Raw genomic sequence first — 168798 nt, forward strand, 5'->3', positions numbered from 1 at the left:
TAGCGTCGTCTGCCCGAAGGGCAGGCCCGGCGGCGTCTGGTGCGTGCGATCGCAAGGCGGAGGGTCGCCCCGATACTGGTTGTATCGGGGCGATCCCGACAACGCGGCGAGCGTGCGTGCCAGGCGTCGCCGGGCAGACGGGACTTTCGAAACACGCCCTAGTCCTCCGGGAGTTCGACCGGGGCGATCTCGTCGTACACGTCGCCCGGGCCCGGATTGGTCGCGTCCGTCGTCCCGCCGAGGTGGTGCATCACGCCCCACACCGCGTTGAGGGCCGTCTGGACGGCGCCCTCGGCCCAGCCCGCGGTCCAGGAGATGTCGTCGCCGGCGAGGAAGATGCCCCGCTTGTCCTCGGGCAGCCGGTCCTGCATGAAGTGGGTGAACAGGCGCCGCTGGTAGCGGTAGTGGCCGGGCAGGTTGGCCTTGAACGCGCCCATGAAGTAGGGCTCGTTCTCCCAGGAGACGGTGACCGGGTTGCCGATGACGTGCTTCCTGATGTCGACGTTCGGGTAGATCTCGCCGAGCGACTTGAGCATGACCTCCATCCGCTCGTTCGCGGACAGCGGCAGCCACTTCAGGCTGTCGTCGCACCAGGTGTAGGACAGGCAGATCACGGCGGGCCGGTCCGGGCCGTCGTCGAGGAGGTAGGTGCCGCGGGTCATGCGGTCGGTGAGCGTCATCGACATGACGTCCCGGCCCGTGTCCGCGTCCTTGTCCAGCCAGAACGGCCGGTCGACGGGGACGAAGAGCTTGGAGCTCTCCATGTAGTGGGTGCGCTCGATCGCCGTCCAGTGGTCGATCGGGAAGAGCGAGTCGTCGCAGGCGATCTTCGACAGCAGCATCCAGGACTGCGCGGTGAAGACGGCGGCCCGGTAGGTGCGGATGTCCCCGTTCGCGTCGGTGACGGTGATGCGGTTGCCCGCGGTGCGGTTGAGGCGGGTCACCGCCGGGCGGGGCTCACCGCCCTCGTGCAGGCCCGCGAGGGAGGTGCCGTAGGGCCAGTGGACGATCTTCTCCGGCTCGCGCTCCCACAACCGCAGCGGCAGTTGCTGGGAGCCGCCGACGATGCCGCGGTGGTGGTCGTCGGCCTCGGTGTAGACGACCCGGAGGATCTCCAGGATGGAGTTGGGGAAGTCGGTGTCCCAGCCGCCGGTGCCGAAGCCGACCTGGCCGAAGATCTCGCGGTGCCGGAAGGACCGGAAGGCCTCGGAGTCGCAGAGGAAGCCGTAGAAGGTCTGGTTGTCGAGCTTCTCGACGAGCTTCGCCCAGATCTCGCGGATGCGCGGCACGTCGCGCTCGCGCATGGCCCGGTTCATGTCGGAGAAGTCGGCGCCCTCCTCCAGGCACTTGTTCCAGGCGGCGGCGACGTCCCGGTAGACCTGCGGCAGGTCGTCGATCGTCTCGGCGTAGTGGGACTCGCCCTTGAGGTCGACGACGGTCGAGGGCGTGGCCTCGGCGAGCGGGTTGGGGAACGGGCGGGTCTCGAGGCCCACCAGGTCGATGTAGTGCTGGAGCGCCGTGGAGGACGGCGGGAAGCGCATCGCGCCCATCTCGGCGGTCAGCGAGGGGTCGCAGCCGTCGAAGCCCACCGTGCGCAGCCGCCCGCCGATCCGGTCGGCCTCGTACACGACGGGCTTGAGGCCCATCTTCATCAGCTCGTAGGCGGCGACGATCCCGGACAGCCCGCCGCCGATCACGGCGACCTCGGTGCCGTGCTCGGTGGCCGGTATCTGGCCGAGGCCCGCCGGGTGGGCGAGGAAGTCGTCGTAGGCGTACGGGAAGTCCGGGCCGAACATCGTGATCGGCGGCTGCTGCTCGTCTGCGTGCTCGACGGCGTTGGGCACGGTGGACGTCATGGGGTGCGGACTCCTTGCGGCGACGAGGAAGGGAAGAAAGGGAAGACGGGGGCTCAGACCAGGGACCCGTAGAGGCCGGGGCGGCGGTCCTTCAGGTACGGGTTCGCCTCGCGGGAGGCGGCCACGAAGGCGGGGTCGGCGTCGGCGAACACGAGTTCCTCGTCGCGTCCGGCGCGGGCGCGGGCGACGCCGTCGGGACCGGCCAGGGTGGAGAGTCCGACGAACTCGAACTCCCCTTCCCTGCCGACCCGGTTGACGTAGGCGACGTACATCTGGTTCTCGAAGGCGCGCACCGGGATCATCGACTCGGCGACGAACTGGAAGGGGTGCATCTGCGCCGTCGGCACCACCAGCAGGCCGGTGCCGGCCAGCGCGTGGGCGCGGACGTTCTCCGGGAACTCGACGTCGTAGCAGATCATGAGGCCGACGGTCAGGCCGCCGAGCTCCGCCTGGACGAGGGGCCGGTCGCCGGGCGTGAAGTGGTCGCGCTCGAAGCAGCCGAAGAGGTGGGTCTTGCGGTAGTTCGCCAGGCGGACCCCGTCGGCGGAGATCAGCTGCGCGGCGTTGTACACCGTCTCGCCGTCGCGCTCCGGGTATCCGTAGGCGACCGCGAGACCGTGCCGTCCGGCGAGGTCGGCGACCGCGTCCGCGGAGTCGCCGTCGGCGGGCTCGGCGAGGCGGGCGATGTCGTCGCCGATCGCGTACCCGGTCAGGAACATCTCCGGCGCGACCAGCAGCCCGGCGCCCGCGGCGGCGGCGCGGCCCGCGGCCTCGTCGAGGACCTTGAGGTTCTCGACGACGGAGCCGGGGCGGCCGGAGCTCTGGAGCAGGGCGATGCGCATGCGTGTTCCTCACCGGAGGCGGAAGGGTGTGGGGGACACCTAGACGGTACGGTCCGCCGACCGGGGCGGACAAGGAGGAGCCGTTGCGCGCCGGTGAGCTGTTCGTTGCGTGCGGAGGGCGCGGGGCGGCGATTCGTTGCGCGGCCCCGCGCCCGGGATCACCGCCGCGGGATCACCGCCGCACGGCCACCAGCAGCGCGGTCACCAGGCAGGGGGCCGCGAGCAGCGCGAAGGCGGTGCCGTGCGCGGTCGCCGAGGCGAGCGGGGCGTAGGTGGCGTACACCGCGATCGTGGCGAGTTCGGTTCCCAGGCCCGCGACGGAGGTGAGAGTGGCCCGGCCGGTGCCCTCGATGCGCCGCTGGAGGCGGGCGTCGGCCAGTACGGTCGCCAGCTGGAAGCCGCCGAAGGCCAGGGCCACCAGGGCCAGGCCGGCCGGTGTGCCGGCGCCCGCCCCGACGGCGAGGGCGAGCGCGGCGGCGGTGAGCAGCACGGCGAACCCCCTGCGGCCCAGGCGCCCGGCCGGGCCGGCCAGCAGGCTTCCGGCGGTGACGCCGGCCCAGATCATCATCAGCAGCCAGGGGATCGACGCGTCGCGGGCGCCGGTGTCCCGCGCCAGCAGCGGGGTGTACTCGTCGAGGGCGCCCCAGACGGCGGCGACGGCCGGGACGAGCAGGAGGGCGCCGCGCACGGAGCGGTCGCGGCGGGCCTCGGCGAGGCCGGCCCGCAGGGTCGCCGCCCAGCCCTCGTCGTCACCGTCGGCGGGAGCGGGGGCGCGGTGCTCGGGGAAGCGGGTCGCCGTCGCGGCGCACAGCAGACAGGCCAGCACACTGGCCGCGCCGACCGCCGGATAGCCGTACCCCGCGAACACCGGGCCGGCCAGGGCCATCGCCGTCATCGCCGCGGCCTGCCCGGCCGCGTGGGCCCGGCCCATGAGGCGGGCGTACCGGTCCGCCGCGCCGAGCCGCTCCAGCTCCTCGTAGACCAGGGCCTCCAGGGCGCCCGAGCCGAGCGCCCCGCGCGCGCCCCACAGCACGAAGCCGGCGGCGAAGGCCCAGTACGAGGGGAACAGCACCCACAGCGCGAAGCCGGCCGCGCCCAGCAGCGGGCCCAGCCACAGCAGCAGCCGGCGGGAGACGGCGTCCGCCCAGGCGCCGGAGGGGACCTCCAGCAGGACGCCGGTCGCCGACCAGAGGACGAACAGCGAGGACATCTGCCCGACGGACAGCCCGGTGTCGGCGAACAGCAGCGCGTACACCGGGTAGAGCAGGACGAACTCGTCCAGGAACGCGTAGCCGTACAGCGTGGTCGTGAGCCGCCGTACGCCCGGTGCGCCGACGGGCGCACGGGCAGGTGAGTGAGTCATGGGGCCTTCCCGCAGGGACGTTTCGGACACCGGGGGTACGGCGTCCGAGGCGGCCCTCGGGAGGCACGGCTGCTGGATCAATGTCGCCAGGTCATGGGACCGAGGGTAGACCCGGGCCCGGGCCGCTCACCAGCGCTTTGCGGAGCCGGCGGCCGCGGCGCCGGAGCCTCGCGGAGCCGGCGGCCGCAGGGCCGGCGGCTCTCAGGTCGGCGAGCCGGAGGAGAAGCGGCGCAGCAGCGGGGAGAGCACCAGCACCGACTTCGTGCGCTCCACGAAGGGCTCCCCCGCGATCCGCTCCAGGACCCGCTCGAAGTGGCGCATGTCGGCGGCGAAGACCTGGGCGATCGCGTCCGCCTCCCCGGTGACGGTGGAGGCGGCCACGACTTCCTGGTAGCGCTCCAGGCCCCGCTGGATGGTCTCCGGCGAGGTGTTGCGCCGGCAGTAGATCTCGACGTACCCCTCGGTCTCCCAGCCCAGGGCCGCCGGGTCGACGCGCACCGTGAAACCGGTGATGGCCCCGGTGGCGCGCAGCCGGTCCACGCGCCGTTTCACGGCGGGTGCGGAGAGGCCGACGAGCTGCCCGATGTCCGCGTAGGAGCGGCGGGCGTCCTCGGCGAGGGCGTGCACGATGCGTTCGTCGAGATCGTTCAGCACTGCGGGTCGTTCACTTCACTTCGGATGACGCGAGGCGGGAGCGGCGGTGGCCGTAGAGGAAGTAGAACACGAGCCCGACCGCCATCCAGACACCGAAGACCACCCAGGTGACGGCGGAGAGGCTGCCCATCATCCAGACGCAGAAGGCGAAGCCCAGCGCGGGCAGCACCGGCGACAGCGGGACGCGGAAGGTACGGGGCATCTCCGGGCGGGTCCGGCGCAGCACCACGACGGCCACGTTGACCAGGGCGAAGGCGAAGAGGGTACCGATGCTGGTGGCGTCGGCCAACTGGCCGAGCGGGACGGCGGCGGCCAGGACACCGCAGAACAGCGAGACGATCAGCGTGTTGGCGCGGGGCGCGCCGGTCTTCGGGTGCACGCGGGAGAACACCTTGGGCACGAGCCCGTCCCGGGACATCGCGAAGAGGATGCGGGTCTGGCCGTACAGGACGGTCAGGACGACGCTGGCGATGGCGATGACCGCGCAGAAGGCCAGCAGGGTGCCCCAGAAGGCCTGGCCGGTGACGTCGCGCATGATCTGGGCGAGCGCGGCCTCCGAGTCGGTGAAGCCCCGCCAGGGCTTGGCGCCCACGGCGACGGCGGCGACCAGGACGTACAGGGCGGTCACGATGACGAGGGACAGCATGATCGCGCGGGGCAGGTCGCGCTGCGCGTTCGTCGCCTCCTCACCGGCGGTGGAGGCGGCGTCGAAGCCGATGTACGAGAAGAAGAGGGTGGCCCCGGCGGCGCTGACGCCGGCCATGCCGAGCGGCATGAAGTCGGCGTAGTTGCCGGAGCGGAAGCCCTGGACGCCGATGGCGCAGAAGAGCACCAGCGCGGCGATCTTCACGACGACCATGACGGTGTTGGCGCGGGCGGACTCGCGGGCGCCGCCGAGCAGGAACGCCATCGCGAGCAGGACGACGATCAGCGCCGGCAGGTTGAAGACGCCGCCGTCACCGGGCGGGGCGGACAGTGCGGCCGGGATGGTGACGCCGATCGTGCCGTCGAGCAGTTCGTTGAGGTACTCGCCCCAGCCGACCGCGACCGCGGCGACCGACACGCCGTACTCCAGCACCAGGCACCAGCCGCAGACCCAGGCGATCAGCTCGCCCATCGTTGCGTACGCGTACGAGTAGGAGGAACCGGCGACCGGGATGGTGCCCGCCAGTTCGGCGTAGGACAGGGCCGAGAACAGCGCCGTGAGTCCGGCGATCACGAAGGACAGCGTGACGGCCGGGCCGGCCTTGGGGACCGCCTCGCCGAGGACGACGAAGATACCGGTGCCGAGCGTCGCGCCGATGCTGATCATGGTCAGCTGCCACAGTCCGAGGGAGCGCCGCAGGGACCCTCCCTCGCCCTGGCCACCCTCGGCGACCAGGCGTTCCACGGGCTTGCGCCGCATCAGGCGCGCGCCGAGCCCGGGGGGTGCGGGGACGGTCCGACTGCCCTGTTGCGGGGGTGCGCCTTGGTCGAGCACGCGCTGACTCCTTCGTCGCTGCCGATCGGAGCGACGGGGACCGGCGGCACCCCTGCGCGAACAGGAACCCACCGAGCGGGGTCCCCGCCGCACCTTGTACAGCGCACGACCCTACGAGGGGGAGCGTTGCCGGTGTAATGCAGCAACCTTGCGCGTATCCGCAAGATCGTTGCGTCTGTCGCGGCGGAGTGCCCATTCGTTGCGCGGTGACGGCGGAGGCCGTCGGCGGCGCGGAAGGACGCGGGCCCGGCGACGGCCGGGCCCGCGGTGTCCTCGGCGGCGACGGCGGCGCCCCGCGGGGTGCTCAGCTCCAGCTGGCGTGCAGGGGCTGGCCCTCCGCGTAGCCGGCCGCGCTCTGGAGGCCGACGATGGCCTTCTCGGCGAACTCCTCCAGGGAGGCGGCACCGGCGTAGGTGCAGGAGGAGCGGACGCCCGCGACGACCGAGTCGATCAGGTCCTCGACGCCCGGACGGCCCGGGTCGAGGAACATGCGCGAGGTGGAGATGCCCTCCTCGAACAGGGCCTTGCGGGCCCGGTCGTACGCCGACTCCTCGGAGGTGCGGTTGCGCACCGCGCGCGCGGACGCCATGCCGAACGACTCCTTGTAGAGCCGTCCGCCGGCGTCCTGCTGGAGGTCGCCCGGGGACTCGTAGGTGCCCGCGAACCAGGAGCCGATCATCACGTTGGACGCGCCGGCCGCGAGGGCCATCGCCACGTCGCGCGGGTGGCGGACGCCGCCGTCGGCCCACACGTGCTTGCCGTACTTCCTCGCCTCGGCCGCGCACTCCAGGACCGCGGAGAACTGCGGCCGGCCCACGCCGGTCATCATGCGGGTGGTGCACATGGCGCCGGGGCCGACGCCGACCTTGATGATGTCGGCTCCCGCGTCGACGAGGTCCTTGACGCCCTCGGCGGAGACGATGTTGCCGGCGACGATCGGGACCTGCGGATCGAGGTCGCGCACCAGCCGGATCGCGCTGATCATCGACTCCTGGTGGCCGTGGGCCGTGTCGATGACGAGAGTGTCGACGCCCGCGTCCAGCAGCAGCTTGGCCTTCTCGGCGAAGTCGCCGTTGATGCCGACGGCGGCGGCGATCCGCAGCCTGCCCCGCGCGTCGGTGGCGGGCGTGTACAGGGTGGCGCGCAGGGCGCCCTTGCGGGTGAGGATGCCGGCCAGTCGGCCGTCCGCGTCGACCGCGGGGGCGTAGCGCCGGTTGGCCGCGTCGAGGGTGTTGAAGGCCTCACGGGGGTCGATGTCCGCGTCCAGGAGCAGCAGGTCCTTGGACATGACCTCGGTGAGCTGGGTGAAGCGGTCGACGCCGCTGAGGTCCGTGTCCGTGACGACACCGACGGGGCGGGCGTCCCCGTCGACGACGACGCCCGCGTTGTGCGCGCGCTTGGGCAGCAGGGCCAGCGCGTCGGCGACGGTCTGGTGCGGGGCGAGCACGATCGGGGTGTCCAGCACGAGGTGGCGACTCTTGACCCAGGAGATGACGTCGGTGACGACGTCGATCGGGATGTCCTGGGGAATCACCACGAGGCCGCCGCGCCGCGCCACGGTCTCGGCCATCCGGCGCCCGGCGACGGCGGTCATGTTGGCCACGACCAGCGGGATCGTGGTGCCCGTGCCGTCCGGGGAGTTGAGGTCCACGCCCAGACGCGATCCGACCGCGCTGCGGCTCGGGACCATGAAGACGTCGTCGTACGTGAGGTCGTACGCGGGCTGGATGTCGTTGAGGAAACGCACGTGCCGCACATCCCAGTCGATCAGAGGTGACCCCCGGACCGGCCGGCCAGGGGGAAGAGCACGTACTTCATTGTCCCACGAGAGCCGTCATGCCCGGCCCGGGACGATCGTCCAGGCAGGTCAGGAGGGTGTTCGGAGGATCGTCCGAGGGATACCCGCGGGGCCCGCCGGTCAAGCGCCCGGGACGCCCCCGAGGGCGAGCGCCACCGACAGCCGGGGCGTCCGGTCCACGGCCTGCGCGAACACCTCCTCGGCGACCGCCCACTCCCGCGCGTTCTCCCGCGCGTACGGCCGCCAGCCCCGTACGACGACCAGCAGCCCCCGGTCGGCGCACCCGGCGGGCCAGACGCCGGGGTCGGCGAGGGAGTCGGCGAGCGCGTCCCAGTTGCGCCCGAACCACTCCGGGAGGTTCAGGGCACGGGCGGCACGGTCCATCAGGCCCGCCTTGTCCGTGACCCCGTCGAGGTCCAGCGTGACCACGTGCTGCGTCATCTCGGTACCGTCCTGAACGAGTCGGGTGGTCGTCGGTGCAGTGGGTGACGAGCGGGCGGGGAAGCACACGGGGGACGCACCGCGGCAGCGTGCGTCGACGCTGTCACGGCCGTCCCCTCATGACCTGCCGTCGGGGGCGGTCAGGCCCCGTCGGGGTCCGCCCGGTTCAGGGCGGGCCTGGGCGTCGGGCCCGCCGTCATCAGGTAGTCCGCGGCCGAGGTGTCGGTCACCAGGCTGGTGACGAGCCCCGAGCGCAGCACCGCGTCGATCGCGGCCGCCTTGCGCTGCCCGCCCGCGATCGCGACGACCTCGGGGATGCGGCGGAGCTGGTCCGCCTTGACGGTGATGCACCGCTCGCCGAGGTCCCGGCCGACCCGGCGCCCCTCGGAGTCGAAGAGGTGCGCGGACATCTCGGCGGCGACCCCGAGCGAGGCGTAGTGCGCCCGCTCCTCGTCGCTGAGCATGTCGTGCACGGTCGAGATGCCCGGCTCCCACGAACCGATGGAGACGCAGGCGACCGTGACCTTGTCGAAGTACTCGAAGGCCCGGGCGATCCCGGTCTGGTGGCGCAGCGCGATCGCGGTGGCCGCGTCCGGCAGCAGCATCGGCGCGTAGATGGGGTGCGCGTCGCCGCCGGACACCTGGGCGGCGCGGCGGACGGCCTCGACCGAGCCGCGCTCGGCGGTCCCGGCGTCGTACACGCCCGTCAGCTGCACCACCGTGCAGGGCGGCAGCCGGTCCAGCGCCGCCGCCATGTGGATGGTGGACCGGCCCCAGGCCAGGCCCAGGACGTCCCCCTCGTTGAGCAGCTCGCCGAGCAGGTCGGCGGCCACCTCCCCGAGGTTCTCGGGGTCGGGCGACTCCTCGGCGTCGGCCGGGGACTCGACCACCACGGCGTGCCTGAGGCCGTACCTGGCGCGGAGCGCGTCGGAGCGCTCGGCGTCCAGTTCGGCCGGCACGCGGATCTCGATCCGTACGAGATCCCGTTCGAGAGCGGTCTCCAGGACCCGGGCCACCTTGAAGCGGCTGACGCCGAACTCCTCGGCGATCTGGATCTTGGATTTGCCCTCGAGGTAGAAGCGGCGGGCCATGGCCGCCGCCTGCACCAGCTCAGCGGGTCCCATCCGCATGGCTGACCGGCCCGCCGACATACCCGACACGGCGATCTCCTCACTGCTGTTCACACTCTGGATTCGCCGTTCATCCTTGCAGATGCGGCGCACTCGATCGGCCCTGATCGCGGCCGTTCACGTTCCCTTGGTCCCGCGGTCGCCCACCCGTCCGTCAGTGGGCGCACGCCCAGGACGCCTCGGCGGTCGCCCCCTCGGCCTGCGTGCGCAGTGCACGTACCGCCTCGGCCGGGTCCGACGCCCCGTAGACCGCCGAGCCGGCGACGAAGACGTCGGCGCCCGCCTCGGCGCACCGCTCGATGGTGGCGGCCGAGACCCCGCCGTCCACCTGGAGCCAGAGCTCGAGACCGTGCTTGCTGATCAACTCGCGGGTGCGGCGAATCTTGGGCAGCATGATGTCGAGGAACGCCTGTCCCCCGAAGCCCGGTTCGACCGTCATGATCAGCAGCATGTCGAGTTCGGGGAGCAGGTCCTCGTACGGCTCGACGGGCGTCGCCGGCTTCAGCGCCATCGAGGCGCGCGCCCCCTTGGCGCGGATCTCGCGGGCGAGCCGGACCGGCGCGGCGGCCGCCTCGACGTGGAAGGTGACGGAACCGGCCCCCGCCTCGACGTACTGGGGCGCCCAGCGATCGGGGGCCTCGATCATCAGGTGGCAGTCCAGCGGCGTGTCCGTCGCACGGGCCAGGGACTCCACGACCGGCACACCGAGCGTGAGGTTCGGGACGAAATGGTTGTCCATGACATCGACGTGAAGCCAGTCGGCTCCCTCGACCGCCTTCGCCTCGTCCGCGAGGCGGGCGAAGTCGGCGGACAGGATGCTGGGGTTGATCTGCGCGGCCATGACCCAAGACTGCCATGTCCGGGCGCGTTCGTTGGCGCCGGTCCGTATCCGGGACGTTCATCGGATGTTCCGCGGGGGCCGCGCGTGCCGTTCCGGGCGGCCCAGCGGTACCGCGTCCGGGAACGGGGGTGGCTGTGAGGCAGCTCGACGTCTGGAAACGGGGCGCCGTCCGGCTCGTCTGCGGACGGCGGTCCAAGTGGCTGGTCCTGGTCCTCTGGCTGGTCGTCCTGGTGATCGCGGCGCCCTTCGGCGCGAAGCTGAACGACGCGCAGGACAACGACGCCCAGTCCTGGCTGCCGGGCTCCGCCGAGTCCACCCGGGTCCTCAGCGTCTCCGAGGAGTTCCGGCCGGAGCAGATCCCCGCGGTCGTCGTCTACGCGCGCGCCGACGGGCTGACCGCCCAGGACCGGCAGCACATCGCCGAGGACGTCCGCCAGGTGAGCGCGCTGCGCGCGCACGGCATCCGCGGCGCGGAGGTCAAGGGCCCGGTCTTCGACCGGCCGACGGCACCCCGGGCCGCTCAGATCTACGTGCCCATCACCATGGACGCGCAGGGCTGGCAGCGCATCACCCCCGCGGTCGACTCCATCCGCGACGACGTGGGCCGGGGCGAGGACGGACTCACCGTTCACATCACGGGACCCGGCGGCACCTCGGCCGACTTCTCCAAGGCCTTCGAGGGCATCGACAGCACGCTGCTGTTCTCCGCGATGGCCGTTGTGGTCGTGATGCTCCTGTTCACCTTCCGCAGTCCGGTCCTGCTGTTCGTGCCGCTGCTCGGGGTGGTGGCCGCGCTGTTCACGGCCCAGGCGCTGATCCACGTCCTCGCCACGCACGCCGGCCTGACCGTCAACGGCCAGAGCGCGGGCATCCTGACGGTGCTCGTCTTCGGCGCGGGCACCGACTACGCGCTGCTGCTGGTCGCCCGCTACCGGGAGGAGCTGCGCCGCCACCACGACCGGCACGAGGCGATGGAACTGGCCCTCAACCGCGCCGGCCCGGCGGTCCTCGCCTCCGGCGCCACGGTCGTGCTGAGCATGCTGGTGCTGCTGGTCGCCGAGATGAACTCGACCCGGGGCCTGGGTCCGGTCGCCGCCATCGGCGTCGCGGTCGCCCTGCTGGCGATGCTCACCCTCTTCCCGGCCCTGCTGCTCGTGTTCGGCCGCTGGATCTTCTGGCCGGCCGTTCCGCACGAGGGGTCCGCCGATCCCACCGTGGGCGGCGTGTGGGCCCGTACCGGCCGCGGTATCGCCCGCCGCCCCCGCATGGTGTGGGGCATCACGGCCGCGGTGCTGGCGGCCCTGTCCCTCGGTCTGTTCCAGCTGCGCGCGGCGGGCATCGCCAACGCGGACGCCCTCACCGGCGAACCGGACTCGATCGTCGGACAGAAGGTGTCGGCGCGCTACTTCCCGGCCGGCGCCGGTGATCCGCTGGTGATCGTGTCGAACGCGGACCGGGCCGAGCAGGTGGGCCGCACGGTCGCCGCGGATCCGGGTGTCGTCCCGGCGAGCATCGGCGTACCGCCCGGGACCGCGCCCGAGCACGACGGGAAGGTGCTGCTGGAGGCGACGATGCGCGCCCCCGCCGACAGTTCCGAGGCCAAGGCGACCGTGGAGCGCGTGCGCGACGCGGTGCACGCCGTGCCCGGCGCCGACGCGCGGGTGGGCGGCGGCACCGCGGCCCTGCTGGACATGGACGAGGCCCAGACCCACGACAACTACCTGGTCATCCCCCTCGTCCTGGTCGTGGTGCTGCTCGTGCTGAGTGTGCTGCTGCGCGCCCTGGTGGCGCCGCTGCTGCTGGTCGGGACGGTGGTGCTGTCCCTGGCCACCGCGCTCGGACTGAGCGCCCTCGCCTTCCGGCACGTCTTCGACTACGCGGGCGAGGACGTGGCCTTCCCCCTGTTCGTGTTCGTGTTCCTGGTGGCGCTGGGCATCGACTACAACATCTTCCTGACGACCCGCATCCGCGAGGAGTCGGTCCGTCAGGGCACCCGGCCCGGCGTGGTCACCGGCCTGGCCACGACCGGGGCGGTGATCACCTCGGCCGGGCTGGTCCTGGCCGGCACCTTCGCCGCGCTCGGCACGCTTCCCGTGCTGGGCTTCGCCGAGATCGGCTTCGCGGTCGCGCTGGGCGTCCTGCTGGACACCTTCGTCGTCCGCTCCGTCCTGGTCACCGCGCTCTTCCTGGACGTGGGCAGGAAGGTGTGGTGGCCGCACCCGCTGGCCCGCCGGGACGGCGCGGCGGCGCAGGTGCCCCGGCCGGAAGCGCCGGTCAGCCAGTCCTCCGAATGAGCGCCAGGTACATCGCGTCGGTCCCGTGCACGTGCGGCCACAGCTGGACGTCGGGCCCGTCTCCGAGGGCCGGTACGCCCGGGAGCAGGGGCCTGGCGTCGACCAGTTCGGCCTCCGGGAACTGCTTGAGCAGGTCGGCGACGACGGCCCGGGTCTCCGCGAGATGCGGGGAGCAGGTGGCGTACCCGACGACGCCCCCGACCCGTACGGACTCCAGCGCGGTCCGCAGCAGGCCGCGCTGCAGGGGTGCGAAGCCGTCCAGGTCCTCGGGCCTGCGCCGCCAGCGCGCCTCGGGCCGGCGGCGCAGGGCGCCGAGCCCGGTGCAGGGGACGTCCATCAGCACCCGGTCGAAGGAACCGGGCCGCCACGGCGGCCGCGTCCCGTCGGCGGCGACGACCTGGTACGGCCCGGGGTTCCCGGCGAGCGCCTTGGCCACGAGCCCGGCCCGGTGCGGCTGCTTCTCCGAGGCGAGCAGCACGGCGCCGCGTTCGGCGGCGAGCGCCGCCAGCAGCGCGGCCTTGCCGCCGGGCCCGGCGCAGCCGTCGAGCCAGCGCGTGTCGGAGCCCTCCAGCGGCGCGTTGGCGAGCGCGAGCGCCACCAGCTGGCTCCCCTCGTCCTGCACGCCCGCGCGCCCGGACCGCACGGCCTCGATCGCGCCGGGTTCGCCGCCCTCGGTGAGCCGCACGGCGTACGGCGACCAGCGTCCGGGGGCGGCGGATTCCTCGTGCAGCAGCTCGTCCGTCGTGGCCCGGCCGGGCCGGGCGACCAGGGTCACCTCGGGCCGCTCGTTGTCGGCCTCCAGCAGTTCCTCGATACCGGCCCGGCCGCCGCCGAGGGAGTCCCACAGCGCGGAGACGACCCAGCGCGGGTGCGAGTGGACGACGGCGAGATGGTCCTCGGGGTCGTCGTCGTAGGGCGGCGCGATCTTCTCGATCCAGGTGTCGAGGTCGTGCTGGGCGACCTTGCGCAGGACCGCGTTGACGAACTTGGCCCGCCCGTCGCCGAGCACCACCCGCGCCAGCTCGACGGAGGCGGACACGGCGGCGTGCGTCGGGATCCGGGTCCCGAGCAGCTGGTGCACACCGAGGCCGAGCACGTCGAGCACGGGCGGGTCGACCTCCCGCAGCGGCCGGTCGACACAGGCGGCGACGATCGCGTCGTACGTCCCCTGCCGTCGCAGCGTCCCGTACACCAGCTCGGTGGCGAGGGCGGCGTCCCGCCCGTCGAAGTCCCCGCCGGCCCGCGCCTTGCGCAGCAGCGGCGGCAGCACGAGGTTGGCGTAGGCGTCCCGCTCGTCCACGGCCCGCAGCACCTCGAACGCGAGGAAGCGGACGGGGTCCTTCTTGGGCCGACGGTGGGGCTTGCCGGTGGTGCGGGGACGGCGGGGCTGCTCGCTCACGAAAAAGGTGCTCCGGATTGCAGGATGAGGGTACGCCCAGCCTACGACGGGCGGGCCGGCCCCGGTGCGGGAGCATCGCTCCCCCGGCCGCTCCCCGGCTGCTCCCGGCGGCTGCCGCCCCGGCCACGGCGTCGGTTACTCGCCCGCCCGCTCCCCGACCCGCTCGCCGTCCGTGATGCGCACCCCGCGGGCCCAGTCGGCCGCCCGCATCGGCTTCTTGCCCTGCGCCTGCACCCACAGCAGCTCGACGGCATGCGATCCGGTGCCGACGTGCACGCTGTTCTTGCCGACGGCCAGCGCGCCCGGCGCGAGGTCGTCGCGCCCCGGCGCGCTCCGCACCTGGATGAGCTTGAGCCGCTCACCGCGGAACGTCGTCCAGGCACCCGGCGCGGGAGTGCACCCGCGCACGACCCGGTCGACGCGCAGTGCCGGAGCGGCCCAGTCGACCTGCGCGTCCTCGACGGTGATCTTCGGCGCGAGGGTGATGCCGTCCTGCGGCTGCGGTACGGCCTTCAGCGAGCCGTCCTCGATCCCGTCCATGGTGGCGGCGAGCAGCCCGGCGCCGGCGAACGCCAGCCGGGTGAGCAGGTCACCGCTGGTGTCGGTGGGCCGGACCTCCTCCGTCACCGTGCCGTAGACGGGCCCGGAGTCGAGCCCCTCCTCGATGAGGAAGGTGGAGGCGCCGGTGATCTCGTCCCCCGCCATGACGGCGTGCTGCACGGGCGCGGCCCCTCGCCAGGCGGGCAGCAGCGAGAAGTGCAGGTTGACCCAGCCGTGGGCCGGGATGTCGAGGGCCACCCTGGGCAGCAGGGCGCCGTAGGCGACGACGGGGCAGCAGTCCGGGGCGATCTCCCTGAGCCGTGCCAGGAACTCCGGCTCGCGCGGCCGGGCCGGCTTCAGCACCTCGATCCCGGCCTCCTCGGCCCGCTGCGCCACGGGGGAGGCGACCAGCCGGCGCCCCCGCCCCGCCGGCGCGTCGGGCCGCGTGACGACGGCGGCCACCTCGTGCCGTCCGGAGGCGAGCAGGGCGTCCAGAGCGGGAACGGCGACCTCGGGGGTACCGGCGAAGACGAGCTTCATGAGTGGGCACGGGCCTCTCGAAGGGAACGGACGACGGGCGACGCACAAGTTTATTGCGCCACCGGGGAAAGCCGCCGACGGCACGGAACACCCACGGCAGGCCGAAGGCCGGCGGGCGCTCTCGCCGGGGGCGTACGCAGATGCCCATACGCCCCCACACCGTGACCAGCGGAGCGCATCCGCGTTGGTCAAGACAGAGTTGACCACACCGGACCGCGCCTCACCGCGGGCCGCCCCTTTCTCTTCAACGCCGGTTCGAGAGGCTTGTTCATGGCCGACCACGCAACCCACGACGCCCAGGCCCGTGCCAGCCTGCAACTTCTGGTGCGGGACATCGAGCGGGTCCGCCGGCAGGTGGACGCGCTGCGCACCCTGACGGCCCAGCTGGGCAACGTCTACCGCCCGCGCCGCTCCGGCCCGTCCACGGGCTTCGTCGTCTACGGACGCGCCCCCGCCCCGACGGTCCGCCTCGCCCAGGAACTGCGGGACAGCGTCGAGACCCTGGTCACCGCGGCGGTGGACTTCGACCGCTCGCTCGGCTTCTCGTGGGACGCGGTGGGCTCCGCGCTCGGCGTGACCAAGCAGGCGGTCCACCGCCGCTACGGCGCCCGCCGCGCCGCCGCCCAGACGGCCGCGGAGGCCGACCAAACGGCGGCCGAGACGCCGGCCACCCGCACGGTCAACGTGGGCACCGGCATCCCCGTGGTCCCCACGGTCCCCGCGGCCCGCTCGATGCCGACCCAGCCGACGGCGGGCAGCTCGTCCCTGCGCGAGGACGTCAGACCCACGGCCTTCCCCGGCCTGCGGAACGGCTGACCCCTCCCCCCTGCCCTCTCGGCGCGCCCGAGGGGGCAGACGCATGCCGGGGCCGGCCCGGCGGAGGCGTGTCGAGGCGGAGGAGAGCAGGGCGGCACGCCCCCGGAGCGGGCCGCAGGGCTTGGCCGACGTGCCTCGTGGGCCAGGTGCCTCGCGGGCCGCGGCCCGTGGTCCGGGCCCCGTGCAGGGTGCCCCGCAGCCCGGCCGCAGCCGGCCACCGTCGGCCGGCCACTGACAGCCCACCACCGACGGCCGACGGCGCACCCTCCCGCCCCGGCCGGCCGTCACCCGATGTCCGGCGGATCCACCCGCACCCACACCGCCCCCGAAGCCCCCTCGCCCCGCGAGGCCGCACCGCCCCGCGCCATCCGCGCGGCCTGCGCCGCCTTGAGCGCGGCGGCCAGGGCGGCCCCCTTCCCCGGCGGCACCCGGACCAGCGCCCGCTCCCACTGCTCGCCGGGCGGCGGCGCCCCCGGCCGCCGGGGCCGCCCCGCGGGAGTGACCGGCAGCGGGACGGGTCCCAGCAACTCGGCCTCCCGGGGCAGCTCCACGGAGCCGAGGAAAGCGGCCACCGCCTCCCCCGTCCCGGTGACGGCCGCCATCCGCGACACCGGGGGAAAGCCCAGTTCGGCCCGTTCCGACAGTTCGCGCACGGCATGTCCGACGGGGTCCCACCGCACCAGTGCCTGCACCGGTCGCAGGGTCGGTTCGGCGACGACGACCACGGTCCCCCCGTCGCCCTGCGGCCGTACCAGGGAGGCGGCCGCGATCCAGCGCCGCAGCGCGTCCTCCCCGGCCCGCAGGTCGGGCCGTCCGACCATGGCCCAGCCGTCCAGCAGCAGGGCCGCCGCGTATCCGCCCTCGGCGACGGGCTCCGCGCCCGGTGTGCTCACCACGAGCGCGGGTGTGCCCGGCACGGTGTCCAGCACCTGCTCCCGCCCGGACGTCCGCACCGGTACGGCGGGGAACGCCCGGCCCAGTTCCTCGGCGGTCCGCCGCGCCCCGACGACCTGCGCACGCAGCCGGAAGCCACCGCACTCCGGGCAGTGCCAGGCCCCCTCCTCGCGCCCGCACCAACCGCACCACAGCGCCCCGCCGTCCCGCGCCTCCAAGGGCCCGGAGCAGTGCCGGCACCGGGCGGGTGCCCGGCAGGCGGCGCACGCCATGCGCGGCACGTAGCCGCGCCGCGGCACCTGCACGAGCACGGGCCCGTGCCGCAGGCCCTCGCGGACGGCCTGCCAGGCGAGGCTGGGCAGCCGGGCGGCCCGGGCGGCCTCGTCCCGGGCGAGTTCCTGGTCCCCCACGGTCCGCACCAGCGGCGCGGCCCGGCGCACCTGCTCCCGGGTGGCCACCAGGGGCCGCGCCCACCCGCTCTCGACGAGCTGCGCCCCCTCGACGGTGCAGCTCCAACCTCCCGTCAGGAAGCCGCACTTGTCCTGCGCCGCCCGCAGCAGCAGCACGTCGCGCGCGTGCGGCTGCGGGGCATGCTGCTCGCTGTGGCTGTCGTCCCCGTCGTCCCACACCGCGACCAGTCCCAGGTCGCGCACCGGCGCGAACATGGCGGCCCGGGTCCCGACGACCGCCCGCACACTTCCGCGCCGCACCGCGAGCCACTCCCGGTACCGCTTCTCCGGCCCGGCGTCGGCGGTGAGCAGGGCGTGCCGCCCCTCGCCCAGCAGGGCCGTCAGAGCGCCGTCCACGCGCGCGGCGGCCCGTCCGTCCGGTACGACGACGAGGGCGCCGCGCCCCGAGGCCAGCGTCGCGGCGACGGCCCGCGCCAGCTCCTCGCTCCACTCAGGACCGGGCAGCGCGTTCCACACCGCCCTCGGGGACCCTCCCTGGGCCAGCGCGTCGAGGAACGCGGCCCCGTGCTCGTACCGCCCCCACGGGCCCGGTGACGGCGCCGGCGGCGGGGGGAGGGGGGCGGGCGAGGGCCGCTGCTCGGCCCGGGCGCTGCGCGGCGGCACGGCCAGCTGGAGCACGTCCGCCAGGCTGCCCGCGTACCGGTCGGCGACGGACCGCGCCAGCCCCAGCAGTTCCGGGCTCAGCACGGGCTCGGGCGACACGACCTGGGCGAGAGCGGCGAGCGGCCCGGCGTAGTCCGACTCGGCGAGCCGCTCGACGAGAAACCCGTCGATCAGCCCGCCGCCCTCACGGCGCCCCTCGCGCACCCGCCCGCGACCGGCCCCGAACCGCACCCGCACCCGCACGCCCGGCTGGGCGTCCGCGTCCAGCTCGGCCGGCACCGCGTAGTCGAAGTACCGGTCGAGATGCAGGACGCCCTTGTCGACGAGGACCCGCGCGACCGGCATCTCCTCGGCGAGCGCGGCCCCCCGCCAGGTCCGCGGCTTCGCCCGCGGCGCCTTGGCCTGCCGCACGCTCTCGCGGAGAAGCGCGAGCTGCTCCGGCGGCGCCCCGTCCCCGCCGCCCTCCCGCTGCCCGTTCTCGCTGCTCACGCCTGCATTCATACCAAACGCCGCTGACAACGGCCGCTTCCGAGCGCCCGCGTCGCCCGGCCCCGCCGGCCGCGGGGCGGCGCCGCGCAACGCCGAGGCCCGGCCTCCCTGGGGAAGCCGGGCCCGGTGAGTCGCGGTGACGGTGGCCTCAGAGGCCCGCCGCCTCCTTCAGCGCGGCCACGCGGTCCGTGCGCTCCCACGTGAAGTCGGGCAGCTCGCGGCCGAAGTGGCCGTACGCGGCGGTCTGGGCGTAGATCGGGCGGAGCAGGTCGAGGTCGCGGATGATCGCGGCCGGGCGGAGGTCGAAGACCTCGTCGATGGCCTTCTCGATCTTCTCGGGGTCGATCTTGTGCGTGCCGAAGGTCTCGACGAACAGACCGACCGGCTCGGCCTTGCCGATCGCGTACGCGACCTGGACCTCGCAGCGCGCGGCCAGGCCGGCGGCGACGACGTTCTTCGCGACCCAGCGCATCGCGTAGGCGGCGGAGCGGTCGACCTTGGACGGGTCCTTGCCGGAGAAGGCACCGCCGCCGTGGCGGGCGAAGCCGCCGTACGTGTCGATGATGATCTTGCGGCCGGTCAGACCCGCGTCGCCCATCGGGCCGCCGATCTCGAACCGGCCGGTGGGGTTGACCAGCAGACGGTAGTTCTCGGTGTCGATCTTGATGCCCTCGTCCAGCAGCGCCTTCAGCTCCGGCTCCACGACGAACTCGCGGATGTCGGGCGCGAGCAGCGAGTCCAGGTCGATGTCGGACGCGTGCTGCGAGGAGACGACGACGGTGTCCAGGCGGACCGCCTTGTCGCCGTCGTACTCGATGGTGACCTGGGTCTTGCCGTCGGGGCGCAGGTAGGGGATGGTGCCGTTCTTGCGGACGTCCGAGAGGCGCTTCGACAGGCGGTGGGCCAGGAAGATCGGGAGCGGCATCAGCGTCGGCGTCTCGTCGGACGCGTAGCCGAACATCAGGCCCTGGTCGCCCGCGCCCTGCCGGTCCAGCTCGTCGTCGTCACCCTCGACCCGCGTCTCGTACGCCGTGTCGACGCCCTGGGCGATGTCCGGGGACTGCGCGCCGATGGACACCGAGACGCCGCAGGAGGCGCCGTCGAAGCCCTTCTTCGAGGAGTCGTAGCCGATCTCCAGGATCTTGTCCCGGACCAGCTGCGGGATCGGCGCGTACGCCTTGGTGGTGACCTCACCGGCCACGTGCACCAGGCCGGTCGTGATCAGGGTCTCTACGGCGACCCGGGACGTCGGGTCCTCGCGCAGAAGCGCGTCGAGAATGGTGTCGCTGATCTGGTCAGCGATCTTGTCGGGGTGACCCTCGGTCACGGACTCCGAGGTGAACAGGCGACGGGACACAACGCTCCCTGGGGTTGCAGCGGCTGCTGGCTGATCATGGGCGGACGCGACGGGAGCTGCGCCCGGCGTCGTCCGACAACAGTTTATCGGTCGCGCTTCACCACCGGCCCACCTGTCTCGCCTCTCGGGAGCGCTGTGACCTGCGGCACAGGCATTCTGCCGAATGCCGGCCGCTGTTGGCCAGGGGTGCCACGCCGAACGGGCGAAGGCCGGGGGACCGTGCGCATCAAACAATCACTCCAGTCGCCGCGTCACCAGGTCCCACACGATTTCGGCCAGTGCTTCCTTGGGGCCGTGCGGGACGGGGGTCTCGCTGCCGTCGGCGCCCAGGACGACCGCCTCGTTCTCCTCCGAGCCGAAGGTCCTGCGCTCCCCCACCTCGTTGACGACCAGCAGATCGCAGCCCTTGCGGCGCAGTTTCGTCCGGCCGTTGGCCAGCACGTCGTCGGTCTCGGCGGCGAAGCCGACGACCACCTGGCCGGGGCGGGCGCGCTCGGCGGAGATCTCCGCAAGGATGTCCGGATTCCGCAGCAGGACGATGGGTTCCGGATCCTGCCCGTCCTTCTTCTTGATCTTGCCGGGCGCGTAGGCGGCGGGCCGGAAATCGGCGACCGCGGCCGCCATGACCACCGCGTCGGCGTCGGCCGCCGCCTTCAGCACCGCCTCGCGCAGCTGTACGGCGGTGCCGACCTGGACGACGTCGACGCCGGCGGGGTCGGGCAGCGCGGTGTTGGCCGCCACGAGCGTGACGCGGGCGCCGCGGGCGGCGGCGGTACGGGCGAGGGCGTAGCCCTGCTTGCCGGAGGAGCGGTTGCCGAGGAAGCGGACGGGGTCGAGAGGCTCGCGGGTGCCGCCCGCGCTGACGACGACGTGCCGCCCGGCCAGGTCGGGCTCCCGCGGTCCGCGGGCCAGGACGCGTCGGCAGACCTCGAAGATCTCGGCGGGGTCGGGCAGCCTGCCCTTGCCGGTGTCGACGCCGGTGAGCCGGCCGACGGCCGGTTCGACGACGACGGCACCGCGGCGGCGCAGCGTCGCCACGTTCTCCCGGGTGGCCGGGTGCTCCCACATCTCGGTGTGCATCGCCGGGGCGAAGACGACCGGACACCGGGCGGTGAGCAGGGTGTTGGTGAGCAGGTCGTCGGCCAGTCCGTGGGCGGCCCTGGCGAGCGTGTCGGCCGTGGCGGGGGCGACGACCACGAGGTCGGCGTGCTGGCCGATGCGGACGTGCGGTACCTCGTGGACGTCGTCCCAGACCTCGGTGGAGACCGGGTGGCCGGAGAGGGCGGACCAGGTGGCCGCGCCGACGAAGTGCAGGGCGGAGGCGGTGGGGACGACGCGCACGTCGTGGCCCGACTCGGTCAGCCTGCGCAGCAGCTCGCAGGCCTTGTAGGCGGCGATGCCACCGCTGACCCCGAGCACGACCTTGGGTTTGTCCACCGTCTCTCCCCGGACCTCGGAAACCGTACGCCGCAGCTCCCGGCGCATGGGTCCATCACACACCACAGGCCCGGCAGTCGCGCCGCCGGGCCTGTGGAAAACCTACTGCGAGCTGAAAATACTACTGAGCCGGGCCCTCAATGGCCTCGGACGTCAGCAGACCCGCGTTGATCTCCCGGAGCGCGATCGAGAGCGGCTTCTCGTGGACGTGGGTGTCGACGAGCGGACCGACGTACTCGAGGAGGCCCTCGCCGAGCTGCGAGTAGTACGCGTTGATCTGACGGGCCCGCTTGGCCGCGTAGATCACGAGGCTGTACTTCGAGTCGGTGGCCTCGAGGAGCTCGTCGATCGGCGGGTTGATGATGCCCTCGGGAGCGGAGATGGAAGAGGACACGCTCTACCTTCCGATAGGTGGGAAAAGACGGGCATGATCACACATTCGTGATCACACAACATCCATCAAGGCTAGCAGCTCGCGCGCCACGTCCTCGACGGAGGTGTTGACCAGGGTCTCGTCGAACTCCGGCTCGGCCGCGAGTTCGACCTTGGCCGCGTCCAGACGGCGGGCGATGACCTCGGGCGGCTCGGTGCCGCGGCCGGTGAGCCTGCGCACCAGTTCCTCCCAGGAGGGCGGGGCGAGGAACACCAGCTGGGCCTCGGGCATGGAGCCGCGGACCTGCCGCGCGCCCTGGAGGTCGATCTCGAGGAGGACGGGCTCGCCCGCCTCCAGGCGCTCCAGCACGGCCGCGCGCGGCGTGCCGTAGCGGTTGCCGGCGAACTCGGCCCACTCCAGCAGCTCGCCGTTGGCGATCAGCTTGTCCATCTCGTCGTCGGTGACGAAGAAGTAGTGGACGCCGTGCTTCTCGCCGGGGCGGGGCCTGCGGGTCGTCGCCGAGACCGAGAGCCAGACCTCGGGGTGTTCTTTGCGCATATGAGCGACGACCGTGCTCTTACCGACCCCGGAGGGGCCGGAGAGCACGGTCAGCCGCGGACGTGCGTCCGGGGGTTCGGGGGTCGTCCCCCGGGGTGTTACTGCCATGCAGCGATTATTCCAGCTGTCGCGCCGTGCCCGGGACGCTGTGCCCGGAGCACGTCGGACTCACTTGGCCGTGTCGCCGAACTCACGCTCCAGGGAGGCGATCTGGTTGGAGCCGAGACCGCGCACCCGGCGGCTCTCGGAGATGCCGAGCCGCTCCATGATCTGCTTGGCGCGGACCTTGCCCACGCCCGGCAGGGACTCCAGGAGCGCGGAGACCTTCATCTTGCCGACGACGTCATTCTCCTGGCCCTGCTTGATGACCTCGTGAAGGGAGGCGCCGGAGTGCTTGAGTCGATTCTTGACCTCGGCCCGCTCCCGGCGAGCCGCGGCGGCCTTTTCGAGCGCGGCTGCGCGCTGTTCGGGGGTAAGGGGCGGAAGAGCCACGCCTACGTCACCTCGGATGTCGAACTGTCGGATACGGACCGGTGAGGAACCTAGTCGCCCCACACCTGGAGAGCCACGAGCAACACGGTTGCCCGTTGACCCTCCGCTCGGAGACTAGCGGCCAACACCGCCAGAGTCAGCGAGAACAGCGGAAAAGTCCTGGTCAGCCTCAGCCGGGATGGACATTTAAGACAAATTGCCCCGGATTTGGGAATGTATTCAGGCTCAAGTCGGTCCGCGGCCGTCCGGCAGGGGTGCCGGCCGGACGGCCGCGGGCGGTCAGGCGGCCTCGACCGCGGCCCTGACCTGTTGCGCAAACCGGTCCGCGGCGTCACGCAGCGCGACCACGTCGGGACCGTGGCGCAGCACCCCGCGGCTGACGTTCGGCACGACGTTGCGCACCGCGGCCCCGAAGACGTGCGGCAGGTCCGCCGGCGTGGCCCCCTGGGCGCCGATGCCGGGCGCGAGGATCGGGCCGTTGATGTCGAGGTCGTACGTCGACAGGTCACCGAGCGTCGCGCCGACGACCGCGCCGAAGGAGCCCAGCGGCTCCTCCCCGGCGTTCTCGGCCGCCAGGTGCGCCAGCATCGTCGCGCCGACGGTACGGCCGTCCGCGCGCACCGCGTGCTGGACCTCGCCGCCCTCCGGGTTGGAGGTGAGCGCCAGCACGAAGAGTCCGGCGCCGCTCTCGCGCGCGAGGGCCACGGCCGGCGAGAGCGACCCGTAGCCGAGGTACGGCGACACGGTCAGCGCGTCCGAGAAGAGCGGGGCGTCCTTGCGCAGGAAGGACTCGGCGTAGGCGGCCATGGTGGAGCCGATGTCGCCGCGCTTGGCGTCCATCACGACCAGGGCGCCGGCCGCCCGCGCCTCCTCGACCGACCTCTCCAGGACGGCGACCCCGCGCGAGCCGAACCGTTCGAAGAAGGCGCTCTGCGGCTTCAGGACGGCGACCCGGTCGGCCATGGCCTCGACGACCGTCCGGCTGAACCGCTCCAGACCGGCGACGGTGTCGTCCAGGCCCCACTCGGCGAGCAGCGAGGCGTGCGGGTCGATGCCGACGCACAGCGGGCCGCGCTCGTCCATGGCGCGGCGCAGGCGGGCGCCGAAGGGTTCCAGGGTCATGCCGTCTTCCTCACGTCGGCGCCGACCGCGTCGGCGAGGGTGGCGTACGGGCTGGTGCGCAGGCGGGCTGCGAGCCCCTTGTGGATCGCGCGGGCCCAGAAGGGCCCCTCGTAGACGAAGGCGCTGTAGCCCTGGACGAGGGTGGCTCCCGCCAGGATGCGCTCCCAGGCGTCCTCGGCGGTCTCGACGCCGCCGACGCCCACCAGGGTGATGCGGTCGCCCACGCGCGCGTAGAGGCGCCGCAGGACCTCGAGGGAGCGCGCCTTGAGCGGTGCCCCCGACAGACCGCCGGTCTCCTGCACCAGGGCGGGTGACGAGGTCAGGCCGAGGCCCTCGCGCGCGATGGTGGTGTTCGTGGCGATGATCCCGTCCAGGCCCAGCTCCACGGCGAGGTCGGCGACGGCGTCCACGTCCTCGTCGGCGAGGTCGGGGGCGATCTTCACCAGCAGCGGCACCCGTCGGTGGGCGACCGTGCGGTCGGCGGCCTCCCGCACGGCGCTCAGCAGCGGCCGCAGCGCCTCGGTGGCCTGGAGGTTGCGCAGCCCCGGTGTGTTCGGGGAGGAGACGTTGACGACCAGGTAGTCGGCGTACGGCGCGAGCCGCTCGGCCGACTTCACGTAGTCGGCTACCGCCTCGGCCTCCGGCACGGCCTTGGTCTTGCCGATGTTGACGCCGACGACGGTTTTGAACACGGGCTCGCGGGAGGCCAGGCGCGCGGCGACGGTCAGCGAGCCGTCGTTGTTGAAGCCCATGCGGTTGATCAGTGCCCGGTCGGCGACCAGGCGGAACAGCCGCTTCCGGGGGTTGCCGGGCTGCGCCTCCCCGGTGACCGTGCCGATCTCGACGTGGTCGAAGCCCACCATCGCCATGCCGTCGACGGCGACGGCGTTCTTGTCGAAGCCGGCGGCGAGCCCGAAGGGGCCGTGCATGCGCAGGCCGAAGGCCTCGGTGCGCAGTTCCCGGTGGCGGGGGGCGAGGGCGGCCGCGACGAACGTGCGGAGCACCGGGATCCGGGCGGCGAGCCGGATCCAGCGGAAGGCCAGGTGGTGGGCCTTCTCCGGGTCCATCCGGGAGAAGACCAGACGGAAGAAGAGCTGGTACATGACTGTGTCCTCGAAGACCTCATACAGAGGGGGACACCGTTTCCGGTGTCCCCCTGGGGCTGTTAGTCGCGGGCCGCGGTCAGATGCTCGGCGTGTTCCTGGAGGGAACGCACCCCCACATCCCCGTGGTTGAGGGCGTCGATGCCCTGGACGGCGGCGGCGAGCGCCTGGACCGTCGTCAGGCAGGGCACCGAGCGCGCCACGGCCGCCGTACGGATGTCGTAACCGTCGAGACGGCCACCGGTGCCGTACGGGGTGTTGACGATGAGGTCGACCTGACCGTCGTGGATGAGCTGGACGATGGTCTTCTCGCCGTTCGGGCCCACGCCCTCGGACTGCTTGCGCACGACCGTGGCGTTGATGCCGTTGCGCCTGAGGACCTCGGCGGTGCCGGAGGTGGCGAGCAGCTCGAAGCCGTGGGCGACCAGCTCGCGCGCCGGGAAGATCATCGACCGCTTGTCGCGGTTGGCGACCGAGATGAACGCGCGGCCCTTGGTGGGCAGCGGGCCGTAGGCGCCCGCCTGCGACTTGGCGTACGCCGTGCCGAAGACGGAGTCGATGCCCATGACCTCGCCGGTGGAGCGCATCTCCGGGCCCAGGATGGTGTCGACGCCGCGGCCGGAGGTGTCGCGGAAGCGGGTCCACGGCATCACGGCCTCCTTGACGGAGATCGGCGCGTCCAGCGGCAGCTCGCCGCCGTCACCGGTCGCCGGGAGCAGCCCCTCGGCGCGCAGTTCGGCGATGGTCGCGCCCAGGGAGATCCGGGCGGCGGCCTTGGCCAGCGGCACCGCGGTCGCCTTCGAGGTGAAGGGGACGGTGCGGGACGCGCGCGGGTTGGCCTCCAGGACGTAGAGGATGTCCCCGGCCATCGCGAACTGGATGTTGATCAGACCGCGGACGCCCACCCCGCGCGCGATGGCCTCCGTGGAGGCCCGCAGGCGCTTGATGTCGAAGCCGCCGAGGGTGATCGGGGGCAGGGCGCACGCCGAGTCGCCGGAGTGGATGCCGGCCTCCTCGATGTGCTCCATGACGCCGCCGAGGTACAGCTCCTCGCCGTCGTAGAGCGCGTCGACGTCGATCTCGATGGCGTCGTCGAGGAAGCGGTCGACGAGGACCGGCCGGGTGGGGCTGATCTCGGTCGACTCGGCGATGTAGGCGGACAGCCGGGTCTCGTCGTAGACGATCTCCATGCCGCGGCCGCCGAGGACGTACGACGGACGGACGAGGACCGGGTAGCCGATCTCGTCGGCGATGGCCTTGGCACCGGCGAAGGTGGTGGCGGTGCCGTGCTTCGGCGCCGGCAGGCCGGCCTCGGCGAGGACGCGTCCGAAGGCGCCCCGGTCCTCGGCCGCGTGGATCGCCTCGGGGGGCGTGCCGACGATCGGCACGCCGTTGTCCTTGAGCGCCTGCGCCAGGCCCAGCGGGGTCTGGCCGCCGAGCTGGACGACGACACCGGCGATCGGGCCGGCCTGTGCCTCCGCGTGGACGATCTCCAGCACGTCCTCGAGCGTCAACGGCTCGAAGTACAGGCGGTCGGAGGTGTCGTAGTCGGTGGAGACGGTCTCCGGGTTGCAGTTGACCATCACGGTCTCGTACCCGGCGTCGGACAGCGCGAAGGAGGCGTGCACGCAGGAGTAGTCGAACTCGATGCCCTGGCCGATGCGGTTCGGGCCGGAGCCCAGGATGATGACGGCCGGCTTCTCGCGGGTCGCGACCTCGCTCTCCTCGTCGTAGGAGGAGTAGAAGTACGGCGTCTTCGCCGCGAACTCGGCGGCGCAGGTGTCGACCGTCTTGTAGACGGGGCGGACGCCCAGCGCGTGCCGGACCTCGCGGACGACGTCCTCGCGCAGGCCGCGGATCTCGGCGATCTGCTGGTCGGAGAAGCCGTGCCGCTTGGCCTCGGCGAGCAGGTCGCCGTCGAGGCGGTCGGCGGCGGCCAGCTCGTCCGCGACCTCCTTGATCAGGAACAGCTGGTCGACGAACCAGGGGTCGATCTTCGTGAACGCGAAGACCTCCTCCGGGGTGGCGCCCGCGCGGATGGCCTGCATGACGGTGTTGATCCGGCCGTCGGTGGGACGGACGGCCTCCGTCAGGAGCTGCTGCTTGTCACCGGGCTCGCCGACGAACGTGAACTGGCTGCCCTTCTTCTCCAGCGAGCGCAGCGCCTTCTGGAAGGCCTCGGTGAAGTTGCGGCCGATGGCCATGGCCTCGCCGACGGACTTCATGGTGGTCGTCAGCGTCGAGTCCGCGCTCGGGAACTTCTCGAAGGCGAAGCGGGGGGCCTTGACGACCACGTAGTCGAGCGTGGGCTCGAAGGAGGCCGGGGTCTCCTGGGTGATGTCGTTCGGGATCTCGTCGAGGGTGTAGCCGACGGCGAGCTTGGCCGCGATCTTCGCGATCGGGAAGCCGGTCGCCTTGGAGGCCAGCGCCGACGAGCGGGACACGCGCGGGTTCATCTCGATGACGATGACCCGGCCGTCCTCGGGGTTCACCGCGAACTGGATGTTGCAGCCGCCGGTGTCCACGCCGACCTCGCGGATCACGGCGATGCCGACGTCGCGCAGGATCTGGTACTCGCGGTCGGTCAGCGTCATCGCGGGCGCGACGGTGATCGAGTCGCCGGTGTGCACGCCCATGGGGTCGAAGTTCTCGATGGAGCAGACGACCACGACGTTGTCGTGCTTGTCGCGCATCAGCTCCAGCTCGTACTCCTTCCAGCCGAGGATGGACTCCTCCAGGAGCACCTCGGTGGTCGGCGAGAGCGTGAGGCCCTGGCCGGCGATGCGGCGCAGCTCCTCCTCGTCGTGGGCGAAGCCGGAGCCGGCGCCGCCCATGGTGAAGGAGGGGCGGACGACGACCGGGTAGCCGCCCAGCTCGTCGACGCCGGCGAGGACCTCGTCCATCGTGTGGCAGATGACGGAGCGGGCGGACTCACCGTGGCCGATCTTGCGGCGGACCTCCTCCACGACGTCCTTGAACCGGTCGCGGTCCTCGCCCTTGTGGATGGCCTCCACGTTGGCGCCGATCAGCTCGACGCCGTACTTGTCCAGGACGCCGTTCTCGGAGAGCGCGATGGCGGTGTTGAGGGCCGTCTGACCGCCCAGGGTGGGCAGCAGGGCGTCCGGCCGCTCCTTGGCGATGATCTTCTCGACGAACTCCGGGGTGATCGGCTCGACGTAGGTGGCGTCGGCGATCTCCGGGTCGGTCATGATCGTCGCCGGGTTGGAGTTGACGAGGATCACGCGCAGGCCTTCGGCGCGCAGGACGCGGCACGCCTGGGTGCCGGAGTAGTCGAACTCGGCTGCCTGTCCGATGACGATCGGGCCGGAGCCGATGACCAGGACGGACTGGATATCGGTGCGCTTAGGCACGCTGGCCCTCCATCAGGGAAACGAAGCGGTCGAACAGGTAGGCGGCGTCGTGCGGGCCCGCCGCCGCTTCGGGGTGGTACTGGACGGAGAAGGCCGGCTGGTCGAGCAGCTGGAGCCCCTCCACGACGTCGTCGTTGAGGCAGACGTGGGACACCTCGGCGCGGCCGAACTCGGTGTCGCTGACCTTGTCGAGCGGCGCGTCCACGGCGAACCCGTGGTTGTGCGCGGTGACCTCGACCTTGCCGGTCGTACGGTCCTGGACCGGCTGGTTGATGCCGCGGTGGCCGTACTTCAGCTTGTAGGTGCCGAAGCCGAGGGCGCGGCCGAGGATCTGGTTGCCGAAGCAGATGCCGAACAGGGGCGTCCGGCGCCGGAGCACCTCGCTCATCAGTTCCACGGGGCCGTCGGCGGTGGCCGGGTCGCCCGGGCCGTTGGAGAAGAACACGCCGTCCGGGCCGACGGCGTACACCTCGTCCGCCGTGGCGGTCGCGGGCAGCACGTGCACCTCGATGCCGCGCTCGGCCATGCGGTGCGGGGTCATGCCCTTGATGCCGAGGTCGATGGCGGCGACGGTGAACCGCTTCTCGCCGACCGCGGGGACGACGTACGCCTCCTTGGTGGCGACCTCCTCGTAGAGGCTCGCGCCCTTCATGTGCGGCTGGGCCTGCACGCGGGCGAGCAGCTCGGGCTCGGCCGCGATCGCCTCGCCGGAGAAGATGCCGGCGCGCATGGAGCCGCGCTCGCGCAGGTGACGGGTGAGGGCGCGGGTGTCGATGCCGGAGATGCCGACGACCCCCTGCGCGACCAGCTCGTCGTCCAGGGAGCGCCTGGAGCGCCAGTTGGACGGTACGCGCGCGGGGTCGCGGACGACGTAGCCGGAGACCCAGATGCGGCCCGACTCGTCGTCCTCGTCGTTCCAGCCGGTGTTGCCGATCTGCGGCGCGGTCGCCACGACGATCTGACGGTCGTAGGAGGGGTCGGTCAGGGTCTCCTGGTAGCCGGTCATGCCGGTGGAGAACACCGCTTCGCCGAAGGTCTCCCCCACGGCCCCGTAGGCACGGCCGCGGAAGGTGCGGCCGTCCTCCAGGACGAGTACGGCGGGAGCCGCCTTGTGCCTCTGCGAGGCGATCCCCTGGATGGAGGTCGTCATCGTGCGCCTTCCGTTTCCCTCTTGTTGATCATGGAGTTGATGGCCTCGACCCACTCGGTGTGCTCGGCCGCGTGGTCCGAGCGGAAACCGGAGTCGATCAGTGTTCCGCCGTGCTCCCAGGTCACCAGGAGCAGTCCGCCCTCGGTGAGGACCTTGCCGGCGATGCCCTTGCCGAGCACCGCCTCGCGCAGCGCGTCGGCCGGGACGAAGAAGTCGTTGGCGCCGGGGCGCACGACGTGCAGTCCCGCGTCCGTCAGGGTGAGCTCGACCCGGCTGCGGGTGCCCAGTCCGTGCGCCACGATGCGGTCCAGCCACTGGCCTGCGGTGGTGGAGCCGTGGTAGCGGCCGCTCATCGACAGCACAGTCGGTTTCGCCTCGCCGGGCGCGGCGGGCAGCTCCGGCAGGTCGCCCTGGAGCGTGCCGCGCCACTTCCAGCCCTCGCGCATCAGCCAGTAGACGAGCGCGACGAAGAGGCCGAGGCCGACGACCCAGCCGACGCGGGCGGCCCAGTCGGTCACTTCGGCCGATTCCCTCTCGGCCGCGAGCAGGATTACAGGTGTCACGTGAGCTTCCCGTCGACGAGCGTGGCCTTGCCCCGGAGCCAGGTGTGCGTCACACGGCCCGGCAGCTCGCGCCCCTCGTACGGGGTGTTCCGGCTGCGCGAGGCGAGGCCCGCGGGGTCCACCCGCCCACGGTATGCCGTGTCGACGAGCGTGAGGTTGGCGGGCTCACCAGCCGAGACGGGGCGGCCGTGCCCCTGGGCCCGTCCGATGCGGGCCGGCGCGAAGGACATGCGGTCGGCGACCTGGGCCCAGTCCAGCAGGCCCGTCTCCACCATCGTCTCCTGGACCACCGACAGCGCGGTCTCCAGGCCGACCATGCCCATGGCGGCCGCGGCCCACTCGCAGTCCTTGTCCTCGTGCGGGTGCGGGGCGTGGTCGGTGGCGACGATGTCGATGGTGCCGTCGGCGAGCGCCTCGCGCAGGGCGCGCACATCGCGTTCGGTGCGCAGCGGCGGGTTCACCTTGTAGACCGGGTCGTAGGAGCGCACCAGTTCGTCGGTGAGGAGGAGGTGGTGCGGGGTGACCTCGGCGGTGACGTCGATGCCGCGGGACTTGGCCCAGCGGACGATCTCGACGGAGCCGGCGGTGGACAGGTGGCAGATGTGGACGCGGGAGCCGACGTGCTCGGCGAGCAGCACGTCCCGCGCGATGATCGACTCCTCGGCGACGGCCGGCCAGCCCCCGAGCCCCAGCTCGGCGGAGACGACACCCTCGTTCATCTGGGCGCCCTCGGTCAGCCGCGGTTCCTGCGCGTGCTGGGCGACGACTCCGCCGAAGGCCTTCACGTACTCCAGCGCGCGGCGCATGATCACCGCGTCGTCCACGCACTTGCCGTCGTCGGAGAAGACGGTGACGCCGGCGGCGGACTCGTGCATCGCCCCCAGCTCGGCGAGCTTCCTGCCCTCCAGGCCGACGGTGACGGCGCCGATCGGCTGCACGTCGCAGTAGCCGTGCTCCCTGCCCAGTCGCCAGACCTGTTCGACGACGCCGGCGGTGTCCGCGACGGGGAAGGTGTTGGCCATGGCGAAGACGGCCGTGAAACCGCCGCTCGCGGCGGCGCGGGTGCCGGTCAGGACGGTCTCGGAGTCCTCGCGGCCCGGCTCGCGCAGATGGGTGTGCAGGTCGACGAGGCCCGGCAGCAGCACCTTGCCCCCGGCCTCGACGACCTCGGCGCCCTCGGCGGACAGCCCGCTGCCGACGGCCTCGACGACATCGCCGTCGATCAGGACGTCCTGCGGCTCGCCGCCGAGGACCCGCGCACCACGGATAAGGGTCTTGCTCATGGTTCTTACTTCTCCTCGGTGGTACGGGCGTGGCTGACGGCGGGTTCGTTCCCGCCCAGGAGCAGGTAGAGGACGGCCATCCGGATCGACACTCCGTTGGCGACCTGTTCGACGACGGTGCAGCGGTCGGAGTCGGCGACCTCGGCGGTGATCTCCATGCCGCGGACCATCGGGCCGGGGTGCATCACGATGGCGTGCTCGGGCATCCGCGCCATCCGGTCGCCGTCGAGGCCGTAGCGCCGCGAGTACTCGCGCTCGGTCGGGAAGAACGCGGCGTTCATCCGCTCGCGCTGGACGCGCAGCATCATCACGGCGTCGGACTTGGGCAGCGTGCTGTCGAGGTCGTACGACACCTCGCAGGGCCAGGTCTCGACGCCGACCGGCACCAGGGTGGGCGGAGCGACGAGGGTGACCTCGGCGCCGAGGGTGTGCAGCAGGTCGACGTTGGAGCGGGCGACCCGGCTGTGCAGGACGTCTCCGACGATGGTGATCCGCTTGCCGGACAGGTCCTGGCCGAGCCCGGCGTCGCGGCCGACGAGCCTGCGGCGCATGGTGAAGGCGTCCAGCAGCGCCTGGGTGGGGTGCTGGTGGGTGCCGTCGCCGGCGTTGACGACGGCCGCGTCGATCCACCCGGAGGTGGCGAGGCGGTACGGCGCTCCGGAGGCGCCGTGCCGGATGACGACGGCGTCGACGCCCATGGCCTCCAGGGTCTGGGCGGTGTCCTTGAGCGACTCGCCCTTGGAGACGCTGGAGCCCTTGGCGGAGAAGTTGATGACGTCCGCGGACAGGCGCTTCTCGGCGGCCTCGAAGGAGATCCGGGTCCGGGTGGAGTCCTCGAAGAAGAGGTTGACGATCGTGCGGCCGCGCAGGGTCGGCAGTTTCTTGATGGGCCGGTCCGCCACCCGGGCCATCTCCTCGGCGGTGTCGAGGACATGGACGGCGTCGTCGCGGGTGAGGTCGGCGGCCGAGATGAGATGACGCTGCATCTGTCAGGCTCCGTAAGGCATGGGGAGTTTTCGGGCATGCGGGTGCGTGGAGGCACGCACTCGGGGCGTACGCCGGAGTGCTAGTGCTGTGCGCCCGGGGCGGTCCGGCGGACACCGAGCAGCACGGTGTCGCGACCGTCCTCCTCGGCCAGCTGGACCTTGACCGTCTCCCGCAGCGACGTGGGGAGGTTCTTGCCGACGTAGTCGGCGCGGATGGGCAGTTCGCGGTGACCGCGGTCGACGAGGACCGCGAGCTGCACCGCGCGGGGGCGCCCGATGTCGTTCAGGGCGTCGAGGGCGGCGCGGATGGTGCGGCCGGAGAAGAGCACGTCGTCGACGAGAACGACCAGCTTGCCGTCGATCCCGTCGCCGGGGATCTCGGTGCGGGCGAGCGCGCGCGGCGGGTGCATGCGCAGGTCGTCGCGGTACATGGTGATGTCGAGGGAGCCGACCGGGATCTTGCGGTCGGTGATCTGCTCGAGCTTGGCGGCGAGCCGGCGGCCGAGGAAGACGCCCCGGGTCGGGATGCCGAGGAGGACCACGTCGTCGGCGCCCTTGGCGCGCTCGACGATCTCGTGGGCGATGCGGGTCAGCACCCGCGCGATGTCGGGGCCCTCGAGGACGGGCCGAGCGTCCTGGGCGGCGTGCGGACCCTGGGGGTCTCGCCCGTCCTGATTGTCGTACGTGTCCATAGGAAACGGACCTCCTTCTCCGCCTCACGGGACGGACCTTAAAGGACGTCGGATTTGCGCCATCCACGGTAGCAGGCCGAGGAGGCGCCTCCGTTCACCCCTTTGGCCCAATGGGCCGCGGATACCACGGAAGAGTCGGTGTGGACCATTCGGCTTGACGCAGAAGAATCACGCTGCGTAACCTCACAGTGAGTTACCAGCCGCGCGGCATGGAAACCTCACCCAGTCGCGTCGACCCAGTGCCGGGGAGCTATATGTCCAGCGAATACGCCAAACAGCTCGGGGCCAAGCTCCGGGCGATCCGCACCCAGCAGGGCCTTTCCCTCCACGGTGTCGAGGAGAAGTCCCAGGGACGGTGGAAGGCGGTCGTGGTCGGTTCGTACGAGCGCGGCGACCGCGCCGTCACCGTGCAGCGCCTTGCGGAGCTGGCCGATTTCTACGGTGTCCCCGTGCAGGAGCTGCTCCCGGGCACCACTCCGGGCGGTGCCGCCGAGCCGCCGCCGAAGCTGGTCCTGGACCTGGAGCGGCTGGCCCACGTGCCGGTCGAGAAGGCCGGTCCCCTCCAGCGGTACGCGGCCACGATCCAGTCGCAGCGCGGCGACTACAACGGCAAGGTGCTCTCGATCCGCCAGGACGACCTGCGCACGCTCGCCGTCATCTACGACCAGTCGCCCTCGGTCCTGACCGAGCAGCTGATCAGCTGGGGCGTCCTGGACGCGGACGCGCGCCGCGCCGTCTCCCACGAGGAGGGCTGAGCGCCGCGGCGCCTCAGCAGAAACGTGCCGCCGGGGCGGCCGGACCGAAAGGTTCCGGCCGCCCCGGCGGCTTTGCCCCGGCCTGTGCAGCCCTTTGAGCATGTGGAGCTCCAGGGGCCCCTGGGGCTCCAGGAGTCTCAGCGGTCCCCGGGGAACGCCGACGGGCCGGGACATGCCGGAGGGCCCGCGGACGTGCTGTCCACGGGCCCTCCGGCGTCGGCGGTAACCGCTCACGCCTCCCGGCGCAGCGACGGCTTGAGCTCCTTCAGCCGGCCGAGCAGGCCGTTCACGAACGAGGGCGACTCGTCCGTGGAGAACTCCTTCGCCAGCTGCACCATCTCGTCGAGGACGACGGCGTCCGGGGTCTCGTCGACCCAGATCAGCTCGTACGCGCCGAGCCGCAGGATGTTGCGGTCGACGACCGGCATCCGGTCGAGCGTCCAGCCGACCGAGTACTGGGAGAGCAGCTCGTCGATGCGCCGCGCGTGCTCCGCGAAGCCCTCGACCAGCTGCATCGTGTACTCGCTCACCGGAGGCTGCCGGGTGTCGGCCCGGGAGAGCCGGATCCAGTCCGCGAGGACCGTCAGGACGTCGGCGCCGCGCTGGTCGCCCTCGAAGAGGATCTGGAAGGCGCGCTTGCGGGCCGTGTTGCGGGCAGCCACGGTTAGCTGTTCACCCGGCCGAGGTAGTCGCTCGTACGGGTGTCGACCTTGATCTTCTCACCGGTGGTGATGAAGAGCGGGACCTGGATCTGGTGACCGGTCTCCAGGGTGGCGGGCTTGGTGCCACCGGTGGAGCGGTCGCCCTGGAGGCCGGGCTCGGTCTCCTGGACGACGAGCTCGACGGCGGCCGGCAGCTCGACGAAGAGCACCTCGCCCTCGTGCTGCGCGACGGTGGCCGTGAAGCCCTCGATCAGGAAGTTGGCGGCGTCACCGACGGCCTTGCGGTCGACCATGAGCTGGTCGTAGGTCTCCATGTCCATGAAGACGAAGTACTCGCCGTCCATGTAGGAGAACTGCATGTCGCGCTTGTCGACAGTGGCCGTCTCGACCTTGACGCCGGCGTTGAAGGTCTTGTCGACCACCTTGCCGGACAGCACGTTCTTGAGCTTGGTGCGCACGAAGGCCGGGCCCTTGCCGGGCTTGACGTGCTGGAACTCGACGACGGACCAGAGCTGGCCGCCTTCGAGCTTGAGCACCAGGCCGTTCTTGAGGTCGTTCGTGGAAGCCACGGTTGCGGAATCTCCTGGACTGACGTGGACGACCCCGGGGGCACGCACCTGCCTGTAGCTATAGTGCGAGCAGCTCCTTGGTCGTGATGGTGAGTAGCTCGGGTCCGCCGTCCGCCTCGGGGCGTACGACGAGCGTGTCATCGATCCGGACACCGCCCCGGCCCGGGAGGTGGACCCCCGGTTCGACGGTGACCGGCACGCAAGCGTCCAGTTTACCCATGGCCGCGGGGGCCAGCTGCGGGTCCTCCTCGATTTCGAGTCCCACACCGTGCCCGGTGAGTGCCGTGAGGCCCTCGGCGTACCCCGCGGAGTCCAGCACCTGCCGTGCCGCGCGGTCCACGTCGCGGTACGCGGCACCGGGCATCAGGCTTTCGCGTCCGGCCCGCTGAGCGGCGAAGACGAGATCGTAGAGCTCGATCTGCCACTCCGCGGGCGAGGTGCCGATGACGAACGTACGGCCGATCTCGCAGCGGTAGCCGCGGTACGTCGCCCCGAGGCAGACGGACAGGAAATCGCCCTCCTCCACACGTCGGTCGGTGGGCCGGTGCCCACGCCGCCCCGAGTTCGGGCCGGTGCCCACGGACGGGGTGAAGGCGGGGCCGTCGGCACCGTGGTCGACGAGGCGGCGCTCCAGCTCCAGGGCGAGGTGGCGTTCGGTACGGCCGACGAGGATGGATTCCAGCAGTTCGCCGAGGGCCTGGTCGGCGATCTCGGCGCCGATGCGCAGGCAGGAGATCTCCTCCTCGTCCTTGACGACCCTCAGCTGCTCCACGGCACCGCCGAGGTCGGCGAGGCGCAGCCGGGGCGCGACCGACCGCAGGGCGCGGTGCCGGGCCACCGTGAGGTGGTGTTCCTCGACCGCCAGGGAATCGGCGCCGCGGTCCGTGAGGATGCCCGCGGCGGCCACCGCGGGATCGCCTCCGGAGCGGGACAGGACCTGGACCTTGAGGGCCTCGTCGGGCCTGCCCTCGTGGGGCCGGTCGTCGGGTGGGTCCGTGCACACGAGGAGTTCCTCGTCCGCACTCAGCAGCAGGACTGCGCCCTGGGGGGCCGCGCCCGCGAGGTATCTCACATTGGAGGGACGGGAGATCAGTGCGCTCGCGCTGCCGCCGGCACTGCACCGTTCCCTGAGCCGTTTGCGGCGAGCCGCGTACACCTCTGACATGTGTCGAGCGTAGGAGGCTTGTCCGGATTGTGCCGGTTGGGCTGCGCCGAGCGGGGTGGGCGGGAGGACAGGGCCCTCGTGCCGCGGCTACCGCGCGGCGGTGGTCACCGGCGTGATCACCAGCTCGGCGGGCTGGCTATCGCCCGCGCCAGCACGTCGTCCAGGACCCGTGCCGTCGTCGGGACGTCCAGCTGGGAGTTGTCGATGATCGGGAGTCCGGAGCCGTACCAGCCGGCCATGCGCCCGTGGATGCGGGCGACCTCCTCGTCCGCGAGGCGGCGGTTGCCGGAGCGCTCCGCGTTGCGTTCCAGGACGACTTCGAGGCCGGGGAGCAGGACGACCGGGAGCAGGCCGGGCCCCACGTGCCGCTTCCAGCCGCCGAGCCCGACGGCCGGGCGGTCGGGGAAGATCGCGTCGTCGAGGATGCACGAGATGCCGTTGGCCAGGAAGTTGCGCGCGGCGAAGCCACAGGTGCGGCGGGCGAGGCGGTACTGCGCCTCGGAGTGGTCGTTCCAGCCCGACTGGGGGTCGGCGAAGCCGGAGCGGACCCATTCGCGGACGTCGTCGAGGCTGATGTGGGCGGTGGGCACCCGGCGGTGGTCGGCCCAGAACTTGGCGACGCTGGTCTTCCCGGCGCCGGCCGGCCCGATGAGCAGCACCGCGAGCGTCGTGGCCGCCGGGTCGGGCGCCGCCGGGGCCGGCGGCGCGCTCGGCACGCCGACGGGACCGCCGGGAGGCAGCGGCACATGCCCGGTGACGTCGCCGCCCGGCGGAGCGTGCCGCGGAGGCGGAGCGTGCCGCGGAGGCGGAGCGTGCCGCGGAGGCGGAGCGTGCTGCGGAGCCGGGGGGTGCGCGGCGGGCGGGGCCGGGGGCGCGGGCCGGAGCGGGCCCGGCGGCGGGGCGGTGAAGCCCGGGGGCGGCGGGGGCACGGGCCGTCCGGGGGTGCCGGCGGGCTGGTGCGGACCCGGGTGTTGCGCGGCCGGCGACCAGCCGACGGCCGGTCCGTGCCCCGGCTGATGGGGCGGCGGCAGCGGAGAACCCACTGCGTGCTGCATCCGGTGCCACTCCGTCTCGTACAGGCGATTGACGCTGGCAGCGAGGGTGCGGACCCTCACTTCCCCCCGAACGGTACCGCCCCCGGCCGTCCTTTGGTGAACGGCCGGGGACGGTGCGAAGTGCCGGGTGCGCCAAGCGAATCGGACGGATGGGGACCCTGCGGACTTACTCGGCCACCTCGCCGTACGCGGCGAGCAGCACGGCCGGGTCGGGGCTCTCGAGGACGGTGGGCTTGGCCAGTCCGTCGAGGACGATGAAGCGCAGGAGGTCGCCGCGGGACTTCTTGTCGACCTTCATGTTCTCCAGCAGCTTGGGCCACTGGTCGTGTCGGTAGTGCAGCGGCAGCCCCACCGACTCCAGCACGGTGCGGTGGCGGTCGGCCGTGGCGTCGTCCAGCCGGCCGGCCAGGCGGCCCAGCTCGGCGGCGAAGTGCAGGCCGACCGAGACGGCCGCGCCGTGCCGCCACTTGTAGCGCTCGTTCTTCTCGATGGCGTGGGCGAGCGTGTGGCCGTAGTTGAGGATCTCCCGCAGGCCCGACTCCTTGAGGTCGGAGGAGACGACGTCCGCCTTGACCCGGATGGAGCGCTCGATCAGCTCGGCGGTGTGCGGGCCGGCCGGGGTGCGGGCGGCCTCGGGGTCGGCCTCGATGAGGTCGAGGATGACCGGGTCGGCGATGAAGCCGGCCTTGATGACCTCGGCGAGTCCGGAGACGTAGTCGTGGGTCGGCAGGGAGTCCAGCGCGGCCAGGTCGCAGAGCACGCCGGCCGGCGGGTGGAAGGCGCCGACGAGGTTCTTGCCCTCGGCGGTGTTGATGCCGGTCTTGCCGCCGACGGCCGCGTCCACCATGGCGAGCACGGTGGTCGGGATGGCGATCCAGCGCACCCCGCGCAGCCAGGTGGCGGCCACGAACCCGGCGAGGTCGGTGGTCGCGCCGCCGCCGACGCCCACCACGACGTCGGTGCGGGTGAACCCGGACTGGCCGAGCGCCTTCCAGCAGTAGGCCGCGACCTCGGCGGTCTTGGCCTCCTCCGCGTTGGGGACCTGGATGGCGACCGCCTCGAAGCCCTGTCCGGCCAGGTCGGCGCGGAGCGCCTCCCCGGTCTCGGCGAGCGCCTCGGGGTGGATCACCGCGACCCGCTTCGCGCGGTCGCCGATCAGCCCGCCCAGCTCGCCGAGGAGCCGGTGCCCGACCAGCACCTCGTACGGCTCGGAGCCGGCGCTGCCGCCGACCCGGATCCGCGTCACTGCCTCACTCATGCTTCCTTCAACTCCAACGCGTCCAGGACTGCCTGGGTGACCTCTTCGGGCGTGCGGCCGTCCGTCGACACGACCGCGGTGGCGACTTCCTCGTAGAGGTGCCGACGGGCCTCCATCAGCTCGCGCCACTGCTTGCGCGGGTTGACGGCGAGCAGCGGGCGGGCCGTGTTGAGGCCGGTCCGCCTCACAGCCTCCTCGACGTCCATCGACAGGTAGACCACCCGCTGTCCGGCCAGCCGGCCGCGCGTCTCCTCGTCGAGGACCGAGCCTCCGCCGAGCGCCAGGACGCCGTCGTGCTCGGCGAGCGCGCGCAGCACGGCCGCCTTCTCGAGGGCGCGGAAGGCGGGCTCGCCCTCCTCGACGAAGATGTCGGCGATGGCGCGGCCCTGTCCGGCGACGATGTCCTCGTCGGTGTCCCGGTAGGCGGCTCCGAGCCGCTCGGCCAGGTGCTGACCGACGGTGGACTTGCCGACGCCCATCGGCCCGACCAGGACGACCAGCGGCCCGCTCATCGGACGGGGAGGTGGTCGAGGTACGACCGCACGTTGCGGCGGGTCTCGGCGACACTGTCGCCGCCGAACTTCTCCGCGACGGCGTCCGCGAGGACGAGCGCGACCATGGCCTCGGCGACGATGCCGGCCGCCGGCACGGCGCAGACGTCGGAGCGCTGGTGATGGGCCTGCGTCGCCTCGCCGGTGGCCACGTCCACGGTGCGCAGCGCGCGCGGCACGGTGGCGATCGGCTTCATGGCCGCGCGGACGCGCAGCAGTTCGCCGGTGGACAGACCGCCCTCGGTGCCGCCGGCGCGGCCGGAGGCCCGCCGCAGGCCCTCGGGGGTGCCGACGATCTCGTCGTGCGCCTGCGAGCCGGGCACGCGCGCGAGGTCGAAGCCGTCGCCGACCTCGACGCCCTTGATCGCCTGGATGCCCATGAGGGCACCGGCCAGCCGGGCGTCCAGCTTGCGGTCCCAGTGCACGTGCGAGCCCAGGCCCACCGGCACGTCGTAGGCCAGCACCTCGACGACCCCGCCGAGGGTGTCGCCGTCCTTGTGGGCCTGGTCGATCTCGGCGACCATCGCCTTCGACGCGTCCGCGTCCAGGCAGCGCACCGGGTCGGCGTCCAGCTTCTCGACGTCGGCGGGGGTCGGGTACACGCCGTACGGCGCCTTGGCGGCGGCGATCTCCACGACGTGGGAGACGATCTCGATGCCGGCCGTCTCCTTGAGGTACGACCGGGCGACGGCGCCCAGGGCGACGCGGGCGGCCGTCTCGCGCGCGGAGGCGCGCTCCAGGATCGGCCGGGCCTCGTCGAAGCCGTACTTCTGCATGCCGGCCAGGTCGGCGTGGCCGGGGCGGGGGCGGGTCAGCGGCGCGTTGCGGGCGAGCCCGGCGAGCACCTCGGGGTCGACCGGGTCGGCCGCCATGACCTGGTCCCACTTCGGCCACTCGGTGTTGCCCACCATGACCGCGACCGGGGAACCGAGGGTGAGGCCGTGGCGGACACCGCCGAGGAAGGTCACCTCGTCCCGCTCGAACTTCATCCGCGCACCGCGCCCATAGCCGAGCCGGCGCCTCGCCAGATGGTCCGCCACCATGTCCGTGGTGATCGGCACGCCGGCGGGAAGGCCCTCCAGCGTCGCCACGAGTGCGGGACCGTGGGACTCCCCCGCGGTCAGCCAGCGCAACCTGCTCAACGGTGCTCCTCAGTCTCGCGCCTGGTACTGCCCTGCGTACGCGCGTCCTCGCGTACGGCAACGGCGCGACCGGGTGCGCGACCCTGGTCCGCCACCTCCGATCCTCCCACGTCCACCACCCGGAACCGGCCGCCGGTCCATCTGGCGGACGTCGGGTGCCGGCGGGCGGGCCCCGCGAGCCGGACCCGTGGCGGAGATCCCCGCTACGGGCGGGAGGCGAGCGCGTGCTCTCCGGCCTTCCGCATCGCGTCCACGGGGGCCGGGGAGCGCCCGGTCATCCGCTCCACCTGGAGCGCCGCCTGGTGCACCAGCAGATCGAGGCCGCCGACGACGGCGCCGCCGAACATCGACCAGCGGGCGGCCAGTTCGGTCGGCCAGGGGTGGTAGAGCACGTCGAAGAGGGTGGCGGGCCGCTCCGGCACGGCGGTGGCGAGCGCGTCGGTGGTGCCCGCGGGCGTGGTGGCGATCACCAGAGGGGCACGCAGCGCCTCGGCCGCGTCGGCCCAGTCGGCCGTGCGGACGTCGACGTCGAGGCGCTCGCCCCACTGCCGCATCTCGGCGGCGCGGTCCGCGCTGCGCACGTAGACCACGACCTCGCCGGCGCAGACCCGGGACATCGCGGCCAGCGCGGAGGAGGCGGTGGCGCCGGCGCCGAGGATCGCGGCCGAGTCGACCTGCTCGACGCCGTGCTCGCGCAGGGCGGCGACCATGCCGGGGATGTCGGTGTTGTCGCCGACGCGGCGGCCGTCCTCGGTGAACACCAGGGTGTTGACCGCCTCGACGGCGGCCGCCGTCTCGCTGACCTCGTCCAGCAGGGGGACGACCGCGCGCTTGAGCGGCATGGTCAGCGACAGTCCCGCCCACTCGGCCCCGAGCCCCTCGACGAAGGAGGGCAGGGCCGCCTCGTCCACGTCGAAGAGGTCGTACGTCCACTGCGTCAGGTCCATCGCCCGGTACGCGGCACGGTGCAGCACCGGGGAGAGGGAGTGGGCGACGGGGCTGCCGAGCACGGCGGCGCGGTGCCGGTGGACGTGGCCGGGGCGGGGGTTGTCGGTCATGTTCTCAGTTACCGGCGCTCTCGTTGAACTTGTCCTTGAGTCGTTCGAATTCCGCGTAGGTCTTGGCGAACTCGGTCTTGTTCTCGCCGTCGGTCGCCACGAAGTAGATCCAGCCGTCGCTCGTCGGGGTCAGCGCCGCCGTCAGTGCCTCGGCCCCGGGGTTCCCGATCGGTCCCGGCGGAAGGCCCTTCTGGGTGTACGTGTTGTACGGGTCCTGGTTTCTGTTGATCTCGGACTCGCTGATGTGGATGTTGCTCTCGTTCTTCAGGTAGTTGAAGGTCGAGTCGAACTGGAGCAGCTGGTTGGTCTCGGTGTTCGTCGGCTTGAGACGGTTGTAGACCACCTCCGCCATCTTGCGGAAGTCGTCGTGCGTCTTGCCCTCCGCCTGGACCAGGCTGGCGACCGTGATGACCTGGAGCGGGTTCTCCAGTTTCAGCGCCTTGGCCTTGGTCTCGAGGTCGTACTTGCCGTAGGCCTCGTCGGCCCGGGCGACCATCTGCTTGAGGACCGTCTCGGGCTTCATGCCCTTGGCCGCGGGATAGGTGCCGGGGTAGAGGAAGCCCTCCAGCGGGTCCTTGACGTCGCCGTCGGTGTTCGCCCAGTCGGGCAGGCCGAGGTTCTTGAAGTTCTTCTCCGCGACGTCCCTGGTGGTGCCGGCGGCGAGGCCGAGCTTGGTGTCGATCGCCTTGTAGACGGCGATGTTCCGCCGGCCGGGCGGGACCATCACGTTGGCCTGGCTCTTGGGGTCGAGCATCATCTCCACGGCGCTCTTGGCGGACATCTCCTTCCTGAGGATGTACGCGCCCGCCTGGATCTGGTCCCCGTCGTTGGTGGTGAAGGCGGACACGAAGGCGTCGACGCTCTTCACCACACCGGCCTCCTTCAGCTTGCGGCCGATGTCGACGCCGCGGGCGCCTTTCGGGACCTCGATGCTGACGGTCTGGCTGGTGCCGTCGCCCGCGAAGTCCGGCGCCGCGCTGTGACGATTCTGGTAGAACTTGTAGCCGAAGTAGGTGACGCCGCCGAGGCCGCCGCCGAACACCAGCAGGACGACCAGGCAGGCACAACCATTGCGGCTCTTCTTGCTCTTGGCGCCCTTGGACCCTTTGCCGCCGCGGCCGCGCCGGTCGCCGCGCGTCTCCGGCTCGTCGTCGTCCTCGTCGTCCGCCCCGCCGCCCGCGAAGAAGGCGTGCTCGCCCTGGTCGGGACCGGGGTCCCAGTCGGGCCGCGACTGCTCCGCCTCCGGTTCCGGCTCGGCGCGCCTGCGCGCGGGCGGCTCCGGCGGCGGATAGGCGTCCGGCGTCCCGTAGAGGTCGGGCTGTTCGGCGCCGTAGGCCGCGGCCTGCTGGCCGTACGGGTCACCGGGGTCGGCCGCATACGGGACGTGCGCGTGGCTGCCGGTGCCGTCCCAGCCGCCCTCCTGGTAGGCCTGCTGGTCCTGGTGGGGGTACTGCTGGCCCTGAGCGGCGTACTGCTGCTGGTCGTAGGACTGCTGGTACTGCTGCTGCCCGTACTGCTGCGGCTGGCCGTTGCTCCAGTCCGCGTACTCCTGCTGCGGCTGCTGCGGGTACTGGTGCTGCGGCCGGTCGCCGTAGGCAGGCTGATGGCCGGTGTGGCCCTGCTGCCCTTCCCATCCGCCGTCCCCGTACAACGGGTCCTCCGGATGCCACGGTTCGGAGCCAGGGCCCCGGCCATACTCAGTCATCGATCCCCTAGAGCCGCGAGGCGGCGGTCGCGCGGCGTATGGGTCCGGCTACCGTCCCGCCTCTTTCTGTGCGGTCACTGTTCGAACACCACCGCATCGCGCGGAACGTTACCGTACCGCGATCAGATGACCACTTCGACGCCCTCGCCGGGTGCCGAGCCTGACACCCGTTCGGATTCCAGGGCCTGCTGGAGGATGATCACAGCGGCCGCCTGGTCGATGACGGAACGTCCCTTCTTGGACTTCACTCCCGAGGCGCGCAGTCCCTGACTGGCCGTCACCGTCGTCATCCGCTCGTCGACCAGCCGGACCGGGACCGGTGCGATGCCTTTGGCCAGCTCCTGGGCGAAGGCGCGCACCTTGACCGCGGCCGGGCCCTCGCCCCCCTTGAGGGAGCGAGGGAGGCCGACGACCACTTCGATCGGCTCGTACTCCTCGACGAGTTGCCGCAGCCGGCGGTGGGCCGCCGGGACGTCGCGGCCGGGGACCGTCTCCACCGGGGTGGCGAGGATCCCGTCGGGGTCGCACGAGGCGACCCCGATCCGGGCGTCCCCGACGTCGACGGCGAGACGACGGCCCTTGCGCATGGGACGACTCACTTGGCCGATTCCGCCACGAGCCGCTCGACGGCGTCGACGGCCTCGCCGACTGCGGCCGGGTTCTGGCCACCGCCCTGGGCGACGTCCGGCTTGCCGCCACCGCCGCCGCCGAGGGTCTTGGCCGCCGTACGGACCAGGTCGCCGGCCTTGAGGCCGCGCTCGCGGGCGGCCTCGTTGGTGGCGATGACCGTGAGCGGCTTGCCGTTGTTCACCGTGAACAGGGCGACGACGACGGCCCGTCCGCCCTGGATGCGGCCGCGCACGTCGAGGACCAGCTTGCGCAGGTCGTCCGGCGTGGTGCCGTCCGGGACCTGTCCGGTGACGACGGCGACGCCGCGGACGTCCTTGGCGGAGCCGGCGAGACCGGCGGCGGCCTGGAGGACCTTCTCCGCACGGAACTTCTCGATCTCCTTCTCGGCGTCCTTCAGCTTGCCGAGCATGGCGGAGACCTTCTCCGGGAGCTCCTCCGGGCGGCCCTTGATCAGTTCCTGGAGCTGGGCGACGACCGTGTGCTCACGGGCCAGGAAGTTATAGGCGTCGACGCCGACGAGGGCCTCGATACGGCGCACGCCCGAACCGATCGACGACTCGCCGAGCAGCTTCACCAGGCCGAGCTGGGCGGTGTTGTGCACGTGGGTGCCGCCGCACAGCTCCTTGGAGAAGTCGCCGATGGTCACGACGCGGACCCGCTCGCCGTACTTCTCGCCGAACTCGGCGATGGCGCCCTGCTTCTTGGCCTCGTCGAGGCTGAGGATCTCGGCGTGCACGTCCAGGTCGCGGGCGAGCACCTCGTTGATCTTCTGCTCGACGTCGGTCATCACGGCCGTCGGGACGGCGGCGGGAGAGCCGAAGTCGAAACGGAAGCGACCGGGCTGGTTCTCGGAACCGGCCTGGGCGGCCGTCGGGCCGAGGGCGTCGCGCAGGGCCTGGTGGGTGAGGTGCGTGGCCGAGTGGGCGCGGGCGATGGCCGTACGGCGGCGGCCGTCGATCGAGGCGTGGGCCTTGGCCCCGACGGTCACCTCGCCGAACTGGACGACGCCCTTGTGGACGTACACGCCCGGCACCGGCTTCTGGGTGTCGCGGATCTCGACGACGGCACCGGTGTCGATCCTGATGCGGCCGGTGTCACCGATCTGGCCGCCGCCCTCGGCGTAGAACGGGGTGCGGTCCAGGACGATCTCGACCTCGTCGCCCTCGGTGGCGGCCGGGGAGGAGACGCCGTCGACGAGGATGCCGACGACCGTGGTCTCGCCCTCGGTGTCGGTGTAGCCGATGAAGTCGGTCTCACCGGCCTTGTCGGCGATCTCGCGGTAGGCGCCGGCGCCGGCGTGGCCGGTCTTCTTGGCCTGGGCGTCGGCCTTGGCGCGCTCGCGCTGTTCCTTCATCAGGCGGCGGAAGCCGTCCTCGTCCACGGACAGCCCCTGCTCGGCGGCCATCTCCAGGGTGAGGTCGATCGGGAAGCCCCAGGTGTCGTGGAGCAGGAAGGCCTTGTCTCCGGACAGGACGCTGCCGCCGGCCTGCTTGGTCTCGGTGACGGCGGTGTCGAGGATGTTCGTGCCGCCCTTGAGGGCCTTGAGGAAGGCGTTCTCCTCGGCGACGGCGACCTTCTCGATGCGCTCGCGGTCGGTGACCAGCTCGGGGTACTGCTGGCCCATCATCGCGATGACGGTGTCGATGAGGTCCTTGACCACCGGGCCGGTGGCGCCGAGCAGGCGCATGTTGCGGATGGCGCGGCGCATGATGCGGCGCAGGACGTAGCCGCGGCCCTCGTTGCCGGGGGTCACACCGTCGCCGATCAGCATCACCGAGGTGCGCATGTGGTCGGTGACCACGCGCAGGGAGACGTCCGACTCGTGGGCGTCGCCGTAGGCCACACCGGTCAGCTCGGTGGCCTTCTTGATGACGGCCATGGAGGTGTCGATCTCGTACATGTTCTGCACGCCCTGCAGAATCATGGCGAGGCGCTCCATGCCGAGGCCCGTGTCGATGTTCTTGCTCGGCAGGTCGCCCAGGATCTCGAAGTTGTCCTTGCCGATGCCCTCGCCGCGCTCGTACTGCATGAAGACGAGGTTCCAGATCTCCACGTACCGCTCGTCGTTGACGGCGGGGCCGCCCTCGACACCGAACTCGGGGCCGCGGTCGTAGTTGATCTCGGAACAGGGGCCGCACGGGCCGGGGACGCCCATGGACCAGTAGTTGTCCTTCATGCCGAGGCGCTGGATGCGCTCCTTCGGCACCCCGACGACCTCGTGCCAGATGCGCTCGGCCTCGTCGTCGTCCTTGTAGACGGTGATCCAGAGCTTCTCCGGCTCCAGGCCGTACCCCCCCTTGTCCTGGGGCGTGGTGAGCAGCTCCCAGGCGTAGGAGATGGCGCCTTCCTTGAAGTAGTCGCCGAAGGAGAAGTTGCCGCACATCTGGAAGAACGTGCCGTGGCGGGTGGTCTTGCCGACCTCTTCGATGTCGGGCGTGCGCACGCACTTCTGCACGCTGGTGGCGCGCTGGAAGGGCGGCTTGACCTCACCCAGGAAGTAGGGCTTGAAGGGCACCATGCCGGCGGGGACCAGGAGCAGAGTCGGGTCGTCCGCGATGAGCGACGCCGAAGGGACGACGGTGTGCCCGCGCTCCTCGAAGAAGCTCAGCCAGCGGCGGCGGATCTCAGCCGACTCCATCAGTGGTCCTCATTCCGGTTGTACGGGTACGTCGTGTCGTCGACGTGCTTCGGCTTGCTGGGGTGGTTCTCGATGGCGGTGTACCGCCGGGGTGCGGGGAGTTCGGGGTCCGAGCGGAGCCCGAGCGCGTCCCCCAGTTCGGCCTCCCGCTGGGCCATGTTGTCGCGGACGTCGAGCGCGAAACCCACCGCGCGGTCCTTGAGGCGCGCTCCCGTCTCGAGGGCCTTGTTGGCCGCGGTCGCGGCGAGGCTCTCGGGGGTCAGCTGCCTCAGCTTGCGGTTGACCTTGGTGGTGGCCCACACGCCGGCGGCGACACCGGTGCTGAACCAGAACGTACGACGGAACATCGCTTGAGTCTCAGTCCTTCTTCCGCTTGCCCCACCGCTGGGCCGGGACGGTCCGGCCCACGATCACGGTGCGTCGGGGCGCTTTGGCGGGCCCGTCTTCCTTCCGTCCGCCGAGGGCCCGGCGGACGCCGTAACCGAAGGCGGCGACCTTCACCAGGGGGCCGCCGAAGGTGGAGGCGACCGTGGTGGAGAGCGCGGAGGCGTTGGAGGTGACCTCCTGGACGTCCGAGGCGATCGCGTCGACCCGGTCGATCTGGGTCTGTGCCGAGCGGACCGCCGTGGAGGCGTCCGCCAGCAGCGGTACGGCCTGATCGGTCACGTCCGCGACCAGCTTGGTGGTGGCTCTGAGCGTCTGGGCCAGTCTCGCCAGCGCTACCGCGAGGAAGGAGACCAGGATCGCCCAGAACACGGCCACCAGGATGCCGGCCACCTCTCCACCGGACACTGCGCACCCGCTCCCTGAAACGTGCCTCTGCATCGGAAAAGTCGTGCACCGAGCCTATCGCGCCGCCGGGACCGGTCCGAACCGGATTAACGGGCGGCGCGGGCCGCGTCGCGGCCACGGTCCCGGACATGCGCGGACCCGCCGCCCCGCCCGCCCGGAAGGGCGGGGGGACGACGGGTCCGGGCACAGAGGTCCTGCGGCCGCCGGAGGATCAGCGGGCGTAGTACTCGACGACCAGCTGCTCGTCGCAGATGACCGGGATCTCCTTGCGGTTCGGCTCACGGTCCAGGCGGAACGCCAGGGCGCGGAGGTTCACCTGGAGGTAGCGCGGGGTCTCGCCGTCGGGGGCGAAGCCGCCCTCACGGGCGACCGTGAAGAGGGTCTTCTCGCGGCTGCGCTCGCGGACCATCACGACGTCGTCGGGACGGACGCGGAACGAGGGCTTGTCGACCTTCTGGCCGTTGACCTCGATGTGGCCGTGGACGACCATCTGGCGGGCCTGGTAGATCGTGCGGGCGATGCCCGAACGCAGGACCAGCGCGTCGAGGCGGCGCTCGAGCTCGATGATCAGGGCCTCACCGGTCTTGCCCTGGACCTTGGAGGCACGCTCGTAGGCGCGGACGAGCTGGCGCTCGGACACGTCGTACTGCGCGCGCAGACGCTGCTTCTCGAGCAGACGGACCTTGTAGTCCGAGTTCTGCTTGCGGCCGCGGCCGTGCTCACCCGGCGGGTAGGGGCGGGCCTCGAAGTACTTGACGGCCTTCGGGGTCAGCGCGATGCCGAGGGCACGCGACTTCTTGACCTTGGGGCGGGACTGGTTCGCCACTGTCTCTCATTTCCTGGTTTCGGCTTGTCAGGGTTGAAGGAGGTCGCATCCGCAGCCGGGGAGACCCGCCGGGTCCACGGGGGACCTGCCGGGCAGCCGCTCCCCTGGTCTGGGCACATACGTGCAGCACGCGAGTGGCCCACCGACCCTGACCGGAACCCCGGCTGGTGATGGGCTGCCCGCGACACCGTTCGACGGTGCGCGACGCTCCTGGAGCCGGTCCGCGAAGGACCGGGGCTCCGGCTGACCGTCCCGTTCTGACAGCGCGGGACACAGCACTCCGAGCGAGTTTACAGGGTGCTCAGTCCCGCTTGCGACCGAGGTGCTTCCTGGTCCACTCCACGGCGTCCGAGTACCGCGCCTCCGCGCCGTGCCGGGTCGGCTCGTAGTACTGACGGTCCTTGATGGCGTCCGGGGCGTACTGCTGGGGGGCGATCCCCTCGGGCAGGTCGTGCGGGTACACGTACCCCTGCGCGTGCCCCAGCTTGGCGGCTCCCTTGTAGTGCCCGTCCCGCAGATGCGCCGGCACGGGCCCGGCCAGCCCCTTGCGCACGTCGTCCAGGGCGGCGCCTATCGCGGTCGTCGCGGAGTTCGACTTGGGGGCGAGGGCCAGGGCGATGGTGGCGTGGCTGAGGGTGAGGGCGGCCTCGGGGAAACCGATCATGGCGACGGCCTGGGCGGCGGCGACCGCGATCGGCAGGGCGCCGGGGTCGGCCAGGCCGATGTCCTCGCTGGCGGAGATCATCAGGCGGCGGGCGATGAAACGGGGGTCCTCGCCCGCCTCGATCATGCGGGCCAGGTAGTGCAGGGCCGCGTCGACGTCGGAGCCGCGGATCGACTTGATCAGGGCGCTGGCGACGTCGTAGTGCTGGTCGCCGTCGCGGTCGTACTTCACGGCTGCACGGTCGACCGTCTCCTCCAGGGTGGCGAGGGAGACCTGCGTCTCGCCCTTGTCCAGGGCGGCTCCGGCGGCGGCCTCCAGGGCGGTGAGGGCGCGGCGGGCGTCGCCGCCGGCGATGCGCAGGAGGTGGTCCTCGGTGTCCTCGGGGAGGTCCACGGCGCCCTTCAGTCCGCGTTCGTCGGCCACCGCGCGCCGCAGCAGGCCGCGCAGGTCGTCGTCGGTGAGCGGTTCGAGGGTGAGGAGGAGCGAGCGGGAGAGCAGGGGCGAGATGACCGAGAAGAACGGGTTCTCCGTGGTGGCCGCGATCAGGGTGACCCAGCGGTTCTCGACGGCGGGCAGGAGGGAGTCCTGCTGGGCCTTGCTGAAGCGGTGGATCTCGTCGAGGAAGAGGACGGTCTCCTTGCCGAAGCCTCCGGTGGCGCGGCGGGCGCCGTCGATGACGGCACGGACCTCCTTGACGCCGGCGGTGATCGCGGACAGTTCGACGAAGCGGGCGTCGGTGGCCTTGGAGACGACGTAGGCCAGGGTGGTCTTGCCGGTGCCCGGCGGGCCCCAGAGGATCACCGAGGAGGGACCGGCCGGGCCCCTGGCGCTCTCGCCGACCAGGCGGCGCAGGGGTGAGCCCGGCTTCAGCAGGTGCTGCTGGCCCACGACCTCGTCGAGGGTGCGCGGACGCATCCGGACCGCCAGGGGGCTCCCGGCGGGGTCCTTCTCCTGGCGTTCTTCGGCTGCGGCGGTGAACAGATCGGGCTCCACGCTGAAACCCTAATTCACCGCACCGACAATGCCGTCGGCCGCCGGGAGGCCCCGGTCGGCCGGATCCGCCCGGTGCGTGCGACCGGGTCCGGCCGGGTCAGCTGGTCCAGAAGTCCCACCAGCGGGTCAGGATCAGCATGCCGATGATGCCGACGTGCAGCACGGGCAGGACCCAGGTGAACTCGCCGAAGAAGCTCTTGAGCCAGCCGGGGGCGGGCAGGAAGCCGTTGCGGACGTTGAACGAGGTCACGTACCAGAACATGAAGATCGTGGCGACCCAGGCCAGGGAGCACCACAGGCACAGGGCGTTGATGCGGTACAGGGACTGGAACATCAGCCAGGCGCAGAAGACGACCCCGAAGAGCGTGCCGGCGTTGAAGGTGAGCCAGTACCAGCGCGGGAAGCGGGCGCCCGCGAGCAGGCTGATGCCGACGCAGACGACGATGCCGTAGGCGACGAGACCGAGCATCGGGTTGGGGAAGCCGAAGACCGAGGCCTGGTCGCTCTCCATGACGCTGCCGCAGGAGACGACGGGGTTGAGGCTGCACCCGGGGGTGAAGGTCTTGCCCTCGACCTTGGCCTCGAGGAGCTTGAACTTGTCGACCGTGATGACCCACGCGGCGAGCAGTCCGGCCGCGCCGGTGATCACCAGGAGCAGGGCGAACGCCCGGCTGCCGCCCACCGTCCCGGTCGCGGCCGGTTCGGCACGCCGCGGACCGGGCTCGGTGGAGACGTCGTTGACTGTCGTCTTGCTCATCACGCCGATTCCGTCACTTGAGACTTGGACCTTCTTCGGGCACGGCCATTGTGCCGCACGCGCGCGTGTGCGCACCGTTCGCTTCACATAAGGATGAAGGTGAGATCTGGTACGGGTGTTCGGTTCCGGACAGCCGTACCGGGGGCGGTTCGGACACCGCCGTACACCCGGTACGGGCACCGCGCCGGGCCTGACACCGGACACGACGAGGGCGCCGGACATCCGGGAAGATGTCCGGCGCCCCGCGCGTGCCCGTCAGCCGAGCCGCGACTCCAGCTCCGCCACGATCTCGTTGACGCCGACCGCCGTCTGCTCGCCGGACTCCATGTCCTTGAGCTGGACGACGCCCTCGGCGAGGTCGCGTTCGCCGGCGACGATCGTGTAGCGGGCGCCGCTGCGGTTGGCGTTCTTCATCGCGCCCTTGAGGCCCTTGGCGCCGTAGGAGAAGTCGGCGGCGACGCCGAGCTTGCGCAGTTCGGTGACCTTGCCGAAGAGGACGCGGCGCGCCTCCTCCCCGAGTGGCACCGCGAACACGCTGGTGGACGCGGGGAGTCGGAGTTCCACGCCTTCCGCCTCCAGCGCCAGGACGGTGCGGTCGACGCCCAGTGCCCAGCCGACGGACGGCAGCGCGGGGCCGCCGATCATCTCGGACAGGCCGTCGTAGCGCCCGCCGCCCCCCACCGCGGACTGCGAACCGAGGCCGTCGTGGACGAACTCGAAGGTGGTGCGGGTGTAGTAGTCCAGGCCGCGGACCAGCTTCGGGTCGTCCTCGAAGGCGACGCCGGCCGCCGTGACCAGCTCGCGGACCTCCTCGTGGTAGGCCTTGCAGGCGTCGCAGAGGTAGTCGCGCAGCAGCGGGGCCTCGGCCAGCTGCTTCTGGACGTCCCGGCGCTTGTCGTCGAGGACCCGCAGCGGGTTGATCTCGGCGCGGCGGAGCGTCTCCTCGTCGAGGTCCAGGCCGCGCAGGAAGGTCTGCAGCGCCTCCCGGTACACCGGACGGCACTCCTTGTCGCCCAGGCTGTTGAGCAGGATGCGGAAGTTCCTGAGCCCCAGGGAGCGGTACGCCTGGTCGGCCAGGATGATCAGCTCGGCGTCCAGCGCCGGGTCCTCGGCACCGATCGCCTCGGCGCCGACCTGGGAGAAGTGGCGGTAGCGGCCCTTCTGCGGGCGCTCGTAGCGGTAGTACGAGCCGGAGTACCAGAGCTTGACCGGGAGGTTGCCCGTCTTGTGGAGGTTGGCCTCGAGGGCGGCGCGCAGGACCGACGCCGTTCCCTCGGGGCGCAGCGCGAGCCGGTCGCCGCCCTTGGTCTCGAAGGCGTACATCTCCTTGGTCACGATGTCGGTGGACTCGCCGACACCGCGCGCGAACAGCTCGACGTTCTCGAAGCCGGGGGTCTCGATGTAGCCGTAGCCGGAGTTGCGCAGCGGGGCGGCGATCGCCTCGCGGACGGCCAGGTACGTGGCGCTGTCCGGCGGGATGAGGTCGTACGTGCCCTTGGGGGCCTGGAAGGTACTCACGGGAGGTCTCTCGTCACATTCCTCGTCGGGGAGCCTCGGAGGCTCCCTGGCCGGCGGCCACCTGCCGCAGATACGGGTTGGTGGCGCGTTCCTGGCCGATGGTCGTGTGCTCATTGTGACCGGGCAGCACCACGGTGGAGTCGTCGAGCGGAAGGACCACGCGGGCCAACGACTCGAGCATGTCGTCCATGGAGCCGCCGGGCAGGTCGGTGCGTCCGACGGAGCCGGCGAACAGCAGGTCGCCCGAGAAGAGGACGGACGGGACGTCCGCGCTCTCGGGCATCCGGAAGGTCACCGACCCCCTGGTATGGCCCGGCGCGTGCGCGACGGAGAACTCCAGACCCGCCAGCTCCAGCTTCGCCCCGTCCGTCAGCTCACGGACGTCGTCGGGCTCCCCCACGGTCAGCTCGCCCAGCAGCGGCAGGCCGATGGACCGGCCGAGCCCCTTCTCGGGGTCGCTCATCATGAACCGGTCCTCGGGGTGGATCCAGGCCGGGACGTCGTGCGCCCCGCAGACCGGGACGACCGAGGCCACGTGGTCGAGGTGGCCGTGGGTGAGGACGACGGCGACGGGCTTGAGCCGATGCTTCCTGATCGCTTCCTCGACTCCGGGGGCCGCCTGGTGGCCCGGGTCGATGATCACGCACTCCTCACCGGCGGCGGGGGCGACGAGGTAACAGTTCGTCGCCCAGGCCCCGGCGGGGAACCCGGCAATGAGCACGATCGTCCTTCGTTTGTGTCGATACGGGTGGCTTGGGAGCGGCTGCGCCTGCGGTCAGAGCCTACCGGCGCTGCCGATTCCTCAGCGAACCCATATACGGTACGGGGCACACGCAGGCGGTCGGCTCACTGGACGCACGCGTACCGGTGGACATACGAGACGCACGAGGAGAGAACCCGGTGGTCACCCAGGAACAGCGCAAGCGTCAGCTCGCCCGGGAGAAGTTCTTGCGGCAGCAGCAGCGCCGTACGGCCCTGCGCCGCAAGGCACGCGCTCGCAACGCGGTGATCGCGTCGGTCCTCGGCGTGGTTCTGGTGGGCAGTCTGGCGCTGTACACGACCGGCGTCCTCAAGGACGACGACAAGGCGAACGCGAGCTCCGAGGCGAGCCCGTCGGCCTCGCCGAGCGCCGTCAAGGACCCGTGCGAGAAGCCCGCCGAGGGCGCGGTCAAGACGCAGACGTGGAAGAAGGAGCCGGCGATCACGATCGACAAGTCGGCGAAGTACACGATGAAGCTGGCCACGACCTGCGGCGACATAGACGTCGCGCTGAAGACGTCGGCGGCCCCGCACACCGTGAACTCGTTCGCCTTCCTCGCCGGCAAGGGCTACTTCGACCACACCAAGTGCCACCGGCTCACCACCAACGGCATCTTCGTGCTCCAGTGCGGCGACCCGACGGGCAGCGGCAGCGGCGGGCCCGGTTACACCATCCCGGACGAGAACCTGAAGGACACGAGCCTCAAGGCGAACGTCTACCCGGCCGGCACGGTGGCGATGGCCAACACCGGTCAGGCCAACAGCGGCGGCAGCCAGTTCTTCCTCGTCTACGAGGACAGCCAGCTCCCGCCCAGCTACACGCCGTTCGGCACGGTCTCCGAGGCCGGCATGGCCGTACTCAAGAAGATCGCCGCCGCGGGCGAGAACACGGGCGCCGGTGACGGCGCCCCCAACGCGACCGTGGTGATCGACAAGGCGACGGTCACCAAGTCCTGATGCCGGGGCGGCCGACCGCCCGATTTCGGTCGCGCTGGATGCGGACAGGCGGCCCGCCGGTCGCCTATGTTGGCCGTGACGAAACTGTGGACGATGCCCGGGGCGCCGAAGCCCTTCGGAGGCATCATGTGGAGGAGGCGCTGTGAGCAGCGACCCGTGGGGCCGCGTCGACGAGACGGGGACCGTGTACGTGCGTACGGCCGACGGCGAGCAGGTCGTCGGTTCCTGGCAGGCCGGCTCCCCCGAGGAGGCGCTGTCCTACTTCGAGCGCAAGTACGAGGGCCTGGTTGTCGAGATCGGCCTCCTCGAGAAGCGGGTGCGGACCACCGACCTGTCGGCGAAGGACGCCCAGGTCGCGATCGGTCACATCCGCGAGCAGGTGGACGCGCATCACGCGGTCGGCGACCTGGACGCGCTGCGCACCCGGCTGGACAAGCTGGTGGCGACGGTCGAGGCGCGCCGCGAGGAGCGCAAGCAGCAGCGGGCCAAGCAGTCCGACGAGGCCCGGAAGGCCAAGGAGGACCTCGTCGCGGAGGCCGAGCAGCTGGCGCAGTCCGACCAGTGGCGGGCGGCCGGTGAGCGGCTGCGGGCGCTGGTGGACACCTGGAAGGGCCTGCCGCGCCTGGACCGCAAGTCGGACGACGAGCTGTGGCACCGGTTCTCGCACGCCCGGTCGGCGTTCTCCAAGCGCCGCAAGGCCCACTTCGCGCAGCTCGACGCCCAGCGCGAGGAGGCCCGCCGGGTCAAGGAGCGGCTGGTCGCCGAGGCCGAGGCGCTGTCCGGCTCGACGGACTGGGGCCCGACGGCCGCGCGCTACCGCGACCTGATGACCGAGTGGAAGTCGGCGGGCCGCGCCCAGCGCGAGCACGAGGACGACCTGTGGAACCGCTTCCGCGGCGCCCAGGACGTCTTCTTCGCCGCCCGCAGCTCGGTCTTCGCGGAGCGCGACGCCGAGCAGACGGAGAACCTGAAGCTGAAGGAGGAGCTGGCCGAGGAGGCCGAGAAGATCCTCCCGGTGACGGATCTCAAGGCGGCGCGGGCCGCGTTCCGCTCGGTCAACGAGCGCTGGGAGGCCATCGGCCACGTGCCGCGCGACGCCCGGCCGAAGGTCGAGGGTCGGATGCACGCGGTGGAGCGGGCCATCCAGGAGGCCGAGGAGGCCGAGTGGCGCCGGACCAACCCGGAGGCACGCGCGCGTGCCGAGGGTCTGACCGGTCAGCTCCAGGCGGCCGTGGACAAGCTGCGTTCCCAGATCGAGCAGGCGCGCGCACAGGGCAACAGCGCCCGGGCCGACAAGCTGGAGCGTGAACTGGAGGGCCGTCGGGCGCTGCTGGACCAGGCGCTCAAGGGACTCCAGGAGTTCGGCGGCTGACACCGCCTGCCGGAACCGGCCCGAACGGCCCGGCCGTGGTCTCCCACGGCCGGGCCGTTCGGCGTTCCCGGGTGTCGCACGGTGTCCGGAGAGCCGGGCGGACCGGAGGACTCAGGCGTGGCCGCCGCGTTCGCTGATGTCCAGGGCGTGCTTGAGGACCTCGCAGGCCTGGAGGTGGTTGCCGGACTCCTGGAGCAGGTCGGCGAGGCGTCGGCAGACCAGGACGGCCTCCGGGCCGTAGACCTTGTGGACCTGCTGGAAGGCGAGTTCCAGGACCTCGATGGCGTCCTTGACCTGGCCGGTCTCGGCGAGGAGTTCGGAGAGTTCGAGCTGGACGGCGAGCAGGTCGCCCGGGGCGTCGGCGGTCCGCTGTTCCTGGAGGGCGAGCCGCAGCACCGGCAGGGCGTCGCGGGTGTTGCCCTCGGCGCGCAGCAGCCGGGCGACGGCGAGGCCGGTGGAGACCATGGCGGCGCGGACGTCGGCGGGCAGGACCGGGCCCGCCGGGGTGTGGCGGCCGGCCCGGGACTTGTTGCGGGCCGGCGGGAGCCGTCCCACGCCGTTCTCCTGGGAGTGCTGGGGCAGCGGGCGGTTCTTGGCGCGCAGGCGTTCCAGCAGGACGCGGTAGAGCGTGTCCAGGTCGATCAGTTCGGGGCCGCCCTCGACGCCGTGCCGCAGCACGGTGAGGAGTTCGCCGGTGAAGGCGGTGTAGCGCTCGCCGTCGGGGGCCAGGGCGATCCGGTCGCGGGGGGGGAGGAGGTCAGGACGTACGCCCCGTCCACGGCGGCCTCCGCGGTGAGGACGTCGCCGCCGGACAGGGTCCGGGCGGCGCGGCCGCTGAAGCAGCGGTCCAGGACGACGACCTTGCGGCGGGCGCGGGCGGAGCGCAGCGCGGTGCGCAGGTGCTGGTAGGCGACGGTGGTGTAGCCGAGGTGTTCGCGGGAGTCGCCGAGGGCGAGGTAGAGGTCGGCGACTCCGCGTCGCGCATGCCGTGTCCGGCGAAGTACACCAGCAGGGTGTCGGTGGCCTCCTCGCTCGCCCGGTAGACGGGTCGAGGATGGTCTGGGGGCTCAGGGGGTCGGTGACGACCGTGCAGTGCTGCACGGGCAGCCCCCACACGGTGGCGTCGCACAGCTCGGCTGCGAGATCAACGACACCGGCCTCGACGGCGGGGAGCTGGGGCAGGTGGCGGTAGGAGGCGGTGCCGATGAGCACGGCCCGCGAGCGCGCCGGGTCAGGGAGTGCCGTCATCGCCTCCGCTTCCCTCGGTGCGGGGGGCGGGCGGGGCGACGGGGGCGGCGTCGCCGTCGGGGAGGGCGACGAGGCGCCGTACGGTCCGCTCGTCGCGGGCCGCCCGGGCGGTGAGCAGGACCTCCACGTCGCCGCGGCGCAGGGTGACGGCCGGGGCGCGGCGCAGGGAGGCCTGCCACTGGAGGACGGAGACCACGAGGGAGGCCGCGGACAGTCCGCCCGACACGGCGAACTGGAGCACGTCGAAGCCGGTGCCCATGCCGCCGGGCGGGGGCGGGGCGGCGGCGGGGCGGTCGAGCCGGGTGTCCTCCGCCTCGTGCACGACGCCCATGCCGCCGCGGCCGAGAAAGCGGACGGGGCGGTAGCGCCCTGCCACCAGAAGAGGTGCGGCGGGCGGCGACGCCTCGACCGGCCCGTCCACCGGCCCGTCGGCCGGTGGCGCCCCGCCCGTTAATCCGTCCTGTCCGGTACCGCCCATCCCTCTCCCCGTCCCCGTCGGCCCCTGCCGTCCGCCCGTAGGTTACGGCCTGCGTGCCGATGTCACCCGGTAGACGTCGTAGACGCCCTCGACCCCGCGGACGGCCTTCAGGACGTGTCCCAGGTGCTTGGGGTCGCCCATCTCGAAGGTGAAGCGGGAGGTGGCGACACGGTCGCGGGAGGTCTGCACGGCTGCCGAGAGGATGTTGACGTGCTGGTCCGACAGGACCCGCGTGACGTCCGAGAGGAGCCGCGAGCGGTCCAGCGCCTCGACCTGTATGGCGACCAGGAAGACCGAGGACTGCGTCGGCGCCCACTCGACCTCGAGGATGCGCTCCGGCTCCCGCGAGAGCGAGTCCACGTTGACGCAGTCGCTGCGGTGGACCGACACACCGCTGCCGCGCGTGACGAAGCCGATGATCGGGTCGCCGGGGACGGGCGTGCAACAGCGGGCCAGCTTGACCCACACGTCGTCGACGCCCTTGACGACCACACCCGGGTCGTTGCTGCTGCGCCGCTTGCGCCCGCGACCGCGGGACGGGACCGTCTCGTCGATCTCCTCGCTCGCGGCCTCTTCGCCGCCGAGGGCCTGCACCAGCTTCTGCACGACGTTCTGCGCGGCGACGTGGCCCTCGCCGATCGCGGCGTACAGCGAGGAGATGTCCGGGTAACGCATCTCGTGCGCGAGCGTGACCAGGGAGTCACCGGTGAGGATGCGCTGGATCGGCAGGTTCTGCTTGCGCATCGCGCGGGCGATGGCGTCCTTGCCCTGCTCGATCGCCTCGTCGCGGCGCTCCTTGGAGAACCAGGCCCGGATCTTGTTGCGGGCGCGCGGTGACTTGACGAAGCCGAGCCAGTCGCGGGACGGTCCGGCGCCGACCGCCTTGGAGGTGAAGACCTCCACCAGGTCGCCGTTGTCCAGCGTGGACTCCAGCGGTACGAGTCTGCCGTTGACCCGTGCTCCTATCGTCCGGTGGCCGACCTCCGTGTGCACCGCGTACGCGAAGTCGACCGGCGTCGCCCCGGCCGGGAGCGCTATGACGTCGCCCTTCGGCGTGAAGACGAAGACCTCGTTGCGGGAGAGGTCGAAACGCAGCGAGTCCAGGAACTCGCTGGGGTCCTCGGTCTCCTTCTGCCAGTCCAGGAGCTGCCGCAGCCACGCCATGTCGTTGAGGTGGTCGTCCTTGCCCTTGCCGGACGACTTGGGCGCGTCGCTGCGGACCTTGGAGGCACCGGCGACGGCTTCCTGCTTGTACTTCCAGTGGGCGGCGATGCCGTACTCGGCGCGGCGGTGCATGTCGAACGTGCGGATCTGGAGTTCGACCGGCTTGCCGTTGGGGCCGATGACCGTCGTGTGCAGCGACTGGTACATGTTGAACTTGGGCATCGCGATGTAGTCCTTGAACCGCCCCGGAACCGGGTTCCAGCGGGCGTGGACGGTGCCCAGCGCCGCGTAGCAGTCGCGGACGGTGTCCACCAGGACGCGGATGCCGACCAGGTCGTAGATCTCCGCGAAGTCACGGCCGCGGACGATCATCTTCTGGTAGACGCTGTAGTAGTGCTTGGGGCGGCCGGTGACGGTCGCCTTGATGCGGGCGGCGCGCAGGTCGGCCTGGACCTCGTCGGTCACTATGGCCAGGTACTCGTCACGCTTCGGTGCCCTTTCGGCCACCAGCCGGACGATCTCGTCGTACATCTTGGGATAGAGGATCGCGAAGGCGAGGTCCTCCAGTTCCCACTTGATGGTGTTCATGCCCAGGCGATGGGCGAGCGGCGCGTAGATCTCGAGGGTCTCGCGCGCCTTCTTCTCCTGCTTCTCGCGCTTGAGGTAGCGCATGGTGCGCATGTTGTGCAGGCGGTCGGCCAGCTTGATGACCAGGACGCGCGGGTCCTTGGCCATGGCGACGACCATCTTGCGGACGGTCTCGGCCTGCGCGGCCTCGCCGAACTTGACCTTGTCGAGCTTGGTCACGCCGTCGACGAGGAGGGCGACCACGTCGCCGAAGTCACGGCGCAGGTCGTCCAGGCCGTACTCGGTGTCCTCGACCGTGTCGTGGAGCAGGCCCGCCATGAGGGTGGCGGGATCCATGCCCAGCTCGGCGAGGATCGTCGTCACCGCGAGCGGGTGCGTGATGTACGGGTCGCCGCTCTTGCGCTTCTGCCCCCGGTGCCAGCGCTCGGCGACCTGGTAGGCCTTCTCCATCTGACGCAGGGTGGCGGTCTCGATCTTCGGGTCGTTGCTGCGCACTATCCGCAGCAGCGGTTCCAGGACCGGGTTGTACGGGTTCGCGCGCTGGACGCCGAGACGGGCGAGACGGGCGCGGACGCGGTTCGAGGAGCCGGAGCGGGCGGGCGGCTGCGCGGCGGCGGGACGGGCGGCCGGCGGGGCGGCGGGGCGCTCGGGCGAGGGGGATGCCGCCGCCCCGGCCGCGTCGGGCGCGGGGGCCGGCTTGGGGCGGGGCTGCTCGGCCGGCTGCTGCTCGACGGGGGCGGAGCGGTCGTGCTCGACCGGCCCGCGGGCGTCGTCGGGCGCCTGCGACGCGGGCTCGGCCGCGGGCTCCGAGGAGGACTCGGGCTTGGCGGCGGTCAGGTGCTGGGCCTCGTCTGGCAAGAGGGCTCCTCGTGCGCGATCCGGGTGCCCCGGTCAGGCTCCGGAGCATCCATCGTAGCGATCCCGGGCTCCGGGATCGCCTCCGGACCGATGCGAGGGCGGTCCGCCCGTGGAACACGAGGGGCGGGCACCGGATTCCTCCGGGCCCGCCCGCTTGCCGTACGGCGGTCGTCACGCCGTGCCGGTCGTGCTCCACAGCGCTGTCAGACCGTGAGCAGCGCCTCCAGCGGGGCTCCGGCCAGGGCCGCCTCCAGGCGGCGCCGGCCGTCGAGGAAGCCCAGCTCCATGAGGACGGCGACGCCCGACACCTCGGCACCGGCGCGGTGGATGAGCTGGATCGACGCCTCGGCGGTGCCGCCGGTGGCGAGGACGTCGTCGACGATCAGGATGCGGTCGTCGGCGGTCAGGTCCTCGGCGTGGATCTCGATCTCGGCCGAGCCGTACTCCAGGTCGTAGGCCTGGGCGAGGGTGGCTCCGGGGAGCTTGCCCGCCTTGCGCACGGGGACGAAGCCGAGGCCGGCCCGGACGGCGACGGGAGCGCCCAGGATGAAGCCACGGGCCTCCAGACCGACGACCTTGGTGGCACCGGTGCGCACGGCGATCTCCGCGAACGCCTCGGTGAGCGCGGCGAACGCCGCCGGGTCCGCGAGCAGCGGCGTGATGTCCTTGAACATCACGCCCGGCTCCGGGTAGTCGGCCACGTCACGGATGCGGCTGAGCAGCAGCGTCGTGAGGTCGGTGGTCTCGGTCATCGGCGCTTCCCCGAAGGACGGCCGCGGCCCCGGCCGCGGGACGAGGGCTGGGTGCGGGGGCCGACGACGGCCGTCTCGGTGTCTTCGGGGTCCTCGAGGCCCTCCTCACGCCCGTCGTAGCCGTACGACCGCGCGGGCTCCTCGTCGGCGTGCGACTGGGCGCGCTTGGCGAGGACGCGCTTCCTCAGGGCCCGCACCTGCGGCTCGCGTTCCTTGAGGTCGGCGACGAGCGGGGTGGCGATGAAGATCGAGGAGTAGGCGCCGGCGGCGAGGCCGACGAACAGCGACAGCGAGATGTCGTTGAGCGTGCCCGCGCCGAGGAAGCCGCCGCCGATGAACAGCAGGCCCGCGACCGGGAGCAGCGCGACCACCGTGGTGTTGACGGAACGCACCAGGGTGCCGTTGATCGAGCGGTTGGCGATCTCGCTGTAGGTGAAGCGGGTCTGCTTCGTGAGGTCCTTCGTCTGTTCCTTGAGGGAGTCGAAGACGACGACCGTGTCGTACAGGGAGTAGCCGAGGATGGTCAGCAGACCGATCACCGTGCCCGGCGTGACCTCGAAGCCGACGAGGGCGTAGATGCCGACGGTGATGGTGATGTCGTGGATCAGGGCGACGAGCGCCGCGACGGCCATGCGCCACTCGAAGGCGATCGCCAGGTAGATCACGACCAGGACCATGAAGATCGCCAGACCCTGCCAGGCCTTGTTGGCGATCTGGTCACCCCAGCTGGGGCCGACCAGGTCGGCGGCGATCGACTCGGGGTCGACCTTGAACTCCTTGGCGAGGTCCTCCTTGACCGCGTCGGACTGCTTGGTGTCCATGCCGGCGATCTGGATGCGCAGCGAGCCGTCGCCGAGCTTCTGCACGACCGCCTGGTGGCCCGCCGCCTCCTCCGCGGCGGTCTCCGCCTGCGAGACGGAGACGGAGGTGTTCTTGGCGGTGGTGAAGACGGCACCACCCTGGAAGTCGATGCCCATGTTCAGGCCGCGGACCGCCAGGCCGACGATGGCCGTGATCGTGATCAGGATCGAGATGCCGTACCAGATCTTGCGGTGACCGATGAAGTCGTAGCTGATCTCACCACGGTGCAGTCGGGCGCCGAGGCTGCCGAGTTTCGACATCGCTCACGCCTCCTTCGTCTCGACGGGACCGGCGGCAGGACCGGAGGGACGGCGGGTGCGGCGCAGCGGCGGCTTGGCGCCCAGGCTCTTCGGGTCGAGGCCGGACCACTTGTGGCCGCCGGCGAAGAACTTGCGGCGCGCGATCAGCGTCATCAGCGGCTTGGTGAAGAAGAAGACCACGACCACGTCGAGGACGGTGGTCAGACCGAGCGTGAACGCGAAGCCCTGGACCTTGCCGACGGTGACGAGGAACAGCACCGCGGCGGCGAGGAACGACACGAAGTCGGAGACCAGGATGGTGCGCCGCGCCCGGGGCCAGGCCCGCTCGACCGCGGGGCGCAGGGAGCGGCCCTCGCGGATCTCGTCCCGGACCCGTTCGAAGTACACGATGAACGAGTCCGCGGTGATGCCGATGGCGACGATGGCACCGCAGACGGCCGGCAGGTTGAGCGCGAAGTGGATCGTCGGGCCGAGCAGCGACATGATCACGTACGTCAGCGCGGCGGATACCAGCAGCGAGGCGATCGCGATGAGCGACAGGCCGCGGTAGTAGGCCACCAGGTAGACGATGACCAGGCCGAGGCCGATGGCGCCCGCGATCAGACCGGCGCGGAGCTGGTCACCGCCGAGCGCGGCGGTCACGGTCTGGACGCTCGACTCCTCGAAGCTGAGCGGCAGCGCGCCGTACGACAGCATGTTGGCGAGGTTCTGGGCCTCTTCCTGCTGGAAGCTGCCGGAGATCTGGGCCCGACCGCCGGCGATGGAGGAGCTGACGTAGGGGCTGGAGACGACCTCGCCGTCGAGGACGATGCCGAACTGGTTCTGCGGCGACTGGTTCTGGGCGAGTTGGCCCGTGATGTCCGCGAACTTCTTCGCACCCTTGGAGTCGAACTTCATGTCGACCTGCCAGCCGGCGGCACCCTGGGTGTCGTAGACCGCCTTGGCCTCGTCGACCTCGGTGCCGTCGACGGCGGCCGGGCCGAGCAGGTACTTGTACCAGACGCCGTCGATGTCGCCGCAGGCCACGGTCGTGGCGCCGGGCTTGACGCCTTCGCCGAGCCCGGCGCGCTGCGAGCGCTTGCTGCAGTCCAGGGCGGCGTACTTCGCCTGGAGGGCGGCCTCGTCGGCGGTACCGCCGCTCGCGGACGCCGAGGGGCTGGCGGAGGCGGAGGCGCTCGCGGAGGGCGACGGCGTGGAGTCGGCCTTCAGGGCGTCGGTGACGGCGCGGCCCTGGGAGGTGGCGGAGGCCGACGGAGAGGTCGAGGAGGAGGCCTTCTCACCTGCCGAGGCGCCCGCGGAGGGGCTCGGGGAGGCGGCCGGGGAACCGCTGGCCGACGGGCTCGGCGAACCGCTCGCGGCGGCGCCGCTGGGCTCACTGGCCAGGACCGGGCGGAAGTACAGCTTGGCGGTGGTGCCGACCTGTGCCCGGGCTTCCTTGGAGTTGATGCCCTTGGGGATGTTCACGATGATGTTGCGGTCGCCCTGGGTCTGCACCTCCGCCTCGGAGACGCCAAGACCGTTGACACGGCGGTTCATGATCTCGACCGCGGTGTCCATGTTGGCCTTGTTGATCGCGGACCCTTGGTCGGCCTTCGCCTGGAGCGTGATGCTCGTACCGCCGGCAAGGTCGATGCCGAGACGCGGAGTCGTGTGACCGGAGAGGAACATGCCTCCGGTGAGCCCCACGATGGCGATCAGGATCAGGGCCAGCGAGCGCCACGGCTTGCTCTGGGCGCTCGCGCTCCGGCCCTTTTTAGGTGCTGCCACCTTCTCGTACTCCCTCTCGGGCCGCCTCGCGCCGGGTCAGCGCGGCAGCGGCCATGACATGGTGTCGGGATCCCCTATGTGCGAGATTGCGCGCGCCCGGGGCACGCGGGACCGGCCCGCGTGCCCCGGGTCGTGGCTACTTCTTCGCGTCGGAGTCGCCGTCGGTCTTCTTCGGCTCTTCGTCGGCCTCGGCAGCGGCGGTCTTCTCCTCGGCCTCGTTCTTCGTGCCGGGCTCCTCGTCCTTCTTGCCGAGGTCGACGGGCTGGTCGCCGGAAGCGGCGGCAGCGTCGGCGGACCCGTCGGTCCCGGTGAGGGAGGAGGCGTCGTCCGGGACGACGTCGGCGTCGGACTTCAGGTCGTGCTCGATGCCGTGGACGATGCGGTTGTACTCGTCGTCCGTCAGCACGGCGCCGATCGAGTTCTTCGCGAAGAGCAGGTCCACACCCGGGCCGGCGTCGAGGAGGACCGTGTCCTCGTTGACCTCCTTGACCGTCGCGTACATGCCCCCGATCGTGCGGACACCGCTGCCGGGCTGCATCTGGTTGCGCATGTCCACGGCCTGCTGCTGCTTCTTCTTCGCCGACCGGGTCATCAGGAACATGGCCCCGATGAGCACGATGAACGGGAGGAGGGTCACGAGACTCACGGGTCGGTACTTCCTTCACGCGACCGCGGTGGTGAGCGGCCTGATGGTTGGGGGTGTGTGCGCTGCCGACAAGGGCGGCATCGGCGGAGTCTAAGCGAGTCCGCGTGCAGGGAACAACGCTCAGCATGGCACCAGGGTTCCTGGTGCCGCCATCACCCCGTCCGATCCCGGGCGGATGCCCGGGCGGTCACGCCCCGAACAGGTCCTGTTGTCCGTTTCCCGCGGTGGCGGGGCGGGGCGGGGTCAGGTCCAGGTGGGTCCAGGCGGCGGGGGTCGCGACCCGGCCGCGGGGCGTGCGGGCGAGCAGGCCCTCGCGGACGAGGAAGGGTTCGGCGACCTCCTCGACGGTCTCGCGCTCCTCCCCCACGGCGACGGCGAGCGTGGACAGGCCGACCGGTCCGCCGCCGAACAGCTTCAGCAGGGCCGTGAGGACCGCGCGGTCGAGGCGGTCGAGGCCGCGGGCGTCGACCTCGTAGACCTTGAGCGCGGCTTCCGCGATCTCGCGGGTGATCCCGCCGTCCGCCTTGACCTGGGCGTAGTCCCGGACGCGGCGCAGCAGGCGGTTGGCGATGCGGGGCGTGCCGCGGGAGCGGCCGGCGATCTCGGCGGCGCCGTGGGTGTCGATCTCGACATCGAGGAGGTTCGCCGAGCGGTGGATCACCCGCTCCAGCTCGGCCGGCTCGTAGAACTCCATGTGCGCGGTGAAGCCGAAGCGGTCGCGCAGCGGGGGCGGCAGCAGGCCCGCGCGCGTGGTGGCGCCGACCAGGGTGAACGGGGGCAGCTCCAGGGGGATCGCGGTGGCGCCGGGGCCCTTGCCGACGATGACGTCGACGCGGAAGTCCTCCATCGCCATGTAGAGCATCTCCTCGGCGGGCCGGGACATGCGGTGGATCTCGTCGAGGAAGAGGACCTCGCCCTCCTGGAGGGAGGAGAGGATCGCGGCGAGGTCGCCCGCGTGCTGGATGGCGGGGCCGCTGGTGATCCGGATCGGGGCGCCCATCTCGGCCGCGATGATCATCGACAGGGTGGTCTTGCCGAGGCCGGGGGCGCCGGAGAGCAGCACGTGGTCGGCGGTGGCGCCCCGCGCGCGTGCGGCGCGCAGGACCAGGTCGAGCTGTTCGCGGACCTTCTCCTGGCCGATGAACTCGCCCAGGTCCTTGGGGCGCAGGGCGGCCTCGACGGCCTGGTCCTCGCCGTCGGCGACAGAGCCCACCAGCCGCTCCGCGGCGGGGCCGGCGAGCCCCTCGTCGGCGGTCGCGTCGGTCGGGTCGTCCCAGTTCATGTGGTGTGCCTCGGGGATGTAGGGGGTCAGCGGGCTCGGTTGAGGGTCTGCAGCGCCGCCTTCAGGAGCTGACCGACCGGGGGTGTGCCACCGGCGGCCTCGGCCTGCGGCGCGACCGCGGTCACGGCCTCCTCGGCCTCGCGGGTCGCGTAGCCGAGGCCGATCAGGGCCGCGTGCAGCTGGTCGCGCCAGCCCTGGGTGACGGGTGTGCCGACGGCGGGGGCGCCGGTCGGCTCGCCGAGGCGGTCCTTCAGCTCCAGCAGGAGCTTCTGGGCGCCCTTCTTGCCGATGCCGGGGACGGCGACGAGGGCCTTCTCGTCACCGGTGGCGACGGCTCGCCGCAGGGCGTCCGGCGAGTGGACCGCCAGCATGGCCTGGGCGAGGCGGGGGCCGACCCCGCTCGCGGTCTGGAGCAGTTCGAAGACCTGGCGCTCGTCGTCGTCGGCGAAGCCGTACAGGGTGAGGGAGTCCTCGCGGACGACCAGGGAGGTGGCGAGTCTCGTCTCCCGGCCCGTGCGCAGGCCCGAGAGCGTGTTCGGCGTGCACTGGACGGCGATGCCGATGCCGCCCACCTCGACCACCGCGCAGTCGGGGGCGAGGGCGGCGACCGGTCCGCTCACGAAGGCGATCATCCCGTACGGCCTTTCGATGTGTGCAGGGCGACGGCCTGCTGGAGTCGGTTCTGCGCGGGGGCGCGCCAGATGTGGCAGATGGCGAGGGCGAGGGCGTCGGCGGCGTCGGCGGGCTTGGGGGGCGCGTCGAGCCGGAGCAGCCGGGTCACCATGGCGCCGACCTGGGCCTTGTCGGCGCGGCCGCTGCCGGTGACGGCCGCCTTGACCTCGCTGGGGGTGTGCAGGGCGACCGGGATGCCGCGGCGGGCGGCGCACAGCATGGCGACGGCGCTGGCCTGGGCGGTGCCCATGACCGTGCGCACGTTGTGCTGGCTGAACACCCGCTCCACGGCGACGCATTCGGGGCGGTACTCGTCCAGCCACCGCTCGATGCCCTGCTCGACGGCGACGAGGCGCTGTCCCAACTCGGCGTCCGCGGGCGTCCGTACGACACCGACGCCGAGCATGGTGAGCGGTCGGCCCGCGACGCCCTCGACGACGCCCACGCCGCATCGCGTGAGACCGGGGTCCACCCCGAGTACGCGCACGCGCCCTCCTCGTCCTCGTCCGGACCCGCGCCCGGACTCCTGCGCCCCGGTCCTCATGACCGGGCCCTCGCGTCCGAGCCGGCCCGGCCGAATGCCGTGACCGGTGATCCCTGACGGTCGCCAGGCTATCCGCTGGTACCGACAACGCCGTCGGGCCGGCGGGACATGTCCCACCGGCCCGACGGATCCGCTCGGTTCGCGGCAGCGCTACGCGTCGACCTTCTCCATGACCTCGTCGCTGACGTCGAAGTTGGCGAAGACGTTCTGCACGTCGTCGCTGTCCTCGAGCGCGTCGATCAGCTTGAAGATCTTCCGGGCGCCCTCCTCGTCCAGTTCGACCTGCATGGTCGGGACGAAGTTGGCGTCGGCGGAGTCGTAGTCGATGCCGGCGTCCTGGAGGGCGGTGCGGACCGCGACCAGGTCGGTGGCCTCGCTGAGGACCTCGAAGGACTCACCGAGGTCGTTGACCTCCTCGGCGCCCGCGTCCAGGACGGCGCCGAGCACGTCGTCCTCGGTCAGCTCGCCCTTGGGGACGATGACGACGCCCTTGCGGTTGAAGAGGTACGACACCGAGCCGGGGTCGGCCATGGATCCGCCGTTGCGGGTCATGGCGACGCGGACGTCGGAGGCGGCGCGGTTGCGGTTGTCGGTGAGGCACTCGATGAGCACCGCGACGCCGTTCGGGCCGTAGCCCTCGTACATGATCGTCTCGTAGTCGGCACCGCCGGCCTCAAGGCCACCGCCGCGCTTGATCGCGGAGTCGATGTTCTTGTTGGGGACCGACGACTTCTTGGCCTTCTGGACGGCGTCGTAGAGCGTCGGGTTGCCGTCCAGGTCGACACCGCCCATGCGCGCCGCGACCTCGATGTTCTTGATCAGCTTCGCGAAGAGCTTGCCGCGCTTGGCGTCGATCACGGCCTTCTTGTGCTTCGTCGTGGCCCATTTAGAGTGGCCGGACATCTGCCTGTCTCCTTCGCGTAACCCATCTCTGCATGAACGCCAGAGATCCTACAAGGACTCCGGTGTCCGGTTCGCGCGCACCATGTCCACGAACAGCGAGTGCACGCGGTGGTCGCCGGTCAGCTCCGGGTGGAACGACGTGGCCAGCGCGTTCGCCTGGCGGACCGCGACGATGTGGCCCTCGTGCTCGGCGAGCACCTCGACGCGGGCACCGACGGACTCCACCCAGGGGGCGCGGATGAAGACGCCCTCCACAGGATCGCCCTCGACGCCCTTGATGTCGACCGCCGCTTCGAAGGACTCGTTCTGCCGTCCGAAGGCGTTGCGGCGCACGATCATGTCGATGCCGCCGACGGTCTCCTGGCCCGAGCGCGGGTCGAGGATCTTGTCGGCGAGCAGGATCATGCCCGCGCAGGTGCCGTAGACGGGCAGGCCGGCCCGCACGCGCGCGCGGAGGGGTTCCAGCACGCCGAAGAGCACGGCCAGCTTGGAGATGGTGGTGGACTCGCCGCCGGGGAGGACCAGGCCGTCGACCTCGGCGAGTTCTTCGGGGCGCCTGACCGGCCTGGCCACGGCGTCGGCCGCGGCCAGGGCGACGAGGTGCTCCCGTACGTCGCCCTGGAGGGCCAGGACGCCGACGACGGGGGCTGCAGATGAATCCGCCATGGTGACTACCAGCCGCGGTTGGCGTAGCGCTCGGCCTCGGGGAGGGTGTCGCAGTTGATGCCGACCATGGCCTCGCCGAGGTTGCGGGACGCGTCCGCGATGATCTTCGGGTCGTCGTAGAAGGTGGTCGCCTTCACGATGGCGGCGGCGCGCTTGGCCGGGTCGCCGGACTTGAAGATGCCGGAGCCGACGAAGACGCCCTCGGCGCCGAGCTGGCGCATCAGGGCGGCGTCGGCGGGGGTGGCCACACCACCGGCGGAGAACAGCACGACGGGCAGCTTGCCCAGCTCGGCGACCTCCTTGACCAGCTCGTACGGGGCACGCAGGTCCTTGGCGGCGGCGTACAGCTCGTTGTTGTCGAAGCCGCGGAGCCGGGCGATCTCGTTCTTGATCTGGCGCAGGTGACGGACCGCCTCGACGACGTTGCCGGTACCGGCCTCGCCCTTGGAGCGGATCATCGCGGCGCCCTCGGCGATGCGCCGCAGGGCCTCGCCCAGGTTGGTGGCACCGCAGACGAAGGGGGTGGTGAACGCCCACTTGTCGGAGTGGTTGACCTCGTCGGCCGGGGTGAGGACCTCGGACTCGTCGATGTAGTCCACGCCGAGGGACTGGAGGACCTGGGCCTCGACGAAGTGGCCGATGCGGGACTTGGCCATGACCGGGATGGAGACCGCTTCGATGATCTCCTCGATCATGTTCGGGTCCGACATCCGGGCCACGCCGCCGTCCTTGCGGATGTCGGCGGGCACCCGCTCCAGGGCCATGACGGCGACGGCGCCCGCGTCCTCGGCGATCTTCGCCTGCTCCGCGTTGACGACGTCCATGATCACGCCGCCCTTGAGCTGCTCGGCCATGCCGCGCTTCACGCGGGCGGTGCCGATCTCGGGGGCCTGGTTCTGGGTGCTGGACACGGGGTGACCTCACTGAAGGGAAAGAGGGTTTTGTACCGCACCGAGGAAACGCGAGTGGACCAGTCCACAGCAAGGGCCAATGGGAAGGCGGTGGATCCTTTTGCGAGGCAGGATGCGGTGTGGCCCGGTGGGGACCCCGAGCGGAACCCGCGTCGTCGCCCGCGCGCCGTGAGCCGGGGCGCGTCGCCGGAGGGTGCGGTGCTCACGACCGCGAGCGGGCCGTCAGCACGGCCGGCGGCTCGTCGTCCATCTCGAAGGCCATGGGGAACGGGGCGTGGCCGGCCAGCCGGAACCAGCGCACCTTGCGGTGCTCGCGCAGTCTGCGGGCTCCGCCCACCGCGTCGTTGTGGAAACGGCGGGCCATGGGGACCCGCAGGACGGCCTCGGTCAGCTCGTGCGCCGCGGCCTCTCCCCCGGGCGCCTCGCGGACGGCCTCCAGCTGCTGCGCGTCCGCGAAGACCGCCCGCAGCGCATGGCTCAGGTTGCTCTCGGCGACCTCCCGCTGTTCCTCCTCGGCCTGCCGGGCGGCGTGCGCGGCCTCGTACAGCACGATCGAGGCGGCCGGATCGAGCACGCCCGAGGTGGCCAGTTCCTGGGCCACGGAGGCCCTGCGCAGCAGTTGCGCGTCCAGTGCGGCGCGGGCGGCGTCGATACGGGCGTGCAGCCGGTCCAGGCGTCCCGCGGTCCAGCTCAGGTAGAGGCCGATGGCGACGAGGACGACGAGGATCCAGATGAGGGTTGCGGTCACGGGCGGCAAGGCTAGTCGCTCCGCGTGCCCGGCCGGGGTGCCTCCCCCGGCGGCTGCCGGGGCCCGCCGCCCCCGGAGCCCCGCCCCGGCCCCCTCCTCGTCGGCCTTCGTCGGCCTTCGTCGGCGGAGGCCGGACGGGCCGGGTCGCCCGGCCGGCGCCGCCGTACCCGCCCCGGGTCAGTCCCGGGCCAGGCCGAACCGGGCGCGCAGTCCCGGGGAGCCCTTGTCGTCCGCGGCCACCGCCGCCGCGCCCGCCGTCACCGTCTCGTAGACGGAGAGGATGTCCGCACCGACCGTGGACCAGTCGAAGCGCCGGACGTGGGCGCTGCCGCGTTCGCGCAGGCGGGCCCGTCGCTCCGGGTCGCCCAGCAGCCGTACGGCCGCCTCGGCCAGCGCGTCCGCGTCCTCGTTGGCGAAGAGTTCGCCCGCGTCGCCCTGGTCGAGGACCTGGGCGAAGGCGTCGAGGTCGGAGGCGAGCACCGGGGCGCCGGCGGACATGGCCTCGACCAGGATGATGCCGAAGCTCTCGCCGCCGGTGTTGGGGGCGACGTAGAGGTCGATGCTGCGCAGGAGGCGGGCCTTGTCCTCGTCGCTGACCATGCCGAGGAACTCGACGCGCGGGCGCAGTTCCGCCGGGAGGTTCTCGACGGCCTCCTCCTCGTCGCCGCGGCCGGCCACCAGCAGGCGGGCGTCCGGGCGTTCGGCGAAGATCTTCGGCAGGGCCGCCATCAGCACCGGCAGGCCCTTGCGGGGCTCGTCGATGCGTCCCACGAAGCCGATCGTCCCGCCCTGCCACTCGGGCCTGGGCTCGGCGCGGGCGAAGAAGTCGACGTCGACGCCGTTGGGGATGACCACGGCGTCCCCGCCGAGGTGCTCCACCAGGGTGCGGCGGGCGTACTCGCTCACCGCGATCCGCGCGCTGATCTTCTCCAGGGCGGCCTGGAGGATCGAGTAGGCGGCGATCATCGCGCGCGAGCGCGGGTTCGACGTGTGGAACGTGGCCACGATGGGGCCCTGCGCCGCCCAGCAGGTCAGCAGTCCGAGCGAGGGCGAGGTCGGCTCGTGGATGTGGACCACGTCGAAGGCGCCGTCGTGCAGCCAGCGCCGCACCCGGGCGGCGCTCAGGAAGCCGAAGTTGAGCCGGGCCACCGAGCCGTTGTACGGCACCGGGACGGCACGGCCGGCCGAGACGACGTACGGCGGCAGCGGGGTGTCGTCGTCGGCGGGGGCGAGGACGGACACCTCGTGGCCGAGCCGGATGAAGTACTCGGCGAGGTCGCGGATGTGGAACTGGACGCCTCCGGGCACGTCCCAGGAGTACGGGCAGACGATGCCGATTCTCACGAGTGTCCCTTCGCGGGGTCGAGATCGGCGAGCCACAGCCGCTGGAGCATGTGCCAGTCCTCCGGATGGTCGGCGATACCCGTGGTGAAGGCGTCTGCCAGCGCCTGTGTCATGACGGACGTCCGCTCCGCGCGCGTACCCGACCCGGGCACCTCGATCGGGGCGTGGATGCGGCCCCGCATCACGGGAGAGTCGTCGTACCAGAGCGTGACGGGGAGCAGCAGCGCGCCGGTGTGCTGGGCGAGCAGGGCCGGCCCGGCGGGCATGCGCGCGGTGGCGCCGAAGAACTCGACCTCGACGCCCGACGCGGACAGGTCGCGGTCGGCGACCAGACAGACCAGGCCGCCGTCGCGCAGCCGCCGGGCGAGGGTGCCGAAGGCGGTGCCGCCGCTGTGCGGCAGGACCTCCATGCCGAGGCCCTCGCGGTAGGCGACGAAACGGTCGTAGAGCGTCTCGGGCCTGAGGCGTTCGGCGACCGTGGTGAACGGGATGCCCAACTTCGTGGTGACCCAGGCGCCGGCGAGGTCCCAGTTGGCCAGGTGCGGCAGCGCGACGATGATGCCCTTGCCGGCCGCGAGGCCGTCGGTCAGGTGGTGCAGGTCCTTGACCTCGACCCCGGACGCGATCCGCTCCGGGCTCCAGGCGGGGAGGCGGAAGGACTCCATCCAGTAGCGCAGGTAGGAGCGCATGCCCGCGCGGGACAGCTCGGCGAGCCGCTCGGGGCTCGCGTCCGGCACCACGCGCGCGTAGTTGCTCTCCAGGCGCTGGACGCCCTTGCCGCGCTGCTTCCAGGCGAGGTCGGCGATGGTGCGTCCGAGGCGGACCGCGACCGGCTCGGGGAGCTTCTTGACGGTGCTCCAGCCGAGCCCGTACAGCCCGTCGGTCAGCTGGTCACGTGCGCTCACTGGGCCGTCTCACGCCCCTCCGGCTCGGGCTTCGGCTCGGCCGCCGCGGTCGCCGCGTCGGCCTCCGCCGATTCGCGCCGTACGGTGACGACCCGCTGGATCAGCGTGACCAGGCTGCCGACGGCGACGATCCACAGGGCGACCGGCAGCAGGTACTGGATGCCCGGCACCCCGAACGCGTGCAGGCCCGCGAGCCCGGCGGCGACCAGCGACACCACGAGCCGCTCGGCGCGCTCGACGAGCCCGTTGACCGCGACCGGCAGCCCGATCGACTCGCCGCGCGCCTTGGTGTACGACACGACCTGGCCGCTGGCCAGGCAGAAGATCGAGACGGCGCACAGCACGTTGTCGTCGCCGTGGCCCGCGTACCAGAGGGCGAACCCGCCGAAGACCGCGCCGTCGGCGACCCGGTCGAGCGTGGAGTCCAGGAAGGCGCCCCAGCGGCTGGAACGGCCGAGCTGGCGGGCCATGTTGCCGTCGACGAGGTCGGAGAACACGAACAGCGTGATCACGACCGTGCCCCAGAAGAACTCGCCCCTGGGGTAGAAGACCAGCGCGCCCGCGACCACGCCGGCGGTGCCGAGCAGCGTGACCGTGTCGGGGCTCACGCCCCGGCGGATGAGAAACGCGGCGAACGGTGTGAGGACACGCGTGAAGAATGCACGCGCGTACTTGTTCAGCATGGCCTTCCCGAAGGTTGTATGACCGCGCGGCCCCTGCTGGCCACCGGCTGGCCCATCGTAGCCACGCGCGTGCGTGCGCGGCCCTCGGGCACCCGGGCCCGGTGCCACGGCCGGGCCGCGTCCGGGGCCCGGCCGGGTCGCTGCGGTGCCCGTGTCACGGCCGTGCCGGGGGCCTCGGGACGCCCTCCGTATGGACGCGCCGTGACGGGAGTGGAAAGCTCGAAGGACCGCGGACGTCGCCGGAGCCGCCGCCGCCGGGGGTCGCCCCCGGGTGGAATCCGGGGGAGGGAGGAGCCGCCGTGTCCGCGCCCCGATGACCTCACCGTGCACGGGAGGCGCAGAAATGGGCGACAAGGCGAACACACACACCGGGGCCGCCGGCAGGGCCACGGCGGCCGACCACCCCGCATCCGTACGGAACGTGGTGCTGGTCGGCCACTCCGGATCCGGCAAGACGACCCTGGTGGAGGCTCTCGCGCTGACGGCGGGAGCGGTGAACCGGGCGGGCCGCGTGGAGGACGGCGGCACCGTCTCCGACTACGACGACATCGAGCACCGTCAGCAACGCTCGGTGCAGCTCTCCCTGGTGCCGGTCGAATGGGACGGCATCAAGATCAACCTCCTCGACACCCCCGGGTACGCCGACTTCGTCGGGGAGCTGAGGGCCGGTCTGCGCGCCGCGGACGCGGCCCTCTTCGTCGTCTCGGCCTCGGACGGCGTGGACGGCTCGACCCGGATGGTGTGGGAGGAGTGCGCGGCCGTCGGGACGCCCCGGGCGATCGTCGTCACGCACCTGGAGGCCGCGCGCGCGGACTTCGAGGAGATGACGCGGATCTGCGCGGAGGCCTTCGGCGGCGACGACCCCGACGCCGTGCTGCCGCTGTACCTGCCGCTGCACGGCCCGCAGGCGCCGGACGGGCACGCGCCCGTGACGGGTCTGACCGGGCTGCTGTCGCGGAAGCTGTTCGACTACTCCTCCGGCGCGCGCGAGGAGTCCGAGCCGGGCGAGGACGTGCTGCCCGGGATCGAGGAGGCCCGCGACCGGCTGATCGAGGGGATCATCGCCGAGAGCGAGGACGAGACCCTCATGGACCGCTACCTCGGGGGCGAGCGGATCGACGTGAAGACGCTGGTCGAGGACCTGGAACGGGCTGTGGCGCGCGGCACGTTCTTCCCCGTCCTGGCCGCGGCCCCGGCCGCGGAGGGCGCCCGGCAGGGCATCGGCACCGTGGAGCTGCTCGAACTGATCACCAGGGGCTTCCCGACGCCCCTGGAGCGTGCGGCGCCCCGGGTCACCACGGTCGGCGGCGAGCCCCGCGCGGCGGCCCTGTGCGATCCGGACGGCCCGCTGGTCGCGGAGGTCGTGAAGACGGCCTCCGACCCGTACGTCGGCCGCGTCTCGCTGGTGCGCGTGTTCTCCGGCACCCTGCGCCCCGACCAGACCGTCCACGTGTCCGGGCACGGGCTCACCGACCGCGGCCACGAGGACCACGACGTCGACGAGCGCGTCGGCGCCCTGTCCGCACCCTTCGGCAAGCAGCAGCGCACGCTGACGCACTGCATCGCGGGCGACCTGGCGTGCGTGGCGAAGCTGAGCCGCGCGGAGACCGGCGACACGCTCTCCGCCAAGGACGACCCGCTGCTGATGGAGCCGTGGCAGATGCCCGACCCGCTGCTGCCGGTGGCCATCCAGGCGCACAGCAAGGCCGACGAGGACAAGCTGTCGCAGGGGCTGTCCCGGCTGGTGGCCGAGGACCCGACGATGCGGCTGGAGCAGAACCAGAACACCCACCAGGTGGTGCTGTGGTGCCTGGGCGAGGCCCACGCGGACGTCGCTCTGGAACGGCTGCGCAGCCGCTACGGCGTGCAGGTGGACGTCGTCCCGCACAAGGTCTCCCTCCGGGAGACGTTCGCCGCCGCCTCCGCCGGGCGCGGCCGGCACGTCAAGCAGTCCGGCGGGCACGGGCAGTTCGCGATCTGCGAGATCGAGGTGGAGCCGCTGCCGGGCGGTTCGGGCATCGAGTTCGTGGACAAGGTCGTGGGCGGCGCGGTGCCGCGCCAGTTCGTCCCGTCCGTGGAGAAGGGCGTACGGGCGCAGGCGGCCAGGGGCGTCGCCGCGGGCCATCCCCTCGTCGACGTGCGGGTGACCCTGGTCGACGGCAAGGCGCACTCGGTGGACTCCTCCGACGCCGCTTTCCAGACGGCCGGGGCGCTCGCACTGCGGGAGGCCGCGGCCGGGGCGAGGATCCATCTGCTGGAGCCGGTGGCGGAGGTGAGCGTGCTGGTCGGCGACGAGTACGTGGGCGCCGTGATGAGCGACCTGTCGGGGCGGCGCGGCCGGGTCCTGGGCACCGAACAGAGCGGCGGCGGTCGCACGCTGGTGCGCGCGGAGGTGCCCGAGATCGAGATCGGCCGGTACGCGGTCGACCTGCGTTCCCTGTCGCACGGCACGGCCCGCTTCCACCGGGCGTACGCCCGGCACGAGCCGATGCCGGCGCAGGTGGCGGAGCGGCTCCGTCAACAGGAGCGGGCGGCGTAGGGGTTGGGGCGCGGCCACCCTCAAGTGACGGGTGGGTAAAGCGTTCTTCCACCGTGGCGGGCGGCTTCGGCCGTCCGCCGACGGATGTCCGTGCCTGGATATACGCTGATGACCTGATCAACAGGTGTGCGGAGCACGGAAGTCGGGAAGGCCGCAGGAGCGACAGTGGCGGCGATCGGGGGCGGGAATGACCATTGGGGACTTCTTCGGGCCACAGGTGCCGCAGCAGGGCGACGGCGGGCAGACTCCGACCTTCGCGCTGGCGTCGGCCGCCTACCGGGACAACCCCGTCGAGGACATCAAGAAGGCCGACAACGAGTGGCACCAGTCGACGGTCTCCACCGGCCGCGGCTGGGCCAGGATCTTCCGGCCCAACCTCGGCGAGGCGTTCTCCCAGGCGGTGGTCGACCGCATGCTGGGCGCCGGGCGCAAGCCGCTGATCCAGTCGTTCGGCAGTGAACCGCAGGTGGTCGTCGAGCACTGTCTGGCCGCCAACCGGATCCGCCGGGAGCGCGACAAGAAGCTCACCGGCATCATGATCGTGTGCGGGCTGCTGTTCCTGCCCGGCCTGCTGGTGTGGCTGCTGGTCTTCCAGCTCCGGGCCACCATGACGAAGGCGGGCGACAAGCGGGTCTCCGGGCTGGCCACCGGGCTGCTCGTGGCCGTCGCCGCGCTCGCCGCGCTCTTCCTCCTCAAGATGCCGTTCTCCGGTCTGGCCGGGTGGTACGCGCGCGGTGCGGTCGTCGCGCCGGTGGTCGGCTGGTTCCTGGCCAAGCGGGTCTGCGAGGGTACGGCGAAGGACCTGCGCGAGCGCTGGGACGGCCTGTTGTCGGGAGGCAGCGTCGGCGCCAAGGTCCCCGAGGCGGTGCCGACCAGCCCCAACCAGACGGCGGCCGAGCAACTGCGCCAGTCCCTGGCCCGGCTGAGCGCCGAGCAGCAGTCCAACTCGGTGTTCTACGCCGGCCCCAAGGGGATCCTCGGCATGGGCACCCGCTGGGGCGCCTGGCACCTCGCGGAGGAGCTGACCCCGCTCGACCCCGTCAAGGGCGTCCACGAGTTCCGCAGCTGGACGGTGGTCCGGGCCATCCACGACCAGCTCCAGCTGCTGCACCGGCAGAGCCTGAAGACCGGCGGTTTCCCACCTCCTTCGGTACGGCACTGGATCGTCACGCCGGTCGGCGAGAACGCCAAGGCGGTGGCCCGGCCGGAGGGCACCGACGTGGAGGCGTACCAGGTCAAGCCGAGGGCCGTGGAGGACATCTGCAACAACCAGCAGTTCGGCGGCGGCGACCGGCACTACCTCGGCGTGCAGTGGCCGCTGTGGGACGGCCAGTTGATCATCACCATGCTGATCACCGTGACCGTGCTGCACGAGACGCTGCGCATCGAGGTCACCGGTCATGCGCTGGGCCCGGTGAACTCCCTGTTCACCTCCAAGCCGGAGGCGCCCACGAAGGAGGTCGCCAAGACCGTCCGGTTCTGGGAGACGCGGAAGGTCAGCCTGCCGCTGGTCACCGCCGACGAGGTGGTGCGGGTGGCGGCGCGCGCCATGATCAGCTGGTACCCGCCGCTGTTGAACTGGCTCGGCGGCTCCATAGGCCTGCCCGAGCCGTTCGGCCTGCGGCACGCCTGGGCCGACCAGCCGTGGCGGCACCGCTTCATGGCCGACGACGCGCTGCGCGCGGCGACGCCGGTGCTGAGGGTGGTGCACAGTGCGGCGCTGAAGGTGCTCAAGGAGCACGACGTGGACATCGAGAAGTTCAGCTCCCGCTCGTCGGCCCTCAGCGGCGCGGTCCAGGACCTGACGCCGAAGAAGGCCGACACCTACGACGCGTAGGCCTCCGGCGGTGGGGCGGGGGCACTCTGGGGGCTGCCGCCCCCAGGCCCCCGCTTCGGCCTGGACGGCCTCGTCCTCAAGCGCCGGACGGGCTGAACTCGCCCGCCGCAGCTGTCACGGCGAGGCCGGCCACGCCTCCGCCAGCATCTTGCGGGTGTCCGCCAGCAGCTGCGGCAGCACGCGCGTGTGGCCCACCACCGGCATGAAGTTCGTGTCGCCGCCCCAGCGGGGCACGATGTGCTGGTGCAGGTGCGCGGCGATGCCGGCGCCCGCGACCGACCCCTGGTTCATGCCGATGTTGAACCCCTGGGCGCCGGACGCGGTGCGCAGCGCGGTCATCGCCTGCTTGGTCAGCTCGGCCAGCTCCGCGGTCTCCGGCCCGGTCAGGTCGGTGTAGTCGGCCACGTGCCGGTAGGGGACGGTCATCAGGTGGCCGCCGTTGTACGGGTACAGGTTCAGGACGGCGTACACGTGCTCTCCGCGCCGGACCACCAGGCCGTCCTCGTCGGACTTCGCCGGGATCGCGCAGAACGGACAGCCGTCGTCGGCTCCGGGACCCGTGGGCTTGTTCTCCCCCTGGATGTAGGCCATCCGGTGGGGCGTCCACAGGCGCTGGAACGCGTCCTGCGTCCCCACTCCGATCTGCTGCTCCGGCTCACTCGTCATGCTAGGCAGCATATGGCTTCGCCCGTTCGCGGCGTGTCGGCGGGGGGAGCGCAAATGCGACGCGGGCCAAGCTGGGCCGATGACCGAAGACAGCCGTCTGATCCGCTGGGAACGGCGCACCGAGATGCTCCTCTCGGTCGCCTCGCTGGCCTACCTCGCCGGGTACGCCGTCCTCGTTCTCGCCCCGGGCCTCGCCGACGCCTGGCGGGACTGCAGTCTGGCGGTCCTGCTCGCGTCGTGGGCGCTGTTCGTGGTGGACTACGCGGTGCGCTGGCGGCTCAGCGGACAGGGCCCGGGCTTCGTACGGCGGCACTCCCTGGACACCTTGGTGGTGCTGTTGCCGCTGCTGCGACCGCTGCGGATCGTGCGGCTCTACGAGGCCGTACTGCGACGGCGTGGGGAGCCACGGCTGTCGCTGCACGCGCGCGTGATGCTCTACGCGGGAGTGTCGACGCTGCTGCTCGGCTTCGCGGGCGCGCTCGCCGTGTACGCCGAGGAGCGCGGGGCGCCGGGCACGGAGATGCACACCTTCGGCGACTCGGTCTGGTGGGCCTGTTCGACCCTGTCCACCGTCGGCTACGGCGATGTCGTACCGGTCACTCCCATGGGCCGGTTCGTCGCGGTCGGGCTGATGGCGTGCGGCCTGGCCCTGCTGGGCGCGGTGACCGGCTCCTTCTCGTCCTGGCTGATCCAGGTCTTCTCGCGCGAGGACGAGCAGGAGGACGAGGCCGGACGCCCGCCGGGAAGGTGACCGTCGGACGACGGGCACCGGGCCCTGGAGGCCGCTTCCACGAGGACGGGACGGGGCCCCGGAGAGCGGACTCCCCGGGGCCCCGCATCCGGTGGATCAGACCTGCGCGCGCTCCTCGACGACCTTCGCGATCTTCGCGACGGCCTCGTCGAGCGGGATGCCGTTCTCCTGGGAGCCGTCGCGGTAGCGGAAGGACACCGAGCCGTTCGACATGTCCTCGTCGCCCGCGATGACCATGAAGGGCACCTTCTGCTTCTGGGCGTTGCGGATCTTCTTCTGCATGCGGTCGGAGGAGGAGTCCACCTCGACCCGCAGCCCCTGCTTCTTCGCGGCCGCGGCGAACTTCTCCAGGTACTCCACGTGTGCGTCGCCGATCGGGATGCCGATCGCCTGCACCGGGGCCAGCCAGGCCGGGAAGGCGCCCGCGTAGTGCTCCAGGAGCACCGCGAAGAACCGCTCGATCGAGCCGAAGAGGGCACGGTGGATCATCACCGGGCGCTGCTTCGAGCCGTCGGGGCCGGTGTACTCGAGGTCGAAGCGCTCCGGCAGGTTGAAGTCCAGCTGGATGGTCGACATCTGCCAGGTGCGGCCGATGGCGTCCTTGGTCTGGACGGAGATCTTGGGGCCGTAGAACGCGGCGCCGCCCGGGTCGGGCACGAGCGGGAGGCCCTGCTTCTCGGCGACCTGGCGCAGCGTCTCGGTCGCCTCCTCCCAGACCTCGTCGGAGCCGACGAACTTCTCCGGGTCCTTGGTGGACAGTTCCAGGTAGAAGTCGGTCAGGCCGTAGTCGCGCAGCAGGCCGAGGACGAAGGTGAGCGTCTTGTCGAGCTCCTCCGACATCTGCTCGCGCGTGCAGTAGATGTGCGCGTCGTCCTGGGTGAAGCCGCGGGCACGGGTCAGACCGTGCACGACGCCGGACTTCTCGTACCGGTAGACGGTCCCGAACTCGAAGAGGCGCAGCGGCAGTTCGCGGTAGGAGCGGCCGCGCGCGTCGAAGATCAGGTTGTGCATCGGGCAGTTCATGGGCTTGAGGTAGTAGTCCACGCCCTCGTCGAGCTGCATGGGCGGGTACATGCCGTCGGCGTACCAGTCCAGGTGGCCCGAGGTCTCGAAGAGCTTCCCCTTCGTCGCGTGCGGGGTGTAGACGAACTCGTAGCCCTCCTCCTCGTGGCGGCGGCGCGAGTAGTCCTCCATGACCCGGCGGATGATGCCGCCCTTGGGGTGGAAGACGGCGAGGCCGGAGCCGATCTGCTCGGGGATGGAGAACAGGTCCAGCTCGCTGCCCAGCTTGCGGTGGTCGCGCTTCTCCGCCTCGGCGAGGAAGTCGAGGTGCGCCTTCAGCTCGTCCTTGGACGGCCAGGCGGTGCCGTAGATGCGCTGGAGCATGGGGTTCTTCTCGCTGCCGCGCCAGTAGGCGGCCGCGTTGCGCATCAGCTTGAACGCCGGGATGAACCGGGTGGTGGGCAGGTGGGGACCGCGGCAGAGGTCCTTCCAGCACAGCTCGCCGGTCTTGGCGTCCAGGTTGTCGTAGATGGTCAGCTCGCCGGCGCCCACCTCGACGTCCGCGCCGTCGTCGTGGGAGGCGGAACCCTTGAGGCCGATCAGCTCCAGCTTGTACGGCTCGTCCGCCAGCTCCTCGCGGGCGGCCTCGTCGGTCACCACCCGGCGGGAGAACCGCTGCCCGCGCTTCTGGATCTCCTGCATCTTCTTCTCGACGGCCTTGAGGTCCTCGGGCGTGAACGGCCTCTCGACGTCGAAGTCGTAGTAGAAGCCGTCCTTGACCGGCGGGCCGATGCCGAGCTTGGCCTCGGGGAACAGCTCCTGCACGGCCTGCGCCATGACGTGCGCGGTGGAGTGGCGCAGGATGTCGAGACCGTCCGCGGAGGAGATCTCGACGCCCTCGACGGTCACGCCGTCGCGCAGTTCGTGGGTGAGGTCCTTCAGTTCGCCGTCCACGCGCGTGGCGACGATCGAGCGCTCACCGGCGAAGAGGTCGGCGGCCGTGGTGCCCGTCGTCACCGTGCGCTCTTCCCGCTCGGAATCGCGTTGGATGATCACACGGACGTCTGACACCGGTCTCTCCTGACTGAAGGCGGAAGCGCGGCCCGGAATGCATCGCCACGCAAAAGGCGATCGTACCGACCCGGGACCGCCCTCCGCGAAATCAGTCTCCCCCGCAGGCCTCCCCGAAGAAGTCCAGGTTCTCCTGGAGCGATTTCATCAGCCGGTCGCGTTCGGCGTCCTCCACCTGCACCGGGACGACGCCGTGGGCGCCGCTCAGCCTGCGGAACCCGCCCCGGCTCTCCAGCCGGCCCTGCACCCGCACCGGCAGTCCGACCAGGTGGGCCTGGCCGGCGATGCGGTAGTCCTCCTCGTCGAGGGTGAGCCGGACGTGCGGGACCTCGGCCCCGGCGAGCACCCGCAGCCGTACGCCGCCCTCGCCGCGCGGCCCCGACCTGCGCAGCCGGACCACGGTGCCGGTGATCCGCACGGACACGGAGGGCTCCTCGCGCAGGTAGCGGGCGCCCGCCTCGCGCAGGGCGGTGAGGTCTCCGGGGGAGAACTCCACGGGTTCGGCACCGGCCGCGCAGTCCTCGGGGACCCCGGCGGCGGGCGCCCACTCGACGGCGATCCGGGCTCCCTCGGTGCCGCGCACCAGGGCGACGATCGCCTCGGTCAGCTCATGGCTGGCGCCGGCCTCGACGGCGCCGTCGAAGGCGTCCATGCCGCCGGTGGCGCGCCGGTAGTCGATGGCCTCGCGGACGGCGTGGAGCGCCTGGTGGAGGCGTACGGCGAGGGGGCGTGCGGTGCCGACGGGGGCGAAGGCGGTCAGCCGGCGGCCGTCGGCGGCGGTGCCGACGAGGACGCTCTCCAGCATGGCGCCGGCCGACCGCCGGTGGCGGGCGCCGTGGTAGCCGGCCCGCGCGCGGGTGGCGAGCGCGCCGGCGAGCAGCATCTGCCGGGCGGCGTCGCGCAGCCGGTCCTCGACCGCCCAGGAGGTGGTTCCGGCCGCCTCGGCGGGCCCGGACGGGGTCTCCCGCCACCAGCGGATCTCGTCGCTCGGCACAGCCAGGGCGAGAAGGACCTCGCGGGCGGCGGGCGTCTGGCTGCGCTCCAGCGCCAGCAGTGCCTCGCCGAGCAGGTCGTCGCTGTCGGGGAGGGCGCGGTTCTCCGGTACGAGCAGGCTGGTCGCGGCGGCGCCCGGTCCGGGCGGGGTCCAGCGGCCGTAACGGCCGGCTGCGCCGCCGCGGCGCTGCCAGCCGTGCCGGCGCAGCAGGGCGCCGAGGACGGCCGGGTCGACCTCGGCGGCCTCGGGGGGCCGGTTCCAGGAGGAGTCGACGGGGTGCGGCCGTACCGGCCTCAGGGGCTCCTGCAGCGGGCGGTGCGTCATGGTCTGCCTCCCGTCCCGACCCGCGTCATGATCTCGCACAGCGCCCGGTCGTCGAAGATCCGTGCGGTCGGGATCCGCACGGTGGTCCGGAACCGGCCGGTGACCGGATGCCCGGCCAGGTTGACCCAGTAGCAGCAGTGCCGCAGGTCGAGCCGGTCGTGTCCGGCCCGCAGCCACTGCTCCCGCGACCGCGGGACGATCATCACGACGAGGATCTTGTGGACCGACACCGGGGTGCGGGCGAGCTTGCGCAGGTGGTCGTTGTCCAGCGTGAAGGAGAAGGAGCGCCCCGGGGGGTCGGGCGGGAGCTGGTACGTGGCCTTCAGCTGCACCTTGATGGTCACCTCGTCGTCGACGGTGTGTCCGGGGGCGCTGTGGCTGACGTGCCAGTCGATGCCGTTGTCGGGGAACGGCTGGGACAGCGAACAGCCCGCGGCCGCGGCGACCGCGTGGAGATAACCCACCTGGAGTGTCTCCATGCACGCCGTGGTGGCGAGCGATCCGCGAGGGGGGCCCGTGAGTTCGGGCAGCAGCCCGCCCCGTTCGGGCTGCGCTGTCACCATGACCGAACAGCCTTCCGAGCAATGGGGGTCCCCGGCACCGGGGACTGGGAGAACTTCGCTTCAGGCCCTTGAACTGGCAGGACCGGTACTCCTGTTGTCTCCTCCCGGCGTACGGCGCAAACAGGCCGGGTATCACCAGACGGTCAGAGGACGGGGCGTCGGCCGCCGTGGACGAGCGAGGGGCTGGGTGGATATGACGTGCTGGTACGAGGGGCCGCTGGCGGCCTTCGACACGGAGACGACGGGCGTCGACGTCGAGACCGACCGGATCGTGTCGGCCGCGCTGGTCGTGCAGGACGCGCCGGGTCACCGGCCCCGGGTGAGCCGGTGGCTGGTGAACCCGGGCGTGCCGGTGCCCGAAGGGGCGACGGCGGTCCACGGCCTGACGGACGAACACCTGCAGCGCAACGGCCGCTGGCCGGCGCCGGTGATGTACGAGATAGCCGAACTGCTCGGCGAGCAGGCGGCGGCGGGGCGGCCGTTGGTGGTGATGAACGCGCCGTTCGACCTGACGCTGCTCGACCGCGAGCTGCGCCGGCACCGCGCGTCCACGCTGGGGCACTGGCTGGAGCCGGCGCCGCTGCGGGTGCTGGACCCACGCGTCCTGGACAAGCACCTGGACCGCTACCGCAAGGGCCGCCGCACGCTCACCGACCTGTGCGGGCACTACGGCGTGACGCTGGCCGAGGCGCACGACGCGGCCGCGGACGCGCTGGCCGCGCTGGAGGTCGTGCGGGCGCTGGGCCGGCGTTTCGCGGCCCGGCTGGAGCGGCTGTCCCCCGCCGAGCTGCACGCGCTCCAGACGTCCTGGCACGCGGCGCAGGCCCGCGGGCTCCAGGCGTGGTTCGCGCGCAGCGGCGCCCCCGAGACGGTGGACACGTCCTGGCCGCTGCGCCCGGCGCTGTCGGCAGCGGCGTGACACGGGGCGCCCGGCCGGCCCGCGGGGGCATGCAAAAAGCCGGTCCGCGTGATGCGGACCGGCCTTTCCCGGTGGGCGATACTGGGTTCGAACCAGTGACCTCTTCGGTGTGAACGAAGCGCTCTCCCACTGAGCTAATCGCCCGGGAACGGACTGAACAATACAGGTCCCCTCGGGGTTCCTTCAAACCGCTTCGAGATACCGGAGCAGGCCGCGCCGCCCGGCCCTCATCATCAGCCGGTGGTTGGCGCGGAACAGCGGACGCCCGGGCACGGCGAACCTCCTGAGCAGCGGCTTGGTGACGTCGACGACCTGCTCGTAGCGGGCCAGGCTCCCGGAGCCGTGCGCGGTGACCGTCCAGCGCGCCCAGCCCTCGAGGTCCCCGGCCATCGCGATCTCCAGCACACCGGCCACCGGGTCCCGCCGCACCTCGCGCGCGGTGAAGGTCACGCTGTAGGGCAGGAGCGAGCGGACGGTGACGACGCCGGTGGTCTCGTCCAGCCGGGTCACCTCCCGGACCTGCGGCCACCAGCGCGGATAGTCCTCGGCCCGCTCCAGCGCCGCGTGGACGGCGGCGGGCGGCGCGGGCAGCGGCCACCGGCTGAGGAAACGGTAGTGGTTGAGGTCCATGCGTCGAGTGTGCCCGCCCGCGGGCCGGGAAGGCCGGGATCTGAGTACGCCCTGAGTAGCCACGCTCATGCCCCACGGCGGGACGCGAGCCACACTCCGTTCCATGACGCACCTTCCGCCCCCGGCCGAGGAGCTGCGGCTCCTCGACGCGGAGCTGTGGCAACTGGACGCCCGCCGGGCCCAGTTGCTCGCGCGCCGCGCTTGGCTGGTCGCCTCGCTCCAGTCGTCGCGCCCGGTCGCGCCGCCCCTGCCCCCGGCCGCGCCGCGCCCCGAGGCGAGCGCCCCGCGGGTCCAGAACGTGCTCCTGCTGCTCGGCGGCGTCCTGCTCACCGTCGCGGCGATCGCGTTCACGCTCGTCAGCTGGGGGCACCTCGGGATCACCGGACGGGCCCTGGTGCTCGGCACGGTCACGCTGGCGGTGCTCGCCGCGCCGCTGCCGCTGCTGCGGCGCGGGCTGCGCTCGACGGCGGAGTCGGTGGCCGGTCTCGGCCTGGCCCTGACGGTGCTGGACGCCTACGCCCTGCACGAGGCGGCCCTCGCCGGCACCGACGGCACGGGCTACGCGGCGGCCGCCGCGGCGGTGCTCGTCGGGCTCTGGGCGGCGTACGGCCGCGGTCTCGGCGCGCTGCGGCTGCCGCTGCCCGCGGCACTGGTGGCGGCCCAGCTCCCCCTGACCCTCTGGTCGGTCGCGGCGGGCGCGGACCCGTACGCGGTCGCCACGGCGCTGCTGGCGACGGCCGGCCTCGACACGGTCCTGGCACTGGTGCTGCCGGCCGGTGCCGTCGGTGCCGTCCGGGTGACCGCCACCGCCGGCGGGTACGGCCTGGGCGGCTGGGGCGTTCTGGCGGCGGGCTGGCTGTCGTGGACGGCCACCGGTCCGGGCGACGCCGCCCGCGCGGCGGCGCTCCTCGCCTTCGCGGCGGTGATCGCGCTGGTGGCGGCCGCGCGGCTGCCGGAGACGGGCGTCGCGACGGGCACGGCGGTCGCCGGAGGCCTGCTGCTGGTGGCGGCGGCCGGCGGCCCGCTGCGGGCCGCCTTGCCCGACGGCTGGGCGGTCCCGGTCCATCTGGCGTTCGGCGTCGCGCTGTCGGCGGCGGTGCGCGCGGACCGGCTCCCCGAGCCGGTGCGGCAGGGGCTGATCCGGGCCGCCGCCGTCGTGCAGGCCCTCGCACTGCTGTGGGCGGTGCCGCTGGTGGTCGTCACGCTGCTGGGACCGCTCGGCTGGGCGGAACGCCCCTGGCGGGGCGAGCCGTCGGACGCCCGCGCCGCGGTCACCGTGCACACGCCGTGGCCGCCGTACGCGGGGCAGGCCCTCCTCGTCCTGGTGGCCGTCGCCGGCGTCCTGTTCCTGGCCGGGCGGCACGAGGCCCGGCGGCCGTGGGCGCGGACCGGGGCACTGGTCCTGGCCTGGGCGGCCTGCGTGGCCCTCCCTGCGGTGCTCGGACTGCCCTACGTCGCGGCCCTGGCGATGCTGGGTGCCGTGACGGCGGCGACGGCCTTCCTGCCGACGCCGTGGCCGGCTCTGGCCGGCTCGCTCCACCTGGCGTTCCTCTCCCTGGCGTCGCAGTCGGCGACCCTGACCGTCCTGTCGGCGCTGACCGTGTCGTGTGCGACGGCGTCCCGGTGGCCCCGCCTCGCCCCGGTCGCGGCGCCGGGCGCCCTCGGGTACGCCGCCGCGCTGGCCGTCGCGACCGGCGCCGCGGCGGGACTGCAGCCGTCCCACACGGCGCTGCTCGTTCTCTGTGTCCCCGTGGCCGCGGCTCTGGCCGCCGCCCGGCTCGGCGCGTCAGCGGCGACCGTGCCGGTCGAGGTGACGGGAACCGCCGCCGCACTGCTCGCCCTGGGCCTGGCGGCGCCCGACGCGCCGATGCTGGCCACGGTGCTGGCGGCCTGCGGCGTGATCGCCGCGGGCACGGCGGCCCGGCCCGACCGCCGTCAGGCCGCGTACCCGGCCGCCGCCCTGTTCGTGCTGGCCACCTGGGTCAGGCTCGCCGCCTGGGATGTCATCACCCCGGAGGCGTACACCCTTCCCGTGACCGTCCCGGCGCTGCTCGTCGGGGCCTGGCGCCGGCACCGCGATCCGCTGACCGGATCCTGGACGGCGTACGGCCCCGGCCTGGCCGCGACCCTGGTGCCGAGCCTCGCCGCGGCCTGGCGCGACCCGGAGTGGCCGCGCCCGCTGCTGCTGGGCGCGGCCGCCCTGTTGGTCACCCTGCTCGGCGCCCGGCACCGGCTGCGGGCCCCGCTGGTCCTCGGCGGCTCGGTGCTGGTGCTGGACGCCCTCCACGAACTGGCCCCCTACCTGGTGCAGGTGGCCGACGCGCTCCCCCGCTGGGTGCCCCCCGCACTCGCCGGAGTCCTGCTGCTCGCCGTGGGCGCGACGTACGAGCGGCGGCTGCGGGACGTCCGGCACGTGCGGGAGGTCCTGGGCAGGATGAACTAGCCCTCGAGGAACCGTTCCTCCCGGAACCGGCCCTTCGCGAACCGGCCCGCTACGACGGCATCCTGTCGCCGAGGAGTGCCAGGTTCTCGATGGCGGCGAGGCCGTAGAGCGCGGTGTCGTTGGTGGACACCCATGCGGCCTCGCTGCCCGGCACCAGGGTGGCGGGACCCCTCAGTGCCTCCGTCTTCCAGGGCGCGGACTCCTTGTAGCCGTCGGAGTTGTAGAACTTCTCCCAGGCCCGCTTGGCGAGTTTTTCGTCCCCGGTCTGCACGGCGGCGTACGCGTCGAGGCGGGAGTGGCCCTGGAACAGCAGCAGGGTGCCGAAGTTGGAGCCGTAGCGGGCCGTCTGCTCGGCCTTGGTGGCGTTGAAGTAGCGGCAGTAGTCGAAGTAGGCCTCGTTGAACTTCGGCATGTCCACGAGGTGGATCAGCTCGGCGCACAGCTCGTTGAGGCCGAAGACGGCCGAGAGGTGCGAGACGCCGACGGCGGGCTTCTCGGCGACGGCGAACTTCCCGGTGTCCAGGTCGTAGAGGCCGGTGCCCTGGACGAAGCCGTTGGGCTGGGCGGCGATCGTCTCCATCGTCGACAGCACGCGCGCCCTGGCCTTCTCCCACTTGGGGCCCTTGCGCTCCCACTCCGTGAGCCAGGCCGACACCAGGCCGCTCCAGTCCGTGCCGAAGCCGATCGACAGGGCGTGCCGGTCGGGGGTGTACGGCTCGGTGCGGATCTTGCGGATCGGGTCCAGGACGAGGAACGTCTCGTCGGAGTCGACGTTGGCGTGCATGAGGTCGCCGACGCGCTCGTCCGCCGTGAGGAAGTAGTAGTAGCGGCGGTACGTCGTGTTGGCGATGCGCTGCTGTTTGGCGCTGTCGGCGTAGTGCTGGACGCCGTGCCGGGTGCCGAGGCCGGCCCACTGGCCGAGGTGGTACACGTCCACCTCGCCGGTGTGCCGGGTCATCGCCTCGGCGAAGCGGAAGATGTCCGACCGGCCGCTGCGCAGGTACGCGAACCAGAGCCAGAGGTCCGGCGACAGTTCGGAGTTGTCCCAGGCGTAGCCGCCGATGTCGTACCGCCACTGGTGTCGCACGGTGTCGTAGGTGTGCATGATGTCGCCGTAGTCCCAGAAGCCGTACCAGCGGCGCTGCTCCACCTGGTCCTTGTAGTAGGTGAAGAGGAAGTCGAGGTGGTCCTCGATCCTGGCCTTGGCGGGGGTGGAGCGGTCCGGCTCGGAGTAGAGGCCCGGGCCGAAGACCTGGGCCTTGATGAGCTGCTTGGGCGGGGCGGCGAGCTGGGGCAGCACCCGGACGGCCTCGACCTGTTCGGCGAGCTGCGCGGGGGTCGGCGTCGACTCGTTGGCCCAGAAGAGGAGTTCGGAGGTACGGGCGATGCCGTAGGGGGTGCCGAAGCCGGGCTCGTAGTCCTCGTAGGTGATGTTGAGGCCCTCGAGCTGTTCGGCGAAGGTGTCCTGCTCCATGCCGTCGTGGTAGAACCGCAGGTCCATGGGCTGCGCCTCGGGCGACCAGAGCCAGAGGGTGACCTCAGCCTCCTCGGTCTGGGCGTCGCGGATGTCGAGCTGGGCGGGGAACTTCTCCCAGAAGTCCCGCAGCCCGAAGGAGAGTCCGCCGCTCGCCCCGCCGACGTATCCGAAGCCGGAGGCGCGCCTGCCGCCGCCGGCGCCGATCCAGCCGTGGCCCTTCTTGGTGCGCTTGCGCACGGTGAAGCCGTCGGCGGAGAGCTGGGACAGGGTGTAGTCGCCCCATTCGGGGATGTACTGGAGCCGGGTGGTGACCCGCTGGTCCCAGGTGGCCGGGTCGGGCAGCTTCTCGCCCGCGTACTGGGCCGCCTGCACGGCCGCGCCGGGGTCGCGGCGCAGGCCGGTGATGCCCTTGACGGCCTCGCGCAGCAGCCCGGTGCCCTCGCCGCCGATGCGGATGTGACGGTCGTAGGCCGCGTCGCGCATCGGGACGGTGAAGCGCACGCCGAGGCCGCGGATGAAGTCGCCGCCGGCCTTGCCGGGCTCCTGCGTGCCGTCGTAGGTGATGGTGTGCACCATGCGGAAGGAGTCGGCGCCCGCGTAGAAGTAGAGGCGGATCGAGAAGGGCAGCCAACTGCGGCTGCCCTTGCGGTGCTTGCCGTCGATGCGGACGACGGCGCGGACCGGGCCCTCCTGCTCGACGGTGACGGCGTCGACGGCCCCGTCGAAGCGTTCGGTCTTGACGGCGCCCTGGTCCCCGTCCTCGATCTCGGGCTGCCTGATCAGCACCAGACGGCCGTTCCTGGCGATCTCGGTGGAGCCGCGGGTGACCGACTTGACGAGGGTGGCGCCGGACTTGCCGATCTTCGCGGTGATGACACCGGTCGACACGTCGATGGTGCCGCCGCTCTTGTCGACGGTGACCTTCTTGGCGGGGGCGGCCGGCGCCCCGGCGGCCAGGGTGAGCTTGCCGTTGCCCGAACTCACCGCGTGGGCGGTCCACTTGAGCGATCCGTCCGGCCAGTAGGCGATCGGCCAGGACTGCACGGGGACGGCCTTGCCGTCGGCATCCGTCAGCGCGAAGGTCTGGTCCTCCCGGTGGACGCCCATCGGCCAGGGCACGCCGAGGGTGGAACCGGGGGCGGCGCCGAGGCCGCCGTCCTCCAGCCAGTCCAGGGTGACCGGGTCGGCGTCCGCGGGCGCCGTCGCGGGGGCGGCCTCGGCGTTCTTCGTCCCTAGCGCCCAGGAGAACTGCGCGGCGGCTCCGGCGACGGCCGCCGCCTTGAGGAGGGACCTGCGGGGGATGGGAGACATGGGATGCTGCCTTTCCTTCCGTGCGGAATGCAGGGGGTGGTCAGGGGCATGACAGAATGAGGTCCGGCGCCCGGGGCGCCGGCCCGGAGAGGGGCACCGCCCGTCAGCGGTGCCGGTGACGCTCCTCGACGGCGACGGCCGCCGCCGCGACGGCCCCCAGCACGGGGACCGCCAGCGGCGCGATGAACATGGCGGACAGCGCCACGACGCCCAGCCCGCCGACGATCAGGAAGGACCCTGCGGGGTCGAGCACCGTCCGGCGTCCGGCGTCCGCGAGCAGGGTCCGCCAGGAGGCTCCCGGCGTCCAGACGGCCGTCGCCCGCAGCAGGGCCACGACCAGCCCGATCAGTGCGAACAGACCGACGGCCCCGACGAACGGCCCGCCGGGCAGCCCGGCCCGCGCGGCCTGGACGTCCACCCAGACCGCGGCGCCCGCCGCCCACCCGGCGAGCCCGACGGCCCAGCCGCGGCGCAGGGCGGCCCGGAAGTCCGCGACGAACTCCCGCAGGCCGCCGCCCTCATGACGCGTACGCCGTCGCAGATGCCGTGCGCCGGCGGCGAGGGCGGCGGGGTAGGTGACGACCCCGAGACAGGCCACGGCGATCCACACGCCGGTGAGCAGACACTCGGCGAACACCGCGAAGCGCTCGCCGGACACGGACTCCCTGCGCGGGGAGCGGTCCTTCACGCGTGCTTGCGCCATGGTGACCGCCTCAGCCCTTCAGTCCGGACGTCGCCATACCGTCGATGAGGTAGCGCTGGAAGGCCATGAAGAAGGCGATGACCGGCACCAGCGCCACCAGCGACATCGCGATCATGCTGCCGTAGTTGGAGATGCCCTCCTGGTCGCGGAACATCATCAGGCCGAGCGAGACGGTGTACTTCTCGGGGGTGTTGAGGTAGATCAACGGCCCCATGAAGTCGTTCCACGCGTTGATGAAGGTGAAGATGGCGCTGGTGATGAGGGCGGGCCGGCACAGCGGCAGCACGATGGACCAGTAGGTCCTCAGGTGGCCGCAGCCGTCGAGTTTGGCGGCCTCGTCCAACTCGCGCGGCAGCCCGCGCATGAACTGCACCATCAGGAAGACGAAGAACGCCTCCGTGGCCAGGAACTTGCCCGCGACGAGCGGCACCAGCGTGTCGACGAGCTCCAGGTTGCGGAACATCACGTACTGCGGGATGAGCAGGACGTGATACGGCAGCAGCAGCGTGCCGATCATCAGTGTGAACAGCAGGTTCCGCCCGGCGAACCGGATCTTGGCGAAGGCGTACGCGGTCAGCGAGCTGGACACCACGACACCGGCCACGGCGAGCACCGCGTACATCAGCGAGTTGACGAAGAAGCTGCTGATGGAGATGCCGGAGATGCCGTCGGCGAGTCCGGAGAAGTTCGCCCAGACCGGCTCGGTGGGCAGCAGGTCGAGACTGGCGATGATGTCCTTGCTCGGCTTGAACGAGGCTCCGACCACCCAGATCACGGGATACAGGACGACCGCGAGGATGACGAGCGCGCCCACGTGCCAGGCGATCGATCCGGTGCGCCGCCGCTCGTCCGCGGTACGCGCGGCAGGGCTGGTGGCAGTGGTCACTTGGCGGCCTCCTCGTAGTGCACCCACTTCTTCTGCGACCAGAACAGGACCGCCGTGACGAGCGCCACCGCGATCACCAGCGTCCAGGCCATCGCGGAGGCGAAGCCCATCTGGGCCTCCTTGAAGCCCTTCTGGTAGAGGTAGCAGGTGTAGACGAGCGTGGCGTCGGCGGGCCCGCACCGGGTGTCGGAGACGACGTACGCGGAGCCGAACACCTGGAACGCGTGGATGGACTCCAGCAGCACGTTGAAGAACAGCACCGGGGAGATCATCGGAAGCGTGATGTTCCAGAACCTGCGGAAGGGTCCGGCCCCGTCCACCTCGGCGGCCTCGTACAGCTCCCGCGGAACCTGCTTGAGGCCGGCCAGGAAGATGACCATGGGCGCGCCGAACTGCCAGATGCTCAGGGCCACCAGGGCGTAGAGGACGTAGTCCGGGTTGCCGATCCAGCCGCCCACGTCGAGACCGAAGATCTTCTGCGTGCGGTCCACGACCGCGTCGTCCGAGAACAGCGCCCGCCACACGAAACCCACGGAGACGCTGGCGCCGATGAGCGAGGGCATGTAGAACGCGGCCCGGTACAGGCCCTGGCCGCGCCGCTTCTGCGCGAGCAGCAGCGCGACGCCGAGCGCGAGCAGCAGCTTCAGCGGAGTGGCCACGACGACGTACTTCAGCGTGACCTCCACCGACTTCTGCCAGCGCGGGTCCTCGAACATCGTCGTGAAGTTGTCCAGCCCCACCCACTGGGGCGGCGTGAACAGGTTGTAGCTGGTGAACGCGTAGTAGAGGGACGCGATCATCGGTCCCGCCGTGAGCAGCAGGAACCCCGCGATCCACGGCGACATGAAGAGATAGCCGGCGAGGTTCTCGCGGCGCCGCCCGCGCCGCCCGGCGACGGGAGCGGCGGACCGCTTCCCGGCCGAGCGCACGGGCGCTTCCTTGACGAGCGTCATGATGGTACGTCCCCTCAGCCCGCGAACGCGGCCTTGGCCTCGCTGAACAGCGCCTTGGCGGCGGCGGCCGGCTTGGACTTGCCCTGGGCGACCTCACCGCCCAGCCGCAGGAACGCCGCCTCGATGACGTCGGCGCCGGACGGGTGGGGGGTGATCTTCCCGAGCACGCCGGCCGCGGCGACCTCCTCCTCGTACGCCTTGACGCCCTTGTTGTTGTCGTCGGTGGGCGTGAACGCCTCGTACTGCTCGGTCGTGGCGAGGATGCCGCGGTCGTAGCCCATGATCTTGCCGACCTCGGGGTCGTGCACCATGAAGTCGATGAACTGCGCGGCCTCCTTGGGGTGCTTGGTCCCGGAGAAGGCGCTGAGCATCAGCGAGCCGAGGTACTGGCCGGTGTTCTTGCCGTCCCGGGTGGGGATCGGCGCGAGCCCGTAGTCCGACTCGCCCTCGCCCTGGTAACGGATGGAGAAGTTGTCCCAGGTGAACTCGGACGCGGCGAGCCCCGCCGAGAGAGCGGACTTGGGCTTGGCCTGCTCGACCTTCTTCGGGTCGGCGACGAGCCCGGACTTCACGCGCTTGTAGCCGTCCTCCCACCACTGCGTCAGGTCGTCCTCGGTGAATCCGAGGTCGGAGTCGGTGAAGAAGGCCTTGCCGTTCTGGCGCAGGTACAGGTCGTAGAGGTACATGATGCTGAAGTAACCGGTGTCGCCGGCGATCTTCAGCTTGTCCTGGACCGTCTGGAGCGCGTCGAAGTACTCGTCCCAGGTCCAGCCGAACTTCGCCTCGACGCCCGCCTTCTTGAAGGCGTTGAGGTCGATGACGAGCGCCATGGTGTTGGCGCCGACGGGGACGCCGATCTGCTTGCCGTCGACCTGACCGTTCGCCAGAACGCCGTTGCGGAAGTTCTCCAGGCGCAGATTGCCCGCGTCCGCCTGCGTCTTGAGGTCCATCAGAACGCCGCGCTTGTCGTACTTACGCAGGAAACCGACCGCATTCTGGAAAACGTCCGGCGGATTCCCGCCGGAGGCCTGGGTCTGGAACTTCTCCCAGAACGCCTCGTAGTCGGTGAATTCAGGCTTGATCTTGATCTTCGGGAACTTCTTCTCGAAGAGTGCGATCGTCTTCTTGATCGCAATGGTGCGCGGCTCGCCGCCCCACCACGCGTAACGGAGCGTCACCGTCCCGTCGGAGGAAGCGCCTCCGCTCCCTCCGCAGCCCGTGGTCGCGGCCAGGCCGAGCGTCGCCGCTGTGGCCCCTGCCGCCTTCAGGATCGTTCGCCTCTCCACATTCCTGCTGGTTCCCACAGCCGGCCTCCCCGCAGCGTCGTTGCCGCTTGCATGAATCGTTTCAAGAAAGCGCTTGCTGGCACAAGGTACGAGGGGGTTGGGGGAGCGTCAATGATTCGGACAGGAATTTCTCGATCGGCGACTACGGGGCATCGGGACACCGCGGAGCTGACGCCCCGCCATCAGCAGGGCGAACGTGCAGGTCGGGGGCGCCCGTTCGGTCACCCGGACGGGGACGGGCGGTTCGCCCGGCCGCTGCGGGCGGCTGAAATGTGCCTGCCGCGGCGGGACGGGAGAGTCGGGAGGGGCGGCGGGAGGCGGGGCGGTGCCGGGGCGGGTGACCTGCTCGGGGCGAAGACCTCGGGCGCGTTGCCCGGAGGTGCTGTGGAGACGGGACCGGTCGGTTCCTGATCGTGCGTGGACCGGGCTCTCGGTCGATCCCTCGACGGAGAACGCGATCGATCCCGCCCGTCGCCCCGACTGCCCGTCCGGCCGCCCTGACCGGCCGCCCTGACCGGTCGGGGCGGCAGAGCCCACCGGCACTCCGATCGGTACTCCGACGCCGGAGCGCGGGACGGGGGCCGCCCCGTGGACACCGCGACCTCGGACCGCCCGACGTCGACCGGCCACGCCAGGTCGATCCGCGGCGTCCGTCGCGCCGGCCTGCGGAGGACCCCCGTCCGAGGTCACCCCGAGGTCACCCCGCGGAGGCCCCGCGCAGGACCGTCGCGCCGGGACCGGCCGCCGGGAGCAGGCCGCAGGGGCGGGACACGGGAGCCGCCCGTACGGCCCGGTCACGGAACTGGCCGCAGGGGCCGGTCACGGCGGCCCGGTCGCAGGAGCCGGAAGGGCCGGCGCGGGTCACGCCCGAGGACAGCGGTCACGGGCCGTCCACCGCGGCGGGGGCCGTCGGCGACCGTTGCACCCCCGCGTACGTCCGCGACGCGGGAAGTGCGGGCCTTCGCGGGCGGCGCGGCAGTCCAGGAGGGCCCGCACACACGACGGCGGCCCGTCTGCTCTGTGCAGACGGGCCGCCGTGCCGGGTGGGCGATACTGGGTTCGAACCAGTGACCTCTTCGGTGTGAACGAAGCGCTCTCCCACTGAGCTAATCGCCCGGGCGCAGGAAGTACATTACCGCATGTCAGCGGGTCCCCGTGACCATGGCCGGGCCGCCGCCCCCGCGCCTCGGCGGCGGTTCACTGGTCCTTGATCTTCCAGGGCATCACGACCCCGAACTTCCACACGTAGAAGCCGACGACGGCCGTGACGATCACGAGTCCGATCGAGGTCAGGATGATGTTGCGGCGTCTGACCTTCGGGTCGAGCGCGCGCTGCGCCGCCTCGGTGACCTTGCGTTTGGTCCAGCGCAGCACCAGCTGGGCCCAGACGAACTCGGTCGCCCAGATCGCCATGCCGCCGAAGATCACGACCCAGCCGGGGCCGGGCAGCGGCAGCATGACGATGCCGGCGACCACGACCGCGAGACCGACGACGAAGATCCCGACCTGCCAGCTCAGGTGCAGGAACCGGCGGGCTCTGATGAACTCCGGGGCCCTGGAACCGAGGGCCTGCTCCTGCCGCTCCGCCGCCCCGTCCGACCTCGCGTCGTTCGCCGCCATGGCCACCTCGCCCGCAGCGTCACTCCCCGTATTCATACAGCCAAACCCTACCCGAGAGATTCGAGTCACCGTAATGGTGGTACTCCGCGATCACACCCTGGGCCGGAAGAGTTACGTAAACGCACGCAAACCACGCAGAGGGGTTTACAACGGCACCGTAGGTGGCATGTCGATTTCGCCGACGTGCGAATCCCCGAGCGCACACTGAGCGAAAGGCCCTGGCGCTTATGAACACCACGGTCAGCTGCGAGCTGCACCTGCGCCTCGTTGTGTCGAGCGAGTCCTCCCTGCCTGTCCCCGCAGGCCTGCGGTACGACACGGCCGACCCCTACGCCGTGCACGCCACCTTCCACACCGGAGCCGAGGAAACCGTCGAGTGGGTGTTCGCCCGCGACCTCCTCGCGGAGGGCCTGCACCGGCCCACGGGCACCGGCGACGTCCGAGTCTGGCCGTCGCGCAGTCACGGTCAGGGCGTCGTCTGCATCGCCCTGAGCTCCCCGGAGGGGGAAGCACTGCTCGAGGCCCCGGCGCGGGCCCTGGAATCCTTCCTGAAGCGGACGGACGCGGCCGTGCCCCCGGGCACGGAGCACCGTCACTTCGACCTCGATCAGGAGCTCTCGCACATCCTGGCGGAAAGCTAGGGAGAGGGCTCCCCCTGAGCTGCCCGGCGCCGTCCACTCGGGGAGACGGCTCGGGCTCGGACAACAACCGCATAGGGCATGCGCCGACGCCGCGCCACGGTTCATCCGTGGGGCGGCTTCGGCGTGCGCGCCGGGCCCCGTGGCCGCCGCCCCCGTCCGCCGGCGGACGGCTGCGCGATTCCGGCCTCGACCGACCGGTGGTCGGACGGCCCGGTGCGGCTACCATCGGCCAGCATCGGCGGGCGCCCGCCCGACCCTCCAGGCCAGGGAGCGAAACGTGCTGATCACCCACGACACCCGGTGTGCGCTCGATGCCGTGGTGGATCTGGTGAACACCGCACCGGAGGACGACACCGCCCCGGACGGGCTGCCGGATGTCGCCGCCCTCGGGGATTTCGTGCGGAAGCACGAGATCAGCGACGTCGGTGTGCTCTCCGAGTTCGATCTGTCCGCGGTGCGCAAGGTCCGGGGACGGTTCGCCCGGATCTTCGCGGCTCCGGAACCCCGCGCCGCCGCCGCGCTCATCAACGAGCTGATCGCCGCCGCGGGCACCACCCCCCGGCTCACGGACCACGACGGCTACGACTGGCATGTGCACTACTTCGCCCCCGGCGCCTCGATCGCCGACCATCTCGCGGCGGACTGCGGGATGGCCCTGGCCTTCTTCGTGGTGGCCGGGGAGCAGGAGCGGCTGCGGCGCTGCGAGGCCCCGGACTGCCGTCGCGCCTTCGTCGACCTCTCCCGCAACCGGTCACGCCGTTACTGCGACAGCCGCACCTGTGGCAACCGCCTGCATGTGGCCGCCTACCGGGCGCGCCGCAAGGAGGCGGCGGGCTGAGGTCCTCGCCCGCGACGCCGACGCGGCCCCGGCGGGTGGCGCCGGGGACCGCGGGTACGGCTCAGAGCAGCAGCAGGTCGTGCAGCGAGGCCATGAGCAGCAGACACCCGATCACCGCCAGGAAGATCATCAGCGGTGGCTGGGAAAGGGCGAAGAGGCACCCGCGCGGCTCGTCCTGAGGGGGCGCGGCATCACTCTGTGTCGTGTCCAGCATCTCGCGGGCGATGATGACGCAGGCGGCGTACCGTACGCGATCAGCGCGCCCGGATTGAGCGGTTGTTCGCCGAATTCCGTGATGTCGGTTTCCGGTCGTGATCACTTCCGCGCGCGTGCGGCCCGACTGTGTCGTTTCCGCCGCGGGGCGGTCCTGCCGGGCGAGACGCCGTCAGCCGCGGTGACGTACTGGTGCCGGGCCGTCACCGGCCGCCGGTCGGCACCGCTTCATATGCCGTGCTTCTTGAGGATGGCCTCGATGTCGCTGAAGTCGTCCGAGGGGGTCGCCCGGGGCGCGGCGGCGGGGCGGGAGGCGGGCCGGGCGCCCTGCCCCAGCGAGGGTGCCGACGCGGCGGGCGCCACGGCGCCGTCCGGTGCGGAGCGCGCCGCCGCCCTGCGCTCCTTGCGGGTGCCGCCACCCCTGCGGCGCTCGACCGCGCGGGTGGTCGCGAACAGCGCCCAGGCGGCACCGAGGACGCCGAAGCCGGCCCAGGCCGTCGGGCTGAAGGCGGTGTCGGCGGCCCACTCGACGACCCCCGTCATCACCAGGCCGAGGGGCACCAGTGCGTAGGCCGCTGTCCGGGCCGCCGCCAGGAAACGCTTGCGGTACGCCGTGACGGCCGCGATGCCCAGCCCGGCCGCGGCGACGGCGGAACACACGGTCTCGGCAATCATCCGGTCCTCCAGACACGGGACACTCGGGCAGAGGCGGTACGGCTCCGCACCGCTGCGGAAGCGGCACTTCGCTCCTCCATCCTGCACCTGCGAGTGGCCGCCGGGCCATGCTTCAGCCGGACATCAGGGACATCTCCGGGTCGGCTCCTCCCCAGGTGCCGGTGGGCGCCGTACCCCGCGGCGGTGCGGGCCGTCCGGATTGGGGGGCCGGGGCGGGGGCTGGGAGACTGGGGGCATGAGCGACTCCTCCCCCGCGGCCGTCCCGGCGCCCGATTCCGCCCGTCCCGCCGTCGTCCTCGACGTCTGGTGCGAGCTCCAGTGCCCGGACTGCCGTACCGCCCTGGCCGATCTCCGAGCCCTGCGCGAGCGCTACGGCGACCGGCTGGAGCCGCGACTGCGGCACTTCCCGCTGGAGAAGCACCGGCACTCCTTCGCCGCGGCCCAGGCCGCCGAGGAGGCCGCGGAGCAGGGGCGGGGCTGGCCGTACGTCGAGGCGGTGCTGGCGCGGGTCGAGGAACTGGACCGCGGGGGAGAACCCTTCCTGGTCGAGGTGGCACGGGAACTGGGTCTGGACGCCGAGGAGTTCGACACGGCGCTCATCGACGGGCGGCACATCCTGATCGTCGACGCCGACCAGGCCGAGGGCAAGGCGATCGGCGTCACCGGCACCCCGACGTACGTCATCGGCGGCGATCTCCTCGACGGCGGCAAGAGCCAGGAGGGGCTCCGCGAGCGCGTCGAGGAGATCGCGGACCGGCTGCTGGCCGGGCAGGGCTGAGGCGTCTCAGAGCAACTGCTTGTAGAGGGAGTACCCCACCGGCACGTAGCCGAGTGAGTCGTAGAGGCGCTCGGCGGGCGTGTTTCCCTCGAAGACGTTGAGGCCGATGACGGGCTTGCCGGCGGCGATCGACTGGGCCTCGGCCAGCAGCATCAGGGTGCGGCCGTGGCCCCGGCCGCGGAAGGGCTCGTCGGTCTCGACGTCGAACACGAAGGCCTTGTCGCCGGCGAAGGACATCCACAGCGTGCCGACCCTGCCGCCCTCGTGCTCCAGGACGCTGAACAGCATGTCCTCTGTGGCCACGCCCCGCGGCAGTCGGTTGTCCCGCCGGGACTTGGCCCAGGCCTCCTCCTCGGGGACACCGCGGTCGATCCAATCCTGCGCGTACTCCACGACGCCCCGCTGGCGCCAGGGCCCGAACTCGGCCTCGGTCATGGGTCTGGCCCGGCTGCCGTCGGGCAACCGGGGCGGAACGGTGCCGAGCGGCTTCTCCATCCCGCGGTTGCGGTGGACGTACCCGAGCGCGTGCGCCAGTCGCAGGGCGGCCTCGGCCTCGGCGGGCACCCGGATCTCGATCCTCCGGCAGCCCCAGCCGCGCGCCACCTCCTCGGCGGCGAGCGCGGCGACCGCGCCCCGGCCACGCCCGCGGTCGGCCTCCTCGACGCGCAGGTCGTCGATGCGGGCGACCGCCGGACCGAAGTCGGGATGGGTCGAGAGGTGGACCGCGCCGACGGGGCGGCTGTTCACGCACACCTGGAAGCGGCGGGACAGCGCCCCGTCGGCGCTGCGCTGGAGCGGCTCGGTCGGCCGCAGGGTCGTGGTCATCACGGGTGTTCTACCCGCTGCCGCGCCTCGGGGCAGCCGAATAACCGGGGCGGGCGGGGAAGGTGACGGCAGAACTCAGGGATCCAGGCCGTCGGCCGCCCGTTCGTCGAAGACGCGCATCGCCTTGGCGGTCACGGGCCCCGCGACGCCCGGCAGTTCGCGGCCGTCGACGCGGTGCACGGCCTGGACGTCCCGCAGGGTGGAGGTGAGGAAGACCTCGTCGGCGCGCTCCAGCACGTCCAGCGGCAGGTCGGTCTCCTTGGCGCCGGTCCACTCGACGGTCAACTCGCGGGTGATGCCCGCGAGGCAGCCGGAGGCGAGCGGCGGGGTGTGGATCTCGCCGTCCAGGACGACGAAGACGTTCGACCCGGTGCCCTCGCAGAGCTGACCGACCGTGTTGCCGAACAGTGCCTCGCTGGCGCCGTGTCGGTGGGCGCGGGCCAGGGCGACGACGTTCTCGGCGTACGACGTCGTCTTCAGGCCGGTGAGGGCGCCGCGTTCGTTGCGGGTCCAGGGGACCGTGACCGTGGCCGTGGAGTCGGGGCGGCGGCTGGTCTCGCCGAGGGCGACGACGAGGGTCGGCCCGTGCTCGCCGCGGTCGGAGCCGAGGGGCCCGTGGCCGCCGGTGTAGGTGATGCGCAGCCGGCCGAGCGGCATCGGGTTCGCGGCCAGGACGGCGGCGCAGGCGCGGCGGACCTCGTCGAGGTCGGGGTCGGGCAGGCCGAGGCCGCGCGCGGAGCGGGTCAGCCGGTCGAGGTGCCGGGTGAGCGCGAACGTCCCGCCGTCCACCGCCTTCACGGTCTCGAAGATGCCGTCGCCCACGGTCAGGCCGTGGTCGAAGACGGAGACACGGGCGGACTCGCTGTCCTGCAGCCCGCCGTCGAGCCAGATCTTCACGTCAGTCCCTCTCCACTCGCCTCGTACGTTCCCGACGCTACCGCGAGCAGCCGGGACGCCTTCAGCTCGGTCTCCCGCCACTCCGCCTCGGGGTCGGAGCCCCAGGTGATGCCGGCTCCGGTGCCGAAGCGCAGGGCGCCGGCCTCGCGGTCGATCCAGAAGGTGCGTATGCCGACGGCCAGCTCGCCGGTGCCCCGGTCGGCGTCGACCCAGCCGACGCCGCCGCAGTACGGGCCGCGCGGTGCCGTCTCCAGTTCGTCGATGATCCGCAGGGCGCTGGACTTGGGGGCGCCGGTGACGGAGCCCGGCGGGAACGCGGCGGCGAGCAGTTCGGGCCAGCCGGCGTCCTCGCGCAGCTCGCCGCGGACCGTGGACACGAGGTGGACCAGGCCCGGGTGCTTCTCCACGGCGCACAGGTCGGGCACGGTCACGCTGCCGGTGGCGCAGACCCGGCCGAGGTCGTTGCGGACCAGGTCCACGATCATCACGTTCTCGGTGTGGTCCTTCTCGAGGAGGTCCGCCTCGGTGCGTCCGGTCCCCTTGATGGGCCCGGACTCCACGACCCGCCCGTTCCGCCGCAGGAACAGCTCCGGGGACGCGGTGGCGATCTCGACCCCGTGCCCCGGCAGCCGAATCGTTCCGGCATACGGCGCCGGGTTGCCGCGGGCGAGCAGGGCCGTCAGCGCGTCCGGGTCCGCGCCGCGGGGCAGCGGCGCGGACAGCACCCGGCACAGGTTCGCCTGGTAGACCTCGCCGGCCGCGATGTACGCACGGATCCGGCGGACCCCGGCCGTGTACGCCGCGCGGTCCAGGGACGACGTCCAGTCACCGGCCGCGGGCCCCCTCCACTCCCCCGGCACCGGAGCGGGCACCGGCTCGACCCGTACGTCGGCGAAGCGGGCGCAGACCAGACGGCCCTCGAAATCGGCGGAGACGGCCCAGAAACCGGTGGAGTCCAGGGCCTCCGGGTCTTCCGTGACGTCGAGGAGGCCGGTGGCGACGCGGTCGCCGAAGCGGGCGAGAGGAGGGAGGTGGAGCACGGTGTCGAGTCTAGGGCGGGTGTCCCGGGGGTGGCCCGGGGATGTCCCGGCGGTGGCCCGGGCGGGTGCTCGGCGGGACGCAGCGCAGCACGCTGCACAAACGCGTTTTTGTACTGGCCCCGGAATCCGCTAGAGTTCAACTCGTCGCCGGGCCGCGGGAGCGGACCGAAACGACAGGCGGACGTAGCTCAGTTGGTAGAGCGCAACCTTGCCAAGGTTGAGGTCGCGAGTTCGAGCCTCGTCGTCCGCTCGAAGGAAGAAGGGGACTTCCCGGTCCCCTACACTCCTGGTGGAGTGGCCGAGAGGCGAGGCAACGGCCTGCAAAGCCGTCTACACGGGTTCAAATCCCGTCTCCACCTCCAAGGACGATTAGCTCAGCGGGAGAGCGCTTCCCTGACACGGAAGAGGTCACTGGTTCAATCCCAGTATCGTCCACTGGATCTTCGGATCCCCCGCGCGATTAGCTCAGCGGGAGAGCGCTTCCCTGACACGGAAGAGGTCACTGGTTCAATCCCAGTATCGCGCACGCAGCATCCACGACCCCTGGCCGTGGTCATTCCCGAGGACGATTAGCTCAGCGGGAGAGCGCTTCCCTGACACGGAAGAGGTCACTGGTTCAATCCCAGTATCGTCCACGCACCGGAGCCCCCGGCCGCCCAGCGCGGCCGGGGGCTCCTTCGTGTGCACGGCTCAGCTGGAGAAGAGCATGTGCCCGAAGCTCTTGTGGCGCTTGTTGTGCCCGTAGTGACCGCCGTGGCCACCGTGCGGGGCGCCCCAGGCGGGAGCGGCCGGAGCGGCGGGGTATCCCTGCGGGGCGGGCGGGGGCGGCGGGGCCTGCTGGGTCCACTGGGACTCCACGCGGGTCAGCGCCTCCAGCTCGCCGTAGTCGAGGAAGATTCCCCGGCAGTTGCTGCACTGCTCGATCTGGACGCCGTTGCGGTTGTACGTGTGCATCGGTGCGTGGCACTTCGGACACTGCATGTTTCGGCTCAACTCCTCGCCGGTCGGTCCTGCTTCGCCTGTCACCAGGACAGACTCTGTCCCGCTGCGGTCAGTTGCACCCTACTGCGCGGAGTCCGGCGCCGACGGGTCCGGTACCGGACCCATGCGCGCGCAGGCGTCGACGAGGGCCCACTCGACCTCGTCCAGCTCCCTGCCCCCGGCGAGGGCCTTGGTGAGGGCGCGGGCGGCGGTCTGGACGGTGAGGGCGCGGGCCGGGACGTCGAGGGCGGGCCAGGGGTCGCCGTCGACGGGGACGGCGGAGCCGCCGGCCTGCCGGTAGGCGGTCAGGAAGCGGGTCCACTCCTCGGGCGGGAGCAGCCCGCAGGCGTACCAGGCGGCGGGGCGGGCCAGGTCCCAGGCGGGGACTCCGACGCCCAGGTCGTCGACGTCGATGAGGCGCCACGGGCCGTCGGGGGCGGGGTGGCGGACCAACTGCCCGAGGTGGAGGTCGCCGTGGCAGACGGTGGTGTCATCGGGCATCGGGGCCTCGCCGCGGGCCCAGGCGGGCAGGCGGGTCCAGGCGTCCAGGACGGGGCCGGCCTCGGGACGGGCCCCCGCCTCGCGGAGACGGGCCACGGCGCGGGCGGCCTTGACGGGGCCGCGCATCGGAGGCAGCGGGGTCGGGGCGGGGGTGCGGTGGAGGCGGGCGAGGAGGCTGCCTGCGGCTTCCCAGGGGGCGGCGTCCGGGTCCTGCGGGTCCACGGGGGCGCCGTACGGCCAGAAGGTGACGAGCCGGGTGTCCAGGACGGTGGGCGTCGGGGTGAGCGGGGGCAGGAAGACGTCGGGGAGGCGGGTGGCGGTGGTGAGGCGGGGGACGAGGGCGGCGGGGTCGGTGTCCGGGGCGTGGGCCTTGGCGACGGTGTCGGCGTGGCGGACGACGGTGGCGTCAGGGCGGTCGGCGAGGGTGGCCGCACCACAGGGGCAGGTGGGGGTGCGGGTGTGCGCGTGGGCTCGAGCGCGGGAGGTGAGTCCGGCGAGCAGGGGGTGGGTGGGCACGGGGCTCCCTGGGGCGGTGCGGGTCTGCTCCGCAGGGTACGGCGGTGGGGCGGGTGGGTGCTGCCGGGCGAGCGGTGCCGCCGCGGGGTGAGGGGGGTTCGCCCTCGCCGCCCCTTCCCGTCCCGGACCTGGGGGGTTGCGCCCCCGGACACCCGCTGTCGGCCCTGAGCGGACGCATCCCCTACGGAGCATCCCTCACGAACAAGGTCTTCTTCGTCACCGGCGCCGGGCGCGGGCCCGGCGCGGACGTCGCCCGCCAGGCCCTGGCAGCCGGCCACCAGGCGTGGCCACCGGACGCCGCCCGGAGCGCGTCGCGGAGGCCCTCGGCGGCGAGCAGGCAGGCCTCCTGGCCACCGCCCTGGACATCACCGCCCCGGACGCCGCCGAGGCAGCCGTGCAGGCCGCCGTCGACCGCTTCGGCCGCATCGACGTCCTGGTCGACAACGCGGCCGACTTCTACGCGGGCTTCCGCGAAGAGCTCTCCTCGACGCAGGTCCGCGCCCGGATCGAGACGAACCTGTCCGGCCCGACGAACTTCACGCGCGCCGTCCTGCCCGTCATGCGGGCCCAGCGCTCCGGGCACGTCATCACCGTCTCCTCGCTCGCCGGCGCGGTCGGTGTCGACCTCTGCGTCGCCTGCTCGGCCGCCGAGTTCGGCGTCGAGGGCCTCATGGAGACTCTGCACCACGACGTGGAGCACTTCGGCATCCGCACCACGATCGTCGAGCCGGGCTTCTTCCGCACCGAACTGCTGGTGGACGCCTCCACCACCTACGCGGACGGCTCCATCGACGACTACGCCGAGCGCACCGCCGCCACGAAGAAGCAGGGGGAGGAGATGAACGGCCGGCAGCCGGGCGACCCGGCCAAGCTCGCCGACGCCCTGCTCGAGGTCTCCGGCCTCGAGCAGCCGCCCCTGCGGTTCGTCGCGGGCGACGACTGCCTCGCCGCCGTCGAGGTCAAGGCCGAGCAGCTGCTCGACCAGGTGGAGGCCTCCCGCGAGCTGGGCTCCGGCCTCGCCCACACCGACGCCTCCTGACCACCCCGCACCACCCCGTCCCGTCCGAGGAGGAGATCCGTGGAACACATCACCAGCACCCCCACCGTCGAGGTCCCCGCCGAACGCTTCACCGGCGACGTCCACCTCAACCTGATCGAAGCCCCCACTGAGCCGGCCCGCCCGGCCATCGGCCGCGTCCGCTTCACCCCCCGGCACCCGGACCAACTGGCACTCCCATGCCAACGGCCAGACCCTCCACATCACCGACGGCATCGGCCTGGTCGGCACCCGCGACGGCCGCGTGGTGCGGGTGAGCGCCGGCGAGACCGTGAAGTGCCCCGCCGGTGAGGAGCACCGGCACGGCGCCGCCGACACCACCCTCATGGCCCACATCGCCGTGGTCGTCGGCGACGGCGATGGCACCACCTGGCTGGAGCCCGTCACCGACGAGCAGTTCGCACAGGCTCTGGCCTCGACCGCCGGCTGACCCCCTCCCGGCTTCACCGCTCGCCGTTTTCGTCCGGCTCCGGGCGCGTGGGCACCTCGGTGAACGTCCCGTACGCCCCGGCCCGCCCATCGGCCAGAAACTCCACCGGGACGACCGGACCGCAGCCGGCACCGGCGTCCGCCCGGCGGCCGGCGGCCGAAAAGGGCAATGCCGGCGCAGCTCCCCAGCTGCGCCGGCATTTTTTGCCGTCCGCCGCACCCCCGTCCCCACGGGGTTTCATGGATGGATGTCCCCGCCCGGACCGCTCTTCCGGGCCTGGGGTCGCCGCTCAGCGCCCCAGCATCACACCCACGGACGACGCTTGTGTGGCCACTGTCTCCCAGCCGTCGAAGACGACGAGGAGCAGGACCGCCAGGGGAAGGGCCATGACCGTCGCCACCAGGGGGTGGCGGCGGCCCGTACGGCGGGGTCGCGCGGTGCGGAGGTGCGTCCGCGGTGCCGTGTGGGCCATGGTCCCTCTCCTGACCGTTCTCCGTTGTCCTTGGCGAGCGGCGGGTGTCTGACCTCGGGGGACGAGTGCTGCACCCGCCGCTCGACCTCAAATCTAGGCGGGCGGCGGGCGCCGGGCGTCATGCCCTCGTACCGATTGCCGGGCCTCCCGGAGGATGAGCCATGACCTGCGGAGTACTCCCCTGGGTGGAGACGTGGTCCCGGGTCTCGGGGTCTTCCCGGAGAGGGTGCCCGGTGCGGGCCGGTTTTCCCCAACTGTCCCCACCGGGTGATTTCGCTCACTTCCGCCACCCCTGGGTGCACCCCGGTCTCCCTCCGGCGGCCCGCTGGACCGGCCGCCTCGTCAGGGGTTCGCGTCGTCCCGCCGGCGTCGGCGGCGCTCTGCGCCCGGTCGGCCCTCACAGGGGCAATCCCCCTTCTGCGACCGGTGGTTGTGATCACGGAAAAAGCGAAGTGAGCCTGTCCGCCGGGTCGCTGACCCCTCTTCACGTCCCCTGCCCGGCACGGACAATCGGTGGGACCGAGAGGGCGCGGCCTCTGCGCGCGGACGGCCGTGGAAACGTAAGCTGTGCCACGTCACACGGACCGGGCAGCGGGGATGAACATGGCGATGATGCGCCTGAGGCGCGAGGACCCGCGCGTCGTCGGCTCGTTCAAGCTTCACCGACGGCTCGGCGCGGGCGGGATGGGCGTCGTCTACCTGGGCTCCGACAAGAAGGGGCAGCGGGTCGCGCTGAAGGTGATCCGGCCCGATCTGGCCGAGGACCAGGAGTTCCGGTCGCGGTTCGCGCGTGAGGTGTCGGCGGCACGGCGGATCCGGGGCGGGTGCACCGCCCGGCTGGTCGCGGCGGACCTGGACGCCGACCGGCCGTGGTTCGCCACCCAGTACGTGCCCGGCCCCTCGCTGCACGACAAGGTCGCCGACGACGGTCCCCTCGGGGCGGCCGAGCTGGCGTCGATCGGGGCCGCCCTGTCGGAGGGGCTCGTCGCCGTTCACGAGGCCGGGGTCGTGCACCGGGACCTGAAGCCCTCGAACATCCTGCTCTCCCCCAAGGGCCCGCGGATCATCGACTTCGGCATCGCCTGGGCGACGGGTGCCTCCACGCTCACGCACGTCGGTACGGCGGTCGGCTCGCCCGGGTTCCTCGCGCCGGAGCAGGTGCGCGGTGCGCTCGTCACGCCGGCCACCGACGTCTTCTCGCTCGGCGCCACCCTCGCCTACGCCTCGACCGCCGACTCCCCCTTCGGGCACGGCAGTTCCGAGGTGATGCTGTACCGGGTGGTGCACGAGGAGCCCCATCTGCACGGCGTCCCGGACGCCCTGGCCCCGCTGATCCGGGCCTGTCTGGCGAAAGATCCGCAGGAGCGGCCCAGCACGCTCGACCTTTCGCTGCGGCTGAAGGAGATCGCGGCCCGTGAGGCCCACGGTCCGGCCGAGGTGCGGCCGCCCGCGCCGCGTGCGGGTGAGGCCGACCGGGCCACCGGGCGGCTGGCCGACACCAGCTACCCGGAGCGCACGCTGCGGCAGCCCGGTCCGCCGCCGTCCCGCGGCGGAGTGCCGTCCTCGCGCGGGTCCGTGCCGCCCAGGGGCGGGACGCCCTCACGCGGCGGCAGCGCCTCGCGCGGCGGCGGCAACCCCTCGTCCCGTTCGGGGGCCCGGCCGACCCCGGCCTCGCGGAACACGGGCTCCTCCCGGAACACGGGCTCCTTCCGCAACACCCGTTCCGGCAGCGGCAGCAGACCCGCGCCGCGCAGCGGGACCGGCCGGCGGACACCGCGCGCCACGGGCACCGGACTGCGGCCCGCCAATCCGCGGCTGCTGCGGCAACGGCTGTTCGTCTTCGTCGTGGTGACGCTGCTCGTGGCGCTCGGCATCGCGGTCGTCCAGGGTTGTCAGGGCCCGGCCCGGGGACTCGGCGACGAGAACGACGTCGTACGGCACCGGCACCAGGCGCAGGCGGACGTGCGGGAGGCCGGTGGCGAGCCCGGCGGGCGGTCGTCCGCGGGGGCGGGCGGCGCCTATGCCGACGGGCGGCCCGTCGCTACGGCGTAGAAGGCGACGGCGGCAGCGGCGCCCACGTTGAGGGAGTCGACGCCGTGGGACATGGGGATGCGGACCCATGCGTCGGCGGCGACCAGGGCCTGGGTGGAGAGGCCGTCGCCCTCCGCTCCGAGCATGAGCGCGACCCGGTCCATGGTGTGGGGCGCCGCCTCGTCCAGGCTGTCGGCCTTCTCGTCGGGGGTGAGGGCGAGCAGCGTGAGGCCTGCCTCGCGGACCGAGTCCAGGCCCTTGGGCCAGGTGTCCAGGCGGGCGTACGGCACGGAGAAGACCGCGCCCATCGAGACCTTCACGCTGCGGCGGTACAGGGGGTCGGCGCAGTCCGGGGAGAGCAGGACGGCGTCCATGCCGAGGGCCGCCGCGGAGCGGAAGATCGCGCCGACGTTGGTGTGGTCGTTGACCGATTCCATGATCACGACGCGGCGGGCGGTGCGCAGGAGTTCCGCCGCGGCCGGAAGCGGCTTGCGCTGCATGGAGGCCAGGGCCCCCCGGTGGACGTGGTAGCCGGTGACCCGCTCGGCGAGCTCCGGGCTGACTGCGTAGACCGGGGCCGGGAGCTCGTCGATGACGTCGCGCATGACGTCGACCCACTTGGCGGACAGCAGCATCGAGCGCATCTCGTAGCCGGATTCCCTGGCCCGTCTGATGACTTTCTCGCCCTCGGCGATGAACAGGCCCTCGGCGGGCTCGCGCCTGCGGCGCAGCTCCACGTCGGTCAGGCCGGTGTAGTCGCGCAGGCGCGGGTCGTCGGGATCCTCGATGGTGATGAGATCGGCCACAGCGGTGATACTGCCTTGTCCTGAGTGCGGTGCCAACGGCCTGGCAGGGGTCTGTTACCGGGGGTTACATACCGGTGGTCACGCCGGGGCCGGCAGGCCGACGCCGACGACCTCGCCGATGACGATGACCGCGGGCGGCCTGACCTCCTGGGTGCGGACCGTCTCGGCGACCGTCGTCAGGGTGGCGTCGACGCGGCGCTGGGCCGCCGTCGTGCCTTCCTGGACGAGCGCGACCGGGGTGTCGGCCGGCTTGCCGTGCGCCATCAGCGTCTCCGCGATCTTCCCTATCTTGTCGACCCCCATCAGGATCACCAGCGTGCCGGTGAGCTTGGCGAGGGAGGGCCAGTCGACCAGGGAACGCTCGTCGTCGGGGGCGACATGGCCGCTGACCACGGTGAACTCATGGGCGACCCCGCGGTGGGTGACCGGAATACCGGCCGCACCGGGGACGGAGATCGAACTGGAGATGCCGGGAACCACCGTGCAGGCGATGCCGGCCTCGGCGAGGGCCTGGAGTTCCTCCATGCCGCGGCCGAAGACGTACGGGTCGCCGCCCTTGAGCCGGACGACCGACTTGCCCTGCTTGGCGTGCTCGATCAGCGCGTTGTTGATGGCCTCCTGGGCCATGTACCGCCCGTACGGGATCTTCGCGGCGTCGATCACCTCGACGTGCGGCGGGAGTTCGGCGAGGAGGTCGCGCGGGCCGAGGCGGTCCGCGATGACGACGTCCGCCTCGGCGAGGAGGCGGCGGCCGCGGACCGTGATCAGGTCGGGGTCGCCGGGGCCGCCGCCGACGAGGGCGACGCCGGGGGTGCGGGTGCGGTGGTGGGGCGCGACCAGGGTGCCGTCGCGCAGGCCCTCGACCACCGCGTCGCGGATGGCCGCGGTGCGCCGGGGGTCGCGGCCCTTGGCGTCCGTGGTCAGCACGGCGACGGTGACGCCCTCGCTGTGGCCCGTCGCGGGGGTCCAGGCGGTGGCCGCGTCGGCGTCGTCGGAGCGCACGCACCACACGCGGTGGCGCTCCGCCTCGGCGGAGGCGGCGGCGTTGGCGTCGGGGTCGCTGGTGGCGATCAGGGCGTACCAGGCGTCGGCGAGGTCGCCGAGGGCGTAGACCCGGCGCTCCCAGGTGATCTCACCCGCGTCCGCCATCGCCTCGACGGAGGGGGTCGCCTCGGGGGACACGAGGAGGACGTCCGCGCCCGCGGCGATCAGGGCCGGCAGGCGTCGCTGGGCGACCTGGCCGCCGCCGATGACGACCACACGGCGGCCGGTGAGGCGGAGGCCTACGGGGTAGGCGGGGTGTTCGGCCATGAGGGGCGGCTCCTCGAACGGGCGGAGGCGGGCGCTGCGGCTCTGGAGCGGCCCTGACGTGCGCATTTTAGAGGTGGGTTCAGCGTACGGCGGGGTCGGGGGCATGCAGGAGCGCATGCCCGCCGACCCCGGGGGCGTCCTACTTCTCGGTCACTCCCGCCGAGTCGAAGGTCGCCACCTCGTGCATCGCCCGTGCCGTGCTCTGGACCAGCGGAAGGGCCAGCAGGGCGCCGGTGCCCTCGCCCAGGCGGAGGTCGAGGTCGACCAGGGGGCGCAGACCCAGCTTGTTGAGGGCGGCGACGTGGCCGGGCTCGGCGCTGCGGTGGCCCGCGATGCAGGCCGCGAGGACCTCGGGGGCGATCGCGCGGGCGACCAGTGCGGCGGCGCCGGCGCTCACCCCGTCCAGGATCACGGGCGTGCGCAGGGACGCGCCGCCCAGCAGGAGGCCCACCATCGCCGCGTGCTCGAAGCCGCCGACGGCCGCGAGGACCCCGATGGGGTCGGCCGGGTCGGGCTGGTGGAGTTCCAGGGCGCGGCGGACGACCTCGGTCTTGCGGGCGAGGGTCTCGTCGTTGATGCCGGTGCCGCGGCCGGTGACCTCGGCCGGGTCGGCGCCGGTGAAGACCGAGATGAGGGCCGCGGAGGCCGTCGTGTTGGCGATGCCCATCTCGCCCGTGAGGAGAGCCTTGTTGCCGGCCGCCACCAGGTCGCGGGCCGTCTCGATGCCGACCTCGATGGCCTGCTTGGCCTCCTCGCGGGACATCGCAGGGCCGGTCGTCATGTCGGACGTGCCCGCGCGGACCTTGCGGGGCAGCAGGCCGGGGGTGGCCGGGAGGTCGGCCACGACGCCGACGTCCACGATGCAGACCTCGGCGCCCACCTGGTTCGCGAAGGCGTTGCAGACCGCACCGCCGCCGAGGAAGTTGGCCACCATCTGCGCGGTGACCTCCTGCGGCCAGGGGGTGACGCCCTGGGCGTGCACCCCGTGGTCGCCGGCGAAGATCGCGACGGCCGCGGGCTCCGGGATCGGCGGCGGGCACTGGCGGGACAGCCCGGACAGCTGCGCGGAGATGATCTCCAGCATGCCGAGCGCGCCGGCCGGCTTCGTCATGCGCTTCTGCCGTTCCCAGGCCTCGCCGAGCGCCTTGGCGTCCAGCGGGCGGATCCCCGCGACGGTCTCGGCGAGCAGGTCGTGCGGGTCCTCGCCGGGCAGCGCGCGGCGGCCGTACGTCTCCTCGTGGACGACCCACGACAGGGGACGGCGCTTGGCCCAGCCCGCCTGCATCAGCTCGGGCTCGTCCGGGAACTCGTCGACGTACCCGACGCAGAGGTAGGCGACGACGTCGAGGTGCTCGGGCAGGCCGAGGGCGCGGACCATCTCGCGCTCGTCGAAGAAGCTGACCCAGCCGACGCCGAGGCCCTCGGCGCGGGCCGCCAGCCACAGGTTCTCCACGGCGAGCGCGGAGGAGTACGGCGCCATCTGCGGCTGGGTGTGGCGGCCGAGGGTGTGGCGGCCGCCACGGGTCGGGTCGGCGGTGACGACGATGTTCACCGGCGTGTCGAGGATGGCCTCGATCTTCAGTTCCTTGAACTGCTTGGCCCGGCCCTTGGGCAGGGACTTCGCGTAGGCGTCCCGCTGCCGCATCGCCAGCTCGTGCATCGCGCGCCGGGTCTCGGCGGAGCGGATCACGACGAAGTCCCAGGGCTGCGAGTGGCCGACGGAGGGCGCGGTGTGGGCGGCCTCCAGGACGCGCAGCAGCACCTCGTGCGGGATGGGGTCGCTGCGGAAGCCGTTGCGGATGTCCCGGCGCTCGCGCATGACCTTCAGGACGGCCTCGCGCTCGGCGTCGTCGTACGCGGGGGCGGCGGGGCCGGTGGACTTCCGTACGTCTTCCACTGCGGCCGTGCTCTCTTCCTGGTCGGCGGCCCTGGTGTCCGGGTCCTCCGGGTCCTCCGGGTTCTGTGCGGCCTGCGGATGGGGCTCCTGCACGGGGTCGGCCTCCACGACGACGGGGTCCGGGGCGGCGGGGTCCGCTTCGCGGGGGGCGGGGATGTCCGCCGACGGGGCGACGGCGGGCGGCGCGGCCGGGGTCGCCTCGGGAAGGGACACCTCCTCGGCCACTGCCGCCTCGGGGGCGGGCGCCTCGGCCACGGCTGCCTCGGGCGCCGCTGCCTCGGGCGTGACCTCGGGGGTCACCGGCTCGTCGGCGGGGAGCACGAGGGCGTGCGGCGGGGTGGGAGCGAGGTGCGGGGTGGTCGGCACCGTGCCCTCCACCGGCACGAACTGGCCCAGCGGCTGGTGCGGCTGGGGCTCCGGGGAAGGGACGGGCTCCATGGGCTGGAGGGCTGCTGCGGCGGGGGCGGCAGGCGTCGGGGCCGCCTGCGGTGCGTCCTGGGCCGTCGCCACGACGGGACCGGAGGCGTCCGGGCTCTGGGACGCGGGGTCCTCCGTGAGGTGGACGGGGTCCTGCGGGTGCTCCTGCTGCTGCGGGACCGGGCCGGGGTGGACGTCCTGCGCGGGCTGAGCGAGGAAGGCGTCCAGGGCGGACTCGGTGGGCTGGGCGCTCGGGGCGGGCTCGGCGGGCGGTTCCGTCCCGGCGTGCTCCGGGACCGTCTGCCCGGGCTCCGGCTGGTGATCGAGCTGCTGGGCCGCCCGATGGCCCGGCTGCTGGTCCGGCTGGTGCACAGGAGCCGACTCGGCGAGGGCGGCCTCGGGGGCGGAGGTCTCGGCGGCCGGGGGCACCGGGCCGGGCACGACGACGTCCGGTGCCGGGGCGGGGGCTTCCGGCGCGGGCGCGACGGTCACCGGCTCGGGCAGCGGCGTGACCGCTTCCGACGTGGTCGCTTCCGACGCGGGCGCGGCTGCCTCCGGAGCGGCGACCGCGTGCTCGGGCGCCCGGCCCGGGGCGGGCACGGCTCCGGCCGCCTGGGAGGCGTCCGGGGTCGGGGGCAGGCCTGCCGGGGGCTCCTGCGCGGGATCCGGCGCGACGACGGCCTCGGGCACCTGGGGAGGCTCGGGAGCCTGAGGGGCGACGGGCACGGCAGCCTCCGGCGCCTGCGGAACGACGGCTTCAACGGCCTCCGGGGCCTGCGGAGTGGGCGCGACCTCGGTGGCGGGTGCCTCGGGGGTCGCGGCGGGCGCCGGAGCCTCGGGCGCCTGGACGGTCTCGGGGGCCGGCACCTCGGCGGGCGCCTCGGCCGCCTCGGCGGGCGGCGCCGCCCCGTCGGCGGGGACCGCGTCCGCGTCGGGGGCCCGGGAAGCGTCGGGCCCCTGAGGAACTCCGGGCGCCGAGGTGTCCGGCGCGGGCTCGGGTACCTGTGCCACCGGCTCCGGGCCCGGTCCGGGCACGGCGTCGGCGGTCCGGGCCGGGTCCGCCGGCTGCGGCACCGGGGCCGCGGGCACGGTCGCCTCGGCCGCCGCGGGCACGGTCGCCTCCGGTGTCCGGGGCGTCCGCGTGGCGTCCTCGGACTGCGGGGCGCCCGTCTCCGAGGCCAGGCGGGCCATGACCGCCTGGGCCGCGCCCTGCTGCTCGGGCCGCTGCCGGGCCGCCGGGGCAACCGTTTCCGCAGGGGTCGCCCCCGGGGCGACCTGCGGCTGGACGGCGGGCTGCGCGCCCCACGGCGCCGCGCCCTGCGGAGGCATGTCGCGCAGGTGCTGGGCGTCGAGGTACTCCGGCCCGGAGGCGGGCGTGCCCGGGTGGCGTACCGGTGCGCCCGCGGGGCCGCGGTCGGCGAGGGAGCGGACCGGGCTCGCGGAGGTGTCGGGGATGGGCGGGCCGAGATGCAGGGGGCGTCGCGGCGCCGCGGGCGGCGCCGACGGGTTCGGGAGGCGGACGGCACCGAGGTCGACGGAGCCGGTGTCACGACCCGCCGTCTCGTGCGGGCCGGGTTCGTGCACCGCCTCGACCACGGGCTCCGGCGCGGGCGGCGCCACCTCGTTGCCCCAGGCGCTCTGGGCGCCGGGCAGCAGCAACAGGTCTTCGTCCTGGGCGGTGGTCTCGGAGAGGTAGGTGTACGCGCCGGGCGCGGGGACGCCCTGCTGATCCACCATGCCTGCGTTCTCCGGCAGTCCCTCGCCCGGAACCTGGCCGGTGTCGGTCATGCGTACCCCTCGCCCATCGGTTAGTGCTCCTACGACCAGCTCACCCGGAACGGCGCACCGACCGCCCCGTAGTGAAGAACGAGCGTCCGCGCCCAGCGGCACGAACGACCCGCCCGGAAAAGACGACAAAGCCATTCAGTGGCATTGTCGCGGCCGTTGCCGCGTCGCGACAGCTTGATCCGCGACGCTCCGCTGTGGACTGCGCCACGTTGCGCGCCCTCAGGTTCTGCCGTACCACACCCACCCCGAAACAGACGCGTTTTCCGGACATCGACCGAGGAAAAGCCGGGTGCCCGAATGCGGTACGACGATCGGCCAGCCTACCGCGCGCGGCAGGACGACGGGATCACGGGGAGGGCGGACCGGGTCGGTCCGAACGGTCCGGCAGAACCCCGCTGAGCAGGAACGCGACGCTCCGCTCCGTCTCCGTCCAGGCCCGCGTGTCGAGTTCGACGGACTGGACGAGCGCGCACTCCACGCGGTAGCCGTGCTCGGTCAGGTCGCGGCCGACGAGTTCGGCGGCGTCGCGGGTCATGGCGTGGGTGACGATGCGCTGCGGGCGGCGGTCGGCGACCGCCGAGACGACGGCGGCTCCCCCGCCGCCGACGCGGACGACGTCCGGTTCGGGCAGGTCCTCCAGGACGTGCGGGGCGGTGCCGCGGACGATCTGGAGCTGGACGCCGAAGCGGCGCGCGGCGGCGTCGGTGCGGGCGCACGCCTCCAGGGCGCGGTCGACGGCGATGACGGCCGCCCCGGCCCGCGCGGCCTCGGTGGCGAAGGCGCCGCTGCCGCAGCCGATGTCCCAGACGAGGTCGCCCACCCGCGGTCCGAGCCGGGCGAGTTGGGCCGCCCGCAGCAGTTGCGCCTCCCCCTCGCCCAGTCCGCCGCCGTACTCCCCGGCGGGCAGGGTCCAGCCGCGGGGGCCGGTGCCCGGGTCGCGGCCGGCGATCCAGCCGCCGTCGCCCGCCGGCGGCGTGCCGGTGGTGCCGCCGATGACGATGACGACGTTGGGGTCGCGCCAGGTGTGGTCGACGGCCTTCTCGGAGGTGACGACGCTGACCTGTTCGCGGTCGGTGCCGAGTTCCTCGCAGACGACGAAGGTGCGGTGGACGCCCTCCATGAGCAGTCCCAGCTCGGCGGGGCCGGCACCGGGTGAGGTGAGGACCGCGACCTTGGGGTGGGCCCGGCACACGTTCACCGCCCGGCGCAGGGTGCGTCGGTGTGCGACGACCACCTGGGCGTCGTCCCAGGGCATGCCGGCGCGGGCGAACGCGGCGGCGACGGAGGAGACGGCCGGGACGACCTCGACCTCCAGGCCGAACTCGGGTGCGCGCAGGGTCCGTACGACGCCGAAGAAGCCGGGGTCGCCGTCGGCGAGGACGACGGCCGTGCCGCGGTGGCCGGCGATGCGGCGGGCGGCGAGGGCGACGCTGCCGAGGCGGATGCGTTCGGCGGCGGGGGGAACTTCGGGCAGTGCCAGGTGGTGGGCGGCACCGGCCACCAGGGTGGCGGCACCCAGGGCCGAACGGGCGGCGGCGGTCGGCGGCGAGCCGTCCCAGCCGATCACCGTGACGCGGTCGGCCATCGTCGTCTGTCTCCCGTGGGTCTGCGCGGCTGGCGGGGCTCCGTGAGAGTACCTGGTCGCGCGGGCCGGGCGGCGGCGGTGCGGTGCTCCGAGATCAGTTCCAGTCGCCGTACGACGGGTAGCCGCCGCTCTCCGTGAGGTGCTCCCCCGCGCCCTCGATGTCCTCCGGGAGGAGGCTCCACACGATGAAGTCGGTGCGCGCCTCGCTCCAGGTGCCGTCGTCGGCGCGCACGCGCGCTATGCAGGCGCCGCGCAGGACGCCCTCGCTGATACAGCCGATCTTCTGCGCGACCTGCTGCGAGGCGGTGTTGTCGGCGGCCGTGCGCAGTTCGATGCGTTCGAGCTTCTGGTCGGTGAACAGCCACTGGGCGGTGGCGAGCGCGGCCTCGGAGGCGTAGCCCTCGCCGCGGGCCCAGGGGGCGATGATGTACGACAGTTCGGTGGACCGTACGTGCCAGTTGGTCTTGCCGAGCTGGATGACGCCGACGAGCCGCTGGGTGAGGAACTCGGTGACGGCGAGGTCGAGTCCGCGTCCGGAGGTGCGTTCGGCGGGGGCGTACTCGGTGATCCAGGCGCGGGCGTTCTCGGCGGTGAAGGGCTGGGGGACGGGGGTCCAGGCCGTGACCTGTTCGTCGTTCATCATCTCGGCCAGTGCGGGCACGTCGTCCTCGTCGAGGGGACGCAGCACCAACCGCTCCGTGCTGATGGAGATGCTGGGGAAGGTGCTCGTCATGCGCCGCTCCGTAACCTTCGAAACCGTCAGGGTCCGACCTGGTTGGCCGTCAGGCCCGCTGAACTGCTCAGCATGCAGCATGAAAGCACCGGGTCGCATCACGGGGTCCGCACCGGCGGACGGCGCGGACCCCGTGATGAACTTGTTCGTCCCCGTCAGGACTTGACCGGCCGGGAGGAGCCGGAACCCGGGTCAGAAGGACGCGATGACGGAACCGGCGTACTTGTCCTCGATGAACTTCTTGACCTCGGGAGAGGTGAGGAGCTTCGCGAGCTTCTGCACGCGCGGGTCGTCCTCGTTGCCCTCCTTGACGGCGAGGAAGTTGCCGTAGGGGTTGTCCGTGGCGGACTCCAGGACGAGGGCGTCCTTCGAGGGCTTCAGGTCGGCCTCGATGGCGTAGTTGCCGTTGATGACGGCGGCGTCCACGTCGTCCAGGGAACGCGGGGTCTGGGCCGCCTCGAGCTCCTTGAACTTGAGGTTCTTCGGGTTCTTGCTGATGTCGGCGGGGGTCGCCGAGTTGCCCGCGCCGTCCTTGAGCGTGATGAGGCCGTTCGCGGCGAGCAGCTTCAGGGCGCGCGCCTCGTTGACGGTGTCGTTCGGAACGGCGACGGTCGCCCCGCTCTTGAGGTCGTCGGCGCTCTTGAACTTGCTGGAGTAGAGGCCGAGCGGCTCCAGGTGGACCGTGACGACGGGCACGATGTGGGTGCCGTTCTTCTTGTTGAAGTCGTCGAGGTAGGGCTGGTTCTGGAAGTAGTTGGCGCCCACCGAGCCGTCCTCCGTCGCCGTGTTCGGCGTGACGTAGTCGGTGAACTCCTTGACCTCCAGGTCGAGGCCCGCGTCCTTGGCCAGCTCGTCCTTGACGAAGGTGAGGATCTCGGCGTGCGGGACGGGGCTCGCGGCGACGATCAGCGGGCCGCTCGTGTCGGCGGAGCCGGAGCCCTTGTCCGAGCCGCACGCGCCGAGCCCGAGGGTGAGGGCTCCGACGGCGAGGACAGCGGTGGTGATCTTGGCGGTGTTACGCACGAAAAGTGCCTTTCCTGAGATGGTGCGTCCCCGCGGTGGGTGTGCGGGGGAGAACGGAGGGGGTGGCGCAGGGGGTGCGGTCAGCTCTTCCTGACGGTGTCGGTGGCGACCGTGCCGGGGAGGACGCCGCGCAGCGGCCTGAAGAGGAGCAGGGGGGCGCCCTTGCCGGTGCGCCGGTGCAGGGAGCGGGCCGCGAAGTCCCCGCCGAACTGGAGCAGGGAGATGACGACGGCCAGGATGGCGACGGTGATCCACATCAGGCCGGTCTCGAAGCGCTGGTAGCCGTAGCGGATCGCGATGTCGCCCAGGCCGCCCGCACCGACGGTGCCCGCCATGGCGGAGTAGCCGATCAGGGCGACGACGGTCGTGGTGGTGCCGGAGATCAGGGACGGCAGCGCCTCGGGGACGAGCACGCTGCGGACGATCTTCCAGGTGCTGCCGCCCATGGACTGCACGGCTTCCACGAGTCCGCTGTCGACCTCGCGGACGGACATCTCCACCAGACGCGCGAAGAAGGGGATCGCGCCGATCGCGAGCGGCACGATGGCGGCCTCGCGGCCGATGGTCGTCCCGGTCAGCCAGCGGGTGAAGGTCATCAGCGCGACCATCAGGATGATGAACGGCATCGAGCGGGCGACGTTCACCACCTGCCCGATCACCTTGTTGGCGACGACGTTCTGCAGCAGGCCGCCCCGGTCGGTGAGGACCAGGAGGATCCCGAGGGGAAGACCGCCGACGACGGCGATGAGCGTGGACCAGCCCACCATGTAGAGGGTGTCCCAACACGCCTGCTCCAGCAGGGGCTGCATTTCGGACCAGGTCACTTGGCACCGTCCTTCACCAGCCGGGGCCGCTCGTCGGCGGCGCCCGGTACGTCGATCTGAAGACCCTGTTCGCGCAGGAAGCCGATCGGCACCACGTTGTCCTCGTAGCGGCCGGGCAGTTCGATGCGCATCCGGCCGACCTGGAGGCCGCCGACGGTGTCGATGGCCGCGCCCAGGATCGAGATGTCGATGTTGTAGGTGCGCGACAGCTGGGAGATGACCGGCTGGGTCGCGGCCTCGCCCTGGAAGGTGACGTCGAGGACGGTCCGGTCGCCGCCGGTCGCCTCCCCGCCCACCGGGAAGAGCGCGGCGGCCAGTCGGGAGCCCGGCGTGGCGAGCAGCTCGCTGACGGTGCCGGACTCGACGACGCGGCCGCGCTCCATGAGCGCCGCGGAGTCGCAGATCGACTTCACCACGCCCATCTCGTGGGTGATGAGCAGGACCGTCAGGCCCAGTTGTCGGTTCAGGTCGCGCAGCAGCTGGAGGATCGACCGGGTGGTCTCCGGGTCGAGGGCGCTGGTGGCCTCGTCGGAGAGCAGCACCTTGGGGTCGCCGGCGAGGGCGCGGGCGATGCCGACGCGCTGCTTCTGGCCGCCGGAGAGCTGGGCGGGGTAGGCGCCCGCCTTGTCGGCGAGACCGACGAGGTCGAGCAGTTCGAGCGCCTTGCGGGAACGTTCCCTCCCCGACTTTCCGAGGATTTCCAGCGGCAGCTCGACGTTGTCCCGCACGGTCCGCGACGACAGCAGGTTGAAGTGCTGGAAGACCATGCCGATACGGCTGCGCGCCTCGCGCAGTTCCCGGCCGGCGCGCGGGCCGCGGCCGGCGAGGGCGGTGAGGTCCTGGCCGGCGACGGTGACCGTGCCGGAGGTGGGGCGCTCCAGGAGGTTGACGCAGCGGATCAGCGAGGACTTGCCGGCGCCGGACTGGCCGATGACGCCGTACACCTCACCTTCGCGGACGTGCAGATCGACGCCGTCGAGGGCGATGACCTCACGACCGCGCGAGCGGTCGGCCCCGTAGATTTTCGTCAGGCCCGTGGTGGTGATCACGTGGGTTTCCGTCACTGTCGAGTGCGCGGGCGTGGGTGTGCCCGGGCACGGATGCATTCGGTCAGGGACGCGACACGGTTCTCGCGGTGGCGATGGAACCGGGGGAGAACATGTGCGCGATGGGTCTTCCCGCGCCGTCCAGGCAGCGGGGAGGTGCCTCGTCACGTACGCGGGCGTACGGACGTGCCACGGCGTCTCGCTTCGGGGCGCGAGCTCGGGGTGGTGCGGGGGCCCTCTAGAAGGCGCACATTCGACACATACAACGAGCACCGGGCGTCATGGTCGCCTCGGTCGCAAGGGTGCGGCTGCTCGTCGTGGTCATGCGATCAGTAAAGCAGACCTACGGTCCTGACAAGACCCGGCCGTCCACATGCTGGACAGCCGTGGACAGCGCGCCTGCACAAACGGAGTCCTCCACTCCTCCACCCCTGACCAATGCGGACAAGGAGGACGGGACCTCCGCGCGGTGGCCGGACCCGGGTCCGCGGTCGGGGCGGATTGTGGTCGACGCCACGACCGCCGACCGGGTCCGGTCCGCGGCGCGGGCCCGGCCGTGGAGGCCGCATACGGCCGTAATAAGGTCACTGCATGCTCGCTGCCCTGACGCTGACGACCGGTGTCGCCGCGCTGCTGCTCGCCGCCTGGTGCGGCTGGGCGGCCCACCGTGACCAGCCGACGAAGGACTGGCACTTCATCGGGATGGCCGTGGTCTCGGTGCTGGCGTTGGCGCAGCTGATCGTCGGGATCGTGCTGCTGGCGCGGGGCGAGGACCCGGCGCAGGGCACGACGATCTTCGTGGCGTATCTGCTGGGCGCGTTCGCGTGCGTTCCGGCGGCGGGGTTCATGTCACTGGCGGAGCGGACCCGGTGGGGTTCGGTGACGGTCGCGGCCGGCGGGGTCGTGCTCGCCGTCCTGGAGGTGCGGCTCCATGACATCTGGGGAGGATGAGGTGACGGCCGTGGAGGAGAAGCCGGCGCGGCTGATCGGCGGGCCCGGTCTGCTGCTGGTCTGGTTCTACGGCGTGATGGTGGTCGGCGCGGTGTCGCGGTCGGCGTACCAGATCGCGACGGAGTTCGACCGGGCGCCGCTCGCGTACTCGCTGTCCGCGGCGGCCGGTCTGGTGTACGGCTTCATCACGTACTCGCTGGTACGGGGCGGGGAGACGGCGCGCAGGGCGGCGCAGGTGTGCTGCGCCGCCGAGCTGGCGGGCGTGCTGGCCGTGGGCACCTGGACCCTGGTGGACCCGGACGCCTTCCCGGACTCGACCGTGTGGTCGGACTACGGGATGGGCTATGTGTTCATCCCGGTGCTGCTGCCCCTGACCGCTCTCTTCTGGCTGCGGAAGGCGCGACGGGCGGGCTGAGCCCGGGCGGTCGGGCCGTGGTGGCGAACCCGGGCGGTCAGGCCGTGGTGGCGAACTCGTCCGCCGACTTCTCCAGGACGATCATCGGGACGCCGTCCGAGCCCTGGGAGGTGCCCACCGTCCGGTAGCCGACCCGGCGGTACAGGCGCAGGTTGCTTTCGCTGCGGTGCCCGGTGAAGAGGCGGAACCTGGTGGCGCCGCGCTCCTCGGCCAGCGCCGATTCGGCCGCGCGCAGCAGCCTCGCGCCGATGCCGTGCCCCTGGAGGCGGGGGTGGACGCAGAGTCTGCCGATGGAGGCCGCGCCGTCCTCGGTGATCGTGCCGCGCACCGAGCCGACGACCTCCTCGCCGAGCCGCGCCACGTAGACGCAGTCGGAGGCCAGCTCCTGCCGGACGGAGTCGAGGGTCTGCACGAGGGGGGCGATGCGATAGTTGCCGTACAGCGCCGCCTCGCCCTGGAAGCACAGGTACTGAAGCCTGAAGATCTGCTCGGCATCCTGCTCGGTTCCCACCGAGATGGTCACGCTCATGCCCATGTGCGCACGCCTCCCGCTCACCTGATCGCCTGTGGTCCTACACTCCTATCCCCGCGCTCCACGGGCCGCAACCTCCGGTCGGAGCAGACGTCGCAGACATGCCAGACATCTGGAACGTTCCGGTCCGAGACTTCCCTGTGAGATACCCAACTCCCCCGCGATCTCGCGGTACGTGAGGTCCTGCGGCGACAGCAGGGCGTCCAGGAGCCGGGAGCACCGGTCGGGCAGCCGGTGCACGGCCTCGCGCAGCGCGCGGTGGCGGGCTGCTCTGAGGCCGCTCTGCTCGGGGCCGCGTTCGCCGTCGTCGGCCGGGTCGGCGAAGCCGTCGGGGTCCTCCGGGTAAGGCCGTTCCCGCCGTGCGGTACGACGGGTGCGCCGGGACTCGGCGCGGACCGCGCGGCGCAGCCAGCCCTGCGGGTCGCGGGGCGGGCCGTCGGTGGCGAGGTGCTCCAGGAGGCGCAGCCGGACGGCCTGTTCGAGGTCGGCGGGCTCGGTTCCGGTGGCGTGCGCCTCGGCGTCGGCCTCCGCCGTGAGCAGCGGGCGCAGGGTGGCGAGCATGTCGTACGTCATGTGCGGCACGACGCGGCCGCCCGGGGGGGCGGGTTGCCCGGGCGGCCGGTTGTCACCCCGACGGGGTCAGGAGCCGTTGACGAAGTCCTCGCGGGCGAGGCGGCCCGTGTCCGGCTGGTCGGTGAAGACACCGTCGATTCCGGTGGCGAAGTACGCCTTGTACGCGCCGAACACGTCGCCGTAGGCGTCCGCGTCGGTGCCCTTGCGGAAGTTCGCGGGCAGGAAGGGGTTCTCGTTGCGCATCGTGTACGGGTGCAGGACGAGGCCGGCCGCGTGGGCGTCCTTCACCAGGGTGGTCGGCGTGGTGAGGTTGCCGGCCGCGTCCCTGGGGACGACCAGGTCGAGGGTGGGGCCGATGCCCTGGGCGTAGCCGGCGATCTCGCGCAGGCCCTCGCGGGTGACCAGGTCGGCGACCGTGCGCGGGTCGCCGGTCTCGACGAAGTCCCAGGGGCGGGTGGTGGCGCCGGAGAGCAGGACGACGAGCGGGTTGCGGACCATCCTGTCCAGGCGCTGGATGCTGGTCGGCTCGAAGGACTGGAGGATGACGGGCGCGTTCCGGCCGTCCTTGCCGTGCTTGCGCAGCAGTCCGGCGACGCGCTCCTCCAGGTTGAGGCCGAGCTTGCGGAAGTAGGTGGGGTGCTTCAGCTCGGGGTAGATCCAGACCTGCTTGCCGCGCTTGCGGGTCTGTTCGTCCTGCCAGCGCAGGACCTCCTCGAAGGTGGGGATCTCCCAGCGGCCGTTGTAGAGGGTGTTGTGGGGGCGGTTGGCGGGGATGCGCTCGGTCGCGCGGAGCGTCTTCAGCTCGGCGAGCGTGAAGTCCTCGGTGAACCAGCCGGTGGTGGAGACGCCGTCGAGCAGCTTGGTGGTCCGGCGGCCGGCGAACTCGGGGTGGCTCGCGACGTCTGTGGTGCCGCCGATCTCCGGCTCGTGGCGGCAGACGAGGTGACCGTCCTTGGTGGGGACGAGGTCGCCGGCCTCGACGATGTCGGCGCCGAGGTCGAGGGCGAGCTGGTAGGAGCCGAAGGTGTGCTCGGGCCGGTATCCGCTGGCGCCGCGGTGGCCGATGACCGTCGGCACGGGGAGGCTGCGGATGCCCTTGCCGCCGGGCCGCGCCCCGGTCGCTCCCGCGGTGCCGGCGAGGCCCAGGGTCGTTCCGGCGGCGCCGAGCGCGGCGGCCGCTCCGAGGAACGCCCGCCGTCCGGTTCCACTCGGCTGGGCGTTCGGGTTCTGCGGTTCCTGCGACTCCTGCGTCACCATGGGGGTCCTCCTGCCATCGGCTCGTCCCGTGCGCGCCGATCGTAGGTGCGTGGACATGACCGCCGGGAGACCTCGATCGGAACACCCGGCTGACGGTGGACGGCGGGTGCCGTACGACGGCATGACGGGGCGTCCGATTCGGTGGCGCGAGGCGGGGTACGCGATCGGTACCGGCCGAGACCGCATCCGGCCACCGGCGCGGAGGCCGTGGGGACCGCACGGGCCTCCGGGGCGCGATGTCCGTCACATCGTTCCGTCCGTGTGTCGGGCCCGCGGCGGAGCGGCCGTGCAGGTAAACGTAGGTCAACAGTGCGTAAGACCTCGGTGAACCCGATGTGCGCCGCCACCGGCGGCGCGAGTATCGTCCTCACCTGCACAGACTCATACCGTCATCCCTTGACATCGGAGGGCCCGTTGTCCCGCTTCGCGCTCATCAAGGCAGTGCTCGGACCGATCATGCGCCTGATGTTCCGCCCCCGGGTCGAGGGCGCGGAGCACATCCCGGGCGACGGTCCGGTCATCCTGGCCGGCAACCACCTGACCTTCATCGACTCGATGATCCTGCCGCTGGTCTGCGACCGGCAGGTCTTCTTCATCGGCAAGGACGAGTACGTCACCGGCGAGAGCCTCAAGGGCCGGCTGATGGCCTGGTTCTTCATCGGCGTCGGCATGATCCCGGTCGACCGCGACGGCGGCCGCGGAGGCGTGGCCGCGCTGATGACCGGGCGGCGGGTGCTGGAGGAGGGGAAGGTCTTCGGGATCTACCCCGAGGGGACGCGGTCTCCCGACGGCCGCCTGTACCGGGGGCGTACCGGTATCGCCCGTCTGACGCTGATGACGGGTGCGCCCGTCGTCCCCTTCGCGATGATCGGCACGGACAAGTTGCAGCCGGGCGGGGCGGGGATGCCCCGGCCCGGGCGGGTCACCGTGCGGTTCGGCGAGGCGATGGAGTTCTCCCGGTACGAGGGGATGGACCGGGACCGGTACGTACTGCGCGCGGTGACGGACTCCGTGATGGCGGAGGTCATGCGGCTGTCCGGGCAGGAGTACGTGGACATGTACGCCACGAAGGCGAAGGCCGCCTGAGGACGCGCGACCGGGCGCGGCCGCCCCACGGACGGCCGCGCCCTCGCTGCTGGGCCGCGGCTCGATGCGGTTCCGCAGCTCAGCACGGTTCCGGAGCTCGGCACGATTCAGCGGCTCGGCACGGCTACGCGGCTCTCAGGGCCGGCCGTCCAGGCGCTGGCCCCGGAGCATGAACCACGCTGCCGCCGCCGTCGCCAGGAGCACCGCCGCGCCCACGCCCGCCGCGATCGTGAGGCCGTCGACGAAGGCCCCGCGCGCCGACGCCAGCAGTTCCCGGGCCGTGGCCGCGGGCAGGCCCGAGGCCGCCTCCACCGCCCCGCCCAGCGATTCGTGCGCTCCCGCGGGCGTGCCCGGCGGGGACGGGAAGCCGCGGTAGACGCCCGTCACGATCGAGCCCAGGACGGCGATGCCCAGGGCCGCGCCCAGTTCGTACGCCGTCTCCGAGACCGCGGACGCCGAGCCGGCCTCCTCCTTGGGCACCGAGGACAGGATCACATCGGCCGTGACGGTGAACGACAGGCCCGCGCCCACGCCGACGACCAGCAGGGACGCTCCCAGCAGCGGATAGCCGGTGCTCTCGTCGATCACCGTGAGGGCGGCCAGCGCCAGCCCGATCGCCGCGAGGCCGCCGGAGACGACCGCCCTGACCGAGAAGCGCCGGGCCGCGTGGCCGGCGAGCAGACCGGCGACCACCGCGCCGACCGCGGCGGGCAGTTCGGCGAGTCCTGCCTCCAACGGGCTCCTGCCCTGCACCAGTTGCAGGTACTGGGAGAGGAAGAAGACCAGGCCGGACAGGCCGAGGACGGTCAGCAGGTCGGCCAGGACCGCGCCGCTGAAACCGCGGTTGCGGAACAGGCGCATGTCCAGCAGCGGTACCGGCAGCGTCAGTTGGCGGCGGACGAAGCCGTACAGCGCCGCCGCGCCCAGCAGGGCGGCGCCGGCCGTGACCCGGGTGAGGCCGTGGGCGGCGGCCTCCTTGACGGCGTAGACGACCGCGATCACGCCGACGAGGGAGAGCGCCACGCCGGCCAGGTCCCACGGGCCCGGGTCCGGGTTGCGGGACTCGGGCAGGGTCCGGATGCCGACCACGACGAGGACCGCCATCACGGGCAGGTTGATGAGGAAGACCGAGCCCCACCAGAAGTGTTCGAGGAGGAAGCCGCCGACGATCGGGCCGACCGCCGTGCCGGCGGAGGCCGTGGCGCCCCAGATGCCCACGGCCAGGCTCCGCTCGCGCGGGTCGTGGAAGAGGTTGCGGATCAGGGCGAGGGTGGCGGGCATCAGGGTGGCGCCGGCGACGCCGAGGAGAGCTCGGGCGGCGATCATCATCTCGGGTGTCGTCGCGTACGCGTTCAGCACGGATATCGCTCCGAAGGCGGTGGCGCCGACGAGCAGGACGCGCTTGCGGCCGATCCGGTCGCCCAGGCTGCCCATCGAGACCAGCAGACCGGCGATGACGAAGGAGTACACGTCGCCGATCCACAGGAGCTGGGTTCCCGAGGGCTCGAGGTCCTCGCTGATGTACGGGGTCGCCAGGCCGAGGACGGTCGCGTCGACGGCCACCAGCAGCACGGCGAACACGAGGACGGAGAGCGCGAGCCAGCGGCCGGGGCGCTTCACCGCCTCGTCCGGGGTCACCGGCTGCAGCGTGCCGGTCATGCTTCCTCCCTCCTCAGCGCGCCGCCGAGCAGCAGTTCGACGATCATGTGGGTGAAGTCGTTGCGGGCGACGCGGCCTTCCGCGACCGCCCAGGCGCCGGAGGCCAGCAGGCCGTACAGGGCCTCGGTGAGCCAGGCCGGTGTCAGGTCGATGCGGAACTCGCCGTCGGCCTGGCCGCGCCGGAACAGGGCGGCGACGCGGTCGTCGATACTGGCCCAGCCCGCGTTCTGCTCCTCTCCCTCGAACAGCTGGTTCTCGCTGTAGAGGAAGGCCAGCAGGGCGGCCGCGGGTTCGATCTCGCGGACCACTCGGCGGACGGCCCCGCTCGCCGGGCCGTCGTCGGGGCGGGCCCGGTCCAGGGCGGCCTCGCACTCCTGGATGCCGAGCGCCTCCAGCGCCCGTACGAGCGCGTCGCGTCCGGCGAACTGCCGGTGCAGGGTGGCCCTGCTGATCCCGGCGGCCTTGGCGACCTCGTCCATGGTCGCGGTGGATCTGCGGGTCAGCAGGGCCGCGGCACTGCGCAGCACATGGTCACGATCGACAGCCATGAGACGACCATAACCCATATGAGACATCAATGTCTCATTGGCGGCATGTGCATCTCGCATGGCGGCTCCCGGGGTGATCTCTCAGTGCCAGGGCAGTCGGCCGCGCCGCTCCCAGTAGGCGGCCGGCTCCTCCGCCAGGGCGGCGAGCCGGTCCAGGCGGTCCTCGTCGATGTCGACGACGGCCGCGTGCAGGTTGGAGGAGAGCTGCGTGGCGGTCGCGGCGCCGGACAGGACGACCCCGGCCCACGGCTGCCGCAGGATCACCGCGAGGGCGACCGCGTCACAGCCGAGGCCTGCCTCCTCGGCCACCGCCCTGAGGGCGTCCGGTGCGTGCGGCCCGGCGAGACGGCCGTTGGCCATGCCCTCCTTGACGATCACCGTGAGTCCGGCGTCGTGGGCCTCGGCGAGGGCCGGACCGGCCGAGGTCTCCAGGACGTTGTACGTGGACTGGACGGTACGGAAGAGGGGGACGCCGTCGACCTCGACGGCGAGGGCGGCGCGGACGGCGTCGGCCTGGGCGGGACCGCTGGTGGAGAAGCCGACGGTGAGGCCCCCGGCCGCGGCCTCGGCCAGCCTGGCGTGGAGTTCCTTGTCGGTGAGGGCCGGGCTGTCCGGGGTGACCGAGTGGATCTGGTAGAGGTCGAGACGGTCACCGAGCAGGCGGGCCGTCTCGGCGCGCTGCCGCTCGTACGTCGCGAGGGTGTGGTCCTTGACCTCGTGCAGCTCGGCGTCGGTGGCCCACTGGGCGGTGTAGGTGTAGCCCCACTTGCTGCCGACGACGACGTCGGTCGCGTCGGGGCGGGCCGCCAGCCAGTCGGCGAGGAACTCCTCGGAACGCCCGTAGGAGCGGGCCGCGTCGACGTAGCGGACGCCCTGGGCGTAGGCGGCGTCGAGGAGTTCGTGGGTGCGGGCGCGCAGCGTCTCGACGCCGCGGTCGTCCCCGAGGTCGCGGTCCCGGCCGAGGTTGATGTAGCCGGGGCGGCCGACCGCGGCGAGACCCAGGCCGATGTGGCAGGTGGGGGTCGTCGCTGCGGCGAGGCGGGCGAAGGGCATCGCGGGCTCCGTTCGGTCGGCTCCGGTACGGCTGGCGACCAACGTAACCCGCGACGCCCCGATGACGGCGGAGCCGCTACTTCTTGGCGTCCGCCCACTGGTGCTGGACGGCCACGTCCGCCTTCACCTCGGCGAGCTGGACGGCGACCGCGCTGGGCGCCGTACCGCCGCGGCCGTTGCGGGAGGCGAGGGCGCCGGGGACGTTGAGGACGGAACGCACCTCGGGGGTGAGGTGGGCGGAGATCTTCGCGAACTGCTCGTCGGTCAGCTCGTCCAGTTCCTTGCCCTCGGCCTCGGCGGCCTTCACGCACTCGCCGGCGACCTCGTGCGCCACCCGGAACGGCACGCCCTGCTTGACCAACCACTCGGCGACGTCGGTGGCGAGGGAGAAGCCGGCCGGGGCCAGTTCCTCCATGCGCTCGCGGTGGACGGTCAGGGTGGCGACCATGCCGGTGAAGGCGGGGAGCAGGACCTCCAGCTGCTCGCAGGAGTCGAAGACGGGCTCCTTGTCCTCCTGGAGGTCGCGGTTGTACGCGAGGGGCAGGGCCTTGAGGGTGGCCAGGAGACCGGTCAGGTTGCCGATCAGACGGCCGCTCTTGCCGCGCGCCAGCTCCGCGATGTCCGGGTTCTTCTTCTGCGGCATGATCGACGAGCCCGTGGAGAACGCGTCGTGCAGGGTCACGAAGGAGAACTCCTTCGTGTTCCAGATGATGATCTCCTCGGCGATCCGGGACAGGTTCACGCCGATCATCGCGGTGATGAAGGCGAACTCGGCGACGAAGTCGCGGGAGGCCGTGCCGTCGATCGAGTTGCCGACGCTGCCGTGCTCGAAGCCGAGATCCGCGGCGACCGCCTCCGGGTCGAGGCCGAGCGAGGAACCGGCGAGCGCTCCCGAGCCGTACGGCGAGACGGCCGTGCGCTCGTCCCACTGGCGCAGCCGCTCCGCGTCCCGGGACAGGGGCTGCACGTGCGCGAGGACGTGGTGGGCGAAGAGGACCGGCTGGGCGTGCTGGAGGTGGGTGCGGCCGGGCATCGCCACGTCCGGGTGGGCCTCCGCCAGGCCGATCAGGGCGTCCTGGAGATCGGCGATGAGACCGCCGATGATCCGGGCGTGGTCACGCAGATACATCCGGAAGAGGGTGGCGACCTGGTCGTTGCGCGAGCGTCCCGCGCGGAGCTTGCCGCCGAGGTCGGGGCCGAGGATCTCCAGCAGGCCCCGCTCCAGGGCGGTGTGGATGTCCTCGTCGGCGACGGTGCCGACCAGGGCCCCCGAGGCCACGTCCGCCGCCAGCCGGTCCAGGCCCGCGAGCATGGCCGTCAGCTCGTCGCCGGTGAGCAGGCCCGCCTTGTGGAGCACACGCGCGTGGGCACGCGAACCGGCGATGTCGTAGGGCGCGAGCCGCCAGTCGAAGTGGACGGACGCGGACAGTTTCGCCAGGGCCTCGGCGGGTCCGTCGGCGAACCGGCCGCCCCAGAGCCGTACGTCACCGCTGTTGCTGCTCACTTGCGTTGCTCCTAGAGAGGGTGTGGGCGAACTCAGGTCTTCGCCGGCCGCCGATGCTCTTCACAGGTCGACTCATGCATGAGTATGCAGTGTTCTGCATGATTCGTCAATCGAGCCGACGGCGGGTCCGGACACCGGTCGGCCTCGCGGATGTTTTCGAAACGCCTTTGAACAACGGCAACCGCTTACCCGTACTCACCGCTGGACGCAGGCGCCGCGTTCGACCCACCCGCTCCTGACCCAAGTGAGGCATCCGCATGTCCAGGGCTCTTCCGAAGTACAACAAGCGCCGTGTGGCGGTCATCGGCGGCGCCGCCGCTCTGGCGCTGACCGGCGCGGTGGTCGTGAACTCCGCCCTCGCCGGGGAGACGTCCAAGAGCAACGGCGCGAACGCCCGGACGCTCGCCTCCCCCGGAACGATCAGCTGCCCGGACGTGGCCTCCCGACTCCCCGCGATCCCCGCCACCGCCAAGGCCGAGGTGGACCGCAACCTCGCCCTCCTCGACACCCAGATCGCCGAAGCCAACAAGCGCCTCGTCGACACCGTCGGCCAGGGCGGCCCCAACTTCGTCCAGAACGCCATCCTCGGCCCCCTCAAGGACAAGCGCGTCGCCACCGTCAACCGCATCGCGACCGCCATCGGCCGCACCGCCGCCAAGCCCCAGGGCCTCGACGCCCTCGCGCCCTGCGCCCTCGACGGCGTGGCTGCGGCACCCGGTCAGCAAGCCGGGAACAACGGCAACGCCGGGAACAACGGGAACGCGGGGAACAACGGCAACGCAGGCAACAACGGAAACGCGGGCAACGCCGGCGCCCCCGGAACGATCAGCTGCCCGGACGTGGCCTCCCGACTCCCCGCGATCCCCGCCACCGCCAAGGCCGAGGTGGACCGCAACCTCGCCCTCCTCGACACCCAGATCGCCGAAGCCAACAAGCGCCTCGTCGACACCGTCGGCCAGGGCGGCCCCAACTTCGTCCAGAACGCCATCCTCGGCCCCCTCAAGGACAAGCGCGTCGCCACCGTCAACCGCATCGCGACCGCCATCGGCCGCACCGCCGCCAAGCCCCAGGGCCTCGACGCCCTCGCGCCCTGCACGTTGAACAAGTGACGTGACAGGCGCGGTGGCCGCCCCGAGGAACGCCGGCCGGGGCGGCCGCCGCGGCGCTGATCGCGAAATCATTCAGACATGCGAACGGCTTTCCCGAATAATCGCTGGACATGGGAAAGACCTATGAACGCATCGACGGCCGACTCCGCACATTCATCGAGGAGCAGCCCCTCTTCTTCACCGCGACCGCGCCGCTGTCCGGCGACGGCACGGTGAACCTCTCCCCCAAGGGCCTCAGGGGGTCGTTCGCCGTCCTCGACGAACACACCGTGGCCTATCTGGACTTCGCCGGCTCCAACGCCGAGACGGTCGCGCATCTGCGGGAGAACGGCCGGATCACCCTGATGTGGTGCGCGTTCCAGGGGCCGCCGAACATCGTGCGGGTGCACGGCCGCGGCGAACCGGTCTTCCGCGGCGACCCCCGCTTCACGGACCTCCTCGGCCACTTCCCCGACATCGACCCGACCCGGCACGGGCTGCGGGCGATCATCGTCGTGCACGCCGAACTGGTCCGGGACACCTGCGGGTACGCGGTGCCCTTCATGACGTACGACGAGGACCGGGATCTGCACGGGAAGCGGTTCGCGCGCGAGGACGACGAGTCGCTCAGCGCGTACTTCGCGAAGAAGGAACACGTGGCGACGAGCATGGACGGACTCCCGGGACTCCCGCTGCCCCTGCGTCCGCTCTGACGCGGACGCGCGCGGTACCGGGACCGGTGATCCGCCGACGGGGCGGCCGGGCGGCGGTGCCGCGCACGGTCGGCCCACCCGGCCTGCCGGGGGGGGCCGCCGCCGCTTAGCTTCTGACCATGCGCCGTCGTGCCCTCGCCACCGCCCTCGCCTGTGCGTCCCTGCCGCTGCTCGGGACGGCCCCGGGCACCGGCGGCTCACCCCCGCTCCCCGCGCGGATGGCGGACACGGGCGGCGGCACCCAGCTGATCACCGCCGTCGCCCCGGGGACCGGCGCCACGGCGGGCACCCTCGCCTGGTGGGACCTGCGAGGCGGCCGGTGGGTGCGGGCCGGTTCCGCACCGGCCCGGTTCGGCGCGAACGGGCTGGTCGAGGGTGCCGTCCGCCGGCAGGGCACCGGGACGACACCGACCGGGCTGTACGGCCTGCCGTTCGCGTTCGGCGTCCAGGCGCCGCCCCGCGGGACGACGTACGCCCACCGGCGCGTGCACGAGGACTCCTGGTGGTGCCAGGACGACGCGTCCCGCTCCTACAACCGGTGGAGCGAACCGCGGGCGGCCGACTGCCGTGCCGCCGAGTCCGAGCACCTGATCGGCTTCCGGACGCAGTACGCGCACGCCCTGGTGATCGGGTTCAACTACCGCGAGCCGGTGCGCGGTCGCGGGGCGGGGATCTTCCTCCACGTCGACGGGCGGGGGGCGACGGCGGGTTGTGTGTCGGTTCCGGTGGACGCGATGCGGCGGATCCTGGCGTGGGCCCGCCCGCGGGAGCGGCCGCACATCGCGATCGGGACGGAAGGCGGAGGGACGGCGATCACCCGCTACTGAACCCGGTGCCGAGCCCGGTGCTGGACCCGGTGCCGAGCCCGGTGCCGAGCGCCGGTACGGTCACCCGTCCCGCGGGCGCCGTCGAACGGTGGCCGACTCGGTGCGGCGCTGAACACCGGGCGGCCGTGACCCGTATCTGTGGGCCAAGGGTCCGCACCACGGAGGAACAGTGACCACGACGATCGCCGGCGGCCGTGCCGCCCGCCGCCAGACGATGCGCCGCATCCGTCCGCGCCGCTCCCCGGCCGTCCCGCTGCTGCTCGCCGTCTGGGCGGGTGCCGCGGGTGTGCTGTGGCTGTGGTGGGACAACACCGCGTCCATCGCGGACACCAACGGCAAGATCCTCAACGCCGGCCGGATCACGGGTCTGCTCGCCGGATACCTGATGGCTCTCGTCGTCCTCCAGATGGCCCGGGTGCCCGCGCTGGAGCGCCGGGTCGGCTCGGACCGGGTCGCCCGCTGGCACGCGATGACCGGCCGCTACACGCTCAGCCTCACCTTCGTGCACGTGTTCCTCATCATGTGGGGGTACGCGCTCCAGTCCGGCAGGTCGCTCGGCGACATCGTGCAGCAGACGATCGACTCCGTGAACCAGCTGCCCGACATGGGCAAGGCGGCCATCGGCACCTCCCTGCTGGTGGTCATCGGCCTGGCGTCGATCGGCCCGGTGCGCCGCAGGATGCCGTACGACACCTGGTACCACGTCCACCTCCTGACCTACGCCGCGGTGTTCCTGACGTTCTGGCACCAGCTCACCACCGGCAACGACTTCGCCGTCGAACCCGCCGCGAAGACCGTCTGGTACGCGCTGTACGGGTCGGTCACCGCGCTGGTCGTCTGGTACCGCGTCCTCACCCCGATCCGGCTGAACCTGCGCCACCGCATGTACGTCGAAGCGGTCATCGAGGAGACGCCCGGCATCGTGTCGGTGCTGATCGGCGGGCGCAAGCTGCACCGGATCGGCGCGGAGGCCGGACAGTTCTTCCGGTGGCGGTTCATGGCGCCGGGCATGCGGTTCAGCTCCCACCCGTACTCGCTGTCGGCGGCGCCCCGCCCCGAACTGCTGCGCATCACCGTCAAGGCGATCGGCGACCACAGTTCCGCGCTGCGCGGCCTGAAGCCCGGCGTGAAGGTGTGGGCCGAGGGCCCCTACGGCGCGCTGACGGCGTCCCGGCGCAGCCAGGGCAAGGTGCTGCTGGTGGCCGGCGGCGTCGGCATCACGCCGATGCGGGCGCTGTTCGAGACGCTGCCCGGCGCGGCCGGCGACATCACGCTCCTCTACCGGGCCAACAGCACACAGGACCTGGCGCTGTGGGACGAGCTGGCGAAGATCGCCGACGAGCGGGAGGCACGGCTGATGTACGCCGTCAACAGCCCCGACGGGGAGCGCCCCGACATCTCGGCGGAGTCCCTGCAACGCAAGCTGCCGGACATCGGGGAGCACGACGTCTTCATGTGCGGGCCGCCCGGCTTCGCCCAGAACGTGTACGAGGCACTGCGCGGCGCCGGAGTGCCCGCCCGCCGCATCCACCACGAGTCGTTCGAGATGTGAGCGACGGACACCCAGCGACGGACATCCACGGATCCGCGGCAAGCAACGGGAAGCGACGGGAATCAGGAACGATGAAGAAGAACCACCCTCTGCGGCGCGTCGTCCTCGCGGGCGCGGCCACCGTGTCCGGGATCGTGCTGCTGCTGTCACTGAAGCCGGCGTCGGACCCCGGCTCCGCCCAGGCCGCCGGCGCGGCGGCCCAGGAGGCCGCCCAGGGCGGGGCCGCAGCGGCCGCGTCCGGGGCGATCACCGGTGACGCGGCACAGACGCAGTACGGCGCCGTGCAGGTACGCCTGACCGTCGCCGACGGCAGGATCACCAAGGCGGAGGCGGTGCAGGCGCCCAAGGGCGGGCAGAGCGACCAGGTCACCGCCGACGCCGTCCCCAAGCTCAACCAGGCCGCGGTCACCGCGCAGAGCGCCGACATCGACGCCGTCTCCGGCGCCACCTACACCAGCGCCGGCTACAAGAAGTCCCTCCAGTCGGCGATCGACAGGATGAAGGCGAGCGCGGGGGCCTCCCAGGGGGCGACGGGCACCGCCCAGGTGTCCGGCACCTTCAACGGGGACGCCGCACAGACGCAGTACGGGGCCGTGCAGGTGCGGATCACCGTCAGCAAGAACCGGATCACCAGGGCGGAGGCGGTCCAGGCGCCCAAGGGCGGGCAGAGCGACCAGGTCACCGCCGACGCCGTCCCCAAGCTCAACCAGGCCGTCGTCACCCAGCAGAGCCCCGACATCGACGCCGTCTCCGGCGCCACCTACACCAGCGCCGGCTACAGGAAGTCCCTCCAGTCGGCGATCGACAAGGCCAACGCGAGCGCGGGGACGCAGGGTTCGGGGGCCCAGCAGGGATCGAAGGCGCCGGAGGCCCCGAAGGCACCGGAGGGCTCGGGGAACGCCCAGGCGGGCGGCACCTTCACCGGGGAGGCCGCGCAGACGCAGTACGGCACCGTGCAGGTCCGGATCACGGTCAGCGGCGGCAGGATCACCAAGGCGGAGGCGGTCCAGGCACCCGAGGGCGGGCAGAGCGACCGGGTCACCGCCGACGCCGTCCCCAAGCTCAACCAGGCCGCCGTGGCCGCCGGCACCGCCGACATCGACGCCGTCTCCGGCGCCACCTACACCAGCGCGGGCTACAAGAAGTCCCTCCAGTCGGCGCTGGACCAGGCCGGTGGCTGACCCGGTGGCCGAGCCGTCACAGACACCCGCCGTGGTGCGGCACGCGGAGGAGGTCATGGGGACCGTCTTCTCCTTCGACGTCCGCGGCGGGGAACCCGGGGCGGTGCGGGCGGCCCTCGACGAGGCGGTCGCCGGTCTGCACCGGGTGAACGAGGCCTTCAGCACCTACCGGGAGGACAGTCAGGTCTCCCGGCTGGCACGCGGCGAGCTGACCGTCGAGGAGTGCGGCCCCGAGGTGGCCGAAGTGCTGGAGCTGGGCGCGGAGGCGGAGCGGACCAGCGGGGGCTGGTTCAGCATGCGCTACCAGGACGGCCGGCTCGACCCCACCGGGATCGTCAAGGGGTGGGCGGCCGAGCGCGCGGCGCGGGTGATCGCCGCGGCGGGGGTGAGGGGGGTGAGCGTCAACGGCGGCGGCGACGTGCAGTTGCTGGGCGTGCCCGGTCCCGACCGGCCCTGGCGGGTCGGGGTGTCGGATCCGCTGCGGCCCGGCGGGCTGGCGGCGGTGGTCTCGGCGGCGGGGGCGGACGAGCTGGCGGTGGCCACGTCGGGGACGGTGGAGCGGGGGGCGCACATCATCGACCCGCGCACGGGGCGGTCGGCGGTGACCGACCTGGTCGCCGTGACCGTCGTCGCGCCCCGGCTGACCTGGGCGGACTGCTGGGCCACGGCCGCCTTCGCGATGGGGTCGCGGGAGGGGCTGCGGTGGCTGGAGTCGCTCCCGGACGCGGAGGCACTGCTGATCACGGCCGGGGACGAGGTGCGGTGCACCGGCGGACTGGCGCGCCGGCTGGGCTGAACGCCGTTCGACCCGGCCGTCGGGCCGGTGCCGGGGGCGCGGGTCGTGCGACCCGGCGCCCACCCGTGCCGCCCCGGGCGGCACGCATGCCCGCGGACGGCGGCCGGTGCCGACACGGGTGACCGCAGCACCCCGGAGGCGCGGGGCCGTGCCGGGGTGCGGCTCCGCCGCGCGGGCGCGACCGGCCCCCTCACCCGCAGACGAGGGACCGGCCGGACCGGCGGGGCCTCACGTGTTCTGGGCCAGCCTCAGCAAGTGGTCCGCCAGGGCCTGACCGCCCGTCGGCTCCCGGCTGATGAGCAGCAGCGTGTCGTCGCCGGCGATCGTGCCGAGGATGTCGTGCAGTTCCGCCTGGTCGATCGCCGAGGCGAGGAACTGGGCCGCGCCCGGCGGCGTACGCAGGACCACGAGGTTCGCGGAGGCCTCCGCGGAGATGAGCAGCTCCTGCGACAGCCGCCGCATCCGCTCCTCCTTCGCCGACCCTCCCAGCGGGACCCGCGGCGTCCGGAATCCGCCCTCGCTGGGCACCGCGTAGATCAGGTCGCCGTCGTTGTTGCGGATCTTCACCGCGTTCAGCTCGTCCAGATCGCGGGAGAGCGTCGCCTGGGTGACGCTCAGCCCGTCGTCGGCGAGCAGTTTCGCCAGCTGGCTCTGCGAGCGCACCGGCTGCCGGTTGAGGATGTCCACGATCCGGCGGTGGCGGGCGGTGCGGGTCTGCGGCACGGCGGGCCCGTTGGCCGCCGGCTGCTCGTGGTCCTGCGCCTGGCTCATCGTCGTCTCATTCCCCGGATCGTCCGTCCCCGTGCACTGCCTGGAGGATGCCGGGCAGTGCTGCGAGCAGCGCGTCCGCCTCGTCGTCGCCGAGGTTCAGCGGTGGCATGAGCCGTACGACGTCGGGGGCGGGCGCGTTGACCAGGAAACCGGCCTCCTGAGCCGCCTGGCGCACCTGGGGCGCGAGCGGCTCGGTGAGCACGATACCCAGGAGGAGCCCCGCGCCCCGGACATAATCGATCAACGGGTGGCCGAGACCCTCGATTCCGCTGCGGAGCCGTTCGCTCTGCCGCTTGACGTTCTCCAGCAACCCCTCGTTCTCGATGGTGTCGAGGACGGCGAGTCCGGCGGCGCAGGCGACGGGGTTGCCGCCGAACGTCGTGCCGTGCTGGCCGGGCCGGAGCAGTTCGGCGGCCCGGCCGAAGGCGACCGTGGCGCCGAGCGGCAGTCCGCCGCCGAGCTGCTTGGCGAGGGTGACCACGTCGGGCAGGACGCCTTCGTGGGCCTGGTACTCGAACCAGTGCCCGGTCCGGCCGATGCCGGTCTGCACCTCGTCGAGGACGAGGAGGGCCCCGGTGGCGGCGGTGATGGCGCGGGCGGCCTTGAGGTAGCCGGCGGGCGGGACGACGACGCCCAGTTCGCCCTGGATCGGCTCGAGGACGACGAGCGCGGTCTCCTCGGTGACGGCGGCGGCCAGCGCCTTCGCGTCGCCGAAGGGGACGTGGGTGACGTCGCCGGGCAGCGGCAGGAAGGGGTCGCGCTTGCCGGGCTGCCCGGTGAGCGCGAGGGCGCCCATCGTACGGCCGTGGAAGGCGCCCTCGGTGGCCACGACGTGGGTGCGCCCGGTCAGCCGGCCGATCTTGAAGGCGGCCTCGTTGGCCTCGGCACCGGAGTTGCAGAAGAAGACCCTGCCCTCCCGGCCGAAGTGCTGCAGGAGCCGTTCGGCGAGGGCCACGGTCGGTTCGGCCAGGAAGAAGTTGGAGATGTGGCCGAGGGAGCCGATCTGCCGGGTCACGGCCTCGACGACGGCCGGGTGGGCGTGGCCGAGGGCGTTGGTCGCGATGCCGCCGACGAAGTCGAGGTAGCTGTTGCCGTCGGCGTCCCAGAGCCGGGTGCCCTCTCCGCGGACCAGGGGGAGCAGCGGGGTGCCGTAGTTGTTCATGAGCGCGCCCTGCCAGCGCGCGGTCAGTTCCTCGTTGCCGCTGACGGCGTCACCCGTGACGGCGTTGCTCACGACGGCGTCGCTCATGACGACTCCCCCTCTTTCTCGCCGGACACGGCTTTCTCGTCGGCCACGACCATCGTGCCGATGCCTTCGTCGGTGAAGATCTCCAGCAGGATCGAGTGCTGGACGCGTCCGTCGATGACGCGGGCGGTGGTGACGCCGCCGCGGACGGCGTGCAGGCAGCCCTCCATCTTCGGCACCATGCCGGAGGACAACTCCGGCAGTAGTTTCTCCAGTTGGGAGGCGGTGAGGCGGCTGATCACCTCGTCGGAGTTCGGCCAGTCCTCGTAGAGGCCCTCGACGTCCGTGAGGACCATGAGGGTTTCGGCGCCCAGAGCAGCAGCGAGTGCCGCAGCCGCCGTATCAGCATTGACGTTGTAGACATGTCCGTCGTCCTGGGAGCGGGCGATCGAGGAGACGACCGGGATGCGGCCGTCGGCGAGCAGTGCCTCGATCGCGCCCGTGTCGATCGCGGTGATCTCGCCGACCCGCCCGATGTCGACCAGCTCACCGTCGATCTCGGGCTGGTGCTTGACGGCCGTGATGGTGTGCGCGTCCTCGCCGGTGAGCCCGACGGCGAGCGGGCCGTGCTGGTTGAGCAGTCCGACCAGTTCGCGCTGGACCTGGCCGGCCAGGACCATCCGTACGACGTCCATGGCTTCCTCGGTGGTGACGCGCAGGCCGGCCTTGAACTCGCTGACGATGCCGTGCCTGTCGAGGGCGGCGCTGATCTGCGGGCCGCCGCCGTGCACGACGACGGGCCTGAGGCCGGCGTGGTGCAGGAAGACCACGTCCTGGGCGAAGGCGGCCTTGAGGTCCTCGTCGATCATGGCGTTGCCGCCGAACTTGATGACGACCGTCTTGCCGTTGTGGCGGGTCAGCCAGGGCAGCGCTTCGATGAGGATCTGGGCCTTGGGCAGGGCGGTGTGCTTGCGGGTGGTGCTCATGAGGAGTACGCGCTGTTCTCGTGGACGTAGTCGGCGGTGAGGTCGTTGGTCCAGATGGTGGCGGTCTCGGTGCCGGCCGCGAGGTCCGCTGTGATGTGGACCTCGCGGTAGCGCATGTCGACCTTGTCGCGGTCCTCGCCGACGCCGCCGTTCTTGCACACCCAGACGCCGTTGATGGCGACGTTCAGCCGGTCGGGCTCGAAGGCGGCCGCGGTGGTGCCGATCGCGGAGAGCACGCGGCCCCAGTTGGGGTCCTCGCCGTGGATGGCGCACTTGAGGAGGTTGTTGCGGGCGATGGAGCGGCCCACCTCGACGGCGTCGTCCTCGCTCGCGGCGCCCACGACCTCGACCTTGATGTCCTTGCTGGCGCCCTCGGCGTCGCGGATGAGCTGCTGGCCCAGGTCGTCGCAGACGGTGCGGACGGCCTCGGCGAACTCGGCGTACTCCGGGGTGACTCCGGCGGAGCCGGAGGCGAGCAGCAGCACGGTGTCGTTGGTCGACATGCAGCCGTCGGAGTCGACGCGGTCGAAGGTGACCCGGGTGGCGGCGCGCAGCGCCCGGTCCAGGGTCCCGCTGTCCACGTCGGCGTCGGTGGTGAGGACGACGAGCATGGTGGCCAGGCCGGGGGCGAGCATGCCCGCGCCCTTGGCCATGCCGCCCACGGTCCAGCCGTCCTTCGCCACGACGGACGTCTTGTGGACGGTGTCGGTGGTCTTGATGGCGATGGCGGCCTTCTCGCCGCCGTGCTCGCTGAGCGCCTCGGCGGCCTTCTCGACCCCGGGGAGCAGCTTGTCCATCGGGAGGAGGACGCCGATCAGTCCGGTGGAGGCGACGGCGACCTCGCCGGCGCCCAGGCCGAGGACCTCGGCGGCCTTCTCGGCGGTGGCGTGCGTGTCCTGGAAGCCCTTCGGTCCCGTACAGGCGTTGGCGCCGCCGGAGTTGAGGACCACGGCGGACAGGGCACCGCTTTTGAGGACCTGCTCGGACCACAGCACCGGCGCGGCCTTGACGCGGTTGGAGGTGAAGACGCCCGCGGCGGCGCGGCGGGGCCCGGTGTTGACCACGAGGGCCAGGTCCGGGTTGCCGTTCTCCTTGATCCCGGCGGCGATGCCCGCCGCCGTGAATCCCTTGGCTGCCGTGACGCTCACGGTGCGACTCCGATCGTGGAAAGTCCCAGCGCCTCGGGGAACCCGAGGGCGATGTTCATGCTCTGGACGGCACCGCCCGCGGTGCCCTTGGTCAGGTTGTCGATGGCGCTGATCGCGATGATGCGGCCCGCCGACTCGTCGAGGGCGACCTGCACCTGAACGGCGTTGGAACCCTGGACGGACGCCGTGGCGGGCCACCGGCCCTCGGGCAGCAGGTGCACGAAGGGCTCGTCGGCGAAGGCCTTCTCGTAGGCCGCGCGCACGGACTCGGCGGTGACGCCCTCCTTGGCGGCGGCGCTGCACGTGGCGAGGATGCCGCGGGACATCGGCGCGAGGGTCGGCGTGAAGGAGACGGAGACCCGCTCCCCCGCCGCCGCGCTGAGGTTCTGGATCATCTCGGGCGTGTGCCGGTGCCCGCCGCCGACGCCGTACGGCGACATCGACCCCATGACCTCGCTGCCGAGCAGGTGCGGCTTGGCCGCCTTGCCCGCGCCGGAGGTGCCGGAGGCGGCGACGATCACGGCCTGGGCCTCGGCCAGGCCGGCGGCGTACGCCGGGAACAGGGCGAGGGAGACGGCCGTGGGGTAGCAACCGGGCACCGCGATGCGCTTGGACCCCTCCAGCGCGACGCGGCCGCCCGGCAGTTCGGGGAGACCGTAGGGCCAGGTCCCGGCGTGCGGGGAGCCGTAGAACCGCTCCCAGTCGGCCGGGTCCGCGAGCCGGAAGTCGGCGCCCATGTCGACCACGAGGACGTCCGGGCCGAGTTGTTCGGCGACGGCGGCGGACTGTCCGTGCGGGAGGGCGAGGAAGACGGCATCGTGTCCGGCGAGCACCTCCGGGGCGGTCTCCTGGAGCACGCGGTCGGCGAGGGGCAGCAGGTGCGGCTGGAGGGCTCCCAGCTTCTGTCCCGCGTTGGAGTTGCCGGTGAGGGCGCCGATCTCGATCTCGGGGTGCGCGAGGAGCAGGCGCAGCAACTCGCCGCCCGCATACCCGCTCGCTCCGGCCACTGCCGCACGTACCGCCATGTCCACCCTCCTCTTGGATGGCATGACTATACGTCGCTATGCACGTTTATACAATCCATCTCCCGGCGGGACGGCCGGCTCCCCGCCTGCGTCGGACGGCGGTGAGGACGCCGAGCAGCGCCACGGCCAGCAGGGACACACCTCCCAGGGCCGTGCCCAGCCGCAGGCCGGGTGGGTGGAAGGTGCAGGTGAGACGGGTCGAGGAGCCGTCGAGGGGGACGGCGACCAGGCCGTGGTGCTCGCCGGCGGGTACGGCGGGGCCGTCGCCCGTGGCGCAGCGCCACCCGGCGATCCGGGGCGCCGCGACGACGGCGGTCCCCGTGCTGCCCTCGGGGAGTTCCGCCCGGACCGTGCCGCCGGAGACCCTCACCTCGGTGGCGCCGGTGGCCGTGAGCCGCTCGACGGCGGCGTCCAGCCGGGCGGTGTCCAGGCAGCCGACGGCTCCGTCCGGGACGGTGCCCGGCCGGTTCGGGGACAGATCGATGCGCAGGGGTCCGGACGCCGGCACGGTGCCCAGCCGCTGCATGGCGGCGGTCTTGCTGACGGAGTCGGACCGGAACCGGCCGGTCGGAGCCCCGGCGGGGGCACCGACGAGCCGCGCGGTGCCCGCGAACCCCGGCGCCCACAGGTACACCTCGCTGCCCGCCGGGCACGCGGCCGTGATCGTCGGCCGGCCCGTGGAGGTCCTCGCGCCGGGAGCGTCCAGGCGTACGCCCGGCCGCTCGCCCCCGACCCGGTCGGGGGCCGTCCCGTCGCCGGCCCGCACGGTGAGGCGGGGCACGGTGTAGACGCGGGTGCCCAGCAGCAGCTCCTGGTTGCGGTACGGCGAGGGCCCGAAGGCGGGGGCGCCAGCCGCGGCGGGCCGTACCGTCACCAGGGGCGGCACCTTCCGCCGGGACACGGTCACCCCGCTGCCGTCCTGCGGGAACCAGTTCTGGTGCGGGTCCGGCGGGGAGTGCACCCGGGCGCCGACGGAGAAGACGGCGTCGGTGACGGCGTTGTCCAGGCTCTGGAGGCTGCGGCCGCCCGAGGTCCAGCCGCCGCCGAGGGCGGTGAGAGTACGGAACAGCACGTCGGAGGTGTGGCTGCTGTAGTACTGGGCGCCCTGGCCGCCGACCATCAGCGGGTCGTTGCCCACGGTCTGCTCCCGGCCCGGGTCGGTCCGGTGGCGTGGCCAGCCGTCGGCCTCGGCGACCGCGTCCGCCTGCCGCTGCCGCCGCTGCCCCCAGGGCGCGTAATCGTCCATCTGTCCGAGCCGTGTGCGGGTGGCCGCGGCGGCGGTGGCGGTGGCCTCGCCGAGCTGCGTGCCGAGGAGCAGCACCACGGCGCACACGGCGGGCACGGTACGGCGCCCGGCGCCGGTACGACCGAGCAGGACCAGCCCGCCCAGCGTGCCCGCCGCGGCCAGGAGCAGCACGGGCCACGCCACGGGGCGCACCAGGTCGCTGCGGCTCGCGACGGCGGCGATCAGCGCGAGCAGCGCGCCCGCCGCGACCAGCGCGCGCCGGTCGGGCGGGCCGTACGAGAGCGCGTGCCAGGCCGCGATCACCAGGAGCGCGCACACCACGAAGGTCTGCCGGTACGAGCTGCCCTGCGGTACGGCGAAGGCGTGCCAGAGCAGCTGGGTCGGGGCCCACTGCGTCGACAGCGTCACCACGGCCACCAGCACGGTCCAGCCGGCGCGCACGCGCACGGGCGCCGACCGCACGAAGGGCAGCGAGAGGGCGAGCAGCAGCGCGGGGGTGCCCACGAAGAGGGCGGGCGAGCCGAAGCCGTACGTCGTCGGCAGCAGGCGGGCCAGGAGGTCCTGGGTGGTCACCGGGGTGAATCCCGTGAACCTGCCCGGGGAGGCGTGGACGCTGCCGAAGTACACGACCGTCACCAGGGGTGCCGCGAGGCCCGTGCCGAGGGCGGCGGTCAGCGCGGCCCGGCCCGCCGCCGCGAGGCCTTCCCGGCGCGGGAGTCCGGAGAGCCACAGCCGCAGGAGCAGCACGAGGCCGGCGGCGAGGGTGGCCATGTACGCGGTGTAGAAGTTGGCGGCCCAGGCCGCCGCCACGATCCCCACGCCGAGGAACGGGCGCCGTCCGGCCAGGGCCCACTCGCCGACCAGGCACAGCAGCGGCAGGGCGACGAGGCCGTCGAGCCACATCAGGTTGTACGTGCCGCTCGACACGGTCCAGCCGCACAAGGCGTAGGACGCGCCGAGCAGTCCCGCCGCCCACCAGCGGCCGGGCCGCAGGCAACGGAGCAGCCGGGTCATCGCGGCGGCGGCACAGACGGGCTTCAGCACGGTGACGACGTACACCGCGAGGTCGATCCGGTCGCGCGGGAACACCGCGACGAGCGGCGCGAACGGGCTGGTGACGTAGGTGGCGAGGTCGGGCAGGAAACTCGCGCCGTAGCCGGACTGCCAGTTGAACAGGACACCGCCGTCGGCCCGGCCGTGCAGCAGGTCCCACAGGTGCGCGTGGAACGGCAGGTACTGGTTGCCCAGGTCGTTGACGCTGCGGGTGCGCGGGCCGAAGGGGAAGCTGCGGGCGACGGCGTCGGAGGCGCAGAACGCCGTGACGGTCAGGAGGGCGGCGAGCAGGGACGGGGACCGCCTCGACCGGGCCGGCGCCGGGACCCGCGGTTCGGCGAGCATGCCGGCGAGCCTGGCACGCGTCCCTTCACCGGCAGGGAAACGCGAAATGTCGCGCACCTTTTGCGGGGGCCGACTGCTGCCCGCAAGACAGCAGTCGGCCCCGTGATGGTTCCCTACGGCTCCGTGCGCCTACTTCCGCCCGATGCGCAGGAAGGTGACCGAGTTCGCGGGGAAGGTGTACGTGAACCTGTCGGCCACGCCGGTGAAGGTGGACGTCACCGGCGCGACCGGGGTCTCCGTCTCCGAGTTGACCGCGTCCGGCGCGGCGGCCAGCGTGGTCACGCGGGCCTCGGTGGAGACCCTGGCGCCGCCGAGGTCGACGGCCGTCCGGGCTTCGGCGGAGCGGGCGTTGACGACCTTGAGGATCAGGTCACCGGTCCTCCTGTCCTCTGTGACGACCTGACGGAACGGCTCGGCGGGCTTGTCGTCGGTGAAGCGCCCCCATTCCCCGCCGTCGAGGTAGAGGGTGACCTGGCGGCCCCGCACCTTGATGTCGAGGTCGTAGGCGCGGCCCGTCTCGACGCTGCCGGGCTTGGCGAGCAGGGTGGACTTCGCGCCGTCCACGGCCTGTTCGACGGCGGACTGGGTGTTGTTCCAGCCGCCCAGGTTCCACCAGTAGTAGTTGCCGGTGTCCTTGACGCCGAAGGCGACGAGGAAGCCCTCCTTGCCGGACTTCTTGGTGGCCTTCACGTGCAGGTCGTAGTCGTGCCATGCCGGGTCCCCGGCGGAGACCATGGTGTTCTCGGCGGCGCCGTCGGTCTGCACGTACTGCCCGTCCTGGATGCTCCAGCTGCCGCCACCCGTGTGGGTCCACTGCCCGGCGTCACCGGAGAAGTCGTCGCCGAACAGGGTGCTCCCGTCGGCGCCGGCGACCACCACGTCGTCGTACGCCGCGCTGGTCGCCCAGGTCGAGAGGCCGACGGCGCCGGTGACGGGGCCGCTCACGGCGGGGGTGGAGGTGGCCGACGAGGGGACCACGCGGTCGCCGACGTTGGTCATGAACAGCTTCTGGACCTCGTAGTTGGCGGAGTTCCAGGAGGCGTGGTTGTTGAACCACACCAGGTCCGGGCGCCACTGCACGTAGTCCTCGTTGGCGAACAGCGGCGCGTAGGAGGCGAGCTCGACCACGTCCGCGTTGCGTTCGAGGCCGGTCATGAAGGCGGCCTCCGCGAGGCCGTTGCGGAAGGCGTTGCCCTGGGAGGCGTACTCGCCGAGGAAGACCTTGGGCCCGCCGCGGTCGTAGGAGTCGTAGCGGTCGTTGTTCTGGAGGAACCACCGCGTGCTGTTGTAGTAGTGCTCGTCGACCATGGCGACGTTCTCGTCGCGGTTGAGCCGCCAGGCCGTGTCGAAGGTGGCACCGGCGTCGTCCGGGCCGGAGTTGGAGATCACGGTGATGTCCGGGTGCTTCGCCGCGACGGCCGCGCGGAACCGCTTGAACCGGGCCATGAACTCGGCCGGCAGGTTCTCCTCGTTGCCCACCTCCAGGTGGGTCAGGCGGAAGGGCTTCGGGTGGCCCATCTGCGCGCGTTTCCTGCCCCAGGTCGAGGTGACGGGGCCGTTGGCGAACTCGATGAGGTCGAGGGTGTCCTGGATGTGCCGCTCGAGCAGGGCGTCGTCGTCGACGGCCCGGTTCTGGCCGCAGCCGGTGACCAGGGCGGGGACGACGGGCAGCGGCATCGCGCCGACGTCCTCGGCGAAGCGGAAGTACTCGTAGTAGCCGAGGCCGTAACTCTGGTTGTAGCCCCAGAAGTTGGCGTTGGTGGCACGTTCCTCGACCGGGCCGATGGTGTCCTTCCACTGGTAGGCGCGGGCGCGCTGCCAGTCGGAGGCCTCGCTGTAGTCCTGCATGGAGCCGGTGTTGACCAGGCAGCCGCCGGGGAAGCGCAGGAAGCCGGGTTTCAGGGCGGCGACCTTCTCGGCGAGGTCCTTGCGCAGGCCGTTCGGCTGGTGCTTGTAGGTGTCGCGCGGGAACAGGGACACCATGTCGAGGGCGGCGGCCGCGGAGGAGGCGACCGTCAGGCGGCCGTCGCTGCTGGTGCGGGTGGCCGTGAAGGCGGCCCGGTACTTCGCCCAGCCGCCCTTCGCCGCCACCCTGCGGGCGGTCGCCAGGGTGCCGTCGGCGTCCTGGAGGCCGACGGTGAGCGTGGTGCCGTTCTCGGCGCGCGCCCACACCGAGAAGTCGTACTTCTCGCCCCGTTCGACGCGGATGCCGGTGTTGTAGCCGGCGTTGGCGACCGACGAGCCGGCGGCCAGGGAGAGGTAGGCGCGGTTGCGTTCGTTGAGGCGGCCGGCGTCGCTCAGGACCTGCGCGGTGCCGTCGACCGTCCACGAGGTCAGCGGGGTGTAGGCCCGGTTGTCGGCGGTGGAGTACTCGAAGGACCGGTTCTGCACGAGTTCGGCGTAGAGGCCGCCGTCGGCGGCCCGGTTGATGTCCTCGAAGAAGACGCCGTACATCGTGTCGTCGATCGCCGCGCCCCTGGCGGCGGGGTCGACGGTGATCGTGTAGTCGGCGGCGTCCTCGGCGTGGGCCGGGGCGGGGAGGAGGGCGGTCGCCGCCAGCAGGGCGGTGGCGGCGAGACCGCGTCTGCGGCGGGTGGCGGTGGTAGCGCGTGACGGGGTGCGGGTGGTGCTGGGTGACATGGATACTCCGCGGCTCTCTGTACACGGACCGTACACGAATGTTCGAAATATCGGACATTGATCAGCACTTCGAACGGCAAGATAGGGAGGGGGACGGAGCGCGTCAATGGGTCGCGCGGCGACGGACGGGACGGAGGTGGGCGCGCGATGGGCGAGTTCTGGCCGGTGCCGGACGCCATGGCGTTCCTCGCCGGACACTGGCGGGTCGAGCGGTCGGTGCGGGACCTGGCGAGCGGCGGGGCAGGGCGTTTCGAGGGGACGACGGTTTTCGGCCCGCTGGAGGGCGGTGGCCTGCTGCACGAGGAGTCCGGGACGTTCGTCTGGCAAGGCGTCGCGCGGCCCGCCGGGCGGACCCTGCGCTTCCTGCCGGGGCGGGCGCCGGGCACGGCCGACGTGACGTTCGCCGACGGGCGGCCCTTCCACGACCTCGACCTGACGAGCGGGCGGCACGTGACCGGACACCCGTGCGCCGCGGACCTCTACCGGGGCGAGTTCACCGTCCGGGACGCCGGCCGCTGGCGGACGGTCTGGCGGGTGCGCGGCCCCGCGAAGGACCTGGTCCTCACCACCGACTACGTGCGCGAGGCCTGAACCGCGCTCCCGTCGAAGCGCAGGTTCCACCGTCCGCCGCATCCGGTGACGGTGGTCGCCGACAGCGGGCGCACATCGAGGTTCCAGTACGTCGACGGCGGCGCCTTGAGCGCGTAGACCAGGGCGGCCCGGATCACGCTCGGCTCGGCGACGGCCACGATCCGGCAGCCGTCCTCCACGGGCCGGGTGTCGAGCCAGCCGCCCACCCGGGAGATGAACGCCGGCAGCGACTCACCGCCGTGCGGAGTGGCCCGCGGGTCGGCCAGCCAGGCGTCCACCGCCTCCGGCTCCCGGGCCATCGCCTCCCCCAGGGTGAATCCGCGCCAGCGCCCCATGTCGCAGTCCCGCAGGGCGAGCTGCACGAGCGGCGCGTAGCCGAGCGCGTCGCCGGTGGCACGGCTGCGCGGGGTCGGCGAGCAGTAGCGCAGCTCGGCCGCCGCCAGCGGCAGGAGATCGCCGGCCGCCCGCTGCACCTCGTCCCAGCCCGCCTGGTCCAGCGGGCGGGCGTCCTCGAAACGCTCGGCGAGCGACGCGGAGCTGCGCGCCGCGGCGACGAACGTGACCCGGAGTGCCATGCGGTGATGGTGGGACGCGCGGGTGGGCAGGTCAAGAGTCGCCGTGTGAGAACTTCTCGAAAATCAGCGCCATCCATTGGTCGGGCCGCTCCAGCGCCTCGAAGCCGATCTTCTCGTAGACGCCGTGCGCGTCGTGGGTGGCGAGCAGGACGCGGCGCAGGCCGTACGGGCGCAGGTGGTCCCGGACGGCCGCGACGAGGGAGGTCCCGATGCCCTTCCCCCGCACCGCGGGGTCCACGTACACGTCGCACAGCCAGGCGAAGGTCGCCAGGTCCGTCACCACGCGCGCGTAGGCGACCTGCTCGCCGGACACCGCCTCGTACACGCCGAAGTTCAGCGACCCGGCGACGGCCCGCTCCTGCTTCTCGCGCTCCCGGCCGAGCGCCCAGTAGGCGTCGGTCGACAACCAGCGGTGCACCCGTCCGACGTCGATCCGGTCGGGGTCGGCGGAGATCTCGTAGCCCTCGGCGAGGGGCGGGGTGGAGGTCATGAGGGGACCTTCACAGACAGGGTGCCCGGTGTCGAACCGTTTCCGCGAGCACCTCGTCGCGGGCCGACCGCAGCCGCCGCACCCCCTCGGCGATCTCCTCGGCCCCGGCGGCGGCCGCGAAGCTCAGGCGGACGTGCGGGGCCGGGGGTTCGGCGCTGAAGTAGGGGCGGCCGGGGGTCACGGCGACGCCCGCGCGCAGGGCCGCGGCCGTGAACGCCGGCTCCTCGGTGCCGTCGGGCAGGCGCAGCCAGAGGTGGTAGCCGCCGGACGGGACGTGCGGGAGGACGAGTTCGGGCAGGTGCAGGGCGAGGGCGGTGGTCAGGGTGTCGCGCCGGGTCCGCAGCTCGGCCGCGACCGCCCGCAGATGGCGCGGCCAGGCGGGCGAGCCGACGAGTTCGAGCGCCGCCTCCTGGAGGGGGCGGGGCACGAAGAAGGTGTCGACGACCTGGATGGCACGCAGGCGTTCCAGGACCGGACCGCGGGCGGCCAGGGCGCTGACCCGGAAGCTCGGCGAGGTCGCCTTGGTGAGCGAGCCGACGTACACGACGACGCCGTCGGGGTCGTCGGCGGCGAGCGGGCGGGGCAGCGGCCCGGCGTCCTCGTGCGCGAGCCGCCGCACGAAGTCGTCCTCCACGACGAAGGCGCCCGCCTCGCGGGCGATGCGCAGCACCTCACCGCGGCGGGCCGGGGCCAGGACGGCTCCGGTCGGGTTCTGGAACAGCGGCTGGCAGACGAAGACCCGGGCGCCGGTCGCACGGAAGGCGTCGGCGAGCAGTTCGGGCTTGACGCCGTCGGGGTCGACGGGCACCGGCACCGGGCGCAGTCCCGCCGAGCGGGCGATCGCCAGCATGCCCGGATAGGTCGGCGACTCGACGAGCACCGGGGCGCCCGGCGGGGCCAGCGCCCGCAGGGCGGTGGTGAGCGCGGTCTGGCCGCCGGCGCTGACGAGCACCTCGGCGGCGGTGACCGCGCCGCCGACGGCGCGCGCGAACCACTCGCGCAGCTCCGGCAGACCCTCCAGGGGCGGCCGGCCCCAGGCTCCGGGGCGTCGCGCGGCCCGTGCCAGCGCCGCCGACATGGCACGCTCCGGTTGCAGGGAGGGATGCAGGTAGCCGCCGCTGAACTCGACGACGCCGGGCGGCGGAGCCGCGAGGGAGACGGTCACGCCGGAAGCGTCCACCGAGCGGGGCACGAGGTCGGCGCCCTCCGCGCTCAGCGCGACCTCCTGCCAGGAGGTGTCGCCGGCCGGTGCGGACGCGGGGCGCGGCCCGGCCCGGAAGGCCCCGGCGCCCGGCCGGGTCACCACCAGCCCTTCGGCGGCCAGTTGCGCGAGGGCCCGCGAGACCGTCACGGGGCTCACCCGGAACCGCTCGACGAGGGCACGGCTCGACGGCAGCTTTCCACCAGGAGAGTAGCGGTCCAGCTCCCCCCGGAGCCGATCTGCCAGTTCACCGACACTGCTACGCTCATGCATGAAGACACAGAGTAGCGCTACTACCCTCCCCGCGATAGCGGTGACCACCCCGCGGACGAGTGGCCCCGGCACCCTCCAGGCCGCTCTCGGCGTCGTCGCCTTCTCCCTCACCTTCCCCGCCACCGCCTGGGGGCTCGAGGGTTTCGGCCCCTGGTCGCTGGTCGCCGTGCGCAGCGTGCTGGCCGCGCTCGTCGCGGGCGGCTGCCTCCTCGCCCTGCGGGTGCCGCTGCCCGCCCGTCGGCACCGGGCCGGGCTCGCCGTGGTCGCCGCCGGGGTCGTCGTGGGCTTCCCGCTGCTCAGCACCCTCGCCCTGCGGACGTCGTCCACCGCGCACGCGGCCGTCGTGGTCGGTCTGCTGCCCCTGACGACCGCGCTGCTGTCCGCCCTGCGCGTCGGCTCCCGGCCCTCGCGGACCTTCTGGACGGCGGCGCTGGCCGGCGCCGGCGCGGTGGTCGCCTTCACCGTGCAGCAGAGCGGCGGCACCCTCACCACCGCCGACCTGTACCTGTTCGGGGCGCTGCTGGTGTGCGCGGCCGGCTACACCGAGGGCGGCCGCCTGGCGCGGGTGATGCCGGGCTGGCAGGTCATCGGCTGGGCGCTGGTGTTCTGCCTGCCGCTCGCCGTGCCCGCCGCCGCCCTCGCCCTCGCCCACGAGCCGGTCCGGCTGACCGCGCACAGCGTGGCCGGGCTGCTGTGGGTGGCGGCGGGCTCGCAGTTCCTCGGCCTCGTCGTCTGGTACCGGGGCATGGCCGCCATCGGCATCCCCAAGGCCAGCCAGTTGCAGTTGGCCCAGCCCCTGCTCACACTGGTGTGGTCGGTGCTGCTGCTGGGCGAGCACCTCACGCCCGCCGCTCCGCTGACGGCCGCGGCCGTCCTGGTCTGCATCGCCGTCACCCAGCGGGCGCGCGGTTAGGTCTCGAACGAGAGACCCCGAGGGCGCCACGCGCCGGTTCGGCCGGTGCCGCGCGCCGCGGAGGGGAGAAGGATCCCAGGACGGCTCCGAAAACACGGACCGCTGCTCCCGCACACGGTGAGGAGGCCTCACGGATGCGTGCTACCACGGGCGACCAACTTGTCCAGCACGGCAGGGTGGTCGGCCAACACGACAAGGTCGGCGAGATCGTCGAAGTGCTGGGTCAGGAGGGCAGTCCTCCCTACCGCGTCCGCTTCGCGGACGGGCACGAGGGCGTGTGCTCGCCGGGACCGGACACCGAGATCCGCCACAAGGACCAGGAACGACGGTAGCCGGCGGGCCGGCCGGGCAGAGCACGACGGCAGGCCGGCAGGCCAGGAGGGCGGAGAACGACGGCAGGTCAGCGCGGGGACGTCGCCGGCTGCGCGTAGTGGTCGGCGACGACCCGCGCCATCGCGCCGATGCGGTCCGCGCGCAGGTCGTCGGCCGCGAAGAAGACGTGGCCGCGGACCTCTGGGTGGCCGGCCGCGAGGGTGAGGTGCCGGGACAGTTCGGCCGGGTCCTGCCAGGCCGCGGGCTGCGCCGGATCGCCGGCCTTGTACAGCGCCTCCCCCAGGTAGAGCTTGGTGCGGCTGCCCCGCGCGACCTCCGCCCACCATGGCACGAGTGCGGCGTAGTCGGCGGCGGAGAGTCCGATGTTCCAGTACAGCTGCGGCACGACGTAGTCGATCCAGCCCTCCCGCACCCACCTGCGGGTGTCGGCGTGGACGGCGTCGTACGACTGGAGCGCCCGGGTGTCCGAGCCGCGCGGGTCGGTGGAGGCGTTGCGCCACACCCCGAAGGGGCTGATCCCGAACTGTGCGGTGGGCCGCACCGCCTTGATCCGGGCGGCGGTCTCGCGCACCAGCCGGTCGATGTTGTCGCGTCTCCAGGCGGCCCGGTCGGTGAAGGCGCCGCCGTGGGCGTCGTAGGCCGCGTCGTCGTCGAAGGTCTGGCCGGCCACCGGATAGGGGTAGAAGTAGTCGTCGAAGTGCACGGCGTCGACCGGGTACCGGCGCACCGCGTCGAGCATCGCGTCCTGCACGAACGCCCGGACCTCGGGCAGACCGGGGTTGTAGTGGAGCTTCCCGCCGTACGGCACCACCCAGTCGGGGTGCCGGCGCGCGGGGTGGGAGGCGACGAGCCTGGTCGGGTCGTCGTGGACGGCGACCCGGTAGGGGTTGAACCAGGCGTGCAGCTGGAGTCCGCGGGCGTGCGCCTCCGCCACGGCGGTGCCCAGCGGGTCCCAGCCGGGCGCCTTGCCCTGGGTGCCGGTGAGCACCTGCGACCACGGCTCGTACGGCGAGGGCCACAGGGCGTCCGCGGTGGGCCGGACCTGGAGGATCACCGTGTTGAGGCGGTCGCGGACCGCCAGGTCGAGCCAGCCGAGCAGTTCGGAGCGCTGTTGGGCCGCGGTCAGTCCGGGGCGTGAGGGCCAGTCCCGGTTGGCGACGGTGGCCAGCCACATGCCCCGCATCCGCGCCGCCGCCCGGCCGTGCCCGCCGGCGTGTCCGGAGGGGACCCCGTCCGGGCGGGCCGCCGCACCCGTCGTCGTGAACGCCGACAGCGCGGCCAGCGCGAACGCCCGCCGAGTCAGTCGCCCCATCGCGCACATCCCCACATACGCCGCGGATCCGCTCGGTCACGGATCGTCTCCGCGCCCAGCATGCCCCCACCCCGGCGATCGATCATCGATACTTGCTAGTAACGTGCACGATCGGAGCAGGCCCGCCGGGACCCGGAAGACCTGCGCAGTGACCGGAGTCAGCCAGTGAAAGGGACCGATGTGACCGACATCGAACGCGTCGGAGTGGTGGGCTGCGGCCAGATGGGGGCGGGCATCGCCGAGGTCTGCGCGCGGGCCGGACTCGACGTGAAGGTCGCCGAGACCACCGGCGAGGCCCTGGAGTTCGGCCGCACCCGGCTCTTCAACTCCCTGGCCAAGGCCGCCGAACGCGGCAAGATCAGCGAGGAGGAGCGGGACGCCACGCAGGCGCGCCTCAGCTTCACCACCGACCTCGGCGAGTTCGCCGACCGCGACCTGGTCATCGAGGCCGTCGTGGAGAACGAGCAGGTCAAGACCGAGATCTTCCAGGTCCTGGACCAGGTCGTGACCCGCCCGGACGCCATCCTGGCCTCCAACACCTCCTCCATCCCGCTGGTGAAGCTGGCGGTCGCCACCTCGCGGCCCGACCAGGTCGTCGGCATCCACTTCTTCAACCCGGCCCCGGTGCAGAAGCTCGTCGAACTGATCCCGGCACTGACCACCTCCGAGGGCACCCTCGGCCGCGCGCAGCTGTTCGCCGAGAAGACGGTCGGCAAGCACGCCATCCGCGCCCAGGACCGCTCGGGCTTCGTGGTCAACGCGCTGCTGATCCCGTACCTGCTCTCCGCGATCCGGATGTTCGAGACGGGCATCGCCAGCCGCGAGGACATCGACGACGGCATGGAGCTGGGCTGCGCCCACCCGATGGGCCCGCTGAAGCTGTCCGACCTGATCGGCCTCGACACGGTGGCCTCGGTCGCGCAGTCGATGTACGACGAGTACAAGGAGCCCCTGTACGCCGCTCCCCCGCTGCTCCAGCGCATGGTCGACGCCGGCCGCCTGGGCCGCAAGACCGGCTCGGGCTTCTACACCTACGGCTGACCCCCTCGCGGCGTCACGCGGGCCCGGCACCTCACCCGGTGCCGGGCCCGTTCACACCGGAGGATCGTCAGCGCCCGGTGTCGTGCCCGAGCCTGAGGTGGTGCAGGAGCAGTAAGGCGGCCGCCATGTTGGCGGCCGGGACCTCCCCCCGAGCGACCATGTCGGGCACGAGTTCGAGGGGGACCCACTCCCGGCGCTCGGACTCGAAGTCGTCCACGGGGTGCCCGACGTACTCGCCCTCGTCCGACCAGTAGACGTGGTGCCGGGCGTCGGTGAGGCCGTTGGCCGGTTCCACGCTCATCAGGTGGTGCAGGGGGCCCGGCCGCCAGCCGGTCTCCTCCTCCAGTTCCCTGGCGGCCGCGCGGGCGACGTCCTCGCCGTCCTCGACGACGCCCGCGGCGAGTTCCCATCCCCAGCTGTCGGTGATGAAGCGGTGCCGCCACAACAGGAGCACCTCGTCGGCCTCGTTCACCACGGTCGCCACCGCGACGGGCCGCAGCCGTATGAGGAAGTGGTCGAGGTGCCGGCCGTCCGGCAGGCCGACATCCGCGAGGTTGACCCGGAACCAGCGGTTTTCATACACAGTTCGTTCGTTCTGTTTCGTCCACTGCACGGTTCTGCCACCTTCCGTCGGGTAAGGGGCAATATCGCAGCAGGAACGGTGGCACGCCGGTCGCTACAGCGGTACGCGCAGTGCGCCGTCGATGAGTTCGGCCGCCTCCGCCGTGCCCGCGCAGTCACTGCGCACCAGGTGCTCGCGCACCGCCCGGAGTCTGTCGCGCAGACGCCGGGACTCCATGCCCCGCGCCTGTTCCGCCATCAGTACGGCGGTGACCACCGCCTTGTCGGCGTTTCCCCGGCGCAGTTCGACGGTGCTGAGCATGGCGAGCCGGTGCACCCGGCCCCGGTCGTGGGCGGGCGTGTCGACGGCGGCCGCGGCGTGCTCCGCGGCGGCGGTGACGTCGCCGAGGCTCAACAGGGCCTCCGCCACCTGGACGTTGACCAGACCGGGCTGGACATAGCCGGTCTCGTCCGGTTCGGTGCCGCGCCGGATGCGGTCGGCGGCGGCCTCGGCCCGCCGGATGCACGACAGGGCGCTCGTGCCGTCGCCGAGGTGGGCGTACGCCTTCGCCTGCATCGCGTGCAGGTCGGAGGCGAGGGCGGGGGTGACGTCCTTGCCGACCGTGCGCAGCGCGGCCTCCGCGAAGGCGACGGCCTGCCGGAACTCCCGCATGAACAAAGCCTGGTTGACCAGCAGCGCGATGACGTACGCCCCGAGCCCCCGGTCCCCGCTGGCCTTCGCGAGCCGCAGTGCCTGGTGGAAGTAGCGCTGGGCGAGCCCGTGCGCGTCGGAGTCGTAGGCGCAGATGCCGGCGATCGCCACCAGAGCGCCGGTCGCGCGGTGCAGTTGGCGGCCGGTGGCGTCGGTGTAGCCGCCACGCAGCAGCGGGGCCGCCTCGGCGTTGAGGAAACCGACGATGCGGCTGCGGGTCGCCACGCCGCCGGCCTTGCGGTACATCTGCTCGTAGTGGGCGCGGGCCGCGCGCAGCGTCTCGATGTCGGCGGCGGTGACCCGGTGCCGGCCGCCGCGGGAGACGTCGACGTCCTCGGGCGGATTCTCCCACTCCCACACCGGCATCACGGCGGGCGTGCCGGTGACCGCGGGGGCGCCCAGGACGTGCGGGCGCTGCTGCTCGTCGGAGCGCCACAGGGCGGTGGCCCGCTCCACGAACCCGGACAGCGAGGTGCCGTGCGGTGTCGCGTGTTCACCGGGCACGCCGAGGCCGATGTCGTCGAGGGTGACGGGCCGTCGCAGCCGGCGGGCGAGCACCTCGCAGATCAGGTCGGGGACCTGTCCGCGCGGGCGCTGGCCCTTGAGCCACCGGGCGACGGCCGTGTGTTCGTAGCGCAGCGCGAGCCCGCGGGCGCGGCCGGCCTGGTTGACGTGCGCGGCGAGGCCCGCATGCGAGACGCCCGCCTCGTCCAGGATCGCGTCGAGCAGGGTGTTGGGCTGCATGAGGTGCCCCCCGGGTGGTTCGGTGCCGACGGCGCCACTCACGGTAGTGGGTGCGTCTTCACACGGGGTGTGAACCGAGTGCGCACATCCGCACCGTGCGCGCGCTGTCGCGCAGCGTCGCGGGCCGGTTGACTGAAATGCCTCGAAAGAGGCCGGCCGGGCCGCCGGCTCCCCCTCATCAAGCGGCGGCCCGGCAGTTCGCTCCGCGGGTCGGGCCGTTGTCCGCGGGGGCTGTCGTCATGGGGAGGCCGTCGACCGCGGGTGCCCGGTGGCCGGTCGCGCGGTTCCCCGCGCCCCGTCGCCGGGCTGGTGCGGACGCCGGTTGCGCAGGACGAGCAACGCGACGTCGTCCGTCGGTCTGCCCGCCGTGTGGCGCAGGAGTGCGCCGAAGACCGTGCGCACGATCTGCTCGGACGAGGCCGGGTGGTCGTGGGCCACCTTGGTCAGGGTCTCCGCCGACGGGGAGAAGCGGCCTCTCGTGTCCCGCGCGTCCTCGGCGCCGTCCGTGTGGAGGACCAGGGACTCGCCCTCGTGGAGCCGGCCGCAGGACGTGGCCGGCAGCTCGGCCGGCAGCGGGAACGGGCCGAGCGGCGGCAGGGGGTCGGCGCGGGCCAGCGGCGCCACCTCGGTCCCGCGGAGCAGGTACGGCCAGGGATGTCCGCAGTTCAGGGCGCGCAGGTCGCCGTCCGCGTCGATCTTCAGCAGCAGGACGGTGACGAACTCCTCGGCGACCGGGGTGTCCGTCGGACGGCCGCTCGCCGGATGCTCCTCGCGGTGGCGCTCCCGCAGGTGCCGGGCGAGGGCCCGCTCCAGCCGGCGCAGGACACCGTCCAGGTCCGGTTCGTCGTGCACGGCCTCGCGGAAGCTGCCGAGGAGCGCGGCGACGGTCCCGAGCGCGGGGAGCCCGTGCCCGCGCACGTCGCCCATGACGACCCGCACCCCGTGTTCGGTGGCGACGACCTCGTACAGGTCGCCGCCGACGGAGGCGGCCCGGTCGGCGGAGAGCTGCGCCGCGGCCACGTTCAGCCCCTCCACGCGCGGTGGCGGAGGGCGCAGCAGCACGCTCTGGGCGGCCCCGGCGACCCGGCGGACCTGCTTCAGCTCGCGCAGCAGGGTCCGCCGTACGTGCTGGATCAGTCCGGTGCCGACGACGAAGAAGACGGCGCTGGTGACGATCCTGGCGCCGAGCCCGTCCTGCTGGGCCGGCGGACAGGTCAGCTTGTAGGTGACCGCCACCGCGCCCCAGGCCGTGGGCAATCCCGGCGAGAGGGCCCGGCGCGACGGCCGTCTGGTGCCGAACATGTCGGATGGCCCTCCTCCAGGCCCGTACAGCGCAGACAGACCGGCCCCGAGAGGCCGGTCCGATTCTGTCGATGTCAGGGCCCGGAAGGCCCGGTCATAAGGAGAACTCACCCGAACGGATGAAATGCGGGTGTGGGGGCCGTGCCCCCACACCCGCCTGGCCGCACGGCACGCTAGCCGCGCAGCACCGCGCCCGTCCGCTCGCCCGCGAGGGCGACCGCCGCGTCCCGGGCGGCCGAGGCCTCGTCGACCGTCAGCGTCCGGTCCGCCGCGCGGAAGCGCAGGGCGTACGCGAGCGACTTCCGCCCGTCGCCCAGCTGCTCCGCGTTCTCGTAGACGTCGAACAGCCGGATCGCCTCGAGGAGTTCACCGGCGCCCTCACGCAGCGCGGCCTCGACGTCGGCGTGCGGGACGTAGAGGTCGACGACGAGCGCGACGTCCTGCGTGGCGACGGGGAACGTGGAGATGCCCGGTGCCTGGGGCGTGTCGTCGCCGACCCGCTCCAGGACGTCCAGGTCCAGCTCCATGGCCGAGGTGCGCGCGGGCAGGCCGAGGGCCTTCAGCACGCGCGGGTGCAGCTCGCCGGCGTGGCCGACGACTCGCTCGGCGCCGTCGGCGACGACGACCAGCTCGGCGCACCGCCCCGGGTGCCACGGTCCGTACTGGCCCTTGCGGACGATCAGTTCGGCGCCCGCCTCACGGGCGACCGTCCGCGCCGCCTCGACGGCGTCGGCCCAGTCCGCCGGGCGGCCCCTGCCCCACCAGCCGGCCTGTTCGCGGGCTCCCGCGAGGACGACGGCGACGTGGCGCGGCTGCTCGGGCAGCACGGCGTCGATCGCCGCGATCTCCTCGTCGGTCGGCCGGCGGTCGACCGGCAGATGACCGGCGACGCGCTGTTCGTCGCGCGGGAGGAAGACCAGTCCGGTCTCGAAGAGGGCCAGGTCGTGCGAGCCGCGGCCGTCGTTGCGCCGCAGTGCGGCGAGCAGCCCCGGCAGCAACGAGGTGCGGAGCGCGGGCTCCTCGTCGTTGAGCGGGTTGGTCAGCCTGACGACGCGGCGGGCCGGGTCGTCGGCGTCCAGGCCGAGCTGGTCGAAGACCTGCTCGGCGACGAACGGGTAGTTCGGCGCCTCGATGTAACCGGCACCGGCCAGCGCGCGGCCGACACGGCGGTGCAGCCGCTGACGGTGGGTGAGGCCGCGGCCCGCCGGGGGCTTGGGCAGCGTGGAGGGCAGGTTCTCGTAGCCCTCCAGCCGGATGACCTCCTCGGCGAGGTCGTTGGCCTCGCCGAGGTCGGGCCGCCAGGACGGCACGGTGACGATCAGCTCGTCCTTCCCGCCCGTCTCCCGACCACCGCCCCTCAAGGACGCGTTCCACGCGGCAGTGTTTCCGATGACGTCGCAGCCGATCTCCTGGAGCCGGCGTACGACGGTCTCGCGGCCGTAGACGACACCCGCGACCTTGTCCGGGTGGTCGGCGGGCACGGCGACGGTGTGCGGCGCGGACGGGGCGACGACCTCGGTGACACCGGCCTCGGCGGTACCGCCGGCGAGCAGCACCAGCAGGTCGACCGTGCGCTGCGCGGCCGCCGACGACGCCTGCGGGTCGACGCCGCGCTCGAAGCGCTTGGACGCCTCGGAGGAGAGCTTGTGGCGGCGGGCCGTGCGGGCGACGGAGACCGCGTCGAAGTGGGCGGCCTCGATGACGACGTCGGTCGTCCCCTCGGATTCGGCGTGGTCGGCGATCTCCGTGTTGGCGCCGCCCATGACACCGGCGAGGCCGATGGGGCCGCGCTCGTCGGTGATGACCAGGTCCTCGGCGTGCAGCGTGCGCTCGACGCCGTCGAGGGTGACGAGCTTCTCGCCCTCGGCCGCGCGGCGGACTCCGATGGTGCCCTGGACCAGGGTGCGGTCGTAGGCGTGCAGGGGCTGGCCCAGCTCCATCATCACGTAGTTCGTGACATCGACGGCGAGCGAGATCGGGCGCATGCCGACCTTCTGGAGCCGGCGCTGGAGCCAGATCGGGGAGCGCGCCTCGGGGCTCAGGCCGGTGACGGTGCGGGCGGTGAAGCGGTCGCAGCCGGCCGGGTCGGAGACCTGGACGGGGTAGCCGAAGGCGTTCGGTCCGGGCACGTCGAGCAGGGCCGGGTCGCGCAGCGGCAGGCCGTAGGCGATGGCGGTCTCGCGGGCGACACCGCGGATGGACAGGCAGTCGCCGCGGTTGGCGGTGACGGCGATGTCCAGGACCTCGTCGACCAGTTCGAGCAGCTCGACGGCGTCCTTGCCGACCTCGGTCTCCGGCGGCAGCACGATGATGCCCTTGGTGCCGTCGTCGCCCATGCCCAGCTCGTCGCTGGAGCAGATCATGCCGTGGGAGGTCCTGCCGTACGTCTTGCGCGCGGCGATGGCGAAGCCGCCGGGCAGGACCGCGCCCGGGAGGACCACGACGACCTTGTCGCCGACGGCGAAGTTGCGGGCGCCGCAGACGATCTCCTGCGGCTCGCCGGTGCCGTTGGCCTGCCCGACGTCGACCGTGCAGAAGCGGATCGGCTTCTTGAAGCCCTCCAGCTCCTCGATGGTCAGCACCTGGCCGACGACGAGGGGGCCCTTGAGGTCGTGGCCGAGCTGCTCGACCGTCTCGACCTCGAGGCCGGCCGAGATGAGCTTGGCCTGGACGTCACGGCCGGTCTCGGTGGCCGGCAGGTCGACGTACTCCCGCAGCCAGGAAAGCGGGACCCGCATCAGATCTCCATCCCGAAAGGCCGGGTGAACCGGACGTCACCCTCGACCATGTCTCGCATGTCTTCGACGTTGTGGCGGAACATCAGCATCCGCTCGATGCCGAACCCGAAGGCGAAGCCGCTGTACTTCTCCGGGTCGACTCCGCAGGCGGTGAGCACCTTGGGGTTGACCATGCCGCAGCCGCCCAGTTCGATCCAGCCCTCGCTGGAGCAGGTGCGGCAGGGCCGGTCGGGGTTGCCGACGGACTCGCCGCGGCAGACGTAGCACACCATGTCCATCTCGGCGGACGGCTCGGTGAAGGGGAAGAAGTTCGGGCGCAGCCGGGTCTTCATGCCCTCGCCGAACAGCGCCTGGACCATGTGGTCCAGGGTGCCCTTGAGGTCCGCCATGGTCAGGCCCTCGTCCACGGCGAGCAGCTCGACCTGGTGGAAGACGGGCGTGTGCGTGGCGTCCAGCTCGTCGGTGCGGTACACGCGGCCGGGGCAGATCACGTACACCGGCAGCTCACGGCTCAGCAGCGAGCGGATCTGCACGGGCGAGGTGTGGGTGCGCAGCACGACACCGGACTCGGTGCCGCCTTGCGGCCCCTGCACGAAGAACGTGTCCGCCTCGCCGCGGGCCGGGTGGTCCGGGCCGATGTTCAGGGCGTCGAAGTTGAACCACTCGGCCTCGGCCTGCGGGCCCTCGGCGACCTCGTAGCCCATGGCCACGAAGACGTCCTCGATGCGCTCGGAGAGCGTGGTGAGCGGGTGGCGGGCGCCGGCCGGGACCCGGTCGTGGGGCAGCGTGACGTCCACCGCCTCCTCGACCAGGACGCGCGCGTCGCGCTCGGCCTCCAGCTCGGTCTGCCGGGCGGCGAGGCCCTTGTTCACCGCGCCGCGGGCCTGGCCGACGAGCTTGCCGGCGGCGGCCTTCGCGTGCGGGGGCAGTGCGCCGATCTCGCGGTTGGCGAGGGCCAGCGGGGAGGCGCCGCCGGTGTGGGCGACCTTGGCCTCCTGGAGTGCGTCGAGGGAGTCCGCGGCGGCGAAGGCGGCGAGCGCCTCGTCCCGCATGCGCTCGATCTCTTCCGGTTTCAAGGCCTCGACCTCTACAGGGTCGTACGACTTATTCGGTGCCGACATCTCTTCCCGTGCTTCCGATTGGCTGGCTGAAGGTCCCCGTCACCGACTCACTCGGAGGGCCGTCCATGGGACACGAAGGTGCCAAAGGCCGAGTCTAACGGGGTGAGGACGTACGGATGCGCCCGCGGGGGCTAGGCCAGATAGGCCGGGGCCGCCACGGGCAGCGTAAATCGGAACTCGGCGCCGCCGCCGTGGGCGCGGCCGACCGTGATGACGCCGCCGTGGGCTTCGACGATGCCCTTGACGATGTACAGCCCGAGGCCCGTGCCGCCGCGCTTGCTGCCCCGCCAGAAGCGGGTGAAGACGCGGTTCATGGACTCCTCCGGGATGCCGGTGCCCTCGTCGCTCACGATGACCGACGTGCCGGTGTCCTCCCCCTCGCGGGGGGACGGGGCGGGCGTGACGTCAATGGTGACGGTTCCCTCGCCGTGCCGCACCGCATTTTCGATGAGGTTGCTGAGCACCTGGTCGACCTTGTCGGGGTCGGCCCACAGGGCGGGCAGCGGCTGTTCGATGCGCAGCAGGAACCGGTCGGCGGGCTGCCCGGCGGCGACGTAGGCCTGGATGTGGCGGCCGACGGCGGCGCCCATGTCGACGGGCTGCCGGCGCACCTCCAGCCTCCCCGAGTCGATCCGGGAGATGTCGAGGAGCTCGGCGATGAGCCGGGTGACGCGGTCGGCGTCGGCGTCGACCGTCTCCAGCATCAGCCGCTTCTGGTCGTCGGTGAACCGCGTCCACTTGGCGAGGAGCGTGGCGGTGAACCCCTTCACGGAGGTGAGGGGGGAGCGCAGCTCGTGGGCGACGGTGGCGATCAGCTCGGCGTGGCTGCGCTCGGTGCGGCGGCGGGCCTCGGTGTCGCGGAGGGAGACGACGACGCGGCGGACGGGGCCGGTGGGCTCGCCGCGGACGTACCGGGCGGAGACGAGGACCTCGCGCCCGCCGGGCAGCAGCAGGTTGCGCTCGGGCTGGCCCACCCGGATGGCGAGCCCGCTGTACGGGTCGGTCAGCTGCCACCAGCGCCGGCCCTCGAGGTCCTCCAGCGGCAGGGCCTTGTCGAGCCGCTGCCCGAGGGCCTCGGCGGCGGGGACGGCGGTGATGCGCTCGGCGGCGGCGTTGAAGCAGACGACGTACCCGTGCTCGTCGGCGACGACCAGCCCGTCGGGCAGGTCGTCGGGGTCGATGCCGAGTCCGGCGAGGTCACCGGCCGGTCGGGCCGCGGGCGGGCGCCCCGGTCCACTGGCTCCCGGTGCGCTGCTCGTGCCGACGCTCATCCCCGTACCTCACCTCCCGTCCTCCCGGAAGAGGCGCCCCGAGCTGGTCACCCTACTAGCTGTCGGTGACGGAGCGGCACCCTCCGGAGGCGCGCTGTGCACGGGCCGACGCGTAGAGACATACGGCTGCGGCGGTGGCGAGGTTCAGACTCTCGGCCCTCCCGTGGATCGGGACGCGGACGACGGCGTCGGCGAGGGCCCGGGTCTCCTCGGGCAGCCCCCAGGCCTCGTTGCCGAAGACCCACGCGGTGGGGCCGCCCATGGTGCCCTTGTCCAGTTCGTCGTCGAGGTCGTCCCGGCCGGCGCCGTCGGCGGCGAGGATGCGCACCCCGGCGGCCTTGAGCCCGGCGACGGCCCGCTCGACGGGGACGCCGACGGCGACCGGCAGGTGGAACAGCGATCCGACCGAGGCCCGTACGGCCTTGGGGTTGTACAGGTCGACGGAGGCGTCGGTGAGGACGACGGCGTCGGCGCCGGCCGCGTCGGCGCAGCGCAGGACGGTGCCGGCGTTGCCGGGGTCGCGGACGTGCGCGAGGACGGCGACGAGCCGGGGACGGGCGGCGAGGACGGCGTCGAAGGGGGTGTCGACGAAGCGGCAGACACCCACGAGACCCTGCGGGGTGACGGTGGTGGAGATGTCCTCGATGACCCGCTCGTCGGCGAGGTGGACGCGGGCGCCGGCGTTCCGGGCCTCGCCGACGATGTCGGCGTGGCGCTCCGCGGCCTCGGGGGTGGCGAACAGTTCCACGAGGGTGTCCGGGTGCGCGGCCGCCTCCCGTACGGCCTGCGGGCCCTCCGCGAGGAACAGCCGCTCCTTCCCCCGGAAGTTCCGCCGCGCGAGGCGCCTGGCGGCGGAGACGCGGGCGGAACGGGGGGAGATGAGGTCGGGGGTGGCGGGGGGCATCGGGGTTCACCTTCGGTGGGTCGGCGGGGGGGGCGGGACGGGGCCCGGTGTTCTCGCCCCCGCCGCCCCTTCCCGTCCCGGGGCTGCCGCCCCCGGGGCGGGAAGGGGCGGCGGGCGCGCGGACGCACTCGGACCCGCAGGCGGGTGGCCTGCGGGTCCGAGTCATGTCACTTCCGGCTCAGCCGGCGCGGCGTCACGCAGCCTTCGGCGCGTTCACGTCCGACGGCAGCGCCTTCTGGGCGACCTCGACGAGCGCGGCGAACGCGGTCGGGTCGTTGACGGCCAGCTCGGCCAGGATCTTGCGGTCGACCTCGACGCTCGCGGCGTTCAGACCCTGGATGAAGCGGTTGTACGTGATGCCGTTGGCGCGGGCAGCGGCGTTGATGCGCTGGATCCACAGCCGCCGGAAGTCGCCCTTGCGCTTCTTGCGGTCGTTGTAGTTGTAGACCAGCGAGTGGGTGACCTGCTCCTTGGCCTTGCGGTACAGGCGCGAACGCTGACCGCGGTAGCCGGAGGCCGCCTCGAGGATCGCCCGGCGCTTCTTGTGGGCGTTGACTGCCCGCTTGACGCGTGCCACTTTTTAACTCCTTGTAGCGGGGCCGCGGTTGGACTCACACGGCCCGGAAACGATTGGGTCCCGGTTCAGACGTACGTACGGCGGCAGGGCGCCCGTACGTCACTTGCCGAGAAGCTTCTTGATCTTCTTGGCGTCGCCCGGGGCCATCTCGGCGTTGCCGGTGAGGCGACGCGTCAGGCGCGACGACTTGTGCTCGAGCAGGTGGCGCTTGCCGGCGCGCTCACGGAGCACCTTGCCGGAGCCGGTGACCTTGAAGCGCTTGCTGGCACCGCTGTGCGACTTGTTCTTCGGCATAGCGCCGTTCTCTCCTCGTCGGTGGCGCTCCGGTGCCCGGTCGTGAAACCGGGCACGGGTGGAGCGTCGCTTGTATCGGTTACGTCCTGGGACTGACGTCCCGGGGGTCACGCCTCGGCGGAAGCCTCGGCAGACTCGGACGGCACGGAGTCCCCGGAATCCTCGGCGTTCACGGCGTCGGAATCCGCGGCGTTCTGCGAGCGGCCCGGGTTGGCCTTCGCTTCGGCCTTGCGGGCCTCCTGGGCCTGACGTGCCTCGGCCATCGCCTCGGTCTTCTTCTTGTGCGGACCGAGAACCATGATCATGTTGCGGCCGTCCTGCTTCGGGTTCGACTCGATGAACCCGAGGTCCTGGACGTCCTCCGCCAGGCGCTGCAGCAGTCGGTAGCCCAGCTCGGGCCGGGACTGCTCGCGACCACGGAACATGATCGTGATCTTGACCTTGTCGCCCTGCTTGAGGAACCGGACGACGTGACCCTTCTTGGTGTCATAGTCGTGCGGGTCGATCTTCGGCCGGAGCTTCATCTCCTTGATGACCGTGTGCGCCTGGTTCTTGCGCGCCTCACGGGCCTTCATGGCCGACTCGTACTTGAACTTCCCGTAGTCCATGAGCTTGCAGACCGGCGGGCGGGCGGTCGCCGCGACCTCGACCAGGTCCAGGTCGTACTCCTGCGCAAGCTCCAGTGCCTTGGCCAGGGGGACGATGCCCACCTGCTCGCCACTGGGACCGACAAGTCGCACCTCGGGAACGCGAATCCGGTCGTTGATGCGGGGCTCGGCGCTGATGGATCCTCCTCGGTAGCACCACACGGCAGTCTGGCGAACGGCCGCGTAACGTCTGTGTTCGATTGGTTGACAACCACGCCGAAGCACAAAAAATGCCCCGCCGATCACACGCGGGGCTCCAAGCACTACCGGAGCACCGCCGCGAGGACCGCGGGGCGCACTACCGGGCGACTCCATCGTCCGTACGGAACGATGGTGGCCGCCTGACCGGGGTGACCCGCCGCCTCGGAGGGTGGTCGGGTGGGAGTTCGGAGCCTCCACTTGTGGGCCGGGTCCGCCTGCCAAGAGGCACGCGTGTCCGACCGGTCGTTACACGAGACTAGCAGCTCGTTCACACGTGCGCGAATCCGGTGCCTCCCGCCTCCTGCTGTCAAGGGGGCGTGCGGCGGGCCCTATCGTGTGGGGCATGAGTGAGACCTCCCCCTCGGACAGCCCCGAGCCCTCCGGCACCGCCGGTTTCGACGAGATGACCCGCGACATCGCCGAGGTCCCGGCGGTCGAGGTGATCGTGACGGTCGCCGTCAACCTGATGAGCGCGTCCGCCGTGAAGCTCGGTCTGACGGAGGAGGGCGACAAGTACAAGGACCTGGACGAGGCCCGCAAGCTGATCACCGCCCTCGCCGGTCTGCTGGACGCGAGCACGACCGAGATCAGCTCCTTCCACGCGGCACCGCTGCGCGACGGCCTGAAATCGCTCCAGCTCGCCTTCCGCGAGGCCTCGCTCGTCCCGGACGAGCCGGGCCAGGGCCCGGGCGAGAAGTACACCGGGCCGGTCTACGGCTGAGGCCCGTCAGTCGCGCAGGTAGAAGGGCTCGCCCGGAGGGGTGGTTCCGGCCGGCAGGAGTGCCAGGTCGAGGCCGCGCACCAGGCGGGCCCTCAGTGTTTCGTCGGCGGCGATGCGCTCCGCCACGGCCTGCGCGGTCTCGGCGGGAGCGGCGTCCTGGGCCAGGACGAGGGCGAGGGTGCCGTCGGACCGGCCGGGCACCAGGTGGGCGCGCAGGACGGCCGGTTCGGCGGCCACCGCGGCCCGTACCGCCTCGACGACCGCCGGGTCGGCCAGCGGGTCCGTCGTGGTGCGGCCCTCGGCGAGCGCCAGCAGCGCGGGCCCCGTCAGTTCGAAGGCGACCGGCCCGGCCATGTCGAGGACGACCGTGTCGGCCTTCTCGTGCGCGGCCGCCCGGAGGGCCTGGTGCAGGGGTACGGCCACGGGGCGGGCCTGCGGGTCCCAGCGGGCGAGGGAGGCGGTGGAGGTGAAGGCCGGCAGCGCCGTGCGGTCCCCCGCCTTCAGGGTCGGCACGGCCATGTCACTGGTCTTCTCGCGGCGCAGTCCGTTCTCGTCCTCCTCGACCTCCCCGAGCACGGCGACGACGGGGACGAGCAGCCGGGCGCCCTTGAGCGCCTCCAGCACGGGCCCCACGGCGGTGCGGTCCTCGGCCCAGGCGGCGAGCGCCGCGCTCAGTCCGGGGTCGGCGGAGCCGTCGTCGTCGGAGAAACCGGGGTCGGGAATGTTCTTGTTCGCCACGGTCACCGAGCCTATCGGGGGGAAACCACCGGCTTTGCGCGGGGCCGGAAACACGGTGGTGACCGCTTTCACGGGTTTCTCAGACAGCCCTGACACACCTCTCACCCGCGTCCAACGGGACGCACAGTCGGCGCCTCCAGCATCACGGGCATGGAGTCCTCCAGAGCACGCCGCGGCAGCCGCACCCGTCCGTCCGGACGCCGTCCCCTCCTCTCCTGCGCGCTCGCCTCCGTGGCCGTGCTCGGTGCCTCGGCGGCCGGGACGGTGTACGTGAAGGCCCAGGCGCATCCGGGTCCCGGCACCGTATCGTCGGCGGCACCGTCGCCCTCGGCGTCGGTGTCGGTGTCGGCGAGCGGGGAGGCGTCGGTGGAGCCCGTGATCCAGTCCGGGTCCGGGTCCGTGGTGGACCGCGACGCCCTGCTGGCGAAGGCGATGGCCTCGGTGACCGTGCCGGACGCCGCCGCGGTCTCCGTGGCCGTGCTCGACATGGGGACCGGGCGGAGCGCGGTCCACGGCACCGGTGCCTTCGACACGGCGAGCATCGTCAAGGTGGATATCCTGGCGGCGCTGCTGCTCCAGGCGCAGGACGCCGGCCGGCAGCTCACGGCGCGGGAGAAGGCGTACGCGGCCGCGATGATCGAGAACAGCGACAACGACTCCGCGACCGCGCTGTGGAACTCCATCGGCGGCGCGGCGGGGCTCGACGCGGCGAACCTGCGGTTCGGACTCACCGGCACCCGGGGCGGCGACGGCGCGCTGTGGGGGCTGACCCGGACGACGGCCGCCGACCAGCTGACGCTGCTGCGGCAGGTCTTCGGCACCGCGTCGAAGCTGAGCGGGGCCTCGCGGACGTACCTCCAGGGGCTGATGGGGCAGATCGCGGCGGGCCAGCGCTGGGGGGTCTCGGCCGCCGCCGACGGGTCCGCGTGGGCGCTGAAGAACGGCTGGTTGCCGCGTACGGCGACGGGACTGTGGGACGTCAACAGCATCGGCCGGGTGACGTCCGGCGGGCACGACTACCTGGTGGCCGTGCTGTCGGACGGCAACGGGACCCAGGCCGAGGGGATCGCGCTGGTGGAAGCGGCGGCGAGGGCGGCGCTGTCGGCGTTCACGGACGCCTGAGCGGACCGGTCCGGCGGCCGGGCCGGGGTGGGAGGGAAACGGCGTCTACAGGACGTCGTACTGCTGCTGCCCGTCCTCGCGGTCGCGGGTACGGCGGCCCCGCCACAGGATCACGGCGGCCACCAGCAGCACTCCCCCGGTGCCGCCCGCGAGCGGACCGGCCCAGCCCGAGGTGTCGTCCTCGGCCCTCTGCTCGTCCGGGCCGGGGCCGAAGTACTCGTCGCCGTACGCCGCCGCCCGCAGGCCCTCGGGTTCGAGGCCGGCGGCGGCCTTGATCGCGGCGGCCGGGTCGATGAAGCCGAAGCCGCGGGAGTCGTCGCGGCCGCCGGTGGGAGAGTTGCGGGCGGTGTCCTCCAGCAGCTTCTTGATCTGCGCCGGGGTCAGGTCCGGGTGGGCGGCCCTGACGAGGGCGGCCGCGCCGGAGACGAAGGCCGCCGCGGCGGAGGTTCCCCAGCCCTCGTAGTACTTGTGGTCGGGGTCGGCGATGACGACGTCGACCCCGGGGGCGCTGACCGTGGCGTACCAGCGGCGGGTGGAGAAGGAGGCGCGGGTGCCGTAGCGGTCGACGGCGGTCGCGGCGATGACGCCCGGGTAGGCCGCCGGGTAGGAGATGTGGTCGCCCTTCTCGCCGCCGTTGCCGGCCGAGGCGACGACGACCGAGCCCTTCTCGAGCGCGTACTGGACGGCCTCGTCCTCGGCGGGTTCGGGGTGGGCGGAGGCGGAGTCGTCGCCGAGGGAGAGGTTGATGACGTCGGCGCCCTGGTCGGCGGCCCAGCGGATGCCTTCGGCGAGGGCGTTGCCGCGGGTGTTGCGGGCTTTGGTGCGGGACGGGTCGCCGTCCTCCAGGATCACCCGGACGGGCAGGATCTTCGCCTCCGGGGCGATGCCCATGACGCCGTCGCCGTTTCCGTGGCCATGGCCGTGACCGGCGATGATGCCGGCCATCGCGGTACCGTGGCGGGCCCAGGCGCGGTCGCCGGGCCCGGCCCCGAAGCCGACCATGTCCCTGCCGGTCAGGACGTTGCCGGCGAGGTCCGGGTGGTCGGCCTCGACGCCGGTGTCCAGGACGGCGACGGTGACGCCCCTGCCCTTGGTGGTCTGCCAGACCTCTTCGGTGTGCAGGGCCTCCAGCGCCCACTGCTTGGCCCGGATGCCGTCCGCGTACGCGGTGGTGGGCGGCACCAGGGCGACCGCGGCGGCCAGCAGACAGCTCAGCACACCGGCCCGGCGGACACCGCGCCCGCTCATGACGGCGGCTCCGAGGGAGACACGGCGGTCTTGCGCAGGCCGCGCTCGATGCGGTCGGCGAGGCCCTTCGCCTCGTGGCCCAGGCCCGCCTGGGCCACGGCGGTGGTGGCGCTGGAGGCGGTGGCCTCGACGGCGGGCTGGGCGGCGGCGACCGTACGGCCGTCCGCCCAGCCGGACACGGCGTAGACGACGACGGGGGCGTCGGTGAGGACGGACACCGTCCACGAGGCGCGCTGCGCGTCGCCGAAGGCGGCGGCGAGCGTGCCCTTCGCGGCGTACGGGCGGGGCATCAGGTCGGTGCGGCCGGCCAGGCCCTCCTTGTCGAACCTGGCGTCGAGGGCGCGCATGCCGGCCGCGTCGGCCTTGGTGAACAGCAGGCCCACGGTGGTGACGAAGCTGCGGGTGGCGTCGGTGTAGGTCGCGCGCAGCAGGCGGGCGCAGCCGACCGGGGCGAGGGCCTTCCCGAGCAGCGGGTCGAGGGCACCGGCGCAGCCGCTGTCCGGGGCGACGCCGATCCGCGTCCAGGTGCGGTCGGCGCCGCCGGGGCCGGCGCCCTGTCCGTCCACGGTCGGGGGAAACAGCCGGTCGACGGGCACGTTGTGCCACAGGCCGCCCGCGGTGGCGTAGACGCTCCGCTCCCCCGCGTCCGCGGGGTCGCCGACGAGCCGACTGCCGGTGACGGCACCGCCGATGAGGCCCAGCCCGAGGACCACGCAGGCGGCCGCCGCGGCGGCGTGCCCGCGCAGCCGGCGACGTCCCGCGCGCGGGGCGTCGCCGTACCCCTCCGGGGCCGCGAACGTCACGACGGGCCGTGTGGCGCCAGGCGCTCCGCCCGGCACCATCGGAGCGCTCCACGACAGCGCCGGATCGGGTCCGGCCCCGGCGGCCGGGGGCGGCGCGTCGAAGTCGGGGTGGCGCAGGGGTGTCGCGGGACTCCAGGCGGGTGGTGCGTCCGCTTCGGGGTGCCGTCCGGGAACGGCGGTCGACAGCTCGTCCCGGTGCTGCCCGGGCGCGGGCGCCCAGGAACGCGGGAGGGGGCTCCAGGCGGTGCCGGGGGCGGGAGGGCCGGGGTGGTCGGGGGCGCGCTCACCGGGGGCGGCGGGGGCTCCCGGCGGGGCGGGGGCGCCGGGGCGGGAGGGGGCGACCGGGTGGGCGGGGGTGCCCTGCGCGTCGTGGGTCTCCCGGCGGGAGGGGACGACCGGATACGCAGAGGCGCCCGGGCCGGCAGGAGCGCCCGGTACGTCGCGGGTCTCCCGGCGGGAGAAGGCGGGCGGGGAGGCTTCCGTGCCGGGGGCCGAGGCGGGGGTCCGGTCAGGAGCGGCGGTGCCGGTCGCGCCGTCCTGCGCGCCGGGCCGGGTGGTGGTGGCCCGGGGGGCGGCGGAACGGTCCTGGCCGGTGGCCTCCGAGGCGGTCGGGCGGGCGCCGTTCGCAGGCGCGGTGTCCGGGTGCGTCGGACGGATCGCGTCCAGCCGTGCGGGACGGCGGGCGGCCGGGCCTGCCGGGCGGGAGGCCTCCGGACCGGCGTGACGGGACGCCTCCGGACCGGTGGCGCGGGAGGGGGCCGGGTGCGGGGAACGGGCGCCGTCCAGGCGGGCGGGGCGCGGGACGCCGGGACGTGCCGGATCGGCGCCGGCCCATCCCGCGCCGACGGCACCGTCCGATGTCGCGCCGCCGGCACCGTCCGGACCGGTTGCCGGGAGGGAGCCCCCCGGGCGGGCCGGGCGCGGGGCCTGCGGGGTCGCGGGACGGCCGCCGTCGGTGACCGCGGGCCGGAGGCCTTCCTCCGGCCGGCGCGCCCCGGTCCGGGACGGGCCTTCGTCGTTCCTGCCGCTCGGGGGCGGGCCGTCCGGGAAGCGGGCCGACGCGGAGGGCGGGGGCATGTGGTGCGGGGGTTGGGGCGGCAGGTGCGGGAAACCCGGCGCGGCGAACGGCTGCTCCGGGACCCGGCGCGAGGACGCGGACGGGTCCGTACGGAACGGCGGGAACCCCGCGGGCGGCGGTTCGGGCGTCCGGGAGTCCGGGGCCCGGTCCGGATCCGCGGACGCCGGCGGGTGGGGCGGGCGGGGTGGGGTCGCCGGGGGCGGGGGAACCGAGGCGCGGCGTGCTTCCGTGCTCATGCGCCCCCGTTTCCTCGTGCCCGCGCCGTCGTCACCCTGCGCGGACCGGTCTCCTCGGTCCGGCGGCCCCGGTGCCGACCCCGCCGGCCGTCCTGGGCACGCATACCCGCACGGGCGGACCGGCATCCCGGCACGGGCGACCGGCCGGAGCCCTCCTCCGTGCGTGCGCGTCACTCTACGGCTTGTTCCTGCGCGAACGGGAACCAGTCCGCACCCCGGGGGGCATCTGCCCGGAACGTCCCCCTACCCTGCGGTAATCCGGTCTGGCAGGCTGCGTTCATGACTGCGCGCGCCGCCGACCGGGCCCGGTACGACCGGGCCACCGCCCATCTCGACGCCCCTCTCGCCGTCGTCGACCTGGAGGCATTCGACGCCAACGCGGACGATCTGGTGCGCCGGGCGGCCGGGAAGCCGGTCCGGGTCGCCAGCAAGTCCGTCCGCTGCCGGGCCCTGCTGGAACGCGTCCTGGCGAAGGACGGTTTCGCGGGCCTCATGTCCTTCACCTTGGCCGAATCCCTGTGGCTGGCCCGGTCGGGCTTCGACGACGTCCTGCTCGCCTACCCCTCCGCCGACCGCTCCGGCTTCGCGGAACTCGCCGGCGACCCCAAGCTGGCCGCCGCCGTCACCGTGATGGTCGACGACGTCGCCCAGCTCGACCTCATCGACTCCGCGCGCGGCGAGGGAGGCGAAGTGGTGCGGGTCTGCCTGGAGTTGGACACCTCGTTGAAGCTGCTGGGCGGCCGGGTGCGGGTCGGCGCGCTGCGCTCGCCGCTGCACTCCCCGGCCCAGGTCGCCGACCTGGCGCGGGCGGTGGCCCGGCGGCCGGGGTTCCGGCTGGTGGGGATCATGGCGTACGAGGGGCACATCGCGGGCGTGGGCGACTCGGTGGCGGGACGGCCCCTGCGGTCACGGGCGATCCGGCTGATGCAGGCCACCGCCCGCCGTGAACTCGTCGAGCGGCGCGCCGCGGTGGTGCGCGCGGTGCGGGCCGTGGTGCCGGACCTGGAGTTCGTCAACGGCGGCGGCACGGGCAGTGTGCAGCACACGGCCGCGGAGGACGCGGTCACCGAGATCGCGGCGGGTTCGGGACTGTACGTGCCGCGTCTGTTCGACAACTACACGTCGTTCAGCGGCCGCCCGGCCGCCCTGTTCGCCCAGCCCGTCGTACGGCGGCCGGGCGTCGGCGTCGTCACCGTCCTCGGTGGCGGTTACCCCGCCTCCGGTGCCGCCGGCGGCGACCGGCTGCCGGTGCCGTACCTGCCGGAGGGACTGCGCTACGACCCGCAGGAGGGGCCCGGCGAGGTGCAGACCCCGCTGCTCGGCTCCCCCGCCGACGATCTGCTGATCGGCGACAAGGTGTGGTTCCGGCACGCCAAGGCCGGTGAGCTGTGCGAACGGTTCGACACCCTGCATCTGGTCGAGGGCGACCGGGTGACGGCGACCGTGCCGACGTACCGGGGCGAGGGCCGGACGTTCCTCTAGGGCGTGTTTCGAAAGTAGCGTCGTCTGCCCGAAGGGCAGGCCCGGCGGCGTCTGGTGCGTGCGATCGCAAGGCGGAGGGTCGCCCCGATAC

Annotated in this window: 150 protein-coding genes, 7 tRNA genes and 1 pseudogene; 38 read left to right on the forward strand and 120 right to left on the reverse strand. The window is 72.5% G+C overall.

Going from position 1 to position 168798, the window contains the following annotated elements; genetic code table 11:
- Nucleotides 1–158: 158 nt before the first annotated feature.
- The 9 genes from AB0N31_RS09335 to rpe all read right to left on the reverse strand — a co-directional run bounded on the left by AB0N31_RS09335 (nucleotide 159) and on the right by rpe (nucleotide 10405).
- Complete coding sequence (locus AB0N31_RS09335) at nucleotides 159–1856, reverse strand: NAD(P)/FAD-dependent oxidoreductase (RefSeq protein WP_366057790.1); 1698 nt, start codon at nucleotides 1854–1856, stop codon at nucleotides 159–161.
- 53 nt (nucleotides 1857–1909) lie between these two features.
- Nucleotides 1910–2698, reverse strand: coding sequence for a carbon-nitrogen hydrolase family protein (locus tag AB0N31_RS09340; protein WP_366057791.1), 789 nt, complete (start codon nucleotides 2696–2698; stop codon nucleotides 1910–1912).
- Between the two features lie 172 nt (nucleotides 2699–2870).
- A complete protein-coding gene (locus AB0N31_RS09345; protein ID WP_366057792.1) occupies nucleotides 2871–4061 on the reverse strand; it encodes an MFS transporter in 1191 nt (396 codons plus the stop codon).
- A gap of 201 nt (nucleotides 4062–4262) precedes the next feature.
- Nucleotides 4263–4715, reverse strand: coding sequence for an Lrp/AsnC family transcriptional regulator (locus AB0N31_RS09350; RefSeq protein WP_073493514.1), 453 nt, complete (start codon nucleotides 4713–4715; stop codon nucleotides 4263–4265).
- A gap of 10 nt (nucleotides 4716–4725) precedes the next feature.
- The gene (locus AB0N31_RS09355; RefSeq protein WP_366057793.1) at nucleotides 4726–6195 is read right to left on the reverse strand and encodes an amino acid permease; all 1470 of its coding nucleotides are present in this window, start codon (nucleotides 6193–6195) and stop codon (nucleotides 4726–4728) included.
- A gap of 304 nt (nucleotides 6196–6499) precedes the next feature.
- Complete coding sequence (locus AB0N31_RS09360; protein WP_366057794.1) at nucleotides 6500–7942, reverse strand: GuaB1 family IMP dehydrogenase-related protein; 1443 nt, start codon at nucleotides 7940–7942, stop codon at nucleotides 6500–6502.
- A 171-nt stretch (nucleotides 7943–8113) separates the two neighbouring features.
- Nucleotides 8114–8434, reverse strand: a complete 321-nt coding sequence (locus AB0N31_RS09365) for a barstar family protein (RefSeq protein WP_366057795.1) — start codon at nucleotides 8432–8434, stop codon at nucleotides 8114–8116.
- A 140-nt stretch (nucleotides 8435–8574) separates the two neighbouring features.
- Nucleotides 8575–9618: a sugar-binding domain-containing protein gene (locus AB0N31_RS09370; protein WP_366057796.1), complete on the reverse strand. Its 1044-nt coding sequence runs from the start codon at nucleotides 9616–9618 to the stop codon at nucleotides 8575–8577.
- 100 nt (nucleotides 9619–9718) lie between these two features.
- The gene (rpe, locus tag AB0N31_RS09375; RefSeq protein ID WP_366057797.1) at nucleotides 9719–10405 is read right to left on the reverse strand and encodes a ribulose-phosphate 3-epimerase; all 687 of its coding nucleotides are present in this window, start codon (nucleotides 10403–10405) and stop codon (nucleotides 9719–9721) included.
- 14 nt (nucleotides 10406–10419) lie between these two features.
- Between rpe and AB0N31_RS09380 the strand changes: the two genes are divergently transcribed.
- Nucleotides 10420–12699, forward strand: a complete 2280-nt coding sequence (locus AB0N31_RS09380; protein WP_366057798.1) for an MMPL family transporter — start codon at nucleotides 10420–10422, stop codon at nucleotides 12697–12699.
- Here AB0N31_RS09380 and AB0N31_RS09385 read toward each other — a convergent pair.
- The gene (locus tag AB0N31_RS09385; protein ID WP_366057800.1) at nucleotides 12680–14098 is read right to left on the reverse strand and encodes a transcription antitermination factor NusB; all 1419 of its coding nucleotides are present in this window, start codon (nucleotides 14096–14098) and stop codon (nucleotides 12680–12682) included. The two genes, AB0N31_RS09380 and AB0N31_RS09385, sit on opposite strands and share 20 nt — an antisense overlap.
- Nucleotides 14099–14233: 135 nt before the next feature.
- On the reverse strand, nucleotides 14234–15178 hold the full coding sequence (gene fmt, locus AB0N31_RS09390; RefSeq protein WP_366057801.1) for a methionyl-tRNA formyltransferase: 945 nt from the start codon (nucleotides 15176–15178) through the stop codon (nucleotides 14234–14236).
- A 270-nt stretch (nucleotides 15179–15448) separates the two neighbouring features.
- Here fmt and AB0N31_RS09395 point away from each other — a divergent pair, with 270 nt between their 5' ends.
- Entirely contained in the window at nucleotides 15449–15994 is a 546-nt protein-coding gene (locus AB0N31_RS09395; protein ID WP_366057802.1) for a hypothetical protein, read from the forward strand.
- A gap of 284 nt (nucleotides 15995–16278) precedes the next feature.
- Here AB0N31_RS09395 and AB0N31_RS09400 read toward each other — a convergent pair whose 3' ends face one another.
- The 14 genes from AB0N31_RS09400 to pyrR all read right to left on the reverse strand — a co-directional run bounded on the left by AB0N31_RS09400 (nucleotide 16279) and on the right by pyrR (nucleotide 32937).
- Nucleotides 16279–18450, reverse strand: a complete 2172-nt coding sequence (locus AB0N31_RS09400) for a primosomal protein N' (RefSeq protein WP_366057803.1) — start codon at nucleotides 18448–18450, stop codon at nucleotides 16279–16281.
- Between the two features lie 148 nt (nucleotides 18451–18598).
- Nucleotides 18599–19807 (reverse strand): methionine adenosyltransferase, encoded by a 1209-nt coding sequence (metK, locus tag AB0N31_RS09405; RefSeq protein WP_366057805.1) that lies wholly within the window; start codon nucleotides 19805–19807, stop codon nucleotides 18599–18601.
- A 234-nt stretch (nucleotides 19808–20041) separates the two neighbouring features.
- Nucleotides 20042–21244, reverse strand: coding sequence for a bifunctional phosphopantothenoylcysteine decarboxylase/phosphopantothenate--cysteine ligase CoaBC (coaBC, locus tag AB0N31_RS09410; protein ID WP_366057806.1), 1203 nt, complete (start codon nucleotides 21242–21244; stop codon nucleotides 20042–20044).
- Between the two features lie 121 nt (nucleotides 21245–21365).
- Entirely contained in the window at nucleotides 21366–21638 is a 273-nt protein-coding gene (rpoZ, locus tag AB0N31_RS09415) for a DNA-directed RNA polymerase subunit omega (RefSeq protein WP_003977348.1), read from the reverse strand.
- Between the two features lie 51 nt (nucleotides 21639–21689).
- A complete protein-coding gene (gene gmk / locus AB0N31_RS09420) occupies nucleotides 21690–22283 on the reverse strand; it encodes a guanylate kinase (RefSeq protein ID WP_366057807.1) in 594 nt (197 codons plus the stop codon).
- 60 nt (nucleotides 22284–22343) lie between these two features.
- Nucleotides 22344–22667: an integration host factor gene (locus AB0N31_RS09425; protein WP_073493500.1), complete on the reverse strand. Its 324-nt coding sequence runs from the start codon at nucleotides 22665–22667 to the stop codon at nucleotides 22344–22346.
- 279 nt (nucleotides 22668–22946) lie between these two features.
- Nucleotides 22947–23789, reverse strand: a complete 843-nt coding sequence (gene pyrF, locus AB0N31_RS09430; protein WP_366057808.1) for an orotidine-5'-phosphate decarboxylase — start codon at nucleotides 23787–23789, stop codon at nucleotides 22947–22949.
- Nucleotides 23786–24892, reverse strand: coding sequence for a quinone-dependent dihydroorotate dehydrogenase (locus tag AB0N31_RS09435; protein ID WP_366057809.1), 1107 nt, complete (start codon nucleotides 24890–24892; stop codon nucleotides 23786–23788). Before AB0N31_RS09435 ends, pyrF begins: the two co-directional genes overlap by 4 nt.
- A gap of 62 nt (nucleotides 24893–24954) precedes the next feature.
- On the reverse strand, nucleotides 24955–28263 hold the full coding sequence (gene carB, locus AB0N31_RS09440; RefSeq protein ID WP_366057810.1) for a carbamoyl-phosphate synthase large subunit: 3309 nt from the start codon (nucleotides 28261–28263) through the stop codon (nucleotides 24955–24957).
- A complete protein-coding gene (gene carA, locus AB0N31_RS09445) occupies nucleotides 28256–29413 on the reverse strand; it encodes a glutamine-hydrolyzing carbamoyl-phosphate synthase small subunit (protein WP_366057811.1) in 1158 nt (385 codons plus the stop codon). The genes carB and carA overlap by 8 nt, the downstream gene beginning before the upstream one ends.
- Nucleotides 29410–29976 (reverse strand): hypothetical protein, encoded by a 567-nt coding sequence (locus AB0N31_RS09450; RefSeq protein WP_366057812.1) that lies wholly within the window; start codon nucleotides 29974–29976, stop codon nucleotides 29410–29412. The genes carA and AB0N31_RS09450 overlap by 4 nt, the downstream gene beginning before the upstream one ends.
- Nucleotides 29973–31259: a dihydroorotase gene (locus AB0N31_RS09455; protein WP_366057813.1), complete on the reverse strand. Its 1287-nt coding sequence runs from the start codon at nucleotides 31257–31259 to the stop codon at nucleotides 29973–29975. Before AB0N31_RS09455 ends, AB0N31_RS09450 begins: the two co-directional genes overlap by 4 nt.
- A gap of 5 nt (nucleotides 31260–31264) precedes the next feature.
- Nucleotides 31265–32245, reverse strand: a complete 981-nt coding sequence (locus AB0N31_RS09460; protein WP_366057814.1) for an aspartate carbamoyltransferase catalytic subunit — start codon at nucleotides 32243–32245, stop codon at nucleotides 31265–31267.
- Nucleotides 32246–32325: 80 nt separating this feature from the next.
- Nucleotides 32326–32937 (reverse strand): bifunctional pyr operon transcriptional regulator/uracil phosphoribosyltransferase PyrR, encoded by a 612-nt coding sequence (gene pyrR / locus AB0N31_RS09465; RefSeq protein ID WP_366057815.1) that lies wholly within the window; start codon nucleotides 32935–32937, stop codon nucleotides 32326–32328.
- Between the two features lie 254 nt (nucleotides 32938–33191).
- On the opposite strand from pyrR, the gene bldD reads away from it, so the two are divergent.
- Nucleotides 33192–33692 (forward strand): transcriptional regulator BldD, encoded by a 501-nt coding sequence (gene bldD / locus AB0N31_RS09470; protein ID WP_020128858.1) that lies wholly within the window; start codon nucleotides 33192–33194, stop codon nucleotides 33690–33692.
- A 230-nt stretch (nucleotides 33693–33922) separates the two neighbouring features.
- Here bldD and nusB read toward each other — a convergent pair whose 3' ends face one another.
- The 18 genes from nusB to AB0N31_RS09560 form a co-directional block, all read right to left on the reverse strand.
- Nucleotides 33923–34354: a transcription antitermination factor NusB gene (gene nusB, locus AB0N31_RS09475; protein ID WP_363091379.1), complete on the reverse strand. Its 432-nt coding sequence runs from the start codon at nucleotides 34352–34354 to the stop codon at nucleotides 33923–33925.
- Nucleotides 34355–34356: 2 nt separating this feature from the next.
- Entirely contained in the window at nucleotides 34357–34923 is a 567-nt protein-coding gene (gene efp, locus AB0N31_RS09480; RefSeq protein WP_020117452.1) for an elongation factor P, read from the reverse strand.
- A gap of 58 nt (nucleotides 34924–34981) precedes the next feature.
- Nucleotides 34982–36088 carry an aminopeptidase P family protein gene (locus AB0N31_RS09485; protein WP_366057817.1) on the reverse strand — a complete coding sequence of 369 codons (1107 nt, stop codon included), beginning with the start codon at nucleotides 36086–36088 and terminating at the stop codon, nucleotides 34982–34984.
- A 116-nt stretch (nucleotides 36089–36204) separates the two neighbouring features.
- The gene (locus AB0N31_RS09490; RefSeq protein WP_366057818.1) at nucleotides 36205–37143 is read right to left on the reverse strand and encodes a Pro-rich N-terminal domain-containing protein; all 939 of its coding nucleotides are present in this window, start codon (nucleotides 37141–37143) and stop codon (nucleotides 36205–36207) included.
- Between the two features lie 166 nt (nucleotides 37144–37309).
- Complete coding sequence (aroB, locus tag AB0N31_RS09495; RefSeq protein ID WP_366057819.1) at nucleotides 37310–38401, reverse strand: 3-dehydroquinate synthase; 1092 nt, start codon at nucleotides 38399–38401, stop codon at nucleotides 37310–37312.
- Complete coding sequence (locus AB0N31_RS09500) at nucleotides 38398–38913, reverse strand: shikimate kinase (protein ID WP_366057821.1); 516 nt, start codon at nucleotides 38911–38913, stop codon at nucleotides 38398–38400. Before AB0N31_RS09500 ends, aroB begins: the two co-directional genes overlap by 4 nt.
- Nucleotides 38910–40094: a chorismate synthase gene (aroC, locus tag AB0N31_RS09505; protein ID WP_366057822.1), complete on the reverse strand. Its 1185-nt coding sequence runs from the start codon at nucleotides 40092–40094 to the stop codon at nucleotides 38910–38912. The genes AB0N31_RS09500 and aroC overlap by 4 nt, the downstream gene beginning before the upstream one ends.
- A gap of 203 nt (nucleotides 40095–40297) precedes the next feature.
- The gene (locus tag AB0N31_RS09510) at nucleotides 40298–41152 is read right to left on the reverse strand and encodes a shikimate dehydrogenase (protein WP_366057823.1); all 855 of its coding nucleotides are present in this window, start codon (nucleotides 41150–41152) and stop codon (nucleotides 40298–40300) included.
- 4 nt (nucleotides 41153–41156) lie between these two features.
- Nucleotides 41157–42857 (reverse strand): endolytic transglycosylase MltG, encoded by a 1701-nt coding sequence (gene mltG / locus AB0N31_RS09515; RefSeq protein ID WP_366057824.1) that lies wholly within the window; start codon nucleotides 42855–42857, stop codon nucleotides 41157–41159.
- Nucleotides 42858–42979: 122 nt separating this feature from the next.
- Nucleotides 42980–43444 carry a Holliday junction resolvase RuvX gene (gene ruvX, locus AB0N31_RS09520; protein WP_366057825.1) on the reverse strand — a complete coding sequence of 155 codons (465 nt, stop codon included), beginning with the start codon at nucleotides 43442–43444 and terminating at the stop codon, nucleotides 42980–42982.
- Between the two features lie 8 nt (nucleotides 43445–43452).
- On the reverse strand, nucleotides 43453–46125 hold the full coding sequence (gene alaS, locus AB0N31_RS09525; protein ID WP_366057826.1) for an alanine--tRNA ligase: 2673 nt from the start codon (nucleotides 46123–46125) through the stop codon (nucleotides 43453–43455).
- The gene (locus AB0N31_RS09530; RefSeq protein WP_366057827.1) at nucleotides 46125–46472 is read right to left on the reverse strand and encodes a hypothetical protein; all 348 of its coding nucleotides are present in this window, start codon (nucleotides 46470–46472) and stop codon (nucleotides 46125–46127) included. The genes alaS and AB0N31_RS09530 overlap by 1 nt, the downstream gene beginning before the upstream one ends.
- Before the next feature lie 10 nt (nucleotides 46473–46482).
- Entirely contained in the window at nucleotides 46483–46917 is a 435-nt protein-coding gene (locus AB0N31_RS09535; protein WP_366057828.1) for a DUF948 domain-containing protein, read from the reverse strand.
- A 211-nt stretch (nucleotides 46918–47128) separates the two neighbouring features.
- On the reverse strand, nucleotides 47129–47743 hold the full coding sequence (rpsD, locus tag AB0N31_RS09540; protein ID WP_366057829.1) for a 30S ribosomal protein S4: 615 nt from the start codon (nucleotides 47741–47743) through the stop codon (nucleotides 47129–47131).
- 301 nt (nucleotides 47744–48044) lie between these two features.
- Nucleotides 48045–49400: a replication-associated recombination protein A gene (locus AB0N31_RS09545; protein ID WP_366057830.1), complete on the reverse strand. Its 1356-nt coding sequence runs from the start codon at nucleotides 49398–49400 to the stop codon at nucleotides 48045–48047.
- Between the two features lie 97 nt (nucleotides 49401–49497).
- Nucleotides 49498–50157 (reverse strand): vitamin K epoxide reductase family protein, encoded by a 660-nt coding sequence (locus AB0N31_RS09550; protein ID WP_366057831.1) that lies wholly within the window; start codon nucleotides 50155–50157, stop codon nucleotides 49498–49500.
- 255 nt (nucleotides 50158–50412) lie between these two features.
- The gene (gene hisS / locus AB0N31_RS09555) at nucleotides 50413–51675 is read right to left on the reverse strand and encodes a histidine--tRNA ligase (RefSeq protein ID WP_366057832.1); all 1263 of its coding nucleotides are present in this window, start codon (nucleotides 51673–51675) and stop codon (nucleotides 50413–50415) included.
- Nucleotides 51676–51688: 13 nt separating this feature from the next.
- Nucleotides 51689–52396 carry an MBL fold metallo-hydrolase gene (locus AB0N31_RS09560; RefSeq protein ID WP_366057833.1) on the reverse strand — a complete coding sequence of 236 codons (708 nt, stop codon included), beginning with the start codon at nucleotides 52394–52396 and terminating at the stop codon, nucleotides 51689–51691.
- Nucleotides 52397–52575: 179 nt separating this feature from the next.
- Between AB0N31_RS09560 and AB0N31_RS09565 the strand changes: the two genes are divergently transcribed.
- Both AB0N31_RS09565 and AB0N31_RS09570 read left to right on the forward strand, forming a co-directional pair.
- The gene (locus AB0N31_RS09565) at nucleotides 52576–53391 is read left to right on the forward strand and encodes a peptidylprolyl isomerase (protein ID WP_366057834.1); all 816 of its coding nucleotides are present in this window, start codon (nucleotides 52576–52578) and stop codon (nucleotides 53389–53391) included.
- Between the two features lie 142 nt (nucleotides 53392–53533).
- A complete protein-coding gene (locus tag AB0N31_RS09570) occupies nucleotides 53534–54763 on the forward strand; it encodes a DUF349 domain-containing protein (protein WP_366057835.1) in 1230 nt (409 codons plus the stop codon).
- Between the two features lie 111 nt (nucleotides 54764–54874).
- Here AB0N31_RS09570 and AB0N31_RS09575 read toward each other — a convergent pair whose 3' ends face one another.
- Entirely contained in the window at nucleotides 54875–55441 is a 567-nt protein-coding gene (locus AB0N31_RS09575) for a tetratricopeptide repeat protein (RefSeq protein ID WP_366057836.1), read from the reverse strand.
- Between the two features lie 221 nt (nucleotides 55442–55662).
- Here AB0N31_RS09575 and AB0N31_RS09580 point away from each other — a divergent pair, with 221 nt between their 5' ends.
- Nucleotides 55663–55806, forward strand: coding sequence for a hypothetical protein (locus AB0N31_RS09580; protein ID WP_366057837.1), 144 nt, complete (start codon nucleotides 55663–55665; stop codon nucleotides 55804–55806).
- 188 nt (nucleotides 55807–55994) lie between these two features.
- Here AB0N31_RS09580 and AB0N31_RS09585 read toward each other — a convergent pair whose 3' ends face one another.
- The 16 genes from AB0N31_RS09585 to pgsA form a co-directional block, all read right to left on the reverse strand.
- Nucleotides 55995–56489 (reverse strand): hypothetical protein, encoded by a 495-nt coding sequence (locus AB0N31_RS09585; protein WP_366057838.1) that lies wholly within the window; start codon nucleotides 56487–56489, stop codon nucleotides 55995–55997.
- Between the two features lie 42 nt (nucleotides 56490–56531).
- A complete protein-coding gene (locus AB0N31_RS09590; protein WP_366057840.1) occupies nucleotides 56532–59099 on the reverse strand; it encodes a bifunctional (p)ppGpp synthetase/guanosine-3',5'-bis(diphosphate) 3'-pyrophosphohydrolase in 2568 nt (855 codons plus the stop codon).
- Between the two features lie 203 nt (nucleotides 59100–59302).
- Nucleotides 59303–59851: an adenine phosphoribosyltransferase gene (locus AB0N31_RS09595; protein WP_366057841.1), complete on the reverse strand. Its 549-nt coding sequence runs from the start codon at nucleotides 59849–59851 to the stop codon at nucleotides 59303–59305.
- Nucleotides 59848–60972: a protein translocase subunit SecF gene (secF, locus tag AB0N31_RS09600; protein ID WP_366057842.1), complete on the reverse strand. Its 1125-nt coding sequence runs from the start codon at nucleotides 60970–60972 to the stop codon at nucleotides 59848–59850. The genes AB0N31_RS09595 and secF overlap by 4 nt, the downstream gene beginning before the upstream one ends.
- Nucleotides 60973–60975: 3 nt before the next feature.
- On the reverse strand, nucleotides 60976–62739 hold the full coding sequence (secD, locus tag AB0N31_RS09605) for a protein translocase subunit SecD (RefSeq protein WP_366057843.1): 1764 nt from the start codon (nucleotides 62737–62739) through the stop codon (nucleotides 60976–60978).
- Nucleotides 62740–62875: 136 nt separating this feature from the next.
- Complete coding sequence (yajC, locus tag AB0N31_RS09610) at nucleotides 62876–63385, reverse strand: preprotein translocase subunit YajC (protein ID WP_366057844.1); 510 nt, start codon at nucleotides 63383–63385, stop codon at nucleotides 62876–62878.
- A 187-nt stretch (nucleotides 63386–63572) separates the two neighbouring features.
- Nucleotides 63573–64667 (reverse strand): Holliday junction branch migration DNA helicase RuvB, encoded by a 1095-nt coding sequence (gene ruvB / locus AB0N31_RS09615; protein ID WP_366057845.1) that lies wholly within the window; start codon nucleotides 64665–64667, stop codon nucleotides 63573–63575.
- A gap of 26 nt (nucleotides 64668–64693) precedes the next feature.
- Entirely contained in the window at nucleotides 64694–65299 is a 606-nt protein-coding gene (gene ruvA, locus AB0N31_RS09620; protein ID WP_366057846.1) for a Holliday junction branch migration protein RuvA, read from the reverse strand.
- Nucleotides 65296–65826 (reverse strand): crossover junction endodeoxyribonuclease RuvC, encoded by a 531-nt coding sequence (gene ruvC / locus AB0N31_RS09625; protein ID WP_366057847.1) that lies wholly within the window; start codon nucleotides 65824–65826, stop codon nucleotides 65296–65298. The genes ruvA and ruvC overlap by 4 nt, the downstream gene beginning before the upstream one ends.
- 207 nt (nucleotides 65827–66033) lie before the next feature.
- Nucleotides 66034–66786: a YebC/PmpR family DNA-binding transcriptional regulator gene (locus AB0N31_RS09630; RefSeq protein WP_366057848.1), complete on the reverse strand. Its 753-nt coding sequence runs from the start codon at nucleotides 66784–66786 to the stop codon at nucleotides 66034–66036.
- Between the two features lie 48 nt (nucleotides 66787–66834).
- Nucleotides 66835–67452, reverse strand: a complete 618-nt coding sequence (gene pdxT, locus AB0N31_RS09635; protein WP_366057849.1) for a pyridoxal 5'-phosphate synthase glutaminase subunit PdxT — start codon at nucleotides 67450–67452, stop codon at nucleotides 66835–66837.
- A gap of 5 nt (nucleotides 67453–67457) precedes the next feature.
- Nucleotides 67458–68363, reverse strand: a complete 906-nt coding sequence (gene pdxS / locus AB0N31_RS09640) for a pyridoxal 5'-phosphate synthase lyase subunit PdxS (protein ID WP_366057850.1) — start codon at nucleotides 68361–68363, stop codon at nucleotides 67458–67460.
- A 202-nt stretch (nucleotides 68364–68565) separates the two neighbouring features.
- The gene (locus AB0N31_RS09645) at nucleotides 68566–69111 is read right to left on the reverse strand and encodes a hypothetical protein (protein WP_366057851.1); all 546 of its coding nucleotides are present in this window, start codon (nucleotides 69109–69111) and stop codon (nucleotides 68566–68568) included.
- A 177-nt stretch (nucleotides 69112–69288) separates the two neighbouring features.
- Nucleotides 69289–70455, reverse strand: a complete 1167-nt coding sequence (locus AB0N31_RS09650; RefSeq protein WP_366057852.1) for a glycosyltransferase family 4 protein — start codon at nucleotides 70453–70455, stop codon at nucleotides 69289–69291.
- Nucleotides 70452–71360: a phosphatidylinositol mannoside acyltransferase gene (locus AB0N31_RS09655; RefSeq protein ID WP_366057853.1), complete on the reverse strand. Its 909-nt coding sequence runs from the start codon at nucleotides 71358–71360 to the stop codon at nucleotides 70452–70454. The genes AB0N31_RS09650 and AB0N31_RS09655 overlap by 4 nt, the downstream gene beginning before the upstream one ends.
- The gene (gene pgsA / locus AB0N31_RS09660; RefSeq protein WP_366057855.1) at nucleotides 71357–72043 is read right to left on the reverse strand and encodes a phosphatidylinositol phosphate synthase; all 687 of its coding nucleotides are present in this window, start codon (nucleotides 72041–72043) and stop codon (nucleotides 71357–71359) included. Before pgsA ends, AB0N31_RS09655 begins: the two co-directional genes overlap by 4 nt.
- Nucleotides 72044–72386: 343 nt before the next feature.
- Between pgsA and AB0N31_RS09665 the strand changes: the two genes are divergently transcribed.
- Together AB0N31_RS09665 and AB0N31_RS09670 are read left to right on the forward strand one after the other, a co-directional pair.
- Nucleotides 72387–74582 (forward strand): elongation factor G-like protein EF-G2, encoded by a 2196-nt coding sequence (locus AB0N31_RS09665; RefSeq protein ID WP_366057856.1) that lies wholly within the window; start codon nucleotides 72387–72389, stop codon nucleotides 74580–74582.
- 187 nt (nucleotides 74583–74769) lie between these two features.
- The gene (locus AB0N31_RS09670) at nucleotides 74770–76419 is read left to right on the forward strand and encodes a hypothetical protein (protein WP_366057857.1); all 1650 of its coding nucleotides are present in this window, start codon (nucleotides 74770–74772) and stop codon (nucleotides 76417–76419) included.
- Between the two features lie 114 nt (nucleotides 76420–76533).
- Here the strand turns inward: AB0N31_RS09670 and AB0N31_RS09675 are convergent, their stop codons facing one another.
- Entirely contained in the window at nucleotides 76534–77097 is a 564-nt protein-coding gene (locus tag AB0N31_RS09675) for an HIT domain-containing protein (protein WP_366057858.1), read from the reverse strand.
- Between the two features lie 67 nt (nucleotides 77098–77164).
- Between AB0N31_RS09675 and AB0N31_RS09680 the strand changes: the two genes are divergently transcribed.
- Nucleotides 77165–77836 carry a potassium channel family protein gene (locus AB0N31_RS09680; RefSeq protein ID WP_366057859.1) on the forward strand — a complete coding sequence of 224 codons (672 nt, stop codon included), beginning with the start codon at nucleotides 77165–77167 and terminating at the stop codon, nucleotides 77834–77836.
- A gap of 96 nt (nucleotides 77837–77932) precedes the next feature.
- Here AB0N31_RS09680 and thrS read toward each other — a convergent pair whose 3' ends face one another.
- The 3 genes from thrS to AB0N31_RS09695 all read right to left on the reverse strand — a co-directional run bounded on the left by thrS (nucleotide 77933) and on the right by AB0N31_RS09695 (nucleotide 81790).
- On the reverse strand, nucleotides 77933–79909 hold the full coding sequence (gene thrS / locus AB0N31_RS09685; RefSeq protein ID WP_366057860.1) for a threonine--tRNA ligase: 1977 nt from the start codon (nucleotides 79907–79909) through the stop codon (nucleotides 77933–77935).
- 91 nt (nucleotides 79910–80000) lie between these two features.
- Nucleotides 80001–81227: a hypothetical protein gene (locus tag AB0N31_RS09690; protein WP_366057861.1), complete on the reverse strand. Its 1227-nt coding sequence runs from the start codon at nucleotides 81225–81227 to the stop codon at nucleotides 80001–80003.
- Nucleotides 81224–81790 (reverse strand): DUF4365 domain-containing protein, encoded by a 567-nt coding sequence (locus AB0N31_RS09695; protein WP_366057862.1) that lies wholly within the window; start codon nucleotides 81788–81790, stop codon nucleotides 81224–81226. The genes AB0N31_RS09690 and AB0N31_RS09695 overlap by 4 nt, the downstream gene beginning before the upstream one ends.
- Before the next feature lie 193 nt (nucleotides 81791–81983).
- Here AB0N31_RS09695 and AB0N31_RS09700 point away from each other — a divergent pair, with 193 nt between their 5' ends.
- Nucleotides 81984–82709: a 3'-5' exonuclease gene (locus tag AB0N31_RS09700; RefSeq protein WP_366057863.1), complete on the forward strand. Its 726-nt coding sequence runs from the start codon at nucleotides 81984–81986 to the stop codon at nucleotides 82707–82709.
- Nucleotides 82710–82781: 72 nt separating this feature from the next.
- On the opposite strand, the gene AB0N31_RS09705 is transcribed toward AB0N31_RS09700, so the two are convergent.
- Both AB0N31_RS09705 and AB0N31_RS09710 read right to left on the reverse strand, forming a co-directional pair.
- A tRNA-Val gene (locus tag AB0N31_RS09705) sits at nucleotides 82782–82853 on the reverse strand.
- A 39-nt stretch (nucleotides 82854–82892) separates the two neighbouring features.
- Complete coding sequence (locus AB0N31_RS09710) at nucleotides 82893–83339, reverse strand: SRPBCC family protein (protein ID WP_366057864.1); 447 nt, start codon at nucleotides 83337–83339, stop codon at nucleotides 82893–82895.
- Nucleotides 83340–83442: 103 nt separating this feature from the next.
- Here AB0N31_RS09710 and AB0N31_RS09715 point away from each other — a divergent pair, with 103 nt between their 5' ends.
- Nucleotides 83443–85782: a hypothetical protein gene (locus AB0N31_RS09715; RefSeq protein ID WP_366057865.1), complete on the forward strand. Its 2340-nt coding sequence runs from the start codon at nucleotides 83443–83445 to the stop codon at nucleotides 85780–85782.
- A 49-nt stretch (nucleotides 85783–85831) separates the two neighbouring features.
- Here AB0N31_RS09715 and AB0N31_RS09720 read toward each other — a convergent pair whose 3' ends face one another.
- From AB0N31_RS09720 to AB0N31_RS09750, 7 genes are all read right to left on the reverse strand, one after another.
- Nucleotides 85832–88570, reverse strand: a complete 2739-nt coding sequence (locus AB0N31_RS09720; RefSeq protein WP_366057866.1) for a Tat pathway signal sequence domain protein — start codon at nucleotides 88568–88570, stop codon at nucleotides 85832–85834.
- A 103-nt stretch (nucleotides 88571–88673) separates the two neighbouring features.
- Nucleotides 88674–89273 (reverse strand): hypothetical protein, encoded by a 600-nt coding sequence (locus AB0N31_RS09725; protein WP_366057867.1) that lies wholly within the window; start codon nucleotides 89271–89273, stop codon nucleotides 88674–88676.
- 10 nt (nucleotides 89274–89283) lie between these two features.
- Nucleotides 89284–90159, reverse strand: coding sequence for a carbohydrate ABC transporter permease (locus AB0N31_RS09730; protein ID WP_366057868.1), 876 nt, complete (start codon nucleotides 90157–90159; stop codon nucleotides 89284–89286).
- On the reverse strand, nucleotides 90156–91112 hold the full coding sequence (locus AB0N31_RS09735; protein WP_366057869.1) for a sugar ABC transporter permease: 957 nt from the start codon (nucleotides 91110–91112) through the stop codon (nucleotides 90156–90158). Before AB0N31_RS09735 ends, AB0N31_RS09730 begins: the two co-directional genes overlap by 4 nt.
- A 14-nt stretch (nucleotides 91113–91126) precedes the next feature.
- Nucleotides 91127–92416 (reverse strand): extracellular solute-binding protein, encoded by a 1290-nt coding sequence (locus AB0N31_RS09740; protein WP_366057870.1) that lies wholly within the window; start codon nucleotides 92414–92416, stop codon nucleotides 91127–91129.
- A 1026-nt stretch (nucleotides 92417–93442) separates the two neighbouring features.
- Nucleotides 93443–93514: transfer RNA gene (locus AB0N31_RS09745), tRNA-Val, on the reverse strand.
- An 81-nt stretch (nucleotides 93515–93595) separates the two neighbouring features.
- Entirely contained in the window at nucleotides 93596–94054 is a 459-nt protein-coding gene (locus AB0N31_RS09750) for a TIGR02611 family protein (protein WP_366057871.1), read from the reverse strand.
- 191 nt (nucleotides 94055–94245) lie between these two features.
- On the opposite strand from AB0N31_RS09750, the gene AB0N31_RS09755 reads away from it, so the two are divergent.
- Nucleotides 94246–94659, forward strand: a complete 414-nt coding sequence (locus AB0N31_RS09755) for an SsgA family sporulation/cell division regulator (RefSeq protein ID WP_004002642.1) — start codon at nucleotides 94246–94248, stop codon at nucleotides 94657–94659.
- Nucleotides 94660–94936: 277 nt separating this feature from the next.
- A complete protein-coding gene (locus AB0N31_RS09760) occupies nucleotides 94937–95497 on the forward strand; it encodes a CGNR zinc finger domain-containing protein (RefSeq protein WP_366057872.1) in 561 nt (186 codons plus the stop codon).
- Between the two features lie 61 nt (nucleotides 95498–95558).
- Here the strand turns inward: AB0N31_RS09760 and AB0N31_RS09765 are convergent, their stop codons facing one another.
- Nucleotides 95559–95711 carry a hypothetical protein gene (locus AB0N31_RS09765; protein WP_020128804.1) on the reverse strand — a complete coding sequence of 51 codons (153 nt, stop codon included), beginning with the start codon at nucleotides 95709–95711 and terminating at the stop codon, nucleotides 95559–95561.
- A 227-nt stretch (nucleotides 95712–95938) separates the two neighbouring features.
- Nucleotides 95939–96385 carry a hypothetical protein gene (locus tag AB0N31_RS09770; RefSeq protein WP_366057873.1) on the reverse strand — a complete coding sequence of 149 codons (447 nt, stop codon included), beginning with the start codon at nucleotides 96383–96385 and terminating at the stop codon, nucleotides 95939–95941.
- Nucleotides 96386–96620: 235 nt separating this feature from the next.
- On the opposite strand from AB0N31_RS09770, the gene AB0N31_RS09775 reads away from it, so the two are divergent.
- On the forward strand, nucleotides 96621–97163 hold the full coding sequence (locus AB0N31_RS09775; protein WP_366057874.1) for a DsbA family protein: 543 nt from the start codon (nucleotides 96621–96623) through the stop codon (nucleotides 97161–97163).
- A 6-nt stretch (nucleotides 97164–97169) separates the two neighbouring features.
- Here the strand turns inward: AB0N31_RS09775 and AB0N31_RS09780 are convergent, their stop codons facing one another.
- The 3 genes from AB0N31_RS09780 to AB0N31_RS09790 form a co-directional block, all read right to left on the reverse strand.
- On the reverse strand, nucleotides 97170–97988 hold the full coding sequence (locus AB0N31_RS09780; protein WP_366057875.1) for a GNAT family N-acetyltransferase: 819 nt from the start codon (nucleotides 97986–97988) through the stop codon (nucleotides 97170–97172).
- 75 nt (nucleotides 97989–98063) lie between these two features.
- Complete coding sequence (locus tag AB0N31_RS09785; RefSeq protein WP_366057876.1) at nucleotides 98064–98885, reverse strand: aminodeoxychorismate lyase; 822 nt, start codon at nucleotides 98883–98885, stop codon at nucleotides 98064–98066.
- On the reverse strand, nucleotides 98882–99925 hold the full coding sequence (locus AB0N31_RS09790) for a chorismate-binding protein (protein WP_366057877.1): 1044 nt from the start codon (nucleotides 99923–99925) through the stop codon (nucleotides 98882–98884). Before AB0N31_RS09790 ends, AB0N31_RS09785 begins: the two co-directional genes overlap by 4 nt.
- A gap of 177 nt (nucleotides 99926–100102) precedes the next feature.
- Here AB0N31_RS09790 and AB0N31_RS09795 point away from each other — a divergent pair.
- From AB0N31_RS09795 to AB0N31_RS09815, 5 genes are all read left to right on the forward strand, one after another.
- A tRNA-Gly gene (locus AB0N31_RS09795) sits at nucleotides 100103–100175 on the forward strand.
- Nucleotides 100176–100213: 38 nt separating this feature from the next.
- Nucleotides 100214–100287: transfer RNA gene (locus tag AB0N31_RS09800), tRNA-Cys, on the forward strand.
- A 1-nt stretch (nucleotide 100288) separates the two neighbouring features.
- Nucleotides 100289–100360 (forward strand) — tRNA-Val (locus AB0N31_RS09805).
- Nucleotides 100361–100379: 19 nt separating this feature from the next.
- A tRNA-Val gene (locus AB0N31_RS09810) sits at nucleotides 100380–100451 on the forward strand.
- Between the two features lie 37 nt (nucleotides 100452–100488).
- Nucleotides 100489–100560: transfer RNA gene (locus tag AB0N31_RS09815), tRNA-Val, on the forward strand.
- Nucleotides 100561–100615: 55 nt separating this feature from the next.
- Here AB0N31_RS09815 and AB0N31_RS09820 read toward each other — a convergent pair.
- Nucleotides 100616–100906 carry a zf-TFIIB domain-containing protein gene (locus AB0N31_RS09820; protein WP_366057878.1) on the reverse strand — a complete coding sequence of 97 codons (291 nt, stop codon included), beginning with the start codon at nucleotides 100904–100906 and terminating at the stop codon, nucleotides 100616–100618.
- An 81-nt stretch (nucleotides 100907–100987) separates the two neighbouring features.
- A complete protein-coding gene (locus AB0N31_RS09825) occupies nucleotides 100988–101923 on the reverse strand; it encodes an aminoglycoside phosphotransferase family protein (RefSeq protein WP_366057879.1) in 936 nt (311 codons plus the stop codon).
- Between the two features lie 283 nt (nucleotides 101924–102206).
- Between AB0N31_RS09825 and AB0N31_RS09830 the strand changes: the two genes are divergently transcribed.
- Together AB0N31_RS09830 and AB0N31_RS09835 are read left to right on the forward strand one after the other, a co-directional pair.
- Complete coding sequence (locus AB0N31_RS09830) at nucleotides 102207–102962, forward strand: SDR family NAD(P)-dependent oxidoreductase (protein WP_366057880.1); 756 nt, start codon at nucleotides 102207–102209, stop codon at nucleotides 102960–102962.
- A gap of 39 nt (nucleotides 102963–103001) precedes the next feature.
- Nucleotides 103002–103410, forward strand: a pseudogene (locus AB0N31_RS09835) (cupin domain-containing protein).
- A 289-nt stretch (nucleotides 103411–103699) separates the two neighbouring features.
- On the opposite strand, the gene AB0N31_RS09840 reads toward AB0N31_RS09835, so the two are convergent.
- Nucleotides 103700–103882 carry a hypothetical protein gene (locus AB0N31_RS09840; RefSeq protein ID WP_363089137.1) on the reverse strand — a complete coding sequence of 61 codons (183 nt, stop codon included), beginning with the start codon at nucleotides 103880–103882 and terminating at the stop codon, nucleotides 103700–103702.
- 597 nt (nucleotides 103883–104479) lie between these two features.
- On the opposite strand from AB0N31_RS09840, the gene AB0N31_RS09845 reads away from it, so the two are divergent.
- Nucleotides 104480–105934, forward strand: coding sequence for a serine/threonine-protein kinase (locus tag AB0N31_RS09845; protein ID WP_366057934.1), 1455 nt, complete (start codon nucleotides 104480–104482; stop codon nucleotides 105932–105934).
- Here the strand turns inward: AB0N31_RS09845 and AB0N31_RS09850 are convergent.
- The 8 genes from AB0N31_RS09850 to AB0N31_RS09885 all read right to left on the reverse strand — a co-directional run bounded on the left by AB0N31_RS09850 (nucleotide 105901) and on the right by AB0N31_RS09885 (nucleotide 117346).
- Entirely contained in the window at nucleotides 105901–106719 is an 819-nt protein-coding gene (locus AB0N31_RS09850; protein ID WP_366057881.1) for an RNA methyltransferase, read from the reverse strand. The genes AB0N31_RS09845 and AB0N31_RS09850 overlap by 34 nt on opposite strands.
- Before the next feature lie 78 nt (nucleotides 106720–106797).
- Entirely contained in the window at nucleotides 106798–108030 is a 1233-nt protein-coding gene (gene cobA / locus AB0N31_RS09855) for a uroporphyrinogen-III C-methyltransferase (protein ID WP_366057882.1), read from the reverse strand.
- 139 nt (nucleotides 108031–108169) lie between these two features.
- A complete protein-coding gene (gene cobT / locus AB0N31_RS09860) occupies nucleotides 108170–112132 on the reverse strand; it encodes a nicotinate-nucleotide--dimethylbenzimidazole phosphoribosyltransferase (RefSeq protein ID WP_366057883.1) in 3963 nt (1320 codons plus the stop codon).
- A gap of 346 nt (nucleotides 112133–112478) precedes the next feature.
- Nucleotides 112479–113717 carry a precorrin-6y C5,15-methyltransferase (decarboxylating) subunit CbiE gene (gene cbiE / locus AB0N31_RS09865; protein WP_366057884.1) on the reverse strand — a complete coding sequence of 413 codons (1239 nt, stop codon included), beginning with the start codon at nucleotides 113715–113717 and terminating at the stop codon, nucleotides 112479–112481.
- 94 nt (nucleotides 113718–113811) lie between these two features.
- Complete coding sequence (locus tag AB0N31_RS09870; RefSeq protein ID WP_366057885.1) at nucleotides 113812–114450, reverse strand: GNAT family N-acetyltransferase; 639 nt, start codon at nucleotides 114448–114450, stop codon at nucleotides 113812–113814.
- 192 nt (nucleotides 114451–114642) lie between these two features.
- Complete coding sequence (locus tag AB0N31_RS09875; protein WP_366057886.1) at nucleotides 114643–115473, reverse strand: MetQ/NlpA family ABC transporter substrate-binding protein; 831 nt, start codon at nucleotides 115471–115473, stop codon at nucleotides 114643–114645.
- An 80-nt stretch (nucleotides 115474–115553) separates the two neighbouring features.
- Nucleotides 115554–116297: a methionine ABC transporter permease gene (locus AB0N31_RS09880; protein WP_366057887.1), complete on the reverse strand. Its 744-nt coding sequence runs from the start codon at nucleotides 116295–116297 to the stop codon at nucleotides 115554–115556.
- A complete protein-coding gene (locus tag AB0N31_RS09885; protein ID WP_366057888.1) occupies nucleotides 116294–117346 on the reverse strand; it encodes an ATP-binding cassette domain-containing protein in 1053 nt (350 codons plus the stop codon). Before AB0N31_RS09885 ends, AB0N31_RS09880 begins: the two co-directional genes overlap by 4 nt.
- Before the next feature lie 588 nt (nucleotides 117347–117934).
- Here AB0N31_RS09885 and AB0N31_RS09890 point away from each other — a divergent pair.
- Nucleotides 117935–118294: a hypothetical protein gene (locus AB0N31_RS09890; protein WP_366057889.1), complete on the forward strand. Its 360-nt coding sequence runs from the start codon at nucleotides 117935–117937 to the stop codon at nucleotides 118292–118294.
- Nucleotide 118295: 1 nt separating this feature from the next.
- On the forward strand, nucleotides 118296–118709 hold the full coding sequence (locus AB0N31_RS09895; RefSeq protein WP_366057935.1) for a hypothetical protein: 414 nt from the start codon (nucleotides 118296–118298) through the stop codon (nucleotides 118707–118709).
- 37 nt (nucleotides 118710–118746) lie between these two features.
- Here the strand turns inward: AB0N31_RS09895 and AB0N31_RS09900 are convergent, their stop codons facing one another.
- From AB0N31_RS09900 to AB0N31_RS09910, 3 genes are all read right to left on the reverse strand, one after another.
- On the reverse strand, nucleotides 118747–119244 hold the full coding sequence (locus AB0N31_RS09900) for a GNAT family N-acetyltransferase (protein ID WP_366057890.1): 498 nt from the start codon (nucleotides 119242–119244) through the stop codon (nucleotides 118747–118749).
- A 45-nt stretch (nucleotides 119245–119289) separates the two neighbouring features.
- Nucleotides 119290–119814: a sigma-70 family RNA polymerase sigma factor gene (locus AB0N31_RS09905; RefSeq protein ID WP_366057891.1), complete on the reverse strand. Its 525-nt coding sequence runs from the start codon at nucleotides 119812–119814 to the stop codon at nucleotides 119290–119292.
- Nucleotides 119815–119880: 66 nt separating this feature from the next.
- Nucleotides 119881–121071: a glycerophosphodiester phosphodiesterase gene (locus AB0N31_RS09910; protein ID WP_366057892.1), complete on the reverse strand. Its 1191-nt coding sequence runs from the start codon at nucleotides 121069–121071 to the stop codon at nucleotides 119881–119883.
- A 414-nt stretch (nucleotides 121072–121485) separates the two neighbouring features.
- Between AB0N31_RS09910 and AB0N31_RS09915 the strand changes: the two genes are divergently transcribed.
- Nucleotides 121486–122157, forward strand: coding sequence for a lysophospholipid acyltransferase family protein (locus AB0N31_RS09915; RefSeq protein ID WP_366057936.1), 672 nt, complete (start codon nucleotides 121486–121488; stop codon nucleotides 122155–122157).
- A 135-nt stretch (nucleotides 122158–122292) separates the two neighbouring features.
- Here AB0N31_RS09915 and AB0N31_RS09920 read toward each other — a convergent pair whose 3' ends face one another.
- The 4 genes from AB0N31_RS09920 to argH form a co-directional block, all read right to left on the reverse strand.
- On the reverse strand, nucleotides 122293–123816 hold the full coding sequence (locus AB0N31_RS09920; RefSeq protein ID WP_366057893.1) for an MFS transporter: 1524 nt from the start codon (nucleotides 123814–123816) through the stop codon (nucleotides 122293–122295).
- Nucleotides 123813–124364 (reverse strand): helix-turn-helix domain-containing protein, encoded by a 552-nt coding sequence (locus AB0N31_RS09925; protein ID WP_366057894.1) that lies wholly within the window; start codon nucleotides 124362–124364, stop codon nucleotides 123813–123815. Before AB0N31_RS09925 ends, AB0N31_RS09920 begins: the two co-directional genes overlap by 4 nt.
- A gap of 81 nt (nucleotides 124365–124445) precedes the next feature.
- Complete coding sequence (locus AB0N31_RS09930; protein WP_366057895.1) at nucleotides 124446–125417, reverse strand: aldo/keto reductase; 972 nt, start codon at nucleotides 125415–125417, stop codon at nucleotides 124446–124448.
- Nucleotides 125418–125493: 76 nt separating this feature from the next.
- Nucleotides 125494–126921, reverse strand: a complete 1428-nt coding sequence (gene argH / locus AB0N31_RS09935; protein ID WP_366057896.1) for an argininosuccinate lyase — start codon at nucleotides 126919–126921, stop codon at nucleotides 125494–125496.
- Nucleotides 126922–127178: 257 nt separating this feature from the next.
- On the opposite strand from argH, the gene AB0N31_RS09940 reads away from it, so the two are divergent.
- From AB0N31_RS09940 to AB0N31_RS09965, 6 genes are all read left to right on the forward strand, one after another.
- Nucleotides 127179–128030, forward strand: coding sequence for a hypothetical protein (locus AB0N31_RS09940; protein ID WP_366057897.1), 852 nt, complete (start codon nucleotides 127179–127181; stop codon nucleotides 128028–128030).
- A 110-nt stretch (nucleotides 128031–128140) separates the two neighbouring features.
- Complete coding sequence (locus AB0N31_RS09945; protein WP_366057898.1) at nucleotides 128141–128722, forward strand: pyridoxamine 5'-phosphate oxidase family protein; 582 nt, start codon at nucleotides 128141–128143, stop codon at nucleotides 128720–128722.
- Between the two features lie 119 nt (nucleotides 128723–128841).
- Nucleotides 128842–129549 carry a L,D-transpeptidase family protein gene (locus tag AB0N31_RS09950; RefSeq protein ID WP_366057899.1) on the forward strand — a complete coding sequence of 236 codons (708 nt, stop codon included), beginning with the start codon at nucleotides 128842–128844 and terminating at the stop codon, nucleotides 129547–129549.
- A 169-nt stretch (nucleotides 129550–129718) separates the two neighbouring features.
- On the forward strand, nucleotides 129719–131101 hold the full coding sequence (locus AB0N31_RS09955) for a ferredoxin reductase family protein (protein WP_366057900.1): 1383 nt from the start codon (nucleotides 129719–129721) through the stop codon (nucleotides 131099–131101).
- A gap of 71 nt (nucleotides 131102–131172) precedes the next feature.
- Entirely contained in the window at nucleotides 131173–132282 is a 1110-nt protein-coding gene (locus AB0N31_RS09960) for an FMN-binding protein (RefSeq protein ID WP_366057901.1), read from the forward strand.
- Entirely contained in the window at nucleotides 132275–133078 is an 804-nt protein-coding gene (locus tag AB0N31_RS09965) for an FAD:protein FMN transferase (protein ID WP_366057902.1), read from the forward strand. Before AB0N31_RS09960 ends, AB0N31_RS09965 begins: the two co-directional genes overlap by 8 nt.
- A gap of 228 nt (nucleotides 133079–133306) precedes the next feature.
- Here AB0N31_RS09965 and AB0N31_RS09970 read toward each other — a convergent pair whose 3' ends face one another.
- The 7 genes from AB0N31_RS09970 to AB0N31_RS10000 all read right to left on the reverse strand — a co-directional run bounded on the left by AB0N31_RS09970 (nucleotide 133307) and on the right by AB0N31_RS10000 (nucleotide 143478).
- Nucleotides 133307–133849 (reverse strand): arginine repressor, encoded by a 543-nt coding sequence (locus tag AB0N31_RS09970; protein WP_366057903.1) that lies wholly within the window; start codon nucleotides 133847–133849, stop codon nucleotides 133307–133309.
- Between the two features lie 7 nt (nucleotides 133850–133856).
- A complete protein-coding gene (locus AB0N31_RS09975) occupies nucleotides 133857–135098 on the reverse strand; it encodes an acetylornithine transaminase (protein ID WP_366057904.1) in 1242 nt (413 codons plus the stop codon).
- Nucleotides 135095–136021, reverse strand: coding sequence for an acetylglutamate kinase (gene argB, locus AB0N31_RS09980; protein ID WP_366057905.1), 927 nt, complete (start codon nucleotides 136019–136021; stop codon nucleotides 135095–135097). Before argB ends, AB0N31_RS09975 begins: the two co-directional genes overlap by 4 nt.
- Nucleotides 136018–137169, reverse strand: a complete 1152-nt coding sequence (gene argJ / locus AB0N31_RS09985) for a bifunctional glutamate N-acetyltransferase/amino-acid acetyltransferase ArgJ (RefSeq protein WP_366057906.1) — start codon at nucleotides 137167–137169, stop codon at nucleotides 136018–136020. Before argJ ends, argB begins: the two co-directional genes overlap by 4 nt.
- Nucleotides 137166–138194 (reverse strand): N-acetyl-gamma-glutamyl-phosphate reductase, encoded by a 1029-nt coding sequence (argC, locus tag AB0N31_RS09990; RefSeq protein ID WP_366057907.1) that lies wholly within the window; start codon nucleotides 138192–138194, stop codon nucleotides 137166–137168. Before argC ends, argJ begins: the two co-directional genes overlap by 4 nt.
- Nucleotides 138195–138240: 46 nt before the next feature.
- Complete coding sequence (locus AB0N31_RS09995) at nucleotides 138241–140838, reverse strand: YfhO family protein (protein ID WP_366057908.1); 2598 nt, start codon at nucleotides 140836–140838, stop codon at nucleotides 138241–138243.
- A 129-nt stretch (nucleotides 140839–140967) separates the two neighbouring features.
- Entirely contained in the window at nucleotides 140968–143478 is a 2511-nt protein-coding gene (locus AB0N31_RS10000; protein WP_366057909.1) for an alpha-L-arabinofuranosidase C-terminal domain-containing protein, read from the reverse strand.
- A 147-nt stretch (nucleotides 143479–143625) separates the two neighbouring features.
- Here AB0N31_RS10000 and AB0N31_RS10005 point away from each other — a divergent pair, with 147 nt between their 5' ends.
- The gene (locus tag AB0N31_RS10005; protein ID WP_366057910.1) at nucleotides 143626–144069 is read left to right on the forward strand and encodes a DUF6314 family protein; all 444 of its coding nucleotides are present in this window, start codon (nucleotides 143626–143628) and stop codon (nucleotides 144067–144069) included.
- On the opposite strand, the gene AB0N31_RS10010 is transcribed toward AB0N31_RS10005, so the two are convergent.
- The 3 genes from AB0N31_RS10010 to AB0N31_RS10020 are packed head-to-tail and all read right to left on the reverse strand — an operon-like array spanning nucleotide 144051 to nucleotide 146608.
- A complete protein-coding gene (locus tag AB0N31_RS10010; RefSeq protein ID WP_366057912.1) occupies nucleotides 144051–144644 on the reverse strand; it encodes a histidine phosphatase family protein in 594 nt (197 codons plus the stop codon). The two genes, AB0N31_RS10005 and AB0N31_RS10010, sit on opposite strands and share 19 nt — an antisense overlap.
- Before the next feature lie 31 nt (nucleotides 144645–144675).
- Nucleotides 144676–145134, reverse strand: a complete 459-nt coding sequence (locus AB0N31_RS10015; protein ID WP_366057913.1) for a GNAT family N-acetyltransferase — start codon at nucleotides 145132–145134, stop codon at nucleotides 144676–144678.
- Between the two features lie 10 nt (nucleotides 145135–145144).
- On the reverse strand, nucleotides 145145–146608 hold the full coding sequence (locus AB0N31_RS10020; RefSeq protein ID WP_366057914.1) for a PLP-dependent aminotransferase family protein: 1464 nt from the start codon (nucleotides 146606–146608) through the stop codon (nucleotides 145145–145147).
- On the opposite strand from AB0N31_RS10020, the gene AB0N31_RS10025 reads away from it, so the two are divergent.
- Together AB0N31_RS10025 and AB0N31_RS10030 are read left to right on the forward strand one after the other, a co-directional pair.
- Complete coding sequence (locus AB0N31_RS10025) at nucleotides 146607–147521, forward strand: DMT family transporter (protein WP_366057915.1); 915 nt, start codon at nucleotides 146607–146609, stop codon at nucleotides 147519–147521. The two genes, AB0N31_RS10020 and AB0N31_RS10025, sit on opposite strands and share 2 nt — an antisense overlap.
- A gap of 134 nt (nucleotides 147522–147655) precedes the next feature.
- Nucleotides 147656–147853 carry a DUF1918 domain-containing protein gene (locus tag AB0N31_RS10030; protein ID WP_366057916.1) on the forward strand — a complete coding sequence of 66 codons (198 nt, stop codon included), beginning with the start codon at nucleotides 147656–147658 and terminating at the stop codon, nucleotides 147851–147853.
- Nucleotides 147854–147921: 68 nt separating this feature from the next.
- On the opposite strand, the gene AB0N31_RS10035 is transcribed toward AB0N31_RS10030, so the two are convergent.
- On the reverse strand, nucleotides 147922–149166 hold the full coding sequence (locus tag AB0N31_RS10035) for a family 10 glycosylhydrolase (protein WP_366057917.1): 1245 nt from the start codon (nucleotides 149164–149166) through the stop codon (nucleotides 147922–147924).
- A 180-nt stretch (nucleotides 149167–149346) separates the two neighbouring features.
- Here AB0N31_RS10035 and AB0N31_RS10040 point away from each other — a divergent pair, with 180 nt between their 5' ends.
- On the forward strand, nucleotides 149347–150207 hold the full coding sequence (locus AB0N31_RS10040; RefSeq protein WP_366057918.1) for a 3-hydroxybutyryl-CoA dehydrogenase: 861 nt from the start codon (nucleotides 149347–149349) through the stop codon (nucleotides 150205–150207).
- A 67-nt stretch (nucleotides 150208–150274) separates the two neighbouring features.
- Here AB0N31_RS10040 and AB0N31_RS10045 read toward each other — a convergent pair whose 3' ends face one another.
- From AB0N31_RS10045 to infC, 10 genes are all read right to left on the reverse strand, one after another.
- Nucleotides 150275–150820, reverse strand: a complete 546-nt coding sequence (locus AB0N31_RS10045; RefSeq protein WP_366057919.1) for an NUDIX hydrolase — start codon at nucleotides 150818–150820, stop codon at nucleotides 150275–150277.
- A 63-nt stretch (nucleotides 150821–150883) separates the two neighbouring features.
- Nucleotides 150884–152224 (reverse strand): transcriptional regulator, encoded by a 1341-nt coding sequence (locus AB0N31_RS10050; RefSeq protein WP_366057920.1) that lies wholly within the window; start codon nucleotides 152222–152224, stop codon nucleotides 150884–150886.
- Between the two features lie 237 nt (nucleotides 152225–152461).
- Entirely contained in the window at nucleotides 152462–153526 is a 1065-nt protein-coding gene (locus AB0N31_RS10055) for a PP2C family protein-serine/threonine phosphatase (protein WP_366057922.1), read from the reverse strand.
- A 173-nt stretch (nucleotides 153527–153699) separates the two neighbouring features.
- Nucleotides 153700–156264: a phenylalanine--tRNA ligase subunit beta gene (pheT, locus tag AB0N31_RS10060; protein WP_366057923.1), complete on the reverse strand. Its 2565-nt coding sequence runs from the start codon at nucleotides 156262–156264 to the stop codon at nucleotides 153700–153702.
- Nucleotides 156264–157385, reverse strand: a complete 1122-nt coding sequence (gene pheS / locus AB0N31_RS10065; RefSeq protein WP_366057925.1) for a phenylalanine--tRNA ligase subunit alpha — start codon at nucleotides 157383–157385, stop codon at nucleotides 156264–156266. The genes pheT and pheS overlap by 1 nt, the downstream gene beginning before the upstream one ends.
- 131 nt (nucleotides 157386–157516) lie before the next feature.
- Nucleotides 157517–158656, reverse strand: a complete 1140-nt coding sequence (locus AB0N31_RS10070; RefSeq protein WP_366057926.1) for an ATP-binding protein — start codon at nucleotides 158654–158656, stop codon at nucleotides 157517–157519.
- A 55-nt stretch (nucleotides 158657–158711) separates the two neighbouring features.
- Nucleotides 158712–159560, reverse strand: coding sequence for an RNA methyltransferase (locus tag AB0N31_RS10075; RefSeq protein ID WP_366057928.1), 849 nt, complete (start codon nucleotides 159558–159560; stop codon nucleotides 158712–158714).
- Between the two features lie 193 nt (nucleotides 159561–159753).
- Complete coding sequence (gene rplT / locus AB0N31_RS10080; protein ID WP_319264140.1) at nucleotides 159754–160137, reverse strand: 50S ribosomal protein L20; 384 nt, start codon at nucleotides 160135–160137, stop codon at nucleotides 159754–159756.
- Between the two features lie 99 nt (nucleotides 160138–160236).
- The gene (gene rpmI, locus AB0N31_RS10085) at nucleotides 160237–160431 is read right to left on the reverse strand and encodes a 50S ribosomal protein L35 (protein WP_007829094.1); all 195 of its coding nucleotides are present in this window, start codon (nucleotides 160429–160431) and stop codon (nucleotides 160237–160239) included.
- 107 nt (nucleotides 160432–160538) lie between these two features.
- Nucleotides 160539–161240 (reverse strand): translation initiation factor IF-3, encoded by a 702-nt coding sequence (gene infC, locus AB0N31_RS10090; protein WP_363089180.1) that lies wholly within the window; start codon nucleotides 161238–161240, stop codon nucleotides 160539–160541.
- Nucleotides 161241–161622: 382 nt separating this feature from the next.
- On the opposite strand from infC, the gene AB0N31_RS10095 reads away from it, so the two are divergent.
- On the forward strand, nucleotides 161623–162000 hold the full coding sequence (locus AB0N31_RS10095) for a DUF1844 domain-containing protein (RefSeq protein ID WP_363089181.1): 378 nt from the start codon (nucleotides 161623–161625) through the stop codon (nucleotides 161998–162000).
- A gap of 6 nt (nucleotides 162001–162006) precedes the next feature.
- On the opposite strand, the gene AB0N31_RS10100 is transcribed toward AB0N31_RS10095, so the two are convergent.
- Nucleotides 162007–162738: an SseB family protein gene (locus AB0N31_RS10100; RefSeq protein ID WP_366057929.1), complete on the reverse strand. Its 732-nt coding sequence runs from the start codon at nucleotides 162736–162738 to the stop codon at nucleotides 162007–162009.
- Between the two features lie 150 nt (nucleotides 162739–162888).
- Here AB0N31_RS10100 and AB0N31_RS10105 point away from each other — a divergent pair, with 150 nt between their 5' ends.
- Nucleotides 162889–163860, forward strand: a complete 972-nt coding sequence (locus AB0N31_RS10105) for a serine hydrolase (protein WP_366057930.1) — start codon at nucleotides 162889–162891, stop codon at nucleotides 163858–163860.
- A gap of 45 nt (nucleotides 163861–163905) precedes the next feature.
- On the opposite strand, the gene mycP is transcribed toward AB0N31_RS10105, so the two are convergent.
- Both mycP and AB0N31_RS10115 read right to left on the reverse strand, forming a co-directional pair.
- The gene (mycP, locus tag AB0N31_RS10110) at nucleotides 163906–165108 is read right to left on the reverse strand and encodes a type VII secretion-associated serine protease mycosin (RefSeq protein ID WP_366057931.1); all 1203 of its coding nucleotides are present in this window, start codon (nucleotides 165106–165108) and stop codon (nucleotides 163906–163908) included.
- Nucleotides 165105–167225, reverse strand: a complete 2121-nt coding sequence (locus tag AB0N31_RS10115) for a hypothetical protein (RefSeq protein ID WP_366057932.1) — start codon at nucleotides 167223–167225, stop codon at nucleotides 165105–165107. Before AB0N31_RS10115 ends, mycP begins: the two co-directional genes overlap by 4 nt.
- 279 nt (nucleotides 167226–167504) lie before the next feature.
- Here AB0N31_RS10115 and AB0N31_RS10120 point away from each other — a divergent pair, with 279 nt between their 5' ends.
- Nucleotides 167505–168707 (forward strand): amino acid deaminase/aldolase, encoded by a 1203-nt coding sequence (locus tag AB0N31_RS10120; RefSeq protein WP_366057933.1) that lies wholly within the window; start codon nucleotides 167505–167507, stop codon nucleotides 168705–168707.
- The last annotated feature ends 91 nt before the right edge of the window (nucleotides 168708–168798 follow it).

Source organism: Streptomyces sp. NPDC051051 (assembly GCF_040682975.1).
GTDB lineage: Bacteria > Actinomycetota > Actinomycetes > Streptomycetales > Streptomycetaceae > Streptomyces.

Excerpts from the sequence above, each read along its gene's own strand:
- AB0N31_RS10075 (WP_366057928.1), bottom strand. The coding sequence starts at position 159,560 with ATGCCCCCCGCCACCCCCGACCTCATCTCCCCCCGTTCCGCCCGCGTC.
- AB0N31_RS09735 (WP_366057869.1), bottom strand. The coding sequence starts at position 91,112 with ATGACGCTCGTCAAGGAAGCGCCCGTGCGCTCGGCCGGGAAGCGGTCC.
- AB0N31_RS10105 (WP_366057930.1), top strand. The coding sequence starts at position 162,889 with ATGGAGTCCTCCAGAGCACGCCGCGGCAGCCGCACCCGTCCGTCCGGA.
- AB0N31_RS10000 (WP_366057909.1), bottom strand. The coding sequence starts at position 143,478 with ATGTCACCCAGCACCACCCGCACCCCGTCACGCGCTACCACCGCCACC.
- AB0N31_RS09665 (WP_366057856.1), top strand. The coding sequence starts at position 72,387 with ATGGGCGACAAGGCGAACACACACACCGGGGCCGCCGGCAGGGCCACG.
- fmt (WP_366057801.1), bottom strand. The coding sequence starts at position 15,178 with ATGAAGCTCGTCTTCGCCGGTACCCCCGAGGTCGCCGTTCCCGCTCTG.
- AB0N31_RS09485 (WP_366057817.1), bottom strand. The coding sequence starts at position 36,088 with ATGTCAGAGGTGTACGCGGCTCGCCGCAAACGGCTCAGGGAACGGTGC.
- AB0N31_RS09460 (WP_366057814.1), bottom strand. The coding sequence starts at position 32,245 with ATGCAGCGTCATCTCATCTCGGCCGCCGACCTCACCCGCGACGACGCC.
- AB0N31_RS10055 (WP_366057922.1), bottom strand. The coding sequence starts at position 153,526 with ATGTTCGGCACCAGACGGCCGTCGCGCCGGGCCCTCTCGCCGGGATTG.
- AB0N31_RS10070 (WP_366057926.1), bottom strand. The coding sequence starts at position 158,656 with ATGAGCGTCGGCACGAGCAGCGCACCGGGAGCCAGTGGACCGGGGCGC.
- AB0N31_RS09500 (WP_366057821.1), bottom strand. The coding sequence starts at position 38,913 with ATGAGCGGGCCGCTGGTCGTCCTGGTCGGGCCGATGGGCGTCGGCAAG.
- mycP (WP_366057931.1), bottom strand. The coding sequence starts at position 165,108 with ATGAGCGGGCGCGGTGTCCGCCGGGCCGGTGTGCTGAGCTGTCTGCTG.
- AB0N31_RS09905 (WP_366057891.1), bottom strand. The coding sequence starts at position 119,814 with ATGACGTACGACATGCTCGCCACCCTGCGCCCGCTGCTCACGGCGGAG.
- AB0N31_RS10095 (WP_363089181.1), top strand. The coding sequence starts at position 161,623 with ATGAGTGAGACCTCCCCCTCGGACAGCCCCGAGCCCTCCGGCACCGCC.
- AB0N31_RS10005 (WP_366057910.1), top strand. The coding sequence starts at position 143,626 with ATGGGCGAGTTCTGGCCGGTGCCGGACGCCATGGCGTTCCTCGCCGGA.
- AB0N31_RS09365 (WP_366057795.1), bottom strand. The coding sequence starts at position 8,434 with ATGACGCAGCACGTGGTCACGCTGGACCTCGACGGGGTCACGGACAAG.
- AB0N31_RS09710 (WP_366057864.1), bottom strand. The coding sequence starts at position 83,339 with ATGGACCTCAACCACTACCGTTTCCTCAGCCGGTGGCCGCTGCCCGCG.
- AB0N31_RS09670 (WP_366057857.1), top strand. The coding sequence starts at position 74,770 with ATGACCATTGGGGACTTCTTCGGGCCACAGGTGCCGCAGCAGGGCGAC.
- AB0N31_RS09920 (WP_366057893.1), bottom strand. The coding sequence starts at position 123,816 with ATGACCGGCACGCTGCAGCCGGTGACCCCGGACGAGGCGGTGAAGCGC.
- AB0N31_RS09940 (WP_366057897.1), top strand. The coding sequence starts at position 127,179 with ATGTCCAGGGCTCTTCCGAAGTACAACAAGCGCCGTGTGGCGGTCATC.
- argB (WP_366057905.1), bottom strand. The coding sequence starts at position 136,021 with ATGAGCACCACCCGCAAGCACACCGCCCTGCCCAAGGCCCAGATCCTC.
- AB0N31_RS09725 (WP_366057867.1), bottom strand. The coding sequence starts at position 89,273 with ATGGCGCAAGCACGCGTGAAGGACCGCTCCCCGCGCAGGGAGTCCGTG.
- cobT (WP_366057883.1), bottom strand. The coding sequence starts at position 112,132 with ATGACCGACACCGGCCAGGTTCCGGGCGAGGGACTGCCGGAGAACGCA.
- AB0N31_RS09490 (WP_366057818.1), bottom strand. The coding sequence starts at position 37,143 with ATGCAGCACGCAGTGGGTTCTCCGCTGCCGCCGCCCCATCAGCCGGGG.
- argC (WP_366057907.1), bottom strand. The coding sequence starts at position 138,194 with ATGGCGGTACGTGCGGCAGTGGCCGGAGCGAGCGGGTATGCGGGCGGC.
- AB0N31_RS09455 (WP_366057813.1), bottom strand. The coding sequence starts at position 31,259 with ATGAGCAAGACCCTTATCCGTGGTGCGCGGGTCCTCGGCGGCGAGCCG.
- AB0N31_RS10115 (WP_366057932.1), bottom strand. The coding sequence starts at position 167,225 with ATGAGCACGGAAGCACGCCGCGCCTCGGTTCCCCCGCCCCCGGCGACC.
- AB0N31_RS09925 (WP_366057894.1), bottom strand. The coding sequence starts at position 124,364 with ATGGCTGTCGATCGTGACCATGTGCTGCGCAGTGCCGCGGCCCTGCTG.
- AB0N31_RS09690 (WP_366057861.1), bottom strand. The coding sequence starts at position 81,227 with ATGACGCACCGCCCGCTGCAGGAGCCCCTGAGGCCGGTACGGCCGCAC.
- secF (WP_366057842.1), bottom strand. The coding sequence starts at position 60,972 with ATGTCGAAACTCGGCAGCCTCGGCGCCCGACTGCACCGTGGTGAGATC.
- AB0N31_RS09770 (WP_366057873.1), bottom strand. The coding sequence starts at position 96,385 with ATGATTGCCGAGACCGTGTGTTCCGCCGTCGCCGCGGCCGGGCTGGGC.
- AB0N31_RS09960 (WP_366057901.1), top strand. The coding sequence starts at position 131,173 with ATGAAGAAGAACCACCCTCTGCGGCGCGTCGTCCTCGCGGGCGCGGCC.
- AB0N31_RS09510 (WP_366057823.1), bottom strand. The coding sequence starts at position 41,152 with ATGACCGACAACCCCCGCCCCGGCCACGTCCACCGGCACCGCGCCGCC.
- pyrR (WP_366057815.1), bottom strand. The coding sequence starts at position 32,937 with ATGGACACGTACGACAATCAGGACGGGCGAGACCCCCAGGGTCCGCAC.
- ruvA (WP_366057846.1), bottom strand. The coding sequence starts at position 65,299 with ATGATCGCCTTCGTGAGCGGACCGGTCGCCGCCCTCGCCCCCGACTGC.
- AB0N31_RS09345 (WP_366057792.1), bottom strand. The coding sequence starts at position 4,061 with ATGACTCACTCACCTGCCCGTGCGCCCGTCGGCGCACCGGGCGTACGG.
- pdxT (WP_366057849.1), bottom strand. The coding sequence starts at position 67,452 with ATGGCGGATTCATCTGCAGCCCCCGTCGTCGGCGTCCTGGCCCTCCAG.
- AB0N31_RS09900 (WP_366057890.1), bottom strand. The coding sequence starts at position 119,244 with ATGGGCATGAGCGTGACCATCTCGGTGGGAACCGAGCAGGATGCCGAG.
- AB0N31_RS09715 (WP_366057865.1), top strand. The coding sequence starts at position 83,443 with ATGACGCACCTTCCGCCCCCGGCCGAGGAGCTGCGGCTCCTCGACGCG.
- alaS (WP_366057826.1), bottom strand. The coding sequence starts at position 46,125 with ATGGAGTCGGCTGAGATCCGCCGCCGCTGGCTGAGCTTCTTCGAGGAG.
- pheS (WP_366057925.1), bottom strand. The coding sequence starts at position 157,385 with ATGTCGGCACCGAATAAGTCGTACGACCCTGTAGAGGTCGAGGCCTTG.
- pheT (WP_366057923.1), bottom strand. The coding sequence starts at position 156,264 with ATGCGGGTCCCGCTTTCCTGGCTGCGGGAGTACGTCGACCTGCCGGCC.
- AB0N31_RS09695 (WP_366057862.1), bottom strand. The coding sequence starts at position 81,790 with ATGGTGACAGCGCAGCCCGAACGGGGCGGGCTGCTGCCCGAACTCACG.
- carA (WP_366057811.1), bottom strand. The coding sequence starts at position 29,413 with ATGACGACCTCCATCCAGGGGATCGCCTCGCAGAGGCACAAGGCGGCT.
- AB0N31_RS09595 (WP_366057841.1), bottom strand. The coding sequence starts at position 59,851 with ATGACCGAGACCACCGACCTCACGACGCTGCTGCTCAGCCGCATCCGT.
- pyrF (WP_366057808.1), bottom strand. The coding sequence starts at position 23,789 with ATGACCCTGGAACCCTTCGGCGCCCGCCTGCGCCGCGCCATGGACGAG.
- AB0N31_RS09530 (WP_366057827.1), bottom strand. The coding sequence starts at position 46,472 with ATGTTCCGTCGTACGTTCTGGTTCAGCACCGGTGTCGCCGCCGGCGTG.
- AB0N31_RS10015 (WP_366057913.1), bottom strand. The coding sequence starts at position 145,134 with ATGACCTCCACCCCGCCCCTCGCCGAGGGCTACGAGATCTCCGCCGAC.
- AB0N31_RS09820 (WP_366057878.1), bottom strand. The coding sequence starts at position 100,906 with ATGCAGTGTCCGAAGTGCCACGCACCGATGCACACGTACAACCGCAAC.
- aroB (WP_366057819.1), bottom strand. The coding sequence starts at position 38,401 with ATGAGTGAGGCAGTGACGCGGATCCGGGTCGGCGGCAGCGCCGGCTCC.
- AB0N31_RS10120 (WP_366057933.1), top strand. The coding sequence starts at position 167,505 with ATGACTGCGCGCGCCGCCGACCGGGCCCGGTACGACCGGGCCACCGCC.
- AB0N31_RS09930 (WP_366057895.1), bottom strand. The coding sequence starts at position 125,417 with ATGCCCTTCGCCCGCCTCGCCGCAGCGACGACCCCCACCTGCCACATC.
- AB0N31_RS09395 (WP_366057802.1), top strand. The coding sequence starts at position 15,449 with ATGGCCGACCACGCAACCCACGACGCCCAGGCCCGTGCCAGCCTGCAA.
- AB0N31_RS09765 (WP_020128804.1), bottom strand. The coding sequence starts at position 95,711 with ATGCTGGACACGACACAGAGTGATGCCGCGCCCCCTCAGGACGAGCCG.
- cobA (WP_366057882.1), bottom strand. The coding sequence starts at position 108,030 with ATGGCCGAACACCCCGCCTACCCCGTAGGCCTCCGCCTCACCGGCCGC.
- AB0N31_RS09630 (WP_366057848.1), bottom strand. The coding sequence starts at position 66,786 with ATGTCCGGCCACTCTAAATGGGCCACGACGAAGCACAAGAAGGCCGTG.
- AB0N31_RS09870 (WP_366057885.1), bottom strand. The coding sequence starts at position 114,450 with ATGACGAGCACCTTCCCCAGCATCTCCATCAGCACGGAGCGGTTGGTG.
- AB0N31_RS09750 (WP_366057871.1), bottom strand. The coding sequence starts at position 94,054 with ATGAATACGGGGAGTGACGCTGCGGGCGAGGTGGCCATGGCGGCGAAC.
- AB0N31_RS10030 (WP_366057916.1), top strand. The coding sequence starts at position 147,656 with ATGCGTGCTACCACGGGCGACCAACTTGTCCAGCACGGCAGGGTGGTC.
- AB0N31_RS09840 (WP_363089137.1), bottom strand. The coding sequence starts at position 103,882 with ATGGCCCACACGGCACCGCGGACGCACCTCCGCACCGCGCGACCCCGC.
- AB0N31_RS09945 (WP_366057898.1), top strand. The coding sequence starts at position 128,141 with ATGGGAAAGACCTATGAACGCATCGACGGCCGACTCCGCACATTCATC.
- AB0N31_RS09550 (WP_366057831.1), bottom strand. The coding sequence starts at position 50,157 with ATGAGCAAGACGACAGTCAACGACGTCTCCACCGAGCCCGGTCCGCGG.
- gmk (WP_366057807.1), bottom strand. The coding sequence starts at position 22,283 with ATGGCAGTAACACCCCGGGGGACGACCCCCGAACCCCCGGACGCACGT.
- ruvX (WP_366057825.1), bottom strand. The coding sequence starts at position 43,444 with ATGCGCAAGGGCCGTCGTCTCGCCGTCGACGTCGGGGACGCCCGGATC.
- AB0N31_RS10050 (WP_366057920.1), bottom strand. The coding sequence starts at position 152,224 with ATGCAGCCCAACACCCTGCTCGACGCGATCCTGGACGAGGCGGGCGTC.
- AB0N31_RS10035 (WP_366057917.1), bottom strand. The coding sequence starts at position 149,166 with ATGGGGCGACTGACTCGGCGGGCGTTCGCGCTGGCCGCGCTGTCGGCG.
- AB0N31_RS09755 (WP_004002642.1), top strand. The coding sequence starts at position 94,246 with ATGAACACCACGGTCAGCTGCGAGCTGCACCTGCGCCTCGTTGTGTCG.
- cbiE (WP_366057884.1), bottom strand. The coding sequence starts at position 113,717 with ATGGCCGACCGCGTCACGGTGATCGGCTGGGACGGCTCGCCGCCGACC.
- AB0N31_RS09700 (WP_366057863.1), top strand. The coding sequence starts at position 81,984 with ATGACGTGCTGGTACGAGGGGCCGCTGGCGGCCTTCGACACGGAGACG.
- rpmI (WP_007829094.1), bottom strand. The coding sequence starts at position 160,431 with ATGCCGAAGAACAAGTCGCACAGCGGTGCCAGCAAGCGCTTCAAGGTC.
- AB0N31_RS10010 (WP_366057912.1), bottom strand. The coding sequence starts at position 144,644 with ATGGCACTCCGGGTCACGTTCGTCGCCGCGGCGCGCAGCTCCGCGTCG.
- AB0N31_RS09910 (WP_366057892.1), bottom strand. The coding sequence starts at position 121,071 with ATGGTGACGCAGGAGTCGCAGGAACCGCAGAACCCGAACGCCCAGCCG.
- AB0N31_RS09335 (WP_366057790.1), bottom strand. The coding sequence starts at position 1,856 with ATGACGTCCACCGTGCCCAACGCCGTCGAGCACGCAGACGAGCAGCAG.
- AB0N31_RS09720 (WP_366057866.1), bottom strand. The coding sequence starts at position 88,570 with ATGTCTCCCATCCCCCGCAGGTCCCTCCTCAAGGCGGCGGCCGTCGCC.
- AB0N31_RS09970 (WP_366057903.1), bottom strand. The coding sequence starts at position 133,849 with ATGAGCCAGGCGCAGGACCACGAGCAGCCGGCGGCCAACGGGCCCGCC.
- AB0N31_RS09585 (WP_366057838.1), bottom strand. The coding sequence starts at position 56,489 with ATGGGCGGTACCGGACAGGACGGATTAACGGGCGGGGCGCCACCGGCC.
- AB0N31_RS09675 (WP_366057858.1), bottom strand. The coding sequence starts at position 77,097 with ATGCTGCCTAGCATGACGAGTGAGCCGGAGCAGCAGATCGGAGTGGGG.
- mltG (WP_366057824.1), bottom strand. The coding sequence starts at position 42,857 with ATGACTGAGTATGGCCGGGGCCCTGGCTCCGAACCGTGGCATCCGGAG.
- AB0N31_RS09975 (WP_366057904.1), bottom strand. The coding sequence starts at position 135,098 with ATGAGCGACGCCGTCGTGAGCAACGCCGTCACGGGTGACGCCGTCAGC.
- AB0N31_RS09380 (WP_366057798.1), top strand. The coding sequence starts at position 10,420 with ATGTCCGGGCGCGTTCGTTGGCGCCGGTCCGTATCCGGGACGTTCATC.
- AB0N31_RS09845 (WP_366057934.1), top strand. The coding sequence starts at position 104,480 with ATGAACATGGCGATGATGCGCCTGAGGCGCGAGGACCCGCGCGTCGTC.
- pgsA (WP_366057855.1), bottom strand. The coding sequence starts at position 72,043 with ATGCTGAACAAGTACGCGCGTGCATTCTTCACGCGTGTCCTCACACCG.
- AB0N31_RS09950 (WP_366057899.1), top strand. The coding sequence starts at position 128,842 with ATGCGCCGTCGTGCCCTCGCCACCGCCCTCGCCTGTGCGTCCCTGCCG.
- AB0N31_RS09780 (WP_366057875.1), bottom strand. The coding sequence starts at position 97,988 with ATGACCACGACCCTGCGGCCGACCGAGCCGCTCCAGCGCAGCGCCGAC.
- AB0N31_RS09435 (WP_366057809.1), bottom strand. The coding sequence starts at position 24,892 with ATGTACCAGCTCTTCTTCCGTCTGGTCTTCTCCCGGATGGACCCGGAG.
- AB0N31_RS09995 (WP_366057908.1), bottom strand. The coding sequence starts at position 140,838 with ATGCTCGCCGAACCGCGGGTCCCGGCGCCGGCCCGGTCGAGGCGGTCC.
- AB0N31_RS10020 (WP_366057914.1), bottom strand. The coding sequence starts at position 146,608 with ATGCATGAGCGTAGCAGTGTCGGTGAACTGGCAGATCGGCTCCGGGGG.
- AB0N31_RS09340 (WP_366057791.1), bottom strand. The coding sequence starts at position 2,698 with ATGCGCATCGCCCTGCTCCAGAGCTCCGGCCGCCCCGGCTCCGTCGTC.
- ruvB (WP_366057845.1), bottom strand. The coding sequence starts at position 64,667 with ATGAACTGGGACGACCCGACCGACGCGACCGCCGACGAGGGGCTCGCC.
- rpe (WP_366057797.1), bottom strand. The coding sequence starts at position 10,405 with ATGGCCGCGCAGATCAACCCCAGCATCCTGTCCGCCGACTTCGCCCGC.
- AB0N31_RS09775 (WP_366057874.1), top strand. The coding sequence starts at position 96,621 with ATGAGCGACTCCTCCCCCGCGGCCGTCCCGGCGCCCGATTCCGCCCGT.
- AB0N31_RS10025 (WP_366057915.1), top strand. The coding sequence starts at position 146,607 with ATGAAGACACAGAGTAGCGCTACTACCCTCCCCGCGATAGCGGTGACC.
- AB0N31_RS09890 (WP_366057889.1), top strand. The coding sequence starts at position 117,935 with ATGCTCGCTGCCCTGACGCTGACGACCGGTGTCGCCGCGCTGCTGCTC.
- bldD (WP_020128858.1), top strand. The coding sequence starts at position 33,192 with ATGTCCAGCGAATACGCCAAACAGCTCGGGGCCAAGCTCCGGGCGATC.
- AB0N31_RS09680 (WP_366057859.1), top strand. The coding sequence starts at position 77,165 with ATGACCGAAGACAGCCGTCTGATCCGCTGGGAACGGCGCACCGAGATG.